This window comes from Xanthomonas euroxanthea (assembly GCF_900476395.1).
GTDB classification, from domain to species: Bacteria; Pseudomonadota; Gammaproteobacteria; order Xanthomonadales; family Xanthomonadaceae; genus Xanthomonas; species Xanthomonas euroxanthea.
In genome coordinates, this window is the sequence record NZ_UIHB01000002.1 from 114,263 (window position 1) to 341,753 (window position 227,491).

Genomic DNA, 227,491 nt, shown 5'->3' on the forward strand with positions numbered 1-227,491 from the left:
ACGGTGCTGGAGCGTTACGCGCCGACGACAAAACCCGAAGCGCTGGCAGCGGATATCGAGCGCGCGTTAGTTGAATCGTAGGAGCGCACCTGGGCGCGATGAGGCATTACCGGGAACGCTTCATCGCGCCCGGGTGCGCTCCTACGGCGGTTGGTTCCGCACAGGAAACGCCGCATCGCGCTGACGTCTCACGCGCGCCGCATCATTTCTCGACGAAGGCGCGCTCGAACACGTAATGCCCCGGCGTGCCGATGCGTGGCGAGGTCTGGAAGCCACGCGCGTCCAGCAGGGTGCGCAGGTCGGCCAGCATCTGCGGGCTGCCGCAGATCATGAAGCGGTCGTTGGCCGGATCCAGCGGCGGCAAGCCCAGCGTGTGCTGCATGCGGCCATCGGCCATCAGTTCGGTCAGGCGGCCCTGATTGGCGAACGCCTCGCGCGTCACCGCCGGGTAATACAGCAACTTCTCGCGCAGCAGGTCGCCGAGGAATTCGTGCTGCGGCAGCTCGCGCTCGAAGTAGTCGCGGTAGGCCAGATCCTGCACGAAGCGCACGCCCTGGGTCAGGATCACCTTGTCGAAACGCTCGTAGGTTTCCGGATCCTTGATCACCGACAACCACGGCGCCAGGCCGGTGCCGGTGCCCAGCAGGTACAGATTGCGGCCCGGGTGCAGGTCGCTGATCAGCAGCGTGCCGGTGGGCTTCTTGCCGACCAGCACCTTGTCACCGGGCTGGATGTGCTGCAGCCGCGAGGTCAGCGGGCCATCCGGCACCTTGATGCTGAAGAACTCCAGATGTTCTTCCCAATTAGCACTGGCGATCGAGTACGCCCGCAGCAGCGGGCGGGTCTCGGTCTCCAGGCCGATCATCACGAACTGCCCGTTCTCGAAGCGGAAACCGGCATCGCGGGTGGTGGTGAAGCTGAAGTAGGCATCGGTCCAGTGGCGGACCTCAAGCACCGTTTCGGCGCCGAAAGCGGAAGACATACCGGTAAGTGTCGTGGGAAGAGTACCGGCCAATTCTACCTCAAGCCGGCCAAATGAGATGAACTCTCATTTGGCTGGGAATGGAGAATCGGGAATCGGGAATGGAGTGCAGCGCCGAAAGATCTGGGCCCCTTCAGGATCGGGAGGTTGAGTGCCTGTCAGCAGCCGCGAAGCCGCCTCTAACGATTCCCCATTCCCGACTCCCCATTCCCAGCCTCACCGATACCCCGCCGCCTGCAACTCGAACAGTTCCGCATAGCGCCCGCCCTGCGCCATCAGTTCGGCGTGGGTGCCGTTGGCCTCGATGCGGCCGGCGGCCAGCACCAGGATGCGGTCGGCCATGCGCACGCTGGAGAAGCGGTGCGAGATCAGCACCGCGGTGCGGTTGTCCGACAGCTCCTTGAAGCGCTGGAACACCTCGAACTCGCTGCGCGCATCCAGTGCGGCGGTGGGTTCGTCCAGGATCATCAGCTGTGCATCGCGCATGTAGGCGCGCGCGATGGCGATCTTCTGCCATTGCCCGCCGGACAGGTCCACGCTGTTCTTGAAACGACGCCCGACCAACTGGTCGTAGCCATCGGGCAGGCTGTCGATCAGCTCGCCGGCCATCGCACGCTGCGCAGCGGCGCGGATGCGCGGCGCATCGTCCATCGCATCGACCTGGCCGACGCCGATGTTCTCGCCCACGCTCAGGTGATAGCGCACGAAGTCCTGGAAGATCACGCCCAGGTTGGCGCGCACATCGTCCAGGTCGTAATCGCGCAGGTCCTGGCCATCGAGCAGGATGCGGCCTTCGTCCGGGTCGTACAGCCGCGCCAGCAGCTTGACCAGGGTGGTCTTGCCGGCGCCGTTTTCGCCGACCAGCGCCAGCACTTCGCCGGCGCGTAGTTCGAAATCCAGATGCCGCACCGTCCACTGCTCGGCATCCGGGTAGCGGAAGCCCACGTCCTCGAACACGAAGCCCTGGCGGATCGGGCGCGGCACCGGCAGCGCATTCGGGCGCGAGCGGATCTCCGGCACGATGTTGAAGAACGAATACAGATCGTCCAGATACAAGGCCTGGCCGGCGACTTGCGAAAACCCGATCAGCAGGCCTTCCAGCAACTGGCGCAGGCGCAGGAAACTGCCGGCCAGGAAGGTCAGGTCACCGATGCTGAAATCGCCGCGCACCGTGCGCCAGGCGATGTAGCCATAGGCCATGTAGTAGCCCAGCGTGCCCAGTGCAGCCAGCAACGCGCCCCACAACGCACGCTTGCGCGCCAGTGCGCGGTTGGCCTGGAAGAACTTGTCGGCCAGCCGGCGGTAGCGCGTGATCAGGAACCGGTGCAGGTTGAGGATCTTGACTTCCTTGGCGGTCTCGACGCTGGCGCCGACCTGGCGCAGGTAGTCGAGCTGGCGCCGCTCCGGCGTCCACTGGAAGTTGAGCGAATAGCCCAATGCGTTGAAATGCGCCTCGCCGATGAAGGCCGGGATCAGCGCGATCGCCAGCAGCAGGATCAACCACGGCGCATACACCACCAGGCCCACCGCCAGGCTGACCACGGTGATGGCGTCCTGCACCTGGCCGAACAGCTGGCTCATCAGGTTCATGCGGTTCATGGTCTGGCGCCGCGCGCGATCCAGCTTGTCCTGCCGGTCGGGGTCTTCGAAATCCTCCAGATCCAGCTGTGCGGCGTGTTCCATCAGGCGCACGCTGGCGGCGTTGTTGAACAGTTCCGACAGCAATGCATCGGCATAGCCGACCAGCCGGCCGAGCAGGTCCGACCCGATCGCCAGGGCCAGTTCCAGCGCCAGCAGTTCCAGCAGCCGGTTCAGGCGCCCGCTGCCCAGCGCCTGGGCCAGCGAGTCGAAGGCCGGTGGTTGGCCGACCAGGTGGATCGCCTCGTCGATGATCAGTTTGCCGATATACAGCGACGCCACCGGCATCAACGCGCGCAGCACGCGCAGGCCGATGCTGCTGGCGCTCAGCCAGCGGCTGGTCTGCCAGATCTGGCGGAGGAACGGGGGCAGGTTGCGCAGCGCATCCAGGCGCTCGCGCAGGGTGGGGCCGGGACGGGGAACGGTGGGCGCGGTGGCGCCGGAACGGGAAGCTGACATCGCATCAGTGTGCAGCGCTTTGCGTGGGCGCGGGGTGTTGGAGCGCAGCAGTGCGCATTGCGGCAGTGGCGCGCGATCGCTGCTGCGGCGCTGGCTGCAGGCTTGCACGGCAACGCGATCGGTGTCTGGCGGCGCGCCCGTGCCGCGGCCCGACTCTGCGCGATCGATGGCCCGATCAATCGCCTCGATTGACGCAACGCCCGGACGCGCCGGAAGTTTCGACTAAAATGGCCGGATCGCCCCCGCCAGCCGTAGAGCCAGCCGTGACCTCGATCAAGCAGGAAGACCTCATCCAGTCCGTCGCCGACGCGTTGCAGTACATCAGCTACTACCACCCGGTCGACTACATCAGGAATCTGTCCGCTGCCTACGAGCGCGAAGAGTCGCCGGCGGCCAAGGACGCCATCGCGCAGATCCTGATCAACTCGCGCATGTGCGCCGAAGGCCATCGCCCGATCTGCCAGGACACCGGCATCGTCACCGTGTTCCTCGAGATCGGAATGAACGTGCGCTGGGACGACGCCACGATGGGCGTGGAGGACATGGTCAACGAAGGCGTGCGCCGCGCCTACAACCACCCCGACAACAAGCTGCGCGCCAGCGTGCTGGCCGACCCGGCCGGCAAGCGCACCAACACCCGCGACAACACTCCGGCGGTGGTCAACACCAAGATCGTGCCCGGCCACCATGTCGAGGTGATCGTCGCGGCCAAGGGCGGCGGCTCGGAGGCCAAGAGCAAGTTCGCCATGCTCAACCCGTCCGACTCCATCGTCGACTGGGTGCTCAAGACCGTGCCGACCATGGGCGCGGGCTGGTGCCCGCCGGGCATGCTCGGCATCGGCATCGGCGGCACTGCGGAAAAGGCCATGCTGCTGGCCAAGGAAGCGCTGATGGAGCCGATCGACATCGTCGACCTGCAGGCGCGCGGCGCCTCCAACCGCGCCGAGGAACTGCGGCTTGAACTGTACGAAAAGGTCAACGCGCTCGGCATCGGCGCGCAGGGCCTGGGCGGACTGACCACGGTGCTGGACATCAAGGTCAAGGATTACCCGACCCACGCCGCCAACCTGCCGGTGGCGTTGATCCCCAACTGCGCGGCCACCCGGCACGCGCACTTCACCCTGGACGGCAGCGGCCCGGTGATGCTGGATCCGCCGTCGCTGGAGGACTGGCCCAAACTCACCTACAACCCGACCAATGCGCGCCGGGTCAACCTGGACACCATCACCCGCGAGGACGTGGTCAGCTTCAAGCCGGGCGAGGTGGTGCTGCTCAACGGCAAGCTGCTGACCGGCCGCGACGCCGCGCACAAGCGCATGATCGACATGCTCAACCGCGGCGAAACCCTGCCGGTCGACTTCACCAACCGCTTCATCTACTACGTCGGCCCGGTCGATCCGGTGCGCGACGAAGTGGTCGGCCCGGCCGGCCCGACCACCGCCACGCGCATGGACAAGTTCACCCGCCAGATGCTCGAGCAGACCGGCCTGTTGGGCATGGTCGGCAAGTCCGAGCGCGGCGATGCCGCCATCGATGCGATCCGCGACAACAAGGCCGTCTACCTGATGGCGGTCGGCGGCTCGGCTTATCTGGTCTCCAAGGCGATCAAGGCCGCACGCGTGCTGGCCTTCGAAGATCTGGGCATGGAGGCGATCTACGAATTCGAGGTCAAGGACATGCCGGTGACGGTGGCGGTGGATGCCACCGGCGAGTCGGTGCACAAGACCGGCCCGCGCCAGTGGCAATCGCGCATCGGCAAGATTCCGGTGGTGGTGGAGTAAGTAAACCTGGAACGGCGACGCACGTGCACTGCGTCGCCGTTTTCGGTTTGGGCGCTGCGCGTGCCTGCTGTTCGCACGCGGTGCCTGGGTCCTGGAAAAAACGCCTGCATGCGTGTCTCACGTCGGTGGCGGACGGCCCGGCAGGAACGGGCTATGCTCGGGGCCTACATGCCGGCACCCTCAGGAGAACAGGAATGCTCCGTCTCATCTGCCTTGCCGTCCTGGTGTGCGCCAGCCTGCCGCTGGCAGCGCAACAAAGGACCCCGCCCACCGTGCTGTTTCCGTCCGGCAACTATGCGCCGCACCCCACCGCGCCAGTACCGTTTGCCGAGAAAAAGCCGCTCAAGCCCAGCGACACCGCAACGCGCTTCGACGGCCCCTCGGCGATGGAGCGCTGCCTTGCGCAGTGCAACCGCCGCGCCGCGCAGTGCGCCGCCGACCGGCCCAGCGAAAGCAGCTGCCGCATGGCGGTGGCACCACGCGGAAAGAGCTGCGACGCCACCCAGAATCCGGCGCAGCGGGCCAATTGCATGGCCCAGGTGTTCGATTGCACCCAGCAGAGCGATGTCAATCGCTGTGAACCGCACAAGCTCGCCTGCTTGCGTTCCTGTACCAACTAGTCCTGCACCAACTAACGAGGGAGTCTGCATGACCACGACGCTGTACCACGCCCCGAGCACTGCCGCACTGGTCGTGCATTGGCTGCTGATCGAACTCGATGTGCCGCACATGCTGCATCCGCTGGATTTCGAGCGCGCCGAGCAGAAATCCCCCGCGTATCTCGCACTCAACCCGGCCGGCGTGGTGCCGACGCTGGTGCTGGATGGGCAGGTGCTGACCGAAGCGGCGGCCATCGTGCTGCACCTGGCCGACCTGCATCCGCAGGCTGGCTTGGCACCGCCGCCGGGGACGCCGGCACGGGCGGCGTACTACCGGTGGATGTTCTTCTGCGCCAACACCTTGCAGCCGGCCTACCGGGCCTGGTTCTATCCGGACGAGCCGGCCGGCGCCGCGCATGCCGATGCCGTGCAGGCCCAGGCACGCGCCAGGCTCGAAGCGGCCTGGGCCCAGGTCGACGCGCACCTGCAGGCCAATGGTCCGTATCTGCTGGGCCAGACCCTGTCCGCGGCCGATTTCATGCTGACCATGCTGATGCGTTGGTCGCGCAACATGCCCCGGCCCAGCGACACCTGGCCGGCCCTGCAGGCGCATGCGCAGCGAATGAAAGTCCGCCCGGCATTTCAGGAAACCTATCGCCGCGAGGGTCTGACGGACTGGACCTGAACCCGGGGGCGCGGGTTGCGAAATCGTGTCGACATAAGCCCGCGCCGGGCCATGGTGCCGCGCCTGGCCCGGTGTACGATCGCGAGACAACCAGAGAGCAGGGGCTCGTCCATGTCGCATTCCGCATCCCGTCGAAAACTGCTGCAATGCGCCTGTTGTGCGCCGATTGCCGCCGCCGCCGCGTCACTGCCGTTTGCCGCGGGCGCGGCGCCGTCGAAGAAGACCGATCTCAATGCCGAGCAGGCCTTGCAGATCCTGCGTGACGGCAATGCCGCGTTCGTGGAAAACCGCCCCAAAAAGGTCATTTCCGACAGCAAGCGCCGTCTGGAACTGGCGCTGGGGCAGACCCCGTTCGTGATCCTGGTGTCGTGCTCGGATTCGCGGGTACCCCCGGAGTTGCTGTTCGGGCGTGGCCTGGGCGAGATGTTCATCGTCCGCAATGCCGGCAATACCGTCGACACCACCGCGTTGGGATCGATCGAATACGCGGTCAGCCAGCTCGGCGTGCCGCTGGTGGTGGTGATGGGCCACGAAAGCTGTGGCGCGGTCGCTGCGGCGGTGTCGGTGGTGGAGCAGAACGCCTTCTTCCCCGGTGCGATCGGCGCGATGATCGAGCCCATCGTCCCGGCCGTGCTGACCGCCAAGAGCAAGGGCGGCGACGACCTGCTGGCGGCCTCGGTCAAGGCCAACGTCAAGCGCACCGTGGACCGCCTGCGGGGCGCGTCCGAACCGGCGCTGCTCGAACCGCTGCGTGCAGGCAATGTCCGCGTGGTCGGTGCGTACTACACCTTGAAAGATGGCAAGGTCGATTTCTTCGACGTCTGATCGCCGCCAACACCGCGTCATCCAGCAAAGCCGTTTCATGGACATGGCGCAGGGTGGTCTGCTGCGCTGTTGTCTACCCGCAATCGCATAAGTAAAAAGCCGGCATGCGCGCATGCCGGCTTTTCAATGAGGCTGGACGTTGCTCACTGCAGCAACGCGACCTGTTTAGAACCACTCCAGCAACGACACGCCCAGGCCGATGTAGGTGGCCTTGTGGTTGTAGTCGATCAGGCTTTCGCCGTAGCCGTCGAACACCTGCACGTGACCGCGCAGCAGGTTGGTGATCGGGAAGCCGTAATCCAGCTGCACCGAGCCGTGCGAGCGGTCGCCGCCGCGCAGCGAATGCCGCGCGATCAACGCCACTTCGTGCCCGTCCTTGTTGTAGACCAGCGTGGCATCGCCACGGCCCATGTAATCCTCGATATCGGGATTGTTGTCATCGGCACGGTCTTCCTTGATGCGGAACCACGGGCGCAACGTCAGCGCCCAGTTCTCGCGATCCAGGCCGATGTTGAGGATGACCCGGTTCCAGGAGCGCGACAGCGGATCTTCGCGGCCATTGGACATGTGGTTGATGCTGATGCCGCTCATGCGGCCCTTCCAGCCGAACAGGCTGTAGTTGTTGCGGAACACCAGCATCGCTTCCGGCTCGTAATTGGTTTCGCGGAACGGGCGCGAGGCATCGCTGTTGTAGGCCTGCCAGCGCGAGCTCTGGGTGTAGCCCATCCAGATGTCGCCGTTGTCGCCGAACAGATCTTCGACCACCTTGGTCTTGAAGCTGAGCTGGAACTTCAGTTCGGTACTGTCCAGTTGCTGCGGGGTGGACACCGAGTTGGCCGGATTCGGCGACTGCGGGGTGCGGTTGGAATCGCTTGTCCAGAACGCCGGCAACAGGTAGACCGGCTTGTAACCGCGCAGCTGGAAGGTGCCCAGCTTGGAATCCTTGGCCAGCTCCCAGCGGCGATCCAGCAACGAGCCGCGGCCGGCATTGGCAACTGCCTCCGCCTTGGGCTGGTCCTGGCCATCGGCGCGGAAGAAATCGCCAACGCGGCTGATGGCGCGCTCATCCTGCGGCTTGGACTCCTTCTGCTTGGCGATCTGCGCGGCGGCGTCGGCCTCGGCGGTCAATTGCGGCGTGTAGCCCAGCGCCTGGTCGTAACAGGCCAGCCGCGCCGCATCCGAGGTGACGGAGGTGCAGGCCTGCGGCGAAGCCGGAGTGGGGGCGATTTCCTGGGCGTGCGCCAGCGGCGCGGCCGCCAGGGCGATCAGCATCAGGGGACGGGTGCGGTGCTTGGACATGGGCAGTCTGGCCGAAGAAGGCGCCAGGCAGGCGCGTCAGATGCGAAGCTTAACGGTCGCGCCTGCATACGCGATGTGTACACGGTGGCATAACATCCTGGCGATGCTGCAATTGAAGGAGGTCGGCAGCCGACGAACGCTTGCGCCGTCCTCGTCAGGACGAGCCTGCACGCAAACAAGTGCTCGTTGTCGGGCCGTCGCGAGCCGCTAGAAGAACCAGGCGATGGCGAACACGCCCAGCATGCACAGGCCGAGCGCCAGCTTGGTCGCGGTGCCGAACACGATGCCCAGCCAGGTGCCGATGCCGACCTTGGTGGCCTGGTCGGACTTGCGGGTCTGCCAGTATTCGCCGAGCCACGCGCCGGCGAACGGGCCGACGAACAGGCCGATCGGCATGAAGAAGATGCCGGCGACCGAGCCGATCACCGATCCCCACAATGCCGCCTTGCTGGCACCCACCCGCTGGGCGCCGTACACCGTGGCGAGGAAGTCGATCGCAAACGACAACGCGGTCATCAGGCCCAGGATCACCAGCGCCACCCAGCCGACATGGGCGAAGCCATCGGCCCAGGCGGCCACCAGCAGTCCTGCGAACACCAGCGGCAGGCCCGGGAGCGCTGGCAGGACGACCCCGGCAAGGCCGATCAGTACCAGCACGCCAGCCAGGATGTAGTAGACGACGGTCGTATCCATGAGGTTCAAAAATGTCCTGTTTCAGGCTTGACAAAATTGTGCAAGGCCTGCTTGAAAATTCGTTTTGTGCGGGTTAAGTTGCCAGCGCTGCTGTTTGCAACGGTCACCGTGAATCGTGGCCTGATGCGGTAGATCGTTCGATCCGCTACATCCTTGTACCTCGCTTCCTCCTTGCAATCACAGCCACCACCGTCAGTCCATCACAGTGTCGTAGGGAGTCAGTCGAGATGTCCAATATCGAACGCGAGAATGGTGTCGTGAAGTGGTTCAACGATGCCAAGGGCTTTGGCTTCATCAGTCGCGAAAACGGCGAGGACGTCTTCGTCCATTTCCGTGCGATCCAGATCCAGGGCTTCAAAAGCCTCAAGGAAGGCCAGAAGGTCAGCTTCACCGTCGTGCAGGGACAGAAGGGCCTGCAGGCCGACGCGGTGCAGGTGGTCTGAGCGAGGCGCGACACGCCAGGCCATCGTGCAGACAGCAGAAAGGCCCGTTGCCGGGCCTTTCTGTCGTCTCGCCGACGCTGGCGAATCGAATGTAGCGAGCAGTTGTCAGGCAGGTGCGGAGCAATCGCATTGCACGCGTGGTCCATGCCGGTTCCGGCGGCCAACCGCGCCCACCTGACGATGAGCGCCGTCGTTGTGCTGGCGCTCCGGCTGCCTGCGTCGATCAGCGCAGCACGACCTTGCCGTTGACCACACGCACATAGGCGTTTTCGCGCACGCCGGCCAGATCGCGCTGGTTCACCACGATGACGCGGCCATCGTCCATGCGCACCTGCACATCGAAGCTCTCGCTGGTGACGTTGTTCTGGATCGCATTGCCCGCCACCGCGCCGGCGGCGGCACCGGCCACGGCCGAGACGTTCTTGTTGCCCTTGCTGCCACCGGTCTCCTTGGAGATCTGGCGCCCGGCCACCGCGCCGACGATGCCGCCGAGCACCGCGCCGGTGCCGGTGGGAGCGCTGCGGGTTGGGCCGACTTCATCGATGCGGGTCACGATGCCGCAATCCACACAGCGTGCCTGCGGCTGCGAGTAGCCCTGGTCATAGCCGCGGTCGCCGCGGTAGCTGCCGTACTGGGGCTGGGAGGTGGCGCAGCCAACCAGCGTCGCGGTTGCAGCCAGGCCAATGACGAGCAGTCGGGTCTTCATGAGGTCTCTCCGGGGTGGTTCGAAAAAGCGGTCAGGGCCGCGGCGACGTCATCCTGTGTTGGTCCGGGTGAACGGTCTGCCAACTGCATCACTCCAGGCTTAACGAAACCCGAGCGTCCTGTTCACCACCGCGGCAATGCGTAGCGCCTGGGCGCGCGCTGGCGGTCAGCGGAAGTCGCGATGACAGGCCTCGCAGGCGTCATTGATCTGTGGCCTGACTGCGGCAAGCGCGGCGCAATCGGCTGGCGGCGTGCGCTGTGCCTGGTCCAGGACGGTGCGCAGGGCGCTGGCATGCTCGCCGAAGCGGCGGTCCTCGCCGATGTCTGGAAAGGCCGGCTCCAGTTCGTCGGCAAGCAGGCGCAACGATTGCAGTCGCGCTCGCTGCCTTGTGAGATTGCAGCCACCATCGGTATCGGGTTGCAGGCCGCGCAGCTGGTAAGCCATCACCTGCATCAGGCTGTCCGGCACCGGGTTGCGCCTGGCCTGCAGCGCGCGCGCCACCATCACCGTGCATACCAGCCCGATCAGGATGCCCAGCACCAGCAGGAAGGCATAGCGGGACGCGCGCGATTGTTCGGTGGGCGGGGCGGGCATGGACGGAACTCCGGTGGACGCGGACATCAGTATGTCGATGGGCGCGCGTTGAGCGGCGCGCGTAAAATAGGCCGATGAAAGCACAATGGCGTGAACGCTTTGCCGGTATCGACCGGCTGTACGGAGTCGGCACGGTGGAGCGGCTGGCCGCCTGCCGCGTGGCGGTGGTGGGGATGGGCGGCGTGGGCTCGTGGGTGGTCGAGGCGCTGGCGCGTACCGGCGTCGGCCATATCCGCCTGATCGATGCCGACGACCTGTGCGTGTCCAACACCAACCGGCAGCTGCCGGCGCTGGCCGGGCAGTACGGACGCAACAAGGCGCGCGCAATGGCCGAACGCTGCGTGGCGATCAACCCGGAAATCGACGCCGACGCGGTGGAGTCGTTCCTCACCGCCGGCAATATCGAACAGCTGCTCGGCGATGCGTTCGACCTGGTGATCGATGCCTGCGACAGCTTCCGGGTGAAGGTGGAAACCATCGCCTGGTGCCGCCGACGCAAGTTGCCCTTGCTGACGGTGGGCGCCGCCGGCGGACGCACCGATCCCACCCTGGTGCGGGTACGCGATGTCTCGCGCACCGAACACGACGCGATGCTGGCGCTGATCCGCAAGAAGCTGCGCAGCGAGTTCAACTTCCCCAAGAATCCGCAGCGCTATTTCGGCGTGCCGGCGGTGTACTCGCTGGAGAACGTCAAATACCCGCAGGCCGATGGCAGCGTCTGCGGCATCCGCCCGCAGCTGGATGCCGACGCCACGCTCAAGCTGGATTGCGGAGCCGGGCTGGGCGCAGCCACGCATATCACCGGCACCTTTGCGTTTGTCGCGGTGGGTAAGGCGCTGGAGATGTTGCTCAAGCCGAAGGTGGCTGCTGCCAGGCCTGTTGCCGAGGCTGCCTCGGCGGGGTGAGTGCGCGCGTTGCCGTGTCATGCGGCAACGGGCAGTGCAATCAGGCCGGCAACCCGAACAACCGCCGTGCGTTGGCGGTGGTCTGCGCGGCGATGTGCTCGGCCGCCTCGCCGCGTAGCTGTGCGATGCAGTCCAGCACCGTGCGCAGGTAGGCCGGCTCGTTGCGTTGGCCGCGGATGCTGGCGTCGGGCTGATCCGGCGCATCGGTTTCCAGCAGCAGCCACTCCAGCGGCATCGTTGCAACCAGGCCGCGCAGGCGATTGGCGCGCGGGTAGGTCACCGGGCCGCCCAGGCCGATCATGAAATCCAGCTTCCACAATTGCTGCGCCTGTTCGGGGCTGCCGGCAAAGCTGTGCACCACACCACGCAGGCCGCCCACGGCCTTGATGCGGGCGATGACCTCTTCGGTGGCGCGCCGCGCATGCACGATCAGCGGCAGCTCGAAGCGCTTGGCCAGCTGCAGTTGCCCGTCGAAATAATCGCGCTGCGTCTGCGCGTCCAGCCCGTCCAGATAGAAGTCCAGCCCGCACTCGCCGATGGCGCAGGGCCGCTCGCGCTCGATCCATTCGGCCAGCAGTTCCAGATGATCGGGACGGTGCTGCTCGAGAAAGATCGGGTGCAGCCCGTAGGCCGGGTGCAAGCCGGGGGCCTGGGTGCAGACGCTGCGCAGCTGCGGCCAGCTGGCGGCGGTGACCGCCGGGATCACCTGCTGCACGACACCGGCCGCCTGCGCGCGCGCGATCACCGCGGCGCGGTCGTGCTCGAACTCGCCGGCATCCAGGTGGCAATGGCTATCGACCAGCTGCATCAATCGCGGCGCACCGGCGCGGGCAGCGGCGCCTTGCGCGTCTTCCAGTTGGCCAGCAGCAGCGAGGTCAGGCCGAACAGCAGCTCGTCCAGGAACGGGATCGGATCCGGGAGCGCCAGGTCGACCAGAAACAGCGCCGCAGCCAGCTTGAACAAGGTGGGGTAGCGCAGCTTGCTGGCCCACTCCAGGGCGCGCGAGGTGATGGGGTTGCGCATGCGAATGCTCCGGCTGTTAGAAGCGCATGAAGTAACCGCTAGCTGAACTTAACTGCGGCGTTCATGAGCGAGGGCGTTTTTGTTCAGGGTTCACGTGCTGGAATCACGCCGTCAACAACGCGGCGTGTCCGCACGGAGCTGGATCATGAAGAGCAATACGACAACTATACTGGTCGCTGCTGGTGCGTTGCTGGTCGGAGGCGTGGCCACTGCTGCCTTTATGAACAATCGCCCGTCATCCGGCGATTTCGTCGCCAACGGCGAGCCGGCACCGCGTGGTCTGGAATACGCCGACGTGGTCAAGGTGGCACCGATCACCGAGCGCGAGCCGCAGTACGCACAGGTCGTCAACAGTGCGGCCATCCGCGAAACCACCACCAGCTCCTCGCCGCGTGAAGTCTGCCGCGACGTGGTGGTGCAGGAACGTCTGCCCGAGCGCGATGGCAATGTCGGCGGCACCGTCGCCGGTGCGGTGATCGGCGGCCTGCTCGGCAACCAGGTCGGCGGCGGCAACGGCCGCAAGCTGGCCACGGTGGCCGGCGCGGTCGGTGGCGGCATGGTCGGTAACCGTGTGGACCGTAACCATGTCGGTGGCCGCGTGGTGGACCGCACCGAGCGCCAGTGCCATACCGAAAACGCCAATTCGCAGTCCTCGCGCGTGGTGGGCTACGACGTGACCTACCGCAATGCCGACGGCACCACCGGCACCATGCGCATGGACAGCAAGCCGGGCGAGCGCATCTCGCTGGGCGATGCCGACAACGTGGTGGCCTACGACGTGACCTACCGTTACGACGGTTTCGAAAAGACCGTACGCATGAACGACAAGCCGGCCAGCGACCGCCTGCCGGTGGTCGACGGTCAGCTGGTGACCCAGACCGCCTCGACGGCCGGTGACCGCGGCGTCCGTGTGGATGCGGGCAGCACGCGCCAGTAAATCGCTGGCAGCCACCCACCCGGGATCGCTGCAGTAGCAAGAAAGGAGCCGGCATTGCCGGCTCTTTTCGTTTCCAGGCGCCAACGGTGCATCCCGTGCGCTGCACTGGCGCCGCCATGTCCGGCCGGCAACTGGCTGATAATCGTTGCTTCTCCTGCAGTGGAAGCCGACATGCCGGTACGCCCCGATGACCTGTTCGATGTACGCGCGTTGCTGACCGATGAAGAGCGGGCAGTGCAGGATGCGGTGGCGCGCTTCACCGACACGCGGGTGCTGCCGGCGATCGGCGACGCCTTCGATGCAGGGCGCTTCCCGCGCGAATGGGTGCCGGAACTGGCGGAGCTCGGCCTGCTGGGCGCCAGCCTGCCGGTACGCGATGGCGGCGCGGGCCTGGGCGCGGTGGCGTACGGATTGATCTGCCAGGAACTGGAGCGCGGCGACAGCGGCCTGCGCAGTTTCGTCAGCGTGCAGTCCTCGCTGTGCATGTACCCGATCCATGCCTACGGTAGCGACGAACAGCGCCAGCGCTGGCTACCGGAGATGGCAGCGGGGCGTCTGATCGGCTGTTTCGGGTTGAGCGAAGCCCAGGGTGGCTCGGACCCGGCCGCGATGACCACGCGCGCGGTACGGCAGGGCGATGGCTGGCGCTTGAACGGGTCCAAGATGTGGATCACCAACGGCAGCATCGCCGGCATTGCGATCATCTGGGCGCATACCGATGACGGGGTGTGCGGCTTTCTGGTGGAGACCGGCTGCGCCGGCTTCCGTGCGCAGGACATCGGGCACAAGATGAGCCTGCGCGCGTCGGTGACCTCGGGCCTGTTCCTGGACGATGTCTATGTGCCCGAGCAAATGCGGTTGCCGAACGCGGCCGGTCTGAAGGCGCCGTTGAATTGCCTCAATCAGGCGCGCTACGGCATTGCCTGGGGTGCGATCGGTGCGGCGGTGGCCTGCCTGCGCGAGGCGCTGGCCTACAGCGGGCAGCGCATCCTGTTCGGCCGGCCACTGGCGGCCACGCAGAGCGCGCAGATCAAGCTGGCCGACATGGCCCGGCGGATTTCCACTGCGCAGCTGCTGGCGCTGCAGCTCGGACGCCTGAAGGAAGCCGGCCAGCTGCGGCCCGAACAGATCTCGCTGGCAAAATGGAATAATTGCCGCATGGCCCTGGACGTAGCGCGCGAGTGCCGCGATCTGCTCGGCGCGGCCGGCATCACCACCGAGCATGTGGCGATCCGGCATGCGCTGAACCTGGAATCGGTGATCACCTACGAGGGCACCGAGACCGTGCATCAGTTGGTGGTCGGGCGTGCGTTGACGGGACTCAATGCGTTTTGACGAGGAGTGGGTGTTGATCGACAAGGATGGAAGGCGGCGCCTGCGTGGCGTGTCCTGGATGCTCTGCGTGCTGGCGGTGGTTGCGAGCGCGATCGCACCGGCACAGGCCAGCGAGGCGCCGCGCATGGCGCCACCACCGGCCTGGGTCATCGCCGATGCGGTGCCCGACAAGGTGCCCGGTGCCAGCGGGTTGCGCTATGAGCTGGTCTCCGATCAGGTCGATCTGACCGGCGCCGCGCCGCAGGCGTATCGCCGCCTCAGTTACACCGTGCAGCGTGCGAAAAGTCTGGACGAAGCCGGACAGATCTCCATCGATTACCAGCCGCAGTACCAGCAGCTGGCGCTCAACAGCCTGGAGGTCTGGCGCGACGGCAGGCGCATCGACATGCGCACACAGGCGCACTACGCCCGGTTGCGCCGCGAAAGCGGACTGGAAGAGGGCCTGATCGATGGCGCGCTGACGCTGTCGATCACCTTGCCGGACCTGCGCGTGGGCGACCGGGTCGACTATGGGGTGACCATCACTGGCAGCAATCCGGTGTTCGGCAAGGGTTATTACGACGTGTTCGATGCGCGCTACGGCGTATCGCTGGGCGAGCGCCGGGTGCGCGTGCGGTATCCCGCCGGGATGGGATTGCAGTGGCGGGTGAGCGCGCCAGGCTTCAGCCGCAACGTCAGCCGCGCCGGCGACGTGGCGACGCTGGACATTGCAGCGCACGACCTGCCCGCGGTGCAGGAGGAAAAAGACACCCCGGAGGATGTCGATCCGTATGGCCTGATCGAAGTGTCCACGGCCGGCAATTGGGAAACGGTGGCGGCGTGGGCAGCGCAGCTGTATCCGCGCGCGTTCAAGGACGCACGCGCGGCCGAGGGCATGGTGCAGAGCCTGCAGCTGCGTAGCGACGACCCGCAGGGCGCACTGCTGCGTGCAGTGGCCTTCGTGCAGGGCGAAATCCGCTACGTCGGCCTGGACATGGGTGAGAACTCGCACGCGCCGCATACGCCGGAGGTGACGCTGCGCAACCGCTATGGCGACTGCAAGGACAAGGCCACGCTGCTGATTGCGCTGCTGCAGCTGGCCGGCATCCGCGCCGAGCCGGTGCTGGTCAGCAGCGACAAGGGCCAGGGACTGGATCTGCGCTTGCCCAGTCCGTATGCGTTCGATCATGTGGTGGTACGCGCGCACCTGCCGCAGGGCGAGGTATGGGTGGATGCCACGCGCGATCGCGAAGAGGGCCCGCTTGCGCAACGGCTGCCGTTGCCGTTCGTGCGTGGCCTGCCGGTGATGGCCGGCCAGCGCGACCTGGTGGCGGTGCCATCGCCGATGCCGACGCTGCCGCTGATCGAGGTGGAGGAGGAGATCGCGGTGTCGCTGCGCAAGCCGCAGCGCGTGGCGACCTTCAGCGTGGACACGACGTACCGGCAGGGGCGCGGCGAACGTGTGGCGACCAGTTTCGACGACAACGGCGCGCAGGCGGTCGGCGAACACTATCTGGAATTCATGCAGCAGTACTACACCGCGCTGACCCAGGTCGGCGTGCCGACCATCGACGCGACCGATCGACTGAACGTACGCACGCACGAGGCCTATCGCCTGGAGTGGCCGGCCGACGAGGGCGACGAAGTCGGCTTCCCGCTGTTCCAGCTCGGTGAATGGATGGACACCTTGCCCGCCGCGGCGCGCAAGAGCCCGCTGGCACTGGACGGCCCGCGGCTGGCGCGGCAGACCGTGCGGGTGCGGGTCGATCCGGCGGTGCAGGTGGAGGCCGATACGCAGGTGGTCGCCAACCCCTGGTTCCGCTTCTCGCGCACGGTCTCCATGCACCAGGGACGCATCGTCATCGTCGGCGAGTGGCAGCGCCTGTCCGACCGCATCCCCGCCAGCGGCGTGAAGCGTGCGGCCGCCGACATGGAGCGTGCCCGCGACCTGCTGTACTTCAATCACGATCTCAAGCCGCATCCGCGCAGACAGCCGCTGGAGATGCACGTCTTCGTCTATCCGCTGGCCGGGCTGCTGGCGCTGGTCGTGCTGGTGCTGGCATGCCTGGCCTGGTGGCGCGGCGGTGGCCTGGGCGGGATGCTGTTCGATCCGCACACCGTTGCGCAGCGCTTGCACGCGCAGCCCGGTGCGCGCTGGAGCGCGTGGTGTGTATTCGGCATGGTCGTCGTGCTCTCGAGCTGGATGTGGGTGCATCCGCGGCTGCTGTGGGTGCACGCCATCGCCGTGGTGATCATGCTGGCCATCGCGCTGGTGGGCTGCGTGCTGCTGCAGCGGATGCTGCGCTGGATGGGCGGTGTCGCACAGGTCGGTGCGTTGCTGCCGGCGCTGCTGGGCAGCGCATTGCCATGGCTGGTCTGCCTGCTGGCGGCGCTGGCCGCGCTCGGCGGCGATAGGGTGCTGTTCGGCACCGGCGTGCATGATCCAGCCAGGCTGGCGCAGCTGGCCATGGCGGTGCTGCTGATGCTGCTGGGCGGGCTGTGGTGGTCGATCGCGGCGGTCCAGGCGGTCGCCGGTGCGACCGGCGGTACACGGGCGCGTGCCTTTGGTGCGCTGGCATTGACGTTGTCGGTGCTGGGCATGCTGATTGCCGTGCTGGGGGTGCCGGTGGCGCTGGTGGCGATGCGCTGAGGCGCGCCGCCCGCGGCGCACGTAACCGCGGCCACGCCTTGCGGCAGAATCGGCGCAGGGCTTTGCAAAGACTCGCGGGGCTGTGACACTGCCAGCCCCTCGTTGCTGCCGCGGAGCCAGCCTGATGTCGAGCGTGCGTCCCCCGTTGACCGTCCATGGCATGTCCAGTTCCGGCAACTGCTACAAGGTGCGCCTGCTGCTGGAGCAACTGGGCAGCCGCTATCACTGGGTCGAGGTCGACAGCGTCGCCGGCGAAACCCGCACGCCTGCGTATCTGGCCATCAATCCCAATGGCAAGGTGCCGATGGTGGAACGCGACGACGGCCGCGTGCTGGTCGAATCCAACGCAATCCTGTTCTGGCTGGCCGAAGGCACCCCATATCTGCCCACCGACGCGTGGCAGCGTGCGCAGGCCCTGAGCTGGATGTTCTTCGAGCAGTACAGCCATGAGCCGTATGTGGCGGTGGCGCGTTTCATCAGCCTGTGGACGCCGCGCGATGCCGCGCGCCGCGCCGAATTGCCGCAGCTGCGCGCACGCGGCGAGCAGGCGTTGGCGGTGATGGAACAGCATCTGCAGCAGCACCGCTGGTTCACCGGCAGCGACTACGGCATCGCCGACATCGCGCTGTTTGCCTACACCCATTGCGCCGAGGACGGCGGCTTCGATCTGGAGCGCTGGCCGGCGATCGGTGCCTGGCTGCAGCGTGTGCAGGCAGTACCTGGTTTCATCGCAATGCCGGCACCGGCACCCGGCGCGGTGACGGCATGAGTGGCATGCGCTGCCGGCAGGAGCACTGACGATGTGTGGATTGGCTGGACTGCTGCTGGCCTCGCCACGCATGCATGGCGAACAACTCGACGCCCTGGTGCGGCCGATGGGGGCCGCCTTGCGTCATCGCGGCCCCGACGATGCCGGCACCTGGTGCGATGCGCAGGCCGGCGTGGCGCTTGCGCATCAACGCCTGAGCATCCTGGATCTGTCGCCGCTCGGCCATCAGCCGATGCGCTCGGCCGATGGCCGTTATGTGCTGGCCTACAACGGCGAGATCTACAACTTCGCGCAGTTGCGCGCGGCCCTGTCCGCGCTCGGGCACCGTTTCCGTGGTCATTCCGATACCGAAGTGCTGTTGGCGGCGGTGGTGGAGTGGGGGCTGGACGACACCCTGACCCGCTGCAACGGCATGTTCGCGCTGGCGCTGTGGGACGAGCGCGACAACTGCCTGTCTCTGGCCCGCGACCGCGTCGGCAAGAAGCCGCTGTACTACGGCTGGGCCGGCGACACGCTGGTGTTCGGTTCCGAACTCAAGGCGCTGTGGCAGCACCCGGAGTTCGATAACGGCGTCGATCGCAATGCGCTGACCCTGCTGCTGCGGCTGGGCTACATCCCGGCGCCGGCCTGCATCCACGAGCGGACCTTCAAGTTGATGCCCGGGCGCGTGCTGCGGCTGGACGCGCAGATGGTGGCGGCCGGCGCGGCGGCGCATCGGCCGGACCAGGCGCAGCAGCCGTTCTGGAACGCGCGCGAAGCGATGCAGCGCGCACTGGCGGCGCCGTTCACCGGCAGCGATGTGCAGGCCGAGGAACAGCTCGATGCGGTGCTGCGCGATGCGGTGGCGCTGCGCATGGTGGCCGACGTGCCGGTGGGCGTGTTCCTGTCCGGCGGCACCGATTCGTCGATCGTCACCGCGATGATGCAGGCGCAGAGCACCCAGCCGGTGCACACCTTCAGCATCGGCTTCGAAGGCTCGCATCACGACGAGGCGCCGCTGGCGCGCGAGGTGGCCACGCATCTGCACACCGACCACACCGAGCTGTACGTCAGCGGCGCCGATGCGCTGGCGGTGGTGCCGACCCTGCCGGACATGTTCGACGAGCCTTTCGCCGATGCCTCGCAGGTGCCGACCGCGCTGGTCGCACGGCTGGCGCGTGGCGGGGTGACGGTGGCGCTGTCCGGCGATGGTGGCGACGAGTTGTTCTTCGGCTACGGCCGTTACCAGCGTGCGCTGCGCAACTGGCGCATGCATGGGCTGGTGCCGGGGCCGCTACGGCGGCTGATGGCGCTGGCGGCACGCCGCAACGGCGAGTCCTCGCGCACCGGTGGCCTGGCCGCGCTGGTGGCCGAGGCGGGCGCACGCGGCATCGGCGACATCTACCGCAACCGCATTTCGCGCTGGCGCGATCCGGCCGCGGTGGTGCTGGGCGCGACCGAGCCCGACAGTTTCTACAGCCTGGCCGACCCGCTGCACGGCTCCGGTACCCCGGCCGACGCGATGATGCTGGCCGACTTTGCCGCCTATCTGCCTGACGACCTGCTGTGCAAGGTGGACCGCACCACCATGGCGGTGGGGCTGGAAGCGCGCGCGCCGTTGCTGGACTGGCGCGTGGCCGAGTTCGCCTGGTCGCTGCCGCTGTCGCTGAAGTACCGCGACGGGGTGAGCAAGTACCTGCTCAAGCGCGTGCTGTGCCGCTATCTGCCCGAGCCGATGGTCTACCGCGGCAAGCGCGGCTTCGGCGCGCCGGTGAGCGCCTGGCTGCGCGGGGATCTGCATGGCTGGGCCGACGATCTGCTGGCGCACGCCACGCTGGAGCGCGACGGCGTGTTCGCCGCCGACACCGTGGCCGGGCTATGGCGCGACTTCAATGGCGGCGAGCGCAAATGGCATACCCATCTGTGGACGGTGCTGATGTTTCAGGCCTGGCAGGCGCACTGGCGCACGCAACGCGCCGCAATCGGCCGCTGAGGCGGCCGCGCTTCACCGGGTATGAGCGCCAGGCTGACTAAAGTCGGGCGCTGATTCCCCAATGGAGCGTTCCCATGAGCAAGATCACCATCGCCGTGCTGGTCGGCAGCCTGCGTGCAGCGTCCTACAACCGCCAGCTGGCGCACGCGCTGGAGCATCTGGCCGGCGACAAGGCGGTGTTCGAGTACCTGGAAATCGGCGACATCCCGCTGTACAACCAGGACCGCGACGGTGATTTTCCGGCTGAAGGCACGCGGCTGAAGCAGCAGATCCGGGCGGCGGATGCGGTGCTGTTCGTGACTCCCGAATACAACCGCTCGATTCCCGGCGTACTCAAGAACGCCCTCGATACCGGCTCGCGTCCCTACGGTGACAGCGCCTTTGCGGGTAAGCCGGCCGCCGTGGTCGGCATCTCGGTCGGGGCGATCGGCACCGCCACCGCGCAGCAGCATCTGCGCAATGTGTTGTCGTATCTGGACATGCATGTGCTCGGCCAGCCGGAAGTCTTCCTGCAGTACAAGGACGGGCTGTTCGGGGCCGACAACCAGATTGCCAACGCCGACAGCCGCAAGTTCCTGCAGGGCTTTGTCGACGCCTTCCTGGGCCTGACCGAACAGTTCAAGCGCTGAGTTGACCACAGCGGTGGTGCGCCTGGAGGCGGCCGCCGATGGCGGCCGGTGGTGCGGCGAAAACCCAGGCACCGCAGGCGTCTCGGCGGTTGCGACAGCTGCCGCGTAGAACGGTGATGCACCGGCTGTCCACCAGTTATCCACAGAGTTGTGCATGGTCGTCGGCGTCGCCGATGACTATGCTTCCTGCCTCCGTCTCCCTCGTGTCAGGTCTGTTTGTCCATGTCTGCTCGTCCTGGTTTCCGTTCCAAGCGCAATCGCGATCGCGACGACGATTACGATCGTCCCGAGCCGCGGCTTGACCAGTTGCGGGTGCCGCCGCATTCGGTCGAGGCCGAGCAGGCCGTGCTCGGCGGGCTGATGCTGGCGCCGGAGGCGTTCGACCGGGTCAACGACCAGCTGACCGACAACGATTTCTACCGCCGCGATCATCGCCTGATCTACCGCGCGATTCGCGAACTGAACGAAAAGGACCGCCCCTTCGATGCGGTGACCCTGGGCGAGTGGTTCGAATCGCAAGGCAAGCTGGAACAGGTGGGCGATGGCGCCTACCTGATCGAGCTGGCCAGCACCACGCCCTCGGCAGCCAATATCGCCGCCTACGCGGAGATCGTGCGCGACAAGGCGGTGCTGCGGCAACTGATCGAAGTGGGTACCACCATCGTCAACGACGGCTTCCAGCCCGAGGGTCGCGAAAGCGTGGAGTTGCTGTCGTCGGCGGAAAAGGCGGTGTTCAAGATCGCCGAGGCCGGCGCGCGAGGGCGCACCGACTTCGTGGCGATGCCGGGCGCATTGAAGGACGCCTTCGAAGAATTGCGCAGCCGTTTCGAAAACGGCGGCAACATCACCGGCCTGCCGACCGGCTACAACGATTTCGACGCGATGACCTCCGGCCTGCAGCCGACCGACCTGATCATCCTGGCCGCGCGTCCGGCGATGGGCAAGACCACCTTTGCGCTGAATATCGCCGAATACGCCGCGATCAAATCCAAGAAGGGCGTGGCGGTGTTCTCGATGGAAATGTCGGCCTCGCAGCTGGCCATGCGCCTGATCTCGTCCAATGGCCGCATCAATGCGCAGCGGCTGCGTACCGGTGCGCTGGAAGACGAGGACTGGGCGCGGGTGACCGGCGCGATCAAGATGCTGAAGGAAACCAAGATCTTCATCGACGACACGCCGGGCGTGTCGCCGGAAGTGCTGCGTTCCAAGTGCCGCCGACTCAAGCGCGAGCACGACCTTGGGCTGATCGTCATCGACTACCTGCAGCTGATGTCGGTGCCGGGCAACAGCGAAAACCGTGCGACCGAGATCTCGGAAATCTCGCGTTCGCTCAAGGGCCTGGCCAAGGAACTCAACGTGCCGGTGATCGCGTTGTCGCAGCTCAACCGCTCGCTGGAAACACGTACCGACAAGCGCCCGGTGATGGCCGACCTGCGCGAATCCGGCGCGATCGAGCAGGACGCGGATATGATCGTGTTCATCTACCGCGACGACTATTACAACAAGGAAAATTCGCCGGACAAGGGCCTGGCCGAGATCATCATCGGCAAGCACCGCGGCGGACCGACCGGTTCGTGCAAGCTCAAGTTCTTCGGCGAATACACCCGTTTCGACAATCTGGCCCACGACTCGGTAGGCAGTTTCGAGTAAGCGTCCCGCGTGGTGCCGGGCGGCAATCCGTCGCTGCGGCATCGCGCCATCGTTGCAGCGGCTGGCTTATCCTGCGCGCCTCATCGTCGCTGCCGAGCTTGTATGTCATACGCCATCGTCTGGTTCCGTCGCGATCTGCGCCTGGAAGACAACCCGGCCTTGCAGGCTGCGCTGGATGCGGGGCACCAGCCGATTCCGCTGTATATCGATGCGCCGCACGAAGAAGGCGAGTGGACACCGGGCGCGGCCTCGCGGAGCTGGCGGCATCGCTCGCTTGCGGCACTGGATGCGGCCTTGCGCGCGCTGGGCAGCGGCCTGGTCATTCGTGCCGGTGACAGCGCGCAGGTACTGGATGAGGTGATCGCGCAGACCAAGGCGGTGGCGGTGTACTGGAACCGCAAGTACGAGCCGGCCACACAGCCGCGCGATGCGCAGATCAAGCGCAGCTTGTGTGAGCGCGGGATCGAGGTGCACAGCTGCAACTCCGCACTGCTGTTCGAACCCTGGCAGTTGGCGACGCAGCAGGGCGGCCCGTATAAGGTGTTCACCCCGTTCTGGCGCAACGCACTCACGCAGCTGCAATTGCCTGCTGCCGCGCCGGCACCGCGCAGCCTGCCGCCGTTGCCGGCGCAAGTGAAGACTGTGGCGGTGGAGACGCTCGGGTTGCTGCCGACGCTGGACTGGGACCGGGGCTTCTGGGACCACTGGCAGCCCGGCGAGGCCGGCGCGCACGAGATGCTGGAGATCTTCATCGACGGTGCGCTGTCCGGCTACCGCGAAAACCGCGACCGGCCCGATCGGGTTGGCACCTCGCAGCTGTCGCCGCATCTGCACTTCGGCGAGATCGCGCCGTGGCGGATCGCCAGCACGCTGGAAGCCAATCGCAACGCACGCAACGCGGCGGAGATCGACGGCTATATCCGCCAATTGGGCTGGCGCGATTTTGCGTATCACCTGCTGCACCATTTTCCCGATACCACCAACCAGAATCTCAACCCGCGCTTCGAAGGCTTCGACTGGGCCAAGGTGGACCCGGTCGCGTTGCAGGCCTGGCAGCGCGGCCGCACCGGGATTCCGATCGTCGATGCCGGCATGCGCCAGCTCTGGCACACCGGCTGGATGCACAACCGCGTGCGCATGATCGTGGCGAGCCTGTTGTGCAAGCATCTGCGCGTGCACTGGATCGAAGGCGCGCGCTGGTTCTGGGACACGCTGGTGGATGCGGACCTGGCCAACAACACGATGGGCTGGCAATGGGTCGCCGGTACCGGCGCCGATGCAGCGCCGTATTTCCGCGTGTTCAACCCGGTCACGCAGGCGGAGAAGTTCGATCCGCAGGCGGCCTACATCACGCGCTGGATACCGGAACTCGGCAAGCTTGCGGTGAAGGAACGCTTCGCGCCGTGGCTGCATCCGTTGTCCTTGGCGCGTCTGGCACCGGAGTACCCGCGTACGCCGGTCATCGGTCTGGCCGAGGGCCGCGACGCGGCGTTGGCGGCCTATGCGAAAACGCGCGGATAAGCACGCGCGCCAGCGCGAAGGCCAACGGTGCTGCGTACTCACCTGAGACCCAAGCTCCGCGCGTTTCTTTTGCAGGGCTGAACCGTCGCATGCTTGCGCTGCGTCGCTTGCGTGGCACGCGCACGAAGACGATGCAGATATGTAAGGCGCAGTTCGAACGGAAAACGTTTTCCTGAATGCAGCACTAGCCAGATGCAGCCGGCGGTCGGTTTCATCATGCGCCAGTCGCGTTGGCCTGTTTATCCTCGCCGACACGATTGAGTGCCGGATGGTCCGGCCACAGGAGAACACCATGTCCCCAGCAGCCACCAAGAGCCTTGCCGTTGCCCTGGCCAGCGCCATCGCGTTGTCCGCCTGCGCCACCGGCGGCTCGTATGTGCAGCGCGACCAGTACGGCGAGCAGACGCAACAGCAGAATCGCACCGGCCGCAACGCGCTGATCGGTACTGCGATCGGTGTAGCCGCTGGTCTGCTGACCGGCGACAGCGCCACCGAGCGTCGTCAGCATGCGATGGTGGGTGCCGGCATCGGCGCGCTCAGCGGCGCGGCGGTTGGCCAGTACCAGGATCGCCAGGAGCGCGCGCTGCGTGAGCGCACCGCCAACACCGGTATCGAAGTGCAGCGCCAGGGCGACAACATCACCCTGAACCTGCCCGACGGCATCACCTTCGACTTCGGCAAGTCTGCGTTGAAGCCGCAGTTCTACAGCGCGCTCAATGGCGTGGCCTCCACGCTGCGCGAATACAACCAGACCATGGTGGAAGTGGTCGGTCATACCGACAGCGTGGGCAGCGACGCGGTCAATCAGCGTCTGTCCGAAGAACGCGCCGGCGCGGTCGCGCAGTACCTGACCGCACAGGGCGTGCAGCGCGAGCGGATGGAAACCATGGGTGCCGGCAAGCGCTACCCGATTGCCGACAACAGCACCGATGCCGGCCGCGCGCAGAACCGCCGCGTCGAAATCCGCCTGATTCCGCTGCGCTCCGAAGGTGCCGGAAACAACACCGGCATGCGTTGAGTGTGCCGCACTGAATCGTGACGAGTCGATTGACGAGCCGCGATGAGTAAACAAGACGGGCCGCGCAAGCGGCCTGTTTTTTTGCGCTGCGAATTTTTTTGATCAAGCGCGACGCGTCAGTCTCTTGAGTGCTGTTTTGGCGGGTGCGGTTCCATTGCGGTTGCGGGAGCCATGGGGCGGAATGGATCCTTCCATGGATGGATTTACGGCGTGCAGGGAGAAGGGAGGGGGAGAGCATCGCGACCTAGATCAACCGGCTTGAACATTCCATCACCGCAGAAGTTCGGGTTTTGGTCGCCTTTGTGGTGATTGGATGGTGTGGATGCGTCGGGTGCGAAGCTGCCGATCTGCGGGTCTTCTGCAGGGCCCTTGCCCGCCCACCATCGCAGGACACGCCGCAAGTACGTCCGTGTAGGCTCTGGCGCGGCATCCATGCCGCTCAAGGTCCCGCGACGGTGGGCGGGCAAGGACCTGTCGGGATGGTCGGTGTGCGTGGTTGCAAGCAGGGCACGAGGTGCGCTGAGCGGATCACTCTGGGTCCCATCAGCTTTTTATCGCCTTCCCATCGCAAACGGGGCGGCCGACAGGCTTTCAACACGTGACCTGCAAACTTCTCACCTGTCTGGCGCAAGCCGAGCGACATGCCTTCGAGAAGGCAGCCGACCAACTCTCTGGTGCGGTGTCCTTGCCGGTTGCGGGCTCCTCGGCGGCATGGATGCCGCCGAGGAGCCTCCATGGACGGATTCACGGCGTGTCCCGCAAGCGGTGAGGGCACCGCGCACTCGACCAACTGGTCTTTTGACTTGCAGTTAGACGCTATCGCTAGGCGTTGACCAACGCAGCTTCGGATCTCCAGACCACGCTAAAGCTCGCGCGTTCGGTCGCTTCAAGATTGCATCGGTCGACAGCGGTGATTCGCCATGACAAAAAGTACCAGCCTGATGGCACAGACACTCCTGCAACGATTCGGGATTCGAGATTAGCAGCCAGGACGTTTTCGCTTGTACGGGTAACGTCTCCCCATCGCCCTTGGGGCACCTTGTCCCGAGGGGGCGAGGGTGCTCCGTTAGGCGACTATTCGAGTGCTGACTACGCCGTGACGTTTTCCAGGATGCGCTTGCCTTCTGCACGCAATTGCGCGTCTGCGCCGACTTCGATCTTCGCATCGTTGTCGGCCTTCTGTGCCGCCAGACGCGCAGGGCACTGCGCCATCATGTAATCCGCATCGAAGTTCATCCGCGTCACCAGGAAGTCCACGAAGGCGCGCACTTTCGGCGAGACCAGACGGCCGCCGGCGAACACCGCGTTGAAGTCCACCTCCGGCCCGGTCCAACCCGCAAGCACCCGGCGGACCAGACCCGATTGCACGAATGGCTTGGCCATCACGTCGCCGGTCAGCAGCAAGCCTTCGCCGCATAGCACCGCGCCATTGAGCGCAGCCGGATCGTTGGCAACCATCAACGGATTGACCGGGAAATCGCGCACATCGCTGCCGTCGCTGAGCGACCAGAAAAAGCGGTTGTTGTGCACGTTGCGGTTCTTGCGCAGCGCCAGCGTGCGATGGAACTGCAGCTCGTCCGGATGCAACGGCTCGCCATAGCGCTCGATGTAGGACGGGCTGGCGAACACCTGCGTGCGCAGGCTGCCGAGCTTGCGCGCGACCAGATTGGAATCGGGCAGGGCGCCGACGCGCAATGCCAGATCGGCTTCGCCGCCGATCAGGTCCAGCTTCTCGTTGCCCAGATGCATGTCCAGCTGGATTTCCGGGTACTGCGCATGGAACTCGCCCAGCAATGGTGCGATCCAGGTGATGCCCAGCGAGTAGGGCACGGTGAAACGCAGCCAGCCGCGCGGGCCGGACTGCAATTGCCCGACGGCGCTCTCGGCCTCTTCCAGTTCGCGCGCGATGCGCTGGCAGTGTTCGTGGTACACCGAGCCGGCTTCGGTCAGGCCGATGCGGCGGGTGGTCCGGTGCAGCAGGCGGGCACCCAGGCGGGTTTCCAGCTCCTGCACCTTGCGGCTGACGGTGGTCTTGGGCAGGCCAAGCGCGTTGGCTGCCGCGATGAAGCTGCCTTGTTCGACCACCTTGACGAAGATCAGGGTGTCGTTGAGATCGTGAGTCATGGGACTGCCTTCCGGGGGTCAGGAGGGATTAGACCGCTTACGGGACGATTATTCCCCTAAATCCGGACTAATCAAGTGCTGGTTTGAGGCCTAACTTATGCGCCATCCCCTCCATCCAGGAGCACGGCCATGTGGTTGTGCAATGTGTTCGGCATGTCGTCCGCCTCCCGTAGCGCCATCGAAGGCGCCTTCGATCCCGTGATTCCGGCGGCGAGAAGCCCGCGTGCCAGTGTTTCACGTGCATTTTCGACGCCGCCCAGGCGTCAGGCCGGCGGGGCGCCTGCGCAGCGGACCGGACTGTCGGCGCGTCTGGCGCAGCGTGGCATTGTCCCGATGTCGGGAGTGAAAGTCCCATGACCGGGATGGTCCAATCCGAGACGGCCGTCATCGGCGGCACGGGCGATGTCGGCGCCGGGATCGTCGCCGCCTTGCTCGATGCCGGGATGCCGGTGCTGGTGATTGGACGCGACACCGCCAAGCTCGACGCGCTGCGCGCGCAGCATGGCAACACACCGCTGCTGGAGACCTTGCGGGGTTCGGTGGCCGACGACGCCTCGGCGCAGGCGCTGGCCGGCGAACTGGCGCAGCGCCCGCGTCCGCTGGCGGCGGTGATCGCCAGCCTGGGCAGCCCGCTGAAGGCCGGCCGCCTGCTGGACCGCCCGGTCGCTGCGCTGCGTCGCCGCCTGGAGCGCGACGTGCTGCCGCATCTGGCGGCCGCGCGGCATCTGCTGCCGCTGCTGGCCGAGGCCGAGGGCGGCGGTCGCTACCTGCTGCTGGGCAGCCCCTGCGCGCTGCGTGCCTGGGCTGCGCACGGCGATACCTCCGTTGCCGCCGCGGCCACGCGCATGCTCGCCCAGGTCCTGCACGAGGAAGCCAAGCCGTTCGGCGTCCGCGTGCATCTGCTGTCGGTCGAGCAGCCGGTGTGCACGCCGGGCCGTGCCAAGGATGCGTGTCCGGAATGGATCCGCGCCGTGGATGTCGGCCGCGCCGCAGTCTCGCTGATCGCCGGGCCTGGCCAGCCCGGGCAAGCCATCGTGACCGTCAGCCGTCGCCCGCACGCCGCTCCATCGGCCGACCGGCTTGCCGGTCTGCATTTTCCCATCCCCACCCGAGAGATCTCCCCATGACCCCGAACGCCACCCCGTTCCGTTTTCCCTTGCGTACTGTATTGACGGGCGCCGTACTCGCGGTTGTGCTGGCCGGTTGCGGTAGCAAGGCTGCCGAGACCGGTGCGCCGCCGCCGCCCAGCGTCAGCGTCGCCCCGGTGTTGATGAAGGAAATCAGCCAGTGGGACGAATTCAGCGGCCGCATCGAGCCGGTGGAAAGCGTCGAGCTGCGCCCGCGCGTGTCCGGTTATATCGACAAGGTCAATTACGTCGAAGGCGCCGAGGTGAAGAAGGGCGATGTGCTCTTCAGCATCGACGACCGCAGCTACCGTGCCGAATTCGCCCGCGCCAACGCCGCGCTGGTGCGTGCACGCACGCAGTCCACGCTGGCCCGCAGCGAGGCGGCACGCGCGCGCAAATTGTCCGACCAGCAGGCCATTTCCACCGAGACCTGGGAGCAGCGTCGCGCTGCCGCCGATCAGGCCGACGCCGATCTGCTGGCCGCGCAGGCTGCGCTGGATACCGCCAAGCTCAACCTGGACTGGACCCGCGTGCGTGCGCCGATCGATGGCCGCGCCGGACGTGCGATGGTCACCGCCGGCAACCTGGTCACCGCCAGCGACAGCGCCAGCGTGCTGACCACGCTGGTGTCGCTGGACAAGGTGTTCGTGTACTTCGATGCCGACGAAGGCACCTTCCTGCGTTATTCGCAGATGGCGCGCAACGGCGAGCGCCCGGATGCGCGCGGTGGCGAGTTGCCGGTGCGCATCGGCCTGGTCGGCGAGCAGGGCTTCCCGCACACCGGGCGCGTGGATTTCCTGGATAACCAGGTCACCCGCAGCACCGGCACCATCCGCGTGCGCGCAGTGCTGGACAACGCCCAGCGCCAGTTCACGCCGGGCCTGTATGCGCACGTGCAGTTGCTGGGCAGCGGCCAGTTCAAGGCCATGCTGGTCGACGAAAAGGCCGTGCTGACCGACCAGGACCGCAAGTACGTGTACGTGGTCGACAAGGACGGCAAGGCACAACGGCGCGATATCGAGCTTGGCCGCAATGCCGACGGCCTGCGCATCGTGCGCAAGGGACTGGCTGCCGGCGACCGCGTGGTGGTCGATGGCGTGCAGAAGATCTTCATGCCCGGCATGCCGGTCGATGCCAAGCCCGTTGCCATGGCCACCGCACCGGACAAGCGCACCGCGTCGAACTGATTCATCGCTGCATCGCACCCGTGACCACCGGCCTCGCAACGAGGCCGGCTCGGGCCCGCTGTGCCGCGCCGCCATCCGGCGGCAACCTCTTTCAGGACCACCCCCATGGACTTTTCCCGTTTTTTCATCGACCGACCGATCTTTGCCGCGGTGCTGTCGATCATCATCTTCGCCGCCGGCCTGATCGCCATGCCGCTGCTGCCCATCAGCGAGTACCCGGAAGTGGTGCCGCCGAGCGTGCAGGTGCGTGCGGTGTATCCGGGCGCCAACCCCAAGGTCATCGCCGAGACCGTCGCCACGCCGCTTGAGGAAGCCATCAACGGCGTGGAAGACATGATGTACATGAAGTCGGTCGCCGGCTCCGATGGCGTGCTGGTGGTCACCGTGACCTTCAAGCCGGGCACCGATCCGGACCAGGCGCAGGTGCAGGTGCAGAACCGCGTCAGCCAGGCGCAGGCGCGTCTGCCCGAGGACGTGCGGCGCCAGGGCGTGACCACGCAGAAGCAGTCGCCGACGCTGACCATGGTCGTGCATCTGACCTCGCCCAAGGGCAAGTACGACTCGCTGTACCTGAGCAACTACGCCACCTTGAAGGTCAAGGACGAGCTGTCGCGCCTGCCGGGCGTGGGCCAGATCCAGATCTTCGGTGCCGGCGATTACGCCATGCGCATCTGGCTGGATCCGGACAAGGTCGCCGCGCGCGGGCTCACCGCCAGCGATGTGGTCGCGGCCATCCGCGAGCAGAACGTGCAGGTCTCCGCCGGCCAGCTCGGTGCCGAGCCAATGCCCAACAAGAGCGATTTCCTGCTCTCGATCAATGCCCAGGGCCGCCTGACCACCGAAGAAGAATTCGGCAACATCGTGATCCGCAGCGGCAACAGCGGCGAGATCGTGCGCCTGTCGGATGTGGCGCGCCTGGAACTGGGCGCCGGCAACTACACCTTGCGCTCGCAGCTGGACAACAAGAACGCGGTCGGCATGGGCGTGTTCCAGTCGCCCGGTGCCAACGCGATCGAGTTGTCCGATGCGGTGCGCGCCAAGATGGCCGAGCTGGAAAAGCAGTTCCCGCAGGACATGGCGTGGTCGGCTGCGTACGACCCGACCGTGTTCGTGCGCGACTCGATCAGCGCGGTGGTGCATACCTTGCTGGAAGCGGTGCTGCTGGTGGTGCTGGTGGTGATCCTGTTCCTGCAGACCTGGCGCGCCTCGATCATTCCGTTGCTGGCGGTGCCGGTGTCGGTGGTCGGTACGTTCGCCGCGCTGTACCTGCTGGGTTTTTCGATCAACACGCTGAGCCTGTTCGGCCTGGTGCTGGCGATCGGCATCGTGGTCGACGATGCGATCGTGGTGGTGGAAAATGTCGAACGCAACATCGAAGAAGGCCTGGCCCCTCTGGCCGCGGCGCATCAGGCGATGCGCGAAGTCTCCGGGCCGATCATCGCGATCGCGCTGGTGCTGTGCGCGGTGTTCGTGCCGATGGCGTTCCTGTCGGGCGTGACCGGCCAGTTCTACAAGCAGTTCGCGGTGACCATCGCCATTTCCACGGTGATTTCGGCGATCAACTCGCTGACCCTGTCGCCGGCACTGGCCGCCATGCTGCTCAAGCCGCATGACGCACCGAAAGATGGCCCATCGCGGTTGATCGACCGCTTGTTCGGCTGGTTGTTCCGTCCGTTCAACCGCTTCTTCAACAGCAGTTCGCACAAGTACCAGGGCGCGGTCTCGCGGACCCTGGGCAAGCGTGGCGTGGTGTTCGCGGTGTATGTGCTGCTGCTGGTGGTCACCGGTTTCATGTTCAAGGTGGTGCCGGGCGGCTTCATCCCGACCCAGGACAAGCTGTACCTGATTGCCGGCACCAAGTTGCCGGAAGGCGCCTCGCTGGAACGCACCAACGAGGTGATCCGTCAGATCACCCAGATCGCCTTGCAGACCGAAGGCGTGGACCACGCGATCGCGTTTCCGGGCCTGAATCCACTGCAGTTCACCAATACGCCCAATACCGGCACGGTATTCCTGACGCTCAAGCCGTTCAGTCAGCGCAGCCGCACGGCGGCGCAGATCAACGCGGAGATCAATGCGCGCATCAGCCAGATCCAGCAGGGTTTTGCGTTTGCGTTCATGCCGCCGCCGATCCTGGGCCTGGGGCAGGGCTCGGGCTACTCGCTGTATATCCAGGACCGCGCCGGCCTGGGCTATGGCCAGTTGCAGAGTGCGGTCAATGCGATGTCCGGTGCGATCTCGCAGACGCCGGGCATGCAGTTCCCGATCGGCACGTATCAGGCCAATGTGCCGCAGCTCGATGCCAAGGTCGATCGCGACAAGGCCAAGGCACAGGGCGTGCCGCTGACCAATCTGTTCGACACGCTGCAGACCTATCTGGGCTCGTCCTACATCAACGACTTCAATCGCTTCGGTCGCACCTACCAGGTGATCGCCCAGGCCGATGGACAGTTCCGCGACAGCGTCGAGGACATCGCCAACCTGCGCACCCGCAACGATCGCGGGCAGATGGTGCCGATCGGCAGCATGGTCACGCTGGGGCAGACCTACGGCCCGGATCCGGTGATCCGCTACAACGGCTATCCGGCCGCCGATCTGATCGGTGAGGCGGACCCGCGCGTGCTCTCCTCCACCCAGGCGATGCAGACGCTGGCCGGCATGGCGCCGAAGGTGTTGCCCAATGGCATGAACATCGAGTGGACCGACCTGAGCTATCAGCAATCCACCCAGGGCAACTCGGCGTTGATCGTGTTCCCGATGGCGGTGTTGCTGGCGTTCCTGGTGCTGGCCGCGTTGTACGAGAGCTGGACGCTGCCGCTGGCGGTGATCCTGATCGTGCCGATGACCCTGCTGTCTGCCTTGTTCGGCGTGTGGCTCACCGGTGGCGACAACAACGTGTTCGTGCAGGTAGGCCTGGTGGTGCTGATGGGCCTGGCATGCAAGAACGCGATCCTGATCGTGGAGTTCGCCCGCGAACTCGAAATGCACGGCAAGGGCATCGTCGAGGCCGCGCTGGAAGCCTGCCGCCTGCGTCTGCGTCCGATCGTGATGACCTCCATCGCCTTCATCGCCGGCACCGTGCCGCTGGTGTTCGGGCATGGCGCCGGCGCCGAAGTGCGCTCGGTCACCGGCATCACCGTGTTCGCCGGCATGCTTGGCGTGACCCTGTTCGGGCTATTCCTGACCCCGGTGTTCTACGTGGCCCTGCGCAAGTGGGTGACGCGTCGCGAACCCGCCGCACCGGCCGCTGTTGCGCACGATCACGTCAAGGCGTGAGTGCGTCATTCCCAACCCCCATTCGCAGTAGAAGGACATTGAAATGAGCAACCACAAGATCGCATTGGTCACCGGCGCCACCCGAGGTATCGGCCTGGAAACCGTCCGGCAGCTGGCCCAGGCCGGCGTGCACACGCTGCTGGCAGGCCGCAAGCGCGACGATGCCGTCGCCGCCGCACTCAAGCTGCAGGCCGAAGGCCTGCCGGTGGAAGCCATCCAGCTCGACGTCAACGACGACATCAGCATCGCCGCGGCGGTCGGCACGGTGGAACAGCGTCACGGCCACCTGGACATCCTGATCAACAACGCCGGCATCATGATCGAGGACATGCAGCGCACCCCGTCGCAGCAGAGCCTGGAGGTGTGGAAGCGGACCTTCGACACCAACCTGTTCGCGGTCGTCAGCGTCACCAAGGCGTTCCTGCCGCTGCTGCGTCGTTCGCTGGCCGGACGCATCGTCAATGTGTCCAGCATGCTTGGCTCGCTGACCCTGCATACCCAGCCCGGCTCGCCGATCTACGACTTCAAGATTCCCGCCTACGACGCCTCCAAGAGCGCGGTCAACAGCTGGACGGTGCATCTGGCCCATGAGCTGCGCGACACCGCCATCAAGGTCAACACCGTGCATCCGGGCTACGTCAAAACCGACATGAACGGCGGTGGTGGCGAGATCGAGGTAGAGCAGGGCGCGCACAGCAGCGTGCAGATGGCGCTGCTCGACGCGCACGGCGCCACCGGCAGCTTCACGCATTTGGGAGAAGTGTTGCCATGGTAAGAAACCTTCTGAGCGTGGCACTGGCCGCGCTGGTGCTCAGCGGTTGCGCGGTCGGGCCGGATTACCGGCCCGACCCGCCGGCCGCGGTGACCTTGCAGGGCGCGCAGGACGCGGCCTTCAGCGCCGAATCGCCGGTCGGCAACTGGTGGTCGCAGTTCGACGACCCGGTGCTGGAACAGTTGGTGCGCGATGCCTTGTTCGCCAACCACGATCTGCGCATCGCCGTGTCGCGCGTCAAGCAGGCGCGTGCGGTGTTCGTCGAGCGTCGCCTCGACCAGGCCCCGCACATCACCGCGCAGGGCAGCTTCGATCGCCGCGAGCAACAGCAGGTGGTCGCCGGCAACCAGCGCTTCCTCACCGAGCAGACCACCCTGGGGCTGGATGCGGCCTGGGAGCTGGATCTGTTCGGCCGTCAGCGGCGCGCCTCCGAAGCGGCACGCGCGGATCTGGAAGCCGAGCAGGCCGGCCTGCTCGACGTGCAGGTCACCGTCGCTGCCGAAGTGGCGCGCAACTACTTCGAGTTGCGCGGCACGCAGAAGCAGCTGGAGGTTTCCAAGCGCACGCTGACCAACCTGCACGACACCCAGCGGCTGACGCAGACGCGTTGGGACCTGGGCGCGGGCAGCGAGCTGGATGTGCAGAGCAGCCTGGCGCGGTTGAAGGCGATCGAGGCGGACATCCCGTTGCTGGAAACCGCCGAAGCGCAGTACCGCCATCGCCTGGCGGTGCTGCTCGGCCAGCCGCCCAATGCCCTGGATGCCACCCTGGTGGCGCGCACCACGCCGGCGTTCGCACGTGCGTTACCGCTGGGCGATACCGCCGGATTGCTGCGTCAGCGCCCGGACGTGCGCAGCGCCGAACGTCGGCTGGCGGCGGCCACCGCGCAGGTCGGCGTAGCCACGGCCGACCTGTTTCCGCGCATCAGCGTCAGCGGCTTTGTCGGCTTCCTGTCCGGCGACGCGGCCAGGCTGACCGAGGGCAGCGGCAAGGCCTGGTCGATCACCCCGTCGATCAGTTGGGCGGCATTCGACTTCGGCACCGTGCGTGCACGCCTGCGTGCCAGCAAGGCGCAGGCCGACGGCGCGTTGGCGCAATACCAGCAGACGGTGTTGCTGGCGCTGGAAGACACCGAGAACGCCTTGATCGGCTACGGCCGCCAGCAGGCGCGCCTGGCGATCGTGGTGGAGCAGGCCAATGCGGCGCGGCGTGCCGAACAACTGGCGCAGATCCGCTACCGCGAGGGCTCGGAAGACTTCCTGACCCTGCTGGACGCACAACGCACCCAGTTGGCCGCCGACGATGCATTGGCGCAGGCCGAAGCAGCGGTCAATGTCGGTGTGGTCGGTGTGTACAAGGCCTTGGGCGGCTGGAAGCAGGACCAGGCGCCTGCAGCACCGGTGGCAGTGCTCGATCGCTAGGCAGGCATGCGGGGCGGCGGTCAGGTCGCCCCGCAGTCTCACTCGGAGACGTAACCGTCTGGCGCGGCTGACTCCCTGATGGACCGCCGGCGGGCGAGTGCGGCCAGGGCTCGCCATCGGCAAGCATCACCGGTACCCGCCGGTTGCCGGGTTGCCTGATGGCTGTTCGCCAGCCGTGTGAGCCACTGTCAGCTGCGCCGGCCTGCGACAAGCGGCGCCGACGCGTTGTCGGCTGTTGGCCAACGCGGTGCCGGGATCTCAGCACCGAGCCGGTGTGCCCACTGACCAGGCGCTGAGACGACGGCCTGCGCTCAGTCGGCCACCCGTACGCTGTCGCGGCCGCCGTTCTTGGCCAGATACAGCGCGGCATCGGCCCGCGAGAACCAGTCCTGCCAATGCGTCTCGCCATCGTGGCGCGCCGCGCCCAGCGATACCGTGATACGGCCACCCGGGCCGCGCAGACCGTTGCGGATCACCTTGCGCAGGCGTTCGGTGGCCGCTTCCAGTTCCTGCAAGGAGCCGGCACGCAACAACACCACGAATTCTTCGCCGCCGAAGCGGAACACCTGATGCGGCTCGCGCACTTCGAAACGCAGGATGGTGGCCAGATCCGACAGCGCGGCATCGCCTGCGGCATGCCCGTACAGATCGTTGACCTCCTTGAAATGGTCCAGATCCAGGATGATCAGGCTGTTGAGCCGTTCATGCGGCTGGCGCCGATCGATCTGGTGGGTGAGCGCACGCTCGAGCATGCGTCGGTTGGGCAGGCCGGTCAGCGCATCCAGCGAGGCCAGTTCTTCCAGATGCACGCGGTCGTCCTGCATGCGCAACGAAAACGCATAGCCCACCGCCAGCGTCACCACCGTCACCACGACCGTCGACACGCCCTGGCCGGGGCTGACGATCAGGCCAGGCAACAGCAGTAGTGCCGCCAGCAGCGGCAGGCTCAGCAGCACCGCGCGTTGCGGGCCGCACAGGAAGTAGTTGGTGGCCAACACCGGAAACAGCCAGGGCAGGGCACCATCGCCGCCGGTCCAGCAGGCCACGAGACAGCCACCGACGTTGATGGAGGCCAGCCACACGCCACCAGCGCCAGTGCGTTCGGCATCGCGCATCCTCCAGCCCCGCCATATCGCAAACATACCGAGCGAGGCGGTGATGAGGCAGGCCAGCGCCTGACCGGTGATGGCCAGGTACACCGCATAAAGGCAAAGCAACAGCGCGGTGATCGGCCCCAGCGTCTTGACGATGCCGAGGCGGAAATCCCGCCGCAGGTGGAGGATCACAGGGAAGGTTCTATAGGAGTCGGCATCATTATCGGCGGAGCCTTGCGAAAGTTGAGCGTGCACGCGCCGCGGCAACGGGTAGGAAAATGAAGCGTTGCCGGGCCGGGCTTCGCACATCCTTGACGGCCTAGCCGCAACCGTAGCGTCTTTGTCGTCGGAGTCTGCCATGCCCACACGCGAAGAACTCGACACGCGCCTGGATGCGCTGCAGGACGAACTGCCGCAGCTGTCCGCCGATGAGGACGCGGATTTCGACTACCTCGATTTCCAGGCGCGTGCCCAGGCCCTGCTGAGCAGCGCCGCGGCCGAGGACGCAGCCTATGTGCGGACCCGTGTGGATGGCATGCTGGCGGGCGCTGGCCTGATTCCTACCGATGAGGATGGGCAGAGCTGCACGTGATTGCTGCTCTGCCCAACCAAGCCGCCTGCATCGCAGTCGGCCGGGGCGGCGCGAAGGTGGGGCTGCAGGCGCAGCCCCAATGCTGGTAACGGCGTGGCTTACCGTGTGGCCGACGCGCCGGCACTGACCACCTGATTGCGTCCGGCCTGCTTGGCGCGGTACAGCGCCTCGTCCGCGCGCCGCAGCAGCTGCGCCATGTTGCCTGCATGCTCGGGAAAGCTGGCCGCGCCGAACGATGCACTGACCTTCGGCAACGAGACGCCATCGGCCATGACCTGCAGGGACTCGATGCCGGCGCGCAGCTTCTCGGCCATCCGGCAGGCGGTCGCCAGGTCCACTTCCGGCAGGATGATCGTCAGCTCTTCGCCGCCGTAGCGGCAGCAGATGTCTTCGCCGCGCGTCTGCGCCAGCAGGAATTCGCCGATCGCCGCCAGGACGCGATCACCGCCGCTGTGGCCGTGCAGGTCGTTGAACTGCTTGAAGTGGTCCACATCCAGCATCAGCACCGACAAGGGCTGTACCCGTCGCGTGCAGCGCGCCAGTTCGTGATTGAGCGCCTCTTCGAGATACCGGCGGTTATACAGTCCGGTCAACGGATCGCGGATGGACTGTTGCCGCAGCGTTTCGCGCAGACGCAGGTTGTGCAGCGCCAGCGACAATTGTTCGGCCGCTGCCTCGGCCACGGTCAACGAGGCCAGGTCGCGCGGATCCTCGCTGCGCAGCGCCAGCATCCCCAACTGCGTGCCCTGTGCCGACAACGGGATGCAGACGGTGCTCGCGTGCGCCGGAAGATTGGCGCCGACGTGCTGGCAGAGCATGCCCTGGCTGGCGTCTTGCACCACATGCGTGCGATCGCGGCGCAAGGCCCAGCAGGTGTCCGGCGCGATGCTGGCGTTGTCGTCGTCGGCCATCGTGCCCCAGGCCACCACCTGTTCGGCACGATCGCGCGAGGCGCGCAGCAGATAGACCGCACCGGCCGCGCCCGGCACCAGCGGCGCGATCGTGCGTGCGGTGATTTCCAGTGCTTCCTCGGCATCGCGGCAGTTCTGCAGCAACCCCGAGTAACGCGCCAGCGCCTCCAGTCCCGCCGACGTGCGTTCGAGTGTGGCGAACGATTCGATCAGGCGCTCGCTGGTCGTGCTGGCGGCGTCCTCGGCCCGCACGCGCCGTTCCAGTTCGCGTGACAGCAGCCGGTAGGCCACCAACATCACCAGCAAGCCGCTGAAAATCCCGACCACCGTGACCCACAGCACCCACTGCGCACTGCGCGTGTTGGTGTCATTGCGCTTCACCAGTTGCTGGCGCTCCAGTTCCGTCATGACCTGCACCTGGCGGCGCAGCGAAGACGAGGTCTGGAACACGCCACGTGCGATCGAGGCGCGCGCCCCATCCAGGCCCTGCTTGCGGTAGCTGTGCAACAGGTCGTCGATCTGCGTCAGGCGAATGTCCACCAGGCGTCCAAGCTCCACGACATGGCGCCGCTGTACCGGGTTGTCCTGCACCAGGGCGTCCAGCCGCACGATGCGCTCGGGCAGTCGCCCGATCGCATCGGCGTACACCCCGAGAAACGCTTCGTTGTCGGTCAAGACATAGCCGCGCACCGACGACTCCGCCGACAGCATTCCGGCCTGGATCTCGTCGATGCTGGCGATCACCTCCTGCGTGTGCGTCACCCAGCCGGCGTCGGACAGCGAACGCTGCGTGGTCAAATACCCGCCTATGCCGATCAGGACGAAGATCATCCCGCCGAGCAACAAGGCGCCGGCAGCGTGGCGTTTTGCTTTCTTGGTCAACACCGTGTTTCCCCGACACTGATTGTCTAGTAGAGGCCGATGCAAGTCGCGTGCCTATGCTTCACTTCGCTTGCCAGTCAGCTGCGGGACGGGCTCAAGGTCGCTCCTGCGGCGGCACAGCGATATGCTTTACGCTCGTCATCGAGCCGGGCAACAGATTGGTCATTTTTCTAGGTAGCTATCAATTGACCTGCCGCGCTGCCCGGGGCGATGGCCCGAGCCCCGGCTGGGTTGCCGACTGGCAGATCGCCCAGATCGGTGCCGGAAGCGCCGGCGACCGGGCAGGCAGCGCACTTTCTGCCACGTTTCCCGACCACCGCAGCGCCATGGCGGCCGCTCGCGTCGCCGGCATGGTGACGCTGGAGGCCATGCACGCCGAAGCGCAACGACAGCTCGAACCCGCCTGAGCGCAGGTGCTGGTGCGCATGGTCGCATCGGCCAAGCCAGCACCAGACAGGCTGGCATGCGGTTTGCTCCAGCCCTGGACAACGCTGGGGAGCGTCTTGGACGGAGGCGACATGCAAGAACCCAACAAAAGTGCCCTGGTCCTGTTGCAACAGGAAGCCACCGAACTGCTTGCGCTCTTCGACCAACTGCGTGGCGATGCGGCACCGGCACACGAGCCAGTCAACGTCGTTGCGGACGGACCTGCCGGGCGCACCGAACAGACCGCCCACGTCAGTAATTGACGCATCCTGCCGGCGTGCACTCACGCGTGGCGCACGCGCGGCCGATGCGTGGCAAGTTCCCGGCGGGCGTAGGGAGAAGGCGTGAAAGACCCGCGCGCTGGAGGGTAGGCGCACGCCGCAGGCGTTCGACGCGTGCACCAGCACCGGCGCAATTTTCGGCCTGTCTTGTGTCCGCATCTGGCAACGGCTGGCGCGGCAGCCTGTCAGCGCCAGTTGGCGGCAGATCACGCGGTCTCCAGAGCCGGCGGTCCGGTATCGCCCATGAAAAAGGCCGGGAGCCCTCTGCATCGAGGAGTCCCGGCCTTAGTCGGTCGTCTTAGGACCGTTGTTTGGTGGAGGTGGGCGGAATCGAACCGCCGTCCGGAAGCACTCCATCCCCAGCACTACATGCTTAGCCCTCCGTTAGATCTCATTCCCAGGCAGCACGGTTGGCAAAGCGCACCTGGAAACCAGCCTGCTTTATCTAACCGGTAGCTGACAGGCAGCCACTACCGATGGTTCCGTGATAATGACCCTACACCTACGAGCACGGGCACAAGTAGGTTCGGGGGTTCGCCTTAGGCGGCTGTAGAACTACAACTAAAGCCAATTAAGCGGCGATAGCGAAGTCCGAACCGTAGTTGTCATCGTTGGCAACTAAAAGTTTGCTGCTGGATTAACGAGGAAAGCTGCCCCCTCGGCATGCGCCAAGCGACTTCGCGACCCCCGTCGAAACCAGTGCACCCCCGGGGAAAGCATCAAAACGCTGACCTGATCAGTGTAGGGATCGGGGCGCCTTGTCACAAGTGGTGAGACGTGCGGCGCTTACAGTGGCTTCAGTCCTATCGGACGGAATAGTCTGGTAATCAAGGAGAGAAGCGATGGCGACAGGCAAGCCCCCCCGTTCGCGGCAGGCACGTAGCGTCCCCCGCAAGCGCGCACCAGGTGTCGATGCAGCCAAGCCTCGGCGCGCAGCCACGGCCCCGCAGCAGGAGGCGCAGGACACCACGCTGACACGCGTGCAGGGCAAGGCGCGCACGGTGATCTACATCCATGGCATCGGCAACAAGCCGCCGGCCGAGGTGTTGCGCTGTCAGTGGGACAAGGCCTTGTTCGGGCGGCCGATGGGCGAGCGCACGCGCCTGGCGTATTGGGTCAATCGCGAGCGCTATCCGGTTGCCGAACCCGGCAATTGCGATGCGCGCGATGTCGGCCCGGCGCTCAATCAGAGCGTGCAGCGCGCCTTGAGCACGCTCGGGCTGGTGCCAGGCGAGCAGGACCTGCATCTGCTCGCCGACGCCCTGGCGCAGAGCGAGCAGGAGCGCAGCGATCTGCATCGGTTGCTGGACGAGCTGGACGCCGCGCCCGCCATGCCGGCAGCCGGCGAGGTGCAGGCCAAAGGTCCGATCGATGCGATCAACCGGGTGTTGCTGCGGCTGATCTCGGCCGCGCTGCTGCAGGACGTGCACGATTTGTTCTTCGTGCCCGAGCGTGCAGCGTTGATGCGCGACAGCCTGGTGCAGCGCCTGCGCTCGGGGGGCGGGCCGTTCGTGGTGGTCGCGCACAGCCAGGGGTCGATGATCGCCTTCGACGTGCTGCGTCAGCTCCAGGCTGCCGAGTGCGAGGTCAGCCTGTTCCTGACCCTGGGCTCGCCCCTTGGCCTGCCGCAGGTGCGCAGCATGTTCAAGCGCTGGACCGGCACGCGCAAGCTGCCGTTTCCTCTGTGCGTGCGGCGCTGGATCAACGTCGCCGATACGCGCGATCCGATCGCGCTGGATCCGGATCTCAGCGACGACATCGCCAATGCGAAGGGACGGTTCGAAAACCTCTCAGGCGCGCGCTTGAACCCGGACTGGCAGCACAATGCGCATTCGGGTTCGGGCTACCTGTCGATCCCGCAGGTGCGTGCGGCGGTGCGCGAGGCGGTGGGCGTCGGTTTCGATCAACCGGTGTCCAATGCCGTGCTGATCAAGGATCTCAGCGAGCAACTGGAAGCGCATGGCGCCGAGTACCGGCACGAGGTGCTCATCGAGCTGGATCGGCGGGTGTCGGGCGATGATCCGGCCGGCACGCGTGCGCTGCTGCTGGCGCAACTGCGCCAGGCCGCTGCAGGCACCACCGGCTTGAGCGGCGAAGCGCTGGACGAGGCGATCGCGCTGGAAGATGGCCTGCAGCGGTTTGTGTCGGCACGGCTGACGCGGTTCGAGATCGAATCGCTGCAGGACCGCTACCGGGCATTGGGATTCCGGCGCATGTGGCGCGATGCCGGCAAGCGCGCGTTGATCAACGTGTCCGGCAACGTCCTGCATGCCGATGCGGCGCGCACTGCGTATCGCGCACGCGGCCAGCAGATCGGCTGGGCAGTGCTGGACACCGGTATCGCGGCCAGTCATCCGCATTTCTTCGCAAAGGGCGAGCGCGACACGGTGGTGGCGCAATGGGATTGCACGCGCCGCGGCGCAGCCAAGCGACTGACACGCGCTGACGGCGATGCCTTCGCCCGGCTGGATCGGCACGGGCACGGCACGCATATCGCCGGGATCATCGCCGGCCAGAGCCGCGCGGTGATTGCCGACGCGCAGGGCAACCCGGGCAAGCCGCTGGAGTTCGCCGGCATGGCGCCGGATACCCAGCTCTACGGTTTCAAGGTGCTGGACGATGCCGGCAACGGCCGCGATTCGTGGATGATCAAGGCGGTGCAGCAGGTGGCGGCAATCAACGAGCGTGCCGGCGAGCTGGTCATCCACGGCGTCAATCTGAGCCTTGGCGGTTACTTCGATCCGGAGAGCTATGGCTGCGGTTTTACGCCGCTGTGCAACGAGCTGCGGCGGCTATGGCGGCAAGGCGTGCTGGTGGTGGTGGCCGCCGGCAACGAGGGCCTGGCGTGGTTGATGGGCAACGACGGCGATGCATATCCGGCCAACATGGATCTGTCGATCAGCGACCCGGGCAATCTGGAAGACGCCATCGTGGTCGGCTCGGTGCACAAGAGCAGCCCGCACAATTACGGCGTGTCGTATTTTTCCTCGCGCGGGCCGACCGCCGATGGTCGCGGCAAGCCGGACGTCGTGGCGCCGGGCGAAAAGATCCTGTCGGCCTATTACGACTTCGACCCGAACGACCCGGCGAGCCTGATGGTGGAGATGAGCGGCACCAGCATGGCCGCACCGCACGTCTCCGGCGTGCTGGCCGGATTCCTCTCCGCACGCCGCGAGTTCATCGGCTTCCCGGACCGGGTCAAGCAACTGATGCTGGACACCTGCACCGACCTGCAGCGCGATCGCTATGTGCAGGGCAGGGGGGTGCCGAATTTGATGCGGATGCTTGGGGCGACGTGAGGAATCGGGAGTGGGGAATCGGGAATCGTAAAAGCGCGATGCTTCTCACGGATCCAGCAATGCCCGCGTCTTTAACTAACGTGAGGTCAACGCAGCTGAGATCAACGCAGTGAGCCTGCCCAGCTCTTGCGATTCTCCATTCCCGATTCCCCACTCACGCGTCGCGGTTATGCCGCCGCATCACGCGCTGCTTGTCGCGCTGCCAGTCGCGGTCCTTGGCGGCGTCGCGCTTGTCGTGGTTCTGCTTGCCCTTGGCCAGTGCGATTTCCAGCTTGACCTTGTTGTTGCTCCAGTACAGCGCGGTGGGCACCAGGGTGTAGCCGTCGCGTTCGACGCTGCTCAACACCTTGTCGATCTCCCGGCGGTGCAGCAGCAGCTTGCGGTCGCGGCGTTCCACCGGCACGGTGTGGCTGGAGGCCTGGATCAGCGGGGTGATCTGCGCGCCGATCAGGAAGATCTCGCCTGAACGCACGTAGGCGTAGCCGTCGATGATGTTGGCGCGACCGGCGCGGATCGCCTTGACTTCCCAGCCCTGCAGCGCCAAGCCGGCTTCGTAGCGCTCTTCCAGGTGGTATTCGTAGCGCGCACGCTTGTTCAGCGCGATGGTTTTCGTGGCCGTCGCGCCGTTTGCTTTATCCTTGGCTGGTTTCTTGCTCATGCCGCTATTGTCGCCGATTCGGCGTCATCAAACGATCTTCTGTCTTTCACAAGTTAGCGAATGCCTACCATCCGTCGCAGCGCCCTGGTCGAACACAGCGCCACCCGCATGTTCGACCTGGTCAATGATGTTGCCGCCTATCCGCGCCGTTTCGGCTGGTGCGATGCTGCGCAGGTGCTTGAACAGGACCAGGCGCACATCGTTGCGCGGCTGGATCTGGGGCTGGGATCGTTCCGCACCTGGTTCACCACCGAAAACATGCTCGAACGCCCCGAGCGCATCGTCATGCATCTGCGCGACGGGCCGTTCAAGCGGCTGGAAGGCCTGTGGGAATTCCAGTCGCTGGGCGAGAACGCCTGCAAGGTCAGCCTGACCCTGGAAGTGGAAACCAGCTCGCGGCTGTTGGGTCCGGCGCTGGCGCTGGGCTTCCAAGGCCTGGCCGACCGCATGGTCAACGATTTCGTGCGAGTCGCCGATCGCGGCGACACCTGAGCATGCGCGTCGACGTCGTGCTGGCCTGGCCGGACCGCTGCAGTTCGGTGTCGCTGGACCTGGCCGAGGGCGCCACCGTGGCCGAGGCGATTGCCGCGTCCGGTCTGGCGCCGGACCGACCACCCGCGGCGCAGGCGATCCATGGGCTGATTGCGCGCGCGGATCAGGTGCTGCGCGACGGCGATCGGGTCGAACTGCTCAGGCCGCTGCTGCTGGATCCGAAGGACGCGCGGCGTCGCCGTGCCGGACCGAGCAAAAAAACCGGTCCCAGCAAGTAGCGGCTTGTCAGGACCGCGATGCATGTGCGCGTGATAGCGAACTGTTCCGGTAGCAGGTCAGCGGCGTGAACGCACCCGACGGCCTGGACCGGCGCAGGGTGATGCAAAACATCTGACTGAAAGCCCCATCTATCGGCAGCTGGCTCGGCACCGTCGTCCGTGATCAACCGCGTCGTTTCGACCAGGCAAATAAAAAACGCATCCTTTCAAAGGGATGCGTTTTCTGATTTGACCGACTCAGACGACCGAAAGACCGCCGAGCAAGCGCATCAACGGCCGCGCTGCTTCTTCTTGTCGCGGGCCAGATTGCGGCCGAACTGCTTGGGCGCCGACTTGGCCAGCTGCTCGTCCTGCGACGGGAAATAATCGCCTTCCCAGCGCACGACCTGCTCGTTTTCGAAGAACACCGTGAAGTTCTTGATCTCGGTACGCGCCAGACGGTCCACGCGCTGGGTGGAGGTGTAGTCCCAGCGCTGCGAATGGAACGGATCGGGAATCGAGGGGGTACCCAGCAACGCGCTGACCTGCTGCTTGCTCTGGCCTACCTGCAGTTGCTCCACGGCATTCTGTTTGATCAGATTGCCCTGGTAGATCGGCTGCTTGTAGATGATGCCGCAGCCAGCGGTGGAAAGAGCAACGGCGGCGACCAGCAGGAGATTACGCATCGGGGATTAAGTGCTGAGGAAATCACGCCGATGATACACTCCCGCCGGTCGCCGCGACCCGTTTGATGGCAGCTGGCGCTAAATCGCCAATGAACGGAGAACATATGGAAACCCACGACCTGCGCAAAGTCGGGCTCAAGGTGACCCATCCGCGGATGCGGATCCTGGAATTGCTCGAGCAGAAGAGCAACCAGCACCACCTCAGCGCAGAAGACATCTATCGGCAGCTGCTCGATCATGGCGACGAAATCGGTCTGGCCACGGTCTATCGGGTGCTGACCCAGTTCGAGGCTGCCGGCCTGGTGCTGAAGCACAATTTCGAAGGCGGCCAGGCGGTCTATGAGCTGGATCGCGGCGGCCATCACGACCATATGGTGGACGTGGACACCGGCCACGTGATCGAGTTCGAGAGCGAAGAGATCGAGGCCTTGCAGCGTCAGATCGCCGCCCAGCATGGCTACGAGCTGGAAGAGCACTCGCTGGTGCTGTACGTGCGCAAGAAGCGCCCGCGCTGACGGCAAGCCAGTGGCATTGCGGCAACGACAAGGCGGCTTCGGCCGCCTTGTGCGTTTGCAGCCATCGGCTGCCCGGCCACCCCGAGCTTGCCGACGCCACGCCCATCTGCTCAGGCGCTCTGCAGCAGCTTGCGTGCCGCCGCGCGGGCTTCCTTGCTGACTTCTACCCCGCCCAGCATGCGCGCCAGTTCTTCCTGGCGGGCCTGCGGGCCGAGCAGTTCGACCGCGCTCTGGGTCATGCCGTCCACCGGCGCCTTGCTGACCCGATAGTGCGCATGGCCCTTGGCGGCCACCTGCGGCAAGTGGGTCACGCACAGCACCTGGCGCTCTTCGCCCAGGGCGCGCAGCTTCTGCCCGACGATGTCCGCCACCGCGCCGCCGATGCCGGAATCGACCTCGTCGAAGACCATGGTCGGCACGCTGTCCAGACCGAGGGCGGCGACCTCGATGGCCAGTGAAATCCGCGACAGCTCGCCGCCGGAGGCGACCTTGCGCAATGCGCGGGGTGGCTGCCCGGCATTGGCGGCGACCAGGAATTCCACCCGCTCGGCGCCATTGGGATCCGGGCGCAGGGTGTCCTGCGGCTGCAGCTGGATCAGGAACTGCCCGCCGCCCATGCCCAGCTCGCCGATCAGCGTGGTGGTGGCGGCCGACAGGGCCTCGGCAGCGGCCGTGCGGCTGGCGCTGAGGGTGCTGGCTGCACTGCGCCAGACGCCGATTGCCGCCTCGATGTGCTTTTCCAGCTGCTGCAGGCGCTCGTCGGCGCCGCGCAGGCTTTCCACTTCCAGGCTCATGCGCTCGCGCTGGGCGGCCAGCTCGTCCGGGGTGACGCGATGCTTGCGCGCCAGATCGTGCAGGCGGCCGAGCCGGCGCTCCATCGCCTCGAACTGGGCCGGGTCGGCCTCCAGGTCGTCGCGCACGCGGTCGAGCAGGGCCAGCGCCTCTTCGATCTGGATGACCGCGCTGTCCAGCAGCGCATCGACCTCGCCCAGGCGTGGCTCGTGCTCGGCCACGCGCGCCAGGTCGTGGCGGCTGTCCTGCAGCAGGCCCAGCGCGCAGGCGCCGTCGTCGCCATTGAGCTGCAGGGCCACGCTGTCGCAGGCGCCGATCAAGGCGGTGGCATGCGCCTGGCGGCGGTGATTGACGTCCAGCGCGGCGATCGCGGCCGGGTCCAGGTCCTCGCGTTCCAGTTCGCCGAGCTGGTGTTCCAGGAAACCGATGCGGTCGGAGACATCGCCTTGCGCGGACAGCGCGTCGCGCTCGTCCAGCAGGGCCTGCCAGCGCTGGCTGGCCTGGCGCACCTGCTCGCGCTGCGCGCCGTTGCGGGCATAGGCGTCGAGCAGGGCGAGCTGGCTGTGGCGGGCCATCAGGGCCTGGTGTTCGTGCTGGCCATGGATCTCCACCAGCCGCGAAGCCAGTTCCGCCAGTTGCGAGGAGGTCACCGGGCGGCCGTTGATCCAGGCACGCGAGCCGCCATCGGCACGGATGACCCGGCGCAGCTGGCATTGCGCATCGTCGTCGAGTTCGTTGTCCGACAGCCAGGTCAGGCCGGGGTGCTGGGGCGGCAGCTGGAATTCGGCCGACAGTTCGGCGCGGTCGGCGCCGTGGCGGACCACGCCGCTGTCGGCGCGCAGCCCGGACAGAAAGCCCAGGGCGTCCACCATCAGCGACTTGCCGGCGCCGGTTTCGCCGGAAACCACGGTCATGCCTGGCCCGAATTCCAGTTCGGTGGCGCGGACGACGGCGAAATCCTTGATGGAGAGGTGTCTGAGCATGGGGTCGAGTGTGAACGCTTTGGGGAAGCTTAGGGTGGGAGCGGCGGGCAGGGAATAAGACGCTTGCCAACCGCAGGGCCAGACATTATCTATGCCCAGTCTCACCGGATGATCCCATGCGCGCGTCACAGTCCCCAACGCTCGACCCCCGCGCTCGCCAGCTGCTGCGGACGCTGATTGCCCGCTATATCCGCGACGGCGAGCCGGTGGGCTCCAAGACGCTGGCCCAGCACGCAGGGCTGGACGTCAGCCCGGCCACCATCCGCAACATCCTGGCCGACCTGGAGGATGTGGGGCTGCTCAGCTCTCCGCACACATCGGCCGGGCGGGTGCCCACCGCGCACGGGTACCGGGTGTTCGTCGACAGCCTGGTGCAGATGCAGCCGCCCGGCGAGGAAGAAGTGCGACGCCTGCGCGCGGAGCTTGCCAGCGGCAACGGCACCCAGTCGCTGCTGGGCAGTGCCTCGCAGATGCTGTCGGCGATGAGCCATTTCGTCGGCGTGGTCAGCGCGCCGCGGCGCGAGCAGTTCGCGTTCCGGCACATCGACTTCGTGGCGCTGGACGCGCGGCGGGTGCTGGCGATCCTGGTGTTTGCCGACAACGAGGTGCAGAACCGGGTGATCGAGCCGCGCCGGGCCTACGAGCCGGCCGAGCTGGAGCGGGTGGCCAATTACCTCAATGCGCAATTTGCCGGGCGCGCGCTGGCGGACATCCGCGCCAGCCTGTTGCGCGAGTTGCGCCTGGCCAAGAACGAGATGGAGCAGTTGCTGGCGCACAGCGTGGACCTGGCCAGCGAGGCGCTGGTACCGGCCGATGCCGACGACATGGTGATGGCCGGGCAGACCCGCCTGATGGGCGTGCAGGACCTGTCGGACCTGGACCGGCTGCGCGAGCTGTTCGAGGCCTTCGCCAGCAAGCGCGAGATCCTGCAGCTGCTCGAACGCACCATCCAGGCGCCGGGCGTGCGCATCTTCATCGGCGAGGAGACCGGCATGGTGTCGCTGGACGACGTCTCGCTGGTCACCGCGCCGTACGCCGCCAATGGCCAGGTGCTGGGCGTGCTGGGCGTGATCGGGCCCAAACGCATGGCCTACGACCGGGTGATTCCGCTGGTGCAGACCGCCGCCCAGGTGCTGGGCGCGGCGATGGAGCCGCCCGGCACGCGATAAGCGGCAACGATCGATACGATCATTTTGCTTGAAACGCGCGCGCGCGCCCACATACGGGGTGACGTTGGGGCGGGCGTTCCGCTTGCCCGGGAACTGCACATGAACCAAGACCACCCCGAATTCGACTCCGAAGACCTGTCCCAGAACCCACCCGAGACCGATCCGCTCAAGGCCGAGATCGAATCGCTGCGCAGCGAGATCGCGCTGGTCAAGGCCGATGCCCTGCGCGAGCGTGCCGATCTGGAGAACCAGCGCAAGCGCATCGCCCGCGATGTCGAGAACGCGCGCAAGTTCGCCAACGAAAAGCTGCTGGGCGAGCTGCTGCCGGTATTCGACAGCCTGGACGCCGGCCTGACCGCGGCCGGCACCGAGCCCAGCCCGCTGCGCGATGGCCTGGACATGACCTACAAGCAGCTGCTCAAGGTTGCGGCCGATAACGGCCTGACCCTGCTCGACCCGGTCGGCCAGCCGTTCAACCCGGACCAGCACCAGGCCATCAGCCAGGGCGAGGCCGAGGGCATCGCCCCGGGCCACGTGGTGCAGGTGTTCCAGAAAGGCTATCTGCTCAACGAGCGTCTGCTGCGCCCGGCCCTGGTGGTCGTGGCCAAGCACGACTGAACCGTGGCGCCCGGCTGAACTGCCGGGCGCATGTGCGAAACGCAGATTCGTGCAGGTGGCTTGAACACCTGCGCACCACCCCCACATCTCAGCCAGACCCGGCGTCGCCGGACACAGCTAAAGAATCATCAGGAGCGTATCCATGGGCAAGATCATTGGTATTGACCTCGGCACCACGAACTCGTGCGTGTCGATCATGGACGGCGGCAAGGCCCGCGTCATCGAAAATTCCGAGGGCGATCGCACCACGCCTTCGATCGTCGCCTACACCAAGGACGGCGAAGTCCTGGTCGGTGCCTCGGCCAAGCGCCAGGCAGTGACCAACCCCAAGAACACCTTCTACGCGGTGAAGCGCCTGATCGGCCGCAAGTTCACCGACGCCGAAGTGCAGAAGGACATCTCGCACGTTCCGTACGGCATCCTCGCCCACGACAACGGCGATGCCTGGGTGCAGACCAGCGATGGCAAGCGCATGGCGCCGCAGGAAATCTCCGCCCGCGTGCTGGAAAAGATGAAGAAGACCGCCGAGGACTTCCTGGGCGAGAAGGTCACCGAGGCCGTGATCACGGTGCCGGCCTACTTCAACGACAGCCAGCGTCAGGCCACCAAGGACGCCGGCCGCATCGCCGGTCTGGACGTCAAGCGCATCATCAACGAGCCGACCGCTGCAGCTCTGGCCTATGGCCTGGACAAGAACGGCGGCGACCGCAAGATCGCCGTGTACGACCTGGGCGGCGGCACCTTCGACGTGTCGATCATCGAAATCGCCGAAGTCGATGGCGAGAAGCAGTTCGAAGTGCTGGCCACCAATGGCGACACCTTCCTCGGCGGCGAAGACTTCGACAACCGCGTCATCGAGTACCTGGTCGACGAATTCAACAAGGATCAGGGCATCGATCTGCGCAAGGATCCGTTGGCGCTGCAGCGCCTGAAGGACGCCGCAGAGCGCGCCAAGATCGAGCTGTCGACCAGCCAGCAGACCGAAGTGAACCTGCCGTACGTCACCGCCGATGCCTCGGGCCCGAAGCACCTCAACATCAAGTTGACCCGTGCCAAGCTCGAAGCGCTGGTGGAGGACCTGGTCAAGAAGTCGATCGAGCCGTGCCGCACCGCGTTGAACGATGCCGGCCTGCGCGCCAGCGACATCAACGAAGTGATCCTGGTCGGCGGTCAGACCCGTATGCCGAAGGTGCAGCAGGCCGTTGCCGATTTCTTCGGCAAGGAACCGCGCAAGGACGTCAACCCGGACGAAGCCGTTGCCGTGGGCGCTGCGATCCAGGGCGGCGTGCTGGCCGGCGACGTCAAGGACGTGCTGCTGCTGGACGTGACCCCGCTGTCGCTGGGTATCGAAACCATGGGCGGCGTGTTCACCAAGATCATCGAAAAGAACACCACCATCCCGACCAAGGCTTCGCAGACCTTCTCCACCGCCGAGGACAACCAGTCGGCCGTGACCGTGCATGTATTGCAGGGTGAGCGCGAGCAGGCCCGCTTCAACAAGTCGCTGGCCAAGTTCGACCTGTCCGGCATCGAGCCGGCCCCGCGCGGCATGCCGCAGGTGGAAGTGTCCTTCGACATCGACGCCAACGGCATCCTGCACGTGTCGGCCAAGGACAAGAAGACCAACAAGGAGCAGAAGGTCGAGATCAAGGCCGGTTCGGGCCTGTCGGACGAAGAGATCCAGCGCATGGTTGCCGACGCGGAAGCCAACCGCGAGGAAGACAAGAAGTTCCAGGAGCTGGTGCAGGCCCGCAACCAGGCCGATGGCCTGATCCACGCCACCCGCACCGCGATCACCGAGCATGGCAGCAAGGTCGGTGGCGATGTGATCGGCAAGGTGGAAGCGGCGCTGTCGGATCTGGAAACCGCCATGAAGAGCGACGACAAGGCGCAGATCGAGGCCCGCAGCAAGACCCTGGAAGAAGCCGGCCAGTCGCTGTACGCCGCAGCTGCCGCGGCAGAGCAGGGCGGCAACGCCGATGCGGCCAGCGGCAACGCGCAGGCCTCCAAGGCCGCCGACGACGTGGTGGACGCCGAGTTCACCGAAGTCAAGGACGACAAGAAGGCGTGAGTGGGGAATAGGGAATCGAGAATGGGAGGAGCGGTGCTGCGGCATCGCTCCTTCCCGTTGTCTGATCCTTCCACTTTCGATTGCGATTTACTGAGGATGTACGCTTTGAACGATTCCCGTCTCCCGATTCCTGATTCCCTGTCATGAGCAAACGCGATTACTACGAAGTGCTGGGCGTTGCCCGTGGCGCCAGCGACGAGGAGCTGAAGAAGGCGTATCGGCGCTGTGCGATGAAGCACCACCCGGACCGCAATCCCGGCGACGCTGCTGCCGAAGCGATGTTCAAGGAGTGCAAGGAAGCCTATGAGGTGTTGTCGGACGGCAATAAGCGCCGCGCCTACGATGCGCACGGCCACGCTGCATTCGAGCACGGCATGGGCGGTGGTGGCGGGCCGGGTGGCCCGGACATGGGAGATATCTTTGGCGATATCTTCGGCAATATTTTCGGCGGTGGCGCCGCCGGTCCGCGCGCTGCGCGACGTGGTGCCGACGTCGGCTACGTGTTGGAACTGGATCTGGAAGAAGCCGTTGCCGGCATCGAACGCCGCATCGAGATCCCGACCCTGATCGAGTGCGAGCCCTGCCATGGCAGTGGTTCGGAAGACGGCAAGGTGGAAGTGTGCGGGACCTGCCACGGACGCGGCCAGGTCCGCATCCAGCGCGGCATCTTCGCCATGCAGCAGAGCTGCCCGCATTGCGACGGGCGCGGCACGCTGATCCAGAATCCGTGCAAGACCTGCCACGGCGCCGGTCGCGTGGAAGAAGACAAGGTGCTGTCGATCAAGGTGCCTGCCGGCGTGGATACCGGCGACCGCATCCGTCTGGCCGGCGAAGGCGAAGCCGGCCCGGCCGGCACGCCGCCGGGCGATCTGTATGTGGAAGTGCGCGTGCGCGAGCATGCGATCTTCCAACGCGACGGCGACGACCTGCATTGCGAAGTGCCGATCCGTATTTCGCAGGCGGCGCTGGGCGACACCGTGCGCGTGGCCACCCTGGGCGGGGAGGCGGAAATCCGCATTCCCGCTGAAACCCAGACCGGCAAGCTGTTCCGGTTGCGTGGAAAGGGCGTGCGCTCGGTGCGTAGCCGCAGCGAAGGCGATCTGTATTGCCGCGTGGTGGTCGAAACGCCGGTGAACCTGACCGCCGACCAGCGCGAGTTGCTGCAGCAGTTCGAAGCCACGTTCACCGGTGAGGATGCACGCAAGCATTCGCCCAAGTCGGCCACCTTCATCGATGGCGTCAAGGGCTTCTGGGATCGGATGACGTCCTGAGGCTGGGAATCGGGAATCGGGAATCGGGAATCGGGATCGGGGAATCGTAAGAGCGGTGTGGCCGGAGCGGTGCGCCATTTTGGCGATTCGGGATGTGCGGGAGCGGATGAATGCTCCCGAATGTCCGGAAAGTTGAATGACTAAGCGAGGTTCTCCAGACGAATGCCGGCCCCGGGGCCGGCATTCGCGTTCTTGCGGCAGGAGCCCGCGCAGATCGGAGGCGATATCGACTGCTGCCAGTGCACGGACCGGCCTGGCGAGAACTGGCTTGGCGGCGGTAGGCGTTGCGGCGAGCGGACGACGGTTGCGTCGATCGACGGTGGGCGCGCCGTGGCGCTGGCGTAAAATGCTGCGATGAACAATGCCCCCGACAGTCATCTGGTCCACGGCCGCCGCCAGCGTCCGGATGGTCCTTCGCCGATCGATGTGATCTCGGTCCAGTCGCAACTGGTCTACGGCCATGCCGGCAACAGCGCGGCGGTGCCACCGCTGCGTGCGCTGGGCCTGCGGGTGGCGGAAGTGCCGACCACGCTGCTGAGCAATGCGCCGTTCTACGCCACCTTGCGCGGCCGCATCCTGCCGGCCGACTGGTTGGCCGACCTGCTGCTGGGGGCGAGCGAGCGCAGCCTGCCGCAGCGTGCCCGCATGCTGGTTTCCGGCTATTTCGGCAGCCTGGCCAATGGCGAGGCGTTTGCCGACTGGCTGGAGCAGACCCTGCCGCAGGCCCCGCAACTGCGTTATTGCCTGGATCCGGTGATCGGCGACACGCACACCGGCCCGTATGTCGAACCCGGACTGGAGCGCGTGTTCGCCGAGCGGCTGTTGCCGCATGCCTGGCTGGTGACGCCGAATGCGTTCGAGCTTGGGCGACTGACCGGTTTGCCGAGTCTGGAGCAGGACGATGCCGTCGTTGCCGCGCGCGCATTGCTGGCGCGCGGCCCGCAATGGGTGCTTGCGCACAGCGTGGCCGGTGCGGCCGGTGAGCTGGTGACCCTGGCGGTCAGCAACACGGCGGTGTATCGCTGGGCCACGCCGCATCTGCCGGTGGATGTGGCCGGCACCGGCGATGTGCTGATGGCCTTGCTGATCGGGTTCCTGCTGCGCGATATGCCGTTCGAGCAGGCGGTGGGGCATGCGCTCAGCGGCGTGCATGGTGCACTGGAAGCCACATTGGATGCAGGCGTCGAGGAGTTCGATGTGCTGGCCGCCGCACCAGCCGCACTTGCGGCTGCCCCGCGTTTTGCGCTCGAGCGACTGGCATGATGGCGCAGCCGGTGGTCGGCATCGTCGGCATCGCCGGTGCCTACGGACGCTGGCTGGCGCAGTTTTTGCGCACGCGCCTGGGGCTGGAGGTGATCGGCTTCGATCCGGCCGGTGACGGCGACATGGACGAGGCCACCTTGGCGCAGCGTGCAGACGTGCTGATCTTTTCTGCGCCGATTCGCCACACCGCCGCATTGATCGCGCGTTATGTGGACCTTGCCGGCCCGCGTGCCGCGTCGCAGTTGTGGATGGATGTCACCTCGATCAAGCAGGCGCCGGTTGCCGCGATGCTGGCATCGCCGGCCGAGGTCGTCGGCCTGCATCCGATGACCGCACCGCCCAAATCGCCCACCTTGAAAGGGCGGGTGATGGTGGTCTGCCAGGCACGGTTGCAGCAGTGGTCGGCATGGGTGCAGATGCTGTGCACCGCGCTGCAGGCCGAGTGCGTGTACGCCACGCCCGAGCACCACGACCGCGTGATGGCGCTGGTGCAGGCGATGGTGCACGCCACCCATCTGGCGCAGGCCGGCACCTTGCGCGACTACGCGCCGCTGCTGGGCGAACTGCGCGCGCTGATGCCGTATCGCTCGGCCTCGTTCGAGCTGGATAGCGCGGTGATCGCGCGCATCCTCTCGCTCAATCCGGCGATCTATGAAGACATCCAGTTCGGCAACCCGTACGTGGGCGAGATGCTCGACCGGCTGTTGCTGCAGCTGCGCGAATTGCGCGCGCTGGTCGCGCAAGGCGACGATGCGGCGCGCGCGCGGTTTCGCGCCCGGTTTCTGGACGACAACGCGCAGGCGCTACGCGGCGAGTCGCTGGCTGCGGGCAACTACACCTATGAGCGCGTGGGCTACCTGCTGGCCGACCTCACCGAGCCGTTGACCGTGAGCGTCTACCTGCCGGAAGACCAGCCCGGTTCGTTGCGCGCGCTGTTGCATGTGTTCGAGCAGCATGGGGTGAATCTGTCGTCGATCCACTCGTCGCGCACGCCGGTGGGCGAGCTGCATTTCCGCATCGGGTTCGAGCCGGACAGCGATCGCGCGGCGCTGGCGCAGGCAGCCAGCGACATCGACCGCAGCGGCATCGGGCGGGTGCTGGAGCGTTCCGATCGCACCGGGTAGCCACGATCCACCGCCGGCCTGAGCCTGAGCGATGCCGATATCGCGGCGTGCGGCCTGCGGCGATCCCATGTTGGCTGACTGAACCGCATGCGATGAACCCAGGGCGATACCGATGTGGCCGGGCACGACGCCGAGTGCTTGCCACAGCGTTTCATCCACACAGGGTGTGGATGAAACCTGCACAAGCATGTGGATAACCGCGTGCAGCCCTTGCACTGCAAGGGTTGCCGACCGGGTGGTCAAAAAATGACCAGCGTCATCTCAGGACGTGGACAGCCGTAACTCGCCACCATCGGTGATGAAGCGCTGGCCCTGCCGCTGCAGGCGGCGGCCATCGGGGAGTTCGTAGCGTGGCGCAGCGCGCGACTGCATCTGGGCTTGCTGCCCGTTGCGGGATTCGGGCTCGTCGCGGAATTCGATGATGACGTAGGACTCGCCATCTGCACCGATTGCGGGAAATTGCCGGAACGACATACGCACCTCCGAAAGAATCAGGGACGTCGTGCGAGCTGCCAGGGATCGCACCACCGGCGCCGGGCCGGCCGAAGCGAGCATGCGCAGGCAGGTGTTACCCGGGCGTCATTGCGCGATGCGGCAAGTTTGGCGAGCCAACCGGCAGCGCGTTCACCGGCTCAGCTGCAACGCATCCCGATCGGCCGTCGCCGCCGCCAGCTCCGCACGCGCCGAGGCAATGCGCGCCTGCGCATCGATCAGGCGCACACGGGCATCGTTGGCGGTTTCCTCGCGCTGGTTGACCAGGAAGAAATCGCCCGACCCCAGCTCGAAGCGGCGGCGCTCGGCGGCTGCCAGACGGTCGGCCAGGGCGCGTTCTTCGTCGGCGATCTTGGCCAGCCGTTCGGCGGCGGTGAGCGAGATGACGATCGACTCGACTTCCACCGTGATCTGGTCGCGCAGGTAACGGCTGCGCTGATCCAGCGCCTCGATCTCGGCGCGTGCTTCGGCGACCCGGCCCTTGGCGGCGCGGTTTTCCAGCGGCACGCTGAAGCGGAAGCCGATGATGGCATCGGTCGGCGAGCGGTTCGGGCCGCCGACACCGGGCGCCCCGAGGTCCTTGCTGACCTCGAAACTCACATCCAGGCGTGGCTTGAGGTCGTTCTGCGCCAGCATCAGCCGCGCGGTGGCCTGATCGATGCGGGTCAGCACCGCGCGGTAATCGGGGCGCTCCACCGGTGCGGTGATCTTGCTGGCGCCGGCCAGACCTTCCAGCGCCGACGTATCGGCCGGCAGGCGTTCGGTGGACACGATCAACGGCATTCCCGCTTCATCGCGCAGGTACAGCGACAAGGCATTGGCAGCGTTGGCGAAGTCCTGCTCCGAGCGCACCACCAATGCGCGTCGGCGGACCAGGTTCTGGTCGTTTTCGGTCAGCAGGATGGTGGGCCGCGCACCCAGTGTCACCTGCCGGGAAATCGCATTGCGGCGCTGCTCGGCCAGCTGCAGCAGGTCGTTGTACGCGCGCAGCTTCAGGCCGGCCGCGACCCAGCTCTGGTAGGCGTCCACTGCGCGGCGTTGCACACCGATGGCGACCATTTCCGCTTCGTATTGCGCGACATCGATATCGGCACCGGCAACGCTGCGGCGAGTGCGGCGCTCGTCGACCACCCGGTCGCGCAGCAGCGCATACAGCGCGCCGACCTTCACTTCGCCGCCGCGGTCGGTGTAGGACTTGTCTTCGTAGACCGGGAAGGACCCACGCGAGGAGCGGTAACCACCGTAGTAATAGCCGCCGTTGTCGTCGAACGGGCGCTTGACGGTGCTTTCGATCGCGCTGCCGTCGTAGTAGCCGGCCTCGCGCGAGCGGCCGTCGATATCGAACACGGTGTCGAACGCGCCATCGGCCGAGATGCCCTTGCCTTCGGCCTGGCGGACCTTGGCCAGCGATTCGATGATCTGCGGAGAAGCGCGGGCAGAGGAGCGCAGCACTTCATCCAGCGTCAGCGCGGTGGTCTGGGCGGCAACCACGCCCGGTACGAGCGCGACCAGCAGGACGACAAGACGGCGGATCATTTCTTGCCGGTCTCGTCGTCTTCGGACTTGCCGGCCGACGCCGGCTTGGCCTTGCCCTCATCCTGCGTCGTCGTCGCCGACGGGCGGCGGCCGAACTCCAGCGGGAAATTATTGAGCTGGCGCCACAGTTCGTAGCCCACCTTCACCGTTTCGCCCTGTACCCAGCCGCGCACCTTGCCGCCCTGGCGGGCGAATTCCTGCGCCGGCCAGGCCGGCTTGCCCGGCTGCGGTTCGACCAGGATGCGGAACAATCCGTCGGGTGCGGCATTGGGGTCGATGGCGCGGACGCGACCATCGAACATGCCGTGCGCCACCGACGGCCAGCCGCTGAACTGGATCGCCGGCCAGCCTTCGAACTCCAGCCGCACCGGGCGACCGGGGCGGATCAGCGGCACGTCGCGGCCGTCGATGTACAGCTCGACCGCGCGTTCCACCCGCTCCGGCGCGATCACCGCCAGCACCGTGCCGGGCGAGACCATCGCGCTGCCGCTGGCGGCGTTGAGCTGCTGCACGCGGCCATCGCGCGGTGCGCGCACCAACTGCGCCGACTGACGGTTCAACTGGATGTCGATGCGGGTCAGCTTGGCACGCGATTCGGCCAGCTTGGCATCGGCTTCGGCCACCTTGATCTGGGTCAGTTCGTAGTCGCGGCGGCCGGCCAGGCCTTCGGCGAGCAGCTGGCGGCTGCGTTCCACATCGATACTGGCGACCGCGCGCGATTGCTGGATGGCGCTGATTTCCGCCGCCACCTGCGCACGCTCGCTGGCAAGACGGGCCAGCAGGTCCGGGTCGAGGTCGCCGACGCGGGCGATCGGGTCGCCCTTGGCGACGTGCTGACCATCGTGTACATACCAGCGCTCCACCCGGCCCGGCACGAAGGCGGTGACCTGTTGCTGGCGGTCACCCGGGTCCAGCGCCACCACCTGGCCCTTGCCGCTGGCGGTCTGCACCCAGGGCGCGAACGCCAGGATGGAACCGGCGATGGCCACGCCGATCAGCAGCATCCACGCCAACACCTTGGCGATGCTGGGCGGGCGCATGGATGCCAGGGTGGGGAAGTGCGCGATCCGGTCAGAGGCGTGCTGCATCGTCGGCCTCCTGCGTGGATGCGATCAGGTCGGCGCGCGTGGCGTAGCGCTGCTGGCGCTCCGGTTCCAGGCGGAACCAGCCATCCAGGGTGATGTCCTCCGGCCGGCCGGTGCACAGCAGGACCGTGGTGCCGGCCTGCTTCAGCTGCCGCAGCACCCGGGTCAGGCGTTCGGCCGGCAGCAGGTCGTACAGCTGTGACAGCATCAGCACGCGCGGACGCACCAGCAATGCGTTGGCCAGTTTCAGCGCCATCACTTCGCCGATCCACAGCGGGTAGCCGGAGGCGGCAAGCCGGGTGTCCAGGCCTTGCGGCAGCGCGGCGATGCGCGCGCGCAGCCCCACCGTATCGATGGCTTCGAGCATCGTCTCGGAGGTCACCTCGGCCGAGGCCATCGACAGGTATTCGCGGATGGTGACCTCGACGATGGTTGGCCGATCGAGCACGGTCACTTCAGAGCGCAGCAGGTACATGTCGAAGGTGGCCATGTCGGCGCCGCCGACCATCACCAGCCCGCGGTCCGGGACGACGTGGCGCTTGAGCACCATTGCCAGCAGACGTTCGGCGCCACCGTCGGCCAGCGTCACCAGTTGTTCGCCGGCCTCCAGCGCGAAATCGAAGCGCGCCCCCTCGATCACCACCCCGTCCAGGCGCACGGCACTGTTGCCGGGGATCTTGCCCGCGGCAGCCACCGGGCGCTCCTGCGGAATGGCATACAGCACCGACAATTCCTCGGCGCTGGCCACCAGGTCGTAGAACACGTCCAGGTAGGTGCCCAACTGCGCGATGCCGTAGAACACCGCGCTGAGGATCAGCTCGGCGGCCACCAGCTGGCCGATCGACAGTTCGCCACGCAGGATCAGGCTGCCGCCCAGTGCCAGCAGCGCCGCGCTGGCGACCGCGTAGGTGAGCAGGAACGCCACCGTCTGGGTGAAGGTGTAGCGGAAATGGCGCCGATGCCGGGCGACGTAGGTGGCGGTCACCGCTTCGGAGCGCTCCATCGCGAAGTTGAGATGGCGGCTGGATTTGTAGAAGCCGTTGGAGCCACCCACGCTTTCCAGCCAGTGCGCCGCGTTGTGCTTGGCGTGGCTCAGTTCCACCGCCGAGCGGATCGAGCCGCGCGACCAGATCATCCAGATCGCGAAGATGATCAGCAGCAGCAGCGCGTTGAAGCCGAGGAAGAACGGGTGATAGAAGCTGGTGACGATCAGGCCCACCGCCGATTGCAGCACGATGGTGAAGGCACCGACGGCCAGGCTGGGCACCGCTTTTTGCACGACCACCAGATCGAAGTAGCGGTTGAACACGTCGCCACGGTTCTGGTCGGCGAAGAACGGGTTTTGCGCATGCACCGCGCGCACGGTGATTTCCGCCACCACCCGCGCAAACAGGCGGCGCTCGAACAGCGCCATCATCCACACCCGCATCGCGCTGAGCGCCGCCACCAGCAACAGCAGGCCCAGCAACAGGCTGGACAGGGTCCACAGCGGAGTGGGCAGCGCGGTGTTGGCGACGCTGTTGATCAGCAACTGCACCGAGATCGGCGTGGCCAGCGACAGCAGGCTGATCGCGACCCCGTACACCATGGCCAGGCGCACATAGGGCATGTCCGGCCCGACGATCTCCGCCAGCCAGGCTCCCGCTTCCCGCCATCCGATCTGCTTGCCCGCCATTCGATTTCCGTTGATGAGTTCAATGAAGCATTGACGAGTTGCAGTTGGCGAACAAGGCAGCAGCGCTTATTCGACGCATAGGATTTTCCTATGCGGCCACCGCACGCAGAAGATCGGCAATCAGCCCGAAGGCCGGCGCGCGTCCCGCGCCTTGCCGCCACAGCAGACCGATCTCCCTATAGTAGCGTCCGCCTTTGATCGGCCGTACGACAACATCGTCGCCCTCGCGGATTTCCTGGCGCACATACAGGTCTGGCAGTAATGCAAGACCCATGCCCATCCCGGCCATCTGGCGGATCGCATCCAGGCTGGTGCCTTCGTAATCGCGCAGGACATTGGCGCCGACGTCCATGGCGATCGCCGCGACCTGTTCGGCCAGGCGGTATTCGGGCATCAGGGTGAGCAGGTTGGCGCCGCGCAGATCGGCCGGCGTGATGCAGGCCTTGGCACGCAGGGGGTGATCGGCGGCCATGGTCACGTGCAGCGGTTCGCGGAACAGCCGCTCGCTGTGCAGGCCGCGCCCGGCCACCGGCAGTTGCGCCAGGATCAGGTCGTGCACGCCGCTGGCCAGGCCGCTGGCGAGCACGGTCGGCAGGCCTTCGCGCACGTGCACGCGCAGTGCCGGGTGTTCGCGATGCAGGCGCGCGACCAGGCTCGGCATCAGGTAGGCGCCCAGCGTGGGCGACACGCCCAGCCGGATGGTGCCGATCAAGGTGTCGGCCGAGGTGGCGCGGACGTCTTCCAGATCGGCCACGTCCAGCAGGATGCTGCGCGCGCGATCGAGCAGGTCGCGCCCCAGCGGCGTCAGGATGGCCGGCACGCCACGCTCGAACAGCGCGGCGCCGACGATGGTTTCCAGCGCACGGATCTGCTGCGACAACGACGGTTGCGACACACCCATCTGCTCGGCGGCGCGGGTGAAGCTGCCGGTGTCGGCGAGCGCGACGAAATAACTGAGCTGGCGAATGGTGGTTCTGGGGCGGGGCATGCGGGATGTCGTCAGGGGTGGGGCGCGTGGGGGCGCAGGGGCGGCCCGGGCCGCTGCCGCGGACACCCCGGCATGACAGCACATGCCGGTGTCACCCAGGCGTCACTGATCGATGAACTGCAGCCGCGCCAGTTCGGCGTACAGGCCGCCTTCGGCGATCAATTGCGCATGCGTGCCCTGCGCGACGATGCGGCCGGCCTCCATCACCACGATGCGGTCGGCCTTGAGCACGGTGGCCAGGCGATGGGCGATGACCAGCGTGGTGCGGCCTTCCATCAAGCGGTCCAGCGCCTGCTGCACCGCGCGTTCGCTCTGCGCATCCAGCGCGCTGGTGGCCTCGTCCAGCAGCAGGATCGGCGCGTCCTTGAGCAGGGCGCGCGCGATCGCCACACGCTGTTGCTGGCCGCCCGACAGGCGCGTGCCGCGTTCGCCGAGTTCGCTGGCGTAGCCCTGCGGCAGGGCGCGGATGAACCCATCGGCCTCGGCGGCCGCCGCGGCGGCTTGCACCTCCGCGTCGCTGGCGTCCAGACGCCCGTAGCGGATGTTGTCGGCGGCGCTGGCGGCAAACAACGTGGGTTGCTGCGGCACCAATGCAATCCGTTCGCGCAGCAGCACCGGGTCGGTCTGGCGCAGGTCCACCTCGTCGATGCGCAGTCTGCCGCTGACCGGGTCGTGGAAGCGCAGCAACATCGCCAGCACCGTGCTCTTGCCGGCACCGGAGGGCCCGACCAGCGCCACGGTTTCGCCCGGATGGACATGCAGGTCGAAGCCGTCCAGCGCCGGCGCATCGGGGCGCTGCGGATAATGAAATACCACCTGGTCGAAATGGATCGCACCACGCAGCGGCTGCGGCAAGGGCTGCGGCGTGGCCGGCGCGACGATCGCCGGCTGCTCGTCGAGCAATTCGCCGACCCGGCCCATACCGCCGGCCGCGCGCTGCAACTCGTTCCAGACCTCGGCCAGCGCACCCACCGAGCCGCCGCCGATCAGTGCGTACAGCACGAACTGTCCCAGCGTGCCGGGCGTCATGCGTCCGGCGATCACATCGTGCGCGCCCAGCCACAGCACACCGACGATGGCGCCGAAGATCAGCATGATCGCCACCGCAGTGACCATGGCCTGGGTGCGGATGCGCAGCCGCGCGGTATCGATCGCGGCGAACAGGGCCTGGCTGAAACGCTGGCTCTCGTAGCGCTCGCGCGCATGCGCCTGCACGGTGCGCACCGCGCCCAGCGTTTCGGCCGCCAGCGTGTTGGCATCGGCCACGCGGTCCTGGCTGGCGCGCGAGATCTTCTGCAGGCGGCGTGCGCCCAGCACGATCGGCAGCACCGCCAGCGGAATGCCGATCAGGGTGAAGCCGGCCAGCCGCGGGCTGGTGACGAATAGCATCACCATGCTGCCGATCACCGTGACCGAGCTGCGCAGCGCCACCGACATGGTGGTGCCGATCACCCCGCGCAGCAGCTCGCTGTCGGCCGACAGCCGCGACACCAGCTCGCCACTGCGGCTGCGATCATGAAAGCCGGCGTCCAGCCCGATCAGATGCGCATACAGGCGGCCGCGCAGATCGGCGACCACCTTTTCGCCCAGCAGCGCGACGAAATAGAAGCGCGCGGCCGTTGCCACCGCCAGCACCACCGCCACGGCGAACAGCAGCGCGAAGGCGTGGTTGATCTGCGAGCCGCCGGAAAACCCATGGTCGATCATCTGCTTGACTGCCGCCGGCAAGCTCAATGTGGCGGCCGAGGAAATGGCCAACGCGATCAGCCAGGCGGCGAACAGGCCACGCTGGCGCTGCACGAACGGCCACAGGGTGCGCAGGCTGCCAAGCTTCCGCAATGGGTTGGGCCTGGCGGCGGCTGGCTGGTTCATGCGGCTTCCGGTGATGAGAGATGGACACGGTTGCGAGTGGCGTCGCACAGGCGTGTTTTCAAGCTGGCCAGTTGATCGGCAGGCAGTTGCACGCGCAGCGCGGCGCCCTGCGCGTCGAAACGTTCATCCAGCTTGTCGGCGCGGAAGGCGCTCAAGGCAGCATGCACCACGCCCAGGTCGTCGAACTGACACTGCAGATCAAGCAGCGACAACGCAATCAACGGCTGTCGCGTCGCCAACCGCAGGCATTCGGCTGCGGTGCCGCCGTAGGCACGCACCAGACCGCCCGCACCGAGCTTGATGCCGCCATACCAACGGGTGACCACCACGACCACGCGGTCGTAGCCCTGGCCATCGATGGCCGCGAGGATTGGCCGCCCGGCGGTGCCGCTGGGCTCGCCATCGTCGCTGGACCGGTAGTCCTGCCCGTAGCGATAGGCCCAGCAATTGTGGGTGGCATCGGCGACGGACACGCGCTGCACGATCTCCAGCGCCTGCGCGGGAGAGTCCAGTGCCGCAGCATTGGCCACAAAGCGACTGTGCTTGATGTCCAGGCTGTGGTGCGCGTCAGCGGCGAGGGTATCGAGCATCGTCGCCATTCTATGCGAGCCGGTCGTGCCGGACGCTGCGGCCGTCGTGACTGCCGTTGCAAGCCGGCAGATCGAGGGTGTTCGATGATGCATTGAGACGGGCTGGGCGCGCGATGGGCGCGCGCAGTCCCCGGGGGTGCGGTGAGCGCAGGCGCTGCCGTTTTATACCAGGGTGGAGCGGCGCTTCTCGTCGATCCACTTGGAGGCCTGCGCCGGCGTGTAGTGCTGCATCCACTCCAGCATCTGCTCGATGTCGGCGCCGTACCACAGGTCGGTGCGCTGGTCCGGATGCAGGAAGCGCTCTTCCACCATGCGGTCGATCATGCCGATCAGCGGCGCGTAAAAGCCTTCGATATCCAGAAACGCACAGGGCTTGTTGCCGATGCCCAGCTGCCGCCAGGTCAGCATCTCGAAGATCTCTTCCATGGTGCCGAAGCCGCCGGGCAGGGCGACGAACGCATCGGACAGCTCGAACATGCGCATCTTGCGCGCATGCATGGAGCCGACGATTTCCAGCGTGGTCAGCCCACGGTGCGCCACTTCCCAATCGGCCAGCTGCTGCGGAATCACGCCGGTCACCTCGCCACCGGCTGCCAGCACCGCATTGGCCACGGTGCCCATCAGGCCGACGTTGCCCCCGCCATACACCAACCGCAGTCCCTGCTCGGCGATGCGCTGCCCCAACGCAGTGGCACGCTCGGCGTAGGCGGGTTTGTTGCCGGCATTGGAGCCGCAGTAGACGCAGATGCTTTTCATGGGAACGGGAATCGGGAGTTGGGAATAGGGAATGGGTCGAAGCACAGCGGAAGCCAGAACGCATGACGCCGGACCTAAGTCCGGCGTCAGCATGAGGAGTGAGGTAATGGGAATGCTTCTACGATTCCCGATTCCCCACTCCCGATTCCCGGCTTAGTTAGCCTTATGGATCGCGCGCTTGCTCACTGCCATCGCGGCATCGTGAACCGCCTCGGACAGCGTCGGGTGCGCGTGGCAGATGCGTGCCAGGTCGTCGGCCGAGCCGTTGAATTCCATCGTCAGCACGCCTTCGTGCACCAGCTCGGAGACACCCACGCCGACCAGGTGCATGCCCAGCACACGGTCGGTCTCGGCGTCGGCGATGACCTTGACGAAGCCGGCCGGCTCGCCCATGGCCACCGCACGGCCGATCGCCGCGAACGGGAAGCTGCCGGCTTTGTAGGCGACGCCTTCGGCCTTGAGCTGCTGCTCGGTCTTGCCGACCCAGGCAATCTCCGGCTCGGTGTAGATGACCCACGGGATGGTGTTGAAGTTGACGTGGCCGGGCAGGCCGGCGATCAGCTCGGCCACCGCGATGCCTTCCTCGAAGCCCTTGTGCGCCAGCATCGGGCCGCGCACGCAGTCGCCGATCGCCCACACGCCATCGACGCCGGTGTGGCAATGTCCGTCCACTTCGATCTGGCCACGCTCGTTGAGCTTGACGCCGGTGCCCTCGGCCAGCAGGTTCTTGGTCGCGGCCTTGCGGCCCACGGCCACCAGCAACTTGTCCACGGTCAGGGTCTGCTCGCCGGCAGCGTCGGTGTAGCTGACCACCACCTGCTTGGCATCGCCGCTGCCGGTGATCTCGGTCTTGCTGACCTTGGCACCGAGCTTGATGTCCAGGCCCTGCTTCTTGAATTCCTTCAGCGCGGTCTTGGCCACTTCGGCATCGGCCAGCGCCAGGAAGTCAGGCAGTGCCTCGAGGATGGTGACCTCGGCGCCCAGGCGCTTCCACACGCTGCCCAGCTCCAGGCCGATCACGCCGGCGCCGATCACTGCCAGACGCTTGGGAACGGCGGTGAAATCCAGGCCGCCGACGTTGTCGACGATGGTGTCGCCTTCGAACTTGGCGAACGGCAACTCGATCGATTCTGAGCCCGGAGCCAGGATCACGTTGGTGCCCTTGAGCTCGATCTCGCCGCCTTCGTGCTGGGCGACCTTGACGATGTTGCCCGGCAGCAGCTGGCCGAAGCCGTAATACGGGGTGATCTTGTTCGCCTTGAACAGCATCGCGATGCCGCCGGTGAACTGCTTCACGATCTTGTCCTTGCGGCTGATCATGGTGGGCACGTCCATCTTGGCGTCGTTGAAGCTGATGCCGTGGTCGCCGAACAGGTGGCCCATGTTCCAGAACTGGCGCGAGGAATCCAGCAGCGCCTTGGACGGAATGCAGCCCACGCGCAGGCAGGTGCCGCCCAGTGCAGGCTTGCCATCCTTGCCGATGGCCGCGTCGATGCAGGCCACCTTCATGCCCAGCTGGGCCGCGCGAATCGCAGCGTGATAACCGGCCGGACCGGCACCGATGACGACGACGTCGAATTGTTCGCTCATTTCATTTGCTCACGGGAATGGGGAGTAGGGAATGGGGAATCGCAACAGCGCATGCGCCGCTCGCGTCCCATCCGAGTCAAGGCGGGAATGGAGCGGTCGATGGGTGCTTGCCCATTCCCCAATCTCCATTCCCGATTCCCGGCTCTTACAGACCGAACAACATCCGGCCCGGGTTTTCCAGCTGATTCTTGATGTCGACCAGGAACTGCACCGAATCCTTGCCGTCGATGATGCGGTGGTCGTAGGACAGCGCCAGGTACATCATCGGTGCGATCACGACCTGGCCGTTCTCGGCGATCGGACGTTCCTTGATCGCGTGCATGCCCAGGATGGCGCTCTGCGGCGGGTTGATGATCGGGGTGGACAGCAGCGAGCCGAAGGTGCCGCCGTTGGTGATGGTGAACGTGCCGCCCTGCAGGTCGTCCAGGCCCAGCTTGCCGGCGCGCGCCTTGGCGGCGTAGTCGGCGATGCCCTGCTCGACGTCGGCGAACGACTGGCGCTCGACGTTACGCAGCACCGGCGTGACCAGGCCCTTGTCGGTGGAGACGGCGATCGAGATGTCGCTGTAGCCGTGATAGATGATGTCGTCGCCGTCGATCGAGGCGTTGACCAGCGGGAAGCGCTGCAGCGCGTTGGCGGCGGCCTTGACGAAGAAGCTCATGAAGCCGAGCTTGATGCCGTGCGCCTTCTGGAACTCGTCCTGCAGTTCCTTGCGTGCGGCCGACACCTTGGCCAGGTTCACTTCGTTGAAGGTGGTCAGCATCGCGGTGGAGTTCTTGGACTCCATCAGGCGCTTGGCGATGGTCTTGCGCACGCGGGTCATCGGCACGCGCTCTTCCGGACGGGCGCCGGACGCCTTGCCCACGCCGCCGGCCTTGGCGAAGTTGACGATGTCTTCCTTGGTCACCGCGCCACGACGGCCGGTGCCTTCGACCTGGGCCGGATCCACGCCCTGGGTGATCGCGGAAAAACGCGCACCCGGGGGCAGCGCATCGGCGGCCGACTTGGAGGCAGCAGCCGGCGCAGCGGCGGCAGCCGGGGCCGGCGCGGCGGCCGGTGCAGCAGCGGCAGGTGCCGGTGCCGGTGCATCGGCCTTCTTCTCCTCGGCCGGTGCGGCCGCAGCCACGGCGCCTTCCTCGATGATCGCCAGGATCTGGTTGCTGGTGACGGTGCTGCCGGCTTCGAACTTGATTTCCTTCAGCACGCCGTCGACCGGCGAAGGAACTTCCAACACGACCTTGTCGGTTTCCAGGTCGACCAGATTCTCGTCGCGCTTGACCGCTTCACCGGCCTTCTTGTGCCAGCTGGCGATGGTGGCGTCGGAAACGGATTCGGGCAGTACCGGAACTTTGACTTCGGTGGCCATTCGGGGAGCGTCCTAGGGTTTTCGTTCTTTGGGGAAGAGGAGTTATTCAGCGACTTGGTCGTTGAACGGATTGAGTAGCGCATCGGCGACCAGCTTCTGCTGTTCGACGATGTGGTCGGCCATATGGCCGGCGGCAGGCGAGGGCGAACGGGCACGGCCGGCGTAATGCAGGCTCTGGCCGCTGGCCAGGCAGAAGTTCAGGTGGTGGCGGATCTGATACCACGCACCCTGGTTCTGCGGTTCTTCCTGGCACCACACCACGTCGGTGGCGTTGGCATAGGCCTTGAGCTCGGCGGCCAGCTGCGCACGCGGGAACGGATACAGCTGCTCCACGCGCAGGATGGCGACGTCGTCCTGGCCACGCTTGGTCTGGTCTTCGAGCAGGTCGTAATAGACCTTGCCCGAGCACAGCACCACGCGCTTGACCTTGCGGGCATCGGCCTTGGCGTCGGGGATCAGATGCTGGAACTCGCCCTCGGCCAGTTCTTCCAGGCTCGACACCGCCAACTTGTGGCGCAGCAGCGACTTGGGCGTCATCACCACCAGCGGCTTGCGGGTGGTCATGCGCATCTGCCGGCGGATCATGTGGAAGCACTGCGCCGGGGTGGTCGGCACGCAGACCAGCATGTTCTCCAGCGCGCACAGCTGCAGGAAGCGCTCCAGACGCGCGGAGCTGTGCTCCGGGCCCTGGCCTTCGTAGCCGTGCGGCAGGAACAGCGACAGGCCCGCGATGCGGCCCCACTTGGCTTCGCCGGCGGCGATGAACTGGTCGATCACCACCTGCGCGCCGTTGGCGAAATCGCCGAACTGCGCTTCCCAGATGCAGAGCGCATTCGGGTCGGTGGTGGAGTAGCCGTACTCGAAGCCCATCACCGCTTCTTCGCTGAGCAGCGAGTCGATGATGGTGGCGTCCTCGGGGTTCTGCACCAGCTGGCGCAGCGGCAGGTAGTAGCTGTCGGTCTTCTGGTCATGCAGGATCGCGTGACGGTGGAAGAACGTGCCGCGACCGGCGTCCTGGCCGACCAGGCGCAGCTTGTGGCCTTCGGCCAGCAAGGTGGCGTAGGCCAGGTTCTCGGCAAAGCCCCAGTCGCCGGCCTGGTCGCCGGCGGCCATCTTGACGCGGTCTTCGTAGATCTTGGCCACGCGGGCATGCAGCTCCACGCCTTCCGGGATCGTGGTGATCAGCTTGGCCAGACGATCCAGCTGCTCGCGCTTGACGCGGGTGTCGACCGGATCGGCAGCGGTGCCGACCAGGTACTTGGACCAGTCGATGGCGAATTCGTCCGGCTTGCGTGTCGCCAGCTCGGTGGTGTATTCGCCCGAATCGAGCTTGTTGCGGTAGCCGTCGACCAGCGCCTTGGCCTCGTCGGCGCTCAGCACGCCGTCGCTTTCCAGCTTGGCGGCGTACAGCTCGCGGGTGGTCTTGTGCTTGCGGATGGTCTGGTACATCACCGGCTGGGTCGCTGCCGGCTCGTCGGCCTCGTTATGGCCCCAACGGCGGTAGCAGACCAGGTCGATGACCACGTCCTTCTTGAACTGCTGGCGGAATTCGTAGGCCAGCTTGGACACGAACATCACCGCATCCGGGTCGTCGCCGTTCACGTGGAAGACCGGTGCGCCGATCATCTTGGCCACGTCCGTGCAGTACAGCGTGGAGCGGGCGTCGTCGCGGGCGCTGGTGGTGAAACCGATCTGGTTGTTGACCACGATGTGCACGGTGCCGCCGACCGCGAAACCGCGCGCCTGCGACATCTGGAACAGCTCCATCACCACGCCCTGGCCGGCGAATGCGGCATCGCCGTGGATCAGGATCGGCAGCACGGTCTTGCGCTCGGCATCGCCGAAGCGTTCCTGGCGCGACCGCACGCTGCCGACCACGACCGGGTCGACGATTTCCAGATGCGAGGGATTGAATGCCAGTGCCAGATGCACCTGCTTGTCGCCACCGACCGCGATGTCGGCCGAGAAGCCCATGTGGTACTTGACGTCGCCGGTGTGCGCGCGGTCGTCGTGGGCGTGCTCGAACTTGCCTTCGAACTCGTCGAACAGCTTGCGCGGGTTCTTGCCCAGCGTATTGACCAGCACGTTGAGGCGACCGCGGTGGGCCATGCCGATCACGATGTCCTTGACCTGATCGTTGCCGGACTGGCGAATGATCTCGTCCATCATCGGGATCAGCGCGTCGCCGCCTTCCAGCGAGAAGCGCTTCTGGCCGACGTACTTGGTGTGCAGGTAGCGCTCCAGGCCTTCGGCGGCGGTGAGCCGCTCCAGCGTGCGCTTGCGGCTGGCCGCGTCGCCGGCGATCTTGCCGCCGGCATCTTCCAGGCGCTTGTAGATCCACTGGCGCTGGTCGAACTCCTGGATGTGCATGAACTCTGCGCCGATGGTGCTGGCGTAGGTCGCCTTCAGGCGGGTCAGCAGATCCTTCAGCTTCATGCGCGGCTGGCCGCCGACGCCGCCGGTGCTGAACTCACTGTCCATATCCGCCTGCGACAGGCTGTGGAATGGCAGGTCCAGATCGGGCGGGTTGACCGGCGGGGTCAGGCCGAGCGGGTCGAGCCGCGCGCCGAGGTGACCACGCGCACGATAGGCGGTGATCAGGCGGCCGACGTTGCGCTCGCGCTCGTCACTGGCGCCTGCGCCGGTTCTGGCATTGGCGGCCTGTTTGGAGGCGGCGAGGATGTGGGCAATGGCCGCCGAGTGCGGCACATCACCGGCATCGCGACCCTTGAAGCCATCGAAATAGCTCTTCCACTTCGGGTCGACACTGTCCGGGGCGACGAGGTACTGCTCGTACAGATCCTCGATATAGGCGGCGTTGCCGCCGGCGAGCTGCGATGACTGTGCGAACTGCTTTAGGAGATTATCCACGATGGTAAGTCGGGTCTGCTGTGGGGATGATTGTGCGGAAGCGGCAGGGCGAGATGCCCCATCGGTCGGTCTCAAATCTCGAAAAATTATACCCCCTTGCGCCAGTGAGGGGGCGTCTGCAAGCTGACCGAGCGGGTAGGTGCGGCCGCCTGGCGCCCAGGTGCGAAAGGCGCTGCGGTCTCAGATGCCGAGTGCGCGCGGTTCGTTCCAGAGCGCGCTGCGCTCCCATATCTGCGCGAATTCGCGCTCCAGCTGGCGGCTGCGCGCCGCGCCCGACAGCCAGGTTTCGCCATCGTCGAAGCGATGGCCTGTTGGACGAAAGTAGTAGGCGTCATCGCCCACCACATAGGCCGACGCATAGCTGCTGTCGACCGGATCGCTGACCGCGCGGAAGCGGAACACGCTGGGCAGGCGCTGGGCCAGCCGCAGCAGCGCGCTGCTGCTGGCGCTGGCAATGGCGGTGTCCTGCACCAGCACCTGCACGCGCTTGTCGTGGCGGGCGGTGGCGAAGCGGCGCAGCGCATCGAGCACTGCGGCGTTGTCGAACAGCGGCGGATCCAGTGCCCGCGTATAGATCAGGACCTGGCGGCGTGCGGCGCACAGCAGGCCGGTGGTGGCGGCCTGCGCCGCGCGCAGGTCGTCCACCGCCATCGGGCCGTCGAGACGGCGGTGCAACGGCCCGTCAGGCCGATCGCCCGCCGTTGCGGCGCGATCGGGATGCGGGTCGGAAGAGGTGTCCGGCAGGAAGCCCAGGCGTGCGAACACCGCCCCCGCATCTGCATTGACGCGGGCCCGTAGGCCGGGCCAGCCGCGTTGTTGCGCGGTGGCGACGGCGGCTGCGAGCAACTGGTCGGCCAGGCCGCGGCGGCGCCAGCCCGGCAGGATGCCGAGCCTGTCGATGCGCCGATCCGCGGTCAGTCGCACCGAGCCGATCAGCTGGCCGTCCTCGCTGCGCAGGGCCAGGTGCAGGCTGAGCGGGTCCAGTGCGTCCCATTCGGCAGCGCCGCTGTCGCCGCTGCCGCAGGCCAGGCGCAGCGCACGCAGGGCCGCGGCGTCGGACGCCGGGTCCAGCGAGACGATCTGCGGGCCGGCCTGGGGGCTCATGCGCGGTTGTCGGACCCGTCGTCGCCAGCGTCCGTTGCCGCGTCGTCGGCGAGCTCGCTGTCGTCGTCCTGGTCGGCGTCGGCAGCTGGTTCGTCCTCATCAGCCTGGGTCGGGCCGTCGGCGGTATCGGCGACCTGCTCGACGTCGGCCTCCGCGTCGATCTCGTCGTCTGCATCCGGCGCGTCGGCCTCGGCGTCGTCCTGGTCTGCCGACAGGCTCAGGCCATGGGCCTGGTCGTCGTCGATGTCCTGGATGTCGTCTTCCGCGTCCTCGTGGGCGCGCTGGTAGTGGCCCTGCGCCAGCAGCTCCAGCACCACCTCGCGGCCGCGGTTGGACAACTGCGCATACAGCGTGCCGTCGATCTCTTCGGCCGCGGCCAGGCGCGCGGCGTCCTTGGCCGACAGCGCGAACTCCAGGCCGCTGCAGAACAGGGTGGCGCCACGCTTGGCGCGCCGCCAGGCCAGCCGCGACCAGGGGTGACGGTGCAGCAGCACGCCTTCTTCCAGCGCCTGCTCGACCGCCTCGCGCGGGATCGGTTCGGGGGCCGGCACCACGTCGCCGGAGGCGCGGTAGGTGGTCATGAAGCGGCCGAACCAGTCGCCCAGCCGATCCGGGTCGTTCATGCGCAGGGCGTTGAGCGCTTCGACCACGCGGTTCATCGCGGTGACGTCGATCTCGTACGGGTCGGCCGGCACCTTGAGGTCTTCGTCGTGATAGCGCACGGCCTCGTCGGCATCGGCGATCAGCGTATCCAGATAGTCGCCGATCAGCTCGGCCGACGACGGCGCGCGGGTGCCGATGGAGAAGGTCAGGCAGGCGTCCTCGGCCACGCCGTGGTGCGGCACCAGCGGCGGCAGGTACAGCATGTCGCCCGGGCCCAGCACCCAGTCGTGGGTGGGCTTGAAGTCGCGCAGCAGCTTGAGCTCGACATCGTCGCGGAACGCCAGCGGCGCGGCCTTGCGGCCCTGTTGCGCGCGGGCGTCGATCTGCCAGCGGCGGTGGCCCTGGCCCTGCAGCAGGAAGACATCGTAATGGTCGACATGCGCGCCGACCGAGCCGCCGGTGGCGGCGAAGCTGATCATGATGTCGTCGATGCGCCAGCGCGGCACGAAGCGGAACTGTTCCAGCAGCGCGCGCACGTCGGCGTCCCACTTGTCCACGTCCTGTACCAGCAGGGTCCAGTCATGGTCGGGCAGGCCGGGGAAGTCGGTTTCCTGGAACGGGCCGGTGCGTACGTCCCAGCCGTCGGTGGCGCGGTCGTGGCTGATCAGGCGTGCCAGCACGCCGTCCTCGCAGGCCAGGCCGGCCAGGTCTTCGGGCTGCAGCGGGGACTGGAAGTCCGCAAACGCGTTGCGGATCAGCAGCGGGTGCTTGTGCCAGTAGTTGCGCAGGAAGCGCTCGACCGGCATGCCCAGGGGCTGGTCGCCGGTGGCGTGGACCTCGAAGGGCAGCGGCGCGCCTTTCCTGGCGGCGATCTTTTTTGCGGCGGTCTTTTTCATGATGTCACGGGTCCGACAGGAGGGCCGGCGCTGTGCGGCCGGCGGAGTGGCTTATTGTCGCCCAGCCCGCCATGCGATGCCTTGCTGGCTGCTGTGGCGGAGATTTCAGTGCACCTGTGCCTGCCATGCGTGGCCGGCATGCACGGGGGATGCCGGCATCGGCGGGTCAGTGGATGGCGAGCTGGCTGTCGCTGGGCGAAGGCACCGATGCAACCGTGTGGTCGACACGCCTGCCAGCGCTTGCGACGCGGCAGCGGTGGAAGCGGCAGCGGCCTGCCTCCCGCAGGCGACCGATGCCAGCAGGGACACGGACAGCAGTGAGCGCAATGCCATGGCACTCCTCCTGACGGCTGGATGGAACGTCGCGATGCCGGTCGTTGACTGCCGCTGGTTCAGATCGTGCGCGCCAGCTGCTCGGCCAGGCCGGTGTAAGCGCCCGGCGTCAGCGCCCGCAGGCGCTGCTTGTCCTGCTCCGGCAGCTGCAGGCTCTCGACAAAGGCCTGCATGGACGCGGCGGTGATGCCCTGGCCGCGGGTCAATGCCTTGAGCTGTTCGTACGGGTTGGGCAGGCCGTGGCGACGCATCACCGTCTGCACGGCTTCGGCCAGCACTTCCCAGGCCGCGTCCAGGTCCGCATCCAGGCGCTGCGGATTGACGGTCAGCTTGCCCAGGCCCTTGGCCAGCGAATCCAGCGCGACCTGGGTGTGGCCGAATGCGGTACCGAGCGCACGCAGGACGGTGGAGTCGGTGAGATCGCGCTGCCAGCGGCTGATCGGCAGCTTGGCCGAGAAATGCTCGAACAAGGCGTTGGCGATGCCGAAATTGCCTTCGGCATTTTCGAAGTCGATCGGGTTGACCTTGTGCGGCATGGTCGAGGAGCCGACTTCGCCCTCCTTGAGCTTCTGCTTGAAGTAGCCCAGCGAGATGTAGCCCCAGATGTCGCGCGACAGGTCGATCAGGATGGTGTTGACGCGACGGCTGGCGTCGCCGATCTCGGCCACGTTGTCGTGCGGCTCGATCTGGGTGGTGTAGGGGTTGAACACCAGGCCCAGGCTCTCGACGAAGCGCTGCGCGAACGCGGCCCAGTCCAGCTCCGGGTACGACACCAGGTGCGCGTTGTAGTTGCCGACCGCACCGTTGATCTTGCCGGTCAGCTCGACCGCGGCGATCTGCTTGCGCTGACGCTCCAGGCGCGCGACCACGTTGGCGATTTCCTTGCCCAGCGTGGTGGGCGAGGCGGTCTGGCCATGCGTGCGCGAGAGCATCGGCTGGCCGGCCTGGGCATGGGCGAGGGTGCGCAGCGTGGCGATGATGCCGTCCAGCGTCGGCAGCAGCACCTCGCGGCGTGCCTGCTCCAGCATCAGGCCGTAGCTGAGGTTGTTGATGTCCTCGCTGGTGCAGGCGAAATGCACGAATTCCAGCGCCGGGCCCAGCTCGGCATCGTCCTTGAGCTGTTCCTTGATGAAGTACTCCACCGCCTTGACGTCGTGGTTGGTGGTGCGCTCGATCTGCTTGACGCGTGCGGCGTCGCTCACGCTGAAATCGTCGGCCAGGCGGCGCAGGGTCTGGGTAGCGGCGGCCGAGAACGGCGCCAACTCGGCGATGCCCGGCTCGGCCGCCAGTGCCAGCAGCCATTCGATCTCGACCTTGACCCGTGCCCTGATCAGGCCGTATTCGGAGAAGATCGGGCGCAGCGCATCCACTTTGGAAGCGTAGCGGCCGTCGAGCGGGGACAGGGCGAGCAGGGCGGAATCCGACATGGGCAGGGCACTGGGAGGCTGGCGGGGGTGCGTATTCTACGCCGCCCCGGCGCCGGCTTCGCCGATCGGCCGCACCGTGATCGCCTGGATCCGGTGCCCGGCCATGCGCCGCACCGTCAATGCGTGGCCGTCCAGTTCCAGGGTCTCGCCTTCTTCGGGCAGCCGCTGCAGCCGGTGCACGATCAGCCCGCCGACCGAATTGACGTGGTCCGGCGCGCTCAGGTCCCGGCCGAGCAGGCGCTCCAGGCGGAAGATCGAGGTGCTGCCGGCCACCAGCAGCGAGCCGTCCTGGCTGCGGATCGGGGCGTCGCGCACCACGTGGCGGTGCTCGTCCTCGATCTCGCCGACCACCACCTCCAGCAGGTCTTCCAGGGTGAAGAAGCCCAGGATGCGGCCCTGGTCTTCCACACACAGCGCCAGATGGGTGGTGCCGGTGCGGAACTGCTCCAGCGCGCTGGGGATCGGGGTTTCCAGCGTCAGCAGGGTCGGCGGGCGCAGCAACGGACGCAGATCGTCCAGGTCCTGGCTGCGCGCCATCGCCACCAGCAGATCCTTGGTATGCAGGATGCCCAGCACCTGCTCGCCATCGGCGTCGAACCAGGGGTAGCGGCTGTAGCGCGACTCGCTGAACTCGGCCAGCACCGATTCCAGCGTCATGCCCTCGCGCAGGCTGCGCATGTGCTCGCGCGGGCGCATCAGGTCGCCGGCGACCAGGTCGGGCAATTCCAGCGCGTGGCTCATCAGGGCCAGCCCGTGATCGGGCGTGGCCGCGTTCGGATCCTGGCGGCCGACGATCAGCATCAGCTCCTCGCGCGAATAGCGATGCGACTGATGTTCCACATCGCCCCAGCCAAGCACCCGCAACAAGCGGTTGGCGCTGGTGTTGAGCACCCAGATCGCCGGATACATCAGCCAATAGAACACGTAGAGCGGCGCGGCGGTCCATAGCGACATCCGCTCCGGGCGGCGTATCGCCATGGTCTTGGGCGCCAGTTCGCCCAGCACGATGTGCAGGAACGAAATCAGGCTGAAGGCGATCGCCAGCGCGGTGAACTGCGCCGCTTCCGGCGACAGGCCGGCGCTGTCGAACAGCGGCTGCAGCAGGTGCGCAAACGCCGGCTCGCCGACCCAGCCCAGGCCGAGCGAGGCCAGCGTGATGCCGAGCTGGCAGGCCGACAGGTAGGCATCCAGGTGCGCATGCACCCCGAGCAACAAACGCCCACGCCACCCGTTGGTTTGCGCCAGGCCCACCGCCTGCGTGTGGCGCAGCTTGACCAGCGCGAACTCGGCGGCCACGAAGAAGCCGTTCAACAGCACCAGCAGCAACGCGACCAACAACAGCAGCACATTACCGAGCATGGCGTCGGCCTGGGTGCCGTGCAGCGGCGGTCATGCCGCGTGTCCGCCGTTGCGCGTGAGGGGTCGGGCGGTGTGCGGGCAGCAAGGACACAAACAATGCGTTGCTACAGTCAGGGTCGTCGCCCATGGCAGCGTGGTACCTCGTATGGATCGATGGGCAGTCTAGCCCACGGCTTGCGACGACACGGTCGCAACGCCGCGAGCGAGTATCGTAGGCAGTCTCGCCAGCGTGGGTGCGCCCGCTGCCAGCCATCCATCACCACAGACCAACCATGTGCGGAGAGTGCAGATGAGCGAACGTTTCAGGACCGAACACGACAGCATGGGGCAATTGCAGGTGCCCGCCGATGCCTTGTGGGGCGCGCAGACCCAGCGTGCCGTGCAGAATTTTCCGGTCTCCGGCCAGCCGATGCCGCGCGGCTTCATCCGCGCGCTGGGCTTGATCAAGGCCGCCGCGGCCGGCGTCAACGCCGAGCTCGGGCTGCTGCCCAAGTCGATCGGCAAGGCCGTGCAGGACGCGGCGCTGCAGGTGGCCGACGGCACCTATGACGCGCAGTTCCCGATCGATGTCTATCAGACCGGCTCGGGCACCTCGTCCAACATGAATGCCAACGAGGTGATCGCCACGCTGGCCACGCGCGCCGGCAAGGACGCGGTGCATCCCAACGATCACGTCAATCTCGGGCAGAGTTCCAACGACGTGGTCCCCACCGCGATCCGCGTGTCTGCGCTGCTTGCGGTGCAGGAACACCTGCAACCGGCGCTCAAGCATCTGCGCAAGACCATCGACAAGCGCGCCAAGGGGCTGGAAAAGGTCGTCAAGACCGGGCGCACGCATCTGATGGATGCGATGCCGCTGACCTTCGGCCAGGAATTCGGTGCATGGTCGGCGCAGCTGAGTTCGGCGCAGGAGCGCATCGACGATTCCCTCAAGCGCCTGCGGCGGCTGCCGCTGGGCGGCACCGCGATCGGCACCGGCATCAATGCCGATCCGCGTTTCGGCGGCAAGGTGGCCAAGGCCCTGTCGGGCTTGAGCAAGGTCAAGTTCGAGAGTGCCGACAACAAGTTCGAAGGCCTGGCCGCGCAGGACGATGCGGTGGAGTTGTCCGGCCAGCTCAATGCGCTGGCGGTGGCCTTGATCAAGATCGCCAATGATCTGCGCTGGATGAATGCCGGCCCCCTGGCCGGGCTGGGCGAGATCGAGCTGCCGGCGTTGCAGCCGGGCAGTTCGATCATGCCGGGCAAGGTCAATCCGGTGATTCCCGAAGCCACCGTGATGGCCTGCGCGCAGGTCATCGGCCACCATACGGCGATTACCGTGGCCGGGCAGACCGGCAACTTCCAGTTGAACGTGACCCTGCCGCTGATCGCCTACAACCTGCTGGATTCGATCAACCTGCTGGGCAATGTGTCGCGGCTGCTGGCCGACAGCGCGATTGCCGGCTTGAAGGTGCGCCAGGAGCGCGTGCGCGAGGCGCTGGACCGCAATCCGATCCTGGTCACCGCGCTCAATCCGATCATCGGCTACGAAAAGGCCGCCGCGATCGCCAAGCGTGCCTACAAGGAACAGCGCCCGGTACTGGACGTGGCGCTGGAAGACAGCGGGCTTACTGAGGCGGATCTGCGCCGTTTGCTGGACCCGGCCGCGCTGACGCGTGGTGGCATCCAGGCCGGCAGCAGTGGCGGCGGTGGCTGATCACTGACAGCGTGTGTGTGTAGGAGCGCACTTGGGCGCGACGGGCGTTGTCGATACAGCCCCGTCGCGCCCAGGTGCGCTCCTACACGGGCTTGCGCGAGTCTGCGGCGTCGCCAGCACTCAGTGCCGCTCGGCCTGCACGTTGCCGAAGCTCTCGCGATACGGTTGCAGCGACGGGATCTCGTCCAGTAATTCGCCGCTGAGCCGCTGGATCTCCGGCGTAGCGGTCAGCTTGATCGACTTGTACTCCGGATCCGCGCCGGCCTCGTTGACGGCCTGCTGGCGCAGCATCTGCAGGTGCCCGAACAGCAACTGCAATTTGGCGCGCGTCGGTTCCTTTTGCGGCAGTGCGATATCGTCGATCTTCAGCGTGCCGTCCGGAGTGATTTCCGCATTGGCGGCCGGTGGGCGGCGGATCATCACCGACTGGGTGGTGATGGCAACGCGCGGCTTGCCGCGTTCGGCGCGCCGCGACGAATGGTCGCCACAGGCGGTCAGGGCGCATAGCAGGAGCGCCATGCAAAGCATCACGAACTTGTTCATGGGGTCGCTGGGGTCTGGGGAGCGCATTAGTGTAATCCCGCTCCGGCAGCCGATCAGTGCCGGCGGCACATGGCGCCGCTGACAAGATGTCGCAGGCCGGTATCGGTTGCCTGGCGTGCGCGCAGAATCGACACGACGCTCCAGCCGGTTCCGGTCCGCCGCTGCGCCCGTCGATGGGGGCGCAGCGGCGGTCGGTGCCGCGCTTACTTGCGGCAGTCGTCGACGTCGTGCTGGGTCAGGGTCGAGTACGGCGCGAATGCCGGCACCAGTTGCGCGGCGGCGTCCTGCGCGTTGCGCAGCGTGGCCAGCTGGTCGCAGATCTGCATCGTATTGTGTTTGAAGGTTTCCGCCTGCGCCTGGATCTTGTCGCCGATCTGGTCGGTGTTGCCGCTGAGCACGCCCTTGAGCGCTTCGCCGGCGGCGTGCGCACCGAAGGCCGCGCCCTGCGTGCCGATGTCGATGCCTTTTTCGGCGACGCCCTGGATCTGCACATAGAAAGTGCGCATCGCCTGGCGCTGCGCATCGTTCAGGCTCACCGGCTTGCCGGCGACGCTGAGCGCGCCATCCGCGCCGATGGTGGCGGCAGGCAGACCGTCGCGGTGGAGCGTCAGGCTCTTGCCGTTGAAGCTCACCCCGCGCGCGTTGGCCTTGCCCGATACCACGACGGTGGGTTCGGACTTGCCGCAACCGACCAGCAGCGCACCCGCCAATACCGCACAAATCAACAGTTTCATCAGCAGTCCCCCTCAGGAATGGTCAAGGCAGTGGTCAGTTGTCGGTCGGTACGCGGGTGGTGCCGGCAACATCGCTGACGTCGATGTCGCCGCTGCCCTTGCGCGCGACGCTGACGTCGCCGCGCACCTTGTGCACGCTCAGGGCGCCGGAGTTGACCGCTTCCACGCCGACATCGCCCTGCACATCGCCGATATCGACATCGCCGGAGCCGACCGTGCCGAGCTTGACGTGGCCGGCAACGCCGCGCAGCTTGACGTCGCCGGAGCCGACCTTGCCGACCTCGGCCGCGCCGCGAATCCGGCGCGCCTTGAGATCGCCGGAGCCGACTGCCAGCACGCGCAATGCCCCCATGTCCTCCAGTTCGATGTCGCCGGAACCGACCTTGGCGGTCACCCGGCCCTTGGTGCGGTGGATGGCCATGTCGCCGGAGCCGACATCGGCACTCACTGCAGCCGCGCCGCTGATCTCGGCGTCGCCGGAGCCCACGTCGAACTGCACCAGCAGCGAGTCCGGCACGTTGCCACGCAGGTCCAGGTACGCGTAGCTGTCGCCGATGGAGATGCGCGACGGGCGGTCATCGGCCAGCGTCACCACCAGCTTGTCGCCGACGCGCTTCTGGGTGACCGTCAGGCCCTCGAGCAGGTCGGCCCTGGCGGCACAGGCGCGGCCGCTCAGACGGCCGCCGTTGCCTGGCGCGGCGTCCAGATGCAGGTCGTTGGAGGCGACCTCGAACAGCACCGACTTCACTCCGCTCAGTTTCAACTCCAGGCTGCGCGGTTCGGAGAATGTGCATTGCTCCTCGGCAAACGCAGCGCCGGGCACTGCGCACAGGATGGCCAGACTCAGCAGACGACGCATGGGATGTCCTTCAGGCTTCGGAGCGCCGACGGCGCAGGTAGATGGAGGCCGCGATCAGCACCACGCCGATGGCGGCGCCGATCCAGATGTCCGGATTGCCGTAGACCAGTGCGCTGTTGGTGTGCTGCAGCGCCCACTGCACCAGGTCGCTGGGGTTCTGCATCGCGCTGCTGTCGAGGTTGCCGCTGACCGCACGTGGTGACCAGGTGCCGGGCAGGGCGCTGAGCAGGCCGCGGTAGCCGACGATGTACCAGATCCAGCCGATCGGCAGCGAGACACCCGGCATCGCCGAGAGGATGCTCAACATCACGCAGGCCAGCAGCGGGAACAGCACCGCCCACAGGAACGGCTTGCTGGTGGCCCAGGCCGAGCAGAACATCAGCCAGCCCACGGTCGGCAACGCCCACAGCAGACTCATCGGCACGGTCTTCAGCAACAGCCACAGCAGCGAGAAGGGGTGCGAATGGGTTGCCAGTGCCCAGGGGCTGGGGACGCCGGCGATCGAGGCGCCCACGATGGCGATCAGCCACAGCGCCAGGCCGACCAGCACGCCGATCGCGATGGCGATCAGCGGCGCCAGCAACAACGCCCAGGCCGCCTTGGACAGCACCGTCTGCACATCGGATACCGGCAGCGACTTCCAGAACAGCACGCTGCGGTCGCGGCGGTCGTCGTACAGGCTGCCCAGCGAATAGAAGAACACCACGAATGCCAGCACCACCGAGGCGATCCCGATGCCGCCCAGCAGCAGGCCGTCGCCGACCTGGCCCAGCGTGCGCGTGTATTCGGCCAGATCGTCCATCGTGATGCTGTCGCCGATCATGTTGCGACGCGCGCTGATCGCGCCGATCACCGCGCCCAGCAGCGCGAAGAACACCGCGATGCCGCCGGTGATGACCTGCGCCCAGACGAAACCGCCGCGGTGTTCCCAGTACTCGCGCTTGAGCAGCCAGCCGAACGTGCGTGCGGGAGAAGCTTGGTGGGTGAGTGTCTTCATGCGTAGGTCCCCTTCATGACCGCAACGAACAGGTCGGCAAGGCCGGGATTGCGGGTTTCGCCAAAACGGGCGAGCTGCGCCTTGGGCACGCCATCGAACAGCATCACGGTCTTGCCGAACGGCAGGCCGCGCTCGTCGATCGGCTGCAGGCCTCTGGCGGCGTCGAGATGTTCGGCACCTACCAGCACTTCGGTGTAACGCTCGGCCACGTTCTCCATGTCGGCGGTCAGCACGATGCGGCCGTCGCGGATGAACATCACATCGGTGAGGATGTGTTCGATTTCCTCGACCTGGTGGGTGGTGACGATGATGGTCTTCTGCTCGTCGAAGTAGTCCTCCAGCAGGCGCTGGTAGAACTGCTTGCGATACAGGATGTCCAGGCCCAGGGTGGGCTCGTCCAGCACAAGGATGCGCGCGTCGATGGCCATCACCAGTGCCAGGTGCAGCTGCACGATCATGCCCTTGGACAGTTCGCGCACCCGCGACTTGCGGTTGAGCTGCGTATTGGCCAGGAAACGTTCGCACTTGGCGCGATCAAAGCGCGGATGCACGCCGGCGACGAAGTCGATCGCCTCGCCAACCCGCAGCCAGCGTGGCAGCACTGCCACGTCCGCGATGAAGCAGACCTCGTTCATCAGCGCGTTGCGCTGGGTGCGCGGATCCATGCCGAGCACGCTCAGCTCGCCGTCGAAATCGGTCAGCCCCAGCACCGCCTTGAGCGCGGTGGTCTTGCCGGCGCCGTTGGGGCCGATCAGGCCGACGATGCGCCCGGCCGCGATGGTGAAGCTGGTGTTGTCCAGCGCGAGCCGATGCTTGTAGGCCTTGCGCAGGCCACGTGCGTCGACCACATGGTCGGAGGAGACGGCGGTCATGGTGTTTTTCCCTGTGGCAACAGATCGTCGATGGACAGTCCCAGGCGCTGGATGCGTTCCAGCACCGCGGGCCATTCTTCATTCAGGAAACGCTCGCGTTCGCTGCCGCGCAATTTCTGCGCGGCCTCCGGGGTCATGAACATGCCCAGGCCGCGGCGTTTCTCCACCAGGTTCTCGTCGGCCAGTTCCTGGTAGGCACGCGAGACGGTGATGGGGTTGAGTTGGTAGTCGGCCGCCACCTGCCGTACCGAGGGCAGGGCGTCGCCCGGCTTGAGGATTCCATCGAGCATCATGGCAATCACCCGTTCCTTGAGTTGGCGGTAGATGGGAGCGCCGTCGCTCCATTGGATGTCGTTCATGGTCAGCTCCGTGGACGCAGGACCTGCGCGAAGGAGAAATAGGGCATCGACAGCGAAGCGCGCAGGTGCCGGCCGGGCCGGGTGCGCGCTTCGGGGGGAGTCGTCGCGTTTTCCGTAACCGCCTCCGACACGCCATAATCGGCGCCGGACTCCGTAACCTGACTGGAAGCGGCTCCCAGGCAACCAATGACGAACAGGGCGCTGCCGAACAGCAGCAATGGAGCTGGTCGCGTGAAGCGTGTGCTGTTCATGCTTTCCCCCTGCGTTGGATGACTGGTGTTGTATTCAACTATAACACCGACACGCAGGCAGTCAACTGCCTGTCATACCCAACTGATGGCACCCCGCACCCGCGGGTGGCCCGGACCTATCGAAAGGGATCGCCCATGTTGCTCAAACGTCTGCTGGTGGTTGTATTCGCTGGCTTTTTTTCCGCCGCGGCGCTGGCCGCAGGCGCGCCGGTGCTGGATCTGGACTACCGGCCGCTGGCCGGCAAGGCGCCAATCAACCTGAACCGTACCTACGGCGGCAAGGTCCTGATGGTGGTCAACACCGCCAGCAAATGCGGCTACACCCCGCAGTACGAAGGGCTGGAGGCGCTGAACCAGCGCTTCGGCAGTCGCGGTTTTTCGGTGCTGGGCTTTCCGTCCAACGATTTCCAGGGGCAGGAACCGGGATCTGAGAAGCAGATCCAGGAATTCTGCACGCTGACCTATGGCGTCAAGTTCCCGATGTTTGAGAAGGTGCACGTGCTGGGCGCGCAGGCCACACCGCTGTATCAGCGGTTGACGCAGGCCACGGGCGTGGCGCCGGGCTGGAACTTCCACAAGTATCTGATTGGTCGCGATGGACGCGTGGTGGCGCAGTTCCCCAGCAAGATCAAACCGGATGATCCGAGCGTGCTGGCGGCAATCGAACGCGAGCTCAACGCGCCGTCGCGCTGAGCGCGGCGCTCGCAACGCCACGCGCACATGCGACAATGCGCATTCAGCGCCGGCGTCGGCGTGTCTTTTCACTTTCGGGAAGTGCATCGAATGAAGATGGGAAAGCGCGGCGCGGCGGCGTCGCTACTGATGGTGGCACTGTCGGCATCGATGCCGGCGATGTCGCAGCAACCGGCCGCAGCGGCCACCAAGGAGAAGCCAGTTTTGAATGCATCGTCTGAGAAGAGCACGCGCGACAACGTCAGCTACGCCATCGGTATGGATGTGGCACGTTCGTTCGAGCCGATTGCCCAGGACATCGATGTGAGCGCACTGCAACGCGCCATCGAGAATGCATTCAAGGGCGGCAAGCCGCTGTTGTCCGACGAGCAGACCCAGGCCACCGATACCGCATTGCGCACCGCGCTGGCGGCACGTAACGGGCAGCAGGTTCCGGGCATGGCCCCGGGCAGCGCGCCGGCCGCGCCGTCCAAGGAAAATGTCGGCCTGATGCTGGGCGATCGCGCAGTCGGTCCCTCGCTGGCCGGCATCAAGGACGAGATCGACCTGTCGATCCTGATGGAAGCCGTCCGCACCGTGTTCGCCAAGGACACCACGCGCCTGACCCAGCAGGAAGCCGCGGCCACCATGCAGGCGTTCGCCTCTGCCAAGCAGGGCGCTGCCGGTGCCAAGAACCGCGAGGAAGGCAATGCCTTCCTGGCCAAGAACAAGACCGAAAAGGGCGTGATCACCACCGCATCGGGCCTGCAGTACATGGTGCTGCGCCAGGGCAGCGGCGAGCGTCCGATGCCCACCAACACGGTGCGCGTGAACTACGAAGGCAAGCTGCTCAACGGGCAGGTCTTCGACAGCTCGTACCAGCGCGGCCAGCCGGCCGAGTTCGGTCTGAATCAAGTCATTGCAGGTTGGACCGAGGGCGTCGCCTTGATGCCGGTCGGTTCGAAGTATCGTTTCTGGATTCCATCCAACTTGGCCTATGGCCCGAACGGCACGCAGGGGGGGCCGATCGGACCAGACGCAACGTTGACGTTCGATGTCGAACTGATGGGTATCCTTCCCTGATCCCCCACAGGAGTACCCCCACCCATGCGAGTTGCGATCTTTGGTACCGGCTATGTTGGTCTTGTCACCGGTACCTGTCTGGCGGAAGTAGGTCATCACGTTATCTGCGTGGATATCGACCAGGCGAAAGTTGATGGTCTCAATCGTGGGGTGATTCCCATCTATGAACCCGGCCTGGAGCCGATGGTGAAAGCCAACCACGCCTCTGGCCGGTTGCGCTTCACCACCGATGCGGCCGAGGCGATTGCGCACGGCGAAATCACCTTCATCGCCGTGGGCACGCCCCCGGACGAGGATGGCAGTGCCGACCTGCAGTACGTGCTGGCGGTTGCGCGTACCGTCGGCCGGCATATCGACGGCCCGTCGGTGGTCGTCAACAAGTCCACCGTGCCGGTCGGCACTGCCGACAAGGTGCGGGTCGCGATCCAGGAAGAGCTGGACGCACGCGGCCTGGACCATGAATTCGACGTGGTCTCCAACCCCGAGTTCCTCAAGGAAGGCGACGCCGTGGCCGACTGCATGCGTCCGGACCGCATCGTCATTGGTGCCAAGAAGCCGGCGGCCATTGCACGCATGCGCCGTCTGTATGCGCCGTTCAACCGCAACCGGGATCGCATCGTGGAGATGGACGTACGGTCGGCCGAGCTGACCAAGTACGCGGCCAACGCGATGCTGGCGACCAAGATCAGTTTCATGAACGAGATCGCCAACATTGCCGAGCGTGTCGGTGCGGACGTCGAGCACGTGCGTAACGGCATCGGGTCGGACCCGCGCATTGGCTGGCACTTCATCTATCCCGGCGCCGGCTATGGCGGCTCGTGCTTCCCGAAGGATGTGCAGGCATTGGCCAAGACCGCCGAGCAGTACGGCATGGAGCCGACCCTGCTCAACGCGGTGGAAAGCGTCAACAATGCGCAGAAGGGTCACCTGTTCGAACTGGTGCAGCGTCATTACGGCGCCGAAGGCACCGGCAGCATTGCCGGCAAGACCTTCGCGGTCTGGGGCCTGGCATTCAAGCCCAATACCGACGACATGCGTGCCGCGTCCAGCCGGCGTTTGATGGAGCAGTTGTGGGAAGCCGGTGCCACCGTGCGTGCCTACGACCCGGAAGCGACCCATGAAGCCAAGCGCATCTTCGGCGAGCGCGACGACCTGACCTTCTGCGACGAGGCATTTGCCGCGCTGGAAGGCGCCGATGCCCTGGTCGTGGTCACCGAGTGGAAGCAGTTCCGCAGCCCGGATTTCGGCAAGATCAAGCAGGCCTTGAAGGACGACGTCGTGTTCGACGGTCGCAACCTTTACGACCCGCAGGAAATCGAAGCCGCAGGTCTGGCCTACTACGCCATCGGACGAGGCCGTTCGTTGCATGCATGAGCAACTCTCGCCGCGCGACCAGGAACTGGACGCGCGGTTGGTTGAACTGGAAACGCGCCTGTCCTTTCAAGAGCAGGCGCTCAACGAACTGAGTGAAGCACTTGCGGACGCCCGTTTGACGGGCGCCCGCAACGCCGAGCTGATCCGCCACCTGCTCGAGGATCTGGGCAAGGTGCGCTCCACGTTGTTTGCCGACGCTGCGGATGAACCGCCGCCTCCGCACTATTGATTGCAGATTGCCACCGCCATGAGCGATACCTTACGTGACCAGTTGCTTGGGTTGGGCTTCAAGTCCGCGCCCAAGCCCGAACGCAAACCCGACGCACGGCCTGCCGCGCGTCAACATGGCAACGGTGGCAGGCCTGCGCCCGGCGGCAACAAGCCGGGCGGCCAGGGCAGGGGACCGCAGCGGCCGCATGCCGCTGCGGCGACCGACGGCAGGGTCGAGCGCAAACACGATGGCCGGCCCGAGCGTCGTAACGATGGCAAGCCGGCGGCATCGCCGCGTCCGCAGCAGCCCACTGCCGAGCGTCGCGGACCCAGGCCGGCACGCACGCGCGAAGACATCGATCTGGCCAAGGCCTATGCGATCCGTGCGCAGCGCGAGAAGGACGAGCGCATCGAAGCCGAGCGGCTGAAGCAGGAAGAAGCACGCCTGCGTCGCGAAGCCAAGGCCAAGCTCGAAGAGCTGCTCAAGGACAAGGGGCTGAACCATGCCGAGGCGGACATCGCCCGGCATTTCCCGTATGGCGGCAAGATCAAGCGTATCTACGTGACTGCCGATCAGCTCAAGGCGCTCAACGCCGGTGAGCTGGGTGTGCTGCAGCTCAACGGCCGCTATCTGTTGGTCACCGCCGAGGTACTGGCAGAAGCCGAAGCGGTGTTCGCGCCATCGGTGGCATTGAAGGTGGACCCGAATGCGCCGGCAGGCGAAGACCCGTATGCCGACCCCCAGTATCAGGTGCCCGACGACCTGGTCTGGTAACCCTGCGTGCGCTAGGTTTTGTTGGTCATGGGCACCTGATGGGTGCCCATGTTGTTTGGTGCGTTGCCTTGCGTGGTGCGCACCTGATCGTTACTGCGCGCGGTCCGGCCGAGCCATGCCGCAGACGCGGCGTGGGCGATACACGGGCCGGTCACGGCGCGCGCGGCACCATCGCGACCTTACCGGTCAACGCCTCCGGGCATGGTGCCTGCTGCGTTGCCGCTCATTCCCTGCCGATGGTGCCGTGTATGTCCATGTTGTCGAAAATGTTGAAGGCCTGCGTTGTTGCATCGGCCACATCCACCGCGCGCGGCGCTTCGGGTTTGCAGGCGACGCGCGCCTTGGGGCCGGCCGCGGTGATGCTTGGGTTGTGCGTGGTGAGTCAGCAGGCCGCTGCACAGGCGGAGGACGCACCGGCGTTCGACCGTCCCGGTATTCCGTTTGCTGCCGAAGTGCTGCAGCCTGGCGCGTTCGCCTGGGAGCAGGGCCTGCCGGACGCGAGTACCGATCGCAGCGACGGGCAACGCACCACGCAGTACACCGCCGATACGCTACTGCGCCTGGGGCTGTTCCAGAACGTGGAGCTGCAGGTGGGTAGCGACAGCTACAACTGGCAGCACGGTGGCGGTGAGCGTGTGCGTGGCGGGGGCGATAGCCATATCGGCCTGAAGGTGGCATTGCCGTCGCAGTCGGACAGCTTTCATTGGGCCGCGCTCGGCAGCTACAGCGTGCCGACCGGCAGCCCCGCCTTCAGCGACGGCTATGCGCGCGAACTGGGCGTGACCGCGTCCTGGGATCTGGCGCAGCAGCGCGCCCTGGCGCTGTACGTGAACTACGCACGCGACAGCGACGGGCATACCTGGACCTTCTCGCCGAACTACACGTTCTTCTCCGGCGAGCATTTCAGCAGCTTCGTAGAAGCGGGCTTCGACACCGGCAGCGAGCACTCGCGCGTGGCCGGCGCCGGTGGTGCCTGGCAGTTGCCGCATGCGATGCAACTGGATGTCTCGGTGCTGCGCGGGCTGACCTCCGAAAGCCCGGACTGGCAGGGCGGGATCGGCCTGTCGATCGCATTCCAGTAAGGAGGCGACTGCAGTCAGGATCGGCGCGCTGCTGACTATGTTGCACTGCCGCATGCATTGGGTGCGCGGAAAAGGCCTAATTGGATCGATCCAATCGACGCCAGATGCATGCGCACTTCTTCCATTGCAAGGTCGGCAGCGTGACGCGTGCCAAACTGACTCCGCCCGCTGCGGAGGACGGCGATGCCCGTCGCGGCGGACGCGGTGCGGTGACCTTACGCGATATCGCTGGCGCCATCGGCGTGTCGCGTGCGACGGTGTCGTTGGTGCTGCGCGGCAGCCCACTGGTGCACGCGACCACGCGCGCGCGCGTGGAGGCCGAGCTGGATCGGCAGCACTACGTCTATAACCGTGCCGCCGCCAATCTGCGCCGCCGCACGTCATCCAGCATCGCGCTGGTCATCAACGATCTGTCCAACCCGTTCTTTGCCGAATTTGCCGCAGGCGTGGACGAGGCGCTGGGCGCAGCCGGTTATGTGACCCTGCTCGGCAGCACCGGCGAATCGACGCAGCGCCAGCAGGCGGTGCTGACCTCGCTGATGGAGCACACGCCTGCCGGCATCATCCTGTCGCCGGCCGAAGGCAGCCAGGCGCAGGCCTTGACCCAGGTGCTTGGGCGTCAACACAACGTGGTGTTGTTCAACCGCGAAGTGGAGGGCGCGGGCTGGGATCTGCTGGCGCTGGACAACGAGCAGGGTGCGTTGCTTGCCTGCAAGCATCTGATTGCGCAAGGCCATCGGCGCATCGTGTTCTTCGGCGGCCATGCCGAATCCAGTTCCTGCCGGCAACGCCGTGCCGGTTATGCGCGCGCGATGGCCGATGCCGGCCTGCCCGCGCACTATGTCGAATCCGCACCGAACCGGCAGGAGGCTGCGCTGTGCGCCGGTCGCATGCTGGATCGTGCCGAACACGATCGCGCAACCGCGGCAGTCTGCTACAACGACAGTGTCGCCTTGGGCCTGATGGCCGCGCTGGCGATGCACGGCATCGTGCCGGGGCGCGACTTCGCGGTGACCGGCTTCGACGATATCGCCGAAGCCGCATTGTTTACGCCCGCGCTGACCACCCTGGCCGCCGATCCGCGCGCGCGCGGCCGCCAGGCGGCGCAGCTGGTGCTGCAGCGTATCGGCAGTCCCGACCTTGCATCGCAACGCCTGATCGCCGCGGTCGAATTGAAGATCCGCGCCAGCAGCGTCAGCGCGTCGAGTTCCATCGTTTCGCTTCACTCCCCCAGCGATTCCCCCGCACATTCCCCCACCAAGGCCTCAGGCCGCTGACCAGGCAATTCCTATGGTTTCCCTTTCCACGCAATCCACAGTGCCAAGTGGCAACAAGGCGCCCGTCAACAACGGCGTTGCGTTGTCGGTCGTCACCACGATCTTCTTCATGTGGGGCTTTCTCACCTGCCTCAACGACATCCTGATTCCGCATCTGAAGGCGGTGTTCGAACTCAACTTCGCGCAGGCGATGCTGGTGCAGTTCACCTTCTTCGGCGCGTACTTCCTGATGTCGTTGCCGGCTGGCTGGTTAGTGGCCAGGCTTGGCTACAAGCAAGGCATCGTGGCCGGGCTGGCGGTTGCCGCGGTCGGTGCGTTGGGCTTCTGGCCTGCGGCGGAACTGCGCGTCTATGGCGCATTTCTCGGCGCACTGTTCGTGCTGGCAACCGGCATCACCATCCTGCAGGTGGCCGCCAACCCATATGTTGCGCTGCTGGGTCCGGAGCGCAGTGCCTCCAGCCGGTTGACGCTGGCGCAGGCGCTCAATTCGCTGGGGACTGCGATCGCACCGCTGTTCGGTGGCTGGCTGATCCTGTCCAACACGGTGATGAGCGGCGACCAGCTCAAGGTGCTGCCCGAGGCCGAGCAGCTGGCCTATCGCGTACAGGAAGCGCAGGCCGTGCAGGGGCCGTACATCGGTCTGGGCATCGTGCTGTTCCTGCTGGCGATCTTCGTGTTCCTGTTCCGTCTGCCGGCATTGACCGACGCGAGCGCGCAGAAGGACGAAAGCAGGCATTCGCTGCTGGATGCCCTGGCGCATCCGCACGTGCGCTTCGGTGTGCTGGCGATCTTCTTCTATGTCGGCGCGGAAGTGGCGATCGGCAGCCTGATGGTCAACTATTTCTCGTTGCCGCAGATCGGCGGGTTCACCGAGCGCGAGGCGACCCACTACGTGTCGGCCTACTGGACGCTGGCAATGATCGGCCGCTTCATCGGCTCGGCGCTGCTGGCCAAGTTGTCGCCGCGCGTGCTGTTGTCGGTGTTCGCCGGGATCAACGCGCTGCTGCTGGTGCTGACCATGGCCAGTGGCGGCATGCTGGCGGTGTATGCGCTGGTGGCGATCGGCCTGTTCAATTCAATCATGTTCCCGACCATCTTTACGCTGGGCATCGAGCGGCTTGGTCCGCTGACCGGTCGGGCATCGAGCCTGTTGATCATGGCCATTGTCGGCGGCGCCATCGTGCCGTATCTGCAAGGTCTGCTGGCCGACAACATCGGCTTGCACGAGTCGTTCGTGCTGCCGCTGGTGTGCTACCTGTACATCGTGTTCTATGGCATCTGGGGCTCGCGTCTGCGTGGCGCACTGGCGGAGGCGCACGCATGAGTGCGGCCAAGAATCGGGTGGTCTGTTTCGGCGAGGCCTTGATCGACATGCTGGCATTGCCATCCGCCGGCCCCGACGAGGCACGTACGTTTGCGCAATACGCCGGTGGTGCGCCGGCCAATGTCGCGGTTGCGGTGGCGCGGCTGGGTGGCGCGGCGCATTTTGTCGGCATGCTGGGACGCGACATGTTCGGCGACTTCTTGCTGCAGAGTCTGCAGCAGGCCGGCGTCGCCACCGATGGCATCGTGCGCACTGATCAAGCCAAGACCGCGCTGGCCTTCGTGGCCCTGGATGAAGCCGGCGAGCGCAGTTTCAGTTTCTATCGCCCGCCTGCGGCGGATCTGTTGTTCCGCCCCGAGCATTTCGCTGCGGACGCCTTCACGCAGGCCGCCGTGCTGCATGTGTGCTCCAACAGCATGACCGAACCTGCGATCGCGCAGTGCACGCTGGACGGCATGCGCCGCGCTCGCGCCGATGGCGCCATCGTCAGCCTGGATCTCAACCTGCGCCCGATGTTGTGGCCGCAGGACGTGGACCCGGCCGCGCTGCTGTGGGAGGCGTTGGCACTGGCCGACGTGGTCAAGCTCTCGCGCGAGGAACTCGATTACCTGGCCGGCACGCTCGATGGCGATGCCAGCACGGTCACCCGCAAGCTCTGGCAGGGCCAGGCCAGCTGGTTGCTGGTCACCGACGGCGGCGGGCCGGTGCATTGGCAGACACGCACCGATTCCGGCCAGGTGCCGGCCTTCGACGTGCAGGTGCGTGACAGCACGGCAGCGGGCGATGCATTCGTCGGCGGCCTGCTGTTTCAGCTGGCTGCGCGCGCGTCCACGCTGGAGCAGCTGTGTGGCGATGCGGTTGCGATGACCGCGGTGATCCGCTTTGCTGCGGCGGTCGGTGCGCTGGCGGTGACGCGCAAGGGCGCGTTTGCGGCGATGCCGAGCGTCGATGAAGTCCATTCCCTGATCCAGGAACAACCATGAGCCGTTTGCCTGCGACCCCCGCACCCGATTTCCGTTCGGCCGATGTGCTGCGTCAGCATATCGCCGACACCATGGCGTTCTACCATCCGCGCGCGATCGACCCGGCGGGCGGATTCTTCCAGTATTTCCGCGATGATGGCGCGATCTACGATGCCGGGCACCGACATCTGGTCAGCAGTACGCGCTTTGTCTTCAACTACGCGATGGCGTATCGCGAATTCGGCGATGCCCAGTACCTGCAGGCGGTGCATCACGGCCTGGATTACCTGCGCAACGTGCACCGCAATCCCGCCACCGGCGGCTATGCCTGGACCCTGCGCGATGGCGTGGTCGAAGACGACATGAATCACTGCTACGGCGTGGCGTTCGTGCTGCTGGCGTATTCGTGCGGCCTGAAGGCCGGCATCGAAGACGCGCGGGCATGGATGGACGAAACCTGGCAGCTGCTGGAAACGTATTTCTGGGAGCCGGAATTCGGCCTGTACCGCGATGAAGCCGATGCGCAGTTCAACTTCACCAGCTACCGCGGCCAGAACGCCAACATGCACATGTGCGAGGCGATGATCGCCGCGTACGAAGCCAGTGGCGAGCAACGTTATCTGGACCGCGCGCTGTCGCTGGCCGACACCATGACCCGGCGTCAGGCGGCCAAGGCCGATGGCCTGGTGTGGGAACACTACGATCCGCAGTGGAACATCGACTGGGACTACAACCGCGACAATCCCAAGCACCTGTTCCGCCCCTGGGGGTTCCAGCCCGGCCATCAGACCGAATGGGCCAAGCTGCTGATGCTGCTGGATCGCTACGCGCCGAGCGACTGGTTGCTGCCGACCGCGCAGCATCTGTTCGATGTGGCGGTGGAGCGCTCCTGGGATGCGCAGCGTGGCGGGCTGTATTACGGCTTCGACCCGGACGGCAAGGTCTGCGACGACGACAAGTACTTCTGGGTGCAGGCCGAATCGCTGGCGGCGGCGGCGTTGCTGGCCCAGCGCAGCGGCCAGGAGCGCTACTGGCAGTGGTACGACAAGCTGTGGGCGTATTCCTGGGAACACATGGTCGACCACCGCTATGGCGCGTGGTATCGCATCCTGGATGCGGACAACCGCAAGTACAGCGATGAAAAAAGCCCCGCCGGCAAGACCGATTACCACACCATGGGCGCGTGCTACGAGGTCTTGAACGTGTTGCGCCCAGCTGCCTGATGTTGATGTGATCGAAGCGGCGCCGTCGAAGGTCGGCGGCCCCACCGTAGGAGCGCACCCGGGCGCGACAGGGCGTTACTGGTAACGCCCTGTCGCGCCCGGGTGCGCTCCTACGGGGTTTGCGGCGGCCCTTATTCCGGGTCGTAATCCAGGTTCGATGCCAGCCAGCGCTCGGCCACTGCCAAGGTGATGCCCTTGCGCCTGGCGTAGTCGGCCACCTGTTCCTTGCCCAGGCGCCCGACCACGAAGTACTGGCTCCTGGGATGGCTGAAGTAATAGCCGGAAACCGCTGCGGTAGGCAGCATCGCGAAACTTTCGGTCAGCGTGATCGAGGTGTGGCGCTCGGCATCGAGCAGGTCGAACAGGGTGCGCTTTTCGCTATGCTCGGGGCAGGCCGGGTACCCCGGTGCCGGGCGAATGCCGCGATAGCGTTCGGCGATCAGTGCCTCGTTGTCCAGCGTCTCGTCGTCCACATAACCCCAGAACTCGGTACGCACGCGTTGATGCAGGCGCTCGGCCAACGCCTCGGCCAGGCGGTCGGCCAGGGCCTTGAGCAGGATCGCGTTGTAGTCGTCGTGCGCGGCTTCAAACCGCGCCACATGCGGGTCGATCCCGATGCCGGCGGTGACCGCAAACGCGCCGATCCAGTCCTGCTTGCCGCTGCTTCTGGGCGCGATGAAATCGGCCAGGCAGAAGTCGGGGCGGTCGATGGGTTTGTCGACCTGCTGGCGTAAGAAGTGCAGGGAATGGGGAATGGAGAATCGGGAATGGTCCGTCGCCGAAGGATCGCCTTGCGATTCCCGATTCCCGATTCCCGATTCCGCAGGATCGGTCAGCACAACGACATCGTCACCCACGGCATTGGCCGGCCATAGCCCGAACACGGCCTTGGCGGTCAGCCATTTTTCCGCGACGATGGTGCGCAGCATCTTGCGTGCGTCGCGGTACAACTCGCTGGCCTGGCTGCCGACCACCGCGTCGCTGAGGATCGCCGGAAACTTGCCCGCCAGTTCCCAGGCCTGGAAGAACGGGGTCCAGTCGATCAGCTCGATCAACTCCTGCAGCGGGTAATCGTCGAACACGTGCAGGCCGGGCTGGCGCGGGGCGGGCGGTGTGTAGCTGTCCCAGTCGCCATCGAAACGCTGTGCGCGTGCCTTTTCCAGCGGCACCAGGCGCTTGGCGTCGCCGCGATTGCGATGGCGCGCGCGGATCTCCGCGTAATCGGCATCGTTGGCGGCGACAAAGGCTTGGCGCAGGTCGCGCGAGATCAGCGATTGCGCAACGCCCACCGCACGCGAGGCGTCCTTCACCCACACGGTGGGGGCGGTGTAATGCGGGTCGATCTTCAATGCGGTGTGCGCGCGCGAGGTGGTGGCGCCACCGATCAACAGCGGAATCTCGAAACCTTGTCGCTGCATCTCGCGCGCGACATGCGACATCTCTTCCAGCGACGGCGTGATCAGGCCGGACAGGCCGATCAGGTCGGCATTTTCCGCACGCGCCCGGTCCAGGATCACCTGCGCCGACACCATCACGCCCAGATCCACCACATCGAAGTTGTTGCAGGCCAACACCACGCCGACGATGTTCTTGCCGATGTCGTGTACATCGCCCTTGACGGTGGCCATGATGATCTTGCCGTTGGACTTGCCGACATCGCCGGTACGCAGTTTTTCCGCTTCGATGAACGGCAGCAGATATGCCACTGCCTTCTTCATCACGCGCGCGGACTTGACCACCTGCGGCAGGAACATCTTGCCGGCGCCGAACAGGTCGCCGACCACGTTCATGCCGTCCATCAGCGGCCCTTCGATCACATCCAGCGGGCGCGTGGATTGCTGGCGCGCTTGCTCGGTATCGGTTTCCACGAATGCGTCGATGCCATGCACCAGCGCATGCGCCAGCCGTGCGCGCACCGGCTTCTCGCGCCAGGCCAGATCCTCGACTTTCGCCGCGCCCTTGCTGCCCTTGTAGCGTTCGGCGATGTCCAGCAGCCGCTCGGTGCCGTCCTTGCGTCGGTTGAGGATCACATCCTCCACGCGTTCGCGCAGTTCCGGGTCCAGCTCGTCGTAGATCGGCATGCCGCCGGCGTTGACGATGCCCATGTCCATGCCGGCCTTGATCGCATGGAACAGGAACACCGAGTGGATCGCCTGGCGCACCATCTCGTTGCCGCGGAACGAGAACGACACGTTGGAAACGCCGCCGGAAATATGGCAATGCGGCAATGTGCGCTTGATCTGGCGGGTGGCTTCGATGAAGTCCACCGCGTAGTTGTCGTGCTCCTCGATGCCGGTGGCCACGGCAAAGATGTTCGGGTCGAAGATGATGTCTTCCGGCGGGAAGCCCACCTGTTCGGTCAGCACCTTGTAGGCGCGGGTGCAGATCTCGACCTTGCGCGCGCAGGTGTCGGCCTGGCCCACTTCATCGAAGGCCATCACCACCGCGGCGGCGCCGTAGCGCAGCACCTTGCGTGCCTGTTCGATGAACAACGCCTCGCCTTCCTTGAGCGAGATCGAATTGACCACGCTCTTGCCTTGCAGGCACTTCAGGCCGGCTTCGATCACGCTCCACTTGGACGAATCCACCATCACCGGAATGCGCGCGATGTCAGGTTCGGACATGATCAGGTTGAGGAAGCGCGTCATCGCCTTTTCCGAATCGATCAGGCCCTCGTCCATGTTGACGTCGAGGATCTGCGCGCCGTTGGCGACCTGCTGGCGCGCCACTTCCACCGCTTCTTCGTAGCGCTCCTCCTTGATCAGCTTGCGGAACTGCGCGCTGCCGGTGACGTTGGTGCGCTCGCCCACGTTGACGAACAACAGATCCGGCGTGATGACCAGCGGTTCCAGGCCGGACAGGCGGGTGTAGCGGGGAGTGCTCATGCGAGGCTCTGCTGGACGTTGACGGCGGCGCGATTGGTGTTGGTGCGTGGGTGTTCCTCGCGGCCTGGCCATGGGGCGCGAGACACTGCGGCCCTCATCCGGCGCTGCGCGCCACCTTCTCCCGCAGGCGGGAGAAGGGTGCTGTGCTGCGCACGGAGTGTCTTCGTGGCAAGCCAAGCCATGCGCCGTCCTTCTCCCGGGGGCGGGAGAAGGGTGCTGTGCTGCGCACGGGGCGTCTTCGTGGCAAGCCAAGCCATGCGCTGTCCTTCTCCCGCTTGCGGGAGAAGGTGCCCGAAGGGCGGATGAGGGTGTGCCTGCCGCATCACGCGGCCAGCTCCTGCGCGCCAGGCAACTGCCGCGGCGGCAGGTCGGCCACTGCCTCGGCGATGGCGCGGATGTGATCCGGCGAGGTGCCGCAGCAGCCGCCGACCAGGTTGAGCAGGCCGGCCTGCGCGAACTCGCGCAAGGTTTGCGCCATTTCTTCCGGGGTTTCGTCGTATTCGCCGAAGGCATTCGGCAGGCCGGCGTTGGGATGCGCGCTGACATAGGCGTCGGCGATCTGCGACAAGGTTTCCACATGCGGGCGCAGATCCTTGGCGCCCAGCGCGCAGTTCAGGCCCACCGACAGCGGCTTGCCATGCGCGACCGAGGCATAGAACGCCTCGGCCGTCTGCCCGGACAGGGTGCGTCCGGATGCGTCGGTGATGGTGCCGGAGATCATCACCGGCAGGCGCCCGCCGCGCGCTTCGAACACTTCCTCGATCGCATACAACGCGGCCTTGGCGTTGAGTGTGTCGAAGATGGTTTCCACCATCAATGTGTCGGCACCGCCGTCGATCAGGCCGTCGATGGCCTCGCGATAGGTGTCGCGCAATGCGTCGAAGCTGGTGTTGCGATAGCCGGGGTCGTTGACGTCCGGGCTGATCGAGGCGGTGCGGCTGGTGGGGCCGAGCACGCCGATCACAAAGCGCGGCTTGTGCGGGGTCAGCGCCTCGACCTCGTCGCAGCAGGCGCGCGCGACCTGTGCGCCGGCCTTGTTCAATTCGTAGACCAGATGTTCCAGGTGATAGTCGGCCTGGCTCACCGAGGTGGCGTTGAAGGTGTTGGTTTCCAGCAGGTCGGCCCCGGCGTCCAGATAGGCGCGGTGGATGCCGGCGATGATCTCCGGGCGCGACAGCAACAGCAGGTCGTTGTTGCCTTTCAGGTCGTGGCCTTGTGGCACGTGTGCGTGATCGCAGCCCGGGCCATGCACGTGTACCTGCGTGTTGTCGTACCCGTCGGCAAAGCGGGTGCCGCGATAATCGGGCTCCTGCAGATCGTGGCGCTGGATCATGGTGCCCATTGCGCCATCGATGATGAGGATGCGTTCGGCAAGCGCGGCTGTGAGTTTGGCGGCGCGCTCGGGATGCAGCCACGGCAGCGCAAACGGAATTGGAGGTTGGGGATTGGATACATGCGTCATGATTCAGCTCTCCGCAAAGCAGCGCCTTTGCTTTCAACCAATCCCGATTCCCGACTCCCGATTCCCGGCTTCACCGCAATCAACGAAATCACCTCGAAATGCGGCGGGCGCTTCTCGCGCGTCACCGTCTCCAGGCTGGACACGTCCAGCCCGGCTTTCTCGGCGAACTTGCGCAGTTCCTTGGCCGCAAAGCCGAGATTGACGTGGCCATAGGCATGCACCGCGGCGCGGTGTTCGTGCTTGGCCAGGCTGCATAGCAGCAGCCGGCCGCCGGGGCGCAGCACGCGCGCGGATTCGGCCACCGCCTGCGCGGGCTTGGCTGCGTAGGTGAGTGCATGCATCAGCACCACCAGGTCGAAGCTGGCATCGGGAAACGGCAGCGCATGCATGTCGCCTTCGCGCACTTCCACATTACGCAGCTTGCGCAGGCGCTCGCTGGCCGCGGCGACCACGCGCGCGCTAGTGTCGATGCAGATGTAGCGGGTGGCATGCGGTGCCACCAGCTCGGCCAGCACGCCGTCGCCGGAGGCGATGTCGAGCACGTCGCCGGTTTCCAGCAAGGGCAGGGCGGTGCGCGCCAGCGCTTCCCAGGTGCGACCGGGGGAATAATGCCGCTCCATGTCGCCGGCCACCGAATCGGCCCAGTTCTGGTCGGCGGCGCGGTTGGCCAGCACCGCGGCCACGCGCTCGGCGTCCTGGCGCAGCAGCGGATCGTCGCTGCCGGTGCTCAGCGCCAGCCACAGGGCGCGCTGCGCCGGGTCCAGCGACACCTCGTCGAAACGGTAATAGGCCGACACGCCGGCGCGGCGGTCGCGCACCAGCCCGGCCTCCTTGAGCTTGGCCAGATGCGTGGACACGCGCGGCTGCGCCAGGCGGGTGATCGCCGACAGCTCGGCCACAGTGAGTTCCTCCTGCTCCAGCAAGGTCAGCAGGCGGACGCGGGTGGCGTCGGCAAATACCTTCAGGCGCGCCGACCAGTCTTCCAGATCCATGAATATCTCTATATCGCGATATGGAGATATTTTCGACCGGGCAGGGTGTGGGGTCAACTACATACGCATGCGAATGGTTGGAGCTACAATGGGCGCTCAGCCTAGGCCTGGAGGGGTGCCACGTGGATTTCAGCTTTACCGAAGAACAATTGATGATCCAGGATGTGGCGCGCCGCATCGCCCAGGAAAAGATCGCCCCCAGCGCGGAGCAGTTCGATCGCAGCGGCGAGTTTCCGCTGGAGAACATCCGCCTGCTCGGCGAGAACGGCCTGATGGGCATCGAGGTGCCGGCCGAGTACGGTGGCGCCGGCATGGACCCGATCAGCTACGCACTGGCGATGATCGAGATCGCCGCTGCCGACGGCGCGCATTCCACCATCGTGTCGGTCAACAACTCGCTGTTCTGCACCGGTATCCTGAAGAACGGCAGCGAGGCGCAGAAACAGCTGTACGTGCGCGCGATTGCCGAAGGTGCGCAGATCGGCGCATTTGCGCTGACCGAGCCGCAGTCCGGCTCGGATGCCTCGGCGATGCGGTGCCGCGCGGTCAAGCAGGCCGATGGCAGCTTCGTGATCAACGGCAAGAAGAGCTGGATCACCTCCGGCCCGGTCGCCAAGTACATCGTGTTGTTTGCGGTGACCGAGCCGGACAAGGGCGCGCGCGGCATCACCGCCTTCATGGTCGATGCCGATCGCGCCGGTTTCCATCGCGGCAAGACCGAGCCCAAGCTCGGCATTCGCGCCTCGGCCACCTGCGAGATCGAGTTCGCCGATTACATCGCCCAGCCCGATGAAGTGCTGGGCGTGGAGGGCGAGGGCTTCAAGACCGCGATGAGCGTGCTCGATGCCGGGCGCATCGGCATCGCCTCGCAGGCGGTCGGCATCGCGCGTGCGGCGTACGAAGCCACGTTGGCCTATGTCAAGGAGCGCAAGGCGTTCGGCGCGGCCATCGGTACCTTTCAGATGACCCAGGCCAAGATCGCCGACATGAAGTGCAAGCTGGACGCAGCGTTGCTGCTGACGCTGCGCGCGGCCTGGTTGAAGGGGCAGGGCCAGAAGTTCGGCACCGAAGCGGCCGTGGCCAAGCTCACCGCCTCGGAGGCGGCGATGTGGATCACCCATCAGGCGGTACAGATCCATGGTGGCATGGGCTATTCCAAGGAAATGCCGCTGGAGCGTTACTTCCGCGACGCCAAGATCACCGAGATCTACGAGGGCACCTCGGAAATCCAGCGCCTGGTGATCGCGCGCGCCGAGACCGGCCTGCGCTGAGTAACTAGTTCGGCAGCGCGCCGCCGGGTGCCGATTCCATTGGGCCGAGGCGCGCAGTGCTCGATCCGGTGCCTTGATGTAGGCGATTGCTTCCCACTGCCAGGTAACAGCGCGCTTGCGCGCGATGAAGCGTTACCGATGACGCCGCATCGCGCGTAAGCGCGCTCCTACGCAAGCATGAGCGATCCGGCATCACAGATGCGCCGTATCAGTGGCCCGGCGCCGACACACCACAAGCACGTCGCAGCCTCACATGGCGGGTGGCTGCGTCCGCGCTTGTGGTGCGCGGCGCGCGCGGATCACAATCGTGGCTTCTCCAGCCTCTGGTGCGCGCATGCTCCGCTCTTTGCACGCTGTGTTTCCTCGTCTTTCGCTGTCTGCCATCGCGCCGGTGCTGGTGTGTTGTGGCCTGTTGCTGGTCTGCGCCGCGGCAAGCGCACAGACGCCGCCACCTTCAATCGTGCCCACCGACCGCCTGCAGGAGGCGTGGTGGGCGCAGCGACATGCGCAGGTGCTGGAGCAGGTGCGCCAGCACCCTGACACCCCGCTGCTGTTGATCGGCGATTCGATCACCCAGAACTACGAAAAGGCCAAGGCGCCTGACGAAGATTTCCAGCCGACCTGGCAGACCTTCTACGGCAGCCGTGGCGCGCTCAACCTGGGCTTCAGCGGCGACGGCACCGAGAACGTGCTGTGGCGGCTGGCCAATGGCGAGGTCGACGGTCTGCAACCCAAGGTCGCGCTGGTGTTGATCGGTACCAACAACACCGGCCATCTCGGCCAGACCGCAGAGCAGGCCCAGCTCGGCATCGATGCGGTGGTCGCGGCGATCGAACAGAAATTGCCGCGCACGCAGATCCTGTTGGTGGGCGTGCTGCCCAGCGACATCTCCGGCGAGAAGTCGCGCCGCGATGCGCAGATCAACCAGGGCCTGGCGGTGCGCTACGGCGACAATCCGCGCGTGACCTATCTGGATGTGGGGTCGATCTTCCGGCGCAATGGCAAGCTGCGCAGCGAGCTGTTCTACGACACCCGCTTCCGTCCGCCGGCCGGTGCCCTGCATCCGGACACGCAAGGTCAACGCATGCTGGCCGAGGCGATCGAACCGACCCTGGCGCGCCTGCTCGGCGAGCCGCCGGTCAAGCCGGTTGCACAGCTGGGCCGCGACTTTGCGACCTCGCTGATTCCGGTCGACCGACTGGAGCAGGATTCCTACGACTGGTATGCACGTCACCATGCGGCGCTGGCTGAAGCACGCGCGCTCACGCCCCAGGTGGTGATGATCGGCGATTCGATCACGCATTTCTGGGCGGGCCCGCCGCTGGCCACGCGTGTCAGCGGGCCCGAGTCCTGGCGCTGGTTGTACGGCCGGCGCCCGGTGCTGAATCTGGGCTTTGGTTGGGACCGCACCCAGAACGTGCTGTGGCGGATCCGCCAGGGCGAACTCGACGGCCTGGACCCGCGCTGGGTGGTGCTGCATATCGGTACCAACAACCTCACCGGCACCGCGCAAGCGCGCGCGGCCACGCCGGCCGAGACCGCACAGGGCGTGGAGGCGGTGGTGAGCGAGGTGCGTCGTCGTTTGCCCAGGAGCCAGCTGATCCTGATGGCGATCATGCCGCGCGGTCGCCATGCCGGGGATGCGCAGCGCGCACCCATCGCCGAGACCAACCGGCTGCTGGCCGCGCGTTACGGCAAGGATCCGTCGGTGCGTTTGCTCGATATCGGCCCTCGGATGCTGCAACCGGACGGAACCTTGCCCGAGGCGCTGATGCCCGACGGCACCCATCCCAGTGAGACCGGGTACGCGATCTGGGCGACGGCGCTGCGCGAGGCGGGCATCACGGCGGCGCCCTGACGGCCCCCGCTGCAGACGGTGGTGTCGAAGAGGGCGCCACCGTCAGCAGCAGGCCGGCCTGTTGCGGCGTTGCCGAGCACGGCGCAGGCGGAATCAAGCTTCGGCCGCCGATCAACGGCAGGCTCCCGGCGGCCGGTAACGCTGGCGCACCGTCCCCAATCACAACTTTCCAGACCCCAGAAACCAGAAGACCCCCGATTGCTCGGAGGTCTTTTTAAACTGGTGCCCAGAAGAGGACTCGAACCTCCACGAAGTTGCCCCCGCTAGCACCTGAAGCTAGTGCGTCTACCAATTCCGCCACCTGGGCAGGTGAGCCGCGAATTTTGCAGACTCCCGGCAGGCTTGTCAATGCCTGGCACGCAGCAATTGCGACCGGCCGGGCAAGGCGTGCTGCCCATGTCGCGGCCGCAAGGGGTACCATGTAAGCAATGACAAAGAAAAACACCCCAGATTCCGATCGGCCCAGTCGCCGCAAGTCCACCAGCCCGGGCGATGCCACCACCGCCGAAAAACAGAAGTTGCCGGGCTGGATGCCAGACTTCCTGGTCCGCGCCGCCGCCGGCGCGTCGACCAAGTCCGCGAACAAACGCGCTGCCGACAAGGCCGCCAATGCCTCGCCCGAGCTGCCGGTAGCGCCCGCGCTGCCCACGCCGCCGGCACCACGCGCACCGCATCCGCGCAAGAGCGGTCCGCCGGCGCCGCCGCCGGAACGCTTCCAACAGGCGCCGACCGAAGCGCCCGCACCAGCGGCCGGGTTCAAGGACCCGCATGCCGATCGCGAAGCACTGCGCTACGCCGAGCCGATCGCCAGCCGCGAGGCCATCCTGCAGCTGCTCGATGCCTGCGACGGCCCGCAGACCGCCGAGGAAATCGCCGAACAACTCAACCTCAGCGACCGCATCGACGCGCTGGGCAAGCGCCTGGCGGCGATGGTGCGCGAAGCGCAGCTGGTGCAGAACCGCCGCGGCGGCTACGCGCCGGTGCAGCAGACCAGCCTGATTGCAGGTGTGGTGATCGCCAACCCGGAAGGCTTCGGCTTCCTCAAGCCGGACGAAGGTGGGGACGACCTGTTCCTGCCGCCGTACGAAATGCGCAAGGTCATGCACGGCGATCGTGCGCTGGCCAATGTCACCGGCATCGACCGCCGCGGCCGTCGCGAAGGTGCGATTGCCCGCGTGCTCGAGCGCCGCATGTCACGCATGCTCGGGCGCTTTTTCTACGAGCATGGCGTGGCCTATGTCGACCCGGACGACAAGCGCGTGCAACGCAACGTGCAGATCGCACCGGACGGCATCGGCGAGGCGCGCGAGGGGCAACTGGTGGTGTGCGAACTGATCGCGCCGCCGGACGCCCGGCGCCCGGCGATCGGCAAGATCATCGCGGTGCTCGGCGACAAGCTGACGCCGTCGCTGGTGGTGGAGATGGCCATCCATGGCCATGAGCTGCCGCACGAATTCCCGCAGGAAGTGCTGGACGAAGCCGCGGCGGTGCCGTTGGTGGTCGAGCCGCAGATGATCGGCGGGCGTGTGGATCTGCGGCAGATGCCGCTGGTCACCATCGATGGCGAGGACGCCAAGGATTTCGACGACGCGGTGTATTGCGAACCCAACGCCGACGGCTTCCGTCTGGTGGTGGCGATCGCCGACGTGTCCAACTATGTGCGTCCCGGCACGCCACTGGACGATGAGGCGCAAAAGCGCGCCACCTCGGTGTACTTCCCGGGTTTCGTGGTGCCGATGCTGCCGGAGACACTGTCCAACGGCATCTGCTCGCTGATGCCCAAGGTCGACCGCATGTGCTTCGTCTGCGACATGCAGGTCGGTCGCGACGGCGAAGTCACCGGCTCGCGTTTCTACGAAGCGGTGATGAACTCGCATGCGCGCTTGACCTATAACCAGGTCTGGAAGGCGGTCGGCGAAGACGATGCCGATACCAAGGCCTTCATCGGCCCGTTTCTGCCGCAGGTGCAGCGCCTGCATCAGCTGTACAACGTGCTGTCGAAGGCGCGCACGCAGCGCGGCGCGATCGAGTTCGAAACCTCCGAAGTGCGCTTTGTGCTCGACAACACCGGCGAGGTCACCCAGGCCGGCATGCTGGTGCGCAACGACGCGCACAAGCTGATCGAAGAATGCATGATCGCCGCCAACGTCGAAGCCGCGCGTTACCTGCTGAGCATGCATGTGCCGGCACCGTACCGCGTGCACGAGCGGCCGCCGGAGAGCAAATATGAAGACCTGCTGGAGTTCCTCAAGGAATTCCAGCTGAGCCTGCCGGCATGGAGCAAGGTGCGTCCCGGCGACTACACCAAGTTGCTCAAGAAGGTGCGTGCGCGCCCCGATGCGGCGCTGCTGGAGTCGGTGCTGCTGCGCAGCCAGAGCCTGGCGGTGTATTCGCCCGACAACAACGGTCATTTCGGTCTGGCGCTGGAGGCGTATGCGCACTTCACTTCGCCGATCCGCCGGTATCCGGACCTGTTGGTGCACCGCGCGATCAAGCACGCGTTGACCGGCGCCAGCCCGGAAAAGTACATCTACACCCCGCGTCAGATGGCAGCGTTGTCGCTGCAGTGTTCCGAGCGTGGTCGGCGTGCCGACGAAGCCGAACGCGAAGTCGACGAGCGGTATCGCGCCGCGTGGATGGAAAAGCATGTCGGCGGCCAGTTCGATGGCGTGATCAGCGGCGTGACCGGGTTCGGCCTGTTCGTGGAGTTGACCCAGTCCAAGGTCAATGGCCTGGTGCATGTCACCCAGCTGCCGCAGGACTATTACCAGTTCGATCCGATCCGCAAGACGCTCAGTGGCGAGCGCCGTGGCCGCACGTTCCGTCTGGGCGATCCGGTGCGGGTGCTGGTGCTGAAAGCCAGCATGGAGGAGCGCAAGATCGACTTCCGCCTGGCCGAGGATCGCGGCGATTCGCCCGAACCGCCGCCGCCGCCGCGCGATCAGCCGGCCAAGCGCAGGAAGAAGCAGCACTAGCACGGTGACACCATCGCGAGCCGTCGCCTGGCGGCCGCTCGCGATGCGTAGCGATCGCCGGCCACGCGTGCAGGGTGTTGCGTGTAACAAGCGCGCAAAACGCACGGGTCACCCGTCTTCAACGGCGCAGAGGCAACGATGGACACAGCAATCGGGTACAGCGGTGGTTGCCAATGCGGTGCGGTGCGTTTCCACGTGCGCGGCCGGTTGTCGGACGCCTCGATCTGCCACTGCCGCATTTGCCAGAAGGCCTTCGGTGCGTATTACGCGCCGCTGGTGTCGGTGCGTGGCGCCGAGTTCGCCTGGACACGCGGCGAGCCCAGGCGCTTTGCGTCTTCGTCGCTGGTGCAGCGTGGATTCTGTGCCGACTGCGGAACGCCGCTGACCTACGAGGCGCCCGACGGCCTGGCCATTGCCGCCGGCAGCTTCGACACGCCCGCGTTGCTGCCGCCGGTGATCCAGTACGGGGTCGAGGGCAAACTGCCGTTTGTCGACACATTGGGCGCGTTGCCGGCCCATCGCACCGAGGACGACCCGCAGGCGCCTGCGTTTCTGGCTGCACTGGTGTCGCGCCAGCATCCGGATCACGATACCGACCGCTGGCCTGCGTGACCCTGGCAGCCGCATCGGCGTTTGTCGAGCTGGCGCGTTGAACTGCGCGTCGCGGCGACGGCCACTTCCGTTGCGCCGCGGTTGGCACGTGGTGCTCGTAGCGAGGGTCCGGCCGTGACGTGGCAGGCCGCAGGCCCTACCATTCTCCCTTTATCGCTTCGTATTCCCGCGCAATGAGCAAGCAGAATCAGTGGATCGTCGGCGTCAACGCCGTCGCCTCGTCCGTCGAGAACGACGCCGACAACGTGCGCGAGGTATTGATCGAGGCCGGCAGCAAGAATCCGCGCCTGACCGAGATCGAGGAGCAGGCCCGCCGCAAGGGTATCGACGTGCGCCGGGTCAATACCCAGGCACTCGATGGCGTCGGCGGCCAGGTGCGCCACCAGGGCGTGGTCGCGCGTTATGCGGCAGCGCGCCTGTGGGCCGAGAACGAGCTCGAAGCGTTGGTGACCGCCGCCGAGGGACGCGCGCTGCTGCTGGTCCTCGACGGCGTGCAGGACCCGCACAATCTCGGTGCATGCCTGCGCAGCGCGGCGGCCGCCGGCGTCACTGCGGTGGTCATTCCCAAGGACAAGTCGGCCACGGTCAACGCAACCGTGCGCAAGACCTCGGCCGGTGCGGCCGACCGCATTCCGGTGGTGGCGGTGACCAATCTGGCGCGTTGCCTGCGCGACCTGCAAAAGCAGGGCGTGTGGCTGTACGGCCTGGCCGGCGAAGCCGAGGCCTCGCTGTACAGCGTGGACCTGCGCGGCAATGTCGGGCTGGTGCTCGGTGGCGAGGCCGATGGCCTGCGTCGTCTCACCCGCGAGCATTGCGATGGCCTGGTCAAGATTCCGATGCCGGGCGATATCGAAAGCCTCAACGTGTCGGTGGCGGCCGGCGTGACCTTGTTCGAAGCCGTGCGCCAGCGCCTGGGCGCTTAAGGCGGCTGCCAGCCACTGCGCAGTGGCCAGGCGGCGTGGCCGCTGCCCGGAGAAGCGGCAGATACCAAGCGTGCACTGCCGTTCCTCCGCGCCGCCCGCACCCACGTGGCACCGCTGGCCACCTCTTGCTGGCAGGCGTGATGGCACTTGCGCGCAGGCTGCGGGCCACGCGGATGGATCGGCACGGTCGGATCGTGCAGCTGGCGTCGGGCGATCCGGCGCTTACGCAAGCAAGCCATCGGATCTGCGCAAACCAGCGCGTCCATGCGCTTGCCGCTGCAGTGCCGAGCGCATACCTGGCGCGCTGCAGGTGACTTTCGCCAGGGGATGCGGTGATCCACCGGCGCGCGTGCCCGTTTTTGCCTACCATATCGCCAGCGAACGGCGTGTTATGTCTGATGAGAGATGGGGCGGGGGCCTGGTCGACGGGCGAGAACGGATGCGATGCCAAGGCGTCGGCACGGGGAGACACGCGGCCGCAGCGCTGGCTCGGTGCCGTCGTCTGCATGCTGCTGGCGCTGTGCTCGCTCGCGGCACTGGCTGCACCGGCCGGCACGGCGCCACTGCGCGATTACGCAATCGACAGCTGGAGCTCGCGTAACGGCCTGCCGCACAACTCGCTGCGCGATATCGCCCAGACCCGCGACGGCTACCTGTGGTTCGCCACCTGGGAAGGGCTGGTGCGTTACAACGGCCTGGAATTCAGCATCATCGACCGCAGCACGCGTCCTGGCTTGCCCGACAACGGCGTCGGTGCCTTGTACGTCGACCGCGATGGTGCGCTGTGGCTCAGCGATGCGCGCGGCAATCTGGTGCGTCATGGCAGCGATGGGCAGTGGCGGCACTGGCAGCGGCAAGGGCAGTGGCCGCAGGCGCTGATCCATGCGATGACCATGGATGAGCGTGGTCGCATGTGGCTGCTGTTCGAGGGACACGGGCTGGGCTGCCTGTGGCCGGATGGGCGCTTTGAGTACTTTCCGCCGCGTGATGGCGTGCCGCTGCAGAGCAGCTTTCCGCGCATGGCGTTCGATGACCAGGGCCGGCTGCTGATCGGCACGCTGGACGGCCTGATCTACCGCGAACCGGACGGGCGCATGCATCGTGCCCCGGCCGCATTCGGCCTGCCGCCAGGGCTGGCATGGCCGTACCGCGCAGCGGACGGCACGCTGTGGGTCGTCGCCGGCGAGCAGCTGTACCGGCTGCAGGGCGAGTCCGCCGAATTGGTGCATCGTGTGCCCGGGCAAGGCCACTTCACTGCGATGCTGCAGGATCGCCACGGCGACCTGTGGCTGGGCAGCGAAAATCAGGGGCTGCTGCGCATCGGCAGTCATGGGGTGGAGCACTTGCCGGCCGGTCGCAGCCTGCCGACCGGGCGCATCGTCAGCCTGCGCGAGGATGCCGAAGGCAGCATCTGGGTCGGTGCCAACGGCGGGCTGTTTCGCCTGCGCGAAACCCTGTTCAGCAGCTACAGCCAGCGCGATGGCCTGAGCGGCGACTACGCCCGTGCCGTGCTGGAAGACCACGACGGCAGTCTGTGGATCGCCGGCACCGCCGGCCTGGATCGCATGCTGCCGGACGGACGCATCGTGCCGGTGGCGGTGGCCACACCATCCGGGCGCAAGCTCTCGGTGCTCAGCCTGGCGCTGGATCGGCGCGGCGATCTGTGGGTGGGCACCTATGCCGATGGCGTCTTCGTCTTGCGCAACGGACGTCTGCTGCAACATTACGGCGATGCCGAGGGCATTCCCAGCGGGCATATCCGCGCCATCGTGACCGAAGACCCCGGCGTGGTGTGGCTGGCCACGCAGCGCGGGGTGGTGAAGCTGGTCGACGGCAGGCGCCAGTCCCTGGCCGTCGAAGGCCTGCCCGACGGGGTCGTGACCGCACTGGCCAGCATCGATGGCGCGCTGTGGATCGGCTCGGTCGACGGCGCGGCGGTGCTGCGCAACGGAAAGCTGCAGCAGCTGGATCTGGAAGCCCAGGGCGGCGCGCGGAGTGTGTTCGGTTTTCAGCGCATCGGTGACGCTGTCTGGATCTCCACCGATCGCGGCCTGTACCGCATGCGCAACGGCAGGCTCGCACGCGTGGGCCTGGAGCAGGGCATGCCGGTCGATACGGTGTTCCAGCTGGTCGACGACCGATTCGGCAACGCCTGGATCAGCAGCAATCGCGGCGTGCTGCGCACGCCACTGACGCTGCTCGACGCGGTTGCCGATGGACGCGGCCGGCTGGTCATCGAGCGCTATGGCGAGATCGACGGCATGGGCAACGCGCAGGCCAACGGCAGCTCCGGGCCGAGCATGATCAAGCGTGCCGATGGCTCGATCTGGGTGGTCACCGCCGGCGGCGTGAGCACGGTCGACCCGGCGCGCCTGCAGCGCTTTCGCGAGCGGCGCGCACCGCCTGCAGTGATCGAGAGCGTGCAACAGGACGCACGTCCGCTGACATGGCGGCAGCAGGCACGGCTACCGGGCGGGCATCGGCTGAACGTGTCCTACGTCGGCATGAGCTTCCTGCTGCCGGAGCGCATCGAGTACCGCACGCGCCTGGAAGGCCTGGACAACGACTGGATCGAGCGTGGCCGGCAACGCAGCGTGGAGTTCATCGGCCTGCCGCCGGGACGCTACCGTCTGCATGTGGCGGCCCGTCACCCCGGCGGTGCATGGAGCACGCACGAGGCGATGTGGGCGTTCGAGGTGCTGCCGCTGTGGTGGCAGCGCCAGGACGTGCGCTTTGCCGCGGTGCTGGGCGCGATGTTTGCACTCGCGTTGGTGTATCGCTTCCTGCTGCGCCGCTACAAAACCCATAACGCGCGCCTGGCCGAGCTGGTGCGCATACGCACCGAAGATCTGCAATTGCAGGCACAGCGCCTGCTGCAGGCCAACCAGGAAAAGAGCGAGCTGCTGACGCGGCTGCGCATCAAGTCCGACGTGTTCGAGCGCCAGGCGCACGAGGACGCCCTGACCGGGCTGCCCAACCGCCGGCATTTCGACGAGGCACTGGCGCGCGACATCAGCCGCGCACGGCGCAGCACACGCCCGTTGGTGCTGGCGATTCTGGACATCGACCACTTCAAGCGCATCAACGACCACTACTCGCACGCCAGCGGCGATGCGGTACTGCACGACGTCGGCGTGCTGCTGACGGCCGCCGCGCGCGCATCGGACCTGCCGGCACGCCTGGGCGGCGAAGAGTTCGCGCTGCTGCTGGCCGATACGACGCTGGACGATGCGCAGGCGCTATGCCAGCGCATCCGCGAGCTGTTCCATGCGCGCCACGACTGGGGCGGCGTGGAAGGCCTGCAGGTGACCTTCAGTGCCGGCGTGGCCGAGTTGCGCGATGACGACACCGGCTCATCGCTGATGCAGCGCGCCGATCAGGCGCTGTACCAGGCCAAGAGCGCGGGGCGCGACCGGATCTGTGTGGGTTAGGTGCGAATCGGGAATCGGGAATCGGGATTGGGGAATCGCAAGAGCAGCGAGGCTTCCTGCCTGAGAAATCAGAAACTAGTGGCGCCGTCGCCTGTGGTCGCACCCTCATCGGCCCTTCGGACACCTTCTCCCGCAGGAGAAGGAAGGTGCCAGGTACGCTTAGCTTTTACGATTCCCCAATCCCGATTCCCGATTCCCGGCTCGATCAGCCCGCGCTAGGCCCCGGCCACGCATTGGCAATCGTGCAGAACAGCCGCGCGGTCTGTTCGGTGTCGTAGACCGCGCTATGCGCGTCGGCGGCGTTCCACTCCAGGCCCGCGGCCTGTGCCGCGCGCGCCAGCACGGTCTGCCCGTACGCCACGCCGGCCAGGGTCACGGTGTCGAACACGCTGAACGGATGGAATGGATTGCGTTTGTGGCCGACGCGCGCAACCGCGGCGTTGAGGAAGTTCAGATCGAAATGCGCGTTGTGCCCGACCAGGATCGCGCGCTGGCAGCCGTACTTCTTCACTGCCGCGCGCACCGGTGCGAACACGTGGTCCAGCGCGTCCTTTTCCTGCTTGGCGAAACGGAACGGATGGTCGAGCACGATGCCGGTGATCTCCAGCGACTTCGGGTCGATCTCCAGCCCCGGCGCCGGCACCAGATGCGCGCTGGCGGTCTCGCCGGGGAAGAACCGCCCGTCGGCATCCATCTCGATCGGCACGCAGGCGATTTCCAGCAGGGCGTGCCTGTTCCAGTCGAATCCTCCCGTTTCCACGTCCACCACCACGGGCAGATAGCCGCGAAAGCGCCGCGACATGGGCAGGAAGGAGGGGGCAGGTGGCAGGTCGACCGGTGCGTTCATCGGCATAGCCTAGCAGGTCGCACGACCGACCCGATCGTGGCAGTCGGCAGCTTGCCCGCACGTCCGCACTGGCGATCGGGCAAACAAAAGCCCGACCCGTGTTGCCACGGATCGGGCCCGATAACCTCGCATCGCAAGCACTGGCCTCAGCGGGCGGCAACCACACTTGCGATCAGGCCGGTGGCCACTGCAATCAGCACGTAGTTGTTGTCCACGCGGCGCCACTCGTGCCCGCGCTGCGGCGCATGCAAATGATGCTTGCGGTAGTCGGCCACGCGCGTGCCGCGATGGTCCGGTGCCAGACGTTCGCCGCGCCGATAGGGCGGGCCACGACGATCGTTGCGGTGGTCGTCGTTGTGCGCGCCAGGGCGGTGGTCACGCCTGTCATCGTGCCTGTCGTCGCGATGCTCATCGCCACGGTCCGGACCACGCGCGTCGTGGTGCTGCGCGCGCCGATCGCGGTCGTCATGCTGTTGCGGTGCAGCGAACGCTGCACCGGACGTCAGCAGCGACACAACCATGAGGGATCCGATGATGCGTTTCATCTGCGTACTCCTGCGTCACAGGAACAGCCTGTGTGATTGCACCCTAGGCGCAATTTGCTGAATACGTAATGATCAGGGCCTCTGCGCGTGTTCGCAGCGTGCCTGCAGGTGTCGCAGGCCGGGGGCGGATCAGATGACGCCGGTGGTGCTGGTGTCGTCGCGCTTCAGGCGCGGCGGCAGCGGCTGCTCGCCATGGACCAGGAACCACACGTTCTCGGCGATATTGGTGGCGTGGTCGCCGATGCGCTCCAGGTTCTTGGCCATGAACAGCAGGTGCGTGCACGGGGTGATGTTGCGAGGGTCTTCCATCATGTAGGTCAGCAACTCGCGAAACAGCGCGGTGTATTGCGCATCCAGGCGTGCATCTTCATCGCGTACGCGGATGGCCGCATCGGCATCCTTGTTGCGGTATGCCTGCACCGCCTCGCGCACGGCGTCGGCCGCCATCTGGCCCAGTGCACGCAGGCCCACCGTCTGCGGCAGCGGCGGTGCCGAATTGAGCGCGATCGAGCGCTTGGCGACATTGGCCGCGTAATCGCCGATGCGTTCGATATCGGCCGGAATGCGCAGGCCGGCCAGGATCTCGCGCAGGTCGCGCGCCATCGGGCCACGCAACGCCAGCCGCATCACGTCGTGGCTGATCGCATGCTCCAGCGCATCGATCGCCTCGTCGTTGACCACGATGCGATGTGCGGCGTTGTCGTCGCGACGTTCCACCACATCCAGTGCGGCTTCCAGCTGCGCCACCGCCGTGTCGCCCATGCGCACGATCTCGGCGACAAGACGGTGCTGCTCCTCGTCGTAGCTTTTGACGATATGGTCGTTGAGGTGCTGGTTCATCGTGGTCTCGATTCGTGGCGGTGGTGGGTGTCCGCCTTCACCTTGGCGACATCGCAGGTGAGGGGGATGTCGTGCCGGGCAAGGGCGCGGCGAAGCGGCGTCGATGCGGGATGCGGCGCCCGCCTTACATCAACCGAAACGACCGGTGATGTAGTCCTCGGTCTGCTGCTTGGACGGCTGGGAGAAAATCGTTTCGGTGCGGTCGTGTTCGATCAGGTCGCCCAGATACATGAAGGCGGTGTAGTCGGACACGCGTGCGGCCTGCTGCATGTTGTGGGTCACGATCACGATGGTGTACTCGCGCTTGAGCTCTTCCACCAGTTGCTCGATGCGGCTGGTGGAAATCGGATCCAGCGCCGAGGTCGGTTCGTCCAGCAGCAACACATCCGGCCGTAGCGCCACGGCGCGTGCAATGCACAGCCGCTGCTGCTGGCCGCCGGACAGTCCCAGCGCGCTTTGCCCCAGCTTGTCCTTGACCTCGTCCCAGAGCGCGCCCTGGCGCAGCGCCTGCTCGACACGGTTCTGCATGTCGGCCTTGGACAGTTTTTCGTGGTGACGGATGCCGTAGGCGACGTTTTCGAAGATCGTCATCGGAAACGGCACCGGCTTCTGGAACACCATGCCGACCTTGCTGCGCAGCCGGTTCATCGGGTACTTCGGCGAGAGGATGTTTTCGTTGTCCAGCAACACTTCGCCGCGCGCCTCCATCTTCGGATATAGCGCATAGATGCGGTTGAAGATGCGCAGCAGGGTCGACTTGCCGCAACCGGACGGCCCGATCAGCGCGGTGACGCGCTTTTCCGGAATCTCGATGTTGATGCCCTTGAGCGCGTGGTACTTGTCGTAATAGAAATCCAGGTTGCGTGCGGCCACCTTCACCGGCGCCTGTGCGGTCGGTGCCCCCTTGGCGGCCGGAACGGCGATGCGATGCATCGGCATGGCGTTTTGGAGATCGTTCATGTGGGGTGTCCGGAGGGAGAGGTCAGTCATTGGAGATCTTGTTGCGCAATAGCAGGGCACGCGCGCCCAGGCTCACCAGCAGCACGAACACGGTCAGCACCAGCGCGCCGGACCAGGCCAGGGTCTGCCAGGTCTCGTAGGGGCTGCCGGCGAACTGATTCATGATCACCGGCACGCTGGCCATCGGCTGGAACACATTGCTGTTCCAGTACTGGTTGCCGAAGGCGGTGAACAGCAACGGCGCGGTTTCGCCGCTGATGCGGGCCAGGGCCAGCAGGATGCCGGTGAGGATGCCGGCCGAGGCGGCGCGATACAGCACCTGCACGGTCACCTTCCACTGCGGAATGCCCAGCGACAGCGCCGCTTCGCGCATCTGCGCCGGCACCAGGCGCAGCATTTCGTCGGTGGTGCGCACCACCACCGGCAGCACGATGAAGGCCAGCGACAGCGCGCCGGCAAACGCGGAGAAGCGCCCGCCGGTCTGCATCACGTACAGCGTGTAGACGAACAGGCCCAGCACGATCGACGGTGCCGACAACAGGATGTCGTTGACGAAACGCACCACCAGCCCGGCCTTGCGTGCATTGCCGTACTCGGCCAGCCAGGTACCGGCGGCAATGCCCAGCGGCGTGCCGATCGCCAGTGCCAGGCCGCACATCACCGCACTGCCGAAGAAGGCGTTGAGCAGGCCGCCTTCCTGCATCGGCGGCGGTGTCATCTTGGTGAACAGGTTGACGTCGATGCCTGGCACGCCCTTGGACAACAGGGTCCACAGGATCCAGGCCAGGAAGAACAGGCCGAACACCGCGGTGACGCACGACAGCAGCAGGGCGATCGCGTTGGTCACGCGGCGGCGGTTGTACAGTGATTGCGAGACCGAGGACATCAGTTGCCCTCCCGACGCGACAGCTGCATCAGCATGAAACGCGCGATCGCCAGCACGATGAAGGTCACGATAAACAGCACAAACCCCAGCAGCAGTAATGCCGAACGATAGGTTTCGGTGGCCTCGCCGAAATCATTGGCGATCAACGCGGCGATGGTGGTGCCGGGCTCCAGCAGCGACGGCGACAGCCGCACCGTGTTGCCGACCACGAACGCCACCGCCATGGTCTCACCCAGCGCACGGCCCAGGCCCAGGAACACACCGCCGATCACCGCGGAGCGGGTGTAGGGCAGCACGATGTCCCAGCTGACTTCCCACTTGGTCGACCCCAGCGCGTACGCCGATTCCTTCAGGCGCGTCGGCACGGTCAGGAACACTTCGCGCATCACCGAGGAGATGAACGGAATCACCATGATCGCCAGCACGAAGCCTGCGGTCAGTAGACCGATTCCCAGCGGCGGGCCCTGGAACAACGGGCCGATCAGCGGCAGCGTGCCCAGGTGATCGTTGAGCCAGGGCGTCACGTGCTCGGTCATCACCGGCACCAGCACGAACAGGCCCCACATGCCGTAGATGATCGACGGGATGCCGGCCAGCAGTTCGATCGCGGTGCCGACCGGGCCACGCAACCAGCGCGGCGCCACCTCGGTAAGGAAGAACGCGATGCCGAAACTCACCGGCACCGCAATCACCATCGCAATCAGGGCGGTGACCAGGGTGCCGTAGATCGGCGCCAGCGCACCGTATTTGTTTTCCACCGGATTCCAGTCGGCGGAATAGAAAAAGCTCAGGCCCTGCATCTGCAAGGCATGGCGTCCGCCCCACAGCATCGACAGCGCGGCGCTGCCGAGCGCCAACAGGACGAAAACGACCGTGGCGGCCAGCGCAAGCTTGAACAGGCGATCGGCACGCGCATCGCGCAGGTCGCGGCCGCGCGGGGCGGTCATCGCTTCGGGAATGGCGGTGGCATTCATTCGATTGGACTCGTCACCCGCGCAATCGCGGGAGCGTGAGACAGCAGGAACGGCGAGGCGCCCGCAGGCACCTCACCGCAGCGCATCCCGCCACGACAGCGGGTGCAGGGCATCACTTGAACTCGCTGGCCCAGTAGGCCTGGATCTGCTGCACCAGCTCCGGCGGCAGCGGCACGTAATGCAGTTCGCTGGCCTGGGCCTGGCCGTTGTCCAGCGCCCACTTGAAGAAGTCCAGCGTCGCCTTGCTGCGCGCCGCATCCTTGGGCTGTTTGTGCATCAGCATGAAGTTGGTCGCGGTGATCGGCCAGGCCTTCTCGCCCGGTGCGTTGGTGATCACCAGGTTGAAATCCTTGGCGTTGGCCCAGTCGGCGCTGGCCGCAGCGGCGGCGAAGCTTTCCGCGTTCGGCTCCACCCACTGGCCGGCGGCATTCTGCAGCGAGGCGTAGGGCATCTTGTTCTGCAGGGCGTAGGCCAGTTCGACATAGCCGATCGAGCCCTTGATCTGCTGCACGTACGAGGCGACGCCTTCGTTGCCCTTGCCGCCGACGCCACCGGGCCACTGCACCGAGGTGCCTTCGCCGACCTTGCTCTTCCACTCCGGGCTGACCTTGGACAGGTAGTTGGAGAAGTTGAAGGTGGTGCCCGAGCCATCGGAGCGATGCACCAGGTTGATCTTGGTGGCCGGCAGGGTCACGCCCGGATTGGCCGCCACGATCGCCGCATCGTTCCACATCGTGACCTTGCCCAGGAAGATGTCGCCCAGCAGCGCGCCGGTCAGGCGCAGCTTGCCCGGTGCGATGCCTTCCAGGTTCACCACCGGCACCACGCCGCCGATCGCCGACGGGAACTGGCCCAGACCGGCCTGCTGCAGTTCGGCGCTGTCCAGCGGCTTGTCGGTCGAACCGAAGTCCACCGTGCCGGCCTTGATCTGCGCGATGCCGCCGCCGGAGCCGATCGACTGATAGTTCACCTTGTTGCCGGTGGCGGCGTTGTAGTCGGCCGACCACTTGGAGACCAGCGGATAGATGAAGGATGCACCGGCGCCGGAGATCTCGGCGCTCTTGCTGTCACTGGCGGTGGCGCCCGCGCTGGGCGCGCCCTTGGCGGTATCGCCGGACTGCGCATCCTTGCCGGGCGAGCAGGCGGCCAGGGCGAGGGCGATGGTGAGGGACAGGGCGGTCAGGCTGGCCGACTGCAGTTTCATGGAAGCTCCGAGGCTGGATTGGCCGGGGGACCCGGCAGACCACGCTATGAAATGATGTTTTTGTTACACGTGCATGACAGTGCCTTTTGGAGAAGGCATCACAAAAAAGACGCGACCCCCGTGGGGCCGCGTCCCGGTGCCGACGCCGGGGAGAGAGACGGCGTCGTTCCTGTTGCTGTGCGTGGCGTTACTTGGGCAGGTTCTTGGCCCAGTAGCCTTCGATCTGGGTCACCAGGCTGTCCGGCAGCGGCACGTAGTCCAGCTGCTTGGCCTGCGCATCGCCCTTGCTGTAGACCCAGCGGAAGAACTCCAGCGTGTTCTTGAGGCCGGCCGGGTTTTTGGGCTTCTTCTGCACCAGGATGAAGTTGGTCGCGGTGATCGGCCAGGCGTTGTCGCCGGAGGCGTTGGTCATCACCAAGTAGAAGTCCTTGCTGTTGCCCCAGTCGGCGCTGTTGGCAGCGGCGGCAAAGGTCTCGTCGGACGGCTGCACGAACTTGCCGGCGGCGTTCTTCATCGCGGTGTAGGCCATCTTGTTCTGCAGCGCATACGACAGCTCGACATAGCCGATGCCGCCCTTGATCTGCTTCACGTACGCGGCCACGCCCTCGTTGCCCTTGCCACCGATGCCGGTCGGCCACTGCACCGCGGTGCCTTCGCCGACCTTGCTCTTCCAGTCCGGGTTGACCTTGGACAGGTAGTTGGTGAAGTTGAAGCTGGTGCCCGAACCGTCGGAGCGATGCACCACGGTGATCTTGCCCTCGGGCAACTTCACGCCCGGGTTGAGCGCGGCGATCGCCGGATCGTTCCAGGTGCTGACCTTGCCCAGGAAGATGTCGCCCAGGGTCTTGCCGTCCAGTTTCAGGGCGCCTGCGGCCACGCCGGGCACGTTGACCACCGGCACCACGCCGCCGATCACCGATGGGAACTGCGCCAGACCGGCAGCGGCCAGTTCTTCCGGCTTGAGCGGGGCATCGGACGAGCCGAAGTCCACGCTGGCCGCCTTGATCTGGGCAATGCCGCCGCCCGAACCGATCGATTGATAGTTGACCTGCTTCTTGGTGGCCGCGTTGTAGTCGGCCGACCACTTGGACATCACCGGGTAGATGAACGAGGCACCGGCGCCGGTGACATCGGCGGCCTGGGCGCACAAGGCCAGCGAGGCGGTGAGCACGCCGACGGCCAGACGGGTCTTCAGAGAGTGGATCACGGAACAGCTCCTGTAGCGAAGGGATGAGGACGTCCCGCAGTCGCGCCATTGCAGGGCAGGGGCATGACCGCGCGGTGTCCGGGAGATGACATGCAGATGACGGCGTTGCGGCCGGGCGCATTGCCGGGCCAGGCGGGTCGCCGCCATGGCGCGCTCACAGCAGCGCGGCAGGGCGGCCGGATCGATCGCGCACTTACCAATAGAACTGCGCACGTGCCTCGATGATCGACGGGTTGTCGTCGACCAGGCCACGCGTGGCGCTGTTGTAGCGGGTGCTTTCCACCTTCGCGTAGTCGAGTGCGAACTTGAAGTTGGAGCGCCAGTACCAGTTGGCACCGATCGTCCACACATCCATCTTGCCGCCCAGCACGCCGTCCACGAACGGGGTGGTGCCGTTAGAGACCAGGTGTCCGTCGTTGAGGTCCAGGGTGTCGTAGCGCACCGCCAGCTGCCACATCCCCGAGGCCGGCGCGTTCGGCAGCGGGGTGGTCGGCACGCCGGCCTTGTAGCCCCAGGTCTCGCCGGTGATGTTCCAGACACCGCTGACGTACCAGCCGTCACTCTTGTAGTCGTTGGTGTTGTTGCCGATGCGCTTGGCGTTTTCCTGGAAGAACTCGCCCTGCAGCTTGAACGGGCCGGTGATCCACATCGCCTCGGCTCCGGCCACACCCACGCTGTCCACGTTGGTGATGGCGCCGCTGTCGATCAGGCGCACCGTGGTCAGGTCGGCGTCCGGGCGTGCGCGCAGGCGCAGGGTGTCGTCGTCGGTGTCGTAACCCAGGTAGCTCAGGCCAACGTGCAGCACATTGCCGCTCTCGTTGATCGGCGCCCAGGTGCCGCGTGCGCCGTAGCCGCTGCCATGTGCCTGGTTGCGGGTCAGTTCGCGGCCGAACGCGCTGGCGGTGATGCTCCAGTCGTTGTCGCCCATTCCGTAGGCCACGCCCAGCCGGCGCGAGATGCCGTAGGTGTTGGTCACTGCAGCCTTGGAGACGAAGTCGTTGTTCTTGGTGCTGGACAGCTCTTCCAGGCTGTTGGGCTGCTTGAACTGGCCGACCTGCAGGTAGTTGTTGGCGTTGCCGGCGAACTTGTACTTGATGTTGTTGTCCAGGAAGCGCCCGGTGCTGCGGATGGTGGTGCCGCGAATGGTGACCTCCTTCAGCACGCTCGGGTCGTAACCGGCCACCCATTCGAAATTGCCCGGGCCCTTGCCCTTGAGCACCAGCTCGGCACGGCGGATGCTGAATTCGGAATTGTCGCCATTGGCTCCGATCGGGCCATTGAGATCCTGCACATCGTTGTGGAACCAGTTGCCATCAGCCTGGACCAGGCCTTCCAGCGACATCTCCGAGCCGCCGATCACGTCGATGGCGATTTCGGCATGCGCGGCAGGTGCGGCAAGCGCCAGCAACAGGGCAGCGCCCAGCAGGGTGGGAGAAAGTTTCATATGTGCCTTGCGACCTGAGAAAGTGAGCGCAGGCTATGGCGTGAAAGTTGCGTTAATGTGACAACTTCAGATCGCATTGCAATCTGATTTTTGTCAACAAAGACAAAGATTTACGCGTGTTTGTCTTTTGTCAGTGTGTGTCATGAGTCTGAACGGGCCGCGTCGTATGACAGATGTGACAGTGGCGTGGTTCACCGTTTCAGCGAGCTCAAGCTTATTGCGACCTGAACCAACCAGGTGAAACGGTGGCGTATCAGGCACTTTGTGCGTTGCACCACTTGCACAGGCGCGTTCTAAATTGTTAGTTTCGAGGCCATGTTTCCCCGATTCCTCCAATTGCTGTTGGCCTGCCTGCTCGCGCTCACTGCGTGGTCGGCGGCCGATGCGCACGACCGCATCCACGATGCGCTTGTGGGCGACGGCGTGGCGGTGATGGCGGATGCTGGTGAAGAACGCGACGCAGCCGATGATCTGCAGGACGACGGGGACGCACAGACCCAGGTCGATACGCACTCTGCAGACGACATCCCCTTGCTCTCCCAGGCATGGCCGGTGGTCGCACGTTATTTCCCCTCCTGGTACGCGCATTACGCGCCGGCAACTCAAAAACGCGACCTGATCCCGCAACTGCGTCCTCCCAACGCAGCGCGCGCCTGATCCTTCGTTAGTCGCGTCAACCGGTGCAGCGCACCGGCTTCCTTTGATTTGTTCGTCTTTGCAATTCGCGGCCTGCGCCGCGGATAGCCATTCGTTGCCTAAAGGTATCTCCCATGGAAAGTTTGCTAGAAGGTTTTCGTCATTTCCGTAAGGAAGTGTATCCGCGCCAGAGTGCGCGCTTTCAGGAACTGGCCGGCGGCCAGAGTCCGCACACGTTGTTCATTACCTGCGCCGACTCGCGCGTCATGCCGGAGCTGATCTTCTCCGCACAACCGGGCGAATTGTTCGTCTATCGCAATATCGGCAATGTGGTGCCGCCTTACTCCCAGCACGTCAGCGGCGTGGTTGCGGCGATCGAGTACGCCATCGCCGTACTGGGCGTGCGGCACATCGTGATCTGCGGCCATACCGACTGCGGCGCGATGAAGGCCGTGCTCAAGCCGGAATCGCTGGAGGACGTGCCATCCGTGGCGGCCTGGCTCAAGCACACCGATGCGGCGCGTCACGTCACGGCCCATCACGGACACGACCCGCACAGCCAGGAAGCGCTGAGCTGCATGACTGAGGAGAACGTGGTCTCGCAGCTGGACCATCTGCGCACGCAGCCGGTGGTCGCCGCGCGTCTGGCGGCCGGTACCTTGCGCATCCACGGCTGGATCTATGACATCGCCCACGGCGAGATCCGCGCCTTCGATGCCGAGAAGGGTGGCTTCCGTCCGTTGTTGGCGGACAACACCCCCGAAGCCACCCCACGTCCGCGACTGCAGCAAGTCGTGCGCGCCGAACTCGCCTGACGGAGCACATCATGAACACATCAGGTATCGGCGGATATTTCCGCCAGGGACTGTTCGGGCGTGATTTGCTGTCGTCTGTCGTGGTCTTCCTCGTCGCACTCCCGTTGTGCATGGGCATTGCGATCGCTTCCGGCATGCCGCCGGCCGCAGGCCTGATCACCGGCATCATCGGTGGACTGGTCGTTGGCTTCCTGGCGGGCTCTCCTCTGCAGGTGAGTGGACCGGCCGCCGGCCTGGCTGTGTTGGTGTTCGAACTGGTCCGCGAGCACGGCATTGCCGCACTCGGTCCGGTGATCCTGGTGGCCGGTGCGATCCAGCTGATCGCCGGTCTGTGCCGCGCAGGCGTGTGGTTCCGGATGACATCGCCGGCCGTGGTGGCCGGCATGCTGTCGGGCATCGGCATCCTGATCGTGGCCTCGCAGGCGCATGTGCTGATGGACGCCGCTCCCAAGGCGCGCGGTCTGGAAAACTTCGCTGCATTGCCGGCCGTGGTGTGGCAGGCAATCACCGAAGGTACCGGCCGTACCGCGTTGTTCGTGGGCCTGGCCACCATCGGCATCATCCTGGCCTGGGACAAGCTGCGTCCGCAGCGTCTGCGCTTTTTGCCAGGTGCGTTGATCGCCGTAGTGGTGGTCACGGCGACGGTGCAGTTGCAGGGCCTGAACGTCAACAAGGTGGACGTGCCGACCAATCTGTTCTCGGCGATCAGCATCCCCAGCGTGGCGGACATCTTCGGCGTGTTCAATGCGACGTTGCTGGTGTCTGCAGTGACCTTTGCCTTCATCGCCAGCGCAGAGACCTTGCTGTCGGCGGCGGCGGTGGACCGCATGCATCAGGGCGCGCGCACGCAGTACGACCGTGAGCTGGCGGCGCAGGGCGTGGGCAATATGCTGTGCGGCTTCCTGGGCGCATTGCCGATGACCGGCGTGATCGTGCGTAGCGCGGCCAATGTGCAGGCCGGAGCGGCCACGCGCATGTCCACGGTGCTGCATGGCGGCTGGTTGCTGGTCTTCGCAATGCTGCTGCCGTGGCTGTTGCGGATGACGCCGGTGGCGTGTCTGGCCGGCATCCTGGTCTACACGGGCGTGAAGATGATCAAGATCGGTCAGGTCAAGGAGCTGGCGACCTATGGTCGTGGCACCGCGGCGATCTATCTGGCGACCACCTTCGCGATCGTGGCGACCGACCTGCTGACCGGTGTGCTGATCGGCTTCGGCCTGTCGTTGTTCCGTCTGGCCCTGCATTCTTCGCGCCTGAAGGTGGACGTGCGTGAGCACGAGCACAAGAAGGACGAGATGCATCTGACCCTGCAGGGCTCGGCAACCTTCCTGAAGGTGCCGGCGATGGCGCGTACGCTGGAGAGCGTGCCGCCGAACACCGCCCTGCATCTGGATGTGGCCAAGCTGCACCACGTCGACCATGCCTGCATCGAGTTGTTGCGCGACTGGAGCCGGAATGCGGCCTCGCGCGGCTGCGAGCTGGTGGTGGACTGGAAGGAGCTGGATCGACGCGTGGAAGGCCAGCCGGCGGTGGAAAGCGTGCTGGTCGAACAGCGCGTCGAACAAGCCAAGGCGGCGTAAACCTGCTGCAACGCCCGGCGCTCGCGCTGGGTGAACTCTATCGTGACCGGGTGATGCATGGCGCCGCAAGACGCATCATCTGGTCGCGATTTTTTATGGCCGGGAATCGGGATTCGGGATTGGGGAATCGGAAAAGCCGGGATTGGCGGTGCTGAGGTGCTGATACGGCAGGCCTGGTGCCCGACTGAGCGCTTGCAGTTGCGATGGTTTTGTTAGGTCGTGTCAGCCATGTTGATTCGGATTGCGTCAGCTTTTGGGAGTTTTTGGCCGTTCGGCGGGTGCGGGGGTCTTGTCGCGGTAGCGGCACAGGTCGTGGATCACGCAGCCTGGGCAGTCGGGCTTGCGTGCCTTGCAGACGTAGCGGCCATGCAGGATGAGCCAGTGATGCGCGTCGTGCAGAAACTCGGCAGGAATGACCTTGACCAGTGTGTCCTCGACCGCGCGCACGTCCTTGCCCGGCGCAAGACCGGTGCGGTTGGCGACGCGGAAGATATGCGTGTCCACCGCCATGGTCGGCTCGCCGAACGCGGTGTTGAGCACGACGTTTGCGGTCTTGCGGCCGACACCGGGTAAGGCTTCCAGCGCGGCGCGATCGTGCGGTACTTCGCCGCAGTATTGCTCCAGCAGGATCCTGCAGGTGGCGATGACGTTCTTGGCCTTGGCATTGAACAGGCCAATGGTGGCGATGTAGCGCTTCAGGCCTTCTTCGCCGAGATCGAGAATGTCACGCGGGGTATTGGCCACCGGATACAGCTTGCGGGTGGCCTTGTTGACGCCGACATCGGTGGCCTGTGCCGACAGCAGTACCGCGATCAGCAACTCGAATGGCGTGGTGTATTCCAGCTCGGTGGTCGGGTGCGGATTGAGCTCGCGCAACCGCGCGAACATCTCCTGTATTTCAGGCTTGCGCATGAGGTTGCCGCGCCTTGCCGGCGGGGTCTGACGGATCGCGTTCATGGCGGTGCGCCGCCAGCGGCCTTGGCCTTTGCGCGCGCCAGGATGGCTGCGGCCAGCGGCGGTAATGCGGCTGCGGCGGGTTGGCTGGGCGCCGGTGCCGGCGTTCGGCGTGCATCGCGTTCGGCAGCACGACGTTGCAGGCGCGCGGCGCGTGCGCGGTAGCGGTCGCGTGCGGCCCAGGCATCGCGCAGCCGTTGTTGTGCGGCAAGCAACACCGCGCGCAGCTGCGGGCAGGCCGGATCCAGCAGGTCGTCGCCCGGATCGGGCCGATACTCCATCAAACCCAGTGCCAGCGCACGATCGAGATCGTCTGCGTGTACGCAGTCGAACAGCTGGAGGGGCAGGGGACGTGCTGCCGGGTTGGGGTCGAACGTCATGGCAAGCCGATCAGCGATTGAGAAAGTGCGCGGGGCGTTTTTCGAGAAACGCGCCGGTGCCTTCGCGCATGTCATCGCTGGAAAACAGCAGCGCAAATTGCGCGGTTTCCAGCTGCAGGCCTTCTTCGATGGCGCATTCGCCACCGAACACCACCGCATCCAGAATGCCGCGCAGCGCGAGCGGTGCGGCGACGGCCAGGCGCTGTGCCAGGGCCAGGGTGTCTTCCTGCAGGGCTTCCGGCTCGACCACGCGATTGACCAGGCCCAGCTGCAGCGCGCGCGGCGCATCGATCGGCAGACCGAGCAGGCACAGCTCCAGCGCCGCCGCTCGCCCGGTCAGACGCAATAGCCGTTGCGTGCCGCCGAAACCGGGGATCAGGCCGAGGTTGATCTCCGGCTGCCCCAGGCGTGCGGTGGATGCGGCGATACGCAGATGGCAGGCCATTGCCAGCTCCAGCCCGCCGCCAAGCGCAAAGCCGTTGACCATGGCGATCACCGGCTTGGGCATGCGCTCGATCCGGCGCATCACCTGCTGGCCCAGCAGCGAGAACTCGCGGCCCTGCATCGCCGACAGCTCGCGCATTTCGGCGATGTCCGCGCCGGCGACAAATGCCTTGGGGCCTGCGCCGGTCAGGATCACCACGCGGATGTGGTCTGCGCTGGCTGCCTCGGCAAAGGCATGATCCAGTGCCCGCAGCGTTTCCTGGTTCAAGGCGTTCAGTTTGTCCGGTCGATTGACCGTGATCGTCCGTACACTGGCGTGGTCGGCGATCAGAATGACGTGATTGGACATGGAAATCCTTGCGAACGTAAAAAATTAGTAAATACGGAACTTCCGAAAGCCTTGCTGGTCCTAGCTTTCGTGATAAGTAGCGGTTCGGTATCGCGGCCGCTATCCTAGCGCGTCATCTCAGGCGGCAGACCCGTCCTGTGCCACCACCCTGGAGAATTGTTTGATGAAGTTGCGTTCTATCGCGGTCGCTGTGGCGGCCCTGGCCCTGACGGGCAATGCACTGGCCCAGGACACGACGTCCGAGAAGGGCAAGTTGAGCTACTACTTCGGCTATGACTACGGCAACAACCTTGCCGAGCTCACCGGTCGCGGCGAGCAGCTCGACATCAACTCGGTGGTAAAGGGTCTGCAGGACGCCTATGCCAAGAAGCAGCCGGCCATCACTGCCGACCAGCTGAAGCCGGCCGTCGAAGCGTTCCAGAAGCGTGAGCAGGGCCGTGCCCAGCAGGCCAAGGCTGAGTACGACAAGGCCGCTGCGGCCAACAAGACCAAGAGCGACCAGTTCCTGGCCAAGAACAAGGGCACCGCGGGCGTGCAGACGCTGCCCAGCGGCGTGCAGTACCGCGTGATCGAAGCAGGCAAGGGCGCCAAGCCGACCCAGGCCAGCACCGTGCAGCTGGAAGTGGCCGGTCCGTTCCCGTTCGGCGACCGCGAAAAGGCACGTCCGGCGCAGCAGATTCCGGCCATCAAGGTCAGCGAAGTCGAAATGCAGGCCATGCGCGACACGCTGCTGCAGATGCCGGCCGGCTCCAAGTGGGAAGTGACCCTGCCGCCGGAGAAGGCCTACGGTGCCGATCCGCGCACCCCGTTCCCGCCGAACGTGGCTGTGCAGTTCGAGATCAAGCTGGTCAGCGTCAAGTAATTGCATTGGATGTTGCTATGACAACGCCGGCCACCAGGCCGGCGTTGTCGTTTGGATCCAGCGGCCAAGCGCGAGAGGATGGACGAACGGCGTGACGATGCGGTGCGGCGGGAGCCAGCGATGAGCGACGCGGATTCGACCCGCAATGGTCTGCCCAGCCCGTGTATCGGTGTATGTTCGCTGGACGCGCAGGCGCACTGTGTCGGCTGCCTGCGCAGCCTGGATGAAATTGCACGTTGGATGAGCATGAGCGACACCGAACGTCAGCAGTATCTGCATACGGTTCTGCCGGCGCGCGCGTTGGCCGCGCGGCTGCCCGAATGTGCGCAGTTGCGGCGCGCGTTGTATGCGCTGGACACCGCGCCCGACGGGCCGGGCTGGAATCATGACGAATTGATCGACCTGACCGAGGGCGGCGCCTCGGCCGAGGCTGCGGTGCTGTGCGGACTGGTGCCGCGCGCACAGGGCACCATGGTGCTGCTGACCCGGCGCACCGACAGCCTGCGTCACCATGCCGGGCAGGTCAGTTTTCCCGGTGGACGGATCGAGCCGTCGGATGCGGATGCGGCCGCTGCGGCCCTGCGCGAGAGTTGCGAGGAAATCGCCCTCGGCGCCGGCCAGGTGCATGCGCTGGGCTATCTGGATCCGTTCCTGACCGTGAGCGGTTTTCGCGTCACGCCGGTGGTGGCGGTGATCGACCCGGCGTTCGTGGCGGTGCCGCAGCCGGACGAAGTGGCCGAGGTGTTCGAGGTGCCGCTGGCCTACCTGATGGATCCGGACAACCTGCGCAGCGTGGAGCTGGAGTATCGCGGCCGGCCGCGCCGCGTGCTGGAATACGACTGGCCGGGCCACCGCATCTGGGGTGCCACCGCGGCCATCCTCCTCAATCTTCGTCGTCGTCTGGAGCAGGTTGCATGAGTGCGGAACCCCACTGGACCACGCTGGTCGACAGCGCCACGCTGGCAGCGGCATTGCCGCATCCGCAGTTGCGATTGCTGGACGCGCGCGCTGCGCCACCGACTGCGCCGGACCCGGATGCCGCGCGCAAGGCCTATGCGCAAGGGCATCTGCCAGGCGCGCACTACGTCGATCTCGATCAGGACCTGGCCGATCTGTCGCTGCCTGCGCAGGGGCGGCACCCGCTGCCGCACAGTGCGGCATTCGCCAGGCGGCTGGGCGCGTGGGGGATCGACCCGGACAGCCAGGTGGTGATCTACGATGCCGCCGACGGCAGCATGGCCGCGGCGCGGGCATGGTGGATGCTGCGGCTGATGGGACATCGCCGCGTGGCGGTGCTCGATGGCGGGTTGGCCGCCTGGCGCGCTGCCGGCTTGCCGGAAAGCACCGAGCCGCCTGCAGAGCGCGATGGCGCGGCATACCCAGGCAGCTTCGACAGCGATGCGGTGGTCGAGGCCGGGCAGATCCTGGCGCGGCTGGATCAGGCGCCGGGCTGGTTGCTGGATGCACGTGCAGGCGAGCGTTTTCGCGGCGAGGTGGAGCCGGTCGATCCGGTGGCCGGGCATGTGCCCGGTGCGGTGAGTCGCCCCTTGGGCGTAAGCCTGCGCGACGGGCGGTTCAAGCCGGCAGAGGAACTGCGCGCCGAGTTGTCGGCGCTGCTGGGCGCGTATCGTCCCGAGCAGGCGGTGGTGATGTGCGGCTCCGGGGTGACCGCATGCCATCTGCTGCTGGCACTGGAAGTGGCCGGATTGTCGGGCGCGCGCGTTTACGCCGGCTCCTGGAGTGAGTGGCTGCAGGATTCGACACGTCCGGTCGCGACCAGCCCCTGATTGCAGGCACAATGGCGGCAGGAACGGTGACCTGTGGGGACGCAGGTTCGCTGCGCGGAGCGCAGTTTCTCGCAGTGCTGGGTGACTCATGCGGTTGCAGTTGCAGGTCGGCGCGTTGTGCGTCGCGATGGTGTCGTTGGCTGCCTGTTCGGCGGGGTCGACCGCCGACGCCAACGGTGCGCGCATCGCCGGTCGTGGGCAGAGCGATCGCCACGCGATGTATCAGGTCGAGCTCGAACGTGCACGCGCCGAGCGCGTGCAGCGCTTGCGTGCGCCCGATGGCTGGCTGAGCTACACCGGGTCCGGGCGCGTGCGTGCCGGCCGGTACCAGGTGGGCAGCGATCCACGTAGCGACCTGGTGTTGCCGGCCGGGCCTGCGCAACTGGGGCAGCTGACGCTGGATGCCGACGGCCGCGCGCACTTTGACGCCGCTGCCTCCGCACCGGTGTACTTGAACGGCCAGCGCATCGATCGCGTGCGCCTGAGGCCGGAGCGTGCAGGGCAGCGTGGCGATCGCCTGGATGTGGAGGGCCGGCAGTTCTATCTGGTGCAGACCGGCAGCTTGTTCGGCTGGCGTTTCCGCGACCCGGCAGCGCCGTTGCTGACCCACTTCGCCGGGCTGGAATATTTTCCGACCGACCCGCAGTGGCGCATCCAGGCGCGCTGGCAGGCGTATCCCACGCCGCGCACGACCACGCTGCTGACCTCGATCGGTACCCCGCTCACCGTCCAGGTGCCGGGCGAGGCGGTGTTTTCGCGCAATGGCCGGGACTACCGGTTGCAGCCGATCGTCAGCGACGACGGGCGAGGCCTGTTCTTCCTGTTCGCCGATCGCACCAGCGGCAAGGAAACGTATGGCGGCGCGCGCTATCTCTACACCGCGGCACCACACGATGGCCGGCTCGTGCTCGACTTCAATCTGGCCGAGAATCCGCCCTGTGCGTTGACGCCGCACGTGGTCTGCCCGATCGCATCGCCGGAAAATCGCCTGGACCTGGCAGTGAATGCCGGCGAGAAGACCTACCGCGCGACCGAGCGCTGAGCACCGAACACGCGAAGGCGGCCCGCCGTGTCGATGGCCCTGTGTGCGCCGCTGCTAGCGCGGTGTGTGCGCCCAGCTGACCGCCGCTTCGATCTGCGGCCACGGAAACAGCGGGCCGGGGTCGAGCTTGCGTTGGATCTTGCGCGACGGGTCGTCGCTGGCCGCTTCCTGGGTGGTGTCCAGTGCCTGGTGGCCGGCGATGCGGCGGACCGATGGCAGCTGCTGTTGCAGCCACTGCAGCAGCGTGATCAGCGCAGTGATCTGCGCCTGCGGATACGGCTCGCTCATGCACTGATGGCGTGAGTCCAGCCAGTGCGGATAACGGCCGCTGTTGACCAGTTCGATGCCCAGCGTATGCGGGTTATGGCCGCGCACGTGATGGGCCACGCGCTCCAGCGCGACGTATTGCTGGATGCTGCCGTTGCGGTCGATGTAGTAATGCCCGCTGTTGCCGGTGCCGCTGTCGTAGAGCACGCGTTCGCCGTATTCGCGTGCCATCGCCATGTCGGGCAACTCGGTGCAATGGATGACCACCATGTCGATCTGCGTGAGCGCGCGTCGCGCCAGCCGCGATTCGTAGGACAACGGCGCGTAGGTGATCGGTGGCGACGGCAGGACGGCATCGGACATGAGGCGGATGCTAGCATTGCCCGATGGCTTTGAATCCCGACAGCCCCTTGGGCAAATTGATGGCGACCCTGCCGCAGACCGGCCAGGTGACCTGGATCGGCGTGCGTCCCGCGCGCGACGTGGAGATGATCGCGGTGGACGCGGCACAGGCCACCACCGGCGTCGGCCTGGTCGGCGACCGCTACAAGGGCGGCAGCGGCAAGCGCGGCGTGACCTTGATCCAGGCCGAACATCTGCCGGTGATCGCGGCACTGGCCGGCCACACCGCGATCGCGCCCGCCACCTTGCGCCGCAACCTGGTGGTGTCCGGCATTCCGCTGATCGCCTTGAAAGGCCGGCGTTTCCGCATCGGTGATGTCGAGCTGGAAGGCACCGATCCCTGCGATCCGTGCTCGCGCATGGAGGACGCGCTGGGTGCGGGCGGCTACAACGCCATGCGCGGTCATGGTGGCCTGTGTGCGCGCGTCCTGCGTGGCGGCGTGCTGCGCCTCGGCGATACGGTGCAGACGCTATGAGCCGCGGTCATTGTATCCTGTCGCACGGCTTCGAGAGCGGCCCGGATGCGCTGAAGGTCACCGCCCTGGCCGATGTCGCCGCGCAGTTGGGTTGGACCCACGAGCGCCCGGACTACACCGATCTGGACGCACGCCGCGAGGTGAGTTCGCTGGGCGATGTGCAAGGCCGGCTGCAGCGCCTGCTGGAGATTGCGCGTGCGGCGGCCGACAAGGGCCCGCTGGTGCTGGTCGGTTCCAGCCTGGGCTCGTACATCGCCGCGCAGGTGTCGTTGCAGGTGCCCACGCGCGGGCTGTTCCTGATGGTGCCGCCGACCAGGATGGGGCCGTTGCCGGCACTGGATGCGGCGCGCGTGCCGATTTCGATCGTGCATGCCTGGCGCGATGAACTGATTCCGGCCGGCGAGGTGATCGCCTGGGCGCAGGCGCGGCATGCGCGCTTGCTATTGGTCGACGACGAACACCGGCTGGCGTCGCATGTGGATGCATCGGCGCGCGCCTTCGCCGAACTGTTGCAGAGCCTGTGATGCGGACCAGGGTGTGCGGGTTTTGGGGCGTCCGATGAACGTACTGATTCGCGAAGCGAGCGACGGCGATGCGGCGGCAATCGAACTGCTGACGATGGTCGCGTTCATGCGCGACGAACATAGCCGCCATGACGAGCAGCACGTGATCGCCGGGTTGCGCAACGACGGCGCGCTGGCGTTGTCGCTGGTGGCCGACCACGACGGATATGTGGTCGGGCATCTGGCGGTATCGCCGGTGTGGCTGTCGGACGATTCGCCCGGCTGGTACGCGTTGGGGCCGCTGGCGATCGGCCCGGGGCATCAACGCCAGGGGCTGGGCACGCGCCTGGTGCAGGCGGCGCTGGCCAGCTTGCGCGAGCGTGGCGCGGCCGGCTGCCTGGCATTGGGCGAGCCGGCGTTTTTCAGTCGCCTGGGTTTTGCGGTGGAGCCGGGGCTGACCTTGCCCGGCGTCCCGGCATCCGAGCTGCAGGCGCTGGCGTTTGGCGACCGCCTGCTGCCGCTGGCCGATGTCGCCTATCACCCGGCGTTCGGGCTGGGGTGAGCGTTGCATCATCGGGACACCTGATGGCCCGCGTTGCCGGTGATTTTGCCACGGCAGCGATCCCCGCGATGGCTGTCTTCGATGGTCCCTGGTAGCCGGCAATGAGCCGGCCTGCAGGAGCGTGGGCATGTCTGCACGGTGCCGCCTGCCGATGCTGCTGCGCTTGAACAGGGCCAGTCTGCCGCAGTGCCCGGGATTTGGCTTGCGTTGCAGGCTGACCTACACTTTGCCGCGCTGCCCATTGTCTGAGGATTGGTCCAATGCGCCATTGATGCCGCCGTCGTGATGACGGCCTTACCCGCTGCCGGTCCGGCTGGATCGGTGCGTGTGCTGGCATGCAATGGAGATCCGTATGACCTGTCCGTCGCTGACGCTGGAACGCGTTGCGTATGTGCTGCCCGATGGCAGCCCGCTGTTTTCCGATCTGACAATCCACATCGACCAGCGCGCCACCGGCCTGGTGGGGCGCAATGGCGTGGGCAAGAGCGTGCTTGCGCGCCTGCTGGCCGGCACGTTGCTGCCCAGTGCCGGGCGCTGTGTGCGCAACGGCAGCGTGCACTACCTGCCGCAGCGCGTGCGCGTGGCGCCGGGGCAGAGCATTGCCGACCTGGCCGGCGTCGCGCCGCTGCTGGAGGCGCTGGACCGTATCGCTGCTGGCAGCGTTGCGCCCGCCGATTTCGAACTGGTCGGCGAGCGCTGGGCCGCCCATGCGCAATTTGCCGCAGAGCTCGAACGGCAAGGCCTGGGTGGGCGCGATCCGCGTGCACCGGCCGCGCAGCTCAGTGGCGGCGAAGCGATGCGCGTGGCACTCGCCGGTGCGTTCCTGAGCCAGCCGGACCTGTTGATTCTGGACGAACCCAGCAATCACCTGGATGGCCCGCAGCGGCAGCGGTTGATGGATCAGTTGCTGGCATGGAACGGCGGCGTGCTGGTGATCAGCCACGACCGCAGCCTGCTCGATGCGATGCAGCGCATTGTTGAATTGTCCGGGCAGGGGCTGCGCAGCTATGGCGGCAATTACGCGTTCTATGCGCAGCAGCGCGCCATCGAACAGCAGGCCGCCAGCGCGTTGCTGGCCCAGCGCAAACAGGCACGCGCACGCGGCGAACAGGCGCTGCGCGAGCAGCAGCAACGTCACCAGCAACGCCAGGCACGCGGCGCGCGTGCTGCGGGGCAGGCCAACCAGGCCGCGATCCTGCTTGGCGCGCAGAAGCAGCGCAGCGAGGTCAGCGCGGGGCGGCTGCAACAGCAACGCCAGGCCGACCAGGCGCGGCTGAGCGAGGCGGTGGTGCAGGCCGCGGCGCTGGTGCAAGACGACCCCACGATCGCGCTACTGGCGCCGACATCACCCGCCGGCGCATCGCAGCGCGTGGCCACGCTGCAACAGGTGGAACTGGCGCACGGGCGGCTGGGCGGGCGGCGGGTGGATCTGCTGTTGCATGGGCCGCTGCGGATCGGCCTGGTCGGCCCCAACGGCAGCGGCAAGTCGTCGTTGCTGCAGCTGCTGGCCGGGCGCCTGCAGCCCAGCGCGGGGCAGTGCCAGGTGCATGTGCCGGTGGCGTATCTGGATCAGGACCTGGGGCTGCTGGACCCGGCGCGCTCGGCCGCTGCGCAGCTGCACGATGCAGACCCGGGTGCGCCAGCCCACGCACAGCGGCTACGCCTGGCGCTGCTGGGGCTGGACCAGAGGCGTGCCGACCTGCCCACCGGCCAGCTCAGCGGCGGCCAGCGGCTCAAGGCGGCGCTGGCCTGCGCGCTGTACCGGGCGCAGCCGGCGCAACTGCTGTTGCTGGACGAGCCGACCAACCACCTGGATCTGGCCGCGGTGGAGGCGATCGAGACGCTGCTGCACAGCTACCCCGGTGCGCTGATCGTCGCCTCGCACGATGCCGCCTTCCTGCAGCGGCTGGGCCTGCGGCAGTGCCTGGATACCGCGCAGGCGCAGTGGCGGCTGGCGCCGTGGTGAACCGCACGATGGGCGATCCGGCCGGCGGGCTGGTAAAGCCGGGCCCGATGGCCGACCATTTGCGCCCCGCCCGCGGCGGCCACGGCTCTGCCCTCCAGGGCGCCGGCCCAGCGTCCTGCTCCCGCGCTCGCCCCCACGGCCAGCGTCTCCATCGATACCTGCCTACGTGAAATTCTTTGCATCCTGTGCCAAGGGCCTGGAATACCTGCTTGCCGACGAGCTGCTGTCGCTCGGTGCCAGCAAGGCCACCGCCACCATCTCCGGCGTCAACGTCGAGGGCGAGCTGCGCGATGCGCAGCGCGCCGTGCTGTGGTCGCGGCTGGCCAGCCGGGTGCTGTGGCCGCTGAGCGAGTTCGATTGCCCAGACGAGGACGCACTGTATGCCGGGGTGGCCGAATTGCCATGGGACGAGCACCTGTCCGTCGGCCACACGCTGTCGGTGGACGCGCATGTCTCCGGTACCGCGATCACGCACGCCCGCTACGCGGCGCAGCGCGTCAAGGACGCGGTGGTCGACACCATGCGCCGGCAGGGCCTGGAGCGCCCGTCGGTGGATGTGGGCAGCCCGGATCTGCGTTTGAACCTGTCGCTGCGCAAGGGCCGCGCCACCATTTCGGTGGATCTGGGCGGCGGCCCGCTGCATCGGCGCGGTTGGCGCATGGCGCAGAACGATGCACCGCTCAAGGAGAATCTGGCCGCGGCGGTGTTGCTGCGCGCCGGTTGGCCGCGCGCCTACGCCGATGGCGGCGGCCTGTTGGATCCGATGTGCGGTAGCGGCACCTTGCTGATCGAAGGCGCGCTGATGGCCGCCGACGTGGCGCCCGGCCTGCAGCGCTATGGCAGCGCTATCCCCAGCCGCTGGCGCGGCTTCGACCGCGAGGGCTGGCAGCAGCTGGTGGGCGAAGCGCGCGAGCGCGACAGTCGCGGCCGCGCCGCACTCAGGCAGGTGATCCACGGCAGCGACATGGACCCGCATGCGATCCGCGCCGCGAAGGAGAATGCGCAAGTGGCCGGTGTGGCCGAGGCGATCTGGTTCGGCGTGCGCGAGGTGGGCGATCTGCAGACCCCGCCGCAGGCCACCGGCGTGGTGGTGTGCAATCCGCCTTACGACGAACGCCTGGCTGCCGATGCGGCGCTGTATCGCCGCCTGGGCGACACCTTGCAGCGCGCCGTGCCGCAATGGCGGGCCAGCCTGCTGTGCGGCAACGCCGAGCTGGCGTATGCCACCGGCCTGCGCGCGGGCAAGAAATACCAGCTGTTCAATGGCGCGATCGAATGCGCGTTGATCGTCTGCGACCCGATCGCGGTGCCGCGGCGCACCCCGCTGGCGGCGCCGACCGCGCTCAGCGAAGGCGCGCAGATGGTCGCCAACCGCCTGCGCAAGAATCTGCAGAAGTTCAAGAAGTGGCGCGCACGCGAAGGCATCGAATGCTTCCGCGCCTACGACGCCGATCTGCCGGAATATTCCGCCGCCATCGACGTGTACCAGCAGGCCGATGGCGATCGCCGCGTGTTTTTGCATGTGCAGGAATACGCCGCGCCGGCGACGATTCCCGAAGCCGACGTGCGCCGCCGTCTGGGCGAGCTGCTGGCCGCCGCACGCGAGGTGTTCGAGGTGCCGGGCGAACGCGTGGCGCTCAAATCGCGTGAGCGTGGCAAGGGTGGCAGCAAGTACGGCCGCTTCGAGCAGCGCAACGAATTCATCAACGTGCGCGAGCATGGCGCCTTGCTGCGGGTGAATCTGTTCGACTACCTGGATACCGGCCTGTTCCTGGACCATCGCCCGTTGCGTGGCACCATGGCCATGCAATCGAAGGGGCGGCGTTTCCTCAACCTGTTCTGCTACACCGGCGTGGCCAGCGTGGAAGCGGCGGTGGCCGGGGCAAGCTCGACCACCAGCGTGGATCTGTCCGGCACCTATCTGCAGTGGTGCGCCGACAACCTGGCCCTGAACGGCCAGGCCGGCAGCAAGCACACGCTGGTGCAGGCCGACGCGCTGGCCTGGCTGGAAGCCGAGCGCGCGCATTTCGACGTGATCTTCTGCGACCCGCCGACCTTCTCCAACTCCGCACGCGCCGAGGACTTCGACATCCAGCGCGAGCACGTGCGGCTGCTGCGTGCGGCGATGGCGCGGCTGGCGCCGGGTGGGGTGCTGTACTTCTCCAACAACTTCCGTCGCTTCAAGCTGGACGAGGAACTGGTGGCCGAGTTTGCGCAGTGCGAGGAAATCAGCCCGCGCACCATCGACCCGGATTTCGAGCGGCATGCGCGCATCCACCGTGCCTGGCGATTGACCGCCTGATGCCGCGGCCCGGTCGCGTCTGACCGGCCAGTGCAGGCATTGCGCGCCCGCTGTCGCCGGCGCCCGGCTGGCTGCGGTGCGCCATGCCAACGGCGCGTGGTGGCGCAGCTGTAGCCGTGCAGGCCAGGGCGGGGCGGGCAGCCAACAAGCCGACCACAGCGCTGCGGTATGCTGATTCGCATGCTTTGGAGTCAACGATGACCGCACCACCACGGATTGCCTTTGTTGCCAGTCACGCCGAGCCGGCGGTGACCGCGCGCACGCGTCTTGTGCAGCGCTATGGCGATCATGCGCTGGACACCGCCGACATCGTCTGCGCCCTGGGCGGGGACGGCTTCATGCTGCAGACCCTGCACCGGCATGGCGCTGCCAGCAAGCCGGTGTTCGGCATGAAGCTGGGCTCGGTCGGGTTCTTGATGAACCAGTACCGCGACGACGAGGACGACCTGCTCGCACGTCTGCAACGGGCCGAACCGGCGCATCTGCGCCCGCTGGAAATGCAGGTGCAGACCGAGTCCGGTGCCAGCACGGTGTCGCTGGCCTACAACGAGGTCTCGCTGCTGCGGCAGACCCGCCAGGCCGCGCACCTGAGCGTGGATCTCAATGGCCAGACCCGCATCGCCGAGTTGATCGGCGACGGGGTCATGGTCGCCACACCGGCCGGCAGCACCGCCTACAACTATTCCGCGCATGGGCCGATCCTGCCGCTGGGCTCGCACACGCTGGCGTTGACGCCGATCGCCCCGTATCGGCCGCGCCGCTGGCGCGGCGCCATCCTCAAGGCCGATACCGAAGTGCGTTTCCGCGTGCTGGACCCGTACAAGCGCCCGGTCAGCGTCACCGCCGACTCGCACGAGATCCGCGATGTGGTCGAAGTGACCATCCGCGAATCCACCCAACGCCAGGTCACGCTGTTGTTCGATCCCGAACACAATCTGGAAGAGCGCATCTTCAGCGAACAGTTTGCGGTCTGAGGCGCGGGGATTGGGCATTGGGGATTCGGGATTGGCAACGGCAGCAGCGTGGCGTGCAGCCGAGCCTGCGCGTGGCCAAGGTACGATGCAGTGCAAGTAACCATCGCAAACCCCAGAAACTTCGTTGTTGCTCCAACCCATTCCCCAATCCCGATTCCCCATTCCCGGCACCCAAATGGCTGACAACTCCCCCAGGCTCCTGACCGTCGCGGTGACCTCGCGCGCGCTGTTCGATCTCGAAGAAGGCCATGCGCTGTTCGAGGCCGATGGCGTGGAGGCGTATTCGGCGTTCCAGCGCGAGCACGAGGATGACATCCTGGAGCCGGGTGTCGCCTTTCCGGTGGTGCGCAAGCTGCTGGCGCTCAACTACGATGTGCCCGAGGAAACCCCGCGTGTCGAGGTGATCCTGCTGTCGCGCAATTCCGCCGATACCGGGCTGCGCATCTTCAATTCGATCCAGCACTACAACCTGGGCATCGTGCGGGCGACCTTCACCTCGGGCCAGCCGACCTGGCCGTACGTGAAGCCGTTCGGCACCGATCTGTTCCTGTCGGCCAATCCGGAATCGGTACGCCGCGCACTCACCCATGGCATCGCGGCGGCGACCATCATGCCGCGTGCGCCGGGCGAACGCGCCGAGGCCGCCGCGGCGATCGTGCACAACGACGAAAGCCGCCTGTCCACCCAATTGCGTATCGCCTTCGACGGCGATGCGGTGATCTTCGGCGACGAGAGCGAACGCATCTCGCGCGAGCAGGGCGTGGAGGCGTTCGGGCGCCACGAGCGCGAACGTGCGCGCGAGCCGTTGTCGGTCGGGCCGTTCCGCAATTTCCTGTCGGCGCTACATGCGCTGCAGGCGGCATTCCCGCCCGGCGAGGCCTCGCCCATCCGCACCGCGCTGGTCACCGCGCGTTCGGCGCCGGCGCACGAGCGGGTGATCCGCACCCTGCGCGAATGGGGCGTGCGCCTGGACGAGGCGCTGTTCCTCGGCGGGCGCCACAAGGGGCCGTTCCTGGAGGCGTTCGGCGCGGATATCTTTTTCGACGATTCGCAGCACAACATCGACAGTGCGCGCCAACACCAGCATGTGGCGGCCGGCCACGTGCCGCATGGCGTGGCCAACGATCCGCCGGGCAGGTGAGCGAGTGAGCGAGGCACCGAGGCCGTCTGGACGCGCCGCGCTGCGCTCCAGCTGGCGGCAACTGGAGCTGTATTTTGCCGACGACACCGTCCAGACGCGCATGTCGCGTTGGGCGCCGTACCGGCTGATGCTGCCGTACACGCGCGGCATGCTCGCGGCGCTGTGGTTGCAGCCGCGCCCCGAGCGCGTCGGCCTGATCGGCTTCGGCGGCGGCGCGCAGGCCAAGTTCTGTCACCGCTATCTGCGCAGCACGCGCATCGAAGCGGTGGACGCCGATGCGCAGGTGCTGGCCCTGCGCGATGCGTTCGGCGTGCCACGCGACGATGCGCGGCTGGAGGTCACGCACGGCGATGGTGCGCAGTGGATCGGCACGCGTGCCGGGCGCTACGACCTGCTGCTGCTGGATGCCTACGATGCCGATGGCATTCCGTCGGCGTTGTGCACGCCCGGGTTCTACGCCGACTGCCGCGCTGCGCTGACGCCGAGCGGTGTGCTGGCCCTGAACCTGTTCCAGGTGCCGCTGGCCGGGCATCTGGCCGCGCTGCGCGAGGTGTTCGAGGGACGGGTGCTGCTGTTGCCCGAGCCGGACCCGCGCAACCAGCTGCTGTACGCCTGGAACGGCAAGCGCACGCCGGGCACTGCGGAGCAGGCGTTGGCGGCGCTGCCGTGGTCGGCACGCCGGCAGCTGCGGCCGTCGATGTTGCGGCTGCAGGCGGCGTGGATGGAGCGGGCCTGGCGGTTTTCCTGAGCCGCTGTCCGGCGCCCGTCGTCCGCTTGCAAATGCGACAAGCCCAACATCGCTCGCAGGCGCGCGCTTATGGGGTCAGCGGATGTTCCGCTTCCGCCTCTGCCAGCGGCAAGCGGATATCGGTCAACCGCCAGCGCAGGCCTTGCCGGGTCAGCACGAACACCACCGGCGCTCCGGCTGCGGTGCGGGTGGTGGCGGTGAAGCGGCGGGTGGACTCGAAGCGCTGCTGCGCGCCTTGCAGCGGACGCGCAGGTGCCGGCGCCGCATAGGTGTCCGGGCTGACGGTGGTGCCGGTGACGCGATTCCACACGCTGTGGCCTTGCAGCAACGCGCCGATGCCCAGCGGCGTCACCAGCGTGTCCACGCCGGCGCCGCTGATGCCGCTGGCAAGCTGCAGGGCGAATCCGCCCAGCAGGCTGGATTGCATGCGGCTGCCGGCCTGGCGGATCAGGTAATCGTCCAGCTGCGCCTTGAGGTTGACCCGCAGGCTGGGGAAGTCCACATGACGTTCCAGCTGTGCGGCGTCGCGACTGGCGACTGCCTCGCTGATGCCGCGAATGGCCAGATACGGGCCCGCAACCACATAGCTGGCCAGCAGCAACGCGGCCAGCACAGGCAGCAGCAACCAGCGCTTCTTCATGGCATGCAGTCCATTGCTGTTGTCTGCACCAGGCGCATCGAGGCATGGCGCCGCGCAGCGAGAAATCGCCGCGGTCCGCCGGTTGCCTGCGCAGCGTCGATTGCCGTCGGCGCCGTGCGATGCATCAGAATTCCAGATCCAGCGCGGCGCACAGGTAATCGACGAACGGCGCCAGCACCACCAGGTCCGCCTCGATGGTCTGGCGCAGGCGCGGGCCGGTCATGATGGCATCGTCGAGTGGACGCAGGTACGCCCAGTTGCGATGCTTCAGGTCGTCGATGAACTCGAAATCGTTGGGAAAGCCGCGCGGCGCACGCACCAGTTTCTCGCTGTCGTCCAACGCGAACTTGCGGCGTAGTTTTGGCTCGTAGGCGGCCGCTTTCCAGTTGGCGGGATTGTCGAAGATGAACTGGCGCAGCTTGCGCTGGGTGTCCGGCTCCGGATGCCACAACCCCGCACCCACGAAGCTCTCGCCCGGCTGCAGATGGATATAGAACGACGGCGCCGGTACCTGGCGGCGGCGCTCATGGAACAGGCGCGCGCCTTGCCAGTTCTTGTACGGCGATTTGTCGTTGGAAAAACGCGCATCGCGGTAGATACGAAACAGCGAGCCGCCCTGGGTCTTGGGGTCGGAGCGATAGTGCTCGCTGACCTGTGCCAGCGCGGGCTGCAGGTCGGTGATGAGCTGCAGGAACGGCTGGCGCACATGCGCCTCGTACTGATGCCGGTGATCGTTGAACCAGGTCTTGTCGTTGTGGCGCGCCAGGGCGCGCAGGAACTTGAAGCTGGCATCGGAAAAATAGGTGGTCATAGCGTGCGTTGGAGGTCCAAACCCCAGGCGGCGAGCTGGTCGAGCAGGGACTGCTTGGTAGCATCGTCCGGGTGAGCAAGCCGTAAATCCGCGATCTGCGCATGGAACTGGTCGAGCGTGACCTCGCCCAGGCCACGGTCCTCGAGCAGGCGTTGGCGGCGGTAGACGTTCCAGCGTTCCTGCTCGTCGAACGACAAGGTCTGCGGCCAGTTGCGCGCGCGGTAGCGAAACAGCAACTCGACCAGGCGCGGATCGCGAAAGCGCGATTCCAGCGCGCCCAGCTCGGCCGGCGCACTGGCGCGCACCTGCGCCAGCAGGCGCTTGTCGCCTTCGGCCAGGAAGCCGTCGTAGAGCGAGGCATCGGCATCGTTGACCGCCGGCGCCGCAGCGCGCTCGTTGCCGTACACCTGGCGCACTTTTTCGGCCAGCTCAGGGCCGAGCTCGCGCAGGCGTGCAGCCTTGGCCATCACCGCGTCGTGGTCGATGCCCAGGCGCTGGAAATCTGCTGCGCGCAGATGCTGCCAGGCCACCAGCGCCGGCGACTTGTTCAAGTGCACTTCCTTGAGCGGGATGCGCTGCTCGCCTTCGGGCAGGTCGGCGGCGCGGATATACAGCCGGTCGGCGATCTCGTCCGGGCTCAGGCGCAACAGCACTTCAGGGTCGCCATCCAGATCGAACACGATCACGCGGCTGTCGATGCGCGGATGGCGCGTCAACGGCAGCACCGCGGCGGCGCACATGCGCGAGGCGGGATAGCGCTGCGAGATATGCAGCACCGGCTGCATCGCGATGACGTCCAGCAGCGTCGCCGCAAAGCGCTTGTCGCGCAGGCGCAGCGCGTAGTCCCACAACTTGGGTTGATGCTGCTGGAACCTGCGCGCCATGCCGATGGTGGCGTACACGTCCGACAGCGCCTCGTGCGCGTCGCCTTCGCGCACTGCGTTGGCATCGGCCAGGTGTTCGAGCTTGAACGAAGTGGCGCCGTCTTCGCGCTGCGGCCAGACGATGCCGTCCGGGCGCAGCGCATGCACCAGCCGCAACACGTCGAGCAGGTCCCAGCGCGAATTGCCGCCGCGCCACTCGCGCTCGTACGGGTCGTAGAAGTTGCGGAACAGCCCGCAGCGCACGAACTCGTCGTCGAAGCGGATCGAGTTGTAGCCCAGTGTGCAGGTCTGCGGCCGGCTCATCTGCTCGGAGATGCGCGCGAACGCTTCGGCCTCGCTCACCCCTTCGCGCAGCGCGTGCTGCGGGGTGATGCCGGTGACCATGGTCGCGTACGGGGAGGGCAGCAGGTCGTCGGCCGGCTGCACGTAGAAGCTGATCGGTTCCTCGATCACGCGCAGCTGCGCATCGGTGCGCACCGCGGCGAACTGCGCGATGCGCGTGCGGCGCGGATCCTGGCCGAAGGTTTCCAGGTCGTAGAAGAGAAAGCTGTCAGGCATGCCGTATCAAATCCAGATCCGCGGCGCGCTGCGGAGGGCGCCGCCAGTGCTGCCTAGTATCTCTTATCCGCGCGCCGGCCCGCTGACGCCGGCCTGTGCAGCTTGATCAGTGCGCGCCTTCCAGCGGTTGCAGGCGCGCATGCACGACCGCTTCCAGTGCCGCCCAGTCGATGCGCGACAGGTCGCTGTGCCCGCGCGTGGCCTCGACCAGGATCTCGCGCTGGATCTCGCTGCGCGCCAGGGCGATCGAGTAGCGCGTGCGCAGGAAGGTCACCATTGTGTAATGCGGCACGAAACGGGTGGGCCAGCGTGCCTGCAGTTGCTGTTCGAGCGCGCGCTGCAGCAGGAAGTCGGGATCGTCGACGCGGTCGCGCATCTCCAGATAGTTTTCCAGCGCCATCTGCTGGATCGCCGCGGCATCCTCACGGCGTGCAGCCTGGAAGGCGGCAAACGCAGTTTCCAGATCGTGGTGCGCGTCCAGCTGCTCTGCCAGCGCCACGCAATCTTCGAACGCGCAATTCATGCCCTGGCCGTGGAACGGCACCATCGCGTGCGCGGCGTCGCCGATCAGCAATGCGCGGCCGCCCAGATGCCAGCGGTCCAGCGTCAGGGTGCCGAGCAGGCCAGGCGGATGTTCTTCCCAATGTTCCTTGAGCTGCGGGATCAGCGGCAGCGCATCGGGGAAATCACGCGCGAACAAGGCCAGCGCTTCGTCGCCGTTGCGGGTGGTGGCAAAGCTGGGCTCGCCGGCGTTTGGCAGAAACAGCGTGACGGTGAAGGTGCCGCCGTCGTTGGGCAGCGCGATGCACATGTAGCGCCCGCGCGGCCAGATGTGCAGCGCGTTGCCTTCGATGCGGAACCCGCCGCCGGGCAACGGTGGAATTTCCAGCTCCTTGTAGGAGTGATCGAGGAATTCGGTGCGCTCGCCCAGCGGCGATTTGCGCTGCATCGCTGCGCGCAATGCCGAGCCGGCGCCATCGCTGCCGATCAGGCTCTGGAAATGGATTTCGTGCGGCTGGTCGTCGCGGTCGTCGATGAAGCGCGCATAGCCGGCGTCGAAGTCCACCGTATGCAGGCGGCGGTAGAAGTGCACGCGTGCGCCGGCCTGTTCGGCCAGATCCAGCAGCGCGACATTCAACGCGGCGCGGTGGATCGACCAGATCACTTCGCTGTCGTCGCGGCCATAGCGCTGCAGCTGCGGCTGCCCGTGCAGCGGGTGCACCATGCGCCCGCGCATCATCACCGCCTTGGCCATCACCGCGTCGTCGGCGCCGGCCTGGCGCAGCGCATGGCGGCCGCGTTCGGCCAGCGCCAGGTTGATCGAGCGGCCGGACTCGTAGCCCTTGATGCGCGGGTCGCCGCGGCGCTCGTAGACGGTGACCTGCCAGCCGCGACGCGACAACAGGATGGCCAGCAGGCAACCGGCCAGGCCAGCGCCGATCAGGGTCAGGGAACGGGGAGAGACTGCGCTCAATGCGGTATCCGGCAGCGGCCGGACGCGAGTGCCGGCCAAGAGGGAGGAAGGAGAGTGGCTGGCAGCGGCACCTGCTGCGGTCGGCCAGGTGCGGGTTCGGAGTGTACGTGCGCGGGTGCCGATTCCGGCTCACGCGCAGCCGTGTTCGCTGGCACAGTCTGTGCCGTATGTGCTCAGGCGGCGGCCCAGGATTCCACGTGCTCGACCAACTGGTGCAGGTCGCAGAAGCGGTTGTACAGCGGCACCGGTGCGATGCGGATCACGTCCGGTTCGCGCCAGTCGCCGAGCACGCCCACCGACTGCAGGGACTCGAACAGCGAGCGCCCCTGCGCGCGGCCGCCGGCCACCCGCAACGACAGCTGGCAGCCACGCTGCGCCGGCTCGGCCGGGGTGACGATCTGCAGCACCTGCGGCACACGGGCGTGGATCAGCTGTTCCAGATGCTCGGTGAGTTGTTCGGACTTGGCGCGCAGCGCCGCCATGCCGGCCTGGTCGAACAATTCCAGCGAGGCACGCAGCGGCGCCAGCGCCAGCACCGGCGGATTGCTCAGCTGCCAGCCTTCGGCCCCAGGCGAGGGCACGAACTGCGGATCCATGCGGAACCGGGTCTGCTGCTCGTGTCCCCACCAGCCGGCCATACGCGGCAGGTCGCTGTTGGCATGGCGTTCGTGCACGAAACAGCCACCCACCGCGCCGGGGCCGGCATTGAGATATTTGTAGTGGCACCAGACCGCGAAATCCACGCCGTCGTCGTGCAGCGTCAGCGCGATATTGCCGACCGCATGTGCCAGATCGAAACCCACTGCCGCGCCCTGTGCGCGTGCCAGCCGCACGATTTCGCCCAGGTCGAAGGCCTGGCCGGTGCGGTACTGGATGCCGGGCCACAGCACCAGCGCCAGCCGCGGACCATGCCGGGCGATGGCATCGGCAATGGCCGCCATCGACAGCGTGCCGTTGGGTTGGTCGGCTTGCACTTCGATCAGCTGCGTGGCCGGATCCAGCCCATGCAGGCGCAGTTGCGATTCCACCGCATGGCGGTCGGACGGAAACGCGCCGGCTTCGATCAGGATCGCGCCGCGCTCGGGCGTGGGGCGGTAGAAGCTGGCCATCATCAGGTGCAGGTTGACGCTCAGCGTGTTCATCGCCACCACTTCACCGGGCAGCGCGCCGACTACCCGGGCCAGACCATCGCGCACCAGCTGGTGATAGGTCAGCCACTGGGTGGGACCGGTGAAGTGGCCCTCCACCGCGAGCGCACCCCACTGGTCGAGCACCTCGGCCACCATCGCGCGTGCGGCGCGTGGCTGCAGGCCCAGCGAGTTGCCGACGAAATAGGTCTGATCCTGGCCGGCATGCTGCGGGAAGATGAAGTCATCGCGCAGCTGGCGCAGCGGGTCGGCGGCGTCCAGTGCAACGGCATGGGCGCGGGACAGCAGGTCGGTCATGATCACGGCTCGCAACGCAGGTCAGTGGCGCAGTTTACCCGCCGGCACCCTGTGCGCCGTCATGCGCGGCCGGTACGTCGGGCGCGGCGGTGGTCGCGGCTGGCCGGGCAGGGCGCAGCAGATGCGTCAACGTGCCGATGCTGTCGGTGATGCGGTCGATGGTGTCGGCCAGTGCGGCGGTGGCCGGCGAGCCGTCGGGCAGGGCCGCCAGTGCATCGGACAACTGGCGCTCGGCGCTGCGCAAGGTGGCCGCGGCCGGAATGCCGCCGTCGAGCAGGCAGGCGATCAGCTCGGACAGCGCCTGGTCGGCCTGTTGCGCGAATGCCGCCAGCGCGTCCAGCGCAGGCAGGGGATGGCCGTCGCGCAGCACCGCCTCCAGCGACAAGGTGGCGCGGATCAGCCGGTTGCCGTTGGCCAGCAACGACTCGGCGAGTTTGAGCTCGTGCAGATTGCGCCGGCTGCGCGGCTCGCCGCGCAGGCGTTCGATCGAGGCCTGCGCATTGGTGCGCGCCACGCGTGCGGCAGCGCGGGTGTCGCCCAGATCCTCCATCCTGCCGAGCAACAGATTGCGCAGATGATCGCGATACGCGCTGAGCAGCTGCGCCAGCGAGGCGCGGATGTGCCGGCGTTCGCGCGTGGGCCACAGCGCATAGGCGATCAGCGCCCAGGCGCTGCCGGCCACCGTCGCCTGCAGGCGCGCACCGATGGCCTCGCCCGGTGCCACGCCCTCGAAGGACAGCAGCAGCACCAGCATGCCGGTCAGGAACGCCACGCCGATGCCGTAGTTCACCTGCGTCAGCAGGCGGAAGCCCAGGCAGAACAGCGCCAGCAACGCCAGGCGGACGCTCGCGCCATCCATTGCCAGATGCGCCAGCAAGGTCGCCACCAGCAGGCCGACGAAGGTGCCGGCCACGCGCAGGGCACCGAAGCTGAAGGTGCCGCCGAAATCCGGCTTGAGCACGATCGCGGTGGTCATCGGAATCCAGAAGCCGTGCGGGATCTGCTGCCAGCGCTGGAAGGCGATTGCCAGCGCCAGGCACACGCCGCAGCGCAAGGCATGCCGGAAGGCCACCGATGACAGATCCAGGTTCGCGCGCAGCGTGGCCCAGGTCGCGGCGGGCCTGAGTGCCGCCGGCAGGCGCGCTTCGGCCAGCTGCGCCTGGATTTCGCCGCGGCTGCTGGCCCAATGCGCGTTGCGGATCAGCGCGCGCAGCTGGCCGCCCAGGCCTTGCGCGCGTGCTACCGCCACCCGCACCAGCCGGCGCTCGCGGGTGTCGGCGTTGTCGTGCTGGAACTGCGCCAGCGCGGCGACCAGATCGTCGAAGCCGGTCATCGAGGCACTGGCGGCGAGCGGGTCTTCGCCTACCGTCATCGCATGCGCGAGCTGTTCCAGCACGATGGCGCTGCGTTCGAGCACGCGCTCGATCGCCGGGCGCGCCTGCGACTCGGTCAGGCGGGTGTCGGCATCGGCCAATGACAGCAGCTCCAGCCGCACGCGCTCGCACAGCTCGGCAATGATGCGGAAGCTCTGCACGGCGATCGCGCGCGAGCGATGCTCGCCGTGCAGCATCACCATCGCATCGAGCACTTCCTGGGTGGCCGGCGGCGGGGCGCTGGCTTCCGGACGCTGGCGTGCGATGCCGGCCAGTTGACGCATCAGGTCGGCCAGCGCGAAGCGCTCCGGGCGATAGCGTTGCAGCGGCCAGGCGGCCAACGCCAGCACCACCTGGAGCAGGCCGCCAGCAAAGATCAATGCCGCCACACCTGCTGCCTGCTGCACCGGCAAGCGCATGTCGGCGCTGACCACCAGCAGGATCATGCTGGTCAGCCCTACACGCGCCGCCACCGGGCCGAGCGCCACCAGCAAGCCGCCGCCAAGGCCGAGCAGCAGCCCGGCGATCACCAGGGCCGGCGTGTTGTGGCCGACCCAGATGCCGAGCAACGCGGCCAGGCCGGCAGCCAGCGCGGCCATCAGCATGCGTTGCAGGCGCGCGCGATACGGGCCGGGCTGGTCGGTGAACATGGTGTTGAGCGCGCCGGTACACACGGCCAGGCCGGCGGCGACATGCCCGGTGGCCACGCCGACCGCCAGCGGCAGCACCACCGCGGCGGTGTTGCGCAGCGCGACGCGCAGCGGCACGTCGCGCGGTTTGAGGTCGATCAGCGTGCGCAGCATGGCATGGGGTTCAGCGCGTATACGCAGCGTGGCTGCGGCGCGTGCACGCGGTTGAAACGCAGCACGTTGCGGGCAGTTGCGCCGTCATTGCAATTGCGCGGCATCACGCTGCCGACGTGACGCACACGCGCGGCCATCGAGCGAACGCGCCTCCGAAGACCTGCGCAAGACGTGCCCGGCCGTGCCATACGCCATGGCCCGCTCATGCCTGGACAATGGCATAGCGCTCCGGCGCAGGATGCAGGTGTCCGCAGCGGGTGCAGGTGCGCAGCGCGAGCGAGCGGTAGAAATGATCGAACACCGGCGGAAAATCGGTTTCGATGTCCTGCAGCGGAAACATCGCCTCGTACAGCTTGTGATTGCACTGCGGGCAATACCACTGCAGGCCGTCCTGCTCGTCGGGGAGGCGCTCGCGTTCGATCACCAGGCCGATCGAGCCGGCCGTACGCTGCGGCGAATGCGGCACCTTGGGCGGCAGCAGGAAGATCTCGCCGGCGCGGATCGGGATGTCGCGTGCCACGCCGTCATCCTGCACCTTCAGCACCATCTCGCCTTCGAGCTGGAAGAACCACTCCGGGCCTTCGTCGTAGTGATAGTCGGTGCGCGCATTCGGCCCGCCGACGATCATGATGATGAAGCCGTCCTGCTGGATGCATTTATTGCCCACCGGCGGCTTGAGCAGGTGGCGGTGTTGCTCGATCCAGGCTTGCAGGTTGATCGGCGGGACCAGCATCGACGTTCCTCGGCAAAGAAGACGTCCAGCATAGCCAACCGACGGCGCCGATGGGCGCCGCGGCGGGATGGCGTGCGGGTGCGGCTCAGCGTTCGGCGTGATCGGCCTGGATCTGTGCCAGCGCCGCGTCGTAGCGTTCCTGCAGCAGTTCGGGGCGGTCGATCGACATGCCCAGGTCGTGCGCACGTCCGTCGCGCAGGCTGTAGACCCAGCCATGCACCTGCAGTGCCTGGCCGCGCTCCCAGGCATCGCGCACGATGGTGGTGCGGCAGACATTGACCACCTGTTCGAGCACGTTGAGCTCGCACAGGCGCGCGTGCTGGACCGGCAGGTCGCCCGCATCGTGCAGGCAGGCCTCGTGCTTGTCGGCCACATCGGTGACGTGGCGGATCCAGTTGTCGACCAGGCCCATGCGCTTCTGGGTCAGGCTGGCAAACACGCCGCCGCAGCCGTAATGGCCGACCACCAGGATGTGCTTGACCTTGAGCACGTCGACGGCGAACTGGATCACCGACAGGCAGTTCAGATCGGTGTGCACGACCACGTTGGCGATGTTGCGATGGACGAACACCTCGCCCGGCGCCATGTCGATGATCTGGTTGGCCGGCACGCGCGAGTCCGAGCAGCCGATCCACAGATACTCGGGCGTCTGCTGGGTGGACAGCTTGGAGAAGAATTCCGGGTCCTCGCGACGGATGCGCTCGGACCAGGCACGGTTGTTTTCAAGCAAATGGTTGAGCTCGTTCATGGGGGCAGTATTCCAGAGGACGAAGGGCAGTGTGTGATCGACAGATGAGCGAAAGGCAGTGATGCGCAAATCGATGCTGTACGGCACCGCTCATGCTGCGCCATCGCGTACCTGCAGGACATCGCGCATCAGCGCCGCCAGCTCGCGGGAGTCGGCGGACGCCTGTTGCTGCAATGCATCGCTCACGGCAGCGACATTACCGGCCGGATGATTCTGGCTGAGCTTGAAGGTCAGCTCGATGCGGCTGGGAACGAAGCGGAAGCCGATCAGGCCGCGCAACTGGCGGCGGTGGCTGTCGCGTTCCATCTCGAACAGCCAGTCGCTGCCGGCGCGCTGTTCGAAGTGCGCGCTCATGCGGCCGATCAGGTCGCCCAGCGCCGCCTCATCGCTGACCTGCTCGCAGCGTCCATGCAGATGCGCCACGGCGTAGTTCCAGGTCGGCACGCGTGCGGCCGCTTCCTTGTCCGGATACCAGCTCGGCGACACATAGGCGTGCGGGCCCTGCACCACGATTACCGCATCGCCGGGGCTGCGTGCCTGCGGATTGGGGCGCGCCCAGTGGCCTTCGATGACCACTGCCTGCGCCTGGCGTCGGTACAGCACCGGCAGATGCGAGATCGCCGGCTGCCCGTCCTCGCCACCGCTGATCAGGGTGACGAACGGGTCGCGCGCGATCAGCCAGTCCAGCAGTGCCAGATCGGTCTGCGCGAACGCGCGCGGGGCGTACATGTCAGGCGCGACCGCCCAGGGTCAGCACCATGCGTTCGCGCAGGTCGGCATCGTCGTCGCCGCGCGGCGGCGACACCTCGTCGAGCGAGAAGCCACGCATCAGCGCGTCTTCCTCGTCCAGCCCGTCGAGCGCGACGAATTCGGCATCGAACAAGGCCGCACGGGCGCTGTCTTCGCTGTCGTAGGGCAGGATCTTGCCGTCGCTGTCCAGGACTTCGGCGGTACCGGCCTGCTTGACGCGCAGGCGCGCCCAGATCAGCGTGCGGCCGATCGTGGCCAGCCACCACGAATCGTGGTGGTCCTGTGCGGTGTCTTGCGATGTATTCATGGCATTACCTTGGAAAGCAGGCCGAGCAGGGCCGCCATGCCCAGGCCGAAGAAGATGGTCAGCAGCGACAGCCAGGCGGGTGTGGCCAGACCGGACAGCGCATTGTCGCGGTGGCTGCGGTAGCGCCGTGTCAGCAACCAGCGCAGTGCCGCAGGGCTGATGAAGGCCGGATCGCCGAAGCTGGCCAGCGCCTCGGGATGACGGTCGCGCAGGTGCACCAGCGTCAGTGGCCAGAAGATCAGCAAGGCGGTGAGCCCGGCGACGGCGACGCCGACAAAACACAGTGCGAAGAACAGGGTCATGTGCCCGCCGGCCTCAGTACGCGTTGCAGAAGTACTGCGCCAGCCACCGGCGCAGCGATGGTCCACCCCAACGGACGCCTGGCCTGGAGGAGGGCCTGGCGTGCCGTGTCACCCTGCCGCCACGCACCTGGAACCGGAGGCGTGGCTGCCGGCTCGGCTGGCCGGACGCCGCACACGCCGGCCATGCCGAGGCTTGGCAAGGCCGGCGCCAAGGCCGGCGATTGCGGGTGCGGGGCGGCGGCAGCCAGCAGGCGCACGGTCAGAACTCGGCGCTGCCGGGTGCGCGCGGGTAGGGGATGGCGTCGCGGATATTGCTCAGCCCGCACACGTAGACCACCAGGCGCTCGAAGCCCAAGCCGAAGCCGGCATGCGGCACCGAGCCGTAGCGACGGAAATCGCGGTACCAGCCGTAGTGCTCCTGATCCAGGCCAAATTGCGCCATGCGCGCATCCAGCACGTCCAGACGCTCTTCGCGCTGGCTGCCGCCGATGATCTCGCCGATGCCCGGCGCCAGCACGTCCATCGCCGCGACGGTCTTGCCGTCGTCGTTCAGGCGCATGTAGAAGGCCTTGATGTGCTCGGGGTAGTTGGTCACCACCACCGGGCGGCCGATATGTTCTTCGGTCAGCCAGCGCTCGTGCTCGGTCTGCAGGTCCAGGCCCCATTCGACCGGGAAGTCGAACTTCTTGCCAGAGTTCTGCAGCAGCCTCACCGCCTCGGTGTAGTCGATCTGCTCGAACGGCGCATTGATGAAGGCTTCCAGCTTGCTGATGGCGTTCTTGTCCACGCGCTCGGCCAGGAAGGCCAGATCGTCGCCACGTTCGTCCAGGACGGCGCGGAACAGGTACTTGAGGAACTGTTCGGCCAGGCGCGCGTCTTCGGCCAGGTCGGCGAAGGCGATTTCCGGCTCGATCATCCAGAATTCGGCCAGATGGCGCGTGGTATGGCTGTTCTCGGCGCGGAAGGTCGGGCCGAAGGTGTAGACCTTGCTCAGCGCCAGGCAGTACGCCTCCACGTTGAGCTGGCCGGACACGGTCAGGAAGGTTTCCTTGCCGAAGAAGTCGCGGCTGAAATCCACCGCACCGCTGGCATCGCGCGGCAGGTTCACCATGTCCAGCGTGGAGACGCGGAACATCTGCCCGGCGCCTTCGGCGTCGGAGGTGGTGATGATCGGGGTGCTGATCCAGTTGAAGCCGTTCTGGTGGAAGAAGCGGTGCACCGCTTGCGCCAGGCAGTTGCGGATGCGGGTGACCGCGCCGAACAGGTTGGTGCGCGGGCGCAGGTGCGCCACTTCGCGCAGGAACTCCGGCGACATCGGCTTGGGCTGGATCGGGTAGGTCAGCGGGTCCTCGACCCAGCCGACGATCTCCACGCCGGTGGCCTGGATCTCGAACGACTGGCCCTTGCCCTGCGACTTCACCAGCACGCCCTTGGCGATCAGCGAGCAGCCGCTGGTCAGGCGCTTGATCTCGTCGAAGTTGGGCAGGGTGTCGTTGGCCACCACCTGGATCGGGGCAAAGCACGAGCCATCGGTCACGTTGATGAAGGCCAGTCCGGCAGATCCGCGCAGCGTGCGCACCCACCCCCGTACCGTGACTTCGCCGCCTTCCGGGAGTTTTCCCGCAAGCGCATGTTCAACGCTGACCACCGTCATGACTTGTCCTCGCCGTAGCGACTTTGAATGGTCTGCGAGTTTACTGGCTGCGGGCGCGCTGGCGCGAGCATCTGAACGGCTTGCCGGTGGTCGCGCTTGTCGACGGCGGGGCATGGCCCCATCTGGGGAACACGTCGTATCAGCGGGTGCAGCCCCGGTCATTGCAGCCTCGCTATACTTGCCACCAGTGTTTCACCATCGTTTTCGGAGCATCTCCCATGGCCATCAGCCTCACCCCCGCCGCGCTGGAGCGCGTGCAGCGTTTCGTGCAGCAGACCCCGGGGACGCTGGGTCTGCGCTTTGGCGTGACCAAGACCGGTTGCTCGGGTTGGGGCCATGTCACCGACCTGGCGCGCGAGAAGCGCGACGACGATGCGGTGTTCGAGCAGCAGGGGGTGCGCATCTTCGTCGACCCGGTCAGCCTGCCGCTGGTCGATGGCACCTGCATCGATTTCGGCAAGCACGGCCTCAGCGAGACCTTCACCTTCAGCAACCCCAATGCGACCGCCGAGTGCGGGTGCGGGGAGAGCTTCACGACCGAAGCCGAGCATCGCTGAGCCCGGCTGAGCCCACCGGCACTGGAGTCCCTTCTCCCCTCGGGAGAAGGTGCCCGAAGGGCGGATGAGGGTGCGCCTCAAGCATCTGCCAGTGCCCGGAATGAAAAACGCGTCGCCACGCGCCTTCAAAAGTGACGCTGCGACTACTTCGCCCCGGGCCCTTACCCCCCCCTCCCGGCGGGAGAGGGGCGTTGGAATGTCCTCGCTGGGCGGCCGGTTGCGTGCAAACGCCTGAACTGCCATACTTTCCTGCTTCCTGCCCGGTTCCGGGCGGGAACCCTTGCTCCACCGGCCGCCTTGCGCGGCTCACCGGGGAGCTGTCCGGCCCACGTGGCCACATCCGAAAGGTAATACAACATGAGTCGTCATTACGAAGTCGTGTTCCTGGTCCACCCGGATCAGAGCGAGCAGGTTCCGGCCATGATCGAGCGCTACAAGTCGCTGATCGAGGGCGGTAACGGCACCATCCACCGTCTGGAAGACTGGGGCCGTCGTCAGCTGGCCTACCCGATCCAGAACCTGGTGAAGGCGCACTACGTGCTGCTCAACATCGAAGTCGACCAGGCCGTGCTGAGCGAGCTGGTGGAAAGCTTCCGCTTCAACGATGCGGTGCTGCGTCACCTGGTCGTCAAGCGCGACGGCCCGGACACCGAGCAGTCGCTGATCATGAAGAGCAAGGACGAGAAGGGCGACAAGCCCGAGCGTAGCGAGCGTCGTCGTCGTGATGACGATGAGGGCGATGCTGCACCTGCCGCCACCGATACCGACGGCGACAACGCCGAAGCCGCTTAAGGAGCGCTGTCATGTCCAAGTTCTTCCGTCGTCGCAAGTTCTGCAAATTCACCGCCGAGGGCGTCAAGGAGATCGATTACAAGGATCTCAACACCCTGCGCCAGTACCTCACCGAGAACGGCAAGATCGTGCCGAGCCGCGTGACCGGCACCAAGTCCAAGTACCAGCGTCAGCTGGCCACGGCCGTCAAGCGCTCGCGTTTCCTGGCGCTGATCCCGTACACGGACAATCACGACGTTTAATCCGAGTCGTTGATGTGAGTCCCTCACAAGAGCCCGCACGGTTGTATGTGAGTCCCTCACAAAAGCCCGCACATCCATGTGCGGGTTACTAAAAATATAGAGGCCGGTCGTTCGAGATGCGGTGTTGATCGTGCTGTTGCGATTCCCAAATCCCGATTCCCGAATCCCGTCTTTTCGGACAGCAAACGTTGCGTCGGCCAAAGCGCCGGCGCTAACGAATAACGGAGCACCACCATGGATCTGATTCTTCTGCAGAAAGTGACCAATCTCGGCGGCCTGGGCGACAAGGTCAGCGTCAAGCCGGGTTACGGCCGCAACTTCCTCGTGCCGCAGGGCAAGGCCGTGCCGGCCACCGCTGCCAACGTTGAAGCGTTTGAAGCCAAGCGTGCCGACTACGAAGCCAAGGCCAACACCATCCTGGCCGATGCCCAGAGCCGCGCCGGCAAGTTCGAAGGCGCCAGCGTCACCATCGGCGCGCATGCGTCGACCGAAGGCAAGCTGTACGGCTCGGTCGGTCCGCGTGACATCGCCGAGGCGTTCACCGCCGCCGGCCTGCCGCTGGAAAAGAGCGAAGTGATCCTGGGCGAAGGCGCGTTCCGCAATGTCGGCGAGTACGACGTTGTGCTGCACCTGCACGCCGATGTGGAAACCTCGGTCAAGGTCATCGTCGAATCCGACGCCTGATCCACGCTGCACGCTGTATCCGAAGGGCGCCTGGTTGGGCGCCCTTCGTCTTTGTGCGGCCGCGCCAACGATGGCAGGCCCGCTATACTCGTGTTCCATTGCCGGTTCCACGGCCTGCAGATCTTGTGGATCAAGGGCTTAGGTGTCGGCTTCACAGGAAAAAGCGCCTGCCGGCCTCGCCCGTGCGGTGCCCGGAACCTTCAGCCCCATGCGCCTGTCCACGATCAAACTGTCCGGTTTCAAGTCGTTCGTCGACCCGACCACGTTGCACCTGCCCACCAACATGACCGGCATCGTCGGACCCAATGGCTGCGGCAAGTCCAACATCATCGACGCGGTGCGCTGGGTGATGGGCGAAAGTTCGGCCAGCCGCCTGCGTGGCGACTCGCTGACCGACGTGATCTTCTCCGGCTCCTCGGCGCGCAAGCCGGTGTCGCAGGCGACGGTGGAGCTGATCTTCGACAATTCCGATCACACCATCAGCGGCGAGTTCGCCTCGTTCAACGAGATCTCGGTCAAGCGCCTGGTCAGCCGCGACGGCAACAGCGCCTACTACCTCAACGGCACCAAGTGCCGGCGCCGCGACATCACCGACCTGTTCCTGGGCACCGGTCTTGGCCCGCGCAGCTACTCGATCATCGAGCAGGGCATGATCAGCCAGATCATCGAGGCGCGCCCGGAAGACCTGCGCGTGTACCTGGAAGAAGCCGCCGGCATTTCCAAGTACAAGGAGCGCCGCAAGGAAACCGAAACGCGCATCCGGCATACCCGCGAGAATCTCGATCGCCTGGGCGACCTGCGCGAAGAGATCACCAAGCAGCTGGCGCATCTGCAGCGCCAGGCGCGCCAGGCCGAGCAGTATCAGGCCTTGCAGGAAGAGCGCCGGATCAAGGACGCCGAGTGGAAGGCGCTGGAATACCGCGGGCTGGATGGGCGGCTGCAGGGCCTGCGCGAGAAGTTGAACCAGGAAGAGACCCGGCTGCAGCAGTTGATCGCCGAACAGCGCGATGCCGAGGCGCGGATCGAGACCGGGCGCGCGCGTCGCGAGGAAGCCGCCGAAGCGGTGGCCAAGGCGCAAGCCGATGTCTATCAGGTCGGTGGTGCGTTGGCGCGCATCGAGCAGCAGATCCAGCATCAGCGCGAACTCTCGCATCGCCTGCACAAGGCGCGCGACGAGGCGCAGAGCCAGTTGCAGGAGCTGACCCAGCACATCAGCGGCGATTCGGCCAGGCTGGCGGTATTGCGCGAGGCGGTGGACGCTGCCGAACCGCAACTGGAACAGCTGCGCGAGGACCACGAATTCCGCCAGGAGTCGCTACGCGAGGCCGAGGCGCGTCTGGCCGACTGGCAGCAGCGCTGGGAAACCCATAACCGCGACACCGGCGAAGCCTCGCGTGCCGGCGAAGTGGAGCGCACGCGCGTCGATTATCTCGATCGCCAGTCGCTGGAGGCCGAGCGTCGCCGCGAAGCGCTGGTCAATGAGCGCGCCGGGCTGGACCTGGATGCGCTGGCCGAGGCGTTCGAGCAGATCGAGCTGCGCCACGAAACCCAGAAGACCTCGCTGGACGGGCTGACCGAGCAGGTCGAAGCGCGCAAGCACGCGCTCGGCGGGCTGCAGGAACAACAGCGCGCCAGCCAGGGCGAACTGGCCGACGTGCGCAAGCAGGCGCAGGCCGCGCGTGGTCGGCTGTCGTCGCTGGAAACCCTGCAGCAGGCCGCACTCGGCCAGGAGCAGGGCGCCGCAGTGGCGTGGCTGAAGTCGCGCGGGCTGGATTCTGCCGCACGTGTCGGCGAGCGCATCACAGTCGAAAGCGGCTGGGAAAACGCGGTGGAAGGCGCGTTGGGGCAGTTGATCGAAGGCGTGCTGGTGGATGCGCCGGAACAACTGGTCGATGCGCTGGGCGAATTGGGCGAGGGCCGCATCGCGCTGGTGTCCGGTGCCAGCGACAACGCGAGCTTCGCGCCGACCTCGCTGGCGGCCAAGGTGCAGGGGCCGATCGCGATCCGTCGCCTGCTCGCGCGCCTGCACGCGGCCGAGGATCTGGAGGCCGCGCGCACGCTGCAGCGCAGCCTGCCCGAAGGCGATTCGGTCATCACCCGCAGCGGCGAGCGGCTGGGCGAGGGCTGGGTGCGGGTGTCGCGCTCCGGCGCTGCCAAGCAGGGCGCCTTGCTGCGCGAGCGCGAGATTCAGGAGCTGCGTGCGCAGATCGAAACGCTGCAGGAGCGCGAGGCCGAACTCGAGCAGCGCCTGGGCAGCTTCCGCGAGCAACTGCTGGCGGCCGAGCAGCAACGCGAAGATGCGCAGCGCCAGTTGTACATGGCGCACCGCAGCGTGTCCGAGCTGGCCGGCCAGCTGCAGAGTCAGCAGGGCAAGGTCGATGCCGCGCGCACGCGCATCGAACGCATCGAAAACGAATTGTCGCAGCTGCTGGAAACACTGGACACCAGCCGCGAGCAGGCACGCGAGGCACGCGCCAAGCTCGAAGACGCGGTGACCCTGATGGGCGACCTGCAAGGCACTCGCGAGGCGCTGGAGAACGAACGCCGTCAGCTCACCGATGCGCGCGATCAGGCCCGCGATGCCGCACGTGGCGTGCGCGATGCGATGCATGCATTGGCACTGACGCTGGAATCGCAACGCACACAGATCACCTCGCTGAGCCAGACGCTGGAGCGCATGGACAGCCAGCGCGGCCAGCTCGATACGCGCCTGGAGGACCTGGTCGCCCAGCTCAGCGACGGCGATTCGCCGGTGGAAACGCTGGAGCACGAGCACCAGGCCGCGTTGAGCGAGCGTGTACGCACCGAGCGCGTGCTGAGCGAAGCGCGCACCATGCTGGAGAGCATCGATGGCGAGCTGCGCAGCTACGAGCAGACCCGCCAGCAGCGCGACGAACAGGCGCTGGCCCAGCGCGAGCGCATCTCCCAGCGCAAGCTCGATCAGCAGGCGTTGGTGCTCAGCGCAGAGCAATTGGAGGCCGCCGTGGTGAAAGCCGGCTTCGTGCTCGAGGACGTCGTCAATGGGTTGCCGGAAGCCGCGAACGTGGCCGAGTGGGAAGCCGCAGTCGGCCAGATCGACGGCCGCATGCGGCGGCTGGAACCGGTTAACCTGGCCGCGATCCAGGAGTACGGCGAAGCGGCGCAGCGTTCGGAATATCTGGACGCGCAGAATCTGGATCTCAACACCGCACTGGAGACGCTGGAAGAGGCGATCCGCAAGATCGACCGCGAAACCCGCGGCCGCTTCAAGGACACCTTCGACCGGGTCAATTCCGGGGTCCAGGCGCTGTATCCGCGCCTGTTCGGCGGTGGTCATGCGTATCTGGAGCTCACCGGCGAAGACCTGCTCGACACCGGCGTGACCATCATGGCGCGCCCGCCGGGCAAGCGCGTGTCCAGCATCTCGCTGCTGTCCGGTGGCGAGAAGGCGATGACCGCGGTGGCGCTAGTGTTTGCGATCTTCCAGCTCAATCCCGCGCCGTTTTGCCTGCTCGACGAGGTGGACGCGCCGCTGGACGAAGCCAATGTCGGCCGCCTGGCCAACATGGTGCGGGAAATGAGCGAGAAGGTGCAGTTCCTGTTCGTCAGCCACAACAAGGCGACGATGGAGGCTGCGCGCCAGCTCTCGGGCGTGACCATGCGTGAGCCGGGCGTCAGTCGACTGGTCAGCGTGGACCTGGAAGAGGCCGCACGTTTGGCGGGTGCGGCATGACGTGCCATGCTTGTCGGAATATCGACACCTGTCACTCTTATGCGGAGGCACGCTGAATGTCCGACATGGCCATGATCCGGATCGGGATCCTGATCGCTGGACTGCTGCTGGTCGCGGCCATCTTCCTGTTTGGTCGCCCGAAAAAATCGCCACAAGGGCGCCGGGTCGACAAGGACGACGGGCAGCCGCGCGAGCGCCGCGAGCCGGTGATCTCCAGCGAGCCTGGCGTGGACGGCGACCCGTTCGAGCGCAATGAAGGCGCCGAGCAAAGCGAACTGAACCTGGACGATGCCGATGCGGCCGGCGGCAACGATGTCGGCAAGCGGCCCAACCAGGATTTCGACAAGATCGTCTCGCTGTTCGTGGCCGCCAAGGCCGGCCAGGTGCTGCGCGGCGAAGATGTGGTGGTCGCTGCGGAGAAGACCGGGCTGGTGTTCGGTCACATGAATGTCTTCCACCGTTTGGTGGAGGGGCATCCGGAGCGCGGGCCGATCTTCAGCATGGCCAGCATCCTCAAGCCCGGCAGCTTCGACATGGCCAACATCCGCGAGATGCAGACCCCGGCGATTGCGTTCTTCCTCACCTTGCCGGCGCCGATGACCGCGCTGGATGCCTGGGAAAAGATGCTGCCGACCGTGCAGCGCATGGCCGAACTGCTCGACGGCGTGGTGCTGGACGACAGCCGCAATGCGCTGGGCCGCCAGCGCGTGGCGCATATCCGCGACGAACTGCGCGCCTACGATCGCCAGCACCAGGCACCGCCGCTGACCAAGTCGCCGCGCTGGTGAGTGCGTATTGCTTTTAAGTGTGCGCTGCTGGTGATGTGCGTTGGTGGTGATTGCGCACCGCTGGTGATCGAGCGTCGCTGAGTCAGTGATTGCGAGCCGTTGACCGCGAGCCATCCCGACCGTGAGTCGTCCATACGCGGTCTAAGTCGCGACCTGCCGCAGGGCGCGTCCTAGCGTAGAGGTGAACGATGTGGAGCTTGCAGGGCGCGCTGGCGGTGCTGATGTTGCTGGCGGTGTGGGCCATCCTGGCCGCACCGCTGCTATGGATGGCGTCGCGGATTGCGCTGCGTTTGCGCAAAGGCGCGTCGACAAGCCCACATCGCGCGCAATGGAGGTCGATCGGGTTTGCCGCTGCAGTGGCGCTGCTGGTTGCGCCAGTGCCAACGCCCATCGTCACTGTCTTCCTGCCGCATGCGATCGCGCTGTTGGATGCCAGCTACTACGCGCGCATCTTTCAGGGCCCGCCGATGCTGCGCCAGCTCCTGGTGTGGATTGCGGTGTCGATGGCGCTGACGTTTGCGCTCAGCTACGTGTGGATCCGGCGCATGTTGCGCCCGAATGCTGCCGCGCCGCTTCCAACTCCCACGCGATAGGAAATCACAGCCCCTCTCCGGCGGGAGAGGGGTGAGGGTGCGGAGGCAAAGCAGTGCAGCAGTCGGTGATCCAGGTCTGCCGGCGCGTGGCGAGGCGTTTGTCATTGCAGGTGTTGGCAGATCTCCGAGGCGCACCCTCGTCCGCCCTTTCGGGGCACCTTCTCCCGAGAGGGGAAGGGATGGCCACTCTGTGCTTGGCGATCAGCGCTTGGCCTTGGTAAACGCCTCGCGAAAGCGCAGCATCTCCGCTTCGGTGCCGACGCTCACACGCACACGCTTGGGCCAGATCGGCCAGCTGCGGCCGACGATGACGCCCTGTTTCTGCATCGAGTCGGCGAACACGCCGGCGTCGCGCTTGACGTCGAGCAGGAAGCAATTGGCCTGCGTGGGCAGGCAGGTGTAGCCCTTGCTCTTGAGCCAGGCGATGGTGTCGTCGCGCACGCGGGCGTTCTCCGCGCGGCGGGTCTGCACCAGCTGCGGGTCGCGCAGGCTGGCGATGCCGGCGGCCATTGCCGGTACCGACAACGGGTTGCTGCCCAGGCTGGCGAGCTTGGTCTGCAGCCCCGGCGGCGCCAGCGCGGCGCCCAGGCGCAGGCCAGCCATGCCGTAGAGCTTGGAGAAGCTGCGCAGCACGATCAGGTCCTGGCGCTGGCGCACCAGGTCCGCCATGGACGGCTCGTTGCTGTAGTGGATGTACGCCTCGTCGACCACCAGCACTGCGCTGGCCGGCTTGTTGGCCAGCAGCCACTCGATGTCGGCGCGCGGGGTGATGGCGCCGCTGGCGTTGCCGGGGTTGCACAGGTAGATCAGGCCGGCGGACGGGTCGGCCTTGGCCATCGCCTTGACGTCGTGCGCGCCATCGGCCCGCAGCGGCACCTTGCGTACCGGCACGCCGCGGGCGGTGGCGCTGTCGATGATCGGGTCGAAGCTCGGGTCGGCTACCACCAGCCCGGCACGTGCCGAGGTGAACAGGCTGCCGGCACGCAGCAGTGCGTCCCTGGAGCCGGGAAAGAACGCCAGATGGTCGCCGGGCAGTTGCAGCTCGCCGGTCATCAGGTTGCGCAGGTCCTGCTCCATCTCGAACTGATAGCGGCCTGCACGTGCCAGCGAGCGCGTTGCCGCGTCCAGTGCGGCGGGCGAGGGGCCGAGCGGATGCTCGTTGAGATTGAGAGACACCGCGCCCGTTGCCGGAGCCACACCGGGCTTGGCCGGCGCAGCGGCACGCTTGCGGGCTGCCTCGGCTGCCGGTGCCAGTCCCAGTGCGGAGATCGCCACGCCAACGCTGGCAAGGCTGAGAAACGAACGGCGCGAGACGGGCAACGGCACGGTGAGCTCCAGGCGAGCAGGCAAAGAGGGCGCCACGCTAGCGGGTTTGTGCCTGTCTGCCTATCGGGAAATCGCTGCCGGGCTCGCTGTCGCGCGGTTTGGTCGGCGGTCGGGCAGCACTTGCACACCGGCACGGCCCGTTAGAATGGGCGGCCCAGAGCCAGCCCAGCGATCGTATGACTGTCAGCCCGGATCCCGCTCAGCGCATCGACGCCCTGCGTCATCGTATCGAGGACGCCAACTACCGCTATCACGTGCTCGACGAGCCGCAGATGGCCGACGTCGACTACGACCGCCTGATGCGTGAACTGGAAGCCCTGGAGGCTGCGCACCCGGAGCTGGCCAGCGCCGATTCGCCGACCCAGCGCGTCGGCCACCTGGCCGCGTCGCGCTTTGCCGAGGTGCGGCATGCCCTGCCGATGCTGTCGTTGGGCAATGCCTTCAGCGACGAGGAAGTGACCGAGTTCGTACGGCGTATTAGCGAGCGGCTGGAGGTGAAGCAGCCGCTGTTCTCGGCCGAGCCCAAGCTCGATGGCCTGGCGATCAGCCTGCGCTACGAAAACGGCGAGTTCGTGCAGGGCGCAACGCGGGGCGACGGCGCCACCGGTGAGGATGTCAGCGCCAATCTGCGCACCGTCAAGGCGATTCCGCTGCGCCTGCGTGGCGAAGGCTGGCCGCAGGTACTGGAGGTGCGCGGCGAGGTGTACATGCCGCGCGCCGCCTTCGAGACCTACAACGCGCAGATGCGCCTGCAGGGCGGCAAGGTGCTGGCCAATCCGCGCAATGGCGCTGCCGGCTCGCTGCGTCAGTTGGATGCGCGCATCACTGCGCAGCGCCCGCTGAGTTTCTTTGCGTATGGCGTGGGCGAAGTGAGTGAAGGTGCGTTGCCGCAGACGCATTCGGCGATCCTGGCGCAGTTGCGCGCATGGGGTTTCCCGGTCAGCGCCCTGGTCGAGGTGGTGCAGGGCAGCGACGGCCTGTTGGCGTACTACCAACGCATCGGTGAGGCGCGCGACGGCTTGCCCTTCGATATCGATGGCGTGGTCTACAAACTCGACGATCTGGCCGGGCAGCGCGAGATGGGATTTGTCTCGCGTGCGCCACGCTGGGCGATCGCGCACAAGTTCCCGGCGCAGGAGCAGTCCACCACGGTGGAGGCGATCGAGATCCAGATCGGCCGTACCGGTGCGGCCACGCCGGTGGCGCGGCTCAAGCCGGTGCACGTGGCCGGGGTGGTCGTTACCAACGCCACGCTGCACAACGCCGACCAGATCGCGCGGCTGGATGTACGCGTGGGCGATACGGTGATCGTGCGGCGTGCCGGCGATGTGATTCCCGAAGTGGCCGGCGTGGTTGCCGAGCAACGGCCGCCCGGCACCCAGCCATGGCAGATGCCCACGCACTGCCCGGTCTGCGGGTCGGAGATCGTGCGCGAGGAAGGCGAGGCGGTGTGGCGCTGCTCCGGCGAGCTGACCTGCCCGGCGCAGCGCAAGGAAGCGTTCCGGCATTTCGTCTCGCGCCGCGCGATGGATGTCGATGGCCTGGGCGAAAAATTCATCGAGGTGCTGGTCGATAGCGGCGTGGTGCAGGGCGTGGCCGATCTGTATCTGCTCAACGTGGACCAGCTGCTGCAATTGCGCATGATCAGCACCGCCGAAAGCCCGCACGCGTTCCTGCGCGAGGCGCGCGAGCATCTGGCCAGCGGTGCGTACGGCCAGCTGGAAAATACCGTGGTCGGCATCGGTGTGGACCTGGCCGGCGAGCGCGAGGCGCCGCACACCTGGCAGGCGGATCTGTTGCGCGCCGGGCTGCCGGCGTTCGACTGGAACCGCAAGAAGATCGCCACCAAGTGGGCGGAAAACCTGATCGAGGCGATCGAGCAATCGCGCGATACCACGCTGGAGCGTTTCCTGTTTGCGCTCGGCATCGAGCATGTCGGCGAGAGCACCGCCAAGGCCTTGTCGGCGTGGTTCGGCGATCTGGAGCTGATCCGCCATCTGCCGTGGCCGCTGTTCAAGCGCGTGCCCGACATCGGTGGCGAGGTGGCGCGCTCGCTCGGGCACTTCTTCGACCAGCCCGGCAATCAGCAGGCCATCGACGACCTGCTGCAACGTGGCGTGCGCATCGGCGATGCGCATCCGCCATCACCTAAACTGCGCGAGGCGCTGAGCTTTGCCAGCGTGCTGCAGGACATGGATATCCCCAAGGTGACGCCGGTGCGTGCGCAGCAGCTGGCTGCCGCGGTGGCCTCCTTCGATGCGCTGCGCAGCGCCGGGTCCGATGCCTTGTTGCAGGCCGGCGTTCCCGCGCCGGTGGTGGCGTCGCTGCTGCAATGGCTGGAGCGGCCGGAAAATGCGGCCTTGGCAAGCGCTGCGCAGCAGGCGATGGAAACGGTGCTGTCGCGTCTGCCCGACGCCGACGCGCTGCAAACCGGCCCGCTCGACGGCCAGACCGTGGTGATCACCGGGACCCTGGCCGCGCTCACCCGCGATGCGGCCAAGCAACGGCTGGAAGCGCTGGGTGCCAAGGTCGCCGGCAGCGTCTCCAAGAAAACCGCGTTTCTGGTGGCCGGCGAAGAAGCCGGCTCAAAGCTGGACAAGGCGCAGTCGTTGGGCGTGGAGATCTGGGACGAGGTGCGCTTGCTGGCCTTCCTCGGCGAGCACGGCCAGCAACCATGACTGCGACGCAGGTCGATCTGGACGCGTTGCGGTTGCGCGCGCGGCTCAACGCGCTGATCCGCGCTTTCTTCGCCGAGCGCGACGTGCTGGAAGTGGAGACGCCGGTGCTGTCGGAGGCCGGCAACACCGAGCCGAATATCGACAGTTTCAGCACGCGCTTCAGCGGCCATGTCGATGCCGGCGCGCCGGTGCGCTGGTTGCGCACCTCGCCGGAATATCCGCTCAAGCGGCTGCTGGCGGCCGGGGTGGGCGATTGCTACGAGCTGGGGCGGGTGTTCCGCAATGGCGAGGCCGGCGGCCGCCACAATCCCGAGTTCAGCATGCTCGAGTGGTACCGGGTGGGTTGGGACGATCGCGCCCTGGCGCAGGAAACCGTCACGCTGGTGCGCCGCGCGCTTGCGCTGGTCGGGCGCCAGGCGCAGGTGCAGGTACTGAGCTATCGCGCGCTGTTCGTGCAGGCACTGGGCATCGACCCGTTGCGCGACCCGATCGAAACGCTGCGTGCACCGCTGCACGATGTCGCGATCGATCCACAGGGCCTGACCCGCGACGATTGGCTGGATCTACTGATGACCCATCGGCTCCAGCCGGGCTTTGCCAGCGACACGCTGACCGTGGTGCACGACTGGCCGGCCAGCCAGTGCGCGTTGGCGCGCATCCGCCATGACGATCCGCCGGTGGCCGAGCGCTTCGAGCTGTATCTGGGCGCCTACGAGGTGGCCAACGGGTACCACGAGCTCAACGATGCACAGGAGCAGCGTGCGCGCTTCATGCGCGATAACGCGGTGCGTGCGGCGCGCGGATTGCCGCAGCTGCCGGTGGATGAGCGGCTGCTGGCAGTGCTGTCGCAACTGCCCGACTGCGCCGGCGTGGCGGTCGGCGTGGACCGGCTGTTGATGGCCATGCGCGACACCACGCAGATTGCCGATGTGCTGGCCTTCGCGTTCGCCCGCGCCTGACCCCGGCAAGGCCCGCACCGGCCACTGCGTGGCATCGTCGCGCACGGTGCGCCCCGCTGCCATCCCGCTGTCATGTCCCCCGTATTGCTATCTTCACATCGATGATGCTCTCATCGTGGCGTCCACGGGGGGCGCGGCGCAGAGTGTGTTTGGGTGAGGATTGTCGGCATGAAGTGGCTGATCAGCTTATGCGGTTTGTGGTGCGTGCCGCTGCTGATGCTCGCCGATGCGCGCGCGGTCGATCGCGTCTCCGGCGTGGTGCGCTGCGAGTCCAAGGACATGGCACGCGTGCATTGCGCGATGGATACCGAACATGGCGTGCAACTGGTGCGCCAGCTGTCCGAAACCAGCTGTATCCGCGGCAGCGAGTGGGATGTCGAACGCGATGGCGTGTGGGTCGAACAGGGCTGCCGTGCGGAGTTTGCCAGCGCGCGCGCGTCGCAGGCCCCGCAGATGCGCCGCGTGGTGCGCTGCGATTCCAACGGCGGCAAGGTGGTCTGCCCGGTGGTGCTGCGTGGTGCGCCGGTACGCTTGCTGCGCCAGCGCTCTGTCTGGCCGTGCAAGGAAGGCCGCAGCTGGGGCGCGCGCCGTAACGAAATCTGGGTTTCGCGCGGCTGCGATGGCGAATTCGAAGTCGCTGCCGAGGACGGTTCCGGCTTCGTGGCAGTGCCGCGCATGGTGACCTGCGAATCGAAAAAGGGTGCACGTCGCACCTGCGGCGTCTCGGTGGAGCGCCGGGTGCGTGTGGGCCGGCAGCTCTCCAAAAAGGAATGCGTGGAAGGCCAGACCTGGGGCTGGAGCCGCGACGGCGTCTGGGTCAACGATGGCTGCCGCGCCGAGTTCATCGTCGACTGAGAGAATGGATCAACAACTCAAGCCCTCGGTTGTCTTGAGAGGATTGAGCGGGTTGCGGATTTACCGGCTGTAGCGCGGACGATCTGCGGCTTGGCCGCAGGACTCTTGCCCGCCCACCATCGCAGGACACGCCGCAAGTACGTCCATGTAGGCTCCGGCGCGGCATCCATGCCGCTCAGGGTCCCGCGACGGTGAGCGGGCAAGGACCGGTCGAGAGGGTCGGTGTGCATTGGAGAGCAGAGCTGAATGCGCCTCGTCCGATCATGAAGCATCGGCCCCAGGTCTGATGCATACCGCACGACAGACAGCTTTTCAGATGAGCGCCGACCACCTGTCTGGCGCGGTGTTCTTGCCGGTTGCGGGACCGTGTGGCGCATGGATGCCGCCACTGAGCCCCCGGGGATGGGTTTACGGCGTGTCCCGCGAGCGGTGAGGGCACCGCGCTCTCGACGCTGCGGGCCTGCTGCAGGGCCCTTGCCCGCCCACCCTCGCAGGACACGCCGCAAGTACGTCCATGTAGGCTCCGGCGCGGCATCCATGCCGCTCAGGGTCCCGCGACGGTGAGCGGGCAAGGACCAGTCGAGATGGTCGGTGTGCATGGGAAGAGCAGTGCTGGAAGCGCCTCGTTTGATCATGAGCAACGGTTCCACGTCTGATGCATACCGCACGACAGACGGCTTTTCAGATGAGCGCCGACCACCTGTCTGGTGCGGTGCCCTTGCCGGTTGCGGGACCGTGTGGCGGCATGGATGCCGCCACCGAGCCCCCAGGGATGGGTTTACGGCGTGTCCCGCGAGCGGTGAGGGCACCGCGCCCTCGACGCTGTCAGTTTGCTGCAGGGCCCGCCCGCCCACAATCGCAGGACACTCCGCAAATACGTCCGTGTGGGCGCACGCGGCATCCATGCCGCGTTAGGTCCCGCGACGGTGAGCGGGCAAGGACCAGTCACGACGGTGGCCGTGCGTGGTTGCAGGCAGGGCATGACTTACAATGTCCGCATGAACGACAGCGCCCATATCGACTACGCCCGCTACGACCATATCCGCCCACTGCTGTGGACCGGCGATGCCCTGGAACTGCTCGACCAACGCAAGCTGCCGTTCGTGGTCGAGCATGTGCGTTGCGACACCAGCGACGCCGTGGCCGAGGCGATCCATTCGCTGGCCGTGCGCGGAGCGCCGGCGATCGGCATCGCGGCCGGGTGGGGCGTGGTACTGGCGGCGCGCGACATCGCTGCCGAGGACGGTAGTGCGGCCTTGCAGAAACTCGAACCGGCGCTGTTGCGGCTCAATGCCGCGCGTCCGACCGCGGTCAATCTGGCCTGGGCGCTGATGCGCATGCGTCGCGTGCTGGGCGCTGCCGGCGCCGACTGGCGCGAGGTGATCGCGCGCGAGGCGCAGGCCATCGCCGATGAAGACCTGGCGGCCAATCGGCAGATGGGCGCGCTTGGTGCGGCGTTGATCGACACCGGCAGCGGCGTGCTGACCCACTGCAATACCGGTTCGCTGGCCACCGCCGGTTTCGGGACCGCGCTGGGCGTGATTCGCGCCGGCGTGGCGCAGCAGCGCATCGCCAAGGTGTTTGCCGGCGAGACCCGGCCGTGGTTGCAGGGCGCGCGCCTGACCGTGTGGGAGCTGCAGCAGGACGGCATCGACGCGACCCTGATCGCCGATTCGGCCGCCTCGCATCTGATGAAGTCCGGGCTGGTGCAGTGGGTCATCGTCGGCGCCGACCGCATCTGCGCCAATGGCGATACCGCCAACAAGATCGGCACCTACCAGCTGGCGATCGCCGCGCGCCACCACGGCGTCAAGTTCATGGTGGTGGCGCCGTCGTCCACGGTCGACATGGACACCGCCAGCGGCGAGCAGATCGAGATCGAGCAGCGCGATCCGGGCGAGTTGTTCGGGGTCGGCGGCGTGCGCACCGTGGCCGATGGCATCCATGCCTGGAATCCGGTGTTCGATGTCACCCCCGGCAGCCTGATCGATGCGATCGTCACCGAACGCGGGGTGATCGTGCAGCCGGACCCGGCGCGCATGCAGGCGGCGTTCGGCGGCTGAGGCCAGTGCGGCGCGCTATCGCCGCATCGTCCCGTCAAAATCCTGCAAGTGCTTGTTTCTGGCCGGTAAACCGGCGGCATCGTGGTGCCCCTTCGTGATACAATCCGGGGCTTGAATCGATCGGCGGGAGCGTGGGGTCGGCAGCCTGTGACCAAGGCGCCCCCGACGCGGCTTTCCGGCTGGCCCGCCACCTCACTTACGGAACCCGAATGGCAGAAACCGCCAAGGAAATCATCCAGGTCAATCTGGAAGACGAGATGCGCAAGAGCTATCTCGATTACGCGATGAGCGTGATCGTGGGCCGCGCACTCCCCGATGCCCGTGATGGCCTCAAACCCGTGCACCGCCGCGTCCTGTACGCCATGCACGAGCTGGGCGCTCACAGCAACAAGGCCTACTTCAAGTCGGCGCGTATCGTCGGCGACGTCATCGGTAAGTACCATCCGCACGGCGACCAGTCGGTGTACGACACGCTGGTGCGCATGGCGCAGCCGTTCTCGCTGCGCTACATGATGGTGGACGGCCAGGGTAACTTCGGTTCGGTCGACGGCGACTCCGCCGCGGCGATGCGTTACACCGAGTCGCGCATGTCGCGGCTGGCGCATGAGCTGATGGCCGACATCGACAAGGAAACCGTCGATTTCCAGCCCAATTACGACGAAAAGGAACTGGAACCGACGGTCATGCCGACCCGGTTCCCGAGCTTGCTGGTCAATGGCTCGGCCGGTATCGCGGTGGGCATGGCCACCAATATCCCGCCGCACAACCTGACCGAGGCGATCAACGCCTGCATCGCCTTGATCGACACGCCGGAACTGGATGTCGAAGGCCTGATGGAGTACATCCCCGGCCCGGATTTCCCCACCGCCGGCATCATCAACGGCACCGCCGGCATCGCTGCCGGTTACCGCACCGGCCGTGGCCGCGTGCGCATGCGCGCCAAGGCCGACGTGGAAGTGGCCGACAATGGCCGTGAAGCGATCATCGTCACCGAGATTCCGTATCAGGTGAACAAGGCGCGGTTGATCGAGAAGATCGCCGAGCTGGTCAAGGAAAAGAAGCTCGAAGGCATCAGCGAGCTGCGCGACGAGTCCGACAAGGACGGCATGCGCATCTACATCGAGGTCAAGCGCGGCGAGTCGGCCGAGGTTGTGCTCAACAACCTGTATCAGCAGACCCAGATGGAGTCGGTGTTCGGCATCAACATGGTGGCGCTGATCGATGGCCGCCCGCAGTTGATGAACCTCAAGCAGATGCTGCAGGCGTTCATTCGCCACCGCCGCGAAGTGGTGACCCGCCGCACCATCTATGAACTGCGCAAGGCGCGTGCGCGTGCGCATGTGCTGGAAGGCCTGACCGTCGCGTTGGCCAACATCGACGAGATGATCGAGCTGATCAAGACCTCGGCCAATCCGCAGGAAGCGCGCGAGCGCATGCTGGCCAAGACCTGGGAACCGGGTCTGGTGGGCGCGCTGCTGGGCGCTGCCGGTGCCGAAGCCTCCAAGCCGGAAGACCTGGCGCCGGGCGTGGGCCTGGCCAACGGCTTGTACCAGCTCAGTGAAGTGCAGGCCTCGCAGATCCTGGAAATGCGTCTGCATCGCCTGACCGGGTTGGAGCAGGAGAAGCTGACCGACGAATACAAGCAGTTGCTCGAGGTCATCCAGGGCCTGATCCGCATCCTGGAAAACCCGGACGTGCTGCTGCAGGTGATCCGCGACGAGCTGATCAACATCCGCGAAGAGTACGGCGACGAACGCCGCACCGAGATCCGTCACAGCGAAGAAGATCTGGACATCCTGGACCTGATTTCGCCGGAAGACGTGGTGGTGACGCTCTCGCACGCCGGCTATGCCAAGCGCCAGCCGGTGAGCGCGTATCGTGCGCAGCGCCGTGGCGGCCGTGGCCGGTCTGCGGCGGCGACCAAGGAAGAGGATTTCATCGACCAGCTGTGGCTGGTCAACACGCACGACACGCTGCTGACCTTCACCAGCAGCGGCAAGGTGTTCTGGCTGCCGGTGTACCAGTTGCCGGAGGCCGGCTCCAATGCGCGTGGTCGTCCGATCATCAACTGGATTCCGCTGGAACCGGGCGAGCGGGTGCAGGCAGTGCTGCCGGTGCGCGAGTACGCCGACAACCGCTATGTGTTCTTCGCCACGCGCAACGGCACGGTCAAGAAGACCCCGTTGAGCGAATTCGCGTTCCGTCTGGCACGCGGCAAGATCGCCATCAACCTCGACGAGGGCGATGCGCTGGTCGGCGTGGCCTTGACCGATGGCGATCGCGACGTGCTGCTGTTCGCCTCCAACGGCAAGACCGTGCGCTTCGGCGAATCCACGGTGCGCTCGATGGGCCGTACCGCCACCGGCGTGCGCGGCATCCGCCTGACCAAGGGCGAAGAGGTGGTCAGCCTGATCGTGGCCGAGCGTGCCGGCGGCATCGAAGGCGATGTCGAGGACGAGGGTGTCGAGGACGTGGTGGAAAGCACGGACGGCGTCGAGGCAGAGGTGATCGACGGCGCCGAAAGCGACGACATGGCCTACATCCTCACTGCCACCGAGAACGGCTACGGCAAGCGCACCCCGCTGACCGAGTACCCGCGCAAGGGGCGCGGCACGCAGGGCGTGATCGGCATCCAGACCACCGAACGCAACGGCAAGCTGGTGCGTGCGGTGCTGCTGGGCGCCACCGACGAAGTGCTGCTGATTTCCGATGGCGGCACCCTGGTGCGCACCCGCGGTTCGGAGATCTCGCGCGTGGGTCGCAATACCCAGGGCGTGACCTTGATCCGCTTGTCCAAGGGCGAAAAGCTGCAGGCGGTCGAACGCCTGGATGCCTCGCTGGAGGAGGCCGAGGATGTGCTGGACGATGCAGCGGGCGTACCGGCAGCCAGCACAGGCGAGCTGCCACCGACCGAAGCGTGATCGCAGCAGGCGAGCAACGCTCTTGAAGAAAAACGCCGGCGCACAGCCGGCGTTTTTTATTGCACGCGGTGACATCTGCAACGCAGTGTTTTTCGACGCCGGTCGCAAAGAACGCGGCTTTTTCACCGTGGCGGGTCGAAGGTTGTTGGTGGTGCGGCGGCGTTGCGTCGCCGCAGATCGAAGAGGAACAACTGATGACGACATTGCATCGTCCTTCCCGTCGCGGCCACTGGGCGCTGGCGACGTTGGGAGGCGTGATTGGAGTGCTGGGCACCGTGCTGCTGACAGGCGGCGTGTGGCTGGCCGCGCTGGGCGGCTCCTGGTATTACGCGCCTGCAGGCGCGGCCTTGCTGATCGCCGGCGTATTGCTGTTTCGCGGTCGCAATGCGGGCGCGTGGTGGTTTGCCGCCGTGGTGGCGGCGTCACTGCTGTGGACATGGTGGGAATCGGGCAGCGACTACTGGCGCTGGGTGCCGCGGCTGGGCTTGATCGTCGGCCTGGCGTTCGTGCTGGCGCTGCTGCTGCCGAAGCTGGAGCGCCCGGTGTCGCGCGCGGTGTCGCGCAGCGTGGCCGGCGTCCTGGCAGCGGTGTTCGTGGTGGCCTTCGCGCTCGCCTTCGTGCCGTTTGGAGTGACCGAGGCCGATGGTGTGCTGGCACATGCTGCCGGCATGGCTGCGGGCCTGGTCAAGCGCAGTGCGTCTGCATCGCCTGCAGCCTCTGATGGGCAACCGGCCAATGCACCTGCCGACGACGACTGGGCCGCGTACGGACGCAGCCAGGCCGGGCAGCGCTATTCGCCGCTGCAGCAGATCAACCGCGACAACGTGGCGCAGCTGACGCAGGCCTGGGTCTTCCACACCGGCGACCTGCCGAGCAAGCGCTGGGGTGCGGAAACCACGCCGCTGAAGGTGGGCGACAGCCTGTACCTGTGCACGGCGCGCAACCAAGTGATCGCGCTGGATGCCGCCAGCGGCAAGGAGCGTTGGCGCTACGATCCCAAGGTCAAGGACGAGGCGATTCCGTATACGGCCGCCTGCCGTGGCGTGTCGTACTACCAGGTGCCGGCGGCGGCCAACGGTGCCGCCGCAGCGGCGGCGGCCGATGCCTCGGCGCTGTGCCGCACGCGCATCATCGAAGGCACGCTGGACGGCCGCCTGATCGCGCTGGATGCGCGTAGCGGCAAGCCGTGTACGGATTTCGGCAACAACGGCCAGGTCGCTATCACCGCCGGCATGGGGCAGACGCCGCCGGGGTATGTGTCGATCAATTCGCCGCCTGCCATCGTGCGCGGGGTGGTGGTCACCGGCCATCAGGTGCTGGACGGGCAGAAGCGTTACGAGCCGTCCGGTGTGATCGAGGGTTTCGATGCGGTGACCGGCCAATTGCGCTGGGCCTGGGACATGACCCATCCGGACTGGAACGGCGCACCGCCGCCGGGCCAGACCTGGACGCGTGGCACGCCGAACATGTGGACCACCGCCGCGGCCGATGAACAGCTGGGCTATGTGTATCTGCCGATGGGCAACTCCACCGCCGATTACTGGAGCAGCTCGCGCACGCCGCAGGAGAATCGCTATGCGACCTCGCTGGTGGCGCTGGATGTCATCACCGGCAAGCCGGTATGGAATTTCCAGACCACGCATATCGATACCTGGGATTACGACCTGGGTTCGCAGCCAAGCCTGATCGACTTCCCCAAGGACGGCGTCAACGTGCCGGCGGTGTTGTTGCCGAGCAAGCAGGGCGAGTTGTACGTGCTGGACCGGCGCACCGGCAAGCCGCTGGTGGGCGTGGAGGAACGTGCAGTACCGGGTGGCGGCGTGGAGCCGCAGATGCGTGCCAGGACCCAGCCATTTTCGCTGTACCACACGCTGCGCAAGCCGGATCTGACCGAGCGCGACATGTGGGGGATGACGCCGATCGATCAGCTGGTCTGCCGCATCCAGTTCCGCAAGGCCAGCTACAAGGGCATCTACACGCCGCCGGAAGCCGACCGCCATTCGATCGAATATCCCGGTTACAACGGCGGTTCGGACTGGGGCAGCGTGTCGGTGGATCCGCAGCGCGGCGTGATCGTGGCCAACTACAACGACATGCCCAACTACAACCTGCTGGTGCCGCGCGCCAAGGCCGACAAGCTGGGCTGGGCGCCGCGCGATGAGGTGCGTGGCGATACGGGGGGCGCAGAAGGCGCGGGCGATCCGCAGGCCGGCACGCCGTATGCGATCAACGTCAATGCGGGCTGGCGTTTGCCGTTCACCAAGCTGCTGTGCAAGCAGCCACCGTATGGCGGCATCCGTGCCATCGACCTGGCCAGCGGCAAGACGCTGTGGGACCGTCCGTTCGGCAGCGCGCGCGGCAATGGTCCGTTCGGTATCCGTTCGGGTCTGCCGATCGAGATCGGCACGCCGAACAATGGCGGTTCGGTAGTGACGGCCGGCGGATTGATCTTCATTGCCGCAGCCACCGACGACCTGATCCGCGCCATCGATCTGGCCACCGGCAAGGAGCTGTGGCATGCCAAGCTGCCGGCCGGTGGCCAGGCCAACCCGATGGTGTACGCCTACAACGGCCGCGAGTATCTGGTGATCATGGCCGGCGGCCACCACTTCATGGAGACGCCTGCAGGTGATGCCGTGGTGGCCTACGCGCTGCCGCAAAAGGCACCGTGATGCACGCAGCGAGCGAATGCGCTAGCTGAGGCTTGCCAGCCATTCCCGAAGCCTGAAACGAAAAGCGCACCGCAAGCGGTGCGCTTTTTTCATGGGCAATCGCATCGTGGCCAAACAACATGCATCTACCTGTTGACCCAACAGGACCCCGCATCCACGCTCTTACGATCCCGATTCCCGATTCCCGATTCCCGATTCCCGAATCACCCGACGTTGGCAGCGGCCGCATCTTCCATCACCGCATCGCGCACATCCTGCGCGAGCGTCGCCTTGACGATGATCGAGCGGATGGCATCGGTGGCATCCGACAGCGGCACATCGCTGCCCAGGCGCTGGAAGGTATCGCGGCTGTTATAGCCGGACCCATCCTTCAGGTAATGGTCGTACATCGACAGCAGGTCCTGGCAGGCGGTGATCAGCGCTGCGACATTGCCGCGCAACAAGGCATAACCGATCTGGTCGAAGCTGTGCAGGCAATCGGCCAGCCAGTGCAGGTCGTAGCGGGCCGTGGCCGGTTCCGGCGCCGTGTGGCCGCGGCTGTAGGCGCTGTAGCGGCGCAGGCTGCGTGCCACCCGTGCGACGTGCGTGAACAACGTACCGATTTCGTTGGCGATATCCAGCCGCTGCACCATCACCATCGGAATCACCTGGCTGTCAGCGGCCGGCGCCTGTTCGGCGGCTGTCTGTTCCCGCTGTTCCAGCGATTGCTTGAGCACGGTATAGCTGCGCTGCAGCGATTCCAGTTCCAGCGCGCTGGCGGCCGCGCGCGCCTTCAGCTGCGAGAGCGCGGCCTGGTAGCGGGCCAGGCTGTCCTGCGTGCTGGCGAGCTGGCCGGATTCGGCGCGCAGCTGCCGCCCACGCACGAACGCCAGAACGGTGGCAATCAGCGCCCAGAGCGCGAATGCAGGCACCAGGTAGATCAAGATGCCCATGGAGATTCCTCAAAACGTTGCATACCTTGTCGGCCTGCACGCCGCGGACTTGAGGGCAATCGTCGGGAATGTGATGGACGACGATGTCCCCCGCTTGCATCCTGATGCCGGAAGCTCTCACCGCCTCCTGACGAACGGCACGTGGCGGGCGAAGTCGCGGCATGCTCGAATCAGCGCATTCGCCAGCCGGGAGCCTTGCATGCGCAGATGGATCGATCGCTGGCCGCCAACGCTGCGGGGCATCGGCTCAGTGGGACTGATCTGGGCGTTGCTGTATGCCACCGCGCATGCCGCGCCACCCGTGCCGCCATCGGCACCGGTGCAGGTGGGTTACAGCGAAGCCACGGATCTGTTCAACCTGCTGGATAACCTGTCGGACTGGTTGCCGGGTTTTACGGTGCCCGTGTATCGCAATTACTTCGAAACCCATGGAGGGCTGGATCAGGCCGATCACGCAGCACTGGTCGCCTATGCAGATTTCCGCCGCCGCACCTCGGGGCTGGCAAAGGGCGACGATCCGGAGGTGCTTGACCGTGTGTTTGCGCCAGAGGCCACCCGTGATGTGGATCCTTTCTCGCGGCATTTCCTCGGGAATGCAGAATTCGAGGCCGCAGCGAGCGCCGCCATTGCGGAGCAGTCGGCAGATGACCAGGCGATGCTGCGTGCGTATCTTGCCCGCTTCGTTCCACGCGCCAGGCGGCTGGTCACAGCTGCCCCCCGTTTCGAGCAACAGGCGCGCGTGCTGCGCGAGGAACTGTCCAACCCCGCCGTTGCGCGGTTGGCGTCGCAGATGCGGGTGTTCTTTGCGGTGCCGGAGCCTGCGGTGTTCCAGGCAAGATTCGTCTGGTGGCCGGAGCCGGACACCACCCAGGCCAAGGTACGCGGACGCACCATGCTGCTGTATTCGCAGCAGGATGCGCTCGTCGGCACGGCCTCGATGGACTGGGCGCCGATCGTGTTGCACGAATTGAGTCACCACCTGTCTGCGGGGCAACCATCGGCGCGTAAACGCCTGCTCGCTGCCAACTTCATGCGGCTGTGTCCGGGTGCGGCCAGCTTGCCGAACCCGCTCAACGCGCTGGAAGAACCACTGGCGATCTATTGGGGACAGTATCGCTTTGAGCAGGCGGTGCGCGGGCGTTCGCTGCCGCCGTCGTCGCAGTGGTATATCCAGGCGCACGCCGATCGCGCGGCGAAGGCGATCGCAGCCGCCTATCCGGCAAGCGGGGCGCCGCCGGCGCTCGATGGCGACGCATTGCTGGCTGCTGCTGCATCGGCCTGCAAGTAGAAAGTGGTCTGCAAGTAGACAGTGATGGGGCTGAGAGTCGCCAATCGCAGGCAGCCGATCGTCGTCGCCTGCTGCGGACGCTGCGCTCATAACCGGTGATCTCCGCGTGCTGCATGCCGACCGCGTGCGGCGTGCACGCGGTCGGCGAAACGGCCGGGGCCGAGGATCTTCAGCCGAGAATCCCCGGTAAATCCAGGCCTTTTTGCCTGGCGCAGTCGGTGGCGATGGCGTAGCCGGCATCGGCGTGGCGCATCACGCCGGTGGCCGGGTCGTTCCAGAGCACGCGCTCCAGGCGCTTGTCGGCGGCCTCGCTGCCGTCGCAGACGATGACCATGCCGGCATGTTGCGAAAACCCCATGCCGACGCCGCCGCCGTGGTGCAGCGACACCCAGGTGGCACCGGAGGCGGTGTTGAGCAGCGCGTTGAGCAACGGCCAGTCGGAGACCGCATCCGAGCCGTCGGCCATGGCTTCGGTTTCGCGGTTGGGCGAGGCCACGCTGCCCGAATCCAGGTGGTCGCGGCCGATCACCACCGGCGCCTTGAGCTCACCGCTGCGCACCATCGCATTGAAGGCCAGGCCGAGCCGGTGGCGGTCGCCCAGGCCGACCCAGCAGATCCGCGCAGGCAAACCCTGGAAGGCGATCTTGTCGGCGGCCATGTCGAGCCAGCGGTGCAGATGCGCATCGTCGGGAATGAGTTCCTTGACCTTGGCATCGGTCCTGGCGATGTCGTCCGGATCGCCGCTGAGCGCCACCCAGCGGAACGGCCCGATCCCGCGACAGAACAGCGGCCGGATGTAGGCGGGCACGAAGCCGGGGAAGTCGAACGCGTTGTCGACGCCTGCTTCCAGCGCCATCTGCCGCAGGTTGTTGCCGTAGTCCACGGTGGGCACGCCCAGGGCGTGGAAGGTGAGCATGGCGCGGACGTGGTTGGCCATCGCCTCGCGCGCGGCCGCTTCCACCTGCTTCGGTGCGGACACGCGCTTGGCGTCCCATTCCTCCACCGTCCAGCCCTGCGGCAGGTAGCCGTTGACCGGGTCGTGCGCGGAGGTCTGGTCGGTCAGCAGGTCCGGCTTGACCCCGCGCAGCAGCAGTTCGTCCAGCACGTCTGCGACATTGCCGAGCAGGCCGACCGACAGTGGCTTCTTGGCCGTGCACGATTCCTCGACCAGGCGCAGCGCTTCATCCAGGTCGTCGGTCCAGGTGTCCAGGTAGCCGGTGCGCAGGCGCATGTCGATGCTGGAGCGGCGGCATTCCACCGCCAGGCACGAGGCGCCGGCCATCACCGCAGCCAGCGGCTGCGCGCCACCCATGCCGCCGAGGCCACCGGTGAACAACCAGCGCCCGGACAGGTTGCCGCCGTAATGCTGGCGGCCCATCTCCACGAAGGTCTCGTAGGTGCCCTGCACGATGCCTTGCGCGCCGATGTAGATCCAGCTGCCGGCGGTCATCTGGCCGTACATCGCCAGACCTTTCCGGTCGAGTTCGTTGAAGTGATCCCAGGTGGCCCAGCGTGGCACCAGGTTGGAATTGGCGATCAGCACGCGTGGCGCATCGGCATGCGTGCGGAACACGCCGACCGGCTTGCCGGACTGCACCAGCAAGGTCTGGTCATCCTCCAGGCGGGTGAGCGCGGCGACGATCGCATCGAAGGATTCCCAGTCGCGCGCGGCGCGGCCGATGCCGCCGTAGACCACCAGCTCCTGCGGGCGCTCGGCCACGTCCGGGTCCAGATTGTTCATCAGCATGCGCAGCGGCGCTTCGGTGAGCCAGCTCTTGGCGGTGAGCGTGGTGCCGGTGGCGGCGCGGATGACGCGGGTTGCATCGTGACGGGTCATGCCGGTTTCCTTGCAATCAACGGTGCGCCGCAAGCGGCGTGGTGTCGGAGGACTGAGCGCTGTCGGCGGCAAATTGCAGGCAGGCCAGCAGCACGTGCCGCAGCACCGCGCGCAGCGCGACTGCATGCGCGGGGAGCCAGGGCGTCGGCCAGTTCTGCGGGGTAATCGCGTCCGGCTCGCGCATGTAGCCGCGGCATGCCAGCTCCATCTGCAGCGTATGCACGCCATGCTCGGGCTGCGCATAGTGGCGGGTGATCCAGCCGCCCTTGAAGCGCCCGTTGCGCACGGTGCTCGAGCCGCTGCTGCGGCACAGCCGCTCCACCGCATCGGCCAGCGCCGGAGCGCAGCTGCGGTCGTCGTTGCTGCCGATGTTGAACTGCGGCAGCTCGCCATCGAACAGATGCGGGATGAAGGAGCGGATCGAGTGCGCGTCGTACACCACGATTCGGGGATGCAGCCGACGCAGGCGCGCGATTTCGTCGGCAATCGCCGCGTGATAGGGGTCGAACCAGCGCGTGCGGCGCCAGGCGATCTGCGCTTCGTCAGGTTCGGCGCCATCGGCATACAGCGGCTGGTTGTCGAAGGTGGTCAACGGACACAGGCCGGTGGTGTTCTGGCCCGGATACAACGACGCCCCGCTGGGGTCGCGGTTGACGTCGATCACCGAGCGACAGATTGCGGTGCGCACGGTGGTGGCGCCCAGCGATTGCGCAAAGTCGTACAGCTGATGCACCCACCAGTCGGCATCGCGACGTGCCAGCCAGGGCGAGACGAACTGGTCCACCAGCGCGTCGGGCAGCTCGGTGCCGGTATGCGGGAAGCTGAGGATCAGCGGCGCATCGCCGCGGTGGATGTCGAGCCAGGGCAGGGCGCTCATGCGGCGTCTCGCATCATGCCTGCTGCTCCACGCCTGGCAATGCCATGGCAACCGCCTGCGCAAGTGCACCCGAACGCACCAACGCGCTGGCCGCCAGCATGTCGGGATGGAAATAGCGGTCATCCTGCAAGGTGGGCACCTGCGCGCGCAGCAACGCGCGTGCGGCTTCCAGTGCGGCGCTGGAGCGCAGCGGCGCATGGAAGTCGCAGCCTTGTGCGGCCGCCAGCAGTTCGATGCCGATCACGTGTGCGGCGTTCTCGGCCATCGCCAGCAAGCGCCGCGCGCCATGCGCGGCCATCGATACATGATCTTCCTGATTGGCCGAGGTCGGAATCGAATCGACGCTGGCCGGATACGCGCGTTGCTTGTTCTCCGACACCAGCGCCGCAGCGGTGACCTGCGGAATCATGAAACCGGAATTCAGGCCCGGGCGCGGGGTGAGAAACGCCGGCAGGCCCGACAACGCCGGGTCGACCAGCATCGCGGTGCGGCGTTCGCTGATCGAGCCGATTTCGCACACCGCCATCGCCAGCATGTCGGCTGCGAAGGCCACCGGCTCGGCATGGAAGTTGCCGCCGGACAAGGCCTCGCCGGTGTCGCTGAACACCAGCGGGTTATCCGAGACCCCGTTGGCCTCGATCTCCAGCGTGCGTGCGGCCTGGCGCATGATGTCCAGCGCCGCGCCCATCACCTGCGGCTGGCAGCGCAGGCAGTACGGATCCTGCACGCGCACATCGCCCAGCCGGTGCGATTCGCGAATGCTCGAATCGGCCATCAGCGCGCGCAGTGCCGCAGCGGTGGCGATCTGCCCGGGCTGGCCGCGCAGGGCATGGATACGCGCATCGAATGGCGTGTCCGAGCCCTTGGCCGCTTCCACCGACAAGGCGCCAGTGACCAGCGCGGCCTGCAGCACGGTCTCGATCTCGAACAGGCCGGCCAATGCGCAGGCGGTGGAGAACTGGGTGCCGTTGAGCAGCGCCAGGCCTTCCTTGGCGCCGAGCACGCGCGGCTGCAACTGCGCCTGCGCAAGCGCGTCGGCGGCAGGCAGGCGTTGCCCGCCGACGAAGGCCTCACCGACGCCGATCATCACCGCGGCCAGATGCGACAACGGTGCCAGATCGCCGGATGCGCCCACCGAACCCTGGCAGGGCACCACCGGCGTGATGTCCCGGCGCAGCATCGCCTCCAGCAATGCCAGCGTGCCCGGCTGCACGCCCGAGGCGCCCTGGGCCAGGCTGGTGAGCTTGAGCGCCATCATCAGCCGGACCACCGGCACCGGCGTGGGCTCGCCGACGCCGGCCGCGTGCGAGAGCACGATATTGCGCTGCAGGGTCTGCAGGTCCTCGCGCTCGATGCGCACGCTGGCCAGCTTGCCGAAGCCGGTATTGACGCCATAGACCGGCTCGCCGCGCGCCACGATGGCCTCCACCGTCTGCGCGCTGCGCAGCACCGCGGCCGCGCAGGCGTCGTCCAGCACGACCTCGGCGCCGCGATACAGCGCACGCCACTGCGCCAGCGTGACCTGGCCGGGCTGCAGGACAACAGATGCACTCATGAGGACTCCGGATTCAGCAGGAATGCCCGCGCCAGACGCGGGCATGAAGAGGATTGAAGCCCATGCGGTAGACCAGGTCGGCCGGCGCATCGATGTCCCAGATCGCCAGGTCGCAGTGCATGCCGGCGCGCAGACGACCGAGCCGCTCGCCGCGCCCCAGCGCGCGTGCGGCGTGCCGGGTGAAACCGGCAATGCACTCGTCCACGGTCATACGGAACAGCGTGGCGGCCATGTTCATCGCCAGCAGCGGGCTGGTCAGCGGCGAGGTGCCGGGGTTGCAGTCGGTGGCCAGGGCCAGCGGCACGCCGGCGGCGCGCAGCGCCGCGATCGGCGGCAGTTGGGTATCGCGGGTGAAATAGAACGCACCGGGCAACAGCACCGCGACCGTGCCGGCGCCGGCCATCGCGGCAACGCCGGCGTCATCCAGGTATTCGACGTGATCGGCCGACAAGGCGCCATGGCGTGCGGCCAGTTGCGCGCCGTGCTGGTTGCTCAGTTGTTCGGCATGGATCTTGATGTGCAAGCCGTGCGCCTGCGCGGCGAGGAAGACCTGTTCGGCCTGCGCGGGCGAGAACGCCAGGTGTTCGCAGAACACGTCCACCGCCTCGGCCAGGCCTTGCGCGGCAATCGCCGGAATCATCTGCGTGCAGACGGCGTCGATGTAGCCTTGCGCATCGCCGCCCGGCGGCACCGCGTGCGCGCCGAGGAAGGTCGGCACCACTTCGACCTTGCGCAGCGTGGCGAGCTGACGTGCCACGCGCAGCTGCTTGGTTTCGTCCTCCAGCGTCAGCCCGTAGCCGGATTTGATTTCCAGCGTGGTCACGCCCTCGGCGAGCATCGCGTCCAGGCGCGGCAGGCTGGCGGCCAGCAGCGCTGCGTCATCGGCGGCACGGGTGGCGCGCACCGTGGCCACGATGCCGCCGCCGGCTGCGGCAATCTCGGCATAACTGGCACCGCGCAGGCGTTGCTCGAACTCGTTGGCGCGATTGCCTGCGTACACCAGATGGGTATGGCAATCGATCAAGCCGGGGCTGATCCAGCGGCGCTGGCAATCGTGCGCAACGTCCGGCTTCAACGCCGGAGCCTGCGCGGCCGGGCCGGCATAGGCGATGCGGCCGTCCTGGCAGGCCAGAATGCCATCGTCCACGATGCCCAGGCCGCCATCGGCCGCGTCCAGGGTCATCAGCCGTGCGTTGTGCCAGAGGACGTCGCAATACATGGCGCAGGCTCATGCTGTCTGATATGTATATACAATAGAACCGGCAATCGGGGGTGTCCAGTGGCAGACCAACAGGTGCAGGCGTTGTGGGCAGCGCGGGCGCTCCTGCCCGATGGCTGGGCTGGCGATGTGCGGATCACGCTGGCGCAGGGGCGCATCGCCACGGTGCAGGCCGATCGCGCACCTGTCGCCGGCGATACCCGGGTCGCGCTGCTGCTGCCCGGGCTGGGCAACCTGCACAGCCACGCGTTCCAGCGCGGCATGGCCGGCCTGACCGAGGTGGGCGGGCGCAGCGGCGACAGTTTCTGGAGCTGGCGCGAGCTGATGTACCGCTTCGTCGACCGGCTCGATCCGGACAGCCTGCAGGCGATCGCCGAACAGGCCTATGTGGAAATGCTCGAAAGCGGCTTCACCCGCGTCGGCGAATTCCACTACCTGCACCACAGCCCCGGTGGTGCGGCGTATGCGCAGGCCGGCGAAATGTCCGCGCGCATCGCCGCTGCCGCCGCCAACACCGGCATCGGGCTGACGCTGTTGCCGGTGTTCTATGCGCATGCGGATTTCGGCGGCCTTGCGCCCAGCGCAGCCCAGCGTCGTTTGATCCATGACATCGATGGTTTCGCGCGGTTGCTGGACGACTGCAAGGGCGGCCTGAAAACATTGCCGGATGCCGTGCTTGGACTGGCGCCGCACAGCCTGCGCGCGGTCACGCCGGAGCAGCTGGCGGCGTTGGTGCCGCTCACCGATGGCCCGATCCATATCCATATCGCCGAGCAGCAGCGCGAGGTCGAGGCCTGCCTGGCCTGGTCGGGCCAGCGCCCGGTGCAGTGGCTGCTGGCCAACGCACCGGTGGATGCGCGCTGGTGCCTGGTGCATGCCACGCACGTGGACGCGCGCGAGCTGCAGGCCATCGCCGACAGCGGCGTGGTGGTCGGGCTTTGCCCGATCACCGAGGCGAATCTGGGTGACGGTCTGTTCCCGATGCAGGCATTTGCCGCCGCGGGCGGGCGCTTTGGCGTGGGTTCGGATTCGAATGTCCTGATCGACGCGGCCGAAGAACTGCGCCTGCTCGAATACGGCCAGCGTCTGCAGCTGCAGGCGCGCAATGTGCTGGCGCAGGCGGGTACCTCGAGCGGGCGCTGGCTGTTCGACCAGGCGGGCGAGGGCGCAGCACAGGCCTTGGGCATTGCTCACACTGGCATCCGGGTCGGCGCATCGGCCGATCTGCTGGAGCTGGACCCGGCCCATCCGGCGCTGCTGGCGCGCGATGACGATGCGCTGCTGGACAGTTGGCTGTTCGCCGCGCGCGGCGGTGCGGTGCGCACTGTCTGGCGCGCCGGGCGGCCGGTGGTGCGTGACGGGCGCCATGTGGATCGCGCGCGGATTGCCACGCGTTTTGCCGGCGTTTTGCGAGCGCTGCTGAGCAAATGAGCCGATACGCGCACAATGCAGGTCTGACCGGAGACCCGCTTTGACCGCCACCCCCATCGCCGCGCCCGGCACCCTGCATCAACGCATCCGGCAGGATCTGGAACAACGCATCCACAGTGGCGACTGGCCGCCCGGTCACCGTGTGCCGCCCGAACACGAGTTGATGGCGCAATACGCTTGTTCGCGGATGACCGTGAACAAGGTGCTCGGCCTGCTTGCCGATGCCGGCATGATCGAACGCCGCCGCCGCACCGGCTCCTTCGTGGCGCGCCCGCATCCGCATCTGGAGCAGGTCGCCTTGTCGATTCCCGACATCGAGGTGGAAATGACCGCGCGCGGCCACGTCTACGCGTTCTCGCTGGTGTCGCGGCGGCTGCGCAACCCGCGCCTGCGCGTGCCGCAGGAGCGTGCCCTGGGCAGCAGCGGCAAGCTGCTGGCGCTGGAAAGCGTGCACCTGGCAGACGGCAGCCCATTCGCGCTAGAACAGCGGGTGATCGACACCACCACCGTGCCCGAGGCATTGCTGCAGCCGTTCACCGACATCGCGCCGGGCAGTTGGTTGCTGCGCAACGTGCCGTGGACGCGCGCCGAGCACCGCATCAGCGCCGCCAGTGCGGACGCCGCGCAAGCCGAACGCCTGCAGGTGGACGATGGCACGGCCTGCCTGGTCATCGATCGCCACACCTGGCGCGGCGACCAGCCGGTCACCTACGTGCGTCAATTGTTTCTGGGCGGGTCCTATGACCTGGTGGCGCGGTTTGCGCCGGGAATGCGCTGAGCCTCAGAGGCTAAGTGCAAGTGGGCGGCCCAAGGCATGCATCAGATCGTCGTGCACTGCCGCCAGCGCACCGGTTCGTCCACGCCGGGCCGGGGATTGAGCTGCACGCGCACGGTGCGCAGGTACGGGTAGCGCTGCAGTTCGCGGCAGATCAGCGGCCACGCCGCAGCGTCTTCGACCGAGCGATCCACCGCCAGCGTTGCCTGGGTGATCCAGATGCCGCGCACCAGGCCGGGCGTCCGAGCCAACGCCTTTGACACCTCGCGTTGATAGCCCTGCACGGTTATCGCATCCGGTTCGGCAGTGCCTGCCAGCGGCATCGATGCAGGCGCCGCGGCTGTCGGCGGTGCTGGCTGTTGCGAGGGTGTGCGCTGCGGTGCCGGGATTGCAGAAACCGATTCGGCAACGCGCGAAGTGGCCACCAGTGCGGCCTGCTGTGTTGGCACGGGCGACTGCGCCGGCTGCAGCGCCAGCACCGCAACCAGGGCCAGGGTCGCCAGCGCCGCACCGGCACCGAGGCTGTGACGGATCGCACGGCGGCGCGCCATGCGGACCACCCCGGCTTCCACATCGCCCGGCAGATACGGCTTGAGCAAGGGCCACAGGCGCGTGCCATCCAGCACTTCGATGGACTGCCTCTCGGCGGCGGCCATGCCTTCGCGTTCCATCCGGCCTTCGGTCACCATCACGCCGCCGCCTGCGCCGGCCAGCCGCGCCATCGCACCCAGCTCGTTCACCGCTGCCACGCCGATGCGGTAGCTGCGCCCATGCTTGCAGGCCACCAGGCGGGTGCCTTGTCCGGTGCGCATCATGAATTCGGCCGTCGGCAGGCCGTCCTGCGGGACCTGGGTCGGTTGCCAACCGCGTTGCTCCTGCAGCACGCGCAGCACCACGCCGGAAAAGTCGCGCCAGTGCATGGCCGCCAATGCATGCACGCCCTCGGTGGTTTCGTCGGCACGGCGGCGCACCAGCCATACATAGGCGCACACCGCCAGCCAGAGCAGCAGGGAAGCCACAAGCGCCACAATCCAGGGAGGCATGAGCATCAAGCGAAGGGATGGCGCATATGACGAAGCGGTGCGCTTAGAAGAATCCTTCGCGGTAGGTTCGTCAATGGATCGGCGGCAGTGATCGCACGCGCCGTGATCCAGGCAGCAAAAGACCCGCCAGTCCGAAGCCGTGAGGGGAGGGGAGCAAACGGACTTCGTAATGCAGGACTGGCGGGTCCTTCCCGATTGTCTAAAAAATCATGCTGCTTTGCAACATTGCCGAACTGTCTTATTCACCATCAAATGCAGCATTGTTTGAGGTGGCGCTGCCGGTGGCTGTGCCTGCGCCGGTGGTGTCGCTGCTGGCGGCCTGGGCTGCCTGGTTGGCGGTGCGGTTGGCGCGCTTGGTCGCGGCGGTATTGGCACGCACCTGGGCCTTGAGCGATTCCACCTCGCGGCGCAGGTTTTCCAGTTCGTCCTGCTCGGGGATGTTGAGCGTGCGCAAGACCCCCTTGACGCGTTCGTCGAAGGCCTTGCCCAGCTTGTCCCAGCCGCGCACGGCGGTGTCGCGTGCCTGCTCGAACTGGGTTTCCACCTCTTCGCGCAGCTCGTCGACGCTTTCAGCCGCCTTGCGCTGGCCGCTGCGCTCATACGCTGCGCCTTCGCGCACCAGCGAGTCGAACAACTTGCCCCCCTCGCTCTGCACCCGACCCAGCGCGCCGAGCCCGGCCAGCCATACCGTCTGTGCCGATTCACCGAGCCGGCGCGAAATCTGCTCTGCCTGCGCCTGGAAGCCGTGCGCTGCATCGTCGCGCTTGCCGTTCTGATCGTATCCGGTCGTCATGGAATGCTCCTGTTGGGTTGCCAAGTGACGTTGCCTTCACCCTAGTCCGGGCACTGCATCGAGCAGGTGAAGCACCCATGAAGCATCCCCCTGCAACGGACGGCGCGGCTGACTTGCTGCTGAAGCGATAGTGCCGTCAGGCCGACCCGGACGATCAGACCCGATCAGCGGCGCTGCACGCTCAGGCGAGTTTTTCGGCCAGCAGGCGACGGATCTCCGATTCCACCATCGGCTGCATCGCCGACAACAGGAAGCCAAGCTCGGCGGTGACATGCACCTGCTGCGGCAACAGGGCGATCGCCCCATCCACGCCGGCACGCGCGATACGCAAGGTATCGCCTTCCCAGTGCGAGGCGACGCCGTAGCGATCGGTCAGCTTGCGGGCCGCCGCGTCGATCGCTGCGCGGGCCTGGGCCGGCGACAGGGCATGGTCGTGGCGGATATCGATGCTGGACATGGGTTCCATGGAAAAGACGAAAGGAGCGCGCATTGTGCGCATGCGCGCGCCAGGCTCCAAGTGCGGCGCGCGTGGCACGCAGCGGCAACGACGCCCCGGCCCGGTGCATGGGGCGGAGCGACACCGGTCAGGTTGTTGGCCGCGGCGCGTGGCAAACCTGCTAGGCTGCGGCGGGTGCGCGATCTGCAAGTTCATTTCACCCACCGGCAGCAGCCGGATCATTCCCTCAAGCCCGGCGTCCACCGGATCGTCCGCCATGCCTCCGGCAGCGTGCGGGTGGTTGCCGATGCGCAGGGGGCGCTGCTGTTGGCGCAGTTCTGCCTGGACCAGCGCGGGCTGTGGCTGCAGGTGGCCAACGGGATCCGTGGCATCCACGTCAACGGACGCCCGGTGCGGCGCATGGCGCTGCTGCGCCCCGGCGATGCGATCTACGCCGACGGCGTGGAGATGCTCCTGCGCAGTGCGCCGTCGAGCGCGCCGGCCAATGATGTTCAAGACGACGAGACCGGCCTGAGCGAGGTCTGCCTGCTGTTGCGCGGGCTCGGCGGCCGTCATCACGGGCGCAGCTTCACCCTGGACCGCTCGCGGCTGGTCGGCAGTGACCCGGCGGCGGACATCGTCATCGACGACCCGGCCTTTGCCGCCCAGCACGCGCGGCTGGAGCGTCACGGCGACCGTGTGCTGATCCGTGATCTGGGCTCGGAAGAAGGCAGCTGGATCAACGGCGTGCAGGTGCGCGACGGTTGGTTGCAGGCCGGCGACCAGGTCGTGTTCGACGCGCGCCACCGCTTTGTCGTCGAGGTGCCGCGTATCCACCACGGCACCACCTGGGACATCCCCGAGTCGGAGCCGCAGCCGCTGCCACGCGCGACCAGCGAGCCGGCGCGTACGCCGGTCAAGGTCGCGCGCTGGCCATGGCTGCTGCTCAGCGCGGTGTTGCTGGCGGCGGCGTTGAGCGCCTTGCTGTGGTTCGGCGCGCGCTGAGTTTTTTCCAGATCCGCCAGCCCAGCAGCACGGCCAGAATGCCGGCATACAGCGCCGGTTCGCGGATGTCGGATTTCACCAGCCACCAGAAGTGCAGTACCGCCAGCAGCCCGATCGGGTAGATCAGCAGGTGCAGGCGGCCCCAGTTGCGCTTGAGCCGCCGCATCCAGCCCTGGGTGGAGGTGATCGCCAGCGGCACCAGCAGCAGCCATGCCGCAAAGCCGACCGTGATGTAGGGACGCTTGAGGATCTCCTCGAAGATCTGGGTCCAGAAGCCGCGCAGATCCAGGCTCAGGTAGGCCGCCAGGTGCACGCTGGCATAGAGGAACGCGTACAGCCCGAGCATGCGCCGGAAGCGGATCAGCAGCGCCTGGCCGGTGAGCTGGCGCAGCGGCGTGATCGCCAGGGTGATCAACAGGAAGCGCAGCGCCCATAGCCCGGTGCGGTGCTCGATCTCGGCCACCGGATCGGCGCCCAGTGCATCGCTGCCGGTTTGCCATACCTGCCAGAACTGCCAGCCGAGCAAGGCGATCGGCGTCAGTGCGGCGACATGCACCAGGGTCTTGGCGGCGATCAGGGATGCGGACGTCTTGGCCATGCGATCTCGAAGAAGGAAGCGATGCCGCGCGGGCAGGAAACGTGCGCGGACATGAAACGTAGGAGCGCACCCGGGCGCGACTGCCTTGTGCAGGAAGAGCGGTCGCGCCCGGGTGCGCTCCTACGGGAGGTGGATATCTGGGTGTTAGTCGCCTAGAACCACTTCTTCAGGTCCATGCCCGCGTACAGCGAGGCGACCTGGTCCGCATAGCCGTTGAACGGCTTGGTCGCGATCCGCTCGGCGAACAGCTTGCTGGCGGTGCCGGCGATGCGGCGCTCGGTCTTCTGGCTCCAGCGCGGATGGTCCACCGCCGGATTGACGTTGGAAAAGAACCCGTATTCGGAGGGCTGCAGGTCGTGCCAGGCGGTTTCGGGCATCTTCTCGACGAAACGGATCTCCACGATCGACTTGATGCTCTTGAAGCCGTACTTCCACGGCACCACCAGCCGCAGCGGCGCGCCGTTCTGCTGCGGCAGCGGCTTGCCGTACAGGCCGGTGGCCAGCAGGGTCAGCGGATGCATCGCTTCGTCTATGCGCAGGCCTTCGCGGTATGGCCAGTTGATCGAGCGGTAGCGCACGCCGGGCATCTGCTGCGGGTCGGCCAGCGTGGTGAACGCCACGTACTTGGCCTTGGAGGTTGGCGCAAAGCGCTTGAGCACCTCGCCCAGCGGCACCCCCGTCCACGGGATCACCATCGACCAGCCTTCCACGCAACGCAGCCGGTAGATGCGTTCTTCCGCGCTGATGCCCTTGAGCAATTCGTCCAGCGACAGGCTACCGGGCTTTTCGCACTCGCCACTGACCTTCACCGACCATGGCGACAGCTTCAGGGTCTTGGCGGCCTTGGACGGGTCGGTCTTGTCGGTGCCGAACTCGTAGAAGTTGTTGTAGCTGGTGACGTCTTCCAGCCGGGTCAGTTCCTCGGCGGTCCGGAAGCCGCTGCGCGCCTGCGCCGGGGTCACCACGGTCTTGGGCGGAGGCGGCGGATCGGCCTCGGCGCAGCCGGCCACGCCCAGCGCCGGGGTCAGGGCAAACAGCTGCAGCAGCCGGCGTCGGTCGCGGTAGACGGCCTCATCGGTGATCTCGCTGGACGGCGTCTTCAAGACATCGCGAAGGGACATGGCTCGCTCCTGACAGTGGCTGCTGATGAGAATAACGGACCACCGTGATGGCGCTGCCGATGGCCTACGCAAACCATACGTCTCCGCCAGTGAGAAGGATGCACATGCAACTTTTCTGCGACGCTGCCAAGGCCGGTGCGCTGCGGCATACTAGAAGGCTAGCTCGACAAGGTGTGCCATGACACGCGCGTTCAATTTCAGTGCCGGCCCTGCGACATTGCCGGAATCGGTCCTGCGCCAGGCGCAGGCGGAGATGGTCGAATGGAACGGCGTCGGCGCCTCGATCGTGGAAATCAGCCACCGCAGCGCCGATTTCATGGCCGTGGCGGCCGCGGCCGAAGCCGATCTGCGCCGCTTGCTGTCGATTCCCGATGACTATGCGGTGCTGTTCACCGCCGGTGGTGCCACCACCATCCAGGCGCTGCTGCCGCTCAATTTCGCCGCACCCGGCCAGGCCGCCGACTACGTGATCACCGGCCACTGGGGCAAGACCGCGCTCAAGCAGGCGGCCACCTATGTGGATGCACGCATTGCCGCCGACGGCCAGGCGGGCGGCTTCACCGACATTCCGCCAGTGGCCAGCTGGACCTTGTCGCCGCACTCGGCCTACGTGCACATCACCGCCAACGAGACCATCCACGGCGTCGAGCTCCGCGACACGCCGGCGGTGGGCACGCTGCCGCTGTTTGCCGATTTCAGTTCCTCGATCGCGTCCGAGCCGCTGGATGTGTCGCGCTATGGGCTGATCTATGCCGGCGCGCAGAAGAACCTGGGCCCGGTCGGCATCTCGGTGCTGATCGTGCGGCGCGACCTGCTCGAACGCGCTGGCCAGCCGCGCGCGGACATCTTCAACTACGCCTCGCACGCCGCACGCGATTCGATGCTCAACACGCCGCCGACCTGGAACTGGTATCTGCTCGGACTCACCGTGAAGTGGATGCTGGAGCAGGGCGGGGTGGAGGAGTTCGCCCGCCGCAACGCCGAAAAGGCCGCGCTGGTGTATGGCGCGATCGATGGCTCCGGCGGGTTCTACCGCAACCTGGTCACCCCGGCGGTGCGCTCGCGCATGAACATCCCGTTCTTTCTGCCGGACGAGCAGCTGGATGCCTTGTTTGTCAGCGAATCCAAGGCGGCCGGCCTGCTGGCGTTGAAGGGGCACAAGGCGGTCGGCGGCATTCGTGCGTCCTTGTACAACGCGATGCCGGTTGCAGGCGCGCAGGCGCTGGCGAGCTTCATGCACGACTTCCAGCAGCGTCACGGCTGAGTCTTCATTCGACCGCGGCGCATGCCGCGCAGGCGCATGCGCCGCAATTTCAAGGAATGCCGAGCGATGGCTCCCAAGTCCAACAAGCCCAGTGCCGCCACCGGCGGCAAGACCAAACCGGCAGGCAAGTCCGCCGCCAAGGCTGCCGGCAACGCTGCAGACAAGCACGCGATCAAGCCGGCCACGGCGGCACCGGTGCTGGCCGATGTGCGCGCCAAGATCGACGAGATCGACCGCACCATCCAGGCGTTGATCGCCGAGCGCGCCAACTTTGCCCATCAGGTCGGCAAGGCCAAGGGCAAGCTCGCCGCGGCGGTGGATTACTACCGGCCCGAGCGCGAGGCGCAGGTGCTGCGCATGGTGGTGGACCGCAACGAAGGCCCGCTCAGCGATGAAGTGCTGGTGCACGTGTATCGCGAAATCATGTCCGCGTGCCTGGCCCAGCAGGAGCCGCTGAAGATCGGCTATCTCGGCCCGGAAGGCACCTTCAGCCAGCAGGCGGTGCTCAAGCACTTCGGCCGGTCGGCGGTGGGTCTGCCGATGGCCACCATCGAGGAGGTGTTCCAGGAAGTGGAAGCGGGCAATGCCGATTTCGGCGTGGTGCCGGTGGAAAATTCCGGCCAGGGCACCATCCAGGTCACGCTGGACATGTTCCTGACCTCGAACCTGAAAATCTGCGGTGAAGTCGAGCTGCGCGTGCACCAGTACCTGCTCTCGCGCAATGGCCGGCTGGAAGACATCGAGCGCATCTACGCGCATTCGCAGTCGTTTGCGCAGACCGCCGGCTGGCTGCGGTCGCACCTGCCCAAGGTCGAGAAGATCGCCGTCTCCAGCAATGCCGAAGGCGCGCGCCGCGCCCGCAATGCCGAAGATGCCGCGGCGATCGGCGGCGAAAGCGCTGCGCATGTGTATGGCTTGAAGAAAGTCATCATGAAGTCGATCGAGGACGACGACGACAACACCACGCGTTTTCTGGTGATCGGCCGGCAGATCTTTCCCACCTCCGGGCATGACCGCACCTCGGTGCTGGTGTTCATCCACGACAAGCCGGGCGCGTTGTTCGACGTGCTCAGCCCATTCGCGCGGCATGGCATCAGCATGAACCGCATCGAGTCGCGTCCCTCGCATCAGGCCAAGTGGGAATATGGCTTCTTCATCGACCTGGCCGGCCACGTGGAGGACGAGGCGATGAAGCAGGCGCTGGCCGAACTGGAAGCGCACTCGGCACAGATCAAGGTGCTGGGCTCGTACCCGGTCGCCATTCCCTGAGCGGGCGCGTCCGGCAAGCGCAGTCCTGACCGGCATGCCGTCGCCGGCCGAGGTGGCGGCAGCGCCACGACACTCTCCAACGCGTATCGCCGCACAGGGCGATGCCGCAGCAATCGGATCACACGCATGAGCAGCAGCACGCAGCACTGGATCGCCCGGCAGGGCAGCGCCTTGCAGGGCAGCCTGGCCATTCCCGGCGATAAATCCGTCTCGCATCGCGCGGTGATGTTCGCCGCCCTGGCCGATGGCGTCTCGCAGATCGATGGCTTTCTCGAAGGCGAAGACACCCGGTCCACCGCGGCCATTTTCGCCCAGCTCGGCGTGCGTATCGACACGCCGTCGGCGTCGCAGCGCATCGTGCACGGCGTGGGCGTGGATGGTCTGCAACCGCCCAGCGAGGCGCTGGACTGTGGCAATGCCGGCACCGGCATGCGCCTGCTCGCCGGCCTGCTGGCGGCGCAGCGCTTCGACAGCACGCTGGTCGGCGATGCATCGTTGTCCAAGCGCCCGATGCGGCGCGTGACCGGCCCGCTGGCACAGATGGGCGCGCGTATCGACACCGAAGACGACGGCACCCCGCCGCTGCGCGTGCATGGCGGGCAGACGCTGCGCGGCATCGACTTCGTCTCGCCGGTTGCCAGTGCGCAGGTCAAATCCGCCGTGTTGCTGGCAGGCCTGTATGCGCAGGGCGAAACCTCGGTCACCGAGCCGCATCCCACCCGCGACTACACCGAGCGCATGCTGTCCGCATTCGGCGTGGAGATCGAATTCTCGCCCGGCAAGGCCCGCCTGCGCGGCGGCCAGCGCCTGCGCGCGACCGATATCGCGGTGCCTGCGGATTTCTCCTCGGCGGCGTTCTTCATCGTGGCAGCCAGCATCATTCCCGGCTCGAACGTGCTGCTGCGTGCGGTGGGCCTGAATCCAAGGCGCACCGGGCTGCTGGCGGCACTGCGGCTGATGGGCGCGAATATTGCCGAAGAACAGCATGCCGAGCATGGCGGCGAGCCGGTGGCCGATCTGCGCATACGCTATGCGCCGCTACAGGGCGCGCAGATTCCCGAAGCGCTGGTGCCGGACATGATCGACGAATTCCCCGCCCTGTTCGTGGCCGCTGCGGCGGCAACCGGGCAGACCGTGGTCAGTGGCGCTGCCGAATTGCGGGTCAAGGAATCCGATCGCCTTGCAGCGATGGCCACCGGCCTGCGCGCGCTCGGCGTGCAGGTCGATGAGACCCCCGATGGCGCCACCATTCACGGCGGCAGCATCGGCAGCGGCGTGATCGAAAGCCACGGCGACCACCGCATCGCGATGGCGTTTGCCATTGCCGGCCAGCTGTCCACCGGCGACGTGCGGGTCAACGACGTGGCCAATGTCGCCACCTCGTTCCCGGGGTTCGACAGCCTGGCGCGGGTTTCCGGTTTCGGGCTTGAAACAGCCTGAGTAGACAGACAGCGTTTGAACAAAAACGGTAGTTCTTGGCCGGCAAGGATTGCCGGTCGAGGCGGCGCTGGCGCGCAACGCCTGTCAGTCGAGGTTCCGGGTGTCGCCTTGCAGTCAGTGCGGCGATACCGCTAGCCCACTCGAGTGGTGATCCCACTCAGCGCTCTGCGGTGAACTCCACCGGCACCTGCACGCTGCTGACCACTGCATGGCCATCGCGGGTGGCTGGCTCGAAGCGCCACTGACGCAAGCTGTCCATCACCGCTGCATCCAGGCGCGGGTCGTTGCTGCCGCTGCGATCGACGATGCTCACATCGCTCACCCGGCCTTGCACATCCAGTTGCAGGCGCGCAGTACGACTGCCTTCGATACCGGCCTGTGCGATGTCTGAGGGATAGCGTGGCATCGCATTGCCAGGCAGCGGAATCGCTTCTTCGGTGCTGGTCGGCGCGCGTACGGGTTGGTGCGCAATCATGGTCATGGCGCGCGGGCCTTCCGACGTCGGCAGGATCTGGCGGCTGGCCGCAGGCGCCGGGCGCGTGTCGGTCGCGAACGATTCGTCGCTGTGTCGGGCCCACCACCAGGTCGGCACCACCACCAGCACCGCCAGCAGGGTCGCCCACAGCCAGGGCGAGGCGCCATCGGCAGCGTCGTCGTGGACGTGGTCGTCGGTGTGCGCGGAGCGCTGCGGCAATGCCTGCGTGGGGTGTGGCGAGGGATTGGAGATGAAGGACATGGCCGGCCTCCTGGCGCATCTTTGGGATGACGTGACCAGTCTGGTCGGCCTTGCCTGAGGCGCAGCTAAGGCAGGGCACTCAGGAGGATTCAACGCGCGGTAGACATTCAGCTTGGTCAAGCCGGTGCCGGGTCCAGTTCGATCCGCCATCTCCGGTCAACCCACGGCGCTCTCCTCGCCTGCGGCAGGTGGGCCGTCGTCGGCGTGCGGGGCAACCGACGCATCCCACCGCCGCGCCTCTTACTGCGCCGGCTTGAACTCGAACGGGATATCCAGGCTCCCGGCAATCGGCTGGCCATTGCGCTGTGCCGGATGGAAGCGCCAGCGACGCACCGCTTCCATTGCGGCGCGGTCCAGGTCGCGTGAGCCGCTGCGCTGCACCAGCGTCACTCCGCCCGGGTTGCCCGCCGCGTCCACGTCCACCCGCACCACCACGTCGCCGGCATCGCCGCGACGCAACGCCGCCGAGGGATAGCGCGGCGGCGGCATCTGGCCCTGCATCGGTACCGGGCGATCTCCGCCTGCAGCCGCGGCGTTTGCCGGGGCCGCGCTGCCCGGCGCACCGGGGACCGCGTCTTCAGGCAACGGCATGGGGGCAGGCGCAGCCGGCGGCACGGTCTCCACCAGCGTCGGCGTTTCTTCCGGCGGTTTGGCCTGCGGCATGTCGCTGGCGCCGTCCTGGGCCGGCAGCGGCGCAGGCAGCGGCTGGATGCTGTCGTCGGCCTGCACACCGGCAGCCGGGTGGGCCGGCGAGGCCTTGTAGAAGTCGTCCTTGCGGCCGGTGGCCCACACCAGCAGGAACAACAACAGGCCGGCAACGAAGGCGATACCGGCAATTTTCAGGGTGTGGCGGGGCAGTCGCAGGACGATCTGGCGATCGGACGCAGGGCGGGGCGCGGGCATAGGGCTCACCTGAAGGATCGGGCCAATTCTGGCATAGCGGCGGTGAATCGATCGCAGCAGGTGGCGGAACAGGCGATAATCTCGCGCTTCCCACTGACTCACAGACTCCCGATGCTAGATCCGGCCCTGCTTCGCCAACATCCCGCCGACCTTGCCGAGCGCCTGCGCAGCACGCGCAGTTTCTCCCTGGACACCGCGGAACTGGAGTCGCTGGAAAGCGAGCGCAAGCGCATCCAGGTGCGCACGCAGGAACTGCAGAGCCAGCGCAATTCCAAATCCAAGGCGATCGGGCAGGCCAAGGCCAAGGGCGAGGATGTCACTGCGCTGATGGCCGAGGTGGCCGGTTTTGGTGAGGAGCTCAAGGCCTCCGAAGAAGCGCTGGACGTGATCCGCGCCAAGCTCGAGACCATCGCGCTGGGCCTGCCCAATCTGCCGGCCGACGATGTGCCGCAGGGCAAGGACGAGAGCGAGAACGTCGAGCAGGCGCGCTGGGGCACGCCGCGCCAGTTCGATTTCCCGGTCAAGGACCATGTGGAACTTGGCGCGCCGCACGGCTGGCTGGACGGCGAGACCGCTGCCAAGCTGTCGGGTGCGCGTTTCACCGTGCTGCGTGGGCCGGTCGCGCGGCTGCACCGCGCGCTGGCGCAATTCATGCTCGACCTGCATATCGGCGAGCATGGCTACGAAGAAACCAACGTGCCGCTGCTGGTCAATGCCGAGTCGATGCGCGGCACCGGGCAGCTGCCCAAGTTCGAGGACGATCTGTTTCAGACCGAAGTGGGTGAATCGCGCCGCTACCTGATCCCTACCTCCGAGGTGCCGCTGACCAACATCGTGCGCGACGAGATCGTCGACGCCGAGCGTCTGCCGCTGCGCATGACTGCACACTCAATGTGTTTCCGCGCCGAAGCCGGCAGCGGCGGCCGCGACACGCGCGGCATGATCCGCCAGCACCAGTTCGAAAAAGTGGAACTGGTCACCGCCTGCGCCCCGGAACACAGCGATGCCGAACATCAGCGCATGACGCGTTGTGCCGAAGTGGTGCTGGAAAAACTTGGCCTGCCGTATCGCAAGGTGCTGCTGTGCACCGGCGACATGGGGTTCTCCGCGATCAAGACCTACGATCTGGAAGTGTGGCTGCCATCGCAGGGCACCTACCGCGAGATTTCGTCGTGCTCGAACTGTGGCGATTTCCAGGCGCGGCGCATGCAGGCGCGCTGGCGTAACCCGGCCAGCGGCAAGCCGGAACTGCTGCACACACTCAACGGTTCCGGCACCGCCGTGGGCCGCGCGATGATCGCGGTGATGGAGAATTACCAGAACGCCGATGGCTCGATCGATGTTCCCGAGGCGCTGCGTCCGTACATGGGCGGGATCGAGCGGATCGGGTAGGAGCGGTTGGCGCAATTGCCGCGCAGCGCAGCTGTCAGGCGGGCGCGGCCGATGCCCGGCGTTGTCGTGCAGCTGTGATACGCGGTGCCGCGTGTGCCGTCAGCTCCCATTGACGACCGCTCCCGCGTTCGTCAGTCACTTAAGCAGTGGTGCCCGCGCGGCTGCTGGGCTGCCAGATGTGCCGCCGCGTCACTGACAAACCTGGAACAGGAACGGGGCCAGCGATGGCCCCGTTTGCATGTTCATGCAGCGGCCTTTTGCGTCGCCGATCGTGGCGAAGCGCTCTAGCGTTTTTTCTCCACCCCAGCCACGCGCCGCCAGCTATGCATTTACCGTGGCGAAACCGATGGAGCTCGGAGTGCAGCAGTTCGCGGTCCTGATTGCATGAAACTACATTTCTGGTGTATCAGGTCGTTGCTCTGTTGGGATAAAGGTGATTAAATGTCACTTATCGTTCTATCCATGGATGCCTGCGCCATGCACGACCTGAATGACCTGTATTACTTCGCGATGGTGGTGGACCACGGCGGCTTCGCCGCAGCCGAACGTGCGCTCGGAATCCCCAAGTCGCGCCTGAGCCGCCGCATCAGCCAGCTCGAGACCGACCTGGGCGTGCGCCTGTTGCAGCGCTCCACGCGCCGCTTTGCAGTCACCGATGTCGGCACCAGCGTGCACCGGCATGCCCAGACCATGCTGGCCGAAGCGCAGGCCGCGCGCGAGGTGGTGGACCGTCTCAGCGCCGAGCCGCGCGGCCTTGTCCGCGTGAGCGTTCCGGTCTCGCTGGCGCAGATCCAGTTGCCCAAGCTGTTGCCGGAATTCCTGGCCAAGTACCCCAAGGTGCGGCTGCAGCTCAACATCAGCAATCGCCGCGTCGATGTCATCAACGAGGGCTACGACATCGCGCTGCGCGTGCGCTCGCGCCTGGACGACGACGGCAGCCTGGTGATGCGCAGCTTCGGCCAGGTGCAGGAGTTGCTGGTGGCCAGCCCCAAATATCTGGACCGCGCCGGGCGCCCCAAGGACCCGAGCGAGCTGGCCAACCACACCACCATGAGCACCAGCGAGGACGAAGCGCACCAGCGCTGGGAGTTGCACGGCCCCAACGGCGAGATGCGCCGGGTGGACCTGCAGCCGCGCCTGGCCGGTTTCGACTTCCCGCTGCTGCAGTCGATGGCGCGCGATGGCTTCGGCATCACCATGCTGCCGGAAACCGTGTGCGCCCAGGCTGTGCGCAGCGGCGAGCTGGAAGTGGTGCTGCCGCATTGGTCGCTGCCGCAGGGCATCTGCCACGCGGTATTCGCCTCGCGCCGTGGCCTGCTGCCGGCGGTGCGGGTGTTCATCGACTTTCTGGCCGAACACCTGCCGCAGGAAATCGAACGCTCGCGCCTGGATTGCGGCGGTAACTGCGCCGAGCTGGCCGAGAAGCTCAAGCGTGCGGCCGCAACCGCACCGCGCCTGGCCGTGGCCGAAGCCGGCTGATCGCTGTGCCTGGTCGTCGACATCCGGGTTTCCGATGTCGGCCCATCAGCGCTGTGTCGCCTGGCAGCGCTGCGTAATCGGAAATGCTGCGTAACCTGGCAAACGGAACCGCTTTGCAGCGCTGTGCAGCTCAACGACACGCGGCGCTTAGCAAAGCGCGTCCGGGCATGCGAGAATGCGCGCCCGGGAGCAATCCCGGGTCGAGGGCAGCGCGCAATGCAGCGTCCATGGACAGACGTCACCCGTTTCGCATGTGGCGCAAGCGTGATCACCCGACGCCTTCGGCGGTCGCGCAAAGCAGCATCGGAGAGATGGCCGAGCGGTTTAAGGCACCGGTCTTGAAAACCGGCGAAGGGTCAAACCTTCCGTGGGTTCGAATCCCACTCTCTCCGCCAGTCACGTCTAAGTTATTGATTTTATTCACTAATTTTTTAGACGAATTGATTGGAGGCAGGAAGCATGCAGAGGAAAACACTCGCATGCGTATCCCACATCATTTGAGCCGGTCATCCACCGGCCGCTGGTCGTTCGTCCAACGTGTGCCCATCGATTTGCAAACCGTGATGGACTGCCGGCTTATCAAACGCACCTTGCAAACGAAGGACTTGCCGCAGGCTCACGTGCGTGCGGTCGTGCTGGGGGCGGGCTATGCTCGGCTCTTCGCACAGTTGAAGGATCAACGCGTGGCCAAGCTCAGCAAGTCGGACGCGGATCTGCTCATTGCGCGTCTGACGAGCGCAGAAAATCTTCAGGACCTGACGCTCAACCGCACCCGCCAGCCGGATGGCACGGTGACGGAGCAGTGGCAGATCGACAGCCCGAAGGACTTGAAGCTGTATCGGCAGCTCATGGAGTTGGAAGCGATGGCCGGCGCTGCCTTGCAGGCTCGGGCCCGCCCGGGTGCCGTGCCGACCATGTTCGGCTCCGCCCCGCACCCCAGCTCAGTAAAGCAGGCTTCTACACCGGCCATCGAAACAATGACGCTGGGCAAAGCCCGTGACGCATTCCTGGCGACGCTCAAGGGCTCGACGTTGCCCAAGACCTACACGATCAAGAAGACGGCCATCGAGGCGTTGGTGGCGTTCCTGGGGCCGATGATGAAGGTCCATGCCATCACCCGGTCAGACTTGGCGCGTTGGTATCAGGACATGCGGGAAAAAGGTGCATCTACGCCGACGCTCACGAATAAGCAATCCTATATCGGCGGCAAGGGCGGGTTCTTCGAATGGGCCATGGCGTCAGGCCATTACCCGCGAGGCGACAACCCCGCCAGTGGCCACGTGAGCTACTCACAGCGCGAGAAGCGGGCTCGGAAGAAACTGGGCTTCAAGGCATACGATCGTGCCCAGATTCAGGCGCTTTTTGCACCTAATGCGCTGGCCAAGCTGTCAGAGTCGGCTCGCTGGGCGTCGCTCATTGGACTCTATACCGGCGCCAGAGCGTCGGAGGTCGGCCAACTGCTTATCAAGGACGTGTTCGAAGAGGAAGGCATCCCGTGCATTCGTATCTCTGACGAGGGAGAGCATCAGAAAGTGAAAACCGAGGTAAGCCTTCGGACGGTCCCGCTCCATCCAGAGCTACTCAAGATGGGTTTCCTGAAATGGGTCGATGGCAAGCGCAAGGCCGGTGAAACGAGGTTGTTCCCGGCTGCTAAGGCCACTGCTGTAAACGGGCAGGGCAACTGGATCACCAAGGCCTTCAGTCGGCACTTGGCCGAGGTAGGCAAGGACTGGGCGCCCGCGAAACGAGGCTTCCATTCGCTCAGGAAGACCTTTATCCAAGAGCTTCAGGGCGCTGGTGTCGTGTCCGAACTGCGCGCGCAGATTGTTGGGCATGAGCTAGATGATGAACATCATGCGACTTACAGTAGGGAGTTTACGATTGTCGAGAAGTTGAAGGGGCTGGCTAAGCATTCTCCTGGAGTAAATGCTATTACATGGAATCTCAGGTCCAAGCACTCTTTGAATGGTTAAAATTTTTTAAGGGTTTTATAGCGAACATTAAGGGGGGGGTATGCAATCAGTTGAGAGTGGTGATTTTTGGGTTTCTGACGAGAAATCCGAGCCCATGGATGCGTGGGCCGCTCGTCCCGAGGATCGGCAATTCGTGGGCCTGAGGCCTCAAAAGTTCATCGTCGTTCCCCCTGTTGGCTGTCCATTGGATGAATCCCTCGGTGTAATCGCATCGGTGCGTCATATTTCTTTCGCTAACTGTCTTAGTGGAGACAATGATGCATCGATTTTGATACCTCCAGAATTCGAGGAGGATCCGCCAGTTGAAGTGCTGAAGCACATAGGCGTTGTTCTAACCGACCTCTCACCTGAACAGGCGTCTGATCTTGAGAGTAGGGGATACGCCGTTTTCGAAAATGAGCTTTGCCACGTCCCTCCGCCGATTTCCCTGGAAGATGTCGTTGGGTTAGGGGATTTCGATCCTTTTTCTGCAGGAATGAGCGGGTCGACTTGGGGCATCGAAGCCATCGGTGCTCATCTGTGCCAGTATTCAGGACGTGGGGTTAAAGTAGCTGTTCTGGATACTGGGTGCGATCCGAGCCATCCGGATTTTTCGGAGAGAATCCAGCGCAGCAATGTAATGTCCTTTGTGACCGGTGAGAATGCGGTAGACAAGCATGGGCACGGCACTCATGTGTGTGGAATCGTCGCTGGTCCTCGCTACTCTGCCTCAGGTGTGCGGTATGGGGTCGCGCCAGATTGTGAGCTCTTGGTGGTAAAGGTCCTTGCCAATAGTGGCTCTGGCTACGATTCGTGGATATTGAAGGGGATGAACTGGGCCGCCGACAGGGGCGCAGATGTCATAAACATGAGTCTGGGTGCACCTCGTAAAGCGGGTTCGCCCGCTAGTGCCAAATATGAAGCGCTGGCTAGGTCCTTTCTTGAGAATGACATTAGGTCGCTGGTCGTGGCGGCTGCCGGTAACGCGAGCAGTCGTCCTGTCACGGTTGCTCCAGTCGGAAATCCAGCGGCTTGCGATTCCATCATGTCGATTGCCGCAGTGGGCAAAGAAATGACTGTTGCGTCGTTTTCTTGTGGAAAGGTTGATCAGGGGGTCATTAATCTGTCCGCACCTGGCGTTGGAATTTTGTCCTCCTATCGCCAAGGAAAGTTTTTTTCGCTAAATGGAACAAGCATGGCTGCGCCGCATGTAGCTGGAGTCGCGGCGCTTTGGGCTGAGTCGGACCCTGCATTGAGAGGGGGCGACCTCTGGGAAAGGCTCATCGACTCTGCGGTGGCGCTTACGGCAGGTGGGGAAGCAGACGTCGGAGCTGGGCTAGTGCAGGCCCCTTGAAACGGAGGGCGAAGTGAGGTAGGGTAGGGGCAGCCCTAAATCACGGGCGCGCCCATTGAGTAGGAGTTACGGCCATGCAGTTTGCGCTAGTTTTAAAGCCCGGCTTCGCACGCGATGTGCAGCGCCGCGAGCAGCTGATTGCCTCGGTTCGTCATATGAAGGGTGTGCGGAGGCTGGAGACGGAGATGGCAGCGAACGGTCTTTTACTTGCCGAGCTGATGAATCCGGCAGATGTCACTTCCCTTGAGGGTCTGGACGGTATCGCTACTGTTGAAGGAATGGGCGTTAAGTCAGCTTGGTGATATGGCTCTAACGCTCTTGCTCCTAACAAAATAGCCCGGATTTTCCGGGCTATTTGCTGTCGGCCAAACGGTCGTCTGAAAATCATTGGTCGGCTGACATCCCTTATGCCGTCAGTTGGGCGTAGAGAACGAACAGGAACATCGGCAGCCCACTCATCAGTGCGAAGCCTCCGAAGGCGCCCATCAGGGTCAGCACTTTCGTGACCCACCACTGCCACCAGGCGAAACCCTTATCCCGCGCCTGGCCACACGGGCTTCGGCCGGGTAGAGACGAGCTGCCTTCCGGCTTGCGGTTGGGCCATCAGCGGCCCGACGATGAGGCCCAACGGCCCGGGAAGAGCAGGGTGCTTATAAAAATTCATCGGGTCAATTGCAGCCACAACACCAGCAGCACCATTGGGAGCCCACTGAGCAGCGAGGTGACCCAAAAAGCCGCCATCACGGTCAGCGGGGTCATCACCCACCACTGCGCAGCTGTAAACCCTTGGTCGCGTCGTCGAGCCGCGTAAGCCTCCTGTGGGTAGAGACGATCTGCTTTCCGCAGACCCCGTCGAGCCATGAGTGGCCCGACGATGAAGCCGAACGGGCCCAGGAAGAGCAGGCTCAGCGAGAACCACCAGAAGAAGCGATTGTGTGGCGTCATGATTTTTTTGGGGATGGCGCGCACGGCGTCGTCTTCGCGGAAGCCGCCTACGGCGCCGACTGCCGTTCCCACCATCGAATTTGATTGGGTCTTCATTTGGCGTAGGCCCTCCAAGTGCCGTCGCTCTTGGCGTAGCGCAGGTTCTTGCTCACGGGGACAGGCACCTGCCGGCCCTCAATGTTGAGCACGGCCTGGCCGCGCGTGTCGCAGCGGTAGCCCTCGGCGCCTTCCGCTTCCACGCAGCCGGTGAGTTCGAAGTTCTGGATGTCGGTGACCTGGCCAGCGCCACTCTGTTGAAGCAGTCTGACGAACGCTCCCTTGGCTTTGTCAGACGAGGGCTTGCCACTACAGGCAGTGAGGCCCAAGGCCATGGTCAACGCGACCAGGCCGATCCATGCGTTTTTCATGTCGTTCCTTTTGCTGGGTAATGGGAAGGGCAGGCGAAGAGGGCCTTACTTGTCGCGATTCCCGTCGGGCCTGAAGGCAGCAATCCAGAGCCTGGTGTCTTTGAAGGGCGTCAGCATTCCTGAGGGTCCCGGGTGCAGGTCGGCGGTCTGAATGAAGCCGGCTACCCACGCAACTCGTAGCGACACGTCCACCGCGCGATCAGCGACGCCGGGGCGGCTAACGTTGACGACAAAGGGCTGGGCCGGAGGGTTGGGACCCGTGGAGCGCTGACCGCCCGTGTTGGGCTTGCTGGGCGGCACTCGGATGCCGCTCAACGTGTCCCGGCCCTTCCAGAGCGCAGTGCTGTTGAGCTCCGCCGTCTCACCCAGGTCGTCGGTCTCGGTCACTGCGGCATCGAAGCAGGTGCGGAAGGTCTCGGTCGTCGAAGCTGTAGGACTGGTCCAAATGCGGGCCTCCGCAGTCCAACAGGGAAGTGAGGTGCCCCACTCGGTGAAGGTCAGCGCGACCCGGGGCCAGTCCAACTTCCCGAGCTGGGCCTGCTGGTGGTTATCGCCTTTGAACAAGTTGGGCAGCTTGCCGGCGCCATTGATCGGCGTGTAGATCGAGCCTGTTCCCTGACTGCCGGCCTTGCTGCCGGCGTTCGGCTTGATGCCCACCATCTGCTTGCCAGTATCTGCCAAGCCTTTGCCCAGCTGGCGAAAGAAGCCCGGCTTCTGTTCTTGTGAGTCCTGGGCCTGGGCGACGCCGGCCACGGTCAATGCGAGCAGGGCTGCGCCTGCGATCCTTGCGATGTCCATGAAATCCCCGTGTGTTGGTGGAGGGTGCTACATTTCATGAAGAGTCTGCCATGCAGTGGAGGAGCAAGTCATGCTGTCCGGCCAACTTTTCAACATTCGTTCACGTGCCGAAGGCTTCTCCCCGAGCTCTCTTTGCTGCCCGCCTGAAACAGGCTCGGGAACTGCAAGGCATCCCAAGCCAGCGGGCTTTGGGGGTGCTGATGGGGCTTGATAAGAAGTTGGCCAGCAGCCGGGTCAATCGCTATGAGAACGAGACCAGTGGCATTGACCTGGATGGGCTAGGGAAGCTGGCCGAGACACTTGGAGTGCCTATGGCTTACTTGGTGGCGGAAGATGAAGCGACCGCAGAGGTGGTGTTGGCGCTTTCCGAATTGTCACGTGACGAACGAGCTCAAGTTGTCACATTGGTCAAGAAAAAGCTCGAAAAGAAGTGAATCCCCTTAACCATAAGTGATTCCGAATGCGCGCCCGATACGTCATTCCTTTCACCCGCCGGATCATCATCCCCGACCATTGGGAGATCCCATTTCAAGCAGGGGTATGCCGAGTTCGCGAAGAGGCTGGAATCGCCGTGGCGCTGGAGGTTGTTTTTTCCGGCCAGCCGGTAAACTTGGCGCCTAAATTAGTGCAAGAGCCGGGAGGAAATTTCCGTCTGGTGAATGAAGATCATAATGTTGAATTTATTCGAGTGCAGCTCGTCGATGCAATGGCTTTCCTCAGTTGCTACTTTGATATTGCACTCGAGATGGACGAAGTTGAGGCATTCTACGAGGCGGAGACGCCGGAAGAAGATGGAAAAATAGAAGTTAAGTCATTCAAGTCGGGAAGGCACGTCCCTAATCTTCCAATTCTCTTCGATTTATTGAGTCGAGCTATTTTTTGCGCCGAAGGGACCTCCGGGCCCCGCTTTGAAGCCACTTTAGTATCAAGTGCTCGCCATGCAATGGGTGAGAAGCGATACATAGACTCATTTAGATACTATTTTCTATTGATTGAGGCGTTATATGGTGGCGGACATTTCAAAACCGTCGCCCTTAAGAGCGTTCTCAAGGCAGATGTTGAATTCAAGAATATGGTGCATCAAGCATTCGAGCATCTTAAGAGCTTTGATGTTGCTCGAATCAATAAGCTATCAGAACTGCTGTCGTTGCCAGATAGTGTTGATGGATTGATAGATCATCTGGTTGAACAGCGCGGAATCTACTTTCACAACAATGTTCGCCGTAAGGGCGCATGGCGGCCAGAGCGGCAGCAAGAAGCCCATGCCTTGGCGCTTTTCTCTGCTTTGGTAGCGCAAGAAATTTCTCAAAAGGCAGCAAGCCCGATGTTCTCAAAGGAACTTGTGGGTAGGCATATGGAATCTGCAAATAAGGCGGGAGCAAAAGTTGTGTATCAAATAAATTTCGATTATAAGGCAGTTGGCGAAGGTATTCTAAGAAGTAGTCATCTTATTGTTGACATGCCTGGAACCAAACCAACGCCCGCAGCTGTTTTTGAAGTCATGAAGATGTTCATTAAATATTTTGAACAAAACGTGCCAATGGGGAGTCTGGAGCGAGCAGCCTGCGTGGTCCAGGGGACGGGGGAAAAGGTGTTTGAAATGACTTTTTCTATGGGCGGAAACGTTGTCATGCCTGTTGGCTCAGAGTGATGCTCAATGTCAGTCGAGCCGGGCGTGGAGATTCTGAAGACGCTTTGGGAGAAGAGCTCGGTAGGCGAGTGGAAGATCGCTCAGTTGCGTCCTTTAAAGCTCTTGCCTGCGCAGGGATATGGGGAGGACTATTTTCGGATAGCGAACCGGTTCGAGTTTCCGACGACTCATAGGAGTTTTAGCTTCGGGCAGCTTGTTGAGTCTACGGGTTCTACCAACAGCTTTCTTAAACAAAGCATTGTTCCTGTTGTTGCCCTTGTTGCCGGAGCTTCTTTTCTTCGAGTCATTGGAACTGCTTTCGTGATCAGTGCATCCGGCTTGGTCATGACGGCAGCCCATGTGCTCCTAGACCCAGAAGATTCTGGTTATGGCGGTGCTATCAATGAAAATGGAGCAGTCCGTTTTGACGGTAATATTCAGATGGGAGTTCTCTTTCCCTTGCCGTCTACGAGCTACGGCCCAAGCGCTGTCCGGTTCGCCCCATTTCAGTCCAGTAGGTTCTGGGGAGGCTGGAAGGAAAGTCCGCTCTTCCACGAACGGGATCGGGTGGATTTTGACACCGATGTGGCTATATGCCGGCTTTTGCCGCATCCAGGTGGGGCGTATCAGCCCCTGAACCTTTCACTCAGGCCTGTAGAAGTGTCGGAACAGGTGTTTGCGATTGGCTATGCGGAGATGGACGATATCCCGGTTCGCTATGTGGATGGTGCAGTCGTGTTGGGCCAGTTTAGCCAAGACCTATACGTCTCGGTTGGCACGACCACCGCTGTCCATCTGGACAATGCTCAGACGCGCTCTGTGTCTACGCCCGGCCCGTGTTTTGAGTTCGACGCGAGGATCCCTGGCAAGATGAGTGGTAGTCCGATTCTCGGAGGCGATGGGGCAGTCATTCGCGGAGTAGTCAGCAAGAGCCTGTCAGGAGAGCGCCATGCGTTTGGCGCCTTACTTGGACCCGCGACCCATCTTCCACTTTTTGACCAGGAAAGCCTCAAGGACCTGATGGCGAAAGGATCCGAAGGCGTTCCGAGGATTCAGGGCACTGGCCTCTAGACTTCGGACAAGACGGCAATAGGAATGCCAGCAAAGTCCAACCAAATTTTGATCCTAGAGTCCATCTCGGCCGGCTAATTGAGCATCGCCAGGAGGCTGGTGGCCGACCTCCACATTCTCGTTGCCGTAGCGGAGAGGCGGGGGAGTCACCTGTAACGGGCAGCCCCATGCGTGCGCACAAGCACCTGGTCGCCCATAAAGCGTGGCAAGGTCAGCCCACCACAGGAGATCTTATTCAGCGATTTTTTTAGGCTTTTCATCCGACAACTTGGGTAAAAGAACCACGTAAAAGCCGGGAAGTGGCGCTCTGACGCTCGGGCCAACTCCCTTTTATCAGCCCAGCTGATGTCAGCATCCATCAAGCGCTCCCCGAAGGTCTGGCGTAGCGCTGAGAATCCGCTTTTTTTGATGCCATGAGAGCGCAAGTATCGAGCGAACTTGCTCCTAAGCCATGCGGCTGTGTCGGCTGTTCGCTCCCTCTGGCTGGTGGGAAAGAGTTCCCGCCCGTCCTTGTTTTTGATGGCTGCGACGTAGTCCGGAAACCCGGCATCAAGCAACACTTTCGGCACCGGAATTGACCCTGTGTTATGCCTCTGTCGAGTTCGGTATTTGGAGGCAGTGGCGCTTTCCGATTCCGGCGCAGCTCGATTCTTGAGCACGATGCACATCAGCCCGGCGGGTTCGATGATGTCGTCGATAGACAGCGCAGCCGCCTCCGATGCCCGGACACCCATGTAGAGTCCGAGCAAGGGTGCCCAAAAAAGTAGCGGTTCGTTGGCTGCCCATTCATCGTAGGCCGGAGATGCGAAAATCTTCGCTAGGTCGCTCTCAGCAAGACGCTGCGGGCGTTGGCGGTGAGATTCGGCATTCATAACAAATGCTGTGCTTGCGGTGCTGCGAGGTGTTCGAAAGGTTACTTTGCCAGGTAGGCGTTGATTGAGGAGAGAGGACAGATGTTCGGCAGTAGGCGTGCTGGTGATGCTCATGATTGAATTCCGAAAGGGTGGAGAAGGAAGGGTGGAGAAGGGCGTTGAGGTTTGAGCCGGCTGCGTCAGTCGTTTGGCCTCCGTCTTCAGTTGCCCAGCAACGGGGGGCGAAGCAGGCGACATAGCGGTGGCGACAGCACCGCAACAAGGTTGCAAAACCGGACATCAGGGCAGGGCACGGTCAGGGGTAAAACTTGCTCGGGTCCGCCAAACACTCCGAAAACTGGCCACGCTCATACTTGGGCAACTCGACCGGCGGCTTGTATTTCGCCAGAATTCTGATCTGCGTGGCCCGAGCAAGCTTGGGCTTCTTGTGGAAATACGCGTCATGCAAGACGGGCACGTTCTTCCGCAGCGAATGGCCGGTAATGAGGGCGATGTCTTGGTCGGACACGTTCTTGTGGTGAAGCTCGGTGGCAAGCGTGTGGCGGAAGGTGTGAGCGCCGATCCCCTTTCCGAAGCCCAAGGTCTTCATGTAGCTGCTGAACTGGTTCACCGCGCCTTGGCTGTAGCGCGCATTGGTCTCACCCGTTTCCCGGTTCACGCCCGCAGACAGATGCGGAAAGAGTCTGGGATGGCCAGTAGCCTTGATGTCCTCAATGAAATCCAGGAAACCAGCATCCAGCAATGGTTTCGGGATGGGCAGCGTGCGAACTGCTGCTTTGCCTTTTAGGCTTTGACGGCTCCTGTCTCGATCCTTATGCCTGAGATCGGCGTCGACCGTTTTTTGGATGCGGATACACCAGACCTTGGCCTCCTCAACGATGTCCGCGACCTTCAATTGAGCGAGCTCGTTGATGCGTGCGCCCGTGTAGAGCGAGATCATGGGCAGCCACCACCGATGCGGATACTTCTTGGCCCAGGCCGGGAACGTCTTGGGTGAAAAGATGCGCTGAAGCTCTTCCTCGTCGAACAAGCGCTGGGGCTTGTTCGTGTCCACGACCAGGTCTTTCTTGATTTTCGGGAACGCATCCATTGGCGATATGGGAATCGCCTTGGCTTTTACTAGATTGCTGAAGAAGGTCACCAGGAACCGCCGGTGCTTCTCCAGCGTGGCGGGAGCGGGCGGCGTCACGCCAAGTTCTTTGCCACGGGCAACCGCCTGCTCGAACGTGTAGTCCCGATACTTAAGGTCGGACAGCAAGAGCGGGGGTGCCCAACGCATCAGGTCCCAAAGCTTGTAGATGTGAGCGTGGTCGATGCGCGAGACAGGAACGTCACCACAGGCAATCCGTAGGAGCTTCAGCGTGCGAGCCGTGTCGTCGACGGTTTCCTTTGCCAGGCAGCACCGCTCGCGATGGCCGAGGTAGTCCGAGATCTCGACCGACAGCAGTCGAGCAGGAGAGCAGAGGGGTAGGGGCTCGGGGTAGAGCGTCCGATTCTTACTGAGGCGCACTCTACGGGAGCGCTCATCCGCGCGGTCAAAGAGCTCCAGGGCGTGGATGGCGGCTTCGCGACCCGTAATGTTGATTTCGGAGGCCCGGACGTTGCCGACATGGACATCCTTGATTTGTAGGAGCCCAAACGGGGAGGTGATGTAATCGCGGAGCTGTTGCTGGACGATAGAGGACATTGCTTGCTTCCATTGTTTCAATGGAAGTAGTGATAAAACAGCCCGGAAATTCGTCAATCAAAACGGGCTGTTTTTTTCTTTTCCTGAAGCAAACTCTACCGCAACGGTGCCACATGGACTTGCGCCAAAATTATTATGTCCGGTTCCAACCCGGCAGATCCATGTAATTCAATGATTTAGATCTGGTTGGCGAAATATTTTTGAGTGATTTGCCCTGGCATTATTGTACTGTTTAATGCAAATAAGCTAACTAAAACAGCTCTTATGTTAGCTTTTAAGGTGTACCGTTCCTAAATAATCAATCAGATGTTAGTATTATCTCGGTAAATAAGGCGGCCAAAAACGGGAGTTAACTAACATGGACCCCTTTGAGGGCGTGGTGCTGGACTACCTGCGTGCGGACCGCGCGCTGTTCGTCAGCAGCCAGTGCTGTATCGGGCTTCCATGGGGGGGGGCAATCCGAGCACCGAGTCCGCACTGATGTTGCTGGGTGACGGCATGCCGTGCCGGGAGGTGGCTTTGAAATTTTTGCTAAACGTCTCGGTCCCAAGAGCGACTCATGGTCATCATATACGTGCCCCCCTGGCTGCCAATGGCAGCGTGTGAGCAACGCCGTAATTGATGATTTCATTCTGTCTAACTTGGTGAGAGGCGCCAATGTCTAATGAAGGAAAATTTCTGAATCACATCTTTCGCGTCGCTTTAGTCTTGGCGAGTTGTATAAAGCCACCTATCGCTCAGGCAGCTCCGGCTGATGGCATTCCAGCCGGTGATTGGCGCGGAATCCTGCGCACGAGCGAAGCCACAGGCCCGGTCTATGTCCGCTTGAGTGAGCGCGCTACAGGTGCTGGTGGCCCGCAGACCGCGGACTTGCGGTTTGGGCCTCCCTTCAACTGCTCTCTGGAGTTGCGGGCGCAGAACGATGGTTACGCAATGCTGTCGCGCAATGGTGGCAAGTTCTGCGACGTGCAGACCGGTAAACAGGCTCAGCTTCGGGTGATGGATGAGACAGCAGAGAGCATAGAGCTCACAGTGCTGGGACATGAGCAGCCTCTGGTCGTCACCCTAGACCAGAAAAGGGCAGAGTTGGCCGAAGCCGGTCGCTGGCGAGGTGCGGGCCTCATGGCCTCACAGTTAGAGATTGTTGCGACCAGCGTCCGGCCTGGGGATGTGCTTGGTCGCCTGCGCTATGGCGCTCCCAGGGATTGTCAAGTCGAGTTGCGATACGCCGGCCGCGTCGATGGTGCGTTGACTGCATGGATCGGCGCTAATGACCGTGGATATTGCCGTCAGCTCAGCGACGGCCAAGCCGCCATGCAGGTTCGTCCGGATGGCAGCGCGACGTTTTCGATGTTCGTCAGGGGTCAACGCGACACGGTGTTTTTTGAACGTGTGCCTTGATGCGCGCTAGGTATAGCTACGCACACTATCGCGCCAGCAATCACGTTCTTGGAGGATGTCGTGCCCTGGCGCTATCACTCCTGGAATCAAGGTGCTTACGAAGACCCAGCCGCTCGGCCTCGGCCAAGCCGGGTTTCAATTGCGTAGGTGACAAGTGTCGCGCGGCTCAGAACTTCCTGACAGCCTAAGCGGTGTCAGGCCTATAGGCCACGGAACGCCTGCAGCGCAACCTGACTTTGCCGGACGCGGGACCGATGGTCGCTCACCCCGCGTGACGCTTGAGCAGCGTCACGCCGGCACCCGGAACTGATTCCGCGCTGCCTTGGTGGATGCGTCTCAAGCAGTGCGACAAGGCTGCTGATACTCAAGCCCATGGACAGAGCCGAGCTTCGCCTTCACCTCGAACGCCTGGATGCAGCCGTTCCGACATTGCGGGCGTCGAGTCCTGATCGCCGCCACTTTTGGCGAGCTTTTACAGTCATGGCCGCTGCCATCGAGAGCAAGGCAGCGACGAGCGAAGACGCACAGTTCGTCGGCCGTCGGGCCGAGGAAATCTTGTCCTGGCACGGACTGGAAAACACCGAAAACCAAGTCTGAGTTCATGAGTGTTGCCAAGGCCATCCCGATGGTTGCGTGCTTCTCGTGCGCAGTGATGCGTGCGTAAGGCAAGCAAAGCTAGGTAGTGGCTTCATCAATGGCTGCAAAACCCAGCCATAGCCTGCTGACAACGTCAGTCGCTTCGTCAATCCGCACGCCGTTTGGCCCGTAAGCCTTGTTGGCATGCATGGTGTTTTCTCCACCAGCGCTGGGCCTCTTAAAGGAAATCCTGGCTCCGCTGTCCCTACCCGCAAGGGCAGGCCTCCTCCTCGACGCTGACGCTCTGTTGCGGCCCTTCGCTGCGCGCCGCTTGCGCGGTGCTCACTCCCGGGTGCGGTCGGGCCGGACGCTTCGCCTGTCGGTTCCCACGAGGCGCACAACGCGCTGGTGGAGACAAACCGATGAAGCGCACCCAAGACCGAGCAGTCCAGTATCAACTTCAGATGGACGAGGAGGGCATCTTGCTCGCAGCCGCCACCATCTTGGAACAGCGCCTTCAACGCCAAGGGCGGATTCACAGCCCCGAGCAGGCCGGCGACTACCTGGTTGCCCGCTGCGCACATCTGAGTCACGAAGTCTTCGGGGTCGTCTTCCTCGACACCAAGCATCACATCCTGGCCACCGAGCACCTCTTCAGCGGCACCATCGACGGGTGCGATGTCCACCCGCGAGTCGTGGCAAAGCGCGCTCTTGAGCTCAGCGCTGCCGCAGTCATCCTGTTTCACAATCACCCGAGCGGCAACCCGGAGCCCAGCGAAGCCGACCGCAGGGTCACCGAACGCCTGAAGCAGGCGCTGTCGCTTCTGGACATCCGCGTCCTCGACCACCTGGTCATCGGTGGACGGCAGCACGTCAGCCTGGCCAGTAGGGGGTGGGCATAGCCCGCCCCCTCATACCTGTCCCTAGAAGCAGACGACAGCGGCAGTCCCGTGCTGCCGCTCCGAGGTTCACATCCACCAAGCCACGGCTCCTCTCAAAAGCCTTATTTCTTGCTCGGAATAAGGGCCACTACAAGCTTGGTCCCTTTGGGGAGTTCCGCGCGCAGTTGCGCTTCCATGACTCCATCTTTCAAGTTGAACCAAGGGTCCATGTAGCCGCCTGGAACCTTGAGCAGGTAGTGATAGCTCTTATATCTGACCCGGCTATGGATACACACGATGGTGCCACTGGGCAGCTTCGCGGGAGGGTTCCAGTCTGCAACGACCTTTACGTCTTTCTTGTAAAGAGCATTGGCTATCTCGTCTATCTCAAAGCCTTCCGGGTGGTCGTCTATTCCGCCTGACTTTTCCTTCTCCAGTAAGCGCTTTGCCCGCTGGTATGGGATGTCCAAGATCGATGCCACGCAGGCAGCCGCACAACCCCATTCGTCTTCCTGCGATACAAGTTCGTATTTCCGCATGCGTCCTATCCTTGTCTGAAGTTGCTGCATTGTATGGCTATCCATACAGCTGGAAAGGGCCGCGCTCAGCTGTCCATGGCGAAGGGTAGGGCGGTAGACTCTTGGGCAGAGCAATGGGTTGACACCCATATGGAGACCGAACGCATGGAAACGAAGACGATCAACGAACCCAAGGGCGGTGAGTTCTTCCAGTTACGTCCCGATGCCCGCAGAGGCGGAAAAGGCCACGGCGTGGTCTTCGAGAACGAGAAGGCATTGCTGTCGCCGCCGCGGCTCATCTTGAAGCCGGACGAGGGTGGGTTTCCGCCACTGCACGAGACTCCGCGCTTGGTCTACAACCCCAGCGAAGGGGAGTTGCCGCAGGACCTGGAGGGCGGCTTCAGTGGCTATTGGTTGGTCTCCGAACGGCTCCGCCAAGTGATGGAGTCTGTGGACGCAGATGCCTTCGTTTTCGCTGACGCCGACTATCGCCTGGCCGATGGCTCCAAGGGGCCGACGTTCTTCCTCTGCGATGTCGTTCGCACGTTGGATGCCTTGGACGAGGACGCGTCCGAACTCGACATCAAGATCAGCGATGACTATGAGGACGGAAAGTATTACAGCTTGGCCGGCGGGAGTCGTTTGGCTTTCAAGCGCGACGTGCTTGGAGATGCCCACGTTTTCAGGCTTCCCTTCCATGGCGGTGTTTTTTGCGATCGGGTGTTCAAGGACGCTGTTGAGGCAGCGGGGATTGGCACCGAAGGCCAGTCGGATGGCCTCTGGTTCTACGACGTAGTGAACCGTTGACGCGAGCCGCAAGCCAACAGGAAGGAGCCTGAGTCATGCCGAACTATCGGACGCTTTTTCAAGATCATCACAACATCGAACAGCAGACGCTCAAGAACAGCGAGTTGCTGGCGAAGCTTCAAGAGACGGGTCGGTTCGACATTCACGCCCCGGAGAATCGCCTGTTCTTGCCGTCCGATCCGCAGTTCGCGCAGGCGTTGGACATTACGCCGCACAGCGGCGGACCTCTTGGTGCCTACCAAGATGGCGTGATTGAGCGCTTGGACGACCTCCAGGCGACTCGGGATGGTCGCGCCGCCTTGCGTGGTGACCCTGAAGCATTGGATCGCATTGCCCAGCGTGTGGAGCAATTGCGCGACACCATCAAGGTCGGCTTGATCAATGGCGACTTGAACACCAACACGCCAGTGGGGCTTTCGCCCTCACAGGCGAGCGCGAAAGTGCAGAACTTTTTCCGGGACACCCCGGGCTATCACGAAGCCCACGCTACACAAATCGATGCCCTGAAAGGCTTCACTGGAGTGGATCACGGCTGGGGAGGCGTGGCGAACTCTGAGTCCCGCATTGTCACCGCGCTCGATCAGATCCAGGTCAGCAGCACGGCCATTGCGCGTGGAGGGAATCCAACGCTGCAACGAAGTGGGCTCTCGGTTGCCATCGCCAATGCCCATCACGACGGACGTGTGGTGCTGTCAGAGCAGGGCATCCTCAAGGTTGAGCAAACCTTGGGTGAGGAAGCTGCACAAAACATCCGTGTGCCGCGCGGGCAGCGCGGTGATGTCGCCATGCAGCTTTTGATGGGAGAGGCCTCTGCTCGGGGCCTGACGCGTGCCGGCGGGCTTCTGACCACCGGCGCGGATGCCGTCATGACCGCGCGCATGGCGTCCGCGCTGATGGAGCAGGGCAACACGACGGCCGCCCAGTCGGAGGTGCAGCACGCCATTGCGCGCAACGCGGGCGGCTGGGCTGGTGGTGCGTCCACGGCAGCGGCGCTGGGCAGCAGCGGAGGCTTTGTGCCCGCGGCTCTGGTGGTTGGCGACGCGGTCCTGATGAGCAAGGCCTTCGACAAAAGCGCTGACTTGTTGGACAGCCGCGCCATTTACAACCAGACCGACAAGGCCGGGGTGGAGTGGCAGTTCAACGGACGGGATTGGCAGCGCCAAGGCGCTTTCGAGCGCGGGGCCGATGGACGAGACACTCCTAGTCAGGCCCCAGTGGGGGCCAGCTACGCCAAGTCCCAGGAACTGGGCGCGGTGGCGAACGCCAAAGCAGCCGAGTTGGCGCTGGGCAAGGCACCGCCGCCGCAGGATCCGTTCAATCTCCCGGCCAAGCCTGGCGACCAGACGGGACTGGACAACCAGAACTGGCAGCGCAATCCGACTACCGAGTCCTGGGAACGCCAGGTCAAGACCGGCGTGGCGGGTCCCAACGACCACGGTGTTTACGAGCCTCAGGCCGCTACCCCGGCGCAGGCGCAGCGTTTGAACCAGGAATCCTTGGCTCGGATTGAGAACAACATTTCCACTGGTCGCGAGGCCATCGCCCAGGCCTATCTGGAAAACCATGCCGCTCAGCGGTCACAGGATTACGGAGTGGTGGTGCCGGCGGCAGTGGAAAGCGCCCGGGCCAAGCCCGACCAGGTCCAGGGCCATAACGGCGAGCTCTACCAGCGAAACGACACCGGACAATGGGTGGGCAAGGACGGGGTAGCTAGCGGCAACTTGGCCGTGGAGCTGGAGCTGACAAACCAGATGCGCCAGCCTTCGCTGGAGCGTGCCCAGGAGACCCTGACAGCCATCCAGTCGCGGCCAGCACCCACGCTGGCGCAGATGGAGCACAGCGAGCTCTTGCATCGCTACCGGGCCGCTGGCATCGACCTCAACGTCCAGGAGAACAACCTGCAGGCTGTGGAGCTGGCCACCCAGCGGACAAAGGAGGCCGCCGGGCTCACCGGCCCCACGATGCAACAACTCCAGCGCGACGAGCAGGGCAACTACGGCTACGACAGCCCCGTTGCCCACTTCCAGGTCGGGAAGGACGGGGTGGCCCATCAGGTCGCGGTGACCACGTCAGAAGAGCTCCGCCAGGCGAAGGCCGAGCTGGGCCAACCCGCCATGGTCCACGTGCCGACGCTGGGCGCGGTGTCGGTGACCGGGCCGGGTCGGAGCAAGGAAGAGGTCGAACCGGCGCTGGAGAAGGCAGCGGCTGGTCCGCTACTGGCAGACAACCCCGCGCACCCGGACCACACCACTTACGACCAGATCCATTCCTGGGTGCGCGGCACGGGCAACTGGAACGATGAAGAGAGCAAGAACGTCACTGCCTCGCTCTACAAGCAGCAGACTGAAGACCCGTTGCTGAAGCGAGTGGACCAGGTCACCGGGGGGCTAGGCCGAGACGGGGCACACAATGTCTTTGCGGTCTACGCGCCACATGGGATGGGAGTCGCGCCAATGTTTCATGCCCATGTCGATGGCCGCCAAGCCGCGCAAGAACCGGCGCAACAGAACCTTCAGCAAGCCGAGGCCATTCAGCAGACCCAGGTCCGCCAGCAGGCGATGGAGCAGACGCAGCAGCAAAACGTCCAGCAAGAGCAAGGGCCACGAATGACCATGGGTGGGCCCTGATGTCGCTCTTCGGCATGGCATGTCCGATGGAAAACGAGGAAGTGCATTTGAGCGATACCAAAACGGCGCTATGAAATCGGTCACTCCACTTTTGTATGCCTGATTCCACCTTAGACCGTTCTACGCTGGTCGACAGTGCTCACGTCCGAAGCCTCAACCAGTGGGTCCGAGGCCAATGCCAGCGTGGTCGAGCGCTGCCGTTTTTCGACCCGTTGGATGGGGGCGAAAGGGCTCGGGTGATGGTGTTGCTGGAAAGCCCCGCTCGCCATGCCGCCACGCCGCGCTTTGTGTCGCGCGACAACCCGGTTCCTGCGCAGAGGAACTTGAAACGCTTTCTCGAAGAGGCGGCGTTGCCGCGGAACGAGACTCTCCTTTGGAACGCAGTGCCATGGCTGCCATGGGCAGGGGAGGCTAAGAAACCACTTAAGAAGGCAGATCTTCAGGATGGGACGATGATGCTCCTGGACGTGCTTTCCCGCCTTCCAAGGCTTCACGCCATCGTCTTTGCGGGGCGAGTCGCCCAGCAGTGCATGCCCAGTGTCAGGGAGAGCTTCCCTCTGTTGGCCCTCTTCGGCATGCCTCACCCCAGCCCGCTGTCGGTCTGCACCAGCCCCGAGGTTACCAAGCGCATCTTGTCCGTCCTGAGCGAAGCCAAGCGCTCGCTTCAGACTGTTCCCGCTGCCCCACGCGAAGGGTGAATCAACTCCCCTTATTGAGCGAAGCGATGCAGGGAGAAACGAACAGGTTTCCCCGGTAAGCGCCGGCCAGTGTCTTGGCAAAGACGATGGCCCACATGACGGCCAACAACCCGACCAGCGCCGTGCCCAGAACTTCGAAGAAGCTCAGGTGAAGCGTGGCCCCGAGGCGCAATGTCGTCACCGCATACACGCCCAGCGGGAAGGTGAACCCCCACCAGCCGAGGTTGAACGGGATGCCGTTTCGGAGGTAGCGCACGGTGATGAGCATGGCCAGCACCATCCACCACAATCCCAATCCCCAAAACAACAACCCGCTGATGAGGCCAAATCCCGCCGCCATGCTTCCTGCCGACTCGAGGCCTTGGGCAGCCAGGATGGCAGGGGCATCCGTGCCCAGCACCAGCATCCCCAGTGCGCCGGTTCCGATGGGGCCCAGCGACAGCCAACTGGACGCGGCCATGCTTTCGTGCGGCAACTTGTGCAGCGCCATGCGCAACAACAAGATAACCAAGATGCTCAAGGCCACCGGAACCGAATATGCCCACAGCACGTAGCTGGTGATCAGCACATGGTATTGGCTTGCGGCGTCCGTGAGGTGGGGAGCCAGCAGCCCACCACTTGCGGCCGCGACCTCGGCCGCCACCACCGGCAACAGCCAAACGGCGGTCATCTGGTCGATGCTGTGCTGTTGGCGCGTGAACATCATAAAGGGGATCAGCACCCCGCAGGCCAACGACATGGCCACATCGACCCACCAGAGCGTCTCCGCCAACGGAAGCACATCCGCTCCCCACCTAGGCAGGCCGTAGAGAAGCAAGCCATTGATGATGGTGGCCAGCCCCATGGGAATGGTCCCAAAGAACATGGAAACGGTGGAATGGCCAAAGATCTGCTTGGCCTCGTTGAAAAACAGCAGCCAACGGCTGGCGTAGAGCGTGCTGAACAAAATGAAGAGCCCGATGTTGAAGCACCACAATGCTTCGCCAACGGCCTTGGCCCACGGGGACGGGAAGGGAAGTTGGCCCAAGGCCAGCGCCAGGATGCCGGTGCCCATGGTCGCGGCAAACCAGTTCGGCGTGAACTGCCGGATGGCTTCGCGAGGGTTGGAAAGAGCGGCCAGGGGCCGGTGCCCGCCCATGATGGCCATCAGTTTGCTTTCGCTCATTGCAGCAGCCTCCAGCGGGGCGTTGGGAACGAGCAGAGTCTAGGGCGGCTTCTAATATCTGTAAAACGGGTAATCTTGGTAAGAGTTACCTGTTTGGTGGATTGAAATGAAGGTCAGCCTCCGTCAGCTCCAAATCTTTTGCGCCGTGGCCGAGCATGGCAGCACCACTGGCGGCGGCGCCGCGGTGGCGCTTTCGCAGTCGGCCACGAGCGCTGCGCTCAACGAGTTGGAGAGCGTGCTGGAAACGCGGTTGTTCGACCGAGTCGGCAAGCGGTTGCTGCTCAATGCCGAAGGCGAACGCCTGCTGCCGCAGGCACGGCAACTGCTCGACGGCGCACGCCAGATTGAAACCAGCTACCGCCCCGGCGCTTCAGATCGTCCGGTTCGCCTGCGGATCGGCTGCAGCACGACCATCGGCAACTACGTCTTGCCCCGTTTGCTTGCCGACTTGCGCAAGTCGTCCCCGCACGTTCACGTGGACGCCGACGTGGCCAACAACGCCGCGATTGCGCGAAAGGTCGCCGACTTCCAACTCGACATGGGGCTCCTGGAAGGCCCTTCTCATCTTCCGGAACTTCATGCCGAGCCCTGGTTGACGGACGAACTGCTGATCGTCGCGGGGGCCCAGCATCCGCTGGCCAAGGCCTCGAAAGTCACCAAGGCGGACCTGCGCCAGGCCGACTGGCTGCTGCGAGAGCAAGGGTCTGGCACCCGGGAGGAAGTCGAGGCGCTTCTATTGCGCCATCTCAATGACCTGGCCAACACGCAGCAGATCGGCAGCTCCGAGGCCATCAAAAACACGCTGGTCCAGGGAATCGGCGTCAGTTGCCTCTCCCGTTGGGTGGTGAGCGACTTGCTGTCTTCCGGGCGACTGGTGGCCCTTGAGCGCGTGCTTCCCCCGTTGGCCCGCCAGTTCTACTTGGTCAAGCACCACGACAAGTTCATCTCTCAGGGGTTGGCCGGGGCTTGGGAACAGTGCCTGGAAATGGGGCGAGACCTCAAAAAGAAGATACCTAAAAAATAGGTCGGTGAAACACGAATAATTTGTTTTGCTTCTTCGTCGCCATCGGCCAGAGTAGTGAGGTCCAGCAGATTGCTGCGATGAGAACGATCACGCGCGCAGTCGCGCAGAACCGGAGGATGCGATGAACCTGTTACAAAAAACGATTGCCGGCTTGGTTTTCGGCGGCGCGATGGCTGTATCGCTGGGCACCCAAGCGGCCGAGGAACGGTGGACCTTTGACGGCGATATCCGCAACAACTCGCTTGCTGTCAGCCCGGATGAGGCGACGGCCGTGGTGTCCTACAGTCAGCGCCCGGAAATCGTGGTGTATGACCTCAAGGCGGGAAAGTCCAAGCGGGTTTTATCGGGTTACGTCACGCCCCGAAATATCGTGTTCTCACCGAACGGCGCGTTCTTTTACGTCTCCGATAGTAGCTTGGGCGTGGTGCGCAAAATCGATAGTCAGACGCTTAAGACGGTTGCCGACCTTCCGTTGGGTGCCGGGGCATTCGGCACTACGCTCAGCAAGGATGGACGCTTTTTGTATGTCAACAACGAAGCGGCCAGCACGGTTTCGGTGTTCGACTTGAACAGGGATCGCCCGGTGGCGGTAGTGACTGGCTTCTCGCAGCCTCGCCAGGGCATCCGTATCAGCCCAGATGGTGCAACGGCTTACGTCACCAATTTCAAGGGCGACAAGATCAGCTTGCTGGACACAAAGACCAATACGATTCAAGGCGAAATCACCGGCTTCAACAAACTGCGGGCGATTTCCATATCGTCGGACGGCAAAACGCTGTATGCCGCCAACAGCGGCAGCAACACCGTGGCTGTGGTCGACACGGCCAAGCGTTCGATCACCACCACTATTGCCGTGGGGAAGGACCCTTACGGCGCAGCGCTCACGCCCGATGGCAAGCACGTGTATTCGGGGAACATGGCGGACAATACCTTGTCGGTCATCGACACGCAGACGCTGAAAGTGACTGGAACGATTTCGGGCTTCAAAGCCCCAAGGCAGGCCATTGTCTTCAGCAAGGACCTCAAGAAGGCGTATGTCCTTAACGAGGATCTGAGCCTTTCGGCCGTCGACTTGGCAACGAACAAGGTGAGCAAAACACTGACAGCCGATTGAGGAGCACAGCGTTTGCGGGAAGAGGGCGGCGCTGTGCCGTCCGCCTTTTTCCCACCGTCGTCTCCCGTTTCTTGAATTGCCAGATCGTGAGCCCTTTAAGTGCTTGGTAATGCGGCTCGCGCGGCACCTCGCAAACGAGCGGCTTGCCTGACACTGAGTTCTTTGCGGGCGTCCAGGTGTTGGAGCAACGCTCCTGCTAACTCGTCGTCGTCCAGCACATGGGCGTCAACTGAGAAGACCAAGTCGGCCACATTCTGCCGCCGCTTCGCTTTTTCTCGCCTTGCGGTTTGCTTGGCCTTCAACTCCGTGCGCTGGTTGGCTAAAAGCTCCTTCGCTTGCAGTTGGGCTAACTGCTTTGTGGCTCGGGCAATGCGGTCGTGGTAGTGGCTTGTGGCAGTCATGCGTTTCTCCAATGATTCCGTCTTTGAGTCAATCACGGAAAAGCACCTAGTCAAGTTTATGCGGGTTCGAAAATTGCCAGTACTCAAAATTTGTTCGATGCTGAAAGACAGTGCGTAAAAGAAAGAAGCAAGAGCGCACTGATGCAATGTCTGCGACATTGCGCGCGCCAGGTGCTACGCCCCCGGACCCCCAAGCGCTCCGCGCTTGCGCAAATCAAAAGCCACGGCATAAAGAGAGCAACCTCATCCGGAGCTCTCCATGGCCATCTACCACTCTCGCGTCAAAGTTTTTAGTCGTTCCCGAGGCGATTCCGCTGTCGCAGCCGCTGCCTACCGCGCTGGTCTACTTCTCATCGATCACATCACCGGTCAGCGTCACGATTACCGCCGCCGCGGTGGAGTCGTAGCATCCGAATGCCTCGCTCCCCAGGATGCTCCAGCATGGGCCCTCGTCCCCAGCGAGCTCTGGCCCGCGGCAGAAGCGGCAGAGAACCGAAAGAACTCAACCGTTGCCAGAGAGTTCGAGGTCGCTTTGCCCCACGAGCTCAACGACGAGCAGCGGTCCACGCTCGCCACGGCCATCGGCCAAGCACTGGTCGCCCGCTACGGGTTTGCTGTGCAAGCCAGCATCCACTCGCCGGGCTCCCGTGACGGTCTGAACCATCACGTCCACCTTCTCGCCACCACGCGCAGGCTGGCCCCCGAAGGCTTTACCGAAAAAACGAGGGAGCTGGACGGCGGAGCGTCGGGGAAGATTGAGATCGAGTGGATCCGCCAAACCATTGCATCCACTGTCAACGAGCACTTGGCCGCTGCCGGCATCGATGCCCGGGTCGACCATCGCCGCCTTGAAGTCCAGGCTGAAGACGCCCTGGCTCGCGGCGACTGGGCCGAAGCCATGGTGCTGTCCCGGCAGCCCACGAAACACGTGGGCAAGACAGCCACGGCATTGGCGCGCAAAGGCGTCATGACCGACCGTGCCGTCGAGAACGCGCGCATCATTCGAGACAACGAGGAAGCCTTTGAACAGTTGCTCACTCAAGCCGAGCAGGAGGGAAGGGCAATTCCAAACTCTATTGGCCATAGCCACGACCAAGCGCAGCGCGACCGTCGACGCCGAGCTGGCTCCAGGAACGAACTTCAAACCTCTGTGCCGGGTTTGGAAATCCACGGGTTCCGCGGCATGCGCCTCTCGGATGCCTTGGGTCGGCCTGCGGAAGATGCGCGGGTGCAACCGTTACGCTCTATCACTGAGCTGGTCGCCGAGGCAGCTCGGGACTTGGCGGACATCCTCTCGACCCGGCCAGACCTGGCGTTGATTGCTACGCAGCGCGTGGTGGAGCAGTGGACCGCACGTGGAGCTGCCCTTGTCGACAGTGTCGATTTGCGCAGGTGGCTTAATGGGCTGGTCCAAGGACTGGGCCGTCTGAAGCGGAGTGTGCTGAAGTTTGCGCAGAGGACCAGCGCCTTCGGGCGTGCCGAGAAACTCTTCCACTTGGCCGAACAAGCGTGGGAGCAGTTCAACGGCGACTACCCTCGTCCCGATGGCGAGTGGGCCTCTCAAGAATGGGAAAAGCGACGAGGACGGCGGTTGGCGGTCTTGGAAAAGCGCGCAACCGAATTGGCGGCAGCCCGGGCGGCAGCTTCCGAGGAGCGTTGGAATGACTCTGAGAATGAAATTGAGCTCCGCACAGCGGAGGTGGAGCAGTGGAGCGCGGAGGTTCTTGCGAGTCCTGAGCTCGACATCGCGAGCCGGCCTGTTGAATCGGTCAAGGCCACTCCTGCTGCGCCCAAGCCCTCCCCGATGCCTATGCCTGCGCCGCAACCAACACGCCGGCGGCCGCGGCCCTGATGGATGTCAAAAGCCCCGCAAGAGCGGGGCTTTTTTTCTTGGCCTTAGTGCCGGGGACGAGGGCGGAGATCTATCCGCTCGATCCCGATGGGTTCCTTGGGGCGGGGGACATTGTCCTTTTCCTTGTTCTTCTTGCGCGTCTCCCGCCATTCTTCGACGGACGCCGGCATGGTCGGCACGATGCTGCGATCAACGGCCGCTCGTTTGACCAGGATGGGTTGAGAAGGTGCCATGGCTGAGACCTGGGTTTGACTGGCTGGCCCTGGCCCGCCGAGCCTCAGCAGCTCGGCGGCCAAATCCAGTGAGTATTGGATGTCCTCGACTTGGTTAGGGGGAAGGCGTGTGGTGTGTTGCTGGAGGAGGTGGCCGAGCAAGCGACTGGCGACTTGGATTTGCGTTTGGTGGTGCATGGGTGCTCCTGTGTTGGGTAAGCCCTCATCCAACCAAGAAACGGTGCTTACGCAAGAGCTCGCTTTTGGCTGCATTTCACAAATTTGAATACGCGAAGAAATTCGATGGCAGTTATGCCATTTGACGAATAGGAAAGATTTCAACTGGGTCGGCGTCCCCGATTTGTCGTTTGTAGAAGCACATGGTCCGCTGAGGCAGCGGGAGCAATCACGCCGTATCGGCGGGTTCTGGCTTGTGCGCGATACTGACCGACCAGCCGCCGGTCTCCTCCCGTTGCGTGGTCAGCAGGTCGTAGGTTTTGACCATATTGAGCAACCCCGAATGGCCATAGAGGTTGGGTGAGAAGGACGGGTCAGTGCGTTTGAGGTATTGGCCCAGTGCTCCCAATCCAACCTTGCCTTCAGAGGTGTCTCCCGTCATCAGGGTGACGGCTTCAACCAAGAACCGAGGGCGGCGCTTGGGTAGCGGCTTGGCTTCAGCACGGGGCGCTTCTTCTTTCGCCGCCTCCGATTTCAGGACAGGAAGTTCATTGCCCTGGACTTCGGGTGCTGCCGCTTCCTTGGCCTTCCGGTCCCATTCGAAGAACTGGTCGCAGGCGTTGCGCAAAGCATCCGGGGTCTTGGGCTCGCCCACGATGAAGACCGTCGCTCCACGCTCCCGGAGCTTGCGGCAAAGGTAAGAAAAGTCCGAGTCGCTGGTGACCAGGCAGAAGGTGTCGGCTCGGTGATCGAACAACGCCTCCAAGGCATCGAGCGCCAATGCGATGTCGGCCGTGTTCTTGCCGGAGGCGTATTGGTATTGAAGGCATGGGGTGAACGCTTGGCGGACCAGGACTTCCTGCCACTTGTTGGCGAGGGTGTTGTGGTTGCCATACCCACGGCGCAGCACGACCCGACCGAACTGCGCCACCATGAGCAACGCGTGCTCCACGATGTCGGTCGGCACGTTGTCGCAGTCGACCAATACAGCCACGCGGGATTCGTGCGGGAGGTTTGAGTTGCTCATGTTTGCGCGTCCCTAGGAAGCAATCCGAGCATCCATGCCGGTATGCTCACGTAGCAAATAGAGCAATCCGCCGCCGTCTATGAGTTCCAGAGGCTTGTTTTTGACGAAGTTGAAGGCGTCTGGCCCATAGCCACTGGTGCACACCAAGATGCCTTTGCTCGCTCCCTCGTTTTGCATGGTTCCATAGAGATCTCGAACAGCACTAATACCCACTGTGTCGCGATACCGTTTTGCTTGGATAACCACCTTCCCACCGAGCACCGGACGGGTATCGAAGGCCACTGCATCCACGCCTCCATCGCGAGAGCTGCGGGTGAGTTTAGTGTCGAGGCCCATCTTCGAAAACAGATTCGCCACCAGCACCTCAAACTCTCCTGGAGTCAGGTCCAGCAGATTTGGTCGCGATTCGAGCGAGGAGAGCACATCCCCCTGCTCGATGAACCGCTTGTCCACCATGTCGAAGTCGATGATGGGTTTGATTGCCTGGAGCTCGTCTGGACGATTAGAGACCTGGGCGCCTAAGTTTCGGAGGCACGGGATCTTCTCTACACGTTCCAGTCGGAGTTCCAGAAACGCTACCTTTGTTGTGCGAACTGAAACCACAGGAACTCGCAACTCGCGGCCGCTGGCGGGATCGTGGGTGTCGATCAAGCCGTTGAAGGTGACCAGCGATAAGGCGTTTGCTTGATCTGCCTCAAACACCTCGTGCAGGGTTCGAAGCGCAATCGAAGCAATGATGTCTTGATAGAGCGCTTTGATCTCCGCTGGCTTACGGGGCTTGGATTCAATGAGATCCTTCGTCTTAACGTAGCGGTATTCAGCATCTACAGGAATCATTGATATTTCTGGCAAATCGTATTCGATGACAAGCTCGGACGAGTCTTCGCCATAAGCAAGTTTGAAGACCTGAGGGAAGCCCTCGGACGGATATTCTGAGCGTGTCAAAACCATCTCGTTATAGGCCACGATCGCATCTGCATCGTGTGCCATGTAGGCCGATTGGAGAGCATCTATCTCGGCGTCGCGACGTTTGACATCGGCTTCGTAGACTGCTCGTTCCTTTTCGTATTTGGCCTTCAGTCCGGCAACACGATTGCTTTTGGCTCTTTCTTTTTCTTCAAAATCGTTCAGCACGAGCCTATGCGCCGCTGTTGCTTTTGCTACAGCTGCGGCATGGCGACCAGAGGCACCCGGAATGAATTGATAGATGCCCGTGGGGAGCGGAACTGGCTGCATCTCGGGAGGGCGAGCAGGTTGCAGATCCTTTGGTGTCTCGAACCGTTCAAAAGGCTCGACATGCCGAAGGCTTGCAAAGTCGATGGCGTCGTCATGAGACAGCGTATGGGCAAGGATTCCACGCAAGTCCTCCATGCGGTCGGCAAGCTCTGCGTTGAGGTCATCCACCTCTCCCTGGCGGTCATCGAGGTATTCCGCTTTGGCTCGCTTGGCCGATTCTTTTTGTTCACGGTCGAACGCACGTTGATCGCGGACTTGCTGTGCCGCAGCCATGCGAGCATGGCGCTCCAATTGCCTAAAATGCGTTTGACGCATGCGCTCCTGCCGCTTGCGTTCCCTCTCAGCGCTTGCCGCAGCTCGTCCAGCTGCGCGGATGAATCCTTCCAAGCCTGTCCGTCTCCCCATACCTTCCCCCTTGTTTTGTCTGATCCTGAAAGCGTTGCGAATACCATCCTATCGTTGCTCAACGTAGCTTTAGATTCAGCGCACTAAATTTCCCAGCGGCTGACCAAAGTGAGCGATTACCAATCACGTAAACGGCTTCCTTGGCTCGGGTGACTGCGACGTTGAGCAGGTTCGGCGTCGAACCGGCCCATTGCCGGGCGCCATTTTGGCCAGGGTCCGGGGCCCCTAGAACGATGATGACGGCCTCCGCCTCTCTTCCTTGGACAGTGTGGACGGTGCCAATCCGCTCGGATGGCCACTTGGAGGCATTTTCCACCCAGCCTTGCAAGACGCCGTCCTGCTTCACCAGCTCTCGAAGGCCATCTTGAACGGCGACAAAGGGCGTGACGATGTAGAGATCAGGGAGAACCGCGTTGTTTCTCAACGTCCTGAGAAAAAGCAACAGCTGCTGGCCTTCCTCCGGTGAGAACTTGTCTCTCGCACTTCCAAGCACGTCTATCCAATGGGAGTTGCCCAAGACATCTCGAATGCTCGAGCTCTTAGGGGGCTTTGCCTGGACCATCAACCCGCCATAAGCAATTGTGTTGGAAATCTCGAACATCGGCGACGCACACCGACGGTGGACGAGCAGGGGGGATCCCACCGTCCGGAATCCACCGGCCGTATCGAACGTGGCGCAATAGTCGCCAGCCTCGTCGGCCAAGGTTTGAACCGACGCATTTGGGGCTCCGAATTTGTCGGGGTCGGCATCAAACTCGCGAAGGACGGCAGCAGTCAGCACGTCAGGCAGCGGAACGACTGGCTCAACTTGCTGCGGATCGCCCACGACCACTGCTCGCTGACATCGAAGCAGGGCACCTACGACTGCTTGCGGCGTCGCTTGCCCTGCTTCATCCACCAGCAGCCAGCCAAAGGTCTCCTGGGGAAGACGTCCCAACATTCGCTCGACGGAAGCAAACGTTGTTGAAATGACCGGCACGACCAGGAACAAACTGCTCCATAGATGTCCGCTCAAGTGCTGTCGGTCTGGTGGAATGCTGAAGTTTCCTCCGACCAAGGCGTTGATGTTATGGAGAAGGGGCTTTGCTGCTGCGTCGATGAAGGCCCGATGCACTTCCATGGCTGCTTCAAAGACCTCCATTCGAAGCTTCTGTAGCTCACTGTCCAGCCAGGGCACGGCCAGCTGCTTCTGGTCGTGCGGCAGTGAAAGGAAATGCTCGTCCAGCACTTGAGCTCCAGCGCCGATCTGCACCTCGCGGCACCGCTGCTCCGTCGCTTCGCGTTTCTTGCAGGCCTTTTCGAGTTCCTGTGAAGCAATCGCTGCTTGCTGACCAGCGATCTGGGCCAAACCATCTGCGTTGGATTGGGCTTCTACAGCGACGCCCTTCGCCGTCCTTGCGATGTCAGCCTGATGTTTGAGAGGCCCGTGCCTGACCTCCCAAGATTTGGCGGACTGGACACCAAAAAGACGCTTTAGACTGAAAAAACTCGGTCGCTTTTGCGCATGATAGGACAGCGCGGTCTCACACTGCTGCAGCGCCAAAGTAGCGGATTGTGTATCTCGAACCAAGGCAGCAAGCAGCGACTGTGCCTGGTTGGCATGACTGGATGCCTCCAGATGTTGTTGGCGTTTTTCCTTCTCGTCTTCCCGCAGCTTGGGTAGTTGAATCAAAGCGCGTCGCAAGCTTTCCAGCTGAGACAACCGCGTGGAGCACGCACTGGAGAGTTGCTTGAAATGCTTTCGAGCATGCTCCCAGCGGTCTTGGGCTTCCCTTGGAGTAGATGGCGCACTGCAAAGTTCGGCCAGGCCCTCGGGAGACCCGTCTTCACGCGGTGCGATGCCGCTGACCTGTTTGAGGTAGCGTTCAAGGGAGCGTGGCGAGTCTCCCCAAAATTTCTTTCGGAACGCAGACCGATTGGATGCATTGCCGAGGACCGCTGTCATCAACCCCCACGCCTCGCGGTCCAATAGATCAGACGCCAACGGCGCGAAATAGCGCAGGGGGGAGTCGCCGGGAATCGCTTGCAGCGATGGCATTTCTGCACTGACGTTCTCGACGGCCTTGTTGTTCGAGCTGGCAACGATCATCTCGAATCCCCGCAAGCTGGCATCCAGCGCGTGAAGCTCCTGAGTCTCTCCCTTGGCCCTCTTTGTCCAACCGACTTTGAAAGCTTGGGTCGGCTCGGTGAACGCGCACATGGCTGTGGCTCGGCGAGTCAGCAAATCCGCCACAATGTCCCGCAGTAGGGTGCTTTTTCCCGTCCCAGGTGGGCCATTGACGCCTAAAATCCCGGGGCCTCCGGACAAACGCCCCGCCGAGTTGACAGCAGCCTGCTGTAACAGGGCAGGGGTATGCGATGCAGGGGTGGGCCATCGACCCAGCGGCACATCGGCTGGAGCCAACGAAGCTTCCAGTGCGGCATCGTCTTTCAACAAGTCCCGTCGTGCTGCTGGCTTCTGGCTGCCCAGATAGAGAGACAACGCGTTGGGGAGTTCGCCCGTGTTGGCGATCTCTCGTGCCTTGGCCAAGTCGCGCAGGTAAAAGCTGTTGAGAAGAAGCGGATCTGGAACGATCCGCGACGTGTAGTAGAGGTAATGAGCGACAGCGAATGTCGGGCCGCTTACTTGGTGTCCGGTTAACCCAAGGGTGTCTACCAGCCAGGAGGAGGCGCGTTGGAGCGCTTCCCACGTCAGTGGAACTGGAGTCTCTGTTGATGAAACTCCCAACTGCTTGGTGAGGCCTTCGATCAGCCGAGGTTCTTGTTGGGTCCAGGCAGCCAGATCCTTGAGCGACCCTCCCAAGGCAACCGGCAAGCCCCATCCGAATGCGGACAGCGAGACGGGTGCCTCTCCAGCAAGGATTCCTTCCTTGTCCACAAGCAACGAGGCAAGAACAACGTCACCTTTAACGCTCGGGCGTTCAAGACGGGAGTCTTTGAAGCGGTCGATCAATGCAGCGAAAGCGGGCGCGGCAGGAATGGTTGCCAAAACGATGTGGAAATAAATCTTCTGCCTGGGGCGCGAGCTCGCAGGCCCTCTGTCCCAAGGCAGGCGGCCATCGCTGATAGAAACAATGGCTCGGTCCCCCTTCGCCAGGTCGGTAGGGCGGTCATACGTCTGCGGTGACAGCACCTCCAGTGCAGACCACGCAGCAAGCACATCCTTGGGGCGATTGGCATAAATTTTGGGGGGATGTGACGAGTCAGGCGGAGCCACAGGTGGAGACCAGAGCCTGTCCCGGTCGCCAGTGGCACCTTCGGCCTGCGATGGGGGTGCAGGACGGTCTTGCCCAGCTTCCGGGCTCAAGCGAGCCAAGGTCTGCATGACCTCGACCTCCAACTCTTTTGCCCGTGCAGTTCTTCTAAACCCTAGTTCGGTCGCAATGGCGAGCAATACCGGGGAGGCATTCTGGGATGTGGAAAACAGTTCCTCGAGCTGATCGATGGAGCTGGAAAGATAGGGACGGCTCATCCTTGACTCGGTGGTGATATGGCTTCAGTCCAGTTTACGCAGAGGAGCGGTGCCAGCGTCGATCTACCTCACAGGCAAGCGGACGCTAGCAATCGAGCCAAGCCCGGCGCTATGATCGAGGAAACATTGAAAGGAAACCTACCGATCACGCTTTCTGCAACGGATTGAATGGGTTAATTCGGATGTGATCCGATCCCACTCTCTCCGCCAATCACTTCCAAGTTATTGATAGCGGATCATTGAGGAATGCTTCCAGTTTTGGGGTCTTCCTTGATCTGGCTTCGTTGCTTTGGCTTGAGTCAGTTGTGCCCAAAGCACAAAAAGAAACATTGGCAGCTCACTCAGCAGGGCGAAGGCGCCGAGCGCACCCATCAGGGTCAGCACGGTCATGACCCACCACTGCCGTCAAGCCAATCCCTTATCCCGCGCCTGAGCCACGCGGGCATCGGCCGGATAGAGATAGCCGCCTTTGTTAGCTAAGGTCACAGCCATTTGGCTGCGGCCAAGTCGATGCGGGCAGCATCGCTTTGAGGTTGGCCGTTGCGGAAATGCAATCGTGCTGGCACCAAAGGTGTCTTCTAGCTCATCGATGCTAACGATGTAGCTGTCCAGCGACCCTAGCGTGGTACTGTTCGGAATCAGCCAGCTGATGGCCCGCGAGCCGCCACCGGCACTTAAGTGAGTGGTGAGCCCGTTGCTTGGATGCCTAGCCAATGAAGCAGGGTCCTCACCTGCACCTGACAAACGAACTCTAGCTTCAATCGCCCGTTCACTTGGATGTGACTTGGCGCAAGCGCTTCATTTCTGTAAATCCGTCCTTGGCCGGGTTAATTCAGGTGCAAGGACATCCCGCTTAGCTGTGGGGGCCGATTTGGAATGAGTAGGTGCGGGTGTAGATGATATGCGTCCGGGAGCTTGGGGGCGCAACGGGATGCTTTCAGAAGTCAAAGCACAAGCTGTCCGAACGAACTGTGGTCCGGCTTCCGTGAGCCGACCGACAAGCACCAAGTTGTCGTTAATGCGAGTTACTTTGTCGCCTTCAAGTGGGGCGCATGCCGCGTCCTGCTGCAAATCAAGGAAGAAAGCACTGTAAGCTGCAACCCAGCGCATCGTTGGGTAGACGATAGATTGGCTATTCGATAGGACAGATGCTCCAAATAAAACCACAAATGCAGAAAGTCCCCTGATTAGGGTAACGATTACATCTAATTGACCCTTCGTAGCTTCGGATCTTGAGAGTTTCAGCAGTCCCCATGCCATGGCAAGAAAGGCAGGGATGGCACCAAGGACGGTCATCAGGGTTGCTGTCACGGGCACAATGGAGAGCAGGCTGAGCAATGCGTTTGAGGTTGGGAAAAGAGATGCCTGCTGGCTGGTTGCCTCGTTGACTACGACTCTGCCCACCCCTGTCGCTGCAGCGACTGCTATTGCTCCAAATACCGCGACTGAAATCTTCATCAAAGGATGGGCCAGTCTCGGCATCACCCACGAGTAAGTGTCTCCTAAGAAAGCGATGGCTAACAGCGAGCAACTGGCATAGAAGGCTACGTCTGAAGAAAAAGAGCCTGGTGATTTTAGGAATAAAGCGATGGACGCAAGCATGCATACGGCGCCACCTAGATAGAGGCGAATCACCCAGTGATGATTTAGCCACCTAGTTTTTATCCTCTCAGCAATCGATGCTTTGGGTGGTGCCGTATCTAGTCCTTCCGCAACTTCCATACTGCGCTCCCTTTGGATTTGGAGAGACAGTATTGGCAGGGAATCTCAAAAATTGCGACTTGGGGTCAGTAGCACAGGAGGTCAGTGGTCTGCGTTCAAAAAGTTGCGGCTAATTAAGCTCTTAACGTTAAGCAGCTAACCTTCTGGTGGCGTCTTTCTAATGTGTCTTCAGCTGGTCAACTGCACCCAGAGCACCACCAGCACCATGGGGAGTCCGCTAAGCACTGACGCGACCCAGAAAGCTCCCATGACAGTCAGCGGCGTCATGACCCACCACTGGGCAGCGGTGAACCCTTGGTCGCGCCGCCGAGATGCGTCGGCTTCTTGCGCATAGAGCCGCTCCGCTTTTCGCAATCCTCGCCGAGCCATGAGTGGCCCGACGAGGAAGCCGAAAGGGCCCAGGAAGAGCAGGCTCAGCGAAAACCACCAGAAGAATCGGTTATGAGGCGTCATGACGTTCCTGGGAACAGCGCGCAGCGCGGCGTCCCCGCCAGCCGCCAAGGCGTCGACGGACGTTCCTGCCATCGAATCGGTCTTCATGCTCATTTGGCGTAAGCCCTCCAGGTTCCGGATTCCTTGGCATACCTCAGGTTCTTGCTGACGGGGATCGGCACCTGCCGGCCCTCAATGTTGAGCACCGCCTGGCCGCGGGTATCGCAGCGGTAGCCGTCCGCGCCCTCGGCTTCCACACAGCCGGAAAGTTCGAATTGATGGATATCGGTGACCTGGCCGGCACCACTTTCTTTCAAAAGCCGGACGAAGGCTTCCTTGGCGTTGTCAGATGAGGGCTTGCCGCCGCAGGCGGTCAGGCCCAGGGCCATGGTCAATGCGGCCAGGCCAATCCATGCGTTTTTCATGTCGTTCCTTTGCTCAGTGAGTAGGAATGGGAGGTGGGTGCTTACTTGTCGCGGTTCCCTTCGGGCTTGAACCCGGCGATCCAGAGCCTGATGTCCTTGAAGGGCGTCAGGAGGCCGGAGGGTCCCGGATGCAGATCTGCGGTCTGAATGAACCCAGAGACCCAAGCCGCGCGCAGGGCGACATCGACGGCGCGGTCAGCCACGCCGAGCCGGCTCACGTTGACGACAAAGGGCTGGGTCGGAGGGTTGGGGCCCGTGGAGCGCTGGACGCCCGTGTTGGGCTTGCTGGAAGGCACGCGGACGCCGTTGAGGGTATCCCTGCCTTTCCACAGAGCGGAGGTGTTGAGCTCAGCGGTTTCGCCCAGGTCGTCCGTTTCCGTCACCGCGGCATCGAAGCAGGTGCGGAAGGTTTCGACGCTTGAGGCGGTCGGACTGGTCCAGATGCGAGCTTCGACCTTCCAGCAGGGCAGCGAGGCGCCCCAGTCGGTAAAGGTCAGCGCCACCCGGGGCCAGTCCAGCTTCCCGAGCTGGGCCTGCTGGTGGTTGTCGCCTTTGAATAGCCCGGGCAGCTTCCCGGCGCCGCTGAGGGAAGCGTAGATGGCGCCAGTGCCTTGCGCGCTTGTTTTGCTGCCCGAGTTCGGCTGGATACCGACCATCTGCTTGCCAGAGTCGGCCAGGCTTTTTCCGAGCTGACGGAAGAAGCCGGGCTTCTGCGGCTGGGCGTCCTGAGCTTGAGTGGTGAACGGCGAGACGAGCGTCAACGCCAAGAGCGCAGCGAACGCGCCTTGTCCTGTGTGCTTCATCGAAAACCCCTGCAATAGCGCCCATTCGGCGTATTTGCAAATATGGCAAATGCAGCGCAGGATTGGAAGCGGCAGACTTGGGGGTCAATTCATCCTTTGTTGGTCTTCATGCCTGCTCCGCTGCCTCCCGCATACACCTTTGGCCGCCGCCTTCGTGAGGCCAGGCTTGCGCGGGGCATGAACCAAGCCGCCTTGGGGGCTGTTCTTGGGCTAGAGGAACAGAACTCGGCAGCTCCCAGGATTTCGCGCTACGAGCGAGGGGACCGCATGCCTGACAACGAAAGCATGGCAAAGCTGGCGGAGGCGCTGGAGTTACCGGTGGCCTACTTCCATGCCACAAGCGATGTCGTGGCCGAAGCCATCCTGGTGCTCTCCCAGTTGCCTCCGGAGAAACAAGAGGAATTGTTGCGCCACATGCGCGAGTTTGCCGGTGGCTCCGATAAGGCGTCTTTTACCGTCAGCAAAGCTTAAGAGATAGTATCTACTCTCACGATCTGAACGCGTGCTTTCCCAATACTCTGCAGTGTGAGTGCTTGATAGCATGGTCGGGCAGTGTTTGGCGGTATTTTGGGCTAGACGCTTAGACCTTGGTCTGTTTGGTCGATACTGAGGATGATTTGTGCTGAATACATTTACCCGCCGACATAGTTTGGATTTCGAGCCACGTGCTCTGCATTATCAGCACGTTCCCCTGGCATTTCGGCTCGATTTCTTGAAGCTGCTGTTTGACAAAGCGCATGCGTATGACAACGGCATGCAGTTCGAATATCGGTTCTATCGGATGCTTTCGATCACCATCAATCAGGACTATCACCGATTCTATAATGAAGAGGCGGTATTCGAAGGCTACTCGTCCGACCTTCTTGTGGATGTGATCCAACGGTCAACTTGGCATCAGGTGCTGAGCATGTTGGAAGCCTCCGTCAACGACATGGAGATCAAAGCTGCTGAGATCAATCGGTTGCTGGCCTATCACCAAGTCGGTTACGAACTCATTCATGAATTTGGCACTTGGCATGCCGAGGTGAAATACCAAGCGGTCATAGAGGAGATGGATAAGGCGATCGAGATCACTGGGCGCTATCCGAAAATCAATGCGTTGATTAAACAGGCGCGTAAGGATTTGGCCGATCCTCAGAACATTCAGGTCGAGAATTCCGTCAAGAATTCCATCCAAGCCGTCGAAGGATTCATGATCAATTGGATCAAGAAGTATCACGGCTTGAAGTGCTCCACCTTGGGTGAGGTGGTCAAGGAAATCAAGAAGAAGAATCTGGCCGACTCGAATATCATCGATGCATTGCACCAGTTGTACATTTACAGGAACCGCACTCCGAATATCGGGCATGGGAGCACTCAAGACGCCGAGGTTCAGGCGAGCGATGCCCTGTTGATCAACGACATGGCAATTTCCTACATTAACTACTTTGGACGTAGACCGGGCGGCTCAGTGCAGGGTGACGTGTGATTGTGCGTCAAGCCCGAGCGTTTCTTATCTACAGGTATACATACTTTCCGAGCTAGGGAACTGCGTTATCATGAGCAGCGTCAAGCTGGAGTAGCAGAATTATGGAGCCAACCAAGTTCTATGAACTGATCGGGATGTTTTGCATAAAGTTCGAGCATGTCTGTCTTAACCTGGAGGATCTATTCGAATCCGTATTGAAAGCGGAGGGGAAGGATGCTGATGCGATCAGTATGGAGCTCGACAGCCTTACGGCTCGGCCTCTCGAAAAAATGCTCATCAAAGAGATCCGGAAACTCAGTAAGACGACAGCGGCGGAGCGTGAGCAGGCTTCTAATGCCGAATGCGTGCTTCAATCATTCTCAAGTCTGAAGCACTTGAGGAATCTGCTCCTACACACGAAATGGATAGAGCCACATTCTGATCCACTTTATCGCCCGCAACACGGGCTTGTGCTTGGACGGAAGATCAAGGCCAAGCGCAATCAACAAAAAGACGCCACGCTTTACCCTGCGCTGGATGTAGAGAGACTTGAAAAAAGTGTTGAGGCTTGCTGTGAAATCGAATTTCTGATCGGTATCCTGGGGTATTGGCTCTTTCATAAGAATGCTTCTGAAGCCAATCCTTCCAAATTCGTTGACAGGGCCAGAGCTGTAAACGCTGAAGTCACGTTGTTATTATCATCTATCAAAAGAATTTAATCCTGTGACAAGTGTTCGGAGGCGTGTGGTGGAATGCTTAAGCCGCTAGGATGTTCACGGGTAAAACTTGCTCGGGTCAGCCAAGCACTGAGCGAACTGCCCCCGCTGGTAGCGCGGCAGCTCCACGTTGGGCTGATACAGCTCTAACGCGCTGATTTGCTTGCTTCGCGTCACCTGCGGTTTCTTGTGCAG

202 protein-coding genes, 2 tRNA genes, 1 other RNA gene and 2 pseudogenes (2 of these 207 cut by a window edge) are annotated in these 227,491 nt (G+C 65.2%); 108 read left to right on the forward strand and 99 right to left on the reverse strand.

Annotated elements, in window-relative coordinates; genetic code table 11:
* Positions 1–81, forward strand: the end of a protein-coding gene (locus CPBF1521_RS07570; protein ID WP_115676622.1) for a glutathione peroxidase. 408 nt of this gene lie to the left of the window's left edge; only the last 81 of its 489 coding nucleotides appear in the window; its start codon lies off the left edge, out of view; the stop codon is at positions 79–81.
* A gap of 121 nt (positions 82–202) precedes the next feature.
* On the opposite strand, the gene CPBF1521_RS07575 is transcribed toward CPBF1521_RS07570, so the two are convergent.
* Entirely contained in the window at positions 203–982 is a 780-nt protein-coding gene (locus CPBF1521_RS07575; protein ID WP_104645084.1) for a ferredoxin--NADP reductase, read from the reverse strand.
* Between the two features lie 216 nt (positions 983–1,198).
* Entirely contained in the window at positions 1,199–3,079 is a 1,881-nt protein-coding gene (locus CPBF1521_RS07580) for an ABC transporter ATP-binding protein (protein ID WP_104648554.1), read from the reverse strand.
* A 263-nt stretch (positions 3,080–3,342) separates the two neighbouring features.
* Here CPBF1521_RS07580 and CPBF1521_RS07585 point away from each other — a divergent pair, with 263 nt between their 5' ends.
* The 4 genes from CPBF1521_RS07585 to CPBF1521_RS07600 all read left to right on the forward strand — a co-directional run bounded on the left by CPBF1521_RS07585 (position 3,343) and on the right by CPBF1521_RS07600 (position 6,969).
* Positions 3,343–4,860 carry a fumarate hydratase gene (locus tag CPBF1521_RS07585; RefSeq protein WP_181901152.1) on the forward strand — a complete coding sequence of 506 codons (1,518 nt, stop codon included), beginning with the start codon at positions 3,343–3,345 and terminating at the stop codon, positions 4,858–4,860.
* 194 nt (positions 4,861–5,054) lie between these two features.
* Positions 5,055–5,480, forward strand: coding sequence for a hypothetical protein (locus tag CPBF1521_RS07590; protein WP_181901153.1), 426 nt, complete (start codon positions 5,055–5,057; stop codon positions 5,478–5,480).
* Positions 5,481–5,508: 28 nt separating this feature from the next.
* Positions 5,509–6,144: a glutathione S-transferase family protein gene (locus CPBF1521_RS07595; RefSeq protein ID WP_115676624.1), complete on the forward strand. Its 636-nt coding sequence runs from the start codon at positions 5,509–5,511 to the stop codon at positions 6,142–6,144.
* Positions 6,145–6,330: 186 nt separating this feature from the next.
* Complete coding sequence (locus CPBF1521_RS07600; protein ID WP_181116164.1) at positions 6,331–6,969, forward strand: carbonic anhydrase; 639 nt, start codon at positions 6,331–6,333, stop codon at positions 6,967–6,969.
* Positions 6,970–7,134: 165 nt separating this feature from the next.
* On the opposite strand, the gene CPBF1521_RS07605 is transcribed toward CPBF1521_RS07600, so the two are convergent.
* Both CPBF1521_RS07605 and CPBF1521_RS07610 read right to left on the reverse strand, forming a co-directional pair.
* Positions 7,135–8,268 (reverse strand): phospholipase A, encoded by a 1,134-nt coding sequence (locus tag CPBF1521_RS07605; protein WP_115676625.1) that lies wholly within the window; start codon positions 8,266–8,268, stop codon positions 7,135–7,137.
* A 207-nt stretch (positions 8,269–8,475) separates the two neighbouring features.
* Positions 8,476–8,961: a DUF456 domain-containing protein gene (locus CPBF1521_RS07610; RefSeq protein WP_115676626.1), complete on the reverse strand. Its 486-nt coding sequence runs from the start codon at positions 8,959–8,961 to the stop codon at positions 8,476–8,478.
* Between the two features lie 227 nt (positions 8,962–9,188).
* Here CPBF1521_RS07610 and CPBF1521_RS07615 point away from each other — a divergent pair, with 227 nt between their 5' ends.
* Positions 9,189–9,404 carry a cold-shock protein gene (locus CPBF1521_RS07615; protein ID WP_003483561.1) on the forward strand — a complete coding sequence of 72 codons (216 nt, stop codon included), beginning with the start codon at positions 9,189–9,191 and terminating at the stop codon, positions 9,402–9,404.
* 223 nt (positions 9,405–9,627) lie between these two features.
* Here the strand turns inward: CPBF1521_RS07615 and CPBF1521_RS07620 are convergent, their stop codons facing one another.
* Both CPBF1521_RS07620 and CPBF1521_RS07625 read right to left on the reverse strand, forming a co-directional pair.
* Positions 9,628–10,110 (reverse strand): glycine zipper 2TM domain-containing protein, encoded by a 483-nt coding sequence (locus tag CPBF1521_RS07620; RefSeq protein ID WP_104583358.1) that lies wholly within the window; start codon positions 10,108–10,110, stop codon positions 9,628–9,630.
* Between the two features lie 165 nt (positions 10,111–10,275).
* Positions 10,276–10,704 (reverse strand): hypothetical protein, encoded by a 429-nt coding sequence (locus CPBF1521_RS07625; RefSeq protein ID WP_115676627.1) that lies wholly within the window; start codon positions 10,702–10,704, stop codon positions 10,276–10,278.
* A 74-nt stretch (positions 10,705–10,778) separates the two neighbouring features.
* Here CPBF1521_RS07625 and CPBF1521_RS07630 point away from each other — a divergent pair, with 74 nt between their 5' ends.
* Positions 10,779–11,609, forward strand: coding sequence for a tRNA threonylcarbamoyladenosine dehydratase (locus tag CPBF1521_RS07630; RefSeq protein WP_104570554.1), 831 nt, complete (start codon positions 10,779–10,781; stop codon positions 11,607–11,609).
* 40 nt (positions 11,610–11,649) lie between these two features.
* Here CPBF1521_RS07630 and CPBF1521_RS07635 read toward each other — a convergent pair whose 3' ends face one another.
* A complete protein-coding gene (locus CPBF1521_RS07635) occupies positions 11,650–12,417 on the reverse strand; it encodes a TatD family hydrolase (RefSeq protein WP_115676628.1) in 768 nt (255 codons plus the stop codon).
* Positions 12,417–12,632 carry a DUF6116 family protein gene (locus tag CPBF1521_RS07640; RefSeq protein WP_115676629.1) on the reverse strand — a complete coding sequence of 72 codons (216 nt, stop codon included), beginning with the start codon at positions 12,630–12,632 and terminating at the stop codon, positions 12,417–12,419. The genes CPBF1521_RS07635 and CPBF1521_RS07640 overlap by 1 nt, the downstream gene beginning before the upstream one ends.
* Positions 12,633–12,777: 145 nt before the next feature.
* On the opposite strand from CPBF1521_RS07640, the gene CPBF1521_RS07645 reads away from it, so the two are divergent.
* The 9 genes from CPBF1521_RS07645 (at position 12,778) to CPBF1521_RS07685 (ending at position 25,092) form a co-directional block, all read left to right on the forward strand.
* On the forward strand, positions 12,778–13,569 hold the full coding sequence (locus CPBF1521_RS07645; RefSeq protein ID WP_006451921.1) for a glycine zipper 2TM domain-containing protein: 792 nt from the start codon (positions 12,778–12,780) through the stop codon (positions 13,567–13,569).
* A 159-nt stretch (positions 13,570–13,728) separates the two neighbouring features.
* On the forward strand, positions 13,729–14,904 hold the full coding sequence (locus CPBF1521_RS07650; protein ID WP_181901154.1) for an acyl-CoA dehydrogenase family protein: 1,176 nt from the start codon (positions 13,729–13,731) through the stop codon (positions 14,902–14,904).
* 58 nt (positions 14,905–14,962) lie between these two features.
* A complete protein-coding gene (locus CPBF1521_RS07655) occupies positions 14,963–17,533 on the forward strand; it encodes a DUF3857 domain-containing protein (protein WP_115677061.1) in 2,571 nt (856 codons plus the stop codon).
* 124 nt (positions 17,534–17,657) lie between these two features.
* Positions 17,658–18,302, forward strand: a complete 645-nt coding sequence (locus tag CPBF1521_RS07660; RefSeq protein ID WP_164739663.1) for a glutathione S-transferase family protein — start codon at positions 17,658–17,660, stop codon at positions 18,300–18,302.
* A gap of 31 nt (positions 18,303–18,333) precedes the next feature.
* A complete protein-coding gene (gene asnB, locus CPBF1521_RS07665) occupies positions 18,334–20,274 on the forward strand; it encodes an asparagine synthase (glutamine-hydrolyzing) (RefSeq protein WP_104648376.1) in 1,941 nt (646 codons plus the stop codon).
* Positions 20,275–20,348: 74 nt separating this feature from the next.
* Positions 20,349–20,903: an NADPH-dependent FMN reductase gene (locus CPBF1521_RS07670; protein WP_104583352.1), complete on the forward strand. Its 555-nt coding sequence runs from the start codon at positions 20,349–20,351 to the stop codon at positions 20,901–20,903.
* A 222-nt stretch (positions 20,904–21,125) separates the two neighbouring features.
* Positions 21,126–22,553 (forward strand): replicative DNA helicase, encoded by a 1,428-nt coding sequence (locus CPBF1521_RS07675; RefSeq protein WP_104583351.1) that lies wholly within the window; start codon positions 21,126–21,128, stop codon positions 22,551–22,553.
* Between the two features lie 102 nt (positions 22,554–22,655).
* Positions 22,656–24,074, forward strand: a complete 1,419-nt coding sequence (locus tag CPBF1521_RS07680) for a cryptochrome/photolyase family protein (RefSeq protein ID WP_115676630.1) — start codon at positions 22,656–22,658, stop codon at positions 24,072–24,074.
* A 292-nt stretch (positions 24,075–24,366) separates the two neighbouring features.
* Positions 24,367–25,092, forward strand: coding sequence for a YiaD family glycine zipper/OmpA-like lipoprotein (locus CPBF1521_RS07685; RefSeq protein ID WP_016902719.1), 726 nt, complete (start codon positions 24,367–24,369; stop codon positions 25,090–25,092).
* Positions 25,093–26,181: 1,089 nt separating this feature from the next.
* Here the strand turns inward: CPBF1521_RS07685 and CPBF1521_RS07695 are convergent.
* On the reverse strand, positions 26,182–27,216 hold the full coding sequence (locus tag CPBF1521_RS07695) for an XC_2801 family transcriptional regulator (RefSeq protein ID WP_104583349.1): 1,035 nt from the start codon (positions 27,214–27,216) through the stop codon (positions 26,182–26,184).
* A 129-nt stretch (positions 27,217–27,345) separates the two neighbouring features.
* On the opposite strand from CPBF1521_RS07695, the gene CPBF1521_RS07700 reads away from it, so the two are divergent.
* The 6 genes from CPBF1521_RS07700 (at position 27,346) to CPBF1521_RS07725 (ending at position 34,999) form a co-directional block, all read left to right on the forward strand.
* Positions 27,346–27,573 carry a hypothetical protein gene (locus CPBF1521_RS07700; protein WP_115676632.1) on the forward strand — a complete coding sequence of 76 codons (228 nt, stop codon included), beginning with the start codon at positions 27,346–27,348 and terminating at the stop codon, positions 27,571–27,573.
* Positions 27,570–28,343, forward strand: a complete 774-nt coding sequence (locus CPBF1521_RS07705; RefSeq protein WP_104648380.1) for an SDR family oxidoreductase — start codon at positions 27,570–27,572, stop codon at positions 28,341–28,343. The genes CPBF1521_RS07700 and CPBF1521_RS07705 overlap by 4 nt, the downstream gene beginning before the upstream one ends.
* Positions 28,340–29,530, forward strand: coding sequence for an efflux RND transporter periplasmic adaptor subunit (locus CPBF1521_RS07710; protein WP_115676633.1), 1,191 nt, complete (start codon positions 28,340–28,342; stop codon positions 29,528–29,530). The genes CPBF1521_RS07705 and CPBF1521_RS07710 overlap by 4 nt, the downstream gene beginning before the upstream one ends.
* Positions 29,531–29,635: 105 nt before the next feature.
* Entirely contained in the window at positions 29,636–32,806 is a 3,171-nt protein-coding gene (locus CPBF1521_RS07715; protein ID WP_115676634.1) for an efflux RND transporter permease subunit, read from the forward strand.
* Positions 32,807–32,849: 43 nt separating this feature from the next.
* Positions 32,850–33,581: an SDR family oxidoreductase gene (locus CPBF1521_RS07720; RefSeq protein WP_016904913.1), complete on the forward strand. Its 732-nt coding sequence runs from the start codon at positions 32,850–32,852 to the stop codon at positions 33,579–33,581.
* Positions 33,575–34,999, forward strand: a complete 1,425-nt coding sequence (locus tag CPBF1521_RS07725; protein WP_104583345.1) for an efflux transporter outer membrane subunit — start codon at positions 33,575–33,577, stop codon at positions 34,997–34,999. Before CPBF1521_RS07720 ends, CPBF1521_RS07725 begins: the two co-directional genes overlap by 7 nt.
* A 311-nt stretch (positions 35,000–35,310) precedes the next feature.
* On the opposite strand, the gene CPBF1521_RS07730 is transcribed toward CPBF1521_RS07725, so the two are convergent.
* A complete protein-coding gene (locus tag CPBF1521_RS07730; RefSeq protein ID WP_104583344.1) occupies positions 35,311–36,285 on the reverse strand; it encodes a GGDEF domain-containing protein in 975 nt (324 codons plus the stop codon).
* 166 nt (positions 36,286–36,451) lie between these two features.
* Between CPBF1521_RS07730 and CPBF1521_RS07735 the strand changes: the two genes are divergently transcribed.
* Entirely contained in the window at positions 36,452–36,685 is a 234-nt protein-coding gene (locus CPBF1521_RS07735) for a hypothetical protein (RefSeq protein WP_370659371.1), read from the forward strand.
* Positions 36,686–36,783: 98 nt separating this feature from the next.
* Here the strand turns inward: CPBF1521_RS07735 and CPBF1521_RS07740 are convergent, their stop codons facing one another.
* Positions 36,784–38,481 carry a sensor domain-containing diguanylate cyclase gene (locus CPBF1521_RS07740; protein WP_115676636.1) on the reverse strand — a complete coding sequence of 566 codons (1,698 nt, stop codon included), beginning with the start codon at positions 38,479–38,481 and terminating at the stop codon, positions 36,784–36,786.
* Between the two features lie 155 nt (positions 38,482–38,636).
* On the opposite strand from CPBF1521_RS07740, the gene CPBF1521_RS07745 reads away from it, so the two are divergent.
* Both CPBF1521_RS07745 and CPBF1521_RS21470 read left to right on the forward strand, forming a co-directional pair.
* Complete coding sequence (locus CPBF1521_RS07745; protein ID WP_115677062.1) at positions 38,637–38,885, forward strand: hypothetical protein; 249 nt, start codon at positions 38,637–38,639, stop codon at positions 38,883–38,885.
* A gap of 111 nt (positions 38,886–38,996) precedes the next feature.
* Positions 38,997–39,167, forward strand: a complete 171-nt coding sequence (locus CPBF1521_RS21470) for a hypothetical protein (RefSeq protein ID WP_164739080.1) — start codon at positions 38,997–38,999, stop codon at positions 39,165–39,167.
* Positions 39,168–39,497: 330 nt separating this feature from the next.
* Here the strand turns inward: CPBF1521_RS21470 and ssrA are convergent.
* Positions 39,498–39,894, reverse strand: a transfer-messenger RNA (tmRNA) gene (gene ssrA, locus CPBF1521_RS07750).
* A gap of 133 nt (positions 39,895–40,027) precedes the next feature.
* On the opposite strand from ssrA, the gene CPBF1521_RS07755 reads away from it, so the two are divergent.
* Entirely contained in the window at positions 40,028–42,484 is a 2,457-nt protein-coding gene (locus CPBF1521_RS07755; protein ID WP_115676637.1) for a S8 family peptidase, read from the forward strand.
* Positions 42,485–42,638: 154 nt separating this feature from the next.
* On the opposite strand, the gene smpB is transcribed toward CPBF1521_RS07755, so the two are convergent.
* Positions 42,639–43,142, reverse strand: a complete 504-nt coding sequence (gene smpB / locus CPBF1521_RS07760; protein WP_039520446.1) for an SsrA-binding protein SmpB — start codon at positions 43,140–43,142, stop codon at positions 42,639–42,641.
* Positions 43,143–43,202: 60 nt separating this feature from the next.
* Between smpB and CPBF1521_RS07765 the strand changes: the two genes are divergently transcribed.
* Both CPBF1521_RS07765 and CPBF1521_RS07770 read left to right on the forward strand, forming a co-directional pair.
* Positions 43,203–43,634, forward strand: a complete 432-nt coding sequence (locus CPBF1521_RS07765) for a type II toxin-antitoxin system RatA family toxin (protein ID WP_104583340.1) — start codon at positions 43,203–43,205, stop codon at positions 43,632–43,634.
* Positions 43,635–43,636: 2 nt separating this feature from the next.
* A complete protein-coding gene (locus CPBF1521_RS07770; protein WP_104583339.1) occupies positions 43,637–43,912 on the forward strand; it encodes an RnfH family protein in 276 nt (91 codons plus the stop codon).
* A 269-nt stretch (positions 43,913–44,181) separates the two neighbouring features.
* On the opposite strand, the gene CPBF1521_RS07775 is transcribed toward CPBF1521_RS07770, so the two are convergent.
* Positions 44,182–44,577, reverse strand: coding sequence for an outer membrane protein assembly factor BamE (locus CPBF1521_RS07775; RefSeq protein ID WP_039528130.1), 396 nt, complete (start codon positions 44,575–44,577; stop codon positions 44,182–44,184).
* Between the two features lie 104 nt (positions 44,578–44,681).
* Between CPBF1521_RS07775 and fur the strand changes: the two genes are divergently transcribed.
* Positions 44,682–45,092 (forward strand): ferric iron uptake transcriptional regulator, encoded by a 411-nt coding sequence (gene fur, locus CPBF1521_RS07780; RefSeq protein ID WP_016901564.1) that lies wholly within the window; start codon positions 44,682–44,684, stop codon positions 45,090–45,092.
* Between the two features lie 110 nt (positions 45,093–45,202).
* Here the strand turns inward: fur and recN are convergent, their stop codons facing one another.
* Entirely contained in the window at positions 45,203–46,867 is a 1,665-nt protein-coding gene (gene recN, locus CPBF1521_RS07785; protein WP_115676638.1) for a DNA repair protein RecN, read from the reverse strand.
* A gap of 116 nt (positions 46,868–46,983) precedes the next feature.
* Between recN and hrcA the strand changes: the two genes are divergently transcribed.
* The 6 genes from hrcA to CPBF1521_RS07815 all read left to right on the forward strand — a co-directional run bounded on the left by hrcA (position 46,984) and on the right by CPBF1521_RS07815 (position 54,383).
* Positions 46,984–48,036 (forward strand): heat-inducible transcriptional repressor HrcA, encoded by a 1,053-nt coding sequence (gene hrcA, locus CPBF1521_RS07790; RefSeq protein WP_104583337.1) that lies wholly within the window; start codon positions 46,984–46,986, stop codon positions 48,034–48,036.
* A 99-nt stretch (positions 48,037–48,135) separates the two neighbouring features.
* Positions 48,136–48,654, forward strand: coding sequence for a nucleotide exchange factor GrpE (gene grpE, locus CPBF1521_RS07795; protein WP_010366360.1), 519 nt, complete (start codon positions 48,136–48,138; stop codon positions 48,652–48,654).
* 142 nt (positions 48,655–48,796) lie between these two features.
* Positions 48,797–50,725, forward strand: a complete 1,929-nt coding sequence (gene dnaK, locus CPBF1521_RS07800; RefSeq protein WP_039511674.1) for a molecular chaperone DnaK — start codon at positions 48,797–48,799, stop codon at positions 50,723–50,725.
* Positions 50,726–50,868: 143 nt separating this feature from the next.
* Entirely contained in the window at positions 50,869–51,996 is a 1,128-nt protein-coding gene (dnaJ, locus tag CPBF1521_RS07805; protein WP_104583336.1) for a molecular chaperone DnaJ, read from the forward strand.
* 354 nt (positions 51,997–52,350) lie between these two features.
* The gene (gene pdxY, locus CPBF1521_RS07810) at positions 52,351–53,259 is read left to right on the forward strand and encodes a pyridoxal kinase (RefSeq protein ID WP_115676640.1); all 909 of its coding nucleotides are present in this window, start codon (positions 52,351–52,353) and stop codon (positions 53,257–53,259) included.
* A complete protein-coding gene (locus CPBF1521_RS07815) occupies positions 53,256–54,383 on the forward strand; it encodes a prephenate dehydrogenase (protein WP_115676641.1) in 1,128 nt (375 codons plus the stop codon). The genes pdxY and CPBF1521_RS07815 overlap by 4 nt, the downstream gene beginning before the upstream one ends.
* Before the next feature lie 261 nt (positions 54,384–54,644).
* Here the strand turns inward: CPBF1521_RS07815 and CPBF1521_RS07820 are convergent, their stop codons facing one another.
* The 15 genes from CPBF1521_RS07820 to CPBF1521_RS07890 form a co-directional block, all read right to left on the reverse strand.
* Entirely contained in the window at positions 54,645–54,857 is a 213-nt protein-coding gene (locus CPBF1521_RS07820) for a hypothetical protein (protein ID WP_104583332.1), read from the reverse strand.
* A gap of 150 nt (positions 54,858–55,007) precedes the next feature.
* Positions 55,008–56,411 carry a TolC family protein gene (locus tag CPBF1521_RS07825; RefSeq protein ID WP_104648390.1) on the reverse strand — a complete coding sequence of 468 codons (1,404 nt, stop codon included), beginning with the start codon at positions 56,409–56,411 and terminating at the stop codon, positions 55,008–55,010.
* Entirely contained in the window at positions 56,408–57,499 is a 1,092-nt protein-coding gene (locus tag CPBF1521_RS07830) for an efflux RND transporter periplasmic adaptor subunit (protein ID WP_104648391.1), read from the reverse strand. Before CPBF1521_RS07830 ends, CPBF1521_RS07825 begins: the two co-directional genes overlap by 4 nt.
* On the reverse strand, positions 57,483–59,171 hold the full coding sequence (locus CPBF1521_RS07835; RefSeq protein ID WP_104583329.1) for an ATP-binding cassette domain-containing protein: 1,689 nt from the start codon (positions 59,169–59,171) through the stop codon (positions 57,483–57,485). The genes CPBF1521_RS07830 and CPBF1521_RS07835 overlap by 17 nt, the downstream gene beginning before the upstream one ends.
* 88 nt (positions 59,172–59,259) lie before the next feature.
* A complete protein-coding gene (locus CPBF1521_RS07840; protein ID WP_104583328.1) occupies positions 59,260–60,159 on the reverse strand; it encodes a hydrogen peroxide-inducible genes activator in 900 nt (299 codons plus the stop codon).
* Positions 60,160–60,261: 102 nt separating this feature from the next.
* Positions 60,262–62,031 carry an ABC transporter transmembrane domain-containing protein gene (locus CPBF1521_RS07845; protein WP_104648392.1) on the reverse strand — a complete coding sequence of 590 codons (1,770 nt, stop codon included), beginning with the start codon at positions 62,029–62,031 and terminating at the stop codon, positions 60,262–60,264.
* Positions 62,028–62,630 (reverse strand): IMPACT family protein, encoded by a 603-nt coding sequence (locus CPBF1521_RS07850; protein ID WP_181901155.1) that lies wholly within the window; start codon positions 62,628–62,630, stop codon positions 62,028–62,030. The genes CPBF1521_RS07845 and CPBF1521_RS07850 overlap by 4 nt, the downstream gene beginning before the upstream one ends.
* Positions 62,631–62,783: 153 nt before the next feature.
* Positions 62,784–63,377 carry an LOG family protein gene (locus CPBF1521_RS07855; protein ID WP_104582741.1) on the reverse strand — a complete coding sequence of 198 codons (594 nt, stop codon included), beginning with the start codon at positions 63,375–63,377 and terminating at the stop codon, positions 62,784–62,786.
* A 153-nt stretch (positions 63,378–63,530) separates the two neighbouring features.
* Positions 63,531–64,967, reverse strand: a complete 1,437-nt coding sequence (lpdA, locus tag CPBF1521_RS07860) for a dihydrolipoyl dehydrogenase (protein ID WP_115676642.1) — start codon at positions 64,965–64,967, stop codon at positions 63,531–63,533.
* 145 nt (positions 64,968–65,112) lie between these two features.
* The gene (gene sucB, locus CPBF1521_RS07865; protein WP_115676643.1) at positions 65,113–66,333 is read right to left on the reverse strand and encodes a dihydrolipoyllysine-residue succinyltransferase; all 1,221 of its coding nucleotides are present in this window, start codon (positions 66,331–66,333) and stop codon (positions 65,113–65,115) included.
* 42 nt (positions 66,334–66,375) lie between these two features.
* Positions 66,376–69,204 (reverse strand): 2-oxoglutarate dehydrogenase E1 component, encoded by a 2,829-nt coding sequence (locus CPBF1521_RS07870; RefSeq protein WP_115676644.1) that lies wholly within the window; start codon positions 69,202–69,204, stop codon positions 66,376–66,378.
* Positions 69,205–69,384: 180 nt separating this feature from the next.
* Positions 69,385–70,308 (reverse strand): GNAT family N-acetyltransferase, encoded by a 924-nt coding sequence (locus tag CPBF1521_RS07875; protein ID WP_115676645.1) that lies wholly within the window; start codon positions 70,306–70,308, stop codon positions 69,385–69,387.
* The gene (locus CPBF1521_RS07880) at positions 70,305–71,783 is read right to left on the reverse strand and encodes a ribosomal protein uL16 3-hydroxylase (RefSeq protein ID WP_181901204.1); all 1,479 of its coding nucleotides are present in this window, start codon (positions 71,781–71,783) and stop codon (positions 70,305–70,307) included. The genes CPBF1521_RS07875 and CPBF1521_RS07880 overlap by 4 nt, the downstream gene beginning before the upstream one ends.
* 416 nt (positions 71,784–72,199) lie before the next feature.
* Positions 72,200–73,567, reverse strand: coding sequence for an adenylosuccinate lyase (gene purB / locus CPBF1521_RS07885; protein ID WP_115676647.1), 1,368 nt, complete (start codon positions 73,565–73,567; stop codon positions 72,200–72,202).
* 36 nt (positions 73,568–73,603) lie between these two features.
* Positions 73,604–74,926, reverse strand: a complete 1,323-nt coding sequence (locus CPBF1521_RS07890; protein ID WP_104582748.1) for a hemolysin family protein — start codon at positions 74,924–74,926, stop codon at positions 73,604–73,606.
* A 289-nt stretch (positions 74,927–75,215) separates the two neighbouring features.
* Here CPBF1521_RS07890 and CPBF1521_RS07895 point away from each other — a divergent pair, with 289 nt between their 5' ends.
* The gene (locus CPBF1521_RS07895; RefSeq protein ID WP_115676648.1) at positions 75,216–76,622 is read left to right on the forward strand and encodes a class II fumarate hydratase; all 1,407 of its coding nucleotides are present in this window, start codon (positions 75,216–75,218) and stop codon (positions 76,620–76,622) included.
* Positions 76,623–76,742: 120 nt separating this feature from the next.
* Here the strand turns inward: CPBF1521_RS07895 and CPBF1521_RS07900 are convergent, their stop codons facing one another.
* The 7 genes from CPBF1521_RS07900 to CPBF1521_RS07930 form a co-directional block, all read right to left on the reverse strand.
* A complete protein-coding gene (locus CPBF1521_RS07900; protein ID WP_167765057.1) occupies positions 76,743–77,165 on the reverse strand; it encodes a hypothetical protein in 423 nt (140 codons plus the stop codon).
* A gap of 203 nt (positions 77,166–77,368) precedes the next feature.
* Positions 77,369–77,899 (reverse strand): DUF2884 family protein, encoded by a 531-nt coding sequence (locus CPBF1521_RS07905; RefSeq protein WP_115676650.1) that lies wholly within the window; start codon positions 77,897–77,899, stop codon positions 77,369–77,371.
* 34 nt (positions 77,900–77,933) lie between these two features.
* Complete coding sequence (locus CPBF1521_RS07910) at positions 77,934–78,758, reverse strand: DUF4097 family beta strand repeat-containing protein (RefSeq protein ID WP_115676651.1); 825 nt, start codon at positions 78,756–78,758, stop codon at positions 77,934–77,936.
* Positions 78,759–78,768: 10 nt separating this feature from the next.
* Positions 78,769–79,755, reverse strand: a complete 987-nt coding sequence (locus tag CPBF1521_RS07915) for an ABC transporter permease (protein ID WP_115676652.1) — start codon at positions 79,753–79,755, stop codon at positions 78,769–78,771.
* Entirely contained in the window at positions 79,752–80,627 is an 876-nt protein-coding gene (locus tag CPBF1521_RS07920) for an ABC transporter ATP-binding protein (protein WP_104574111.1), read from the reverse strand. The genes CPBF1521_RS07915 and CPBF1521_RS07920 overlap by 4 nt, the downstream gene beginning before the upstream one ends.
* On the reverse strand, positions 80,624–80,986 hold the full coding sequence (locus tag CPBF1521_RS07925) for a GntR family transcriptional regulator (RefSeq protein WP_003483692.1): 363 nt from the start codon (positions 80,984–80,986) through the stop codon (positions 80,624–80,626). Before CPBF1521_RS07925 ends, CPBF1521_RS07920 begins: the two co-directional genes overlap by 4 nt.
* Positions 80,987–80,988: 2 nt before the next feature.
* The gene (locus CPBF1521_RS07930) at positions 80,989–81,237 is read right to left on the reverse strand and encodes a hypothetical protein (protein ID WP_104582755.1); all 249 of its coding nucleotides are present in this window, start codon (positions 81,235–81,237) and stop codon (positions 80,989–80,991) included.
* A gap of 135 nt (positions 81,238–81,372) precedes the next feature.
* On the opposite strand from CPBF1521_RS07930, the gene CPBF1521_RS07935 reads away from it, so the two are divergent.
* From CPBF1521_RS07935 to CPBF1521_RS07980, 10 genes are all read left to right on the forward strand, one after another.
* Positions 81,373–81,930, forward strand: coding sequence for a glutathione peroxidase (locus CPBF1521_RS07935; protein ID WP_104648406.1), 558 nt, complete (start codon positions 81,373–81,375; stop codon positions 81,928–81,930).
* Between the two features lie 90 nt (positions 81,931–82,020).
* Complete coding sequence (locus CPBF1521_RS07940; RefSeq protein WP_181901157.1) at positions 82,021–82,992, forward strand: FKBP-type peptidyl-prolyl cis-trans isomerase; 972 nt, start codon at positions 82,021–82,023, stop codon at positions 82,990–82,992.
* Between the two features lie 24 nt (positions 82,993–83,016).
* On the forward strand, positions 83,017–84,366 hold the full coding sequence (locus CPBF1521_RS07945; protein ID WP_104582757.1) for a UDP-glucose dehydrogenase family protein: 1,350 nt from the start codon (positions 83,017–83,019) through the stop codon (positions 84,364–84,366).
* A complete protein-coding gene (locus tag CPBF1521_RS07950) occupies positions 84,359–84,595 on the forward strand; it encodes a SlyX family protein (protein WP_024939344.1) in 237 nt (78 codons plus the stop codon). Before CPBF1521_RS07945 ends, CPBF1521_RS07950 begins: the two co-directional genes overlap by 8 nt.
* 18 nt (positions 84,596–84,613) lie before the next feature.
* On the forward strand, positions 84,614–85,351 hold the full coding sequence (locus tag CPBF1521_RS07955) for a DUF2058 domain-containing protein (RefSeq protein ID WP_326519906.1): 738 nt from the start codon (positions 84,614–84,616) through the stop codon (positions 85,349–85,351).
* Between the two features lie 236 nt (positions 85,352–85,587).
* Positions 85,588–86,433, forward strand: a complete 846-nt coding sequence (locus CPBF1521_RS07960; protein WP_115676654.1) for a transporter — start codon at positions 85,588–85,590, stop codon at positions 86,431–86,433.
* A gap of 104 nt (positions 86,434–86,537) precedes the next feature.
* Complete coding sequence (locus CPBF1521_RS07965) at positions 86,538–87,710, forward strand: LacI family DNA-binding transcriptional regulator (protein ID WP_181901205.1); 1,173 nt, start codon at positions 86,538–86,540, stop codon at positions 87,708–87,710.
* Positions 87,711–87,723: 13 nt separating this feature from the next.
* Positions 87,724–89,034, forward strand: a complete 1,311-nt coding sequence (gene fucP, locus CPBF1521_RS07970) for an L-fucose:H+ symporter permease (protein ID WP_115676655.1) — start codon at positions 87,724–87,726, stop codon at positions 89,032–89,034.
* Positions 89,031–90,017: a carbohydrate kinase family protein gene (locus CPBF1521_RS07975; protein ID WP_181901158.1), complete on the forward strand. Its 987-nt coding sequence runs from the start codon at positions 89,031–89,033 to the stop codon at positions 90,015–90,017. Before fucP ends, CPBF1521_RS07975 begins: the two co-directional genes overlap by 4 nt.
* Entirely contained in the window at positions 90,014–91,219 is a 1,206-nt protein-coding gene (locus CPBF1521_RS07980) for an AGE family epimerase/isomerase (RefSeq protein ID WP_115676657.1), read from the forward strand. The genes CPBF1521_RS07975 and CPBF1521_RS07980 overlap by 4 nt, the downstream gene beginning before the upstream one ends.
* Before the next feature lie 131 nt (positions 91,220–91,350).
* On the opposite strand, the gene metH is transcribed toward CPBF1521_RS07980, so the two are convergent.
* From metH to CPBF1521_RS08000, 3 genes are all read right to left on the reverse strand, one after another.
* Positions 91,351–94,104 carry a methionine synthase gene (gene metH / locus CPBF1521_RS07985; protein WP_181901159.1) on the reverse strand — a complete coding sequence of 918 codons (2,754 nt, stop codon included), beginning with the start codon at positions 94,102–94,104 and terminating at the stop codon, positions 91,351–91,353.
* A gap of 322 nt (positions 94,105–94,426) precedes the next feature.
* The gene (locus tag CPBF1521_RS07995) at positions 94,427–95,566 is read right to left on the reverse strand and encodes a homocysteine S-methyltransferase family protein (protein ID WP_115676660.1); all 1,140 of its coding nucleotides are present in this window, start codon (positions 95,564–95,566) and stop codon (positions 94,427–94,429) included.
* Positions 95,563–96,558 carry an ArsR/SmtB family transcription factor gene (locus tag CPBF1521_RS08000; RefSeq protein ID WP_164740041.1) on the reverse strand — a complete coding sequence of 332 codons (996 nt, stop codon included), beginning with the start codon at positions 96,556–96,558 and terminating at the stop codon, positions 95,563–95,565. The genes CPBF1521_RS07995 and CPBF1521_RS08000 overlap by 4 nt, the downstream gene beginning before the upstream one ends.
* Before the next feature lie 152 nt (positions 96,559–96,710).
* On the opposite strand from CPBF1521_RS08000, the gene CPBF1521_RS08005 reads away from it, so the two are divergent.
* Positions 96,711–97,829, forward strand: a complete 1,119-nt coding sequence (locus CPBF1521_RS08005; protein ID WP_235858439.1) for an acyl-CoA dehydrogenase family protein — start codon at positions 96,711–96,713, stop codon at positions 97,827–97,829.
* 334 nt (positions 97,830–98,163) lie between these two features.
* Positions 98,164–99,687 carry a GDSL-type esterase/lipase family protein gene (locus CPBF1521_RS08015; protein WP_181901160.1) on the forward strand — a complete coding sequence of 508 codons (1,524 nt, stop codon included), beginning with the start codon at positions 98,164–98,166 and terminating at the stop codon, positions 99,685–99,687.
* Positions 99,688–99,907: 220 nt separating this feature from the next.
* On the opposite strand, the gene CPBF1521_RS08020 is transcribed toward CPBF1521_RS08015, so the two are convergent.
* Positions 99,908–99,994 (reverse strand) — tRNA-Leu (locus tag CPBF1521_RS08020).
* Between the two features lie 121 nt (positions 99,995–100,115).
* Here CPBF1521_RS08020 and rnr point away from each other — a divergent pair.
* The 4 genes from rnr to CPBF1521_RS08040 all read left to right on the forward strand — a co-directional run bounded on the left by rnr (position 100,116) and on the right by CPBF1521_RS08040 (position 107,628).
* Positions 100,116–102,662, forward strand: coding sequence for a ribonuclease R (rnr, locus tag CPBF1521_RS08025; RefSeq protein ID WP_115676661.1), 2,547 nt, complete (start codon positions 100,116–100,118; stop codon positions 102,660–102,662).
* Positions 102,663–102,800: 138 nt separating this feature from the next.
* Positions 102,801–103,274 carry a GFA family protein gene (locus CPBF1521_RS08030; protein ID WP_115676662.1) on the forward strand — a complete coding sequence of 158 codons (474 nt, stop codon included), beginning with the start codon at positions 102,801–102,803 and terminating at the stop codon, positions 103,272–103,274.
* A gap of 173 nt (positions 103,275–103,447) precedes the next feature.
* Positions 103,448–104,197: a 23S rRNA (guanosine(2251)-2'-O)-methyltransferase RlmB gene (rlmB, locus tag CPBF1521_RS08035; protein ID WP_115676663.1), complete on the forward strand. Its 750-nt coding sequence runs from the start codon at positions 103,448–103,450 to the stop codon at positions 104,195–104,197.
* Between the two features lie 398 nt (positions 104,198–104,595).
* Positions 104,596–107,628: a ligand-binding sensor domain-containing diguanylate cyclase gene (locus CPBF1521_RS08040; protein WP_115676664.1), complete on the forward strand. Its 3,033-nt coding sequence runs from the start codon at positions 104,596–104,598 to the stop codon at positions 107,626–107,628.
* A 205-nt stretch (positions 107,629–107,833) separates the two neighbouring features.
* Here the strand turns inward: CPBF1521_RS08040 and rnt are convergent, their stop codons facing one another.
* The 9 genes from rnt to CPBF1521_RS08085 all read right to left on the reverse strand — a co-directional run bounded on the left by rnt (position 107,834) and on the right by CPBF1521_RS08085 (position 116,535).
* Complete coding sequence (gene rnt, locus CPBF1521_RS08045; RefSeq protein ID WP_115676665.1) at positions 107,834–108,481, reverse strand: ribonuclease T; 648 nt, start codon at positions 108,479–108,481, stop codon at positions 107,834–107,836.
* Positions 108,482–108,621: 140 nt separating this feature from the next.
* Positions 108,622–109,020, reverse strand: coding sequence for an RcnB family protein (locus tag CPBF1521_RS08050; protein WP_104648422.1), 399 nt, complete (start codon positions 109,018–109,020; stop codon positions 108,622–108,624).
* A gap of 129 nt (positions 109,021–109,149) precedes the next feature.
* Complete coding sequence (gene phoU / locus CPBF1521_RS08055) at positions 109,150–109,860, reverse strand: phosphate signaling complex protein PhoU (protein WP_005994733.1); 711 nt, start codon at positions 109,858–109,860, stop codon at positions 109,150–109,152.
* A 129-nt stretch (positions 109,861–109,989) separates the two neighbouring features.
* Positions 109,990–110,820: a phosphate ABC transporter ATP-binding protein PstB gene (gene pstB / locus CPBF1521_RS08060; RefSeq protein ID WP_104582775.1), complete on the reverse strand. Its 831-nt coding sequence runs from the start codon at positions 110,818–110,820 to the stop codon at positions 109,990–109,992.
* A gap of 22 nt (positions 110,821–110,842) precedes the next feature.
* Positions 110,843–111,706 (reverse strand): phosphate ABC transporter permease PstA, encoded by an 864-nt coding sequence (pstA, locus tag CPBF1521_RS08065; protein ID WP_039511726.1) that lies wholly within the window; start codon positions 111,704–111,706, stop codon positions 110,843–110,845.
* A complete protein-coding gene (gene pstC, locus CPBF1521_RS08070; RefSeq protein ID WP_006450306.1) occupies positions 111,706–112,680 on the reverse strand; it encodes a phosphate ABC transporter permease subunit PstC in 975 nt (324 codons plus the stop codon). The genes pstA and pstC overlap by 1 nt, the downstream gene beginning before the upstream one ends.
* A 112-nt stretch (positions 112,681–112,792) precedes the next feature.
* Complete coding sequence (gene pstS, locus CPBF1521_RS08075; RefSeq protein ID WP_104648424.1) at positions 112,793–113,884, reverse strand: phosphate ABC transporter substrate-binding protein PstS; 1,092 nt, start codon at positions 113,882–113,884, stop codon at positions 112,793–112,795.
* A gap of 187 nt (positions 113,885–114,071) precedes the next feature.
* Positions 114,072–115,091, reverse strand: a complete 1,020-nt coding sequence (gene pstS / locus CPBF1521_RS08080; RefSeq protein ID WP_115676666.1) for a phosphate ABC transporter substrate-binding protein PstS — start codon at positions 115,089–115,091, stop codon at positions 114,072–114,074.
* A gap of 193 nt (positions 115,092–115,284) precedes the next feature.
* A complete protein-coding gene (locus tag CPBF1521_RS08085) occupies positions 115,285–116,535 on the reverse strand; it encodes an OprO/OprP family phosphate-selective porin (protein ID WP_115676667.1) in 1,251 nt (416 codons plus the stop codon).
* Positions 116,536–116,871: 336 nt separating this feature from the next.
* Between CPBF1521_RS08085 and CPBF1521_RS08090 the strand changes: the two genes are divergently transcribed.
* From CPBF1521_RS08090 to CPBF1521_RS08100, 3 genes are all read left to right on the forward strand, one after another.
* On the forward strand, positions 116,872–117,192 hold the full coding sequence (locus tag CPBF1521_RS08090; RefSeq protein WP_181116173.1) for a hypothetical protein: 321 nt from the start codon (positions 116,872–116,874) through the stop codon (positions 117,190–117,192).
* A gap of 113 nt (positions 117,193–117,305) precedes the next feature.
* Complete coding sequence (locus CPBF1521_RS08095) at positions 117,306–117,986, forward strand: carbonic anhydrase (protein WP_016902474.1); 681 nt, start codon at positions 117,306–117,308, stop codon at positions 117,984–117,986.
* 11 nt (positions 117,987–117,997) lie between these two features.
* Positions 117,998–119,566: a SulP family inorganic anion transporter gene (locus tag CPBF1521_RS08100; protein WP_104582779.1), complete on the forward strand. Its 1,569-nt coding sequence runs from the start codon at positions 117,998–118,000 to the stop codon at positions 119,564–119,566.
* Between the two features lie 246 nt (positions 119,567–119,812).
* Here CPBF1521_RS08100 and nth read toward each other — a convergent pair whose 3' ends face one another.
* Genes nth through CPBF1521_RS08115 form a run of 3 tightly spaced genes read right to left on the reverse strand, consistent with a single transcriptional unit; the run spans position 119,813 to position 121,693 of the window.
* Complete coding sequence (gene nth / locus CPBF1521_RS08105; RefSeq protein WP_115676668.1) at positions 119,813–120,523, reverse strand: endonuclease III; 711 nt, start codon at positions 120,521–120,523, stop codon at positions 119,813–119,815.
* Complete coding sequence (locus CPBF1521_RS08110; RefSeq protein WP_104582781.1) at positions 120,520–120,900, reverse strand: hypothetical protein; 381 nt, start codon at positions 120,898–120,900, stop codon at positions 120,520–120,522. Before CPBF1521_RS08110 ends, nth begins: the two co-directional genes overlap by 4 nt.
* Before the next feature lie 10 nt (positions 120,901–120,910).
* Entirely contained in the window at positions 120,911–121,693 is a 783-nt protein-coding gene (locus CPBF1521_RS08115) for an enoyl-CoA hydratase-related protein (protein WP_104648426.1), read from the reverse strand.
* A gap of 163 nt (positions 121,694–121,856) precedes the next feature.
* Between CPBF1521_RS08115 and CPBF1521_RS08120 the strand changes: the two genes are divergently transcribed.
* The 4 genes from CPBF1521_RS08120 (at position 121,857) to CPBF1521_RS08135 (ending at position 125,384) form a co-directional block, all read left to right on the forward strand.
* Positions 121,857–122,555 (forward strand): FKBP-type peptidyl-prolyl cis-trans isomerase N-terminal domain-containing protein, encoded by a 699-nt coding sequence (locus CPBF1521_RS08120; RefSeq protein ID WP_016902469.1) that lies wholly within the window; start codon positions 121,857–121,859, stop codon positions 122,553–122,555.
* Positions 122,556–122,675: 120 nt separating this feature from the next.
* Positions 122,676–123,473: a CoA pyrophosphatase gene (locus tag CPBF1521_RS08125; protein WP_115676669.1), complete on the forward strand. Its 798-nt coding sequence runs from the start codon at positions 122,676–122,678 to the stop codon at positions 123,471–123,473.
* The gene (locus CPBF1521_RS08130) at positions 123,470–124,342 is read left to right on the forward strand and encodes a sulfurtransferase (protein WP_115676670.1); all 873 of its coding nucleotides are present in this window, start codon (positions 123,470–123,472) and stop codon (positions 124,340–124,342) included. The genes CPBF1521_RS08125 and CPBF1521_RS08130 overlap by 4 nt, the downstream gene beginning before the upstream one ends.
* 88 nt (positions 124,343–124,430) lie before the next feature.
* Positions 124,431–125,384, forward strand: coding sequence for a DUF1684 domain-containing protein (locus tag CPBF1521_RS08135; protein WP_115676671.1), 954 nt, complete (start codon positions 124,431–124,433; stop codon positions 125,382–125,384).
* A 54-nt stretch (positions 125,385–125,438) separates the two neighbouring features.
* Here CPBF1521_RS08135 and CPBF1521_RS08140 read toward each other — a convergent pair whose 3' ends face one another.
* On the reverse strand, positions 125,439–126,014 hold the full coding sequence (locus tag CPBF1521_RS08140; protein WP_104582786.1) for an N-acetylmuramoyl-L-alanine amidase: 576 nt from the start codon (positions 126,012–126,014) through the stop codon (positions 125,439–125,441).
* 23 nt (positions 126,015–126,037) lie between these two features.
* On the opposite strand from CPBF1521_RS08140, the gene CPBF1521_RS08145 reads away from it, so the two are divergent.
* From CPBF1521_RS08145 to CPBF1521_RS08185, 8 genes are all read left to right on the forward strand, one after another.
* A complete protein-coding gene (locus tag CPBF1521_RS08145) occupies positions 126,038–126,529 on the forward strand; it encodes an MOSC domain-containing protein (protein ID WP_115676672.1) in 492 nt (163 codons plus the stop codon).
* The gene (locus tag CPBF1521_RS08150; RefSeq protein WP_104648430.1) at positions 126,526–127,053 is read left to right on the forward strand and encodes a YqiA/YcfP family alpha/beta fold hydrolase; all 528 of its coding nucleotides are present in this window, start codon (positions 126,526–126,528) and stop codon (positions 127,051–127,053) included. Before CPBF1521_RS08145 ends, CPBF1521_RS08150 begins: the two co-directional genes overlap by 4 nt.
* Positions 127,054–127,087: 34 nt before the next feature.
* Positions 127,088–127,594, forward strand: coding sequence for a GNAT family N-acetyltransferase (locus tag CPBF1521_RS08155; protein WP_115676673.1), 507 nt, complete (start codon positions 127,088–127,090; stop codon positions 127,592–127,594).
* Positions 127,595–127,946: 352 nt separating this feature from the next.
* Positions 127,947–129,560 carry an ABC-F family ATP-binding cassette domain-containing protein gene (locus tag CPBF1521_RS08160; RefSeq protein WP_115677068.1) on the forward strand — a complete coding sequence of 538 codons (1,614 nt, stop codon included), beginning with the start codon at positions 127,947–127,949 and terminating at the stop codon, positions 129,558–129,560.
* A 166-nt stretch (positions 129,561–129,726) separates the two neighbouring features.
* Entirely contained in the window at positions 129,727–131,862 is a 2,136-nt protein-coding gene (gene rlmKL / locus CPBF1521_RS08170; protein ID WP_115676675.1) for a bifunctional 23S rRNA (guanine(2069)-N(7))-methyltransferase RlmK/23S rRNA (guanine(2445)-N(2))-methyltransferase RlmL, read from the forward strand.
* A 197-nt stretch (positions 131,863–132,059) separates the two neighbouring features.
* On the forward strand, positions 132,060–132,836 hold the full coding sequence (locus tag CPBF1521_RS08175) for an NAD kinase (protein WP_115676676.1): 777 nt from the start codon (positions 132,060–132,062) through the stop codon (positions 132,834–132,836).
* 175 nt (positions 132,837–133,011) lie between these two features.
* Positions 133,012–133,977 carry a 5'-nucleotidase gene (locus tag CPBF1521_RS08180; RefSeq protein WP_115676677.1) on the forward strand — a complete coding sequence of 322 codons (966 nt, stop codon included), beginning with the start codon at positions 133,012–133,014 and terminating at the stop codon, positions 133,975–133,977.
* Positions 133,946–134,725 (forward strand): spermine/spermidine synthase domain-containing protein, encoded by a 780-nt coding sequence (locus CPBF1521_RS08185; protein ID WP_370659372.1) that lies wholly within the window; start codon positions 133,946–133,948, stop codon positions 134,723–134,725. Before CPBF1521_RS08180 ends, CPBF1521_RS08185 begins: the two co-directional genes overlap by 32 nt.
* Positions 134,726–134,792: 67 nt before the next feature.
* Here CPBF1521_RS08185 and CPBF1521_RS08190 read toward each other — a convergent pair whose 3' ends face one another.
* The 12 genes from CPBF1521_RS08190 to asnS all read right to left on the reverse strand — a co-directional run bounded on the left by CPBF1521_RS08190 (position 134,793) and on the right by asnS (position 147,207).
* Complete coding sequence (locus tag CPBF1521_RS08190) at positions 134,793–135,365, reverse strand: DUF2939 domain-containing protein (RefSeq protein WP_115676679.1); 573 nt, start codon at positions 135,363–135,365, stop codon at positions 134,793–134,795.
* A gap of 124 nt (positions 135,366–135,489) precedes the next feature.
* Positions 135,490–136,176: a DUF2461 domain-containing protein gene (locus CPBF1521_RS08195; RefSeq protein WP_115676680.1), complete on the reverse strand. Its 687-nt coding sequence runs from the start codon at positions 136,174–136,176 to the stop codon at positions 135,490–135,492.
* Positions 136,173–137,618, reverse strand: coding sequence for an exodeoxyribonuclease I (gene sbcB, locus CPBF1521_RS08200; RefSeq protein ID WP_115676681.1), 1,446 nt, complete (start codon positions 137,616–137,618; stop codon positions 136,173–136,175). Before sbcB ends, CPBF1521_RS08195 begins: the two co-directional genes overlap by 4 nt.
* 106 nt (positions 137,619–137,724) lie before the next feature.
* Positions 137,725–139,092 carry an FAD-dependent oxidoreductase gene (locus CPBF1521_RS08205; protein WP_115677069.1) on the reverse strand — a complete coding sequence of 456 codons (1,368 nt, stop codon included), beginning with the start codon at positions 139,090–139,092 and terminating at the stop codon, positions 137,725–137,727.
* Positions 139,093–139,265: 173 nt separating this feature from the next.
* Entirely contained in the window at positions 139,266–140,537 is a 1,272-nt protein-coding gene (kynU, locus tag CPBF1521_RS08210) for a kynureninase (protein WP_115676682.1), read from the reverse strand.
* 34 nt (positions 140,538–140,571) lie between these two features.
* Entirely contained in the window at positions 140,572–142,713 is a 2,142-nt protein-coding gene (locus CPBF1521_RS08215; RefSeq protein ID WP_115676683.1) for an FUSC family protein, read from the reverse strand.
* A gap of 202 nt (positions 142,714–142,915) precedes the next feature.
* Positions 142,916–143,446, reverse strand: coding sequence for a 3-hydroxyanthranilate 3,4-dioxygenase (locus tag CPBF1521_RS08220; RefSeq protein WP_115676684.1), 531 nt, complete (start codon positions 143,444–143,446; stop codon positions 142,916–142,918).
* Between the two features lie 85 nt (positions 143,447–143,531).
* A complete protein-coding gene (gene can / locus CPBF1521_RS08225) occupies positions 143,532–144,194 on the reverse strand; it encodes a carbonate dehydratase (protein WP_104648440.1) in 663 nt (220 codons plus the stop codon).
* A 90-nt stretch (positions 144,195–144,284) separates the two neighbouring features.
* A complete protein-coding gene (locus CPBF1521_RS08230) occupies positions 144,285–144,923 on the reverse strand; it encodes an FMN-binding negative transcriptional regulator (protein WP_115676685.1) in 639 nt (212 codons plus the stop codon).
* A gap of 1 nt (position 144,924) precedes the next feature.
* Positions 144,925–145,251: a hypothetical protein gene (locus CPBF1521_RS08235; RefSeq protein WP_104582803.1), complete on the reverse strand. Its 327-nt coding sequence runs from the start codon at positions 145,249–145,251 to the stop codon at positions 144,925–144,927.
* Positions 145,248–145,553, reverse strand: a complete 306-nt coding sequence (locus CPBF1521_RS08240; protein ID WP_104582804.1) for a hypothetical protein — start codon at positions 145,551–145,553, stop codon at positions 145,248–145,250. Before CPBF1521_RS08240 ends, CPBF1521_RS08235 begins: the two co-directional genes overlap by 4 nt.
* A 259-nt stretch (positions 145,554–145,812) precedes the next feature.
* On the reverse strand, positions 145,813–147,207 hold the full coding sequence (gene asnS, locus CPBF1521_RS08250) for an asparagine--tRNA ligase (protein ID WP_115676686.1): 1,395 nt from the start codon (positions 147,205–147,207) through the stop codon (positions 145,813–145,815).
* A gap of 218 nt (positions 147,208–147,425) precedes the next feature.
* Here asnS and CPBF1521_RS08255 point away from each other — a divergent pair, with 218 nt between their 5' ends.
* The 7 genes from CPBF1521_RS08255 to CPBF1521_RS08285 all read left to right on the forward strand — a co-directional run bounded on the left by CPBF1521_RS08255 (position 147,426) and on the right by CPBF1521_RS08285 (position 154,575).
* Positions 147,426–147,764 (forward strand): HesB/IscA family protein, encoded by a 339-nt coding sequence (locus CPBF1521_RS08255; RefSeq protein ID WP_104582807.1) that lies wholly within the window; start codon positions 147,426–147,428, stop codon positions 147,762–147,764.
* A gap of 357 nt (positions 147,765–148,121) precedes the next feature.
* Positions 148,122–148,556 carry a 30S ribosomal protein S6 gene (gene rpsF, locus CPBF1521_RS08260; RefSeq protein ID WP_006451585.1) on the forward strand — a complete coding sequence of 145 codons (435 nt, stop codon included), beginning with the start codon at positions 148,122–148,124 and terminating at the stop codon, positions 148,554–148,556.
* Between the two features lie 11 nt (positions 148,557–148,567).
* Positions 148,568–148,798, forward strand: a complete 231-nt coding sequence (gene rpsR / locus CPBF1521_RS08265) for a 30S ribosomal protein S18 (RefSeq protein ID WP_005991243.1) — start codon at positions 148,568–148,570, stop codon at positions 148,796–148,798.
* A gap of 234 nt (positions 148,799–149,032) precedes the next feature.
* Entirely contained in the window at positions 149,033–149,482 is a 450-nt protein-coding gene (rplI, locus tag CPBF1521_RS08270) for a 50S ribosomal protein L9 (RefSeq protein WP_016904199.1), read from the forward strand.
* A gap of 208 nt (positions 149,483–149,690) precedes the next feature.
* The gene (smc, locus tag CPBF1521_RS08275) at positions 149,691–153,194 is read left to right on the forward strand and encodes a chromosome segregation protein SMC (RefSeq protein ID WP_054592266.1); all 3,504 of its coding nucleotides are present in this window, start codon (positions 149,691–149,693) and stop codon (positions 153,192–153,194) included.
* Positions 153,195–153,250: 56 nt separating this feature from the next.
* Entirely contained in the window at positions 153,251–153,982 is a 732-nt protein-coding gene (gene zipA / locus CPBF1521_RS08280; RefSeq protein WP_024939850.1) for a cell division protein ZipA, read from the forward strand.
* 188 nt (positions 153,983–154,170) lie between these two features.
* Entirely contained in the window at positions 154,171–154,575 is a 405-nt protein-coding gene (locus CPBF1521_RS08285; RefSeq protein ID WP_115676687.1) for a hypothetical protein, read from the forward strand.
* 201 nt (positions 154,576–154,776) lie between these two features.
* On the opposite strand, the gene CPBF1521_RS08290 is transcribed toward CPBF1521_RS08285, so the two are convergent.
* Positions 154,777–155,901 (reverse strand): pyridoxal phosphate-dependent aminotransferase, encoded by a 1,125-nt coding sequence (locus tag CPBF1521_RS08290; RefSeq protein WP_115677071.1) that lies wholly within the window; start codon positions 155,899–155,901, stop codon positions 154,777–154,779.
* A 176-nt stretch (positions 155,902–156,077) separates the two neighbouring features.
* On the opposite strand from CPBF1521_RS08290, the gene ligA reads away from it, so the two are divergent.
* From ligA to CPBF1521_RS08325, 6 genes are all read left to right on the forward strand, one after another.
* Positions 156,078–158,579, forward strand: coding sequence for an NAD-dependent DNA ligase LigA (gene ligA / locus CPBF1521_RS08295; protein ID WP_115676688.1), 2,502 nt, complete (start codon positions 156,078–156,080; stop codon positions 158,577–158,579).
* Positions 158,576–159,538, forward strand: coding sequence for an EF-P lysine aminoacylase EpmA (gene epmA / locus CPBF1521_RS08300; RefSeq protein ID WP_115676689.1), 963 nt, complete (start codon positions 158,576–158,578; stop codon positions 159,536–159,538). The genes ligA and epmA overlap by 4 nt, the downstream gene beginning before the upstream one ends.
* Positions 159,539–159,706: 168 nt before the next feature.
* Positions 159,707–160,393, forward strand: a complete 687-nt coding sequence (locus tag CPBF1521_RS08305; RefSeq protein ID WP_115676690.1) for a DUF3011 domain-containing protein — start codon at positions 159,707–159,709, stop codon at positions 160,391–160,393.
* A 998-nt stretch (positions 160,394–161,391) separates the two neighbouring features.
* Positions 161,392–162,456: an S-methyl-5-thioribose-1-phosphate isomerase gene (mtnA, locus tag CPBF1521_RS08315; protein WP_104582814.1), complete on the forward strand. Its 1,065-nt coding sequence runs from the start codon at positions 161,392–161,394 to the stop codon at positions 162,454–162,456.
* A 209-nt stretch (positions 162,457–162,665) separates the two neighbouring features.
* Positions 162,666–165,377, forward strand: coding sequence for a DNA gyrase subunit A (gene gyrA / locus CPBF1521_RS08320; protein WP_115676691.1), 2,712 nt, complete (start codon positions 162,666–162,668; stop codon positions 165,375–165,377).
* Positions 165,378–165,571: 194 nt separating this feature from the next.
* On the forward strand, positions 165,572–168,049 hold the full coding sequence (locus CPBF1521_RS08325) for a membrane-bound PQQ-dependent dehydrogenase, glucose/quinate/shikimate family (RefSeq protein ID WP_115676692.1): 2,478 nt from the start codon (positions 165,572–165,574) through the stop codon (positions 168,047–168,049).
* Positions 168,050–168,252: 203 nt separating this feature from the next.
* Here the strand turns inward: CPBF1521_RS08325 and CPBF1521_RS08330 are convergent, their stop codons facing one another.
* Positions 168,253–168,981 (reverse strand): hypothetical protein, encoded by a 729-nt coding sequence (locus CPBF1521_RS08330; protein ID WP_104582817.1) that lies wholly within the window; start codon positions 168,979–168,981, stop codon positions 168,253–168,255.
* Between CPBF1521_RS08330 and CPBF1521_RS08335 the strand changes: the two genes are divergently transcribed.
* Positions 168,980–170,269, forward strand: coding sequence for a hypothetical protein (locus CPBF1521_RS08335; RefSeq protein ID WP_235858414.1), 1,290 nt, complete (start codon positions 168,980–168,982; stop codon positions 170,267–170,269). The two genes, CPBF1521_RS08330 and CPBF1521_RS08335, sit on opposite strands and share 2 nt — an antisense overlap.
* 169 nt (positions 170,270–170,438) lie before the next feature.
* On the opposite strand, the gene hutU is transcribed toward CPBF1521_RS08335, so the two are convergent.
* The 4 genes from hutU to hutI are packed head-to-tail and all read right to left on the reverse strand — an operon-like array spanning position 170,439 to position 175,757.
* The gene (hutU, locus tag CPBF1521_RS08340) at positions 170,439–172,106 is read right to left on the reverse strand and encodes a urocanate hydratase (protein WP_115676694.1); all 1,668 of its coding nucleotides are present in this window, start codon (positions 172,104–172,106) and stop codon (positions 170,439–170,441) included.
* Between the two features lie 16 nt (positions 172,107–172,122).
* Positions 172,123–172,983, reverse strand: coding sequence for an N-formylglutamate deformylase (hutG, locus tag CPBF1521_RS08345; RefSeq protein ID WP_115676695.1), 861 nt, complete (start codon positions 172,981–172,983; stop codon positions 172,123–172,125).
* A 13-nt stretch (positions 172,984–172,996) separates the two neighbouring features.
* Positions 172,997–174,538, reverse strand: a complete 1,542-nt coding sequence (hutH, locus tag CPBF1521_RS08350) for a histidine ammonia-lyase (protein WP_115676696.1) — start codon at positions 174,536–174,538, stop codon at positions 172,997–172,999.
* A 13-nt stretch (positions 174,539–174,551) separates the two neighbouring features.
* A complete protein-coding gene (hutI, locus tag CPBF1521_RS08355; protein ID WP_104648457.1) occupies positions 174,552–175,757 on the reverse strand; it encodes an imidazolonepropionase in 1,206 nt (401 codons plus the stop codon).
* A 60-nt stretch (positions 175,758–175,817) separates the two neighbouring features.
* Between hutI and CPBF1521_RS08360 the strand changes: the two genes are divergently transcribed.
* Positions 175,818–177,188, forward strand: coding sequence for a formimidoylglutamate deiminase (locus CPBF1521_RS08360; RefSeq protein ID WP_181901161.1), 1,371 nt, complete (start codon positions 175,818–175,820; stop codon positions 177,186–177,188).
* Positions 177,189–177,228: 40 nt separating this feature from the next.
* Positions 177,229–177,966, forward strand: a complete 738-nt coding sequence (gene hutC / locus CPBF1521_RS08365; RefSeq protein ID WP_164740304.1) for a histidine utilization repressor — start codon at positions 177,229–177,231, stop codon at positions 177,964–177,966.
* Positions 177,967–178,007: 41 nt separating this feature from the next.
* Here hutC and CPBF1521_RS08370 read toward each other — a convergent pair whose 3' ends face one another.
* The 3 genes from CPBF1521_RS08370 to CPBF1521_RS08380 all read right to left on the reverse strand — a co-directional run bounded on the left by CPBF1521_RS08370 (position 178,008) and on the right by CPBF1521_RS08380 (position 180,256).
* Positions 178,008–179,012, reverse strand: coding sequence for a restriction endonuclease (locus CPBF1521_RS08370; protein ID WP_115676697.1), 1,005 nt, complete (start codon positions 179,010–179,012; stop codon positions 178,008–178,010).
* A 232-nt stretch (positions 179,013–179,244) separates the two neighbouring features.
* Positions 179,245–179,799, reverse strand: a complete 555-nt coding sequence (locus tag CPBF1521_RS08375; RefSeq protein ID WP_115676698.1) for a phasin family protein — start codon at positions 179,797–179,799, stop codon at positions 179,245–179,247.
* 181 nt (positions 179,800–179,980) lie between these two features.
* The gene (locus CPBF1521_RS08380; protein WP_102596972.1) at positions 179,981–180,256 is read right to left on the reverse strand and encodes a polyhydroxyalkanoic acid system family protein; all 276 of its coding nucleotides are present in this window, start codon (positions 180,254–180,256) and stop codon (positions 179,981–179,983) included.
* A 174-nt stretch (positions 180,257–180,430) separates the two neighbouring features.
* Between CPBF1521_RS08380 and CPBF1521_RS08385 the strand changes: the two genes are divergently transcribed.
* On the forward strand, positions 180,431–181,240 hold the full coding sequence (locus CPBF1521_RS08385) for an FHA domain-containing protein (protein WP_115676699.1): 810 nt from the start codon (positions 180,431–180,433) through the stop codon (positions 181,238–181,240).
* Here the strand turns inward: CPBF1521_RS08385 and msrQ are convergent.
* Complete coding sequence (gene msrQ, locus CPBF1521_RS08390) at positions 181,182–181,838, reverse strand: protein-methionine-sulfoxide reductase heme-binding subunit MsrQ (protein ID WP_115676700.1); 657 nt, start codon at positions 181,836–181,838, stop codon at positions 181,182–181,184. The genes CPBF1521_RS08385 and msrQ overlap by 59 nt on opposite strands.
* 152 nt (positions 181,839–181,990) lie before the next feature.
* Complete coding sequence (msrP, locus tag CPBF1521_RS08395; RefSeq protein ID WP_024940184.1) at positions 181,991–182,959, reverse strand: protein-methionine-sulfoxide reductase catalytic subunit MsrP; 969 nt, start codon at positions 182,957–182,959, stop codon at positions 181,991–181,993.
* 178 nt (positions 182,960–183,137) lie between these two features.
* On the opposite strand from msrP, the gene serC reads away from it, so the two are divergent.
* The 3 genes from serC to aroA all read left to right on the forward strand — a co-directional run bounded on the left by serC (position 183,138) and on the right by aroA (position 186,932).
* On the forward strand, positions 183,138–184,223 hold the full coding sequence (serC, locus tag CPBF1521_RS08400; protein WP_115676701.1) for a 3-phosphoserine/phosphohydroxythreonine transaminase: 1,086 nt from the start codon (positions 183,138–183,140) through the stop codon (positions 184,221–184,223).
* Between the two features lie 66 nt (positions 184,224–184,289).
* On the forward strand, positions 184,290–185,492 hold the full coding sequence (gene pheA / locus CPBF1521_RS08405) for a prephenate dehydratase (protein ID WP_115677073.1): 1,203 nt from the start codon (positions 184,290–184,292) through the stop codon (positions 185,490–185,492).
* A 126-nt stretch (positions 185,493–185,618) separates the two neighbouring features.
* Entirely contained in the window at positions 185,619–186,932 is a 1,314-nt protein-coding gene (aroA, locus tag CPBF1521_RS08410; protein ID WP_115676702.1) for a 3-phosphoshikimate 1-carboxyvinyltransferase, read from the forward strand.
* Between the two features lie 157 nt (positions 186,933–187,089).
* On the opposite strand, the gene CPBF1521_RS08415 is transcribed toward aroA, so the two are convergent.
* Entirely contained in the window at positions 187,090–187,557 is a 468-nt protein-coding gene (locus CPBF1521_RS08415; RefSeq protein ID WP_104648570.1) for an energy transducer TonB, read from the reverse strand.
* A gap of 351 nt (positions 187,558–187,908) precedes the next feature.
* A complete protein-coding gene (locus tag CPBF1521_RS08420; protein ID WP_181901162.1) occupies positions 187,909–188,571 on the reverse strand; it encodes an energy transducer TonB in 663 nt (220 codons plus the stop codon).
* A 111-nt stretch (positions 188,572–188,682) separates the two neighbouring features.
* Here CPBF1521_RS08420 and serS point away from each other — a divergent pair, with 111 nt between their 5' ends.
* The 6 genes from serS to CPBF1521_RS08450 all read left to right on the forward strand — a co-directional run bounded on the left by serS (position 188,683) and on the right by CPBF1521_RS08450 (position 195,050).
* Complete coding sequence (gene serS, locus CPBF1521_RS08425; protein WP_115676704.1) at positions 188,683–189,963, forward strand: serine--tRNA ligase; 1,281 nt, start codon at positions 188,683–188,685, stop codon at positions 189,961–189,963.
* Between the two features lie 462 nt (positions 189,964–190,425).
* On the forward strand, positions 190,426–191,442 hold the full coding sequence (locus CPBF1521_RS08430; RefSeq protein ID WP_016903391.1) for a LysR family transcriptional regulator: 1,017 nt from the start codon (positions 190,426–190,428) through the stop codon (positions 191,440–191,442).
* A gap of 305 nt (positions 191,443–191,747) precedes the next feature.
* Positions 191,748–191,837 (forward strand) — tRNA-Ser (locus tag CPBF1521_RS08435).
* Positions 191,838–191,921: 84 nt separating this feature from the next.
* The gene (locus tag CPBF1521_RS08440) at positions 191,922–193,415 is read left to right on the forward strand and encodes a site-specific integrase (RefSeq protein ID WP_181901163.1); all 1,494 of its coding nucleotides are present in this window, start codon (positions 191,922–191,924) and stop codon (positions 193,413–193,415) included.
* A gap of 184 nt (positions 193,416–193,599) precedes the next feature.
* Complete coding sequence (locus CPBF1521_RS08445; RefSeq protein WP_181901164.1) at positions 193,600–194,748, forward strand: S8 family serine peptidase; 1,149 nt, start codon at positions 193,600–193,602, stop codon at positions 194,746–194,748.
* Between the two features lie 74 nt (positions 194,749–194,822).
* Complete coding sequence (locus tag CPBF1521_RS08450; protein WP_115676706.1) at positions 194,823–195,050, forward strand: hypothetical protein; 228 nt, start codon at positions 194,823–194,825, stop codon at positions 195,048–195,050.
* Positions 195,051–195,153: 103 nt separating this feature from the next.
* On the opposite strand, the pseudogene CPBF1521_RS21640 reads toward CPBF1521_RS08450, so the two are convergent.
* The 4 genes and pseudogenes from CPBF1521_RS21640 to CPBF1521_RS08470 all read right to left on the reverse strand — a co-directional run bounded on the left by CPBF1521_RS21640 (position 195,154) and on the right by CPBF1521_RS08470 (position 196,898).
* Positions 195,154–195,412: pseudogene (locus CPBF1521_RS21640) on the reverse strand (hypothetical protein).
* Complete coding sequence (locus tag CPBF1521_RS08460; protein ID WP_181901165.1) at positions 195,409–195,789, reverse strand: hypothetical protein; 381 nt, start codon at positions 195,787–195,789, stop codon at positions 195,409–195,411. Before CPBF1521_RS08460 ends, CPBF1521_RS21640 begins: the two are co-directional and overlap by 4 nt.
* A complete protein-coding gene (locus CPBF1521_RS08465; protein ID WP_039405423.1) occupies positions 195,786–196,100 on the reverse strand; it encodes a hypothetical protein in 315 nt (104 codons plus the stop codon). Before CPBF1521_RS08465 ends, CPBF1521_RS08460 begins: the two co-directional genes overlap by 4 nt.
* A 45-nt stretch (positions 196,101–196,145) precedes the next feature.
* A complete protein-coding gene (locus CPBF1521_RS08470) occupies positions 196,146–196,898 on the reverse strand; it encodes a hypothetical protein (protein WP_115676708.1) in 753 nt (250 codons plus the stop codon).
* Between the two features lie 104 nt (positions 196,899–197,002).
* Between CPBF1521_RS08470 and CPBF1521_RS08475 the strand changes: the two genes are divergently transcribed.
* The 3 genes from CPBF1521_RS08475 to CPBF1521_RS08485 are packed head-to-tail and all read left to right on the forward strand — an operon-like array spanning position 197,003 to position 199,599.
* Entirely contained in the window at positions 197,003–197,332 is a 330-nt protein-coding gene (locus CPBF1521_RS08475) for a helix-turn-helix domain-containing protein (RefSeq protein WP_181901166.1), read from the forward strand.
* 26 nt (positions 197,333–197,358) lie between these two features.
* Positions 197,359–198,549, forward strand: coding sequence for a hypothetical protein (locus tag CPBF1521_RS08480; protein ID WP_147295424.1), 1,191 nt, complete (start codon positions 197,359–197,361; stop codon positions 198,547–198,549).
* A 24-nt stretch (positions 198,550–198,573) separates the two neighbouring features.
* Positions 198,574–199,599, forward strand: coding sequence for a S1 family peptidase (locus CPBF1521_RS08485; RefSeq protein ID WP_181901167.1), 1,026 nt, complete (start codon positions 198,574–198,576; stop codon positions 199,597–199,599).
* Between the two features lie 146 nt (positions 199,600–199,745).
* Here the strand turns inward: CPBF1521_RS08485 and CPBF1521_RS08490 are convergent, their stop codons facing one another.
* Positions 199,746–200,585: a site-specific integrase gene (locus CPBF1521_RS08490; protein ID WP_235858415.1), complete on the reverse strand. Its 840-nt coding sequence runs from the start codon at positions 200,583–200,585 to the stop codon at positions 199,746–199,748.
* A gap of 181 nt (positions 200,586–200,766) precedes the next feature.
* Positions 200,767–202,158, reverse strand: coding sequence for a site-specific integrase (locus CPBF1521_RS08495; RefSeq protein WP_181901168.1), 1,392 nt, complete (start codon positions 202,156–202,158; stop codon positions 200,767–200,769).
* Positions 202,159–202,815: 657 nt separating this feature from the next.
* Here CPBF1521_RS08495 and CPBF1521_RS08500 point away from each other — a divergent pair.
* The 3 genes from CPBF1521_RS08500 to CPBF1521_RS08510 all read left to right on the forward strand — a co-directional run bounded on the left by CPBF1521_RS08500 (position 202,816) and on the right by CPBF1521_RS08510 (position 205,037).
* The gene (locus tag CPBF1521_RS08500; protein ID WP_235858416.1) at positions 202,816–203,559 is read left to right on the forward strand and encodes a hypothetical protein; all 744 of its coding nucleotides are present in this window, start codon (positions 202,816–202,818) and stop codon (positions 203,557–203,559) included.
* 372 nt (positions 203,560–203,931) lie between these two features.
* Complete coding sequence (locus CPBF1521_RS08505; RefSeq protein WP_047128362.1) at positions 203,932–204,156, forward strand: hypothetical protein; 225 nt, start codon at positions 203,932–203,934, stop codon at positions 204,154–204,156.
* Between the two features lie 401 nt (positions 204,157–204,557).
* A complete protein-coding gene (locus CPBF1521_RS08510) occupies positions 204,558–205,037 on the forward strand; it encodes a JAB domain-containing protein (protein WP_115676712.1) in 480 nt (159 codons plus the stop codon).
* A gap of 101 nt (positions 205,038–205,138) precedes the next feature.
* On the opposite strand, the gene CPBF1521_RS08515 is transcribed toward CPBF1521_RS08510, so the two are convergent.
* Positions 205,139–205,555: a hypothetical protein gene (locus tag CPBF1521_RS08515; protein ID WP_223571228.1), complete on the reverse strand. Its 417-nt coding sequence runs from the start codon at positions 205,553–205,555 to the stop codon at positions 205,139–205,141.
* Between the two features lie 144 nt (positions 205,556–205,699).
* On the opposite strand from CPBF1521_RS08515, the gene CPBF1521_RS08520 reads away from it, so the two are divergent.
* The 3 genes from CPBF1521_RS08520 to CPBF1521_RS08530 all read left to right on the forward strand — a co-directional run bounded on the left by CPBF1521_RS08520 (position 205,700) and on the right by CPBF1521_RS08530 (position 209,666).
* A complete protein-coding gene (locus CPBF1521_RS08520; protein WP_115677077.1) occupies positions 205,700–206,341 on the forward strand; it encodes a DUF1629 domain-containing protein in 642 nt (213 codons plus the stop codon).
* Positions 206,342–206,376: 35 nt separating this feature from the next.
* On the forward strand, positions 206,377–208,968 hold the full coding sequence (locus CPBF1521_RS08525) for an XVIPCD domain-containing protein (protein ID WP_115676713.1): 2,592 nt from the start codon (positions 206,377–206,379) through the stop codon (positions 208,966–208,968).
* Positions 208,969–209,063: 95 nt separating this feature from the next.
* Positions 209,064–209,666, forward strand: a complete 603-nt coding sequence (locus CPBF1521_RS08530; RefSeq protein ID WP_115676714.1) for a uracil-DNA glycosylase — start codon at positions 209,064–209,066, stop codon at positions 209,664–209,666.
* Between the two features lies 1 nt (position 209,667).
* Here the strand turns inward: CPBF1521_RS08530 and CPBF1521_RS08535 are convergent, their stop codons facing one another.
* On the reverse strand, positions 209,668–210,831 hold the full coding sequence (locus CPBF1521_RS08535; RefSeq protein WP_115676715.1) for a TDT family transporter: 1,164 nt from the start codon (positions 210,829–210,831) through the stop codon (positions 209,668–209,670).
* A 106-nt stretch (positions 210,832–210,937) separates the two neighbouring features.
* Here CPBF1521_RS08535 and CPBF1521_RS08540 point away from each other — a divergent pair, with 106 nt between their 5' ends.
* Complete coding sequence (locus CPBF1521_RS08540) at positions 210,938–211,855, forward strand: LysR family transcriptional regulator (protein WP_115676716.1); 918 nt, start codon at positions 210,938–210,940, stop codon at positions 211,853–211,855.
* Between the two features lie 121 nt (positions 211,856–211,976).
* Complete coding sequence (locus tag CPBF1521_RS08545; protein ID WP_115676717.1) at positions 211,977–212,969, forward strand: YncE family protein; 993 nt, start codon at positions 211,977–211,979, stop codon at positions 212,967–212,969.
* A 95-nt stretch (positions 212,970–213,064) separates the two neighbouring features.
* On the opposite strand, the gene CPBF1521_RS08550 is transcribed toward CPBF1521_RS08545, so the two are convergent.
* Positions 213,065–213,370, reverse strand: a complete 306-nt coding sequence (locus CPBF1521_RS08550; protein ID WP_046346036.1) for a hypothetical protein — start codon at positions 213,368–213,370, stop codon at positions 213,065–213,067.
* Positions 213,371–213,629: 259 nt separating this feature from the next.
* Here CPBF1521_RS08550 and mobQ point away from each other — a divergent pair, with 259 nt between their 5' ends.
* Positions 213,630–215,222 (forward strand): MobQ family relaxase, encoded by a 1,593-nt coding sequence (gene mobQ / locus CPBF1521_RS08555; protein ID WP_115676718.1) that lies wholly within the window; start codon positions 213,630–213,632, stop codon positions 215,220–215,222.
* A 44-nt stretch (positions 215,223–215,266) separates the two neighbouring features.
* Here mobQ and CPBF1521_RS08560 read toward each other — a convergent pair whose 3' ends face one another.
* From CPBF1521_RS08560 to CPBF1521_RS08605, 10 genes and pseudogenes are all read right to left on the reverse strand, one after another.
* Positions 215,267–215,632, reverse strand: coding sequence for a hypothetical protein (locus CPBF1521_RS08560; RefSeq protein WP_115676719.1), 366 nt, complete (start codon positions 215,630–215,632; stop codon positions 215,267–215,269).
* A gap of 208 nt (positions 215,633–215,840) precedes the next feature.
* Positions 215,841–216,638, reverse strand: coding sequence for an NYN domain-containing protein (locus tag CPBF1521_RS08565; RefSeq protein ID WP_115676720.1), 798 nt, complete (start codon positions 216,636–216,638; stop codon positions 215,841–215,843).
* Positions 216,639–216,650: 12 nt separating this feature from the next.
* Positions 216,651–218,261: a restriction endonuclease gene (locus tag CPBF1521_RS08570; RefSeq protein ID WP_201798622.1), complete on the reverse strand. Its 1,611-nt coding sequence runs from the start codon at positions 218,259–218,261 to the stop codon at positions 216,651–216,653.
* A gap of 76 nt (positions 218,262–218,337) precedes the next feature.
* Entirely contained in the window at positions 218,338–221,751 is a 3,414-nt protein-coding gene (locus CPBF1521_RS08575; protein ID WP_235858417.1) for a DEAD/DEAH box helicase, read from the reverse strand.
* 222 nt (positions 221,752–221,973) lie between these two features.
* Complete coding sequence (locus tag CPBF1521_RS21645; RefSeq protein ID WP_235858443.1) at positions 221,974–222,141, reverse strand: hypothetical protein; 168 nt, start codon at positions 222,139–222,141, stop codon at positions 221,974–221,976.
* 82 nt (positions 222,142–222,223) lie between these two features.
* Positions 222,224–222,417: pseudogene (locus tag CPBF1521_RS08585) on the reverse strand (DNA/RNA non-specific endonuclease); the annotation flags it as partial.
* Positions 222,418–222,549: 132 nt separating this feature from the next.
* Entirely contained in the window at positions 222,550–223,473 is a 924-nt protein-coding gene (locus CPBF1521_RS08590; protein WP_147295425.1) for a hypothetical protein, read from the reverse strand.
* A 168-nt stretch (positions 223,474–223,641) separates the two neighbouring features.
* Positions 223,642–224,019 (reverse strand): hypothetical protein, encoded by a 378-nt coding sequence (locus CPBF1521_RS08595; RefSeq protein WP_181901170.1) that lies wholly within the window; start codon positions 224,017–224,019, stop codon positions 223,642–223,644.
* Entirely contained in the window at positions 224,016–224,330 is a 315-nt protein-coding gene (locus tag CPBF1521_RS08600) for a hypothetical protein (RefSeq protein WP_115676722.1), read from the reverse strand. Before CPBF1521_RS08600 ends, CPBF1521_RS08595 begins: the two co-directional genes overlap by 4 nt.
* Positions 224,331–224,371: 41 nt before the next feature.
* Positions 224,372–225,133 (reverse strand): hypothetical protein, encoded by a 762-nt coding sequence (locus CPBF1521_RS08605; protein ID WP_115676723.1) that lies wholly within the window; start codon positions 225,131–225,133, stop codon positions 224,372–224,374.
* 108 nt (positions 225,134–225,241) lie between these two features.
* On the opposite strand from CPBF1521_RS08605, the gene CPBF1521_RS08610 reads away from it, so the two are divergent.
* The 3 genes from CPBF1521_RS08610 to CPBF1521_RS08620 all read left to right on the forward strand — a co-directional run bounded on the left by CPBF1521_RS08610 (position 225,242) and on the right by CPBF1521_RS08620 (position 227,299).
* Positions 225,242–225,604 (forward strand): helix-turn-helix domain-containing protein, encoded by a 363-nt coding sequence (locus tag CPBF1521_RS08610; protein WP_181901171.1) that lies wholly within the window; start codon positions 225,242–225,244, stop codon positions 225,602–225,604.
* Between the two features lie 148 nt (positions 225,605–225,752).
* A complete protein-coding gene (locus CPBF1521_RS08615) occupies positions 225,753–226,601 on the forward strand; it encodes a hypothetical protein (protein WP_147295426.1) in 849 nt (282 codons plus the stop codon).
* Between the two features lie 101 nt (positions 226,602–226,702).
* Positions 226,703–227,299, forward strand: coding sequence for a hypothetical protein (locus CPBF1521_RS08620; protein WP_147295427.1), 597 nt, complete (start codon positions 226,703–226,705; stop codon positions 227,297–227,299).
* Positions 227,300–227,353: 54 nt separating this feature from the next.
* Here CPBF1521_RS08620 and CPBF1521_RS08625 read toward each other — a convergent pair whose 3' ends face one another.
* Positions 227,354–227,491, reverse strand: the end of a protein-coding gene (locus CPBF1521_RS08625) for a site-specific integrase (protein ID WP_115676726.1). It continues 1,263 nt past the right edge of the window; 138 of the gene's 1,401 nt are visible here — the last part of the coding sequence; its start codon lies off the right edge, out of view; it ends in the stop codon at positions 227,354–227,356.

What these genes read in the sequence shown, in the direction of transcription:
- CPBF1521_RS08005 (WP_235858439.1), top strand. Translation starts at nt 96,711, where the DNA reads ATGATCCAGGATGTGGCGCGCCGCATCGCCCAGGAAAAGATCGCCCCC.
- recN (WP_115676638.1), bottom strand. Translation starts at nt 46,867, where the DNA reads ATGCTCAGACACCTCTCCATCAAGGATTTCGCCGTCGTCCGCGCCACC.
- CPBF1521_RS07640 (WP_115676629.1), bottom strand. Translation starts at nt 12,632, where the DNA reads ATGCGCAACCCCATCACCTCGCGCGCCCTGGAGTGGGCCAGCAAGCTG.
- rnt (WP_115676665.1), bottom strand. Translation starts at nt 108,481, where the DNA reads ATGCCGATGAACGCACCGGTCGACCTGCCACCTGCCCCCTCCTTCCTG.
- zipA (WP_024939850.1), top strand. Translation starts at nt 153,251, where the DNA reads ATGTCCGACATGGCCATGATCCGGATCGGGATCCTGATCGCTGGACTG.
- CPBF1521_RS07775 (WP_039528130.1), bottom strand. Translation starts at nt 44,577, where the DNA reads ATGCGTAATCTCCTGCTGGTCGCCGCCGTTGCTCTTTCCACCGCTGGC.
- CPBF1521_RS07735 (WP_370659371.1), top strand. Translation starts at nt 36,452, where the DNA reads ATGCCCACACGCGAAGAACTCGACACGCGCCTGGATGCGCTGCAGGAC.
- can (WP_104648440.1), bottom strand. Translation starts at nt 144,194, where the DNA reads ATGAACGAGCTCAACCATTTGCTTGAAAACAACCGTGCCTGGTCCGAG.
- CPBF1521_RS08100 (WP_104582779.1), top strand. Translation starts at nt 117,998, where the DNA reads ATGAACACATCAGGTATCGGCGGATATTTCCGCCAGGGACTGTTCGGG.
- CPBF1521_RS08575 (WP_235858417.1), bottom strand. Translation starts at nt 221,751, where the DNA reads ATGAGCCGTCCCTATCTTTCCAGCTCCATCGATCAGCTCGAGGAACTG.
- CPBF1521_RS07645 (WP_006451921.1), top strand. Translation starts at nt 12,778, where the DNA reads ATGAAGAGCAATACGACAACTATACTGGTCGCTGCTGGTGCGTTGCTG.
- CPBF1521_RS08095 (WP_016902474.1), top strand. Translation starts at nt 117,306, where the DNA reads ATGGAAAGTTTGCTAGAAGGTTTTCGTCATTTCCGTAAGGAAGTGTAT.
- CPBF1521_RS07615 (WP_003483561.1), top strand. Translation starts at nt 9,189, where the DNA reads ATGTCCAATATCGAACGCGAGAATGGTGTCGTGAAGTGGTTCAACGAT.
- CPBF1521_RS08465 (WP_039405423.1), bottom strand. Translation starts at nt 196,100, where the DNA reads ATGAAAAACGCATGGATCGGCCTGGTCGCGTTGACCATGGCCTTGGGC.
- CPBF1521_RS08085 (WP_115676667.1), bottom strand. Translation starts at nt 116,535, where the DNA reads ATGAAACTTTCTCCCACCCTGCTGGGCGCTGCCCTGTTGCTGGCGCTT.
- CPBF1521_RS08125 (WP_115676669.1), top strand. Translation starts at nt 122,676, where the DNA reads ATGAGCGACGCGGATTCGACCCGCAATGGTCTGCCCAGCCCGTGTATC.
- CPBF1521_RS08520 (WP_115677077.1), top strand. Translation starts at nt 205,700, where the DNA reads ATGGAAACGAAGACGATCAACGAACCCAAGGGCGGTGAGTTCTTCCAG.
- pstA (WP_039511726.1), bottom strand. Translation starts at nt 111,706, where the DNA reads ATGTCCTCGGTCTCGCAATCACTGTACAACCGCCGCCGCGTGACCAAC.
- serS (WP_115676704.1), top strand. Translation starts at nt 188,683, where the DNA reads ATGCTAGATCCGGCCCTGCTTCGCCAACATCCCGCCGACCTTGCCGAG.
- CPBF1521_RS08610 (WP_181901171.1), top strand. Translation starts at nt 225,242, where the DNA reads ATGCCTGCTCCGCTGCCTCCCGCATACACCTTTGGCCGCCGCCTTCGT.
- CPBF1521_RS08195 (WP_115676680.1), bottom strand. Translation starts at nt 136,176, where the DNA reads ATGACCACCTATTTTTCCGATGCCAGCTTCAAGTTCCTGCGCGCCCTG.
- CPBF1521_RS08030 (WP_115676662.1), top strand. Translation starts at nt 102,801, where the DNA reads ATGGACACAGCAATCGGGTACAGCGGTGGTTGCCAATGCGGTGCGGTG.
- CPBF1521_RS07705 (WP_104648380.1), top strand. Translation starts at nt 27,570, where the DNA reads ATGACCGGGATGGTCCAATCCGAGACGGCCGTCATCGGCGGCACGGGC.
- CPBF1521_RS07580 (WP_104648554.1), bottom strand. Translation starts at nt 3,079, where the DNA reads ATGTCAGCTTCCCGTTCCGGCGCCACCGCGCCCACCGTTCCCCGTCCC.
- CPBF1521_RS07925 (WP_003483692.1), bottom strand. Translation starts at nt 80,986, where the DNA reads ATGAACGACATCCAATGGAGCGACGGCGCTCCCATCTACCGCCAACTC.
- CPBF1521_RS07900 (WP_167765057.1), bottom strand. Translation starts at nt 77,165, where the DNA reads ATGAACAAGTTCGTGATGCTTTGCATGGCGCTCCTGCTATGCGCCCTG.
- asnS (WP_115676686.1), bottom strand. Translation starts at nt 147,207, where the DNA reads ATGACGGTGGTCAGCGTTGAACATGCGCTTGCGGGAAAACTCCCGGAA.
- CPBF1521_RS08150 (WP_104648430.1), top strand. Translation starts at nt 126,526, where the DNA reads ATGAGCCGCGGTCATTGTATCCTGTCGCACGGCTTCGAGAGCGGCCCG.
- CPBF1521_RS08110 (WP_104582781.1), bottom strand. Translation starts at nt 120,900, where the DNA reads ATGACGTTCGACCCCAACCCGGCAGCACGTCCCCTGCCCCTCCAGCTG.
- CPBF1521_RS21645 (WP_235858443.1), bottom strand. Translation starts at nt 222,141, where the DNA reads ATGACCGTGCTGACCCTGATGGGTGCGCTCGGCGCCTTCGCCCTGCTG.
- CPBF1521_RS07655 (WP_115677061.1), top strand. Translation starts at nt 14,963, where the DNA reads ATGCTCTGCGTGCTGGCGGTGGTTGCGAGCGCGATCGCACCGGCACAG.
- pheA (WP_115677073.1), top strand. Translation starts at nt 184,290, where the DNA reads ATGGCTCCCAAGTCCAACAAGCCCAGTGCCGCCACCGGCGGCAAGACC.
- CPBF1521_RS08135 (WP_115676671.1), top strand. Translation starts at nt 124,431, where the DNA reads ATGCGGTTGCAGTTGCAGGTCGGCGCGTTGTGCGTCGCGATGGTGTCG.
- CPBF1521_RS07830 (WP_104648391.1), bottom strand. Translation starts at nt 57,499, where the DNA reads ATGCAGCACGCCTCTGACCGGATCGCGCACTTCCCCACCCTGGCATCC.
- smpB (WP_039520446.1), bottom strand. Translation starts at nt 43,142, where the DNA reads ATGAGCAAGAAACCAGCCAAGGATAAAGCAAACGGCGCGACGGCCACG.
- mtnA (WP_104582814.1), top strand. Translation starts at nt 161,392, where the DNA reads ATGAACGACAGCGCCCATATCGACTACGCCCGCTACGACCATATCCGC.
- CPBF1521_RS07685 (WP_016902719.1), top strand. Translation starts at nt 24,367, where the DNA reads ATGTCCCCAGCAGCCACCAAGAGCCTTGCCGTTGCCCTGGCCAGCGCC.
- sucB (WP_115676643.1), bottom strand. Translation starts at nt 66,333, where the DNA reads ATGGCCACCGAAGTCAAAGTTCCGGTACTGCCCGAATCCGTTTCCGAC.
- hutI (WP_104648457.1), bottom strand. Translation starts at nt 175,757, where the DNA reads ATGTATTGCGACGTCCTCTGGCACAACGCACGGCTGATGACCCTGGAC.
- CPBF1521_RS08050 (WP_104648422.1), bottom strand. Translation starts at nt 109,020, where the DNA reads ATGAAACGCATCATCGGATCCCTCATGGTTGTGTCGCTGCTGACGTCC.
- CPBF1521_RS07960 (WP_115676654.1), top strand. Translation starts at nt 85,588, where the DNA reads ATGGTGCCGTGTATGTCCATGTTGTCGAAAATGTTGAAGGCCTGCGTT.
- CPBF1521_RS08120 (WP_016902469.1), top strand. Translation starts at nt 121,857, where the DNA reads ATGAAGTTGCGTTCTATCGCGGTCGCTGTGGCGGCCCTGGCCCTGACG.
- CPBF1521_RS07840 (WP_104583328.1), bottom strand. Translation starts at nt 60,159, where the DNA reads ATGCCCCGCCCCAGAACCACCATTCGCCAGCTCAGTTATTTCGTCGCG.
- dnaK (WP_039511674.1), top strand. Translation starts at nt 48,797, where the DNA reads ATGGGCAAGATCATTGGTATTGACCTCGGCACCACGAACTCGTGCGTG.
- CPBF1521_RS07710 (WP_115676633.1), top strand. Translation starts at nt 28,340, where the DNA reads ATGACCCCGAACGCCACCCCGTTCCGTTTTCCCTTGCGTACTGTATTG.
- CPBF1521_RS07675 (WP_104583351.1), top strand. Translation starts at nt 21,126, where the DNA reads ATGTCTGCTCGTCCTGGTTTCCGTTCCAAGCGCAATCGCGATCGCGAC.
- CPBF1521_RS08000 (WP_164740041.1), bottom strand. Translation starts at nt 96,558, where the DNA reads ATGGATCTGGAAGACTGGTCGGCGCGCCTGAAGGTATTTGCCGACGCC.
- CPBF1521_RS07850 (WP_181901155.1), bottom strand. Translation starts at nt 62,630, where the DNA reads ATGGCGACGATGCTCGATACCCTCGCCGCTGACGCGCACCACAGCCTG.
- CPBF1521_RS08330 (WP_104582817.1), bottom strand. Translation starts at nt 168,981, where the DNA reads ATGGGCATCTTGATCTACCTGGTGCCTGCATTCGCGCTCTGGGCGCTG.
- CPBF1521_RS07995 (WP_115676660.1), bottom strand. Translation starts at nt 95,566, where the DNA reads ATGACGCATGTATCCAATCCCCAACCTCCAATTCCGTTTGCGCTGCCG.
- CPBF1521_RS07910 (WP_115676651.1), bottom strand. Translation starts at nt 78,758, where the DNA reads ATGCGTCGTCTGCTGAGTCTGGCCATCCTGTGCGCAGTGCCCGGCGCT.
- CPBF1521_RS07715 (WP_115676634.1), top strand. Translation starts at nt 29,636, where the DNA reads ATGGACTTTTCCCGTTTTTTCATCGACCGACCGATCTTTGCCGCGGTG.
- CPBF1521_RS08515 (WP_223571228.1), bottom strand. Translation starts at nt 205,555, where the DNA reads ATGCGGAAATACGAACTTGTATCGCAGGAAGACGAATGGGGTTGTGCG.
- CPBF1521_RS07820 (WP_104583332.1), bottom strand. Translation starts at nt 54,857, where the DNA reads ATGTCGTTCCGGCAATTTCCCGCAATCGGTGCAGATGGCGAGTCCTAC.
- pstC (WP_006450306.1), bottom strand. Translation starts at nt 112,680, where the DNA reads ATGAATGCCACCGCCATTCCCGAAGCGATGACCGCCCCGCGCGGCCGC.
- CPBF1521_RS07905 (WP_115676650.1), bottom strand. Translation starts at nt 77,899, where the DNA reads ATGAAACTGTTGATTTGTGCGGTATTGGCGGGTGCGCTGCTGGTCGGT.
- CPBF1521_RS08600 (WP_115676722.1), bottom strand. Translation starts at nt 224,330, where the DNA reads ATGAAAAACGCATGGATTGGCCTGGCCGCATTGACCATGGCCCTGGGC.
- CPBF1521_RS08230 (WP_115676685.1), bottom strand. Translation starts at nt 144,923, where the DNA reads ATGTACGCCCCGCGCGCGTTCGCGCAGACCGATCTGGCACTGCTGGAC.
- CPBF1521_RS07875 (WP_115676645.1), bottom strand. Translation starts at nt 70,308, where the DNA reads ATGAGCCCCCAGGCCGGCCCGCAGATCGTCTCGCTGGACCCGGCGTCC.
- CPBF1521_RS08115 (WP_104648426.1), bottom strand. Translation starts at nt 121,693, where the DNA reads ATGTCCAATCACGTCATTCTGATCGCCGACCACGCCAGTGTACGGACG.
- CPBF1521_RS07610 (WP_115676626.1), bottom strand. Translation starts at nt 8,961, where the DNA reads ATGGATACGACCGTCGTCTACTACATCCTGGCTGGCGTGCTGGTACTG.
- ligA (WP_115676688.1), top strand. Translation starts at nt 156,078, where the DNA reads ATGACTGTCAGCCCGGATCCCGCTCAGCGCATCGACGCCCTGCGTCAT.
- CPBF1521_RS07630 (WP_104570554.1), top strand. Translation starts at nt 10,779, where the DNA reads ATGAAAGCACAATGGCGTGAACGCTTTGCCGGTATCGACCGGCTGTAC.
- CPBF1521_RS08450 (WP_115676706.1), top strand. Translation starts at nt 194,823, where the DNA reads ATGCAGTTTGCGCTAGTTTTAAAGCCCGGCTTCGCACGCGATGTGCAG.
- CPBF1521_RS08325 (WP_115676692.1), top strand. Translation starts at nt 165,572, where the DNA reads ATGACGACATTGCATCGTCCTTCCCGTCGCGGCCACTGGGCGCTGGCG.
- CPBF1521_RS08215 (WP_115676683.1), bottom strand. Translation starts at nt 142,713, where the DNA reads ATGCTGCGCACGCTGATCGACCTCAAACCGCGCGACGTGCCGCTGCGC.
- CPBF1521_RS08500 (WP_235858416.1), top strand. Translation starts at nt 202,816, where the DNA reads ATGTCTAATGAAGGAAAATTTCTGAATCACATCTTTCGCGTCGCTTTA.
- CPBF1521_RS07825 (WP_104648390.1), bottom strand. Translation starts at nt 56,411, where the DNA reads ATGATCCGCCGTCTTGTCGTCCTGCTGGTCGCGCTCGTACCGGGCGTG.
- CPBF1521_RS08550 (WP_046346036.1), bottom strand. Translation starts at nt 213,370, where the DNA reads ATGACTGCCACAAGCCACTACCACGACCGCATTGCCCGAGCCACAAAG.
- epmA (WP_115676689.1), top strand. Translation starts at nt 158,576, where the DNA reads ATGACTGCGACGCAGGTCGATCTGGACGCGTTGCGGTTGCGCGCGCGG.
- CPBF1521_RS07680 (WP_115676630.1), top strand. Translation starts at nt 22,656, where the DNA reads ATGTCATACGCCATCGTCTGGTTCCGTCGCGATCTGCGCCTGGAAGAC.
- CPBF1521_RS21470 (WP_164739080.1), top strand. Translation starts at nt 38,997, where the DNA reads ATGCAAGAACCCAACAAAAGTGCCCTGGTCCTGTTGCAACAGGAAGCC.
- CPBF1521_RS08530 (WP_115676714.1), top strand. Translation starts at nt 209,064, where the DNA reads ATGCCTGATTCCACCTTAGACCGTTCTACGCTGGTCGACAGTGCTCAC.
- lpdA (WP_115676642.1), bottom strand. Translation starts at nt 64,967, where the DNA reads ATGAGCGAACAATTCGACGTCGTCGTCATCGGTGCCGGTCCGGCCGGT.
- pstS (WP_104648424.1), bottom strand. Translation starts at nt 113,884, where the DNA reads ATGAAACTGCAGTCGGCCAGCCTGACCGCCCTGTCCCTCACCATCGCC.
- CPBF1521_RS08185 (WP_370659372.1), top strand. Translation starts at nt 133,946, where the DNA reads ATGGCGTGGCCAACGATCCGCCGGGCAGGTGAGCGAGTGAGCGAGGCA.
- sbcB (WP_115676681.1), bottom strand. Translation starts at nt 137,618, where the DNA reads ATGCCTGACAGCTTTCTCTTCTACGACCTGGAAACCTTCGGCCAGGAT.
- grpE (WP_010366360.1), top strand. Translation starts at nt 48,136, where the DNA reads ATGAACCAAGACCACCCCGAATTCGACTCCGAAGACCTGTCCCAGAAC.
- CPBF1521_RS08040 (WP_115676664.1), top strand. Translation starts at nt 104,596, where the DNA reads ATGAGAGATGGGGCGGGGGCCTGGTCGACGGGCGAGAACGGATGCGAT.
- CPBF1521_RS07835 (WP_104583329.1), bottom strand. Translation starts at nt 59,171, where the DNA reads ATGGCGGGCAAGCAGATCGGATGGCGGGAAGCGGGAGCCTGGCTGGCG.
- pdxY (WP_115676640.1), top strand. Translation starts at nt 52,351, where the DNA reads ATGAACAATGCCCCCGACAGTCATCTGGTCCACGGCCGCCGCCAGCGT.
- CPBF1521_RS08255 (WP_104582807.1), top strand. Translation starts at nt 147,426, where the DNA reads ATGGCCATCAGCCTCACCCCCGCCGCGCTGGAGCGCGTGCAGCGTTTC.
- smc (WP_054592266.1), top strand. Translation starts at nt 149,691, where the DNA reads ATGCGCCTGTCCACGATCAAACTGTCCGGTTTCAAGTCGTTCGTCGAC.
- hrcA (WP_104583337.1), top strand. Translation starts at nt 46,984, where the DNA reads ATGCGCGCGTCACAGTCCCCAACGCTCGACCCCCGCGCTCGCCAGCTG.
- CPBF1521_RS08480 (WP_147295424.1), top strand. Translation starts at nt 197,359, where the DNA reads ATGCGCGCCCGATACGTCATTCCTTTCACCCGCCGGATCATCATCCCC.
- CPBF1521_RS08440 (WP_181901163.1), top strand. Translation starts at nt 191,922, where the DNA reads ATGCGTATCCCACATCATTTGAGCCGGTCATCCACCGGCCGCTGGTCG.
- CPBF1521_RS08175 (WP_115676676.1), top strand. Translation starts at nt 132,060, where the DNA reads ATGACCGCACCACCACGGATTGCCTTTGTTGCCAGTCACGCCGAGCCG.
- rpsR (WP_005991243.1), top strand. Translation starts at nt 148,568, where the DNA reads ATGTCCAAGTTCTTCCGTCGTCGCAAGTTCTGCAAATTCACCGCCGAG.
- CPBF1521_RS08560 (WP_115676719.1), bottom strand. Translation starts at nt 215,632, where the DNA reads ATGCACCACCAAACGCAAATCCAAGTCGCCAGTCGCTTGCTCGGCCAC.
- CPBF1521_RS07575 (WP_104645084.1), bottom strand. Translation starts at nt 982, where the DNA reads ATGTCTTCCGCTTTCGGCGCCGAAACGGTGCTTGAGGTCCGCCACTGG.
- CPBF1521_RS08130 (WP_115676670.1), top strand. Translation starts at nt 123,470, where the DNA reads ATGAGTGCGGAACCCCACTGGACCACGCTGGTCGACAGCGCCACGCTG.
- CPBF1521_RS08510 (WP_115676712.1), top strand. Translation starts at nt 204,558, where the DNA reads ATGAAGCGCACCCAAGACCGAGCAGTCCAGTATCAACTTCAGATGGAC.
- kynU (WP_115676682.1), bottom strand. Translation starts at nt 140,537, where the DNA reads ATGACCGACCTGCTGTCCCGCGCCCATGCCGTTGCACTGGACGCCGCC.
- CPBF1521_RS07945 (WP_104582757.1), top strand. Translation starts at nt 83,017, where the DNA reads ATGCGAGTTGCGATCTTTGGTACCGGCTATGTTGGTCTTGTCACCGGT.
- pstB (WP_104582775.1), bottom strand. Translation starts at nt 110,820, where the DNA reads ATGAACGATCTCCAAAACGCCATGCCGATGCATCGCATCGCCGTTCCG.
- rpsF (WP_006451585.1), top strand. Translation starts at nt 148,122, where the DNA reads ATGAGTCGTCATTACGAAGTCGTGTTCCTGGTCCACCCGGATCAGAGC.
- rplI (WP_016904199.1), top strand. Translation starts at nt 149,033, where the DNA reads ATGGATCTGATTCTTCTGCAGAAAGTGACCAATCTCGGCGGCCTGGGC.
- aroA (WP_115676702.1), top strand. Translation starts at nt 185,619, where the DNA reads ATGAGCAGCAGCACGCAGCACTGGATCGCCCGGCAGGGCAGCGCCTTG.
- CPBF1521_RS08495 (WP_181901168.1), bottom strand. Translation starts at nt 202,158, where the DNA reads ATGTCCTCTATCGTCCAGCAACAGCTCCGCGATTACATCACCTCCCCG.
- CPBF1521_RS08590 (WP_147295425.1), bottom strand. Translation starts at nt 223,473, where the DNA reads ATGGAAGTTGCGGAAGGACTAGATACGGCACCACCCAAAGCATCGATT.
- hutH (WP_115676696.1), bottom strand. Translation starts at nt 174,538, where the DNA reads ATGAGTGCATCTGTTGTCCTGCAGCCCGGCCAGGTCACGCTGGCGCAG.
- CPBF1521_RS08015 (WP_181901160.1), top strand. Translation starts at nt 98,164, where the DNA reads ATGCTCCGCTCTTTGCACGCTGTGTTTCCTCGTCTTTCGCTGTCTGCC.
- CPBF1521_RS08370 (WP_115676697.1), bottom strand. Translation starts at nt 179,012, where the DNA reads ATGCTCATGCCTCCCTGGATTGTGGCGCTTGTGGCTTCCCTGCTGCTC.
- CPBF1521_RS08540 (WP_115676716.1), top strand. Translation starts at nt 210,938, where the DNA reads ATGAAGGTCAGCCTCCGTCAGCTCCAAATCTTTTGCGCCGTGGCCGAG.
- CPBF1521_RS08140 (WP_104582786.1), bottom strand. Translation starts at nt 126,014, where the DNA reads ATGTCCGATGCCGTCCTGCCGTCGCCACCGATCACCTACGCGCCGTTG.
- CPBF1521_RS07935 (WP_104648406.1), top strand. Translation starts at nt 81,373, where the DNA reads ATGTTGCTCAAACGTCTGCTGGTGGTTGTATTCGCTGGCTTTTTTTCC.
- gyrA (WP_115676691.1), top strand. Translation starts at nt 162,666, where the DNA reads ATGGCAGAAACCGCCAAGGAAATCATCCAGGTCAATCTGGAAGACGAG.
- CPBF1521_RS07660 (WP_164739663.1), top strand. Translation starts at nt 17,658, where the DNA reads ATGTCGAGCGTGCGTCCCCCGTTGACCGTCCATGGCATGTCCAGTTCC.
- CPBF1521_RS07725 (WP_104583345.1), top strand. Translation starts at nt 33,575, where the DNA reads ATGGTAAGAAACCTTCTGAGCGTGGCACTGGCCGCGCTGGTGCTCAGC.
- CPBF1521_RS08595 (WP_181901170.1), bottom strand. Translation starts at nt 224,019, where the DNA reads ATGAGCATGAAGACCGATTCGATGGCAGGAACGTCCGTCGACGCCTTG.
- CPBF1521_RS08565 (WP_115676720.1), bottom strand. Translation starts at nt 216,638, where the DNA reads ATGAGCAACTCAAACCTCCCGCACGAATCCCGCGTGGCTGTATTGGTC.
- CPBF1521_RS07695 (WP_104583349.1), bottom strand. Translation starts at nt 27,216, where the DNA reads ATGACTCACGATCTCAACGACACCCTGATCTTCGTCAAGGTGGTCGAA.
- CPBF1521_RS07670 (WP_104583352.1), top strand. Translation starts at nt 20,349, where the DNA reads ATGAGCAAGATCACCATCGCCGTGCTGGTCGGCAGCCTGCGTGCAGCG.
- CPBF1521_RS08180 (WP_115676677.1), top strand. Translation starts at nt 133,012, where the DNA reads ATGGCTGACAACTCCCCCAGGCTCCTGACCGTCGCGGTGACCTCGCGC.
- CPBF1521_RS07635 (WP_115676628.1), bottom strand. Translation starts at nt 12,417, where the DNA reads ATGCAGCTGGTCGATAGCCATTGCCACCTGGATGCCGGCGAGTTCGAG.
- CPBF1521_RS07755 (WP_115676637.1), top strand. Translation starts at nt 40,028, where the DNA reads ATGGCGACAGGCAAGCCCCCCCGTTCGCGGCAGGCACGTAGCGTCCCC.
- metH (WP_181901159.1), bottom strand. Translation starts at nt 94,104, where the DNA reads ATGAGCACTCCCCGCTACACCCGCCTGTCCGGCCTGGAACCGCTGGTC.
- CPBF1521_RS08525 (WP_115676713.1), top strand. Translation starts at nt 206,377, where the DNA reads ATGCCGAACTATCGGACGCTTTTTCAAGATCATCACAACATCGAACAG.
- CPBF1521_RS08160 (WP_115677068.1), top strand. Translation starts at nt 127,947, where the DNA reads ATGACCTGTCCGTCGCTGACGCTGGAACGCGTTGCGTATGTGCTGCCC.
- CPBF1521_RS07975 (WP_181901158.1), top strand. Translation starts at nt 89,031, where the DNA reads ATGAGTGCGGCCAAGAATCGGGTGGTCTGTTTCGGCGAGGCCTTGATC.
- mobQ (WP_115676718.1), top strand. Translation starts at nt 213,630, where the DNA reads ATGGCCATCTACCACTCTCGCGTCAAAGTTTTTAGTCGTTCCCGAGGC.
- CPBF1521_RS08490 (WP_235858415.1), bottom strand. Translation starts at nt 200,585, where the DNA reads ATGAGCATCACCAGCACGCCTACTGCCGAACATCTGTCCTCTCTCCTC.
- CPBF1521_RS07940 (WP_181901157.1), top strand. Translation starts at nt 82,021, where the DNA reads ATGAAGATGGGAAAGCGCGGCGCGGCGGCGTCGCTACTGATGGTGGCA.
- CPBF1521_RS07895 (WP_115676648.1), top strand. Translation starts at nt 75,216, where the DNA reads ATGAGCGAACGTTTCAGGACCGAACACGACAGCATGGGGCAATTGCAG.
- CPBF1521_RS08545 (WP_115676717.1), top strand. Translation starts at nt 211,977, where the DNA reads ATGAACCTGTTACAAAAAACGATTGCCGGCTTGGTTTTCGGCGGCGCG.
- CPBF1521_RS07620 (WP_104583358.1), bottom strand. Translation starts at nt 10,110, where the DNA reads ATGAAGACCCGACTGCTCGTCATTGGCCTGGCTGCAACCGCGACGCTG.
- CPBF1521_RS07605 (WP_115676625.1), bottom strand. Translation starts at nt 8,268, where the DNA reads ATGTCCAAGCACCGCACCCGTCCCCTGATGCTGATCGCCCTGGCGGCC.
- fur (WP_016901564.1), top strand. Translation starts at nt 44,682, where the DNA reads ATGGAAACCCACGACCTGCGCAAAGTCGGGCTCAAGGTGACCCATCCG.
- rlmB (WP_115676663.1), top strand. Translation starts at nt 103,448, where the DNA reads ATGAGCAAGCAGAATCAGTGGATCGTCGGCGTCAACGCCGTCGCCTCG.
- msrQ (WP_115676700.1), bottom strand. Translation starts at nt 181,838, where the DNA reads ATGGCCAAGACGTCCGCATCCCTGATCGCCGCCAAGACCCTGGTGCAT.
- CPBF1521_RS07930 (WP_104582755.1), bottom strand. Translation starts at nt 81,237, where the DNA reads ATGAACAGCACACGCTTCACGCGACCAGCTCCATTGCTGCTGTTCGGC.
- CPBF1521_RS08220 (WP_115676684.1), bottom strand. Translation starts at nt 143,446, where the DNA reads ATGCTGGTCCCGCCGATCAACCTGCAAGCCTGGATCGAGCAACACCGC.
- CPBF1521_RS07845 (WP_104648392.1), bottom strand. Translation starts at nt 62,031, where the DNA reads ATGAACCAGCCAGCCGCCGCCAGGCCCAACCCATTGCGGAAGCTTGGC.
- CPBF1521_RS07855 (WP_104582741.1), bottom strand. Translation starts at nt 63,377, where the DNA reads ATGAAAAGCATCTGCGTCTACTGCGGCTCCAATGCCGGCAACAAACCC.
- CPBF1521_RS08285 (WP_115676687.1), top strand. Translation starts at nt 154,171, where the DNA reads ATGTGGAGCTTGCAGGGCGCGCTGGCGGTGCTGATGTTGCTGGCGGTG.
- CPBF1521_RS08240 (WP_104582804.1), bottom strand. Translation starts at nt 145,553, where the DNA reads ATGACCCTGTTCTTCGCACTGTGTTTTGTCGGCGTCGCCGTCGCCGGG.
- CPBF1521_RS07720 (WP_016904913.1), top strand. Translation starts at nt 32,850, where the DNA reads ATGAGCAACCACAAGATCGCATTGGTCACCGGCGCCACCCGAGGTATC.
- CPBF1521_RS08375 (WP_115676698.1), bottom strand. Translation starts at nt 179,799, where the DNA reads ATGACGACCGGATACGATCAGAACGGCAAGCGCGACGATGCAGCGCAC.
- CPBF1521_RS07765 (WP_104583340.1), top strand. Translation starts at nt 43,203, where the DNA reads ATGCCTACCATCCGTCGCAGCGCCCTGGTCGAACACAGCGCCACCCGC.
- CPBF1521_RS07815 (WP_115676641.1), top strand. Translation starts at nt 53,256, where the DNA reads ATGATGGCGCAGCCGGTGGTCGGCATCGTCGGCATCGCCGGTGCCTAC.
- CPBF1521_RS08470 (WP_115676708.1), bottom strand. Translation starts at nt 196,898, where the DNA reads ATGGACATCGCAAGGATCGCAGGCGCAGCCCTGCTCGCATTGACCGTG.
- CPBF1521_RS08535 (WP_115676715.1), bottom strand. Translation starts at nt 210,831, where the DNA reads ATGAGCGAAAGCAAACTGATGGCCATCATGGGCGGGCACCGGCCCCTG.
- CPBF1521_RS08145 (WP_115676672.1), top strand. Translation starts at nt 126,038, where the DNA reads ATGGCTTTGAATCCCGACAGCCCCTTGGGCAAATTGATGGCGACCCTG.
- CPBF1521_RS07965 (WP_181901205.1), top strand. Translation starts at nt 86,538, where the DNA reads ATGCATGCGCACTTCTTCCATTGCAAGGTCGGCAGCGTGACGCGTGCC.
- CPBF1521_RS08460 (WP_181901165.1), bottom strand. Translation starts at nt 195,789, where the DNA reads ATGAAGACCCAATCAAATTCGATGGTGGGAACGGCAGTCGGCGCCGTA.
- CPBF1521_RS07625 (WP_115676627.1), bottom strand. Translation starts at nt 10,704, where the DNA reads ATGCCCGCCCCGCCCACCGAACAATCGCGCGCGTCCCGCTATGCCTTC.
- CPBF1521_RS08190 (WP_115676679.1), bottom strand. Translation starts at nt 135,365, where the DNA reads ATGAAGAAGCGCTGGTTGCTGCTGCCTGTGCTGGCCGCGTTGCTGCTG.
- CPBF1521_RS08505 (WP_047128362.1), top strand. Translation starts at nt 203,932, where the DNA reads ATGGACAGAGCCGAGCTTCGCCTTCACCTCGAACGCCTGGATGCAGCC.
- CPBF1521_RS07700 (WP_115676632.1), top strand. Translation starts at nt 27,346, where the DNA reads ATGTGGTTGTGCAATGTGTTCGGCATGTCGTCCGCCTCCCGTAGCGCC.
- CPBF1521_RS07955 (WP_326519906.1), top strand. Translation starts at nt 84,614, where the DNA reads ATGAGCGATACCTTACGTGACCAGTTGCTTGGGTTGGGCTTCAAGTCC.
- CPBF1521_RS07770 (WP_104583339.1), top strand. Translation starts at nt 43,637, where the DNA reads ATGCGCGTCGACGTCGTGCTGGCCTGGCCGGACCGCTGCAGTTCGGTG.
- CPBF1521_RS07980 (WP_115676657.1), top strand. Translation starts at nt 90,014, where the DNA reads ATGAGCCGTTTGCCTGCGACCCCCGCACCCGATTTCCGTTCGGCCGAT.
- rnr (WP_115676661.1), top strand. Translation starts at nt 100,116, where the DNA reads ATGACAAAGAAAAACACCCCAGATTCCGATCGGCCCAGTCGCCGCAAG.
- CPBF1521_RS07590 (WP_181901153.1), top strand. Translation starts at nt 5,055, where the DNA reads ATGCTCCGTCTCATCTGCCTTGCCGTCCTGGTGTGCGCCAGCCTGCCG.
- nth (WP_115676668.1), bottom strand. Translation starts at nt 120,523, where the DNA reads ATGAACGCGATCCGTCAGACCCCGCCGGCAAGGCGCGGCAACCTCATG.
- purB (WP_115676647.1), bottom strand. Translation starts at nt 73,567, where the DNA reads ATGTCGGATTCCGCCCTGCTCGCCCTGTCCCCGCTCGACGGCCGCTAC.
- CPBF1521_RS08620 (WP_147295427.1), top strand. Translation starts at nt 226,703, where the DNA reads ATGGAGCCAACCAAGTTCTATGAACTGATCGGGATGTTTTGCATAAAG.
- CPBF1521_RS07915 (WP_115676652.1), bottom strand. Translation starts at nt 79,755, where the DNA reads ATGAAGACACTCACCCACCAAGCTTCTCCCGCACGCACGTTCGGCTGG.
- hutG (WP_115676695.1), bottom strand. Translation starts at nt 172,983, where the DNA reads ATGAGCGCCCTGCCCTGGCTCGACATCCACCGCGGCGATGCGCCGCTG.
- CPBF1521_RS07920 (WP_104574111.1), bottom strand. Translation starts at nt 80,627, where the DNA reads ATGACCGCCGTCTCCTCCGACCATGTGGTCGACGCACGTGGCCTGCGC.
- CPBF1521_RS08605 (WP_115676723.1), bottom strand. Translation starts at nt 225,133, where the DNA reads ATGAAGCACACAGGACAAGGCGCGTTCGCTGCGCTCTTGGCGTTGACG.
- CPBF1521_RS08305 (WP_115676690.1), top strand. Translation starts at nt 159,707, where the DNA reads ATGAAGTGGCTGATCAGCTTATGCGGTTTGTGGTGCGTGCCGCTGCTG.
- CPBF1521_RS08235 (WP_104582803.1), bottom strand. Translation starts at nt 145,251, where the DNA reads ATGAATACATCGCAAGACACCGCACAGGACCACCACGATTCGTGGTGG.
- hutU (WP_115676694.1), bottom strand. Translation starts at nt 172,106, where the DNA reads ATGACCCGTCACGATGCAACCCGCGTCATCCGCGCCGCCACCGGCACC.
- CPBF1521_RS07595 (WP_115676624.1), top strand. Translation starts at nt 5,509, where the DNA reads ATGACCACGACGCTGTACCACGCCCCGAGCACTGCCGCACTGGTCGTG.
- CPBF1521_RS08335 (WP_235858414.1), top strand. Translation starts at nt 168,980, where the DNA reads ATGGAGATTCCTCAAAACGTTGCATACCTTGTCGGCCTGCACGCCGCG.
- serC (WP_115676701.1), top strand. Translation starts at nt 183,138, where the DNA reads ATGACACGCGCGTTCAATTTCAGTGCCGGCCCTGCGACATTGCCGGAA.
- dnaJ (WP_104583336.1), top strand. Translation starts at nt 50,869, where the DNA reads ATGAGCAAACGCGATTACTACGAAGTGCTGGGCGTTGCCCGTGGCGCC.
- fucP (WP_115676655.1), top strand. Translation starts at nt 87,724, where the DNA reads ATGGTTTCCCTTTCCACGCAATCCACAGTGCCAAGTGGCAACAAGGCG.
- CPBF1521_RS08155 (WP_115676673.1), top strand. Translation starts at nt 127,088, where the DNA reads ATGAACGTACTGATTCGCGAAGCGAGCGACGGCGATGCGGCGGCAATC.
- msrP (WP_024940184.1), bottom strand. Translation starts at nt 182,959, where the DNA reads ATGTCCCTTCGCGATGTCTTGAAGACGCCGTCCAGCGAGATCACCGAT.
- CPBF1521_RS08380 (WP_102596972.1), bottom strand. Translation starts at nt 180,256, where the DNA reads ATGTCCAGCATCGATATCCGCCACGACCATGCCCTGTCGCCGGCCCAG.
- CPBF1521_RS07890 (WP_104582748.1), bottom strand. Translation starts at nt 74,926, where the DNA reads ATGCTCGGTAATGTGCTGCTGTTGTTGGTCGCGTTGCTGCTGGTGCTG.
- asnB (WP_104648376.1), top strand. Translation starts at nt 18,334, where the DNA reads ATGTGTGGATTGGCTGGACTGCTGCTGGCCTCGCCACGCATGCATGGC.
- phoU (WP_005994733.1), bottom strand. Translation starts at nt 109,860, where the DNA reads ATGAACCAGCACCTCAACGACCATATCGTCAAAAGCTACGACGAGGAG.
- CPBF1521_RS08430 (WP_016903391.1), top strand. Translation starts at nt 190,426, where the DNA reads ATGGATGCCTGCGCCATGCACGACCTGAATGACCTGTATTACTTCGCG.
- CPBF1521_RS07950 (WP_024939344.1), top strand. Translation starts at nt 84,359, where the DNA reads ATGCATGAGCAACTCTCGCCGCGCGACCAGGAACTGGACGCGCGGTTG.
- CPBF1521_RS08420 (WP_181901162.1), bottom strand. Translation starts at nt 188,571, where the DNA reads ATGCCCGCGCCCCGCCCTGCGTCCGATCGCCAGATCGTCCTGCGACTG.